At 62.8% G+C, this 230,686-nt stretch carries 206 protein-coding genes and 1 other RNA gene (2 of these 207 only partly in view); 90 read left to right on the forward strand and 117 right to left on the reverse strand.

Translation table 11 applies throughout. From position 1 onward, the window contains the following. Both J2X76_RS16450 and J2X76_RS16455 read right to left on the reverse strand, forming a co-directional pair. Positions 1-163, reverse strand: the 5' portion of a protein-coding gene (locus J2X76_RS16450) for an ABC transporter ATP-binding protein (protein WP_310218139.1). Its footprint begins 653 nt before the window's first position; only the first 163 of its 816 coding nucleotides appear in the window; it begins with the start codon at positions 161-163; its stop codon lies off the left edge, out of view. A 5-nt stretch (positions 164-168) separates the two neighbouring features. Next, positions 169-1,203 (reverse strand): ABC transporter substrate-binding protein, encoded by a 1,035-nt coding sequence (locus tag J2X76_RS16455; RefSeq protein WP_113284627.1) that lies wholly within the window; start codon positions 1,201-1,203, stop codon positions 169-171. 368 nt (positions 1,204-1,571) lie between these two features. Between J2X76_RS16455 and J2X76_RS16460 the strand changes: the two genes are divergently transcribed. Continuing rightward, the gene (locus J2X76_RS16460) at positions 1,572-2,000 is read left to right on the forward strand and encodes a helix-turn-helix domain-containing protein (RefSeq protein ID WP_113127240.1); all 429 of its coding nucleotides are present in this window, start codon (positions 1,572-1,574) and stop codon (positions 1,998-2,000) included. A gap of 15 nt (positions 2,001-2,015) precedes the next feature. Here J2X76_RS16460 and J2X76_RS16465 read toward each other — a convergent pair whose 3' ends face one another. The 11 genes from J2X76_RS16465 to J2X76_RS16515 all read right to left on the reverse strand — a co-directional run bounded on the left by J2X76_RS16465 (position 2,016) and on the right by J2X76_RS16515 (position 12,113). Beyond that, a complete protein-coding gene (locus J2X76_RS16465) occupies positions 2,016-2,264 on the reverse strand; it encodes a hypothetical protein (RefSeq protein WP_113127239.1) in 249 nt (82 codons plus the stop codon). Then, on the reverse strand, positions 2,257-3,000 hold the full coding sequence (locus tag J2X76_RS16470; protein ID WP_113284628.1) for a TfuA-like protein: 744 nt from the start codon (positions 2,998-3,000) through the stop codon (positions 2,257-2,259). Before J2X76_RS16470 ends, J2X76_RS16465 begins: the two co-directional genes overlap by 8 nt. Continuing rightward, positions 2,997-4,268, reverse strand: coding sequence for a YcaO-like family protein (locus J2X76_RS16475; protein ID WP_405030057.1), 1,272 nt, complete (start codon positions 4,266-4,268; stop codon positions 2,997-2,999). The genes J2X76_RS16470 and J2X76_RS16475 overlap by 4 nt, the downstream gene beginning before the upstream one ends. Before the next feature lie 289 nt (positions 4,269-4,557). Beyond that, entirely contained in the window at positions 4,558-4,713 is a 156-nt protein-coding gene (locus tag J2X76_RS16480; RefSeq protein ID WP_162732181.1) for a hypothetical protein, read from the reverse strand. 92 nt (positions 4,714-4,805) lie between these two features. After that, entirely contained in the window at positions 4,806-6,728 is a 1,923-nt protein-coding gene (locus tag J2X76_RS16485; RefSeq protein WP_310218143.1) for a BTAD domain-containing putative transcriptional regulator, read from the reverse strand. A 244-nt stretch (positions 6,729-6,972) separates the two neighbouring features. Further along, complete coding sequence (locus J2X76_RS16490) at positions 6,973-7,128, reverse strand: hypothetical protein (protein ID WP_310218144.1); 156 nt, start codon at positions 7,126-7,128, stop codon at positions 6,973-6,975. 152 nt (positions 7,129-7,280) lie between these two features. Then, positions 7,281-8,144, reverse strand: coding sequence for a carbohydrate ABC transporter permease (locus J2X76_RS16495; RefSeq protein ID WP_113127236.1), 864 nt, complete (start codon positions 8,142-8,144; stop codon positions 7,281-7,283). After that, on the reverse strand, positions 8,141-9,043 hold the full coding sequence (locus J2X76_RS16500) for a sugar ABC transporter permease (RefSeq protein ID WP_310218146.1): 903 nt from the start codon (positions 9,041-9,043) through the stop codon (positions 8,141-8,143). The genes J2X76_RS16495 and J2X76_RS16500 overlap by 4 nt, the downstream gene beginning before the upstream one ends. An 81-nt stretch (positions 9,044-9,124) precedes the next feature. Then, positions 9,125-10,363: an extracellular solute-binding protein gene (locus tag J2X76_RS16505; protein ID WP_310218149.1), complete on the reverse strand. Its 1,239-nt coding sequence runs from the start codon at positions 10,361-10,363 to the stop codon at positions 9,125-9,127. Positions 10,364-10,406: 43 nt separating this feature from the next. Continuing rightward, positions 10,407-11,477 (reverse strand): ABC transporter ATP-binding protein, encoded by a 1,071-nt coding sequence (locus J2X76_RS16510; protein WP_113127233.1) that lies wholly within the window; start codon positions 11,475-11,477, stop codon positions 10,407-10,409. Positions 11,478-11,495: 18 nt separating this feature from the next. Continuing rightward, positions 11,496-12,113, reverse strand: a complete 618-nt coding sequence (locus J2X76_RS16515) for an HAD-IA family hydrolase (RefSeq protein WP_310218151.1) — start codon at positions 12,111-12,113, stop codon at positions 11,496-11,498. 442 nt (positions 12,114-12,555) lie between these two features. On the opposite strand from J2X76_RS16515, the gene J2X76_RS16520 reads away from it, so the two are divergent. Beyond that, on the forward strand, positions 12,556-13,578 hold the full coding sequence (locus tag J2X76_RS16520) for a serine hydrolase domain-containing protein (protein ID WP_310218153.1): 1,023 nt from the start codon (positions 12,556-12,558) through the stop codon (positions 13,576-13,578). 69 nt (positions 13,579-13,647) lie between these two features. On the opposite strand, the gene J2X76_RS16525 is transcribed toward J2X76_RS16520, so the two are convergent. From J2X76_RS16525 to J2X76_RS16535, 3 genes are all read right to left on the reverse strand, one after another. Continuing rightward, the gene (locus J2X76_RS16525) at positions 13,648-14,433 is read right to left on the reverse strand and encodes an ATP-binding cassette domain-containing protein (protein WP_113127317.1); all 786 of its coding nucleotides are present in this window, start codon (positions 14,431-14,433) and stop codon (positions 13,648-13,650) included. 11 nt (positions 14,434-14,444) lie between these two features. Further along, positions 14,445-15,509: an ABC transporter permease gene (locus tag J2X76_RS16530; protein WP_310218155.1), complete on the reverse strand. Its 1,065-nt coding sequence runs from the start codon at positions 15,507-15,509 to the stop codon at positions 14,445-14,447. A gap of 135 nt (positions 15,510-15,644) precedes the next feature. Next, positions 15,645-16,670, reverse strand: a complete 1,026-nt coding sequence (locus J2X76_RS16535; protein WP_113127229.1) for a sugar ABC transporter substrate-binding protein — start codon at positions 16,668-16,670, stop codon at positions 15,645-15,647. Positions 16,671-16,998: 328 nt separating this feature from the next. On the opposite strand from J2X76_RS16535, the gene J2X76_RS16540 reads away from it, so the two are divergent. Continuing rightward, positions 16,999-18,243 (forward strand): ROK family transcriptional regulator, encoded by a 1,245-nt coding sequence (locus tag J2X76_RS16540; RefSeq protein ID WP_113127228.1) that lies wholly within the window; start codon positions 16,999-17,001, stop codon positions 18,241-18,243. Between the two features lie 116 nt (positions 18,244-18,359). On the opposite strand, the gene J2X76_RS16545 is transcribed toward J2X76_RS16540, so the two are convergent. Next, positions 18,360-19,085, reverse strand: a complete 726-nt coding sequence (locus tag J2X76_RS16545; RefSeq protein WP_113127227.1) for a ribonuclease activity regulator RraA — start codon at positions 19,083-19,085, stop codon at positions 18,360-18,362. 41 nt (positions 19,086-19,126) lie between these two features. Then, positions 19,127-20,857, reverse strand: a complete 1,731-nt coding sequence (araD, locus tag J2X76_RS16550; RefSeq protein WP_310218159.1) for an L-arabinonate dehydratase — start codon at positions 20,855-20,857, stop codon at positions 19,127-19,129. Between the two features lie 190 nt (positions 20,858-21,047). Between araD and J2X76_RS16555 the strand changes: the two genes are divergently transcribed. The 10 genes from J2X76_RS16555 (at position 21,048) to J2X76_RS16600 (ending at position 31,513) form a co-directional block, all read left to right on the forward strand. Then, the gene (locus tag J2X76_RS16555) at positions 21,048-21,716 is read left to right on the forward strand and encodes a GntR family transcriptional regulator (protein WP_310218162.1); all 669 of its coding nucleotides are present in this window, start codon (positions 21,048-21,050) and stop codon (positions 21,714-21,716) included. Positions 21,717-21,741: 25 nt separating this feature from the next. Then, on the forward strand, positions 21,742-22,650 hold the full coding sequence (locus J2X76_RS16560; RefSeq protein ID WP_310218164.1) for a dihydrodipicolinate synthase family protein: 909 nt from the start codon (positions 21,742-21,744) through the stop codon (positions 22,648-22,650). Between the two features lie 399 nt (positions 22,651-23,049). Further along, complete coding sequence (locus J2X76_RS16565) at positions 23,050-24,252, forward strand: mandelate racemase/muconate lactonizing enzyme family protein (RefSeq protein WP_310218165.1); 1,203 nt, start codon at positions 23,050-23,052, stop codon at positions 24,250-24,252. Then, positions 24,249-25,124: an SMP-30/gluconolactonase/LRE family protein gene (locus J2X76_RS16570; RefSeq protein ID WP_310218167.1), complete on the forward strand. Its 876-nt coding sequence runs from the start codon at positions 24,249-24,251 to the stop codon at positions 25,122-25,124. Before J2X76_RS16565 ends, J2X76_RS16570 begins: the two co-directional genes overlap by 4 nt. Positions 25,125-25,154: 30 nt before the next feature. After that, complete coding sequence (locus J2X76_RS16575; RefSeq protein ID WP_310218170.1) at positions 25,155-26,045, forward strand: hypothetical protein; 891 nt, start codon at positions 25,155-25,157, stop codon at positions 26,043-26,045. 218 nt (positions 26,046-26,263) lie between these two features. Continuing rightward, positions 26,264-27,490, forward strand: a complete 1,227-nt coding sequence (locus tag J2X76_RS16580) for a glycosyltransferase family 87 protein (protein WP_310218172.1) — start codon at positions 26,264-26,266, stop codon at positions 27,488-27,490. Between the two features lie 175 nt (positions 27,491-27,665). Then, positions 27,666-28,577 (forward strand): ABC transporter substrate-binding protein, encoded by a 912-nt coding sequence (locus tag J2X76_RS16585; RefSeq protein WP_113127220.1) that lies wholly within the window; start codon positions 27,666-27,668, stop codon positions 28,575-28,577. A 94-nt stretch (positions 28,578-28,671) separates the two neighbouring features. Beyond that, positions 28,672-29,838 carry an ABC transporter permease gene (locus J2X76_RS16590; protein ID WP_310218176.1) on the forward strand — a complete coding sequence of 389 codons (1,167 nt, stop codon included), beginning with the start codon at positions 28,672-28,674 and terminating at the stop codon, positions 29,836-29,838. Then, a complete protein-coding gene (locus J2X76_RS16595; RefSeq protein WP_113284642.1) occupies positions 29,835-30,773 on the forward strand; it encodes an ABC transporter ATP-binding protein in 939 nt (312 codons plus the stop codon). The genes J2X76_RS16590 and J2X76_RS16595 overlap by 4 nt, the downstream gene beginning before the upstream one ends. Beyond that, the gene (locus J2X76_RS16600) at positions 30,770-31,513 is read left to right on the forward strand and encodes an ABC transporter permease (protein WP_310218180.1); all 744 of its coding nucleotides are present in this window, start codon (positions 30,770-30,772) and stop codon (positions 31,511-31,513) included. Before J2X76_RS16595 ends, J2X76_RS16600 begins: the two co-directional genes overlap by 4 nt. On the opposite strand, the gene J2X76_RS16605 is transcribed toward J2X76_RS16600, so the two are convergent. The 10 genes from J2X76_RS16605 to murA form a co-directional block, all read right to left on the reverse strand. Then, a complete protein-coding gene (locus J2X76_RS16605) occupies positions 31,510-32,430 on the reverse strand; it encodes a DMT family transporter (protein WP_310218181.1) in 921 nt (306 codons plus the stop codon). The two genes, J2X76_RS16600 and J2X76_RS16605, sit on opposite strands and share 4 nt — an antisense overlap. Positions 32,431-32,478: 48 nt before the next feature. Continuing rightward, positions 32,479-33,594: an anhydro-N-acetylmuramic acid kinase gene (locus J2X76_RS16610; RefSeq protein WP_310218184.1), complete on the reverse strand. Its 1,116-nt coding sequence runs from the start codon at positions 33,592-33,594 to the stop codon at positions 32,479-32,481. A 13-nt stretch (positions 33,595-33,607) separates the two neighbouring features. After that, entirely contained in the window at positions 33,608-34,633 is a 1,026-nt protein-coding gene (locus J2X76_RS16615; RefSeq protein WP_310218186.1) for a serine hydrolase, read from the reverse strand. A gap of 12 nt (positions 34,634-34,645) precedes the next feature. Then, on the reverse strand, positions 34,646-36,391 hold the full coding sequence (locus tag J2X76_RS16620) for an ABC transporter ATP-binding protein (RefSeq protein ID WP_113127213.1): 1,746 nt from the start codon (positions 36,389-36,391) through the stop codon (positions 34,646-34,648). Continuing rightward, positions 36,388-37,227: an ABC transporter permease gene (locus J2X76_RS16625; RefSeq protein WP_113127212.1), complete on the reverse strand. Its 840-nt coding sequence runs from the start codon at positions 37,225-37,227 to the stop codon at positions 36,388-36,390. Before J2X76_RS16625 ends, J2X76_RS16620 begins: the two co-directional genes overlap by 4 nt. Beyond that, positions 37,227-38,189, reverse strand: a complete 963-nt coding sequence (locus J2X76_RS16630; protein WP_113284649.1) for an ABC transporter permease — start codon at positions 38,187-38,189, stop codon at positions 37,227-37,229. Before J2X76_RS16630 ends, J2X76_RS16625 begins: the two co-directional genes overlap by 1 nt. Before the next feature lie 36 nt (positions 38,190-38,225). Next, complete coding sequence (locus J2X76_RS16635) at positions 38,226-39,746, reverse strand: ABC transporter substrate-binding protein (RefSeq protein WP_310218190.1); 1,521 nt, start codon at positions 39,744-39,746, stop codon at positions 38,226-38,228. A 78-nt stretch (positions 39,747-39,824) separates the two neighbouring features. Beyond that, positions 39,825-40,748 (reverse strand): N-acetylmuramic acid 6-phosphate etherase, encoded by a 924-nt coding sequence (gene murQ / locus J2X76_RS16640; protein ID WP_310218873.1) that lies wholly within the window; start codon positions 40,746-40,748, stop codon positions 39,825-39,827. A gap of 181 nt (positions 40,749-40,929) precedes the next feature. After that, entirely contained in the window at positions 40,930-41,814 is an 885-nt protein-coding gene (locus J2X76_RS16645; protein ID WP_310218193.1) for an N-acetylglucosamine kinase, read from the reverse strand. Then, entirely contained in the window at positions 41,811-43,067 is a 1,257-nt protein-coding gene (gene murA, locus J2X76_RS16650) for a UDP-N-acetylglucosamine 1-carboxyvinyltransferase (RefSeq protein ID WP_310218195.1), read from the reverse strand. Before murA ends, J2X76_RS16645 begins: the two co-directional genes overlap by 4 nt. A 228-nt stretch (positions 43,068-43,295) precedes the next feature. On the opposite strand from murA, the gene J2X76_RS16655 reads away from it, so the two are divergent. Beyond that, entirely contained in the window at positions 43,296-44,147 is an 852-nt protein-coding gene (locus tag J2X76_RS16655; protein ID WP_113127207.1) for a MurR/RpiR family transcriptional regulator, read from the forward strand. A 7-nt stretch (positions 44,148-44,154) separates the two neighbouring features. On the opposite strand, the gene J2X76_RS16660 is transcribed toward J2X76_RS16655, so the two are convergent. The 5 genes from J2X76_RS16660 to J2X76_RS16680 form a co-directional block, all read right to left on the reverse strand. Further along, entirely contained in the window at positions 44,155-44,805 is a 651-nt protein-coding gene (locus J2X76_RS16660; RefSeq protein ID WP_310218198.1) for a class I SAM-dependent methyltransferase, read from the reverse strand. Positions 44,806-44,899: 94 nt separating this feature from the next. Continuing rightward, positions 44,900-45,520, reverse strand: coding sequence for a 2-dehydro-3-deoxy-6-phosphogalactonate aldolase (locus J2X76_RS16665; RefSeq protein WP_310218201.1), 621 nt, complete (start codon positions 45,518-45,520; stop codon positions 44,900-44,902). Between the two features lie 13 nt (positions 45,521-45,533). Then, the gene (locus J2X76_RS16670) at positions 45,534-46,469 is read right to left on the reverse strand and encodes a 2-dehydro-3-deoxygalactonokinase (RefSeq protein ID WP_310218204.1); all 936 of its coding nucleotides are present in this window, start codon (positions 46,467-46,469) and stop codon (positions 45,534-45,536) included. Position 46,470: 1 nt separating this feature from the next. After that, positions 46,471-47,394 (reverse strand): 2-dehydro-3-deoxygalactonokinase, encoded by a 924-nt coding sequence (locus J2X76_RS16675; protein WP_310218207.1) that lies wholly within the window; start codon positions 47,392-47,394, stop codon positions 46,471-46,473. An 18-nt stretch (positions 47,395-47,412) separates the two neighbouring features. Further along, positions 47,413-48,564 (reverse strand): mandelate racemase/muconate lactonizing enzyme family protein, encoded by a 1,152-nt coding sequence (locus tag J2X76_RS16680; protein ID WP_310218209.1) that lies wholly within the window; start codon positions 48,562-48,564, stop codon positions 47,413-47,415. Positions 48,565-48,799: 235 nt separating this feature from the next. On the opposite strand from J2X76_RS16680, the gene J2X76_RS16685 reads away from it, so the two are divergent. From J2X76_RS16685 to msrA, 9 genes are all read left to right on the forward strand, one after another. Next, a complete protein-coding gene (locus tag J2X76_RS16685; RefSeq protein WP_310218211.1) occupies positions 48,800-50,524 on the forward strand; it encodes an SMP-30/gluconolactonase/LRE family protein in 1,725 nt (574 codons plus the stop codon). Positions 50,525-50,541: 17 nt separating this feature from the next. Beyond that, entirely contained in the window at positions 50,542-51,636 is a 1,095-nt protein-coding gene (locus tag J2X76_RS16690) for a sn-glycerol-3-phosphate ABC transporter ATP-binding protein UgpC (protein ID WP_310218214.1), read from the forward strand. After that, positions 51,633-52,439, forward strand: a complete 807-nt coding sequence (locus J2X76_RS16695) for an SDR family oxidoreductase (protein WP_310218216.1) — start codon at positions 51,633-51,635, stop codon at positions 52,437-52,439. Before J2X76_RS16690 ends, J2X76_RS16695 begins: the two co-directional genes overlap by 4 nt. A gap of 86 nt (positions 52,440-52,525) precedes the next feature. Further along, complete coding sequence (locus tag J2X76_RS16700; RefSeq protein ID WP_310218219.1) at positions 52,526-53,797, forward strand: extracellular solute-binding protein; 1,272 nt, start codon at positions 52,526-52,528, stop codon at positions 53,795-53,797. Between the two features lie 196 nt (positions 53,798-53,993). Continuing rightward, complete coding sequence (locus tag J2X76_RS16705) at positions 53,994-54,926, forward strand: carbohydrate ABC transporter permease (protein WP_162732179.1); 933 nt, start codon at positions 53,994-53,996, stop codon at positions 54,924-54,926. A gap of 1 nt (position 54,927) precedes the next feature. Next, positions 54,928-55,764: a carbohydrate ABC transporter permease gene (locus J2X76_RS16710; RefSeq protein WP_310218223.1), complete on the forward strand. Its 837-nt coding sequence runs from the start codon at positions 54,928-54,930 to the stop codon at positions 55,762-55,764. Further along, positions 55,761-56,672 carry a dihydrodipicolinate synthase family protein gene (locus tag J2X76_RS16715; protein WP_310218225.1) on the forward strand — a complete coding sequence of 304 codons (912 nt, stop codon included), beginning with the start codon at positions 55,761-55,763 and terminating at the stop codon, positions 56,670-56,672. The genes J2X76_RS16710 and J2X76_RS16715 overlap by 4 nt, the downstream gene beginning before the upstream one ends. 11 nt (positions 56,673-56,683) lie before the next feature. Then, positions 56,684-57,877, forward strand: a complete 1,194-nt coding sequence (locus J2X76_RS16720; RefSeq protein ID WP_310218228.1) for a mandelate racemase/muconate lactonizing enzyme family protein — start codon at positions 56,684-56,686, stop codon at positions 57,875-57,877. A 123-nt stretch (positions 57,878-58,000) separates the two neighbouring features. Continuing rightward, a complete protein-coding gene (msrA, locus tag J2X76_RS16725; protein WP_113127193.1) occupies positions 58,001-58,525 on the forward strand; it encodes a peptide-methionine (S)-S-oxide reductase MsrA in 525 nt (174 codons plus the stop codon). 60 nt (positions 58,526-58,585) lie between these two features. Here the strand turns inward: msrA and J2X76_RS16730 are convergent, their stop codons facing one another. From J2X76_RS16730 to J2X76_RS16765, 8 genes are all read right to left on the reverse strand, one after another. After that, complete coding sequence (locus J2X76_RS16730) at positions 58,586-60,019, reverse strand: aldehyde dehydrogenase family protein (protein ID WP_113127192.1); 1,434 nt, start codon at positions 60,017-60,019, stop codon at positions 58,586-58,588. Positions 60,020-60,087: 68 nt separating this feature from the next. After that, positions 60,088-61,368 (reverse strand): TRAP transporter large permease, encoded by a 1,281-nt coding sequence (locus tag J2X76_RS16735; RefSeq protein WP_310218232.1) that lies wholly within the window; start codon positions 61,366-61,368, stop codon positions 60,088-60,090. Continuing rightward, positions 61,368-61,889 (reverse strand): TRAP transporter small permease, encoded by a 522-nt coding sequence (locus J2X76_RS16740; RefSeq protein WP_310218234.1) that lies wholly within the window; start codon positions 61,887-61,889, stop codon positions 61,368-61,370. Before J2X76_RS16740 ends, J2X76_RS16735 begins: the two co-directional genes overlap by 1 nt. A 91-nt stretch (positions 61,890-61,980) precedes the next feature. Continuing rightward, complete coding sequence (locus J2X76_RS16745; RefSeq protein WP_310218237.1) at positions 61,981-62,952, reverse strand: TRAP transporter substrate-binding protein; 972 nt, start codon at positions 62,950-62,952, stop codon at positions 61,981-61,983. Between the two features lie 81 nt (positions 62,953-63,033). Beyond that, positions 63,034-63,900, reverse strand: coding sequence for an amidohydrolase family protein (locus tag J2X76_RS16750; RefSeq protein ID WP_310218240.1), 867 nt, complete (start codon positions 63,898-63,900; stop codon positions 63,034-63,036). Next, the gene (locus J2X76_RS16755) at positions 63,900-65,036 is read right to left on the reverse strand and encodes a mandelate racemase/muconate lactonizing enzyme family protein (RefSeq protein ID WP_310218242.1); all 1,137 of its coding nucleotides are present in this window, start codon (positions 65,034-65,036) and stop codon (positions 63,900-63,902) included. Before J2X76_RS16755 ends, J2X76_RS16750 begins: the two co-directional genes overlap by 1 nt. A gap of 4 nt (positions 65,037-65,040) precedes the next feature. After that, positions 65,041-65,946 (reverse strand): 5-dehydro-4-deoxyglucarate dehydratase, encoded by a 906-nt coding sequence (gene kdgD / locus J2X76_RS16760; protein ID WP_113127314.1) that lies wholly within the window; start codon positions 65,944-65,946, stop codon positions 65,041-65,043. 75 nt (positions 65,947-66,021) lie between these two features. After that, the gene (locus J2X76_RS16765) at positions 66,022-66,774 is read right to left on the reverse strand and encodes a FadR/GntR family transcriptional regulator (protein WP_310218244.1); all 753 of its coding nucleotides are present in this window, start codon (positions 66,772-66,774) and stop codon (positions 66,022-66,024) included. A gap of 207 nt (positions 66,775-66,981) precedes the next feature. Between J2X76_RS16765 and J2X76_RS16770 the strand changes: the two genes are divergently transcribed. Together J2X76_RS16770 and J2X76_RS16775 are read left to right on the forward strand one after the other, a co-directional pair. Continuing rightward, positions 66,982-67,776: an NAD(P)-dependent oxidoreductase gene (locus J2X76_RS16770; protein WP_113127313.1), complete on the forward strand. Its 795-nt coding sequence runs from the start codon at positions 66,982-66,984 to the stop codon at positions 67,774-67,776. A gap of 102 nt (positions 67,777-67,878) precedes the next feature. Continuing rightward, a complete protein-coding gene (locus J2X76_RS16775; protein WP_310218247.1) occupies positions 67,879-68,844 on the forward strand; it encodes a trypsin-like peptidase domain-containing protein in 966 nt (321 codons plus the stop codon). Between the two features lie 98 nt (positions 68,845-68,942). Here the strand turns inward: J2X76_RS16775 and J2X76_RS16780 are convergent, their stop codons facing one another. From J2X76_RS16780 to J2X76_RS16810, 7 genes are all read right to left on the reverse strand, one after another. After that, entirely contained in the window at positions 68,943-69,683 is a 741-nt protein-coding gene (locus J2X76_RS16780) for a tyrosine-protein phosphatase (RefSeq protein WP_310218250.1), read from the reverse strand. Between the two features lies 1 nt (position 69,684). Continuing rightward, the gene (locus J2X76_RS16785) at positions 69,685-70,548 is read right to left on the reverse strand and encodes a carbohydrate ABC transporter permease (protein ID WP_310218252.1); all 864 of its coding nucleotides are present in this window, start codon (positions 70,546-70,548) and stop codon (positions 69,685-69,687) included. Continuing rightward, positions 70,538-71,488, reverse strand: a complete 951-nt coding sequence (locus J2X76_RS16790) for a sugar ABC transporter permease (protein ID WP_310218254.1) — start codon at positions 71,486-71,488, stop codon at positions 70,538-70,540. Before J2X76_RS16790 ends, J2X76_RS16785 begins: the two co-directional genes overlap by 11 nt. 79 nt (positions 71,489-71,567) lie before the next feature. Beyond that, entirely contained in the window at positions 71,568-72,863 is a 1,296-nt protein-coding gene (locus tag J2X76_RS16795) for an ABC transporter substrate-binding protein (protein WP_310218257.1), read from the reverse strand. 21 nt (positions 72,864-72,884) lie between these two features. Continuing rightward, on the reverse strand, positions 72,885-73,727 hold the full coding sequence (locus tag J2X76_RS16800) for a metallophosphoesterase (protein ID WP_310218260.1): 843 nt from the start codon (positions 73,725-73,727) through the stop codon (positions 72,885-72,887). 88 nt (positions 73,728-73,815) lie between these two features. Beyond that, a complete protein-coding gene (locus tag J2X76_RS16805; protein WP_310218262.1) occupies positions 73,816-74,451 on the reverse strand; it encodes a TetR family transcriptional regulator in 636 nt (211 codons plus the stop codon). 68 nt (positions 74,452-74,519) lie between these two features. After that, positions 74,520-74,834 carry a hypothetical protein gene (locus tag J2X76_RS16810; protein WP_310218874.1) on the reverse strand — a complete coding sequence of 105 codons (315 nt, stop codon included), beginning with the start codon at positions 74,832-74,834 and terminating at the stop codon, positions 74,520-74,522. Between the two features lie 179 nt (positions 74,835-75,013). Between J2X76_RS16810 and J2X76_RS16815 the strand changes: the two genes are divergently transcribed. Then, complete coding sequence (locus tag J2X76_RS16815; RefSeq protein WP_310218265.1) at positions 75,014-75,628, forward strand: DUF922 domain-containing protein; 615 nt, start codon at positions 75,014-75,016, stop codon at positions 75,626-75,628. A 49-nt stretch (positions 75,629-75,677) separates the two neighbouring features. Here J2X76_RS16815 and J2X76_RS16820 read toward each other — a convergent pair whose 3' ends face one another. Then, positions 75,678-76,583, reverse strand: coding sequence for a DMT family transporter (locus J2X76_RS16820; protein ID WP_310218268.1), 906 nt, complete (start codon positions 76,581-76,583; stop codon positions 75,678-75,680). A gap of 85 nt (positions 76,584-76,668) precedes the next feature. On the opposite strand from J2X76_RS16820, the gene J2X76_RS16825 reads away from it, so the two are divergent. Both J2X76_RS16825 and J2X76_RS16830 read left to right on the forward strand, forming a co-directional pair. Beyond that, positions 76,669-77,598: a LysR family transcriptional regulator gene (locus J2X76_RS16825; RefSeq protein ID WP_310218875.1), complete on the forward strand. Its 930-nt coding sequence runs from the start codon at positions 76,669-76,671 to the stop codon at positions 77,596-77,598. Between the two features lie 68 nt (positions 77,599-77,666). Beyond that, on the forward strand, positions 77,667-77,984 hold the full coding sequence (locus tag J2X76_RS16830) for a hypothetical protein (RefSeq protein ID WP_310218271.1): 318 nt from the start codon (positions 77,667-77,669) through the stop codon (positions 77,982-77,984). A 220-nt stretch (positions 77,985-78,204) separates the two neighbouring features. On the opposite strand, the gene hppD is transcribed toward J2X76_RS16830, so the two are convergent. Next, entirely contained in the window at positions 78,205-79,320 is a 1,116-nt protein-coding gene (gene hppD / locus J2X76_RS16835; RefSeq protein ID WP_310218274.1) for a 4-hydroxyphenylpyruvate dioxygenase, read from the reverse strand. Positions 79,321-79,444: 124 nt separating this feature from the next. Between hppD and J2X76_RS16840 the strand changes: the two genes are divergently transcribed. Next, positions 79,445-79,924: an Lrp/AsnC family transcriptional regulator gene (locus tag J2X76_RS16840; protein ID WP_310218277.1), complete on the forward strand. Its 480-nt coding sequence runs from the start codon at positions 79,445-79,447 to the stop codon at positions 79,922-79,924. Here the strand turns inward: J2X76_RS16840 and J2X76_RS16845 are convergent. Then, positions 79,921-80,397 carry a MarR family transcriptional regulator gene (locus J2X76_RS16845; protein WP_310218279.1) on the reverse strand — a complete coding sequence of 159 codons (477 nt, stop codon included), beginning with the start codon at positions 80,395-80,397 and terminating at the stop codon, positions 79,921-79,923. The two genes, J2X76_RS16840 and J2X76_RS16845, sit on opposite strands and share 4 nt — an antisense overlap. Positions 80,398-80,476: 79 nt before the next feature. On the opposite strand from J2X76_RS16845, the gene hmgA reads away from it, so the two are divergent. From hmgA to maiA, 3 genes are all read left to right on the forward strand, one after another. Beyond that, positions 80,477-81,841, forward strand: a complete 1,365-nt coding sequence (gene hmgA, locus J2X76_RS16850) for a homogentisate 1,2-dioxygenase (protein ID WP_310218282.1) — start codon at positions 80,477-80,479, stop codon at positions 81,839-81,841. 86 nt (positions 81,842-81,927) lie between these two features. Then, entirely contained in the window at positions 81,928-82,944 is a 1,017-nt protein-coding gene (locus J2X76_RS16855) for a fumarylacetoacetate hydrolase family protein (protein WP_310218284.1), read from the forward strand. Further along, a complete protein-coding gene (maiA, locus tag J2X76_RS16860) occupies positions 82,944-83,594 on the forward strand; it encodes a maleylacetoacetate isomerase (RefSeq protein WP_310218286.1) in 651 nt (216 codons plus the stop codon). Before J2X76_RS16855 ends, maiA begins: the two co-directional genes overlap by 1 nt. Before the next feature lie 18 nt (positions 83,595-83,612). On the opposite strand, the gene J2X76_RS16865 is transcribed toward maiA, so the two are convergent. The 8 genes from J2X76_RS16865 to J2X76_RS16900 are packed head-to-tail and all read right to left on the reverse strand — an operon-like array spanning position 83,613 to position 92,593. Next, a complete protein-coding gene (locus J2X76_RS16865) occupies positions 83,613-84,485 on the reverse strand; it encodes an N-formylglutamate amidohydrolase (protein ID WP_310218288.1) in 873 nt (290 codons plus the stop codon). Positions 84,486-84,496: 11 nt separating this feature from the next. Next, the gene (locus J2X76_RS16870; RefSeq protein ID WP_310218290.1) at positions 84,497-86,044 is read right to left on the reverse strand and encodes a gamma-glutamyltransferase; all 1,548 of its coding nucleotides are present in this window, start codon (positions 86,042-86,044) and stop codon (positions 84,497-84,499) included. Then, positions 86,044-86,721 (reverse strand): RraA family protein, encoded by a 678-nt coding sequence (locus J2X76_RS16875; protein WP_310218291.1) that lies wholly within the window; start codon positions 86,719-86,721, stop codon positions 86,044-86,046. Before J2X76_RS16875 ends, J2X76_RS16870 begins: the two co-directional genes overlap by 1 nt. Beyond that, positions 86,718-88,370 carry an ABC transporter ATP-binding protein gene (locus J2X76_RS16880; RefSeq protein ID WP_310218293.1) on the reverse strand — a complete coding sequence of 551 codons (1,653 nt, stop codon included), beginning with the start codon at positions 88,368-88,370 and terminating at the stop codon, positions 86,718-86,720. The genes J2X76_RS16875 and J2X76_RS16880 overlap by 4 nt, the downstream gene beginning before the upstream one ends. Continuing rightward, on the reverse strand, positions 88,367-89,203 hold the full coding sequence (locus J2X76_RS16885; RefSeq protein WP_310218295.1) for a creatininase family protein: 837 nt from the start codon (positions 89,201-89,203) through the stop codon (positions 88,367-88,369). Before J2X76_RS16885 ends, J2X76_RS16880 begins: the two co-directional genes overlap by 4 nt. Continuing rightward, a complete protein-coding gene (locus tag J2X76_RS16890; protein ID WP_310218297.1) occupies positions 89,203-90,780 on the reverse strand; it encodes an ABC transporter substrate-binding protein in 1,578 nt (525 codons plus the stop codon). Before J2X76_RS16890 ends, J2X76_RS16885 begins: the two co-directional genes overlap by 1 nt. A 42-nt stretch (positions 90,781-90,822) precedes the next feature. Next, complete coding sequence (locus J2X76_RS16895) at positions 90,823-91,662, reverse strand: ABC transporter permease (protein ID WP_310218299.1); 840 nt, start codon at positions 91,660-91,662, stop codon at positions 90,823-90,825. A 10-nt stretch (positions 91,663-91,672) separates the two neighbouring features. Then, positions 91,673-92,593 carry an ABC transporter permease gene (locus J2X76_RS16900; RefSeq protein ID WP_113127162.1) on the reverse strand — a complete coding sequence of 307 codons (921 nt, stop codon included), beginning with the start codon at positions 92,591-92,593 and terminating at the stop codon, positions 91,673-91,675. Between the two features lie 124 nt (positions 92,594-92,717). Between J2X76_RS16900 and J2X76_RS16905 the strand changes: the two genes are divergently transcribed. From J2X76_RS16905 to J2X76_RS16915, 3 genes are all read left to right on the forward strand, one after another. Beyond that, complete coding sequence (locus J2X76_RS16905; protein WP_310218301.1) at positions 92,718-93,656, forward strand: LysR substrate-binding domain-containing protein; 939 nt, start codon at positions 92,718-92,720, stop codon at positions 93,654-93,656. 125 nt (positions 93,657-93,781) lie between these two features. Next, positions 93,782-94,210: a heme-binding protein gene (locus J2X76_RS16910; protein WP_113127160.1), complete on the forward strand. Its 429-nt coding sequence runs from the start codon at positions 93,782-93,784 to the stop codon at positions 94,208-94,210. Positions 94,211-94,382: 172 nt separating this feature from the next. Then, positions 94,383-95,531, forward strand: coding sequence for a M20 family metallopeptidase (locus J2X76_RS16915; RefSeq protein ID WP_310218306.1), 1,149 nt, complete (start codon positions 94,383-94,385; stop codon positions 95,529-95,531). Positions 95,532-95,537: 6 nt separating this feature from the next. On the opposite strand, the gene J2X76_RS16920 is transcribed toward J2X76_RS16915, so the two are convergent. The 5 genes from J2X76_RS16920 to ytfQ all read right to left on the reverse strand — a co-directional run bounded on the left by J2X76_RS16920 (position 95,538) and on the right by ytfQ (position 100,902). Next, a complete protein-coding gene (locus J2X76_RS16920; RefSeq protein ID WP_113127158.1) occupies positions 95,538-96,281 on the reverse strand; it encodes a FadR/GntR family transcriptional regulator in 744 nt (247 codons plus the stop codon). A 1-nt stretch (position 96,282) separates the two neighbouring features. Beyond that, the gene (gene yjfF, locus J2X76_RS16925) at positions 96,283-97,269 is read right to left on the reverse strand and encodes a galactofuranose ABC transporter, permease protein YjfF (protein WP_113284693.1); all 987 of its coding nucleotides are present in this window, start codon (positions 97,267-97,269) and stop codon (positions 96,283-96,285) included. Further along, entirely contained in the window at positions 97,266-98,312 is a 1,047-nt protein-coding gene (locus J2X76_RS16930) for an ABC transporter permease (protein ID WP_310218311.1), read from the reverse strand. The genes yjfF and J2X76_RS16930 overlap by 4 nt, the downstream gene beginning before the upstream one ends. After that, complete coding sequence (locus J2X76_RS16935) at positions 98,312-99,832, reverse strand: sugar ABC transporter ATP-binding protein (protein ID WP_113127155.1); 1,521 nt, start codon at positions 99,830-99,832, stop codon at positions 98,312-98,314. Before J2X76_RS16935 ends, J2X76_RS16930 begins: the two co-directional genes overlap by 1 nt. Before the next feature lie 110 nt (positions 99,833-99,942). Continuing rightward, on the reverse strand, positions 99,943-100,902 hold the full coding sequence (gene ytfQ / locus J2X76_RS16940; RefSeq protein ID WP_113284695.1) for a galactofuranose ABC transporter, galactofuranose-binding protein YtfQ: 960 nt from the start codon (positions 100,900-100,902) through the stop codon (positions 99,943-99,945). Between the two features lie 330 nt (positions 100,903-101,232). Here ytfQ and araD1 point away from each other — a divergent pair, with 330 nt between their 5' ends. The 6 genes from araD1 to mmsB all read left to right on the forward strand — a co-directional run bounded on the left by araD1 (position 101,233) and on the right by mmsB (position 108,969). Continuing rightward, positions 101,233-102,225 (forward strand): AraD1 family protein, encoded by a 993-nt coding sequence (gene araD1, locus J2X76_RS16945; protein ID WP_310218876.1) that lies wholly within the window; start codon positions 101,233-101,235, stop codon positions 102,223-102,225. Between the two features lie 3 nt (positions 102,226-102,228). Beyond that, positions 102,229-103,161, forward strand: a complete 933-nt coding sequence (locus J2X76_RS16950) for a Gfo/Idh/MocA family oxidoreductase (RefSeq protein ID WP_310218316.1) — start codon at positions 102,229-102,231, stop codon at positions 103,159-103,161. Between the two features lie 2 nt (positions 103,162-103,163). Further along, positions 103,164-105,008, forward strand: coding sequence for an IlvD/Edd family dehydratase (locus J2X76_RS16955; RefSeq protein WP_310218318.1), 1,845 nt, complete (start codon positions 103,164-103,166; stop codon positions 105,006-105,008). Between the two features lie 119 nt (positions 105,009-105,127). After that, positions 105,128-106,159, forward strand: coding sequence for a multiple monosaccharide ABC transporter substrate-binding protein (gene chvE / locus J2X76_RS16960; protein WP_310218877.1), 1,032 nt, complete (start codon positions 105,128-105,130; stop codon positions 106,157-106,159). A 60-nt stretch (positions 106,160-106,219) separates the two neighbouring features. After that, a complete protein-coding gene (mmsA, locus tag J2X76_RS16965) occupies positions 106,220-107,779 on the forward strand; it encodes a multiple monosaccharide ABC transporter ATP-binding protein (protein ID WP_113127151.1) in 1,560 nt (519 codons plus the stop codon). Beyond that, positions 107,779-108,969: a multiple monosaccharide ABC transporter permease gene (mmsB, locus tag J2X76_RS16970; RefSeq protein WP_113127150.1), complete on the forward strand. Its 1,191-nt coding sequence runs from the start codon at positions 107,779-107,781 to the stop codon at positions 108,967-108,969. The genes mmsA and mmsB overlap by 1 nt, the downstream gene beginning before the upstream one ends. A 134-nt stretch (positions 108,970-109,103) precedes the next feature. Here the strand turns inward: mmsB and J2X76_RS16975 are convergent, their stop codons facing one another. Then, positions 109,104-111,002 (reverse strand): ABC transporter ATP-binding protein, encoded by a 1,899-nt coding sequence (locus J2X76_RS16975; protein WP_310218322.1) that lies wholly within the window; start codon positions 111,000-111,002, stop codon positions 109,104-109,106. Positions 111,003-111,012: 10 nt separating this feature from the next. Further along, positions 111,013-112,866, reverse strand: a complete 1,854-nt coding sequence (locus J2X76_RS16980) for an ABC transporter ATP-binding protein (protein ID WP_310218324.1) — start codon at positions 112,864-112,866, stop codon at positions 111,013-111,015. Positions 112,867-113,232: 366 nt separating this feature from the next. Here J2X76_RS16980 and J2X76_RS16985 point away from each other — a divergent pair, with 366 nt between their 5' ends. Further along, positions 113,233-114,789, forward strand: coding sequence for a VOC family protein (locus J2X76_RS16985; RefSeq protein ID WP_310218326.1), 1,557 nt, complete (start codon positions 113,233-113,235; stop codon positions 114,787-114,789). On the opposite strand, the gene J2X76_RS16990 is transcribed toward J2X76_RS16985, so the two are convergent. From J2X76_RS16990 to J2X76_RS17020, 7 genes are all read right to left on the reverse strand, one after another. Continuing rightward, complete coding sequence (locus J2X76_RS16990; RefSeq protein ID WP_310218328.1) at positions 114,790-115,881, reverse strand: aminotransferase class V-fold PLP-dependent enzyme; 1,092 nt, start codon at positions 115,879-115,881, stop codon at positions 114,790-114,792. Next, positions 115,871-116,671 carry an ATP-binding cassette domain-containing protein gene (locus J2X76_RS16995; protein ID WP_310218879.1) on the reverse strand — a complete coding sequence of 267 codons (801 nt, stop codon included), beginning with the start codon at positions 116,669-116,671 and terminating at the stop codon, positions 115,871-115,873. The genes J2X76_RS16990 and J2X76_RS16995 overlap by 11 nt, the downstream gene beginning before the upstream one ends. Then, positions 116,665-117,447, reverse strand: a complete 783-nt coding sequence (locus tag J2X76_RS17000; protein ID WP_310218330.1) for an ABC transporter ATP-binding protein — start codon at positions 117,445-117,447, stop codon at positions 116,665-116,667. The genes J2X76_RS16995 and J2X76_RS17000 overlap by 7 nt, the downstream gene beginning before the upstream one ends. Continuing rightward, positions 117,444-118,274 carry an ABC transporter permease gene (locus J2X76_RS17005; RefSeq protein ID WP_113127145.1) on the reverse strand — a complete coding sequence of 277 codons (831 nt, stop codon included), beginning with the start codon at positions 118,272-118,274 and terminating at the stop codon, positions 117,444-117,446. Before J2X76_RS17005 ends, J2X76_RS17000 begins: the two co-directional genes overlap by 4 nt. A gap of 10 nt (positions 118,275-118,284) precedes the next feature. Then, on the reverse strand, positions 118,285-119,274 hold the full coding sequence (locus J2X76_RS17010) for an ABC transporter permease (RefSeq protein ID WP_310218332.1): 990 nt from the start codon (positions 119,272-119,274) through the stop codon (positions 118,285-118,287). Positions 119,275-119,314: 40 nt separating this feature from the next. Continuing rightward, entirely contained in the window at positions 119,315-120,925 is a 1,611-nt protein-coding gene (locus tag J2X76_RS17015; protein ID WP_310218333.1) for an ABC transporter substrate-binding protein, read from the reverse strand. Positions 120,926-121,072: 147 nt separating this feature from the next. After that, positions 121,073-121,645 (reverse strand): TetR/AcrR family transcriptional regulator, encoded by a 573-nt coding sequence (locus J2X76_RS17020; RefSeq protein WP_310218335.1) that lies wholly within the window; start codon positions 121,643-121,645, stop codon positions 121,073-121,075. A 92-nt stretch (positions 121,646-121,737) separates the two neighbouring features. On the opposite strand from J2X76_RS17020, the gene fabF reads away from it, so the two are divergent. Together fabF and J2X76_RS17030 are read left to right on the forward strand one after the other, a co-directional pair. Continuing rightward, the gene (gene fabF / locus J2X76_RS17025) at positions 121,738-123,042 is read left to right on the forward strand and encodes a beta-ketoacyl-ACP synthase II (protein WP_310218337.1); all 1,305 of its coding nucleotides are present in this window, start codon (positions 121,738-121,740) and stop codon (positions 123,040-123,042) included. A gap of 8 nt (positions 123,043-123,050) precedes the next feature. Further along, on the forward strand, positions 123,051-124,229 hold the full coding sequence (locus tag J2X76_RS17030) for an acetyl-CoA C-acyltransferase (RefSeq protein WP_310218339.1): 1,179 nt from the start codon (positions 123,051-123,053) through the stop codon (positions 124,227-124,229). Positions 124,230-124,318: 89 nt separating this feature from the next. On the opposite strand, the gene J2X76_RS17035 is transcribed toward J2X76_RS17030, so the two are convergent. The 4 genes from J2X76_RS17035 to J2X76_RS17050 all read right to left on the reverse strand — a co-directional run bounded on the left by J2X76_RS17035 (position 124,319) and on the right by J2X76_RS17050 (position 128,157). Further along, the gene (locus tag J2X76_RS17035) at positions 124,319-124,732 is read right to left on the reverse strand and encodes a Rieske (2Fe-2S) protein (RefSeq protein ID WP_113127139.1); all 414 of its coding nucleotides are present in this window, start codon (positions 124,730-124,732) and stop codon (positions 124,319-124,321) included. A gap of 62 nt (positions 124,733-124,794) precedes the next feature. After that, entirely contained in the window at positions 124,795-125,910 is a 1,116-nt protein-coding gene (locus J2X76_RS17040) for an amidohydrolase family protein (protein WP_310218341.1), read from the reverse strand. Positions 125,911-125,913: 3 nt separating this feature from the next. Continuing rightward, entirely contained in the window at positions 125,914-127,011 is a 1,098-nt protein-coding gene (locus tag J2X76_RS17045; RefSeq protein WP_113284711.1) for an amidohydrolase family protein, read from the reverse strand. Positions 127,012-127,251: 240 nt separating this feature from the next. Then, on the reverse strand, positions 127,252-128,157 hold the full coding sequence (locus J2X76_RS17050) for a LysR family transcriptional regulator (RefSeq protein WP_113127136.1): 906 nt from the start codon (positions 128,155-128,157) through the stop codon (positions 127,252-127,254). A 548-nt stretch (positions 128,158-128,705) separates the two neighbouring features. Here J2X76_RS17050 and J2X76_RS17055 point away from each other — a divergent pair. The 5 genes from J2X76_RS17055 (at position 128,706) to J2X76_RS17075 (ending at position 135,596) form a co-directional block, all read left to right on the forward strand. After that, entirely contained in the window at positions 128,706-129,767 is a 1,062-nt protein-coding gene (locus tag J2X76_RS17055; RefSeq protein ID WP_310218344.1) for an extracellular solute-binding protein, read from the forward strand. Positions 129,768-129,843: 76 nt separating this feature from the next. Then, a complete protein-coding gene (locus J2X76_RS17060) occupies positions 129,844-131,610 on the forward strand; it encodes an iron ABC transporter permease (RefSeq protein WP_310218347.1) in 1,767 nt (588 codons plus the stop codon). Between the two features lie 92 nt (positions 131,611-131,702). Continuing rightward, positions 131,703-132,797 (forward strand): ABC transporter ATP-binding protein, encoded by a 1,095-nt coding sequence (locus J2X76_RS17065; RefSeq protein WP_310218350.1) that lies wholly within the window; start codon positions 131,703-131,705, stop codon positions 132,795-132,797. A 159-nt stretch (positions 132,798-132,956) separates the two neighbouring features. Beyond that, entirely contained in the window at positions 132,957-133,772 is an 816-nt protein-coding gene (locus tag J2X76_RS17070; protein ID WP_310218354.1) for a GntR family transcriptional regulator, read from the forward strand. A gap of 417 nt (positions 133,773-134,189) precedes the next feature. Further along, positions 134,190-135,596, forward strand: a complete 1,407-nt coding sequence (locus tag J2X76_RS17075) for an aminomethyl transferase family protein (protein ID WP_310218356.1) — start codon at positions 134,190-134,192, stop codon at positions 135,594-135,596. Between the two features lie 878 nt (positions 135,597-136,474). Here the strand turns inward: J2X76_RS17075 and J2X76_RS17080 are convergent. Next, the gene (locus tag J2X76_RS17080; protein WP_310218359.1) at positions 136,475-137,875 is read right to left on the reverse strand and encodes an FAD-linked oxidase C-terminal domain-containing protein; all 1,401 of its coding nucleotides are present in this window, start codon (positions 137,873-137,875) and stop codon (positions 136,475-136,477) included. A gap of 450 nt (positions 137,876-138,325) precedes the next feature. On the opposite strand from J2X76_RS17080, the gene J2X76_RS17085 reads away from it, so the two are divergent. The 5 genes from J2X76_RS17085 to J2X76_RS17105 all read left to right on the forward strand — a co-directional run bounded on the left by J2X76_RS17085 (position 138,326) and on the right by J2X76_RS17105 (position 141,984). Then, positions 138,326-138,517: a hypothetical protein gene (locus J2X76_RS17085; RefSeq protein ID WP_310218361.1), complete on the forward strand. Its 192-nt coding sequence runs from the start codon at positions 138,326-138,328 to the stop codon at positions 138,515-138,517. Positions 138,518-138,602: 85 nt separating this feature from the next. Beyond that, on the forward strand, positions 138,603-139,637 hold the full coding sequence (locus J2X76_RS17090; RefSeq protein ID WP_310218363.1) for a TRAP transporter substrate-binding protein: 1,035 nt from the start codon (positions 138,603-138,605) through the stop codon (positions 139,635-139,637). A 73-nt stretch (positions 139,638-139,710) separates the two neighbouring features. Beyond that, entirely contained in the window at positions 139,711-140,211 is a 501-nt protein-coding gene (locus J2X76_RS17095; protein ID WP_113127127.1) for a TRAP transporter small permease, read from the forward strand. Continuing rightward, complete coding sequence (locus tag J2X76_RS17100; RefSeq protein WP_113127126.1) at positions 140,208-141,503, forward strand: TRAP transporter large permease; 1,296 nt, start codon at positions 140,208-140,210, stop codon at positions 141,501-141,503. The genes J2X76_RS17095 and J2X76_RS17100 overlap by 4 nt, the downstream gene beginning before the upstream one ends. A 10-nt stretch (positions 141,504-141,513) precedes the next feature. After that, on the forward strand, positions 141,514-141,984 hold the full coding sequence (locus J2X76_RS17105) for a DUF3237 domain-containing protein (protein ID WP_310218365.1): 471 nt from the start codon (positions 141,514-141,516) through the stop codon (positions 141,982-141,984). 231 nt (positions 141,985-142,215) lie between these two features. Here J2X76_RS17105 and mdlC read toward each other — a convergent pair whose 3' ends face one another. Further along, positions 142,216-145,299 (reverse strand): benzoylformate decarboxylase, encoded by a 3,084-nt coding sequence (gene mdlC / locus J2X76_RS17110; protein ID WP_310218368.1) that lies wholly within the window; start codon positions 145,297-145,299, stop codon positions 142,216-142,218. A 124-nt stretch (positions 145,300-145,423) separates the two neighbouring features. Here mdlC and J2X76_RS17115 point away from each other — a divergent pair, with 124 nt between their 5' ends. Then, the gene (locus J2X76_RS17115) at positions 145,424-146,335 is read left to right on the forward strand and encodes a LysR family transcriptional regulator (RefSeq protein WP_113127125.1); all 912 of its coding nucleotides are present in this window, start codon (positions 145,424-145,426) and stop codon (positions 146,333-146,335) included. An 18-nt stretch (positions 146,336-146,353) separates the two neighbouring features. Here the strand turns inward: J2X76_RS17115 and J2X76_RS17120 are convergent, their stop codons facing one another. Further along, positions 146,354-146,539, reverse strand: coding sequence for a hypothetical protein (locus J2X76_RS17120; RefSeq protein WP_113127124.1), 186 nt, complete (start codon positions 146,537-146,539; stop codon positions 146,354-146,356). A 179-nt stretch (positions 146,540-146,718) separates the two neighbouring features. Between J2X76_RS17120 and J2X76_RS17125 the strand changes: the two genes are divergently transcribed. Together J2X76_RS17125 and J2X76_RS17130 are read left to right on the forward strand one after the other, a co-directional pair. Continuing rightward, entirely contained in the window at positions 146,719-147,528 is an 810-nt protein-coding gene (locus J2X76_RS17125; protein ID WP_113127123.1) for an SDR family oxidoreductase, read from the forward strand. Between the two features lie 50 nt (positions 147,529-147,578). Beyond that, positions 147,579-148,514: a GlxA family transcriptional regulator gene (locus J2X76_RS17130; RefSeq protein WP_310218373.1), complete on the forward strand. Its 936-nt coding sequence runs from the start codon at positions 147,579-147,581 to the stop codon at positions 148,512-148,514. A gap of 14 nt (positions 148,515-148,528) precedes the next feature. On the opposite strand, the gene atzF is transcribed toward J2X76_RS17130, so the two are convergent. The 9 genes from atzF to J2X76_RS17175 are packed head-to-tail and all read right to left on the reverse strand — an operon-like array spanning position 148,529 to position 157,903. Beyond that, positions 148,529-150,367 carry an allophanate hydrolase gene (gene atzF / locus J2X76_RS17135; protein ID WP_310218376.1) on the reverse strand — a complete coding sequence of 613 codons (1,839 nt, stop codon included), beginning with the start codon at positions 150,365-150,367 and terminating at the stop codon, positions 148,529-148,531. Continuing rightward, positions 150,364-150,717, reverse strand: coding sequence for a cupin domain-containing protein (locus J2X76_RS17140; protein WP_310218378.1), 354 nt, complete (start codon positions 150,715-150,717; stop codon positions 150,364-150,366). Before J2X76_RS17140 ends, atzF begins: the two co-directional genes overlap by 4 nt. Then, positions 150,710-151,405: a cysteine hydrolase gene (locus J2X76_RS17145; RefSeq protein ID WP_310218381.1), complete on the reverse strand. Its 696-nt coding sequence runs from the start codon at positions 151,403-151,405 to the stop codon at positions 150,710-150,712. The genes J2X76_RS17140 and J2X76_RS17145 overlap by 8 nt, the downstream gene beginning before the upstream one ends. Next, positions 151,405-152,955, reverse strand: coding sequence for an ABC transporter ATP-binding protein (locus tag J2X76_RS17150; protein ID WP_310218383.1), 1,551 nt, complete (start codon positions 152,953-152,955; stop codon positions 151,405-151,407). The genes J2X76_RS17145 and J2X76_RS17150 overlap by 1 nt, the downstream gene beginning before the upstream one ends. Next, on the reverse strand, positions 152,952-153,653 hold the full coding sequence (locus J2X76_RS17155) for an isochorismatase family cysteine hydrolase (protein WP_310218385.1): 702 nt from the start codon (positions 153,651-153,653) through the stop codon (positions 152,952-152,954). Before J2X76_RS17155 ends, J2X76_RS17150 begins: the two co-directional genes overlap by 4 nt. 11 nt (positions 153,654-153,664) lie before the next feature. After that, positions 153,665-154,681, reverse strand: a complete 1,017-nt coding sequence (locus J2X76_RS17160) for a formamidase (protein WP_310218388.1) — start codon at positions 154,679-154,681, stop codon at positions 153,665-153,667. 12 nt (positions 154,682-154,693) lie between these two features. Further along, on the reverse strand, positions 154,694-155,620 hold the full coding sequence (locus J2X76_RS17165) for an ABC transporter permease (RefSeq protein WP_310218390.1): 927 nt from the start codon (positions 155,618-155,620) through the stop codon (positions 154,694-154,696). Between the two features lie 3 nt (positions 155,621-155,623). Beyond that, positions 155,624-156,751, reverse strand: a complete 1,128-nt coding sequence (locus J2X76_RS17170) for an ABC transporter permease (RefSeq protein WP_310218392.1) — start codon at positions 156,749-156,751, stop codon at positions 155,624-155,626. Between the two features lie 24 nt (positions 156,752-156,775). Then, positions 156,776-157,903 (reverse strand): BMP family ABC transporter substrate-binding protein, encoded by a 1,128-nt coding sequence (locus J2X76_RS17175; protein WP_310218394.1) that lies wholly within the window; start codon positions 157,901-157,903, stop codon positions 156,776-156,778. A gap of 342 nt (positions 157,904-158,245) precedes the next feature. Here J2X76_RS17175 and J2X76_RS17180 point away from each other — a divergent pair, with 342 nt between their 5' ends. After that, on the forward strand, positions 158,246-158,920 hold the full coding sequence (locus tag J2X76_RS17180; protein ID WP_310218396.1) for a GntR family transcriptional regulator: 675 nt from the start codon (positions 158,246-158,248) through the stop codon (positions 158,918-158,920). A gap of 135 nt (positions 158,921-159,055) precedes the next feature. Beyond that, entirely contained in the window at positions 159,056-159,904 is an 849-nt protein-coding gene (locus tag J2X76_RS17185; protein WP_310218398.1) for a hypothetical protein, read from the forward strand. Between the two features lie 9 nt (positions 159,905-159,913). Here J2X76_RS17185 and J2X76_RS17190 read toward each other — a convergent pair whose 3' ends face one another. Both J2X76_RS17190 and J2X76_RS17195 read right to left on the reverse strand, forming a co-directional pair. Further along, complete coding sequence (locus tag J2X76_RS17190) at positions 159,914-161,362, reverse strand: M81 family metallopeptidase (protein WP_310218881.1); 1,449 nt, start codon at positions 161,360-161,362, stop codon at positions 159,914-159,916. Between the two features lie 25 nt (positions 161,363-161,387). After that, positions 161,388-162,530: an ROK family transcriptional regulator gene (locus J2X76_RS17195; RefSeq protein WP_310218400.1), complete on the reverse strand. Its 1,143-nt coding sequence runs from the start codon at positions 162,528-162,530 to the stop codon at positions 161,388-161,390. Positions 162,531-162,665: 135 nt separating this feature from the next. Here J2X76_RS17195 and J2X76_RS17200 point away from each other — a divergent pair, with 135 nt between their 5' ends. The 5 genes from J2X76_RS17200 to J2X76_RS17220 all read left to right on the forward strand — a co-directional run bounded on the left by J2X76_RS17200 (position 162,666) and on the right by J2X76_RS17220 (position 168,070). Continuing rightward, positions 162,666-164,204, forward strand: a complete 1,539-nt coding sequence (locus J2X76_RS17200; protein ID WP_310218402.1) for an ABC transporter substrate-binding protein — start codon at positions 162,666-162,668, stop codon at positions 164,202-164,204. Between the two features lie 257 nt (positions 164,205-164,461). Then, a complete protein-coding gene (locus J2X76_RS17205; RefSeq protein WP_310218404.1) occupies positions 164,462-165,382 on the forward strand; it encodes an ABC transporter permease in 921 nt (306 codons plus the stop codon). Then, a complete protein-coding gene (locus J2X76_RS17210) occupies positions 165,382-166,248 on the forward strand; it encodes an ABC transporter permease (RefSeq protein WP_113284732.1) in 867 nt (288 codons plus the stop codon). Before J2X76_RS17205 ends, J2X76_RS17210 begins: the two co-directional genes overlap by 1 nt. Continuing rightward, on the forward strand, positions 166,245-167,330 hold the full coding sequence (locus J2X76_RS17215; RefSeq protein ID WP_310218407.1) for an ROK family protein: 1,086 nt from the start codon (positions 166,245-166,247) through the stop codon (positions 167,328-167,330). The genes J2X76_RS17210 and J2X76_RS17215 overlap by 4 nt, the downstream gene beginning before the upstream one ends. A 2-nt stretch (positions 167,331-167,332) precedes the next feature. Next, entirely contained in the window at positions 167,333-168,070 is a 738-nt protein-coding gene (locus J2X76_RS17220; protein ID WP_310218883.1) for a copper homeostasis protein CutC, read from the forward strand. Positions 168,071-168,246: 176 nt separating this feature from the next. Here J2X76_RS17220 and J2X76_RS17225 read toward each other — a convergent pair whose 3' ends face one another. The 5 genes from J2X76_RS17225 to J2X76_RS17245 all read right to left on the reverse strand — a co-directional run bounded on the left by J2X76_RS17225 (position 168,247) and on the right by J2X76_RS17245 (position 172,864). Beyond that, a complete protein-coding gene (locus J2X76_RS17225) occupies positions 168,247-168,897 on the reverse strand; it encodes a helix-turn-helix domain-containing protein (RefSeq protein ID WP_113127107.1) in 651 nt (216 codons plus the stop codon). Positions 168,898-169,026: 129 nt separating this feature from the next. Then, positions 169,027-169,377, reverse strand: coding sequence for a transcriptional regulator (locus tag J2X76_RS17230; RefSeq protein ID WP_162732170.1), 351 nt, complete (start codon positions 169,375-169,377; stop codon positions 169,027-169,029). Positions 169,378-169,494: 117 nt separating this feature from the next. Continuing rightward, positions 169,495-170,115, reverse strand: coding sequence for a response regulator FixJ (fixJ, locus tag J2X76_RS17235; RefSeq protein ID WP_113127105.1), 621 nt, complete (start codon positions 170,113-170,115; stop codon positions 169,495-169,497). Beyond that, positions 170,102-171,619, reverse strand: a complete 1,518-nt coding sequence (locus J2X76_RS17240) for a PAS domain-containing sensor histidine kinase (RefSeq protein WP_113127104.1) — start codon at positions 171,617-171,619, stop codon at positions 170,102-170,104. Before J2X76_RS17240 ends, fixJ begins: the two co-directional genes overlap by 14 nt. 264 nt (positions 171,620-171,883) lie before the next feature. After that, on the reverse strand, positions 171,884-172,864 hold the full coding sequence (locus J2X76_RS17245) for a tripartite tricarboxylate transporter substrate binding protein (RefSeq protein WP_113127103.1): 981 nt from the start codon (positions 172,862-172,864) through the stop codon (positions 171,884-171,886). 159 nt (positions 172,865-173,023) lie between these two features. Between J2X76_RS17245 and J2X76_RS17250 the strand changes: the two genes are divergently transcribed. The 3 genes from J2X76_RS17250 to J2X76_RS17260 all read left to right on the forward strand — a co-directional run bounded on the left by J2X76_RS17250 (position 173,024) and on the right by J2X76_RS17260 (position 180,060). Next, on the forward strand, positions 173,024-174,565 hold the full coding sequence (locus J2X76_RS17250; RefSeq protein ID WP_310218412.1) for a UbiD family decarboxylase: 1,542 nt from the start codon (positions 173,024-173,026) through the stop codon (positions 174,563-174,565). A gap of 218 nt (positions 174,566-174,783) precedes the next feature. Further along, positions 174,784-176,964: an EAL domain-containing protein gene (locus J2X76_RS17255; RefSeq protein ID WP_113127101.1), complete on the forward strand. Its 2,181-nt coding sequence runs from the start codon at positions 174,784-174,786 to the stop codon at positions 176,962-176,964. 174 nt (positions 176,965-177,138) lie between these two features. Then, entirely contained in the window at positions 177,139-180,060 is a 2,922-nt protein-coding gene (locus J2X76_RS17260) for a PAS domain-containing protein (protein WP_310218415.1), read from the forward strand. Positions 180,061-180,087: 27 nt separating this feature from the next. On the opposite strand, the gene J2X76_RS17265 is transcribed toward J2X76_RS17260, so the two are convergent. Together J2X76_RS17265 and J2X76_RS17270 are read right to left on the reverse strand one after the other, a co-directional pair. After that, positions 180,088-180,573: an MgtC/SapB family protein gene (locus J2X76_RS17265; protein ID WP_310218418.1), complete on the reverse strand. Its 486-nt coding sequence runs from the start codon at positions 180,571-180,573 to the stop codon at positions 180,088-180,090. Between the two features lie 93 nt (positions 180,574-180,666). Next, entirely contained in the window at positions 180,667-181,923 is a 1,257-nt protein-coding gene (locus J2X76_RS17270) for an AGE family epimerase/isomerase (RefSeq protein ID WP_310218420.1), read from the reverse strand. Positions 181,924-182,116: 193 nt separating this feature from the next. Here J2X76_RS17270 and metH point away from each other — a divergent pair, with 193 nt between their 5' ends. After that, positions 182,117-185,890: a methionine synthase gene (gene metH / locus J2X76_RS17275; RefSeq protein WP_310218423.1), complete on the forward strand. Its 3,774-nt coding sequence runs from the start codon at positions 182,117-182,119 to the stop codon at positions 185,888-185,890. Between the two features lie 100 nt (positions 185,891-185,990). On the opposite strand, the gene J2X76_RS17280 is transcribed toward metH, so the two are convergent. The 5 genes from J2X76_RS17280 to J2X76_RS17300 form a co-directional block, all read right to left on the reverse strand. Next, entirely contained in the window at positions 185,991-187,052 is a 1,062-nt protein-coding gene (locus J2X76_RS17280) for an ABC transporter ATP-binding protein (protein WP_310218425.1), read from the reverse strand. 9 nt (positions 187,053-187,061) lie between these two features. Beyond that, positions 187,062-187,850 (reverse strand): ABC transporter permease, encoded by a 789-nt coding sequence (locus tag J2X76_RS17285; RefSeq protein ID WP_113127095.1) that lies wholly within the window; start codon positions 187,848-187,850, stop codon positions 187,062-187,064. Next, positions 187,847-188,722, reverse strand: coding sequence for an ABC transporter permease subunit (locus J2X76_RS17290; RefSeq protein ID WP_113127094.1), 876 nt, complete (start codon positions 188,720-188,722; stop codon positions 187,847-187,849). Before J2X76_RS17290 ends, J2X76_RS17285 begins: the two co-directional genes overlap by 4 nt. A gap of 71 nt (positions 188,723-188,793) precedes the next feature. Then, complete coding sequence (locus J2X76_RS17295; protein ID WP_310218431.1) at positions 188,794-189,900, reverse strand: ABC transporter substrate-binding protein; 1,107 nt, start codon at positions 189,898-189,900, stop codon at positions 188,794-188,796. Positions 189,901-190,049: 149 nt separating this feature from the next. Then, the gene (locus tag J2X76_RS17300; RefSeq protein WP_113127092.1) at positions 190,050-190,940 is read right to left on the reverse strand and encodes a MurR/RpiR family transcriptional regulator; all 891 of its coding nucleotides are present in this window, start codon (positions 190,938-190,940) and stop codon (positions 190,050-190,052) included. A gap of 172 nt (positions 190,941-191,112) precedes the next feature. On the opposite strand from J2X76_RS17300, the gene J2X76_RS17305 reads away from it, so the two are divergent. The 6 genes from J2X76_RS17305 (at position 191,113) to J2X76_RS17330 (ending at position 198,506) form a co-directional block, all read left to right on the forward strand. After that, complete coding sequence (locus J2X76_RS17305; RefSeq protein WP_310218433.1) at positions 191,113-191,889, forward strand: N-formylglutamate amidohydrolase; 777 nt, start codon at positions 191,113-191,115, stop codon at positions 191,887-191,889. A gap of 101 nt (positions 191,890-191,990) precedes the next feature. After that, positions 191,991-193,541 carry an amino acid permease gene (locus J2X76_RS17310; protein WP_310218435.1) on the forward strand — a complete coding sequence of 517 codons (1,551 nt, stop codon included), beginning with the start codon at positions 191,991-191,993 and terminating at the stop codon, positions 193,539-193,541. Positions 193,542-193,629: 88 nt separating this feature from the next. Beyond that, positions 193,630-195,000: a glutamine synthetase family protein gene (locus J2X76_RS17315; protein ID WP_113127090.1), complete on the forward strand. Its 1,371-nt coding sequence runs from the start codon at positions 193,630-193,632 to the stop codon at positions 194,998-195,000. 41 nt (positions 195,001-195,041) lie between these two features. After that, entirely contained in the window at positions 195,042-196,427 is a 1,386-nt protein-coding gene (locus tag J2X76_RS17320) for an aldehyde dehydrogenase family protein (RefSeq protein WP_310218437.1), read from the forward strand. Further along, complete coding sequence (locus tag J2X76_RS17325) at positions 196,424-197,569, forward strand: iron-containing alcohol dehydrogenase (protein ID WP_310218440.1); 1,146 nt, start codon at positions 196,424-196,426, stop codon at positions 197,567-197,569. The genes J2X76_RS17320 and J2X76_RS17325 overlap by 4 nt, the downstream gene beginning before the upstream one ends. Positions 197,570-197,789: 220 nt before the next feature. Further along, on the forward strand, positions 197,790-198,506 hold the full coding sequence (locus tag J2X76_RS17330; RefSeq protein WP_113127088.1) for a ParA family protein: 717 nt from the start codon (positions 197,790-197,792) through the stop codon (positions 198,504-198,506). Positions 198,507-198,541: 35 nt separating this feature from the next. On the opposite strand, the gene J2X76_RS17335 is transcribed toward J2X76_RS17330, so the two are convergent. Continuing rightward, positions 198,542-199,144 (reverse strand): ClpX C4-type zinc finger protein, encoded by a 603-nt coding sequence (locus tag J2X76_RS17335; protein ID WP_310218443.1) that lies wholly within the window; start codon positions 199,142-199,144, stop codon positions 198,542-198,544. Positions 199,145-199,269: 125 nt separating this feature from the next. Next, entirely contained in the window at positions 199,270-200,664 is a 1,395-nt protein-coding gene (locus J2X76_RS17340) for a L,D-transpeptidase (protein ID WP_405030058.1), read from the reverse strand. Between the two features lie 193 nt (positions 200,665-200,857). Between J2X76_RS17340 and J2X76_RS17345 the strand changes: the two genes are divergently transcribed. From J2X76_RS17345 to J2X76_RS17355, 3 genes are all read left to right on the forward strand, one after another. Next, a complete protein-coding gene (locus J2X76_RS17345; RefSeq protein ID WP_310218447.1) occupies positions 200,858-201,697 on the forward strand; it encodes a DUF4432 family protein in 840 nt (279 codons plus the stop codon). A gap of 78 nt (positions 201,698-201,775) precedes the next feature. Then, complete coding sequence (locus J2X76_RS17350) at positions 201,776-202,114, forward strand: TIGR01244 family sulfur transferase (RefSeq protein ID WP_113127084.1); 339 nt, start codon at positions 201,776-201,778, stop codon at positions 202,112-202,114. A gap of 69 nt (positions 202,115-202,183) precedes the next feature. After that, a complete protein-coding gene (locus J2X76_RS17355; RefSeq protein ID WP_113127083.1) occupies positions 202,184-202,525 on the forward strand; it encodes a RidA family protein in 342 nt (113 codons plus the stop codon). Positions 202,526-202,674: 149 nt separating this feature from the next. On the opposite strand, the gene J2X76_RS17360 is transcribed toward J2X76_RS17355, so the two are convergent. From J2X76_RS17360 to J2X76_RS17375, 4 genes are all read right to left on the reverse strand, one after another. Beyond that, positions 202,675-204,336 (reverse strand): thiamine pyrophosphate-binding protein, encoded by a 1,662-nt coding sequence (locus tag J2X76_RS17360; RefSeq protein ID WP_310218450.1) that lies wholly within the window; start codon positions 204,334-204,336, stop codon positions 202,675-202,677. Continuing rightward, entirely contained in the window at positions 204,333-205,535 is a 1,203-nt protein-coding gene (locus tag J2X76_RS17365) for a CaiB/BaiF CoA-transferase family protein (protein ID WP_310218452.1), read from the reverse strand. Before J2X76_RS17365 ends, J2X76_RS17360 begins: the two co-directional genes overlap by 4 nt. A 1-nt stretch (position 205,536) precedes the next feature. Next, positions 205,537-206,499 carry a DMT family transporter gene (locus tag J2X76_RS17370; protein WP_310218454.1) on the reverse strand — a complete coding sequence of 321 codons (963 nt, stop codon included), beginning with the start codon at positions 206,497-206,499 and terminating at the stop codon, positions 205,537-205,539. A 128-nt stretch (positions 206,500-206,627) separates the two neighbouring features. Then, entirely contained in the window at positions 206,628-207,566 is a 939-nt protein-coding gene (locus J2X76_RS17375) for an alpha/beta hydrolase (protein WP_310218456.1), read from the reverse strand. A 91-nt stretch (positions 207,567-207,657) separates the two neighbouring features. Between J2X76_RS17375 and ettA the strand changes: the two genes are divergently transcribed. The 4 genes from ettA to metF all read left to right on the forward strand — a co-directional run bounded on the left by ettA (position 207,658) and on the right by metF (position 213,883). After that, a complete protein-coding gene (ettA, locus tag J2X76_RS17380; RefSeq protein WP_310218458.1) occupies positions 207,658-209,307 on the forward strand; it encodes an energy-dependent translational throttle protein EttA in 1,650 nt (549 codons plus the stop codon). Positions 209,308-209,531: 224 nt separating this feature from the next. Beyond that, a complete protein-coding gene (locus J2X76_RS17385) occupies positions 209,532-211,829 on the forward strand; it encodes a methyl-accepting chemotaxis protein (RefSeq protein ID WP_310218461.1) in 2,298 nt (765 codons plus the stop codon). Between the two features lie 154 nt (positions 211,830-211,983). Then, complete coding sequence (locus tag J2X76_RS17390) at positions 211,984-212,982, forward strand: metalloregulator ArsR/SmtB family transcription factor (RefSeq protein WP_113127076.1); 999 nt, start codon at positions 211,984-211,986, stop codon at positions 212,980-212,982. A 13-nt stretch (positions 212,983-212,995) separates the two neighbouring features. Then, the gene (gene metF, locus J2X76_RS17395; protein WP_113127075.1) at positions 212,996-213,883 is read left to right on the forward strand and encodes a methylenetetrahydrofolate reductase [NAD(P)H]; all 888 of its coding nucleotides are present in this window, start codon (positions 212,996-212,998) and stop codon (positions 213,881-213,883) included. A gap of 421 nt (positions 213,884-214,304) precedes the next feature. Here the strand turns inward: metF and J2X76_RS17400 are convergent, their stop codons facing one another. From J2X76_RS17400 to J2X76_RS17420, 5 genes are all read right to left on the reverse strand, one after another. Then, a complete protein-coding gene (locus tag J2X76_RS17400; protein ID WP_113127074.1) occupies positions 214,305-215,234 on the reverse strand; it encodes a DMT family transporter in 930 nt (309 codons plus the stop codon). Between the two features lie 91 nt (positions 215,235-215,325). Further along, positions 215,326-216,528: a lytic murein transglycosylase gene (locus tag J2X76_RS17405; RefSeq protein ID WP_310218466.1), complete on the reverse strand. Its 1,203-nt coding sequence runs from the start codon at positions 216,526-216,528 to the stop codon at positions 215,326-215,328. A 140-nt stretch (positions 216,529-216,668) separates the two neighbouring features. After that, positions 216,669-217,454 carry a GH25 family lysozyme gene (locus J2X76_RS17410; protein WP_113127297.1) on the reverse strand — a complete coding sequence of 262 codons (786 nt, stop codon included), beginning with the start codon at positions 217,452-217,454 and terminating at the stop codon, positions 216,669-216,671. 146 nt (positions 217,455-217,600) lie between these two features. Continuing rightward, positions 217,601-218,257 carry a class I SAM-dependent methyltransferase gene (locus tag J2X76_RS17415; protein WP_310218469.1) on the reverse strand — a complete coding sequence of 219 codons (657 nt, stop codon included), beginning with the start codon at positions 218,255-218,257 and terminating at the stop codon, positions 217,601-217,603. Positions 218,258-218,268: 11 nt separating this feature from the next. Further along, a complete protein-coding gene (locus tag J2X76_RS17420; protein WP_310218472.1) occupies positions 218,269-219,516 on the reverse strand; it encodes a DUF3419 family protein in 1,248 nt (415 codons plus the stop codon). A gap of 166 nt (positions 219,517-219,682) precedes the next feature. On the opposite strand from J2X76_RS17420, the gene J2X76_RS17425 reads away from it, so the two are divergent. Beyond that, positions 219,683-221,035, forward strand: a complete 1,353-nt coding sequence (locus J2X76_RS17425; RefSeq protein WP_310218474.1) for a serine hydrolase — start codon at positions 219,683-219,685, stop codon at positions 221,033-221,035. 41 nt (positions 221,036-221,076) lie between these two features. Here J2X76_RS17425 and J2X76_RS17430 read toward each other — a convergent pair whose 3' ends face one another. The 3 genes from J2X76_RS17430 to J2X76_RS17440 form a co-directional block, all read right to left on the reverse strand. Next, positions 221,077-222,204, reverse strand: coding sequence for a transglycosylase SLT domain-containing protein (locus J2X76_RS17430; RefSeq protein WP_310218476.1), 1,128 nt, complete (start codon positions 222,202-222,204; stop codon positions 221,077-221,079). Positions 222,205-222,306: 102 nt separating this feature from the next. Then, positions 222,307-222,942 (reverse strand): LysE family translocator, encoded by a 636-nt coding sequence (locus J2X76_RS17435; RefSeq protein ID WP_113127069.1) that lies wholly within the window; start codon positions 222,940-222,942, stop codon positions 222,307-222,309. A gap of 48 nt (positions 222,943-222,990) precedes the next feature. Beyond that, entirely contained in the window at positions 222,991-224,202 is a 1,212-nt protein-coding gene (locus J2X76_RS17440) for a pyrophosphate--fructose-6-phosphate 1-phosphotransferase (protein ID WP_113127068.1), read from the reverse strand. Between the two features lie 328 nt (positions 224,203-224,530). On the opposite strand from J2X76_RS17440, the gene J2X76_RS17445 reads away from it, so the two are divergent. From J2X76_RS17445 to J2X76_RS17480, 8 genes are all read left to right on the forward strand, one after another. Beyond that, complete coding sequence (locus tag J2X76_RS17445) at positions 224,531-225,280, forward strand: DnaJ family molecular chaperone (RefSeq protein ID WP_162732169.1); 750 nt, start codon at positions 224,531-224,533, stop codon at positions 225,278-225,280. After that, positions 225,277-226,038, forward strand: a complete 762-nt coding sequence (locus J2X76_RS17450) for an N-acetylmuramoyl-L-alanine amidase (RefSeq protein ID WP_310218478.1) — start codon at positions 225,277-225,279, stop codon at positions 226,036-226,038. Before J2X76_RS17445 ends, J2X76_RS17450 begins: the two co-directional genes overlap by 4 nt. 243 nt (positions 226,039-226,281) lie before the next feature. Beyond that, positions 226,282-226,866, forward strand: a complete 585-nt coding sequence (locus J2X76_RS17455) for a lytic transglycosylase domain-containing protein (RefSeq protein ID WP_113127066.1) — start codon at positions 226,282-226,284, stop codon at positions 226,864-226,866. A gap of 67 nt (positions 226,867-226,933) precedes the next feature. After that, positions 226,934-228,124, forward strand: a complete 1,191-nt coding sequence (locus J2X76_RS17460; protein ID WP_310218481.1) for an FAD-dependent oxidoreductase — start codon at positions 226,934-226,936, stop codon at positions 228,122-228,124. Between the two features lie 55 nt (positions 228,125-228,179). Continuing rightward, positions 228,180-228,616, forward strand: an RNA gene (gene rnpB, locus J2X76_RS17465) — RNase P RNA component class A. A gap of 438 nt (positions 228,617-229,054) precedes the next feature. After that, complete coding sequence (gene mraZ, locus J2X76_RS17470) at positions 229,055-229,501, forward strand: division/cell wall cluster transcriptional repressor MraZ (RefSeq protein ID WP_310218483.1); 447 nt, start codon at positions 229,055-229,057, stop codon at positions 229,499-229,501. Positions 229,502-229,515: 14 nt separating this feature from the next. Then, positions 229,516-230,541, forward strand: coding sequence for a 16S rRNA (cytosine(1402)-N(4))-methyltransferase RsmH (gene rsmH / locus J2X76_RS17475; RefSeq protein ID WP_310218486.1), 1,026 nt, complete (start codon positions 229,516-229,518; stop codon positions 230,539-230,541). Positions 230,542-230,543: 2 nt separating this feature from the next. Next, positions 230,544-230,686 carry the 5' end (the start) of a hypothetical protein gene (locus tag J2X76_RS17480; RefSeq protein ID WP_113127062.1) on the forward strand. Its footprint extends 319 nt past the window's final position, so only the first 143 of its 462 coding nucleotides appear in the window; its start codon is at positions 230,544-230,546; its stop codon lies off the right edge, out of view.

Consider the following 230,686-nt stretch of genomic DNA (forward strand, 5'->3'; position numbering starts at 1 on the left):
TGGTGACGAAGGCACCCTCCGGTATTTCGACGGAAACGTCGGAAAGGGCCGTGAATTCGTTGTTCCTGTCACCGAACCGGACGGAGAGGTTTCGGATCGAAACCGCCGTGGCTGCCGGCTCGGTCAAGGGAACGCTCGGCATCAACTTCGCCGCTCCTGACATGGCCATCATCCTACCTGTTTACGAACGTCGGTCGTGGCTTCGAGGATGGAGAAGTTCGCGACGTCGTCAACCGTCGGGACCGTACCCTTGAACTGCTTGAGATCGGCATAGGCCTTGATCTGCGCCGCCCAGTTCTCGCGCGTCATGGTGCCCCAGCCGGAGGCCTTGGTGGTCGGGCCGAAGGAGAAGTCGACGCAGGGGCCGACGGCGCGAAGCTCGCTCGGCTTGTCGAGGATCGGGTAGGCGGAGCAGAGCATCTCGACCGCTTCCTTCTGATTGTTGCGAACGTAACCCCAGCCCTTGGCGGCGGCGCGGGTGAAGCGTTCGAGAACGTCGGAGTGCTTGGCGATCTGGTCGTCGGTCGTGTAGTAGACGTTGGCGTAGAGCTGCAGGCCACTGTCCCAGAGCATCATGTCGACGCGGTTGTCGCCGAGCACGTCGAGGGCGTTGACGTTGGTAAGCCAGCCGGTGACCGCATCGGCCTGGCCGGTGATCAACTGGTTCATGTCGGAACCCATGTTGACCATCTTCACCTGATCCTCGGCGATGCCGTTCTGGGCGAGAAGCGCGCGCAGCAGGATGAAGGCGGTCGGCTGGGTGGCAATCGTCTTGCCGATCATGTCCTTCGGAGTCTTGATCGCCTTGTTCTTCAGCGAGAAATAGGTGAAGGGATGTTTCTGGTAACCGGACAGGAAGGCCTTGACCGGGAGGCCGGCCGAACGCGCCAGCATGACGGACGGGCTCGACGAGATCTGGCCGGTCGCGGACTGGCCCGATGCGACGCCCGCAACGCCATCGACGCTCGGCCCGCCGGGGACGATCTCAAGCTCGATACCCTGTTCCTCGAAGAAACCCTTCTTGATGGCGGCGACTTCGCCGAGGACGCCGTTCGATACGAGCCAGCCGAGCTGCATGCGCACCTTCGCCACGTCCTTGGCATTGCCGGCGGTGATGCCGAGGAAGCTGGAGGTTGCGGCGAGCCCGCCTGCGGCCACGGCATTGGAGATAAAACGGCGACGATTCATGGTGAAGTTAGACATAGCGTTCCCCTGTTGGCCTTAAGGCCTGATACATTTTCGCTTGACTAGAGCCGGTCTCACTGCCGGATTGCGAAGAGGATGGCGCAATGTCGCGTTCTAATAAAGAACAATATTTAGCATATTTCGTTGCCGAAAAGGCAACGCTTTCGGCGATGCCGTCTTAGCGAACCGAAAGCCGAAGCCGTCTCGACCAGCCAAGGGTGTCCGCTGCAAGATCCCGAACGCAGTAAAAACGGCCGGTTGATAGTAGACGTTTTATTTATTTATCCACTCAAGATAGAAAAGGCTTGCAGAGTACTCGGCAACTTGTCGATGATAGGATACGAATAACACCCTGAGTAACCCAGCGTCGAAGAAATGGTCCTGCTGTGAGCAAAGCACCGAATGCAGCCGACAAGGAAGTTGGAAAGCGTATCCGCCTCCACAGGCGGGAAAGGAAATTCACCCAGCCGCAACTCGCCCACCACGTGGGCATCACGTCTCAGCAGCTCCAGAAATACGAAAGCGGCGTGAACCGGATCGCCGTGGGTAAGCTTGTGGAGATCGCGACGGCGCTGAAGGTCGAGATGGTGGCATTCTTCGACCGGATCCCGACGGTCGAACCGTCGAACGACAATCAGCTCGAAAACCCGCAGTTCGATTTCACCCATGAGGCCTTGCTGATGAGCACTGCCTTCATGAGTATTTCCAAGCCTCTTCTTCGCAAGCGCATCCTGGAGCTGGTTCAGTCGGTTGCCGCCAAGGAAGTCGAGATGGATGAATTTGAGGCCGAGATCGAGAGGCAGCCGGCCGAGTGACCGGATCCTGACTTTCTAAATCCTGGGACCATCCTCATCAAGCGCCAGCTTGGTCTTGCTGCGGAATATCGCACTCAACTTCGCACTCTTCTCGTTCTCGGGGCGAATGCCTTCCCAATCGAGCGAGAGTTGCAGAAGAGCCATGTTCGTCAGGTGGACGACCGTGGAAAGGTGAAGCGATTCCGCCTCCTTGTTGACCGCGGAGAGCATGCGGAACAGGCGGGCATATTCGTCACTGGCGACGTCGTGTGCGAGATCAATCATTCATGGATCCTTGCGCCGAGTCCACCTCGTCGCGCAGTTTTTCCCAATGGGCGGTCTGTGCGAACGTCCACTTGGAGTGTTTACGGGAATTGGTGATGCCGTTGAGCCAAACGAGAACGGCTCTTGCATCCTCACGCTTCAATTCCACCTTGTGGCGTTTGATGTCGTGAAGGATCACCGCGCTTCGCTGAGGATCGCTGAACTCGCATCGTTCGAGGATGGCCTGGTAGGTCCGCTCGGTGTAGTGCATGAAATTGGCGGTGAGGAAAAATCTCTCCCGTTCGGCCGCCGAAATGAGCCCCATCCGCCCAAGCTTGCGAATCGTCGCCTCGTAGTCGACGCGCGGCACCGAGAGCGGCATCCAGCCGAGTTCCTCGGGACCGTGGATCAGCGCGACGGCTTCGTCGTCGATCAGCCGGCCTGCGGCATAATCGGAATAAATCCGGCCGATGCCGGTCATGCCGAATGCCTCGCATTCCGCAGCGCGCAAGGCTCCCATGCTGGAGCCTCCGCCGATGGAGACATCCCGGCTCAGCGCATAAAGGATCTCCTTGTGCCACACGGAGGCTGACTCGCCGAAATATCCGTCGATCAGGGCGATCGCCTCGGCGCCGTCCTCGACCGCCTTCAGAATGTCGCCGCGCGCCGCGGGGCCTCGGAAGGTCAGCGCGGGAAACCGTTGCTTCATCTGGCGGATCGACGATCCGAGGCTCGGCCCGACAAAAACGACTTTCAATGCCGTGACCTCCTTATCGCGTTTGCAGCGCGGATGCCGAGCTGCAAATATTGGCCGGAAAGTTCGACTTCCAGGCCAGGAACGATGACGCGGACGACCGAAACGGGGAGTCCGGCATCCTGCATGGGAACCGCGACGACCTGCCGGATGCCGGCCAGTTTCAAACGTCCGAGGATGTGATCGATCGTGCCGTTGATGGAGTGGCGAGCGGCGTCGACCTCGCGGTAGTGAACCCGCCGCCTGTCCTGGGACGACAGCGCCACGAGGCGACCGAGGGCGTTATCGGCGCGCATGTGCTGATAGATGCGCGGCGAGAAGTCGTCGCGGCTGCCGGCAATCGCGGTCAGGCGGCTCTGGGCGGCCTCGGTGATGGCGCGCAGCATGGCGCGCACCGGGTCCGGATGGCAACCGCAGCCGCCGCAAACCTGGCTCCAGCGCGGATCGGACCGCTTGGCCGTCGAATCGGGAATGAGGACGGCCAGGAATGCCGGAACCTGGAGATCGGTCGTCATGTCGAGCAGGACCAGCTGCATGCCGGCGTCGCGAAGGCGTCCGACCATCAGGTCGAGCAGGGCATCCTCGACCGTGGCCGGATCGACAAGGCAGGCATTCAGCTCTTGCTCGGACTTGAGCTGGACGAGGGTCCAGGCGTCTCGTTCGACGAGTTCGCAGAGCCCGTGCAGAAGTGCCTCGGCCTGTGAGTTTCCGGATGCGAGACCATCGCTGGACTGTTCGAAACCGGCGGGCCGTTCGCCGCGGTGGTCCATTCCGGCCAGCCACCAGGGCACCATGATCTGATTGCCGGAAAGGATATCAAGACCGGTGACCCACGGTATCTGCCGATCGCCAATTTCGGACGGGACGCACCGCGCGGTCGAATGAAGATCGATCATGGCTGTTGGGGAGCCAGCGGCCTCGCTGACGGTCGCCCAGGTGAGCGATGACGGCTCGATTTCGGCAACCCGCGTTTCCAGGGCCTCCATTGCGGCCGAGGTACGCGCGGCATCGGCATCGACGCCTTTGCCCTGGAAGACCGAGAGGGTGTAGCTGTTCGGCCGCGTCGCGAAGGCGACGGGAATGCCCACCGTGTCGAGGCCGGTCAGGAAACCGACCCGGGTAATGCCGAGATCGCTGAAAAAGGGCCTGATCGCTTCGAAGGTTTCCGCCGGCGAAACGCGTCTGTCGTGATACGTGCTGAAGCCGTGCTCCCGCTGCGTTAGGGAAGCTGCAAACTTCTGTATCGTCTGTGTCGATGACTGGATCTGCATCGTCGTTTCCGGCTGCCAAAATTCAAGGGACCCTGAACTCGAATGAGATAGGGCGGGCGACTGCCGGGTCTGCAAAAGCGATTGCGATGCCCTACTCATCCCGTCGACTCGTCCCTCTTGAGATCTCCATGAGAGAAGAGACCAAAGGCACCGTGACTTGGGCGTGACAGGCTTGTGAGGGAGGCGAGTTTGGCGGCTGAAAGATCTTCTGCTTGGTCGGCATTCCGGAGCCGTCGCGGCTCGCGGTTAAGCCCAAGGCAACCATCGGCGCCTTGGGCTTTGACGCTCATTACTGGTATCTCATTGCATGCGTGACCTGGGAGAGCGCGTTCGGCGCAATCTCGGTCTGACGGCCAAGGACGGCTTCGGCAGCGGCGGAAAACCGCAGGGTCGGGGCCGAGGCAGTGGATTCAACCGGCTTGGAGGTCTTGAACTTCGTTTCCATCTTTCTCTCCGCTAAAAGGCAGCCTGTGCTGCGAGCATCGAGAAATCACCACACCGGGTGTTATTCCAGCGTGACAGGCATTTTCACGCCCCTCAGGGCAGTCCGGCGAGCTTGAGGCCGTGAATGAGAAGTTCGGCGTGCGCCGGGTCGCGGTCGGGCACGAAATAACGGATATCCTCGCTGCGGAAATCCGGGAAGTTCTCCCTGACGATCGCCGCGTAACCGCGCGCCGCGGCCATGTCCCCGGCCATCGCGTGGCTGGCGGCAAGCAGCCGCGCAGTCGCGTGTTTGGTGCGGACCGGGTCGATGGTATCGATCGCCTTCGAATATTCCTGGCGGACGTAATAGGTGGAGCCTAGGATCCAGTAGTAATAATCCGGCGGCAGCGGGTTCAGCTTGAAGGCGGCAAGCCCGAGATCGAGTGCCTTGTCCAGGTCGCCGGCATGCGACAGCGCGTCCGAATAATCGACCAGCACATCCGCATCGCTGGGGTTGAGGTTCTGGGCTTCCTGAAACAGGTCGAGGCTCTCGTCGAAACGTCGCCGATAGAGGGAGATGAAACCAAGCTCCCGGAAGGCGCGGCCGCTGCCGGGATCGAGATCGCGCGATGCACGGGCGGATTGGTTGGCCACATCCAGCAGCTCATGATCCTTCATGCCGCGGACCAGCCATTCCATGCCGAGCGAGCGTGAAATACCCGCATGCGCCGGCGAGAAGCTGTCACACCGCTTGACCGCCGACTTGAACCATTTGCGCGCCTGGCGCAGATGCTGGAGGTCCGTGCCGGAGAGGTAGCGCTTCCCTTCTAGGTAGAGGCGGTAGGCGGACGGATCGACGTCGTCGAGCGACTTGGCGATTTCATGCCGTTCGATCACGTCCGTCAGGGAGGCCGAAATGCGCCGCGCCAGCTGACCGAAAGATGCGCTCATATGCTGGACGTCGAGCGGCAGGTTGATGGCCCAGAGCACTTCGCCGGTGCCTACCCTCGTCAGCCGGCAGGTTGCGAAAATCTCGTCGCCTTCGCCCTGGATCGTTACGAACACGGAATAATCGAACTGAAGATCGTTGAGCACCGACTGGCGCTGCTGCGGATCGGCCGACCGGTTGACGAGTTCGAAACTCGTATGGGCGGCGATGATCTTGAAGACCCGCTGGTGGCTGAGGCCGATCGTGACGTCTTCGAGCAGAGCTCTGCCGAGCCGCTGAACAAGGGCATCCTGAACGATCGTTTCGGGCGGCAGGATCACCACGCGCGGCTGTACCGGCATGACGTCCCTCGGACGCTCGTCCGCCGGCATGGGCTCGGAGGCTGGCCGGCTCAGGATGCCGAGCTCGCGGGCGAGCCCAACGGTCTCCGGTGTCGGCGGCGTGTCGTAGTCGGCCCGGAGCTGGTCCCGGCATCTGCCATAGGCCTGGCGGGCGGCGGCGAAATCGCCCTGGCCGACATGATATTTCATCAATGCCCGCGTGGCCCCCTCGTGGGAGGCATCGAGCTCGATCAGGCGATTGGCAAGCAGGGGCAGGGATGGGGACCGCTGGTGAACCGGCATCGCAAGCAGGGTTTCGATATGGCTCGATCGCCAGTCTCCGACCTTGCGCCGGGCATCCGAAAGCCAGTCTTCGGCGCCGCCGGTCGGGGCTTCCACGGCTTCCAGCAGTTCGCCACGGATCAGATCCCAGCGGTCTTCCCTCAACGGGCCCGGTTCCATCAGGGCGAGAAGATCGACCTCCAGCCGATCCGACGCGAGCTGAAGCGCGTCATCGTCGGTAACGAGGATAGAGGGGGCATGGGGGCCGATTGCCTTGGCGATACGTGCCAGAAGCTGGCGCAGGCTGTTGGCCCGCTTCTCCGCGTCGTGGGAAGGCCACAGAAGCCGACGTATGGTTTCGCGGTCGACGGTCAATCTGGGGGCCATCGCGACGACAGCAAACAGAAAATAGGCTTTTTCCGGCAGCGCAATGTTCTGGCCGTCCCACTCAAGGGAGGGGCGACCGAGCAAACGGATTTTTAGCATCGTATTTTCGAGCATTGTTTGCTGTTCGGAACTACGCGTTGTTGTCGAAAATATGTATCGTTATGAGGACTGGCTGTACACGTATTTTTGATACTGTTGAGCCCGTAAGATACAGTTCCCGCGCGCTTCGTCAAATCATCGTTTTATCGTCATGGTCGAAGGCGCGTTTTTAGGTCTCCGCTTTCGGTTGAATCGGGCGCAAAGGCGGGCACGCCCAGGATAGCGGTGCCGGCTCAGCCGCAAATCACGCCGGCGTCGGGCTTGCGAGGAACTGGAAATAGGCCCAGGCGAGAACGAGACAAGCGACTATGATCACAATGACCGCCAGCTTGCGCAGCAGCGGGTTCGGCTCTCGCGGTGGTGGTTCCGGGCGCCGGAATTTGATGACGTTGTCGTTCATGGATCTGCTTTTACCGCCGAACTTCCCGAACCGCCACTGTCGTGTTGCGATTGTTCACGGCGCTGCCGATGCAAGCGCCACACCGACCGGCATAACAGCATGCCGATCCGCATTCAACCTGTCGTATAGTGACAGTCCCGGCGCCTGTCGGCCTATTTCACAGCTCCCGCGGTCATGCCGTTGATGAACTGGCGTGACAGGACGATGTAGACGATGATGACCGGGGCCGAGGAAAGCAGGAGCCCGGCAAACAGCACGCCCCAATCGGTCGTATATTCGCCCATGAAGGTCGTCAGGCCCTGCGGCAGGGTCTTCAGCGCGTCCTTCTGGATGAAGATCAGCGGGAAGAAGAAGTCGTTCCAGATCGGCACTACGTTCTGGATGCCGGCGATCACCATCGCCGGCCGTACGAGCGGCAGCATGACCGACCACATGATGCGCGGTTCGCTGGCGCCGTCCATGCGGGCGGCATCCTCGAGCTCGTTCGGCAGGGTACGAATGAAGCCGGTCATGATGAACACGGTGGTCGGCAGGCCCATCGCAACGTAGATGATCACGAGCGAAAGCTGGGTGTTCAAAATGCCGAGATCGCGCATCAGAATGAAGAGCGGAATGATCGCGAGCTTCAGCGGCAGGGTCAGTCCCGCCACGAAGAACATCAGCACGAAGCCCGAGCCGCGGAAATTGTAGCGGGCAATGCCATAGGCCGCCATGGTGCCAAGCGTCAGGATGAGGACGATCGACGAACCGGTGACGATGGCCGAGTTTATCAGATAGCGCAGGAAGTTCGTTTCGGTCCAGATCTTCACGATATTCGCGACATTCGAAAAATCGGGGATCGAGAACGGAGACTGGAAGATCTGGGCATTGGTCTTGAATGCCGCGAAGAACATGATCACCAGCGGCCCGAGCATCACGATCGTATTGAGGATCAGGATGATCTGGATCAGTCCGTCGCGACCAAGCGTCTGCAACAGGCCGCGGCGGTCGTAGTAGCTTTCGGTTGCCGCGCTCATATCTGGATCTCCCGGGCTCTAAGCCGGAAGGTGATGAAGCCGGCGACGATGGCGATGAACAAGAAGATCAGCACGGCAAGCGCGCTGCCGGCGCCGAAATCCTGGCCCGAGCCCGACTGGTCGCCGAAGGCGGTGCGGTAGAAATAAAGGCCCAGGACGTCGGTCGCCTTGTGCGGCGAGCCGTCGACGCCGGCCATGATGTAAGGCAGTTCGAACCAGTTGAACGAGCCGACGAAAAGCAGCGTGAAGACGACGGTCGCGCTCGGCGCCACCAGCGGCCAGACGACCTTGCTGATCTTCACCCACTCGCTTTCGGTCTCCATGCGGACCGCATCGAGGATCTCGCCGGGGATCCGCTGCATGCCGGCGAGGAAGACGAGTGTCGGGAAGCCGACCATGTGCCACGCATTGGCGATGATCAGCGCCCAGAGCGCCGTCGTATCCTGCCCGAGCCAGGGCTGGGCAAGGCCACCGAGGCCGGTGCCACGCAGGGAGATGTTCACCACGCCGAAGAGCGGGTGCAGAAAGAGCTTCCAGAGGAAACCGACGATGATGGTCGACAGCACGACCGGCAGGAAAACCGCGATGCGGTGGAAGGCGGCACCGGGCAACTCGCGCCACAGGCAGTAAGCGAGTAGAAAGCCGACGCCGTTCTGCAGCACCATCAGCGCGAAGAACACCAGCACGTTGTGGGTGAAAGCATTCACCGTCCAGTCCGCATAGGGCTGGGTGAACAGGACCCGATAGAAATTCGCGAAGCCCACGAATTCGCCGCGCGCCAGCCCATGCCACTGGAAGAAGGCATAGGCGAAGGCGGAGATGATGGGATAGACGACGAACAGGGCGACGAAGGCAAGCGGCGGCACGATCAGCGCCGTGATCCATAAACGTCGCGCCATGAGGGGCGATCCGGGCATCACATGTCTCTTTGATTGGAAGGGATGGGGAGCGGCCTAAGCATCTGGCCGCTCCCTTTTCGATTACTTCTTGAACGGTGCGTACCAGGCGGCGAGGCCGGTCGTCAGGTTCTTGCCGACCTCTTCCGGGGTCACCTTGCCGCCGAACAGCTTCTGGATCTCGCCCTGCAGCAGCACGGAGCCGGAAGGCTCGCCGTAGCGGAAATGCACCAGCATGATGTACGGGATAGAGTGCTTGTTGAGCTCGGCGACTTCACCGAGCAGCGAATCCTTGAAGTTGACGCCCGGCACCGCCGAGATGTTGTTCAGGTCGTCGGCGAACATCTGGCCGAATTCCTGGCTGGCGAGGAAGTTCACGAACTTCAGTGCGGCTTCCTTCTTGGTGGTCTTGGCGTTGACCGCATAACCGCCGTCGAAATACTGGGCGACCAGCTTTTCGTCGCCGGCCTTCAGGCCGGGCATGGCGAAAATGCCCATGTTCATCTTGGGGTTCTGCTTCTTGAAGTTGGCAAGCTCATAGGAGCCGCCCACGAACATGCCGGCCATGCCGGACGAAAAGAGCTGCTGCGAGGAAGCATAGTCGAGGCCGATGAAGCCGTCCGGGAAATATTTGGTGATTTCCTTGAGCTTGGTGAGTGCCTCGACGTAGCGCTTGTCGGTGAAGTCGGCCTTGCCGGCCATCAGGTCTTCGTAAAAGCTGCGGCCCATCAGCGTGGAAGCGATGCCGCCGACCATGACTTCGTTCTGCCAGGCCGTTGCCGTGCCGTTGCCGAACGGCATGACGCCCGATGCCTTCAGCTTTTCGGCGGCCTTGACCAGATCGTCAACGGTTTCAGGCTCTTTCAGGCCGTTCTTGTCGAAGATGTCCTTGTTGTAGATGACCAGCATGGTCTGGCTGGCGAAGGGCACTGCGTAGGTGATCTTGCTGGAACGGACCGTTTCGGCAGCGACCGCGGCAGGCGCGAATTTTTCGAGCGCCGGAACGTTGGTTTTGTCGAGCGGCAGCAGGTATCCCGCGTTCGCGACATTTTCCAGGCCGCCATAGGCGCGGGCGAACATCAGGTCCGGTCCCGAACCGCCGGCAAGGGCCGTCGACAGGATGGTGTTGTAGTTCGTCGCCTCGAACGTCTCGAACTTGACGGTGATGCCTGGGTTCTTCGCCTCAAAGACGTCGATGAACTTTTCGTACTGGGCCTTGTCTTCCTGACGCCAGCTCCAGAAAGTCAATTCCTGCGCCATCGCCGGCAAGGCGGTCGCAAGGGCCCCCAGGGCTACTATCGTGCTGCAAACTAGCTTTTTCATCTGGTTCCATCCTCTTGGTATTTATAGGAGACGAAAAGTGCTTTCAGGCCGCCAACCTCTCCCTCGTTGCGCGACTGAAATAGTGGATTTCCTCGGACGCGACCGCGATGACGACCGGCGTGTCCGGAGGCAGGTCGACGGAAGCCGACGAGCGGATGCCGACCAGCGTGCCGTCGCCGAGGCGCACGTAGACATACGTGTTCTCGCCCAGGTATTCCGTATAGACGACGCTACCCTTGAAGCCTTTGGCATTCTCGTCAGTGGAGACCGCCATCGCGTCCGGCCGGACGCCGATGACCAGTTCCCGCTCGCCGGACTGGGGCAGACGGGAGACATTGACCGATCCGGAACCGGCAAGCGCCAGATTGCTGCCGTCGCGCTCGACATTCAGGAGCGACATGCGCGGCGAGCCGATGAAGGTCGCGACAAACGTATTCGCCGGCCGTTCGTAAAGTTCGCGCGGACTGCCGAACTGTTCCACCTTGCCGTTGTTCATGACGACGATCCGGTCGGCAAGCGTCATGGCTTCCACCTGGTCGTGGGTGACGTAGATCGTGGTGCCGCCGATCTCGCGGTGGAGCCTGGCGATTTCCAGTCGCACGTCGGAGCGCAGCGCCGCATCGAGGTTGGAAAGCGGCTCGTCGAGGAGCAGCACTTTCGGTTTTCTGACCAACGCGCGGCCGATCGCGACACGCTGGCGCTGGCCGCCGGACAGTTCCCGCGGCTTGCGCTTCAAGAGCGGATCGAGCCGCAGCATCCTGGAGGCCTCGTCGATGCGCTTTTCGACCTCGTCTTTTTCGAGACCCATCAGGCGCGCGCCAAAAGCCATGTTTTCGTAGACATCCATATGCGGATAGAGCGCATAGGACTGGAAGACCATGGCGATGCCGCGGCGCGACGGCGCCACCTCGTTCATCCGGCGGTCGTCGATGTGAAATTCGCCGGAACTGATCGTATCGAGGCCGGCGATCAGTCTCAGCAGCGTCGACTTTCCGCATCCCGACGGGCCGACGAAAACGACGAATTCCCTGTCGGAAATCTCGAGATCGATGCCATGCAGCACGTCCACGGATTTAAAGCTTTTCTTGATACCGCTGAGGGTCATTCGAGCCATGCCGAAACTCCGTGCTCGTCAATTCAAAGTGTGCCCGGCGGCAAGCGCCGTGAGCAATTCAGCTGTTTCAGCCGGGTCGCGATGGACGATGCAATGCTGCCATCCGATCTCGCGTGCGGCCAGGACGTTTTCCTCGATGTCGTCGATGAAGAAGACATCCTTTTCGGAACATCCTTCCGCTTCCGACACCGCCTGGAAAATCATGCGGTCCGGCTTTTCGAGGCCCATTTCCTGGGACAGGTATTCGCGATCGAAATAGCCGCTGCCCAGGAGATTGTCGCTGATATAGCGCCAGTGGATCGGCTGATTGTTGCTGAGGCAGACGACGCGATGGTCCTGCCTGAGTTTGCGAACAAAACCGATGAACTCCTCAAAGCCTTGGGCGACATAGGCATGCTCTGCTGCATAGACGCTTTCGGACGGCACGCCGAATACCTTGGCGAGCGCCTCGACGTAATCGGGCTCCGCCGACCGCCCCAGGCGGAAATCGCGGAAGATCGCTTCCGGCACGTCGCCGTATCGCAGGGGAGGGCCGGCAATGCCTTGTCTGGATACGGCCCGGTCGCGCGAAGCCGGATCGAGCTTCACGAACACGCCGCCAATATCGAAAATGAAGATTTTTTCGCGTTTCTTCATCAGCCGGCTCCAGGCCACTCCCTTACCCTTGAGTGTTAACAACCTATTAGATAATTCCGCCCTGTCAATTAAGCATGGAATTTTTTATTCGTATCAAATGATTTCAACAGGCTAATCCGTCGCGGCCTCCAGTTCGACTGGCTAAAAACCGCAAGTGGTCGAATGAATCAAGATGAAAAGCGGGTAGTAAACCCTTCGACAGGCCGCGATTCCGGTATTCTGCCGCACGCTGCCGGGTGGCTTTCTCGTGAATGAAGAATGGAATATAAAATTCTTAAGATTGTTGTCGTTCGGAATTTTATATCGTAATCGTTCACATGATGGGGGTTGCCACCGAAAGGCCTGGGAGAGGATCATGTTGGAGAATACCCTGCCGACGATCCATATCCGCAAGGCTGGGACAGCGGCGGCCGACCAGGCGGGTTTCTGATAGGACGAAAACGTGACGACAAAGGCTGGCAGCGACGGCGTGACAGGTGTAGCGGGACGCGCCTTCGCACTTGTGCGCTCCGCGATCGAAAAGGGCCGCATTCCCGGCGGAGTGCTGGGCATCGTCGACCGGAACGGCGGCCGGACCGTTCTTGCCCACGGTAGCGCGCAGGTGTTTCCCGATCGCCGGCCGATGACGCGGGAAACGTGGTTCGATCTCGCTTCGCTCACCAAGGTGATCTTTACGACGACCCGGATATTGAAGTTGGCAGCCGCCGGCGCGATCGATCTGGATGCATCCCTGACTTCGGTCATTCCGGATTTTCGCCAGCAGGATATAAGCGCGTGGGAGCGGAAGGTGACCTTCCGGCAGTGCCTCGGCCACCTAACCCATTTTCCGGCGACCACACCGCTTTATATCCAGGGATTGTCTCCGCATCTGCTCAGGACCTCTGAGCTGCAGCGCGAATGGCCGAAGGGCGAGAGCGTCTATTCCGACATGAACTTCATTCTGCTCGGATTCGTGCTCGAGCGGCTGATGGGCGAGGGGATCAGGGACATGGATGCGGGATCGGGATTTGCTTTTTCAGCACCGCTCGAACTTTCCGCGGCCACCGAGCAATGCCCGTGGCGGCAGCGCATGATCTGTGGCGAGGTTCATGATGAAAACTGTGCTGCGCTCGAAGGCGCCGGTCACGCCGGCCTGTTCGGCACCGCGGACGCGGTTCTCGATTTCGCAGCCGGCGTTCTGGAGGGCGACGCCAGGGGCGATCCGGTCGTCCAGCTGATGCGCCAGCCTCTTTCCGACAGGAGAACCCATGGATGGGAGCGGCACCATGCCGGCTGGCCGGGCGGAGACGTTTGCAGCGCCGCTACCATCGGACATACCGGCTTTACCGGGACAGGCCTCTGGATCGATTTCGAACGCGGGCGGGCCTGGACGCTTCTCACCAACCGGATCCACCCCACACGCCATTTCGACAGCGGCATTTTTGATCTGCGCCGCCAGGTCGGCGACGCGGTTTGCGCTTCGTAATCCTCCCGGTGGGGCGCCCGCGATCTTTTCGGGACCGCGGGTGCGGGACGGCGCGCTGATCGGCGACGGTTAAGCCGCGACCGGCTGGGCGGGCGCCTTGGCGCCGGTCATGAAGGCGACCGCGTCGGACATCGTATAGTCCTTCGGGTTGATGACGGTGAGCCGTCGTCCGAGCCGATGGATGTGGATGCGATCGGCCACTTCGAACACATGCGGCATGTTGTGCGAGATGAGCACGATCGGGATGCCGCGGGAGCGCACGTCGAGAATCAATTCGAGAACCTTGCGGCTTTCCTTGACGCCGAGCGCGGCGGTCGGTTCGTCGAGGATGATGACTTTCGAGCCGAAGGCCGCGGCGCGCGCCACCGCGACGCCCTGACGCTGGCCGCCGGAGAGCGTTTCCACGGCCTGATTGATATTCTGGATCGTCATCAGGCCGAGCTCGGACAGCTTTTCGCGGGCGAACTTGTCCATCGCCTTATGGTCGAGTTTGCGCAGGACACTTCCCATGAAACCGGGTTTGCGGATCTCCCGGCCGAGGAACATGTTGTCGGTGATCGACAGGGCCGGCGAGAGCGCCAGGTTCTGGTAGACGGTTTCGATGCCGGCGTCGCGGGCTTCGAGCGGTGACCTGAAATTCACCACCTGGCCTTCCAGCTTGATCTCGCCGCTATCCGGGCGGATGGCGCCGGAGACCGCCTTGATCAGCGAGGATTTGCCTGCACCGTTGTCGCCGATGACCGCGAGGATCTCGCCCGGATAGAGGTCGAAGTCCGCATTGTCGAGCGCTGTCACCCGGCCGTAACGCTTGAAGAGGCCGCGGCCGGAGAGGATGGGTTCCACATTGGACTGCATGGTCGGTTCCATCAGACGCCTGCCTTTCTGATCCACTGGTCGATTGCGACGGCGGCGATGATGAGCCAGCCGGTCAGCATGACTTTCCATTGCGGGTCGGCGCCGAGCATGTTCAGCCCCATCGACACGACGCCGACGAGCATGGCGCCGAACAGCGTGCCAAGGATCGAGCCGCGCCCGCCGAAGAGGGAAATGCCGCCGATCACCGTCGCGGTAATGGCCTGCAGGTTGTAGTCGGTCACCGCGGCGGAGGGCGAGACCGAGCCGTTGCGGCCGATCGAGACCCAGGCCGCGAAGGCCGCGATGACGCCGGCGAGGGTATAGACGCTGAGGAGCACCTTGCGGGTCTGGATGCCGGAGAGCTTTGCCGCTTCCGGGTCGTCTCCGACCGCATAGACGTGCCGGCCCCAGGCGGTGTGGTTCATCACGTACCAAAGAACGCCGACCAGCAGGACCATCGAGATGACGCCGAGGGTGAGGATGGCACTGCCGAACCTGAAGTTGATGGCGAAGAGATGCAGGAGCGGAGCGTTTGCGTCCACGTCGGCGTCGCGGATCGTCTGGTTGGCCGAGTAGATGAAATTCGTCGCCATGACGATGTTCCACGAACCGAGCGTGACGATGAAGGGCGGCAACTTGACGATTGCCACGAGGAAGCCGTTGAAGAACCCGCAGATCCCGCCTGTCACCATGCCGGCGAGAATCGCGATCGGCGCCGGCAGGCCGTAGGTCACGGCGAAATTGCCCATGATAACGGCAGAGATGACCATCACGACGCCGATCGAAAGGTCGATGCCGGCGGTGAGGATGACCAGCGTCTGCGCCGAGCCGAGAATGCCGACCACGGCAATCTGCTGCAGGATCAGCGTCAGCGTGTAGGACGAGAAGAACCGTCCGCCGATCGCCAATCCGAAGATGATGATCGAAAGCACCAGCACGATCAGCGGCACGGCAGCTGGCGTCGAGTGCAGGAAATGCTGGGCCCGCTTCAATGGGGAGATGTTCTGGTGTTCGAAGGAAGCGACGTTCTTGTCGCTGCCGTCGAGCGCGCGCTCGAACTCCTGTATACCGCTCATGTTTCCTCCTCCGCCTGTCGGACCATCTACGAAAGATAGGTTTGGACCGGTGTTTGGCCGGCCTGGTCGCAAGGGCTTGTAAAGTCTGTTCGGAACGGCCGGAGCTTTCGCTCCGGCCGGCTGAAGGTCAGGGGATCAGCCCCAGCACTTGTCCGTGCCTTCCTTGACGCTGATCGACTTGACGCCGGAGACCGGCTTGTCGGTGACCAGCGAAACGCCGGTGTCGAAGAAGGACTTGCCTTCGGTCGGCTTCGGCTTTTCCTTGGTATCGGCGAACTTCTTGATCGCTTCGATGCCGAGCGAGGCCATCAGCAGCGGGTATTGCTGCGAGGTGGCGCCGATCTGGCCGTCCTTGACCGACTTGACGCCCGGGCAACCGCCGTCGACTGAAACGATCAGCACGTTCTTTTCCAGTCCGACGGCCTTGAGGGCCTGGTAGGCGCCGACGGCCGAGGGTTCGTTGATCGTGTGGATGACGTTGATGCCGGGATCCTTCTGGAGAAGGTTTTCCATGGCCTTGCGGCCGCCTTCCTCGTTGCCGTTGGTCACGTCGTGGCCGACGATGCGTTTGTCGGTTTCGTCACCGATCTTGTCCGGGTTCTTGGGGTCGATGCCGAAGCCGATCATGAAGCCCTGGTCGCGCAGCACGTCGACGGTCGGCTGGTCCGGCGTCAGGTCGAGGAAGCCGACCTTGGCATCCTTGGCCTTGTCGCCCATGGTTTCCTTGGCCCACTGGCCGATCAGCTTGCCGGCGAGAAGATTGTCGGTGGCGAACGTGGCGTCGGCAGCATTGATCGGATCGAGGGGGGTGTCGAGGGCGATGACCAGAACGCCGGCGTCACGGGCCTTCTTGACGGTCGGCACGATGCCCTTGGTATCGGATGCGGTGATGAGAATACCCTTGGCGCCGTCGGCGATGCAGCTTTCGATGGCTGCGACCTGGCTCTCGCTGTCACCGTCGATCTTGCCGGCGTAGGATTTCAGTGTCACGCCCAGTTCCTTGGCCTTGGCCGTCGCACCTTCCTTCATCTTGACGAAGAAGGGGTTGGTGTCGGTCTTGGTGATCAGGCAGGCGGATACGCCCGCGGCTTCGGCGGGGGCGGAAAACGCGACGCCGAGGGCGAGGGCGCCGAATGCGGCGGACAATACGGATTTCTTCATGGTCTCCTCCCAGAGTTAAGACTGTCCGTCACGCGGACCAATGTTCAGACATAGGAATGGGCACCGGCGCCACCGAGTTCGACAGGTGCCTCCTCCAAAGCCGTCCTGTGCCCTTACACGTCTAATTAAGAACGAGTTGAAATAGACTGTCAATAATTAATTCCGATTGAATTATTTATTTCTCGTGCCATAGTTTGGCGGAGTGGAGGTTCGAATTCCGACGATCCGTGTGCGGTCTGTCTTGCCGTTTATTGCGGGATATCAAAAAGATATCCGTATTCACGATGCGGTGGCCACGTCGATTCGAGGCTTCTGGGAGGAAAAGCCAATGTCGGTTTCAGATGGCGTGGCGCAAGGCCATGCGCTGCTGGGCAATTTCACCGGCGGTTCCAATCAGGTGCGGGTGCGGGCCTATAACGAGCGGCTCGTGCTTTCGCTGGTGCGTCTGAACGGTTCGATGTCGAAGGCGGATATCACCCGCCGCAGCGGGCTTTCGGCCCAGACCGTCTCCGTCATCATGCGGTCGCTGGAGAAGGACGGGCTTTTGCTGCGCGGTGAGCCGGTACGCGGCCGAGTGGGGCAGCCTTCGGTGCCGATGCGCCTCAATCCGGACGCCGTCTATTCGTTCGGCGTCAAGATCGGCCGGCGCAGTGCCGACCTCGTCCTGATGGATTTCCTCGGCGATATAAGGCTGCAATATCACGAGACCTATGCCTATCCGCTTCCTCTGAAGATCATCGAGATCATCACGTCCGGCATAGCACGGCTCGAAGGCCAGTTGGACGAGGCGCAACGCGGCCGGATCGCCGGGATCGGGATCGCCGCGCCGTTCGAACTCTGGAACTGGGCCGAGGAGGTGGGCGCTCCGCAAGGGGCGATGGAGGCCTGGCGCGGGTTCGATCTGCAGGCGGAAATCGCCAGCCGGGTCCAGCATGCGGTCTATCTGCAGAACGACGCGACCAGCGCCTGCGGCGCGGAACTGGTGTTCGGCGTCGGCCCGTCCTACCCGGATTTCGTGTATTTCTTCATCGGATCGTTCATCGGCGGCGGGATCGTGCTGAACTCGGCGATTTTTTCCGGACGAACCGGGACCGCGGGGGCGGTGGGGCCGCTTCCGGTGCGCGGCAAGGATGGCGAGACGCGCCAGCTGCTGGACATAGCCTCGATCTTCGTTCTGGAGAATCTTCTGAAGGAGCAGAATATAGATCCCCAGCCGCTCTGGTATTCCGCCAATGACTGGATCGATTTCGGCGAACCGCTCGATCTGTGGATCCGGCAGACCGCGAATGCGCTTGCCCAGGCGATCGTCGCGGCCGCGTCGATCATCGATTTCGGCGCGGCGGTGATCGACGGCGGTTTTCCGGCCTGGGTGCGCAAGCGGATCGTCGCCTCGACCATCGAGGCGGTGGCGCGGCTCGACCTTCAGGGCGTCATCATTCCCGACATTATAGAGGGAATGGTCGGCTCCCAGGCGCGGGCGATCGGCGGCGCCAGCCTGCCGATCTTTGCCAAATATCTCACCGACCAGAGCGTGCTCTTCAAGGACCTGCGCGAAATACCCGTAGGCGCGTAAGCGTTTGCCTGTCGGCCATTCATGATGCCGGCTCCATAATTCCGCGATCCTGAACGAAGGACGGCGCCGGGGGATGCCCGGCGCCGTGTCGTTCGTATCAACGGCGAGGCAGCGGCTCAGCGGCCTTTGGCCTCCCGCCAGCGGGCGAAATCGGTCTTGGTTTCCTCCTTCGTCGCCGGATAGAGACCGATGATTGAGCGGCCGTTCAGGACCTCCTCGGTGACGAAGTCTTCGAATGCGGTCATCTCGACCACCTCGTCGGCGATTTCGTCGGCGATATGAGCCGGAATGATGACGACGCCTTCATTGTCGCCGACCACCACGTCGCCCGGCCAGACGGCGACATCGCCGCAGCCGATCGGCACATTGATGTCGAGCGCCTGGTGCAGGGTGAGGTTGGTCGGCGCGGAGGGCCGGTTGTGATAGGAACGGATGCCGAGCTGGGCGATTTCGGGGCTATCGCGAAAACCGCCGTCCGTGACCACGCCGGCGACGCCGCGCACCATCAGGCGCGAGACGAGGATCGAGCCCGCCGAGGCGGCTCGCGGATCCTTGCGGCTATCCATGATCATGACATGCCCGGGGGGGCACTGTTCGACGGCTGCGCGCTGCGGATGCTGCGGGTTCTGGAAGGTGGAAAGCTGGTTCAGGTCTTCCCGGGCCGGGATGTAGCGCAGGGTGAAGGCCTGGCCGACCATGTTTGTTGGCTTATCGGAAAGCGGTCGGACATCCTGGATGAACTGGCTGCGCAGGCCGCGCTTGAAGAGCGCGGTGCAGATCGTCGCGCAGCTCACGCCTTCGTATTTCTTGCGCGTCGTCTCGGAAAGAACGTAGTCGGTCATGGGGTCTCCACTCGGAAATACCTGGGGTCTGGAATAGGGGCTCAGAAGATGTCGGGCTCGCCGGCGGTCGCGCCGAACTCCCGTTCGAGGAAATCGAAATCGCAGCCTTCGTTGGCCTGCTTGATGTGTTTCGAGAACATCCAACCGTAGCCGCGTTCGTATTTGTCGGCAGGCGCCACCCATTCGGCACGGCGCCTGGCGAGGGTCTCTTCATCGATCAGCATGTCGATCGAGCGGTTCGGCAGGTCGACGCGGATGATGTCGCCGGTGCGCACCAGCGCCAGCGGGCCGCCGATATGGGCTTCTGGCGCCACATGCAGGATGCAGGCGCCGTAGCTCGTGCCGGACATGCGGGCATCGGAAATGCGCAGCATGTCGCGATAACCCTGTTTGAGGATCTTCTTCGGGATTGGCAGCATGCCCCATTCCGGCATGCCGGGGCCGCCCTTCGGGCCGGCATTGCGGAGAATCAGCACGTGATCCGCGGTGACGTCCAGGTCCTCGCGGTCGATCATCGCCTTCATCTCGGGATAGCTGTCGAAGACGAGGGCAGGGCCTTCGTGGACCCGCAGCCGCGGTTCGCAGGCGGAAGGCTTCATGACGCAGCCGTCCGGTGCGAGATTGCCTTTGAGAACGGCAAGCGAACCTTCGTGGTAGATCGGGTTGGACAGCGGGCGAATGACATCGCTGTTGTAGACTTCCGCACCCTTCAGCGTCTCGCCGAGCGGAAAACCGCTGACGGTCATGGCGTCGAGTTTCAGCAGATCCTTGATCTCCGCCATCAGGGCGCGCAGGCCGCCGGCGTAATAGAAGTCCTCCATCAGATACTTGTCGCCCGATGGGCGGATGTTGGCGACGACCGGCGTCGTGCGGCCGGCCTTGTCCAGATCATCCAGGGTCAGCGGCACGCCGGCGCGGCGCGCCATCGACAGGAGATGCACGACCGCATTGGTGGAACAGCCGGTCGCCATGGCGACGGTCGTCGCATTGTGGACGGCATCGGGCGTGATGATCTTGTCCGGGGTGAGGTCGTCCCAGACCATTTCGACGATCCGCCTGCCGCAGCGGGTGCTCATGCGCATATGGTTGACATCCGCGGCGGGAATGGAGCTCGCGCCGGGGAGGGTAAGTCCGAGCGCTTCGGCGATCGCCGTCATGGTGCTGGCAGTGCCGAAGGTCATGCAATGGCCGTAGGAGCGGGCGATGCCTTCCTCGACGCCGGTCCATTGCTCTTCGGAAATCGTACCGGCGCGGCGTTCGTCCCAGTATTTCCAGGCGTCCGAACCGGAGCCCAGCCATTCGCCCTTGTAGTTGCCGCGCAGCATCGGGCCCGCGGGCAGGAAGATCATCGGAAAACCTGCGCTGATGGCACCCATGACGAGAGCCGGCGTTGTCTTGTCGCAGCCGCCCATCAGGACTGCCCCATCGACCGGGTGGGCGCGCAACAATTCCTCGGCCTCCATGGCAAGGAAGTTGCGGTAGAGCATGGATGTCGGCTTCAGCGCGCTTTCGGACAGAGACTGCACCGGCAGCTCCACGGGGAAGCCGCCCGCCTGAAGCACGCCGCGCTTCACATGTTCGACGCGATCCTTGAAATGGGCGTGGCAGGCGTTGAGGTCGGACCAGGTGTTGAGGATGGCAATGATCGGCCTCTTGCCCCAATCCTTTTCGTCGTAGCCCATCTGCATCATGCGGGAGCGATGTCCCGACGAACGGAGATCATCCGGCGCGAACCAGCGGGCGCTGCGGAGATTGGTTACTTCCTTTGTCATGCTTGTCTTCCAGAAATCCTGCCATCGTTCCGCGATCCGTCATCGTGCGATCCCGGGGACGGAGCTCCTCCCGCCCGGCGCCAGCTTAAACACCGCTCGCGCATATTGATATATCAAATTTCAGATCGATGTCTTGATATATCAAATTTCAGGTGATAGATCGGCACCAACAATGAGAATGGAGATGGGAATGGGAGGTGGCGACGCGCTTCTGCCAGTGGAGCCGGTTTTTCTGAAAAGCCTGCGCGACCACGTTTACAGCCTGGTGCGCGACGCCATTCTTTCCGGCCGCCTCAAGGGCGGCGAAAAGCTCAACGAGCGCCACCTCGCCAGCCAGCTCGGCATCAGCACGACGCCGCTGAAAGAGGCTTTGCGGGTGCTCGAGGCCGAAGGGCTGGTGCGGTCGGAGCCTCGCCGCGGGATCTATATCACCTTCAATGCCGGCCAGGCGGAAGAGATGATGCTTGCCCGTGCCGCGCTTGAAAGCATGATCGCCCGGCAGGCCGCCAAGCGCGTCAAAGATGAGGACGTGGCCCTGATGCGCGAGCTCATCGTCGAAATGCGGGCCGGCCTCGAGACGGTGGACGTGCTGCAGCTCATCGCTCTCAACGAGCGCTTCCATAACGTCATCCATGAAGCATCGGGCTGCAGTTATCTCCGGCGGCTGCAGGGTGGCCAGAACATCTACACTCATGCGGCTCGTCTCAGCGTGCTGTCGGAAGAGCGGGAGCGCTTCCTGGCGGTCGAGGAGCATGAGGCCATCGCCAACGCGATCGCCGCCCGCGAGCCCGATCTCGCCGAGCGGCTGATGCGCGACCACGTCATTCGCTCGGGCGAGAAGCATCTTCTTCGCGTGTAGCAAGTCGGCAACCAGGGAAACGGACATGAATATCCGCGATTACAAGCGCGCCCTCATGGGCATTTCGGGCGTCCACGTGACCGCCTATGACAACGAAGGGGCGATCGATCCCAAGTTGACCGGCAAGATCATCCGCCGAATTGCCGATGCGGGTATTCACAACATCGTCTGCGGCGGCAATACCGGCGAGTTCTACAGCCTCCAGCACGAGGAGGTGCTTCGCCTGCAGGCGATCTGCATCGCGGCCGTGGAAGGCAGGGCGGCGGTGACCGCCGCCGCCGGCCGTTCGGTCGGCGAGGCGATCGCGACCGCGAAGGCCGCGAAGCGTGAGGGAGCTCAGGGCGTGATGGTCCATCACCCGCTCGATCCGTTCGCCGCACCCCGTTCGCAGGCCGATTATTTCATCGCCATCGCCGAGGCTTCGGAACTGCCGCTTGTCGCTTATGTGCGGTCCAACGCGATCGCCGCCGACGATCTCGCCCGCATGGCGACCCATCAGAATATTGCGGGCGTCAAGTTCGCCTCGACCGACATGATGCTGTTTTCCGAATGCGTGCGGGCGACCGAAGGCACGGACGCGATCTGGATCTGCGGACTTGCGGAAGGTTGGGCAGCACCTTTTTACGCGCTCGGTGCCAAGGGTTTTACGTCCGGCCTCGTCAACATCGATCCTGCCAGGTCGCTGGCGATCTGGAATGCGCTCGAAGCGGGCGACTATGCCGGGACGCGGGCGCTGGTCGCCAAGATCGCCGGCTTCGAAATGCTGCGCACCAAGTTCAACAACGGCGCCAATGTCACGGTGGTCAAGGAGGCTTTGGCCTTGCGCGGCGAAAACCTCGGGCCGGTGCGCCTGCCGGGCCTGCCGGCGCTCGATGCCGCCGACCGCGATCGCCTCGAACAAATCTTGAAGGGCTGGGAAACGGTCGCCGCCTGAGCGGCGAGGGAGGCCGCGCGAATACCGGCCTGCCCGGCGCCGGAGTGGATCATGCCAGACATTGAGTGGAGGAGCTCTAAATGAACTGGAAATTCTCACGCTGTGGATTCCTCGGAGTCGCGGCTGCCTGTAACGGCCTATCGCGTGCAGGCACTCTCAAGGGCGCGGGGTAACGATCAGCTGCCATCCGTCCCGGCCCGTTGACTAGCTACATGCCGGCCAAGGTGAAGACAGTGCCGAAGACGGCCGAATAGCTTCTCGACTGGACCCGGCAAATGGCGCTGCGCTTCGTCAACCCGACCCGGATCGTCGCCCGCGGCAACCAGTCCGCGATTGCCCACTGATTTCGCCCCGGCGGGTCTACTGCCGGCCCGTCCTCGCGTTCAACCGGATAGACCCATGAAAATCACAGCGCTCGAAACCGTCCAACTTCCCAGCCTGAACAATATCATCTGGCTTCGCATCCACACGGACGAAGGCATCATCGGCCTCGGCGAGACATTTCGCGGGGCGGATGCGGTCGCGACCTATCTGCATGCGGAGGTCGCGCCGGCGCTGGTCGGCAAGAACCCGCTGGAAATCGACCGGATTTCCAAGCAACTGACCGAGACCTATGTGGGCTTCCGTTCGTCCGGCGTCGAAATCCGCGCTGCCTCGGCCGTCGACATCGCCCTGTGGGACGTTTTCGGCAAATCGGCGAACCTGCCGATCCACCAGCTGCTCGGCGGCCTCTCGCGGCCGTCGATCCGCACCTACAATACCTGCGCCGGCTATTCCTACAACAGCCGCGGTTCGCGCCGTTATATCGGTGATGCGGACAGGCCGCAGGGCCCCTATGACGATCAGGTCGCGTTCACCAACGATGCGGGAGCGCTTGCCGAGAGCCTTTTGTCCGAAGGCATCACCGCCATGAAGATCTGGCCGCTCGACCCGTTCGCGGTCGCCAGCGGCGGCAATTTCATTCATCGGGATGACCTCGAAAAGGGGCTCGAGCCATTCCGCAAGATACGCGATGCGGTCGGCAACAAGATGGAGGTGATGGTTGAGCTGCATTCGATGTGGGACCTGCCGTCGGCGCTGACGATCGCTCGCGAGATGAAGCAATTCCGGCCGTTCTGGATGGAAGACCCGATCAAGATGCAGGATACCGAGGCGCTGGCGATCTATGCTCAGCGCTCGGGATTGCCGGTCTGCGCCAGCGAGACGCTCGCGACCCGCGCCCAGTTCGTCGAACTGCTGCGCAAGAACGCCGTCGATTATGTCATGCTCGACATTTCCTGGTGCGGGGGCTTGAGCGAGGCCAAGAAGATCGCGACCATGGCAGAGGCTTTCCAGCGGCCGATCGCGCCGCATGACTGCACCGGCCCGGTCGTCTTCACCGCCTCGATCCATCTGGCGCTCAACGCGCCGAACGCGGTCTTCCAGGAGTCCGTGCGCGCCTATTACTCGACATGGTACCGCGATCTCGTCACCGTGATGCCGCGGATCGAGAACGGCCAGATCTATCCGTTCGAGGGAGCCGGTCTCGGGCTGGAACTCAGCGACTACGTTCTCGACAATCCCGACGTCATCCGCCGCACCACCAAGGGCAGCGACCTGTGATAGGCTTCGCGCCGATCGGAGGGCTCAGTCTCGGGCTCGGCGAAAGCCCGATCTGGGACGAAAGACGCAATCTCGTCTTTCTCTGCGATATCCCGACCGGCCGGCTGCTGGCGATCCGGCTGGACGGGGGCCTCGTCGACGAGTGGGTTCTCGGCACGAATGTCTGTTCGATCGGGCTCTGCGACAGCGGCAGGCTCATCGTATCGTTGACCCGCGAGATTATTCTTTTCGATCCGGACACCGGCGCCCGCCAGACGCTCGCGCATCTCGAAGGAGAGCTCGAGACCAATCGGCTGAACGACGGCAAGGTTGGGCCTGACGGTGCCTTCTGGGTCGGCACGACGGACCAGCGGCCGGAGCGACAGCCGGTCTGTTCGCTTTACCGCATCGGGGCGGATGGAAACCTCGTCCGCAAGAAAAGCGGTCTCTTGATCTCGAACGGGCTCGCGTGGTCGCTGGACGGCACAGGCATGTATCATTCGGATTCGGGTGGCCACTGGATCGAGCGGCATGATTTCGATATCGCGACGGGGGAGATGGGCGAAGCTGTCCGGATCGCCACACCCGGCGAAGCGGACGGACGACCGGATGGCGGTGCGACGGATATCGACGGCTTCTACTGGAGCGCCGGCGTTTCGGCCGGCTGCATCAATCGCTATTCTCCTCAAGGCGCGGTGGTCGAAAAATATCCGGTGCCGGTCGCGACACCGACAATGCCGTGTTTCTGCGGCCCCGGCCTGAAAACACTGCTTGTCACCTCGCATCGCTATCTTTCGCCGGAGAAGCTGGAGGCCTATCCTTTGAGCGGCGCCGTGCTGGTCGGACCGGCGCCGGTCGCCGGGGTGCCGGTCATGCGCATGAAAGGGTTTTGACCATGAGCTCCGACAGGGACGACAACACCGATGACTGACGATTCCATCTATCGGCTCAAGGCGGGCCGTTGCGACCTGGTTGTCGATGCCGCCCACGGTGCGAGCCTCACTTCCTTCCGGTGGCGGAAAGCGGATGGCGACTGGTTCGAGATCCTGCACCCCTGTCCGCCGGCGCAGGTCGCCCTGACCGGCGGCTCCTTCGTCATGGTGCCGTTCGCCAACCGGCTCGATGCCGGCCGCTTCCCGAGCCCCGACGGCCCGGTCGAGGTTCCGGTCAACCGGCCGGAACAGAACATGGCGCTGCATGGGTTTTCGCGAGACAGGGCCTGGCAGGTGGTCGCCGCTGCGGAAAACGCGCTGACCCTGGTCGATGAATTCGTCCACGAGACGATCCCGTTTGCCTATCGGCTGGTGCAGCATGTCTCGGTCCGCCCCGACGCCGCCGAGCTCTCGCTGACCTTGACCAATACCGCCGATCGTACGCTTCCCTATGGAATGGGTTTTCACCCCTGGTTCCGCAAGGATGAGGATACCTGGCTGAGCTTCGCTGCCGCGACCGCTTTCGTCCGCGACGAGCGGGGCCTTCCGACCAGGCCTGTCCCCGCGGATGGGGGGCCGGCTTTCGCCGAGGGCCTCGATACGTCGAAGATGCCGTGGTTCGACGGACATTTTGCCGGCTGGGTATCGCGGAATGCAGTCGTCGAGTGGAGGCGGGCCGGGGTCAGCATGAGGCTTTCGGCGACGGGTGCGCTGACCAACCTGCATGTCTATGTGCCGGACGACCGGCCCATTCTTTGCGTCGAACCCGTCAGTCACGTTCCCGACGTCCACAATCGACGCGACCTGGCGGACTATGGCGATCTCGCTTGGCTGGCAGCCGGGGAGACGATCGAGGGCTCCATGGTGATGCAGCTCGCCTGACATCGCCGTCGAAAGAGCTTCCTCCGAAAGGATAAGACGTTATCTGCCTTTTGGATTGTATCGGCATATCGAGACGAAGAATTTCGAACTTTCGGCGTAGTCAATAGGCATTACGGACAGGCCCGTCGCAGTTGAACTGGAAGGCTGCTTGTCTTGCAGGCCAGAAAGAACTTTGAGACCATCCGGTGCATCTTTGATGGACGGGCCCGGAGTATTTCATGTCGAAAGTGTTTAGCCTCGATGACATCGAGGCACGCCTGGCTTCTCGCACCGGCGGGTTTATTCTTGCGGCGCTGACGCTGATCTTGTGCCTGGCCTATGTGATGCGCCTGGCGATGAGCCATGACGTTGCCGGGGATTTCTGGCATTTCTGGGCGGCGGGAAAGCTGTGGGCCATGGGCGGGAACCCTTATGGCGCCGATTTCAACGTCCGGGTCCGCACCGAATTCGGCTTTGAAGCAATCAACGGCTGGTTCTATTCCCCCCATACCTGGCTCCTGTCGCGCCCGCTGGCGGTATTTGGTTTCGATACCGCGCTGCTTGTCTGGCGCGTGCTTTCGGTCGTGGCGCTTGCCGTCGGGACCGGACTGGTGGTTTCGTTGAGATCCGGGGAGGGACGCGGCTGGAACCGGCTGCTCTGGGCGGTGCTGCTTGTTTGGGCCGCGACCTCCCAGCCGGGTTCGATCAACTTCACCATCGGCCAGTTTTCCGCCTTTCTCTTCCTGGCCGTCGTCCTTTTCTTTTATGGTGTCCTGCGCCACCGGAACTGGGCGGTCGTCGTCGCTCTCGTCCTGCTCAGCATGAAGCTCAGCCTCGCCTTGCCCTTCATAGGTTATGCCGCGGCAAATCCGCGGCTGCGCCTTCCGATGCTGCTGGCGGGCGGTATTGCGCTCGTGGCTTCTGTACCGGCCTTTCTGGCGGGCGGAACGTTCGAGACCGTCACGGGATATTTCAACGGGATCGCGCAATATACCAAATTCGACGTCAACGGTCCGCTCGAGGTTACCGGTCTGCGCAATCTGTTGATGCATTGGTTCGGGATTTCCGTCTCCGGCATCGTGCTTTCGATCGGAGCAGGCCTTCTGGGCATGATCCTCGGCTGGTTCAGCTGGCGAAGCCCGGAGCGGATGTCTCCGGCGCTCAGTCTCGTACTGCTGCTGGCCTGGACGATGCTTCTCATCCCTCAGCACCGCTACGACCTGCTGATCCTGCCGGCATTGTTGATCCAGGCCGGACAAGGCTGGCTGTGGGCGAACCTTGCGGTAATGGCACTGATGTTCAGGGCACATATTGCGACGAATATCATGAGACTGCCGGACATGGCCGTCCACGCGCCGGGCAGCTATCTGTTCTCGCTGGCGATGCTGGGGCTTTGCGTCTTCCTTCACTTGCGGCTCCTGAAAGCCGGCTCGGTCAAGGACGGATCATTCCTCGGCGCGGCATGAACGGGCGTGTGCCTTATCAGGCCAGATCGACCGCCGTTCGCAGCGCACAAAATATTTGCTCGATGGGCACGTCCAGAACTCGCACATTCGCCAAGCCGCCCTACATAACCTTGGCTTTTGTATGTTCCAGGCCAAGTCAAACGCGTCGGCCGGCGATCCGGAGGGAAATTCTGTCATGTCTTTGAAAAAGAAACTTTTGGGCATTGCTTTTGCGCTTGGCGTTTCGGCCACCATGGCCCAGGCGCAGGTCGTCGTCTCGTCCAAAATCGATACCGAGGGCGGCGTGCTCGGCAATATCATCCTTGCCATGCTGAAGGCGAACAACATCCAGACCACCGACCGCATCCAGCTCGGCGCGACCCCGGTCGTACGCAAGGCGATCACCGCCGGCGAGATCGACATCTATCCGGAATATACCGGCAATGGCGCGTTCTTCTTCGAAAAGGGCGACGATCCGGCCTGGAAGAACCCGCAGAAAGCCTATGAAGCGGTGAAGAAGCTTGATTACGATGCCAACAAGATCGTCTGGCTGACGCCGTCTTCGGCCAACAACACCTGGGCGATCGCGGTGCGCAAGGATGTCGCCGACGCCAACAAACTGAAGACGCTGACCGACTTCGGCAAATATGTCGCCGGCGGCGGCAAGATCGTGCTCGCGGCATCGTCCGAATTCGTCAATTCGGCCGCAGCACTTCCGGCCTTCCAGACCACCTACGGCTTCAAGCTGAAGCCCGACCAGCTGATCACGCTCTCGGGCGGCGATACGGCGGCCACCATCGCCGCTGCCGCCAACCAGACCAACAATGCCAACGCGGCAATGGTCTACGGCACCGACGGCGGCATTGCGCCTTCCGGCCTCGTGGTGCTCGAAGACGACAAGGGCGTTCAGCCGGTCTACCAGCCGACCCCGATCATCCGCGAAGCGGTGCTCAAGAAAAACCCGAACATCGAGGCGGTGCTGAAGCCGGTCTTCGCCAAGCTCGACCTCGTCACCCTCCAAGACCTCAACGGTCGTGTGCAGGTGGGCGGCGAGCCGGCCAAGGCGGTTGCCGAGGACTTCCTCAAGAAGAATGGCTTCCTGAAGTAATTCCTTTTCGGCGCGGTTTCGTGCCAACATGGGCCGGGCGTTCGAGCGCCCGGCTTTTTCATCGGTCATGGGTCGGCAATGAGGGCAGGGGCGTTTGAGAGTTCAGTTCGATAAGCTCGGTTTCGTCATCGCCCTTCTTGCCGTCTATGGCGCCCTCTGGTCGTCCTTTGCGACGCTCAAGCCCAACCGCATCGTGCAGGGACAGGCGGAGGCCATGCTTCAATCGCTGCCGGCCTGGGCGGGCTGGAGCCTGGCCGGCCTGCTCGTTGCCGCGACTGCCGCGGCACTGTTTCGTACGTCGCCGTGGATTAAGCTGCTTGCCGCCGTCGCAGCACTTGCGGCGCTGACGCTTGCGATCGGGTATGCGGCGACCTTCCTGACGCCGGCCGGCAATACCTATGCCCGTGTCTCTCCCGCCTCCGGCTTCTGGATCCTGCTGTTCGCCTTCGCGCTTCTGGCCGCCGATGCCATCACGCGGCTTGAGCCTCCGCCGGGAATGCGGGTGCTATTCCTGATCCTGGCGGCGGTCGGCGTCGGCGCTCTGCTGATGTCGGGGAGCTGGAACGGGTTGTCGATCATGAAGGAATATTCCGGCCGCGCCGATGTCTTCTGGGTCGAGGCGGGCAAGCATGTGGAACTGGCGCTCGGCTCGCTGTTTGCGGCGGTTCTCGTCGGGCTGCCGCTCGGCATCCTCTGTCATCGGGTGACGCCGCTCAGGGACGGCGTCCTCAACACGCTGAACCTCGTTCAGACCATCCCGTCTATCGCGCTTTTCGGCTTGCTGATCGCGCCGCTCGGCTGGATTGCCGCGAATGTGCCGGGTGCGGCGGCAATCGGTATCCGTGGCATCGGGGTGGCGCCTGCCTTCGTGGCGCTATTCCTTTATTCGCTGCTGCCTGTTGTCGCCAATACGGTCGTCGGGCTTGCCGGCGTGCCGCGCGCGGCCAACGACGCCGCCCGCGGCATCGGCATGACCGGCCGCCAGCGGCTGTTCAAGGTCGAGTTTCCGCTGGCGCTGCCGGTCATCCTGACGGCGATCCGTATCGTGCTCGTCCAGAACATCGGCATGGCGACGATTGCCGCCCTGATCGGCGGCGGCGGTTTCGGCGTGTTTGTCTTCCAGGGCATCGGCCAGACGGCGATGGATCTGGTTCTGCTCGGCGCCGTACCGACCGTGGCGCTTGCCTTTGCCTCGGCCGTCGTCCTCGACGCGCTGATCGAAATGAACTCCCGTGTCCCCAACGGAGCCAGATCCGCATGATCGAGATCGACGCCATCACCAAGCGCTATGACGGCGTAACCGTCGTCGACAATGTCTCGATGGTGATCGAGCCGCGCACCGTCACGGTCGTCGTCGGCACGTCCGGTTCGGGCAAGACGACGCTGATCCGGATGATCAACCGGCTGGTGGAGGCGAGCGAGGGCGCCATCCGGCTCGACGGCGAGGACAACCGGTCGATCCCCGGCTACGAGCTGCGCCGCCGGATCGGCTACGCCATCCAGGGGCACGGCCTTTTCCCGCACCGGACGGTGGCCCAGAACATCGCGACCGTGCCGGGTCTGCTCGGCTGGACGAAGGCCCGGATCGACGCCAAGGTCGAGGAATTGCTGACGCTCTTCCAGCTCGAGCCGAAGACGTTCGGACCGCGCTATCCGCACGAACTTTCGGGCGGCCAGCAGCAGCGCGTTGGCGTTGCCCGGGCGCTCGCGGCCGAGCCGAACGTGCTGCTGATGGACGAGCCCTTCGGGGCGCTCGACCCCATCATCCGCGCCAAGGCGCAGGAGGACCTGCTGGCGATCCAGAAACACTTCGGCACGACGATCGTGCTCGTCACCCATGACATGAACGAGGCCTTCCATCTGGCCGACAAGATCGCGGTGATGGACAAGGGCAGGGTGGTGCAGTACGGGCCGCCGGCCGAATTGGTATGTTCGCCGGCCACGCCCTTCGTCGAAACCCTGATTGGCGATGCGGAGCGGCCGTTCCGCCTGCTATCGATCGCAAAAACCGGTGCTGCGGCCGAACCGGGCGAGGCGGAAGGGGCGCCGATCCGCGAAGACAGGAGCCAGCAGGAAGCGCTGGCCGATCTCATCTGGAGCGGCCGCAACGCGCTTCCCGTCGTCTCGAAGACCGGTACACCGATGGGCCGGGTCACACTCGACGCAATCCTCAAGCGCGCCGCGAGGCAACGATGAGGGAGTGGGTGCCGACCCTTCTGCGAGGCCTTCTGCTTGTCGTGCTGATCGCTTTCCTGCTGTCGCCGGGAAGCTTCGAGCCGCTGCTCAAGCCGCTTGTACAGCCGAACGCGCCGGCGATCTACAATCAGGGCAGCCTGCTCAGCCTGACGCTGCTGCATCTGCGGACCGTGTTTATTGCGACGCTGGCGGCGACGGTCATCGCCGTGCTTCTGGCGATCCTCGTCACCAGGCCGTTCGGGGCGGAGTTCCTGGCTCTGTCCCGCAGCCTGGTGAATATCGGCCAGACGTTTCCGCCGGTCGCGGTGCTGGCGCTCGCCGTGCCGGCCGTCGGTTTCGGCGAAAAACCGACGCTGATCGCGCTGTTTCTCTACGGCCTTCTGCCGATCTTCGAAAATACCCTGACCGCACTCACCAATCTTCCGCGGTCGGTAATGGAGGCGGCACGGGGTTCCGGCATGACCCCTTTCCAGCGGCTCCTCCAGGTGGAACTGCCGTTGTCGCTGCCGATCATCGTCGCGGGCGTCCGGCTTTCGGTGGTGATCAGCCTTGCGACCGCGACGATCGGTTCGACGGTCGCAGCAAAGACGCTCGGCGAAGTGATCATCGCCGGGCTGCAGTCGAACAACCTGGCCTTCGTGCTGCAGGGCGGCCTGATCGTCGGCGCGCTTGCGGTGCTGATCTATGACGGGCTCTCGGCCGTCGAAGCGATGATCGCCCGTCGGACGGGGACGGCCTAGCCGTGGCTGGAATCGGTCGGTACGACCGGTTCCGCATCCTGTTTCAGGTTGCCGCGATGGAAGATGAACAGTCCGGCAACAACGATGATGCCGGCGCCTGCAAGCGTCTGCACATCCGGAAAATCGCCGAAGAAGATCCAGCCGAGCACGATCGCCCAGAGCAGCAGCGTATATTGCAGCGGCGCGAGAACCGAGGCAGGCGCGAGCTTCAGCGAACGGGTGATCAGCAGATGCGCGGCGCAGGAAACGATGCCGAGCAGCAGCAGGGCAAGCAGTTCGCCGGTATTGAACGGGCTCCAGTTGCCGATGGCCAGGAACGCGCCGGCCACGAGGCAGGCGAGCGTCTGCCAGGTGACGAGCGTCGCGTCGGGCGTCGAGCGGAGCATGCGGTTCAGCACCAGCGTCAATGCGAAGGAAAGGCTGCCGATGAGACCGAAGATAGACGGCAATGACAGCATTTCGGAAGAGGGACGCAGCGCGATCACAACACCGATGAAGCCGATCAGGACCGCGAGCCAGCGCCGCCAGCCGATACGCTCGCCGAGCAGGAAATGCGAGAGCGCCGCGACATAGATCGGACCGGCCATATAGAAGGTCATGACGTCCGCGAGCGGCAGGTAGGCGACTGCGGCATAGAAAAGCCCGGTATCGGCGGTCGAGAGGACGATGCGCAGCACATGCAATGGCGGCTTCTCGACCTTGTAGAGCGCCGAAACCGGCTGGCGGCTGAGCATCGGCCCGAGCACGAAAAACGCCCCGATCGAGCGGATCAGCAAGACCTGGCCGACGGAGAAGCTCGCCACCAGCCATTTGCCCATCGCGTCGTTCAGCGCAAACATGAAATCGCCGAGCAGCATCAGCAGGATGCCTGCCAGTACCGCATTGCCCGTTATCGCCGAGGCAGCTCTTCTGTTCATGATGCCCGAGCGCTCCCGACTCTGATCCCGTATTTCGAAAGCCGGGACTTACCCGGCGAGCCGGCCACCTTGCAAGGGTTTTGGTGCACCGGTGGTTGTCGGAAAGCTGATCGGCAGGCCGCGCAAAACGCGTACCGCGAGAAACGCGAAACATTCCGCTTCCACCGCATCGCCGCGCCAGCCGAGGGTATCGGCGGAAACGGCTTTGACGCCGGCGCGGCTTTCGATCATCGACATGATCGTCGGATTGCGGCGGCCGCCGCCCGAGACGATCAGCCGCTTCGGACGGTGCGGCAGAAGATCGAGCGCCTTGCCGACGGCCGATGCCGTGAAGGCCGACAGCGTCGCCGCGCCGGTGGCATCGTCGAGACCATCCGCCATGGCGGCGGTGAAGTCGAAGCGGTCGAGCGATTTCGGGTAAGGTGCCGTGAGATAGGGATGCTGGAGAAGCTTCGCCAGGCGTTCCTCATCCACTTTGCCGGAGGCGCCGAGCGCGCCATCGCGGTCCATCTCACCGAGCCCGCGCGCCTTGATGAAATCGTTGAGCGGCGCATTGGCCGGACCGGTGTCGAAGGCGATAACCAAGTCCTTGCCATCCCACCAGGTGATGTTGGCGACGCCGCCGAGATTGAGCACGGCGGTATCGCCGCTCGTATCGACGCCGCGCAGCAGGGCGGAATGATAGGCGGCGGCAAGCGGCGCGCCCTGGCCGCCGGCGCGAACATCCGCCGAGCGGAAATCGTAGGCGACCTTGGTGCCGAGGATCGACGCCATGAGTTCCCCATCGCCGAGCTGGCGGGTGTCGCCGATCCGCTCCTTCGTTGGCGCCCGGTGCAGGACGCTCTGGCCGTGGAAGCCGACGATGCCGATATCGGCCATGGTGAGCCCCGTGCTCTCCACGAGGTCCCTGACCGCGTAGGACTGCGCCCTCGTCAGCGCTTCCTCGGCCTCGCGAAAGATTGCCGGATCCGGTCCTTCGAAATTCCAGACCCGAGCCTGCGCGAGCGTTTCCTCAAGCAGGGTGCGGATTTCCGGCGGATAGGGGGCGAGCGTATAAGCGCCAAAAGTCTCGATCGTCTCGCCGTCGGTCTTCAGGAGAGCCACGTCGATATTGCCGTCGAGAACGGTTCCGGTCATCAGGCCGACGGCCCAGATTGGCTCCATGGTCCAGCTCCTCTCAAGACTGGTAGACGAGATTGCCGACCGCCTGTCTCAGCGCCAGGATGCCGCTGTCGAAATGGCGGGTCGGGTGAATGCGATTGGTCAGCAGTGTTGCGGCGCGCCCCCTGTCGAAATCGACCAGCAGGCTTACCCCGGTGAAGCCGGTATGGCCGATCGTGGCAGGGCTGCAGGTCGTGCCGCCCCACCAGTCGGCATAGGGATGTTCCCAGCCATGCGTCCGCTTGTTGGAGAGCGGCGTGCGCATCAATGCGATAGCGCTTTTCGAGGCACCGGTGCCGTCGAGCAGGCTTTCGGCGAAATCGAGAACCGACGTCACCGTACCGAACAGGCCGGCATGGCCGGAACCTTGAAGCGCCGAGCAGTTGTCGTCATGCACTTCGCCTGACAGCACCCGATGCCGCCAGGTGCAGTCTTCGGTTGCGGCCGAATGTTCCGGATCGGCGGACCAGGCCAAGCCCTGGCCCGGATCGAGGTCGCGCAGCGTCTTTTTCGTCAGCCGTTCCAGCGCGAAGCCGAGCAGGATGAAGTTGATGTCGGAATAGACCGGCGGCCCGGCTCTCCAATCCCGCTGCAGGATGAAGGCGCGCAAAAGGTCCGGGTCGCGGCCGTAGGTATAGATCGGCTCCACGGCAGGGAAGGGCGTCTGGTGGCCGAGGCACTGGCGGAAGGTGATCTTCCGCTCCCAGGCATCGGCATCGTACTGGCGCAAATCCGGCAGCAGGGCGGTGAGCGGAGCATCGAGATCGATGACGCCTTCATCGGCAAGTTTCAGGATGCGCGTCGTGGTGAAGATCACCTTGGTGAGCGATGCGAGATCGAACCAGGTTTCCTCGGTCATCGGGCGCGTGGCGGGAACGACCTGCGCCGAGCCGATGGCACGGGTCAAACGGCCATGTTTGAGATCGACGATGCCGAGCACGCCACCGGGGATGCGTTTGTCGCTTACAGCCGCCGCGAGCGGGGCGAAGCCGCGTTCGAAGACGGCGGCAAATTCGGGACTGGCGGAAGCTCTGTCGCCCATGATGCTCGATCCTCAGCCTTCCGCCCTGACTTGGTGATCGGCCCCATATGTCCGCCACTTGGCGGGCGGCGGTTCGAAGCCTTGCGGGCGAACCAGCGACGGGACCTGGCGTGTGTCGAGTTCGAAATGCTGGTTGCGGCGTTCGATGCTCGGCACGGCGGAAATCAGGCGCTTCGTGTAAGAGTGTTGCGGGTTTGACAGCACCGATGCGGCGTCGCCGATCTCGACGATCTGGCCGGCATACAGCACAGCAATGCGGTGGGCGATACGCTCGACGACCGCCATGTCATGCGACACGAACAGATAGGCGAGGCCGTATTCGTGCTGCAGGTCGACCAGCAGTTCCAGCACTTTGGCCTGGACCGAGACGTCCAGCGCCGAGACCGCCTCGTCGAGCACGACGATCGACGGATTGAGCATCAGCGCGCGGGCGATGCAGAGGCGCTGGCGCTGGCCGCCGGAAAATTCGTGCGGGTAGCGCAGCAGGCTGTTTTCGGGCAGGCCGACGCGCTTCAGCAGCGCGACCATTTTCGCGCGGGTCTCGGCGTCGATCCGGCCGCCGGCGGCGATCACCGGTTCCGCGAGAATGCTGTCGATCCTCAGGCGCGGATTGAGAGACGCGTAGGGGTTCTGGAAGACCATCTGCACGGAGGGATCACTGCCGTCGACGATCGCGCCATTATTGGCGGAAAAGCTGCCGCGGGTCGGCTTCACGAGGCCAAGGATGGCGCGCGCGGTCGTCGATTTGCCTGAGCCGCTTTCGCCGACGATCGCCAGCGTCTCGCCCGGCATCAGGTCGAAGCCGACATTCTCGACCGCATGGACCGAACCCGGCGAGCGGGTAAGAATGCTGCCCGCGACCTTGAAGCGCACCGTCAGTCCGTCGACCTTCAGGGCGGGTACGATCGCCTCGGATTTTTCCCGGCTGAAATCGGAGCGGGCGGCGCGGCCGGATTCGAAATGCGGCACGGCGCTGAGGAGGTGCCGGGTATAGGGATGTTTCGGCTGATCGAGGACGTCGCCGAGCGGACCCTGTTCGACCGCTTCGCCGGCCTGCATGACCATGACCTTGTCGGCAATGCCGGCGACCAGACCGATATCGTGGGTGATGAAGATCATCCCCATGTCGGTCTCGCGCTTCAGCTCGCCGAGCAGCGCCATGATCTGCGCCTGCACCGTAACGTCGAGTGCGGTCGTGGGCTCGTCGGCGATCAGCAGGCGCGGATTGCAGGCGAGCGCCATGGCGATCATGACGCGCTGGAGCATGCCGCCCGAAAGCTGGTTCGGCGTGTATTTAAGGCGCCGCGCGGCATCGGGAATGCGGACGCGGTCGAGCGCGTCCTTTGCGGCAGCCGTCGCCTGCGTGCCGGTCAGGCCGCGATGCAGTCGGAAGGATTCCTCGATCTGGGTGCCGATGGTCAGGACAGGGTTGAGCGAGGTCATCGGTTCCTGGAAGATCATGCCGATCTCGGAACCGCGGATCTTTTCGAGCACAGGCTCTTGCGCCCCGGTGATGTCGAGGATGCTGCCGTCGGCGCGTTTCAGGGCGATCGAGCCGCCGATGATGCGGCCGCCGCCGAAATCGACAAGCCGGTTGACGGAGAGCGCGGTCACGGATTTGCCGGAGCCGCTTTCGCCGACGATCGCCAGCGTTTCGCCGGCATCGAGGTCGAAGCTGACGCCCTTGACGATCTCGTTTGCCCGGGGATCACGGCCGAAACCGACGCGCAGGCTGGATACCGAGAGAAGCGGTGTCATGGCGCGGACCTCCGCGTCTTGGGGTCGAGGATATCGCGAAGGGCGTCGCCGAGCAGGTTGAAGCCGAGGATGCTGATCATGATGGCGACCGCCGGGAAGATCAGCATCCAGGGCGCGTTTTCCATCAGGTTGCGGCTGTCGGCGAGCATGAGACCCAGCGAGGAGGCCGGCGGCTGGGTGCCGAGGCCGAGGAAGCTCAAACCGGCCTCGGTCAGCAGCGACCATGCCAGCGCCAGCGTCACCTGGACGGTCAGCGGCGCGACGAGGTTGAGGAGCAGGTGCCGGGTCAGGATATAGCGCCGGCTGGAGCCGAAGGTCCGTGCGGCGTCCACGAATTCGCGGGCCTTGATGGACAGCGCCGGACCCCGCACCACGCGGGTGAAGATCGGCGTGTAGACGATGGCGATCGCCGCGACGCTGGTCCAGGTCCCGGGGCCGACAACGGCAATGATCAGCAGGGCGAGCAGGATGGCCGGGAAGGCGAGCAGCACGTCCATGATGCGCATCACGAGCCCGTCCCAGGCCTTGCCGAACCAGGCGGCCGTGAGGCCGAGCACGGTTCCGGCAAAGGTGGCGATCGCCACCGAGCAGAAGGCGACGAGGAAGGACTGGCCGATGCCATTCATCAGGCGGCTCGCGACATCGCGTCCGAACAGGTCAGTGCCCATCCAGTATAGGGCGCTCGGCGCATGCAGGCGGTCGATGCGGAACTGCTGCAGAGGATTGTGCGGGGTGATGCCGGACATGCCGAGCAGCGCCACGACGATGTAGAGCAGGACGATGGTCCCGCCGATCCTGCCGCTGGGATGGCTGAAAATTGCACGCAGCATCGACATCAGTTGCCCTCTCCGAGCCGGATGCGGGGATCGAGCGTCACATAGAGGAGATCGACGAGCAGGTTGACCACCAGGAAGTTGAAGGCAATGAAGAGGACGCAGCCCTGCACCAGGGCGTAATCACGCTGCAGGATCGCTTCGAGGACGAGACGGCCTAGGCCGGGCAGGGCGTAGATCTGCTCGACCAGCACGGCGCCGCCGAGCAGGTAGCCGAATTCGACGCCGCTGAGCGTCACGACCGGGATCAGCGCGTTCGGCAGGGCATGGCGCCAGATAACGCTGCGTTTCGGCACGCCCTTCGAACGGGCGGTGCGGACATAGTCGTCGGAAAGCACATCGAGCATTGCGGAGCGCGAGATGCGGGTGACCGAGGCGGCGAAGGCAAAACCGAGCGTGATCGCCGGCAGGATCATCTGGCCGAGATTGCGCAAGGGGTCGGTGAACAGCGGCGTGAACTCGCCCATGGTCGGCAGGATGCCGAAACCGGCCGACAGCGCGTAGATGATCAGCAGGCCAACGACGAAATTGGGGGTCGACTGGCCGATCATCGCAAAGATCCGCACCGCTAGATCGGACATCCTTTCGTTGCGGGTGGCGGCGAACACGCCGGCCGGCAGGCCGACGAGAAGCGCCACGCACATCGACATCAGGGCGAGCTGCAGCGTCAGTGGGAAACGTTCGAGGATGATGGCGAGGGCCGGCTTGCCGTGGATGACGGAAATGCCGAGATCGCCCTGGAGGACGCCGAGGAGCCAGCTCCAGTATTGTACCAGGATCGGCTTGTCGATGCCGAAATAGGCGGCCAGCGCCGCCCTCTGGGCAGGCGTCAGAAGGCCCGCCTCGGTGCCGAGCATCGCGGTGATCGCGTCGCCCGGCACCATGCGGATTGCGAAGAACACGAGGATGGAAACCCCGAGCATCACGAGCGGAAACGTCAACAGCCGTCGCGCCAGGTAACTCATTCGTGCAACAACCTCGTATCCGTCATGCTTTCGCGATTACTTCAACGTGACCTTGCTCAGGCCGAACAGCGAACCTTCCGGTGTCGGCACGAAGCCCTGAACGTTCTTCTGCTGGGCGGTATAGCTGTAGGATGTATAGAGCCAGACCCAGGGCGAGACCTCGACAAGGTGCTTTTCGAAATCGGCGAAGATCGCCTTGCGCTTGGCCGGATCGGTCTCGACGCGGCCCTTCTGCATCAGGCTGTCGAGCGTGTCGTCGATATAGTTCGCCACCTTCTGCAGGTTGCCGGTCTTCGTCCAGTAGCGGTTATACATCGGATAGGGGTCGGCGCGGCCGCCGTTCAGCGCCACCGCCATGTCGAAATCGCCCTTCAGCCAGGTGTCCACATAGACGTTGAGCTCCATCATCTTGATGTTGAGCTTGACGCCGATCTCGGCGAGCTGCGACTGCAGGACCTGCGCTTCGGCGGCGGCCGTTGCCGGTTCGCCGTTGGCGGCGATCACGGTGGCGGAGAAGCCGCTCGCGAAGCCGGCATCGGCCATCAGCTTCTTCGCCTTGGCGATATCCTTCTTGTAGCAGAACAGCGTCGAGGCATCGCTGGTATAGCCCGGCATGGTCAGCGGGCCGGTGACCTTGCCTTCGCCGACGGAAGCCGTGTCGAGCACGTCCTGGCGGTCGACGGCGCAGGAGATCGCCTGGCGGACGGCGAGGTTGTCCATCGGTTTGCGCGACGCGTTGAGCTGCAGCACGTGATAGGCGAGAACCGGCATGCGGTTCAGTTGCAGGCTGGGCTCTTTCGGCACGAGCGTCGCGACGAGCGGATCGTTGATCAGCGCGAAATCCACCTGCTTGGTGCGGAGCGCCGCGAGGATCGCGGTCTCGTCCGGCAGGACGCTGATGTCGATGCCGTCGACCGCCACCTTGCCGCCGGCCCAGTCCTTGTTGGCGGAGAGCGTTTCCTTGGAGTTGGGCTCCCACTTGTCGAGCTTGAACGGGCCGGAGCCGAGTGCCTTGGTGCCGATCGCGCCTGCGGCGATCTCGGCAGCCGGGACGATCGCAGCGTTGATGCTTGCCATGGCGGCGAGCAGCGGCACGTCGGGCTGTGACAGCTTGAAGACGACCGTCTTGTCGTCCGGCGTCTCGATCGAGGCGATCGACAGGTAGTTGGCGCGCGCGGCGGCGGCGGTCTTTTCGTCGAGAACGCGTTCGAAGGACGCCTTGACGTCGGCGGCGGTGACCGGCTTGCCGTCCTGGAACTTTGCATTCGGGTTGAGCTTGAAGGTCAGCTGCTTGGCGTCGGGCGTGAATTCCCAGGAGGCCGCGACGGCCGGGACGATCTGCAGATCCTTGTCGAAGCGAACCAGCGGCTCATAGATCAGCTCCAGCAGGCGGATCGACGAAAACGCGGTCTGCTTGTGCGGATCAAGGCCGGTCGCATCCTGCTTCCAGGCCATTTTCAGCGAGGCGGCGGATGCCGGCGAGGCGATTGCCGTCACGCCGATGGCGACGGCCAGTGCGAGGCCGGACAGCAGTTTGGTCGAAAGATGTCTTCCCATTTTATGCTCCCTCTTTTGAGATCTCTTCGTCATCCCGGCCAGTCACATTCAAACGGCCGCGGTCCTCATTCAGCAGCTTTACGCTGTCTTCCCATCAATTGCCTTGCGGAGGAAGCCTCCGGCATCGTCGAGTGCTGCGCGCGCCGCATCGACATCCATTCCCGTCAGCGCGATCAGGATCGCCAGTTTGACGTCGTTGCCGGTGAGGTCAAGCGCGCGGCGTGCCTCCTCGGCCGTGCAGCCGGTCGCCTGCATGACTATGCGCGCGGCGCGGGCGACGAGCTTCTGGTTGCTGGCGTACACGTCGACCATCAGGTTCTGATAGGTCTTGCCGATGCGGATCATGCTGGCGGTGGTCAGCATGTTGAGCACGAGTTTCTGGGCGGTGCCGGATTTCAACCGGGTCGAGCCGGTCAGGATTTCCGGGCCGACGACCGGTGAAATGGCGATGTCTGCGATATCGGCGATGACGGCGTCGGGATTGCAGGAGAGGGCCACCGTTCTGGCGCCAAGCTCCCTGGCGTAGTTCAATGCGCCGATAACGTAAGGAGTGCGGCCGCTGACGGCGATGCCAACGACGACGTCGTCGGCGGTCAGGCCGATGTCCAGAAGGTCCTGCCGGCCCTGTTCCGGGCTGTCTTCCGCACCTTCTACGGCATGGCGTAGCGCGTAGTCGCCGCCGGCGATCAGGCCGACGACCATGCCTTCCGGAACGCTGAAGGTCGGCGGGCATTCGGAAGCGTCGAGGACGCCGAGACGGCCGCTTGTGCCGGCGCCGATATAAATCAGCCGCGCGCCCTTTTGAAAGGCGCGAACCACTTCATCGACGGCTTCGGCTATCTGCGGGATGACCTTTTCGACCGCAGTCGCGACACCCTTGTCTTCCTCGTTGATCTCGCGGAGGACGTCGACGGTCGGTAGCAGGTCGATATCCATGGAGCGGGGATTGCGGTCTTCCGAAACAAGTCTTTCCAGTTCGGATATCAGCCGTTCGTCGCTCATGACCCTGCCTTCGAGATCCGGGTCCGGTGCAGCGCTTCGCAGGATCTGCGTCATACGAGGTAGCTCCTCACCCTTCGTTGCCTTTCCCAAAGGATTAGGATCATCCATTCCACGAGTCAATCGAGTATTGGAATATATTATTCCTTGTTGCCTGGATTTATCGGGGGAGCAGGATCGAGGCTCAGGAAGCTTGTAGGGCCTTGCGGGCGAGGATGATCGCGCCCGAGACGGCATCGCCGTCGGCGGGTTTCAGGCGGCGGCGGACATCGGGTGCCAGCCAGGCCTCAAGCGGGCTCGACAGGCCCCCCAGCAGCGTCACGCGAGGGGCCCCCTGGTCGAACAGGGTACGCACCAGCGTGTCGATCTGTTCGGCGGCACTCTGGACGATACGGCGGCCGGCGGAATCGCCCTGGTCCGCATGGCGCATGACCATCGGCGCGAGCGAGGCGTAGTCGGTTGCCGACGAGCGGTCCATCCAGGCTATGGCTTCTGCGGGATCGTTCTGGAAACGCTGCATGACTTCGATCAGAAGAGCGGTCTTTTCCATCCGCCCGTCATTGGCTCGCAACGCAAACTGGATGGCTTTCAGGCCGAGATCGGCGCCGCTGCCTTCATCGGAGATCGGGAAGCCGTAGCCACCGACGCGCAGGCTGCGCCCTTCGGCGAAACCAAGTCCGATCGAACCTGTGCCGGCGATCACGATCGCGCCGTCGCGGCCCGAATGGGCACCGAGGCAGGCGCCCATGCCGTCGCTGACGAAATCGATGCTGGCGAATGGATGCGGGATCGCCATCAACGCTTCGACCGACCCCTTGCGTCCGGTGCCGGCAAGGCCGACGCCCACATGGGTGCGGGCTACCTCTTCGGGTCCGAAGCCTGCTTCGTCGAAGGCTGCGTTGAAGGCGCGAGAGATCGAAGCCCAGGCCTCCTCGATACCGAGACGTGTCGTGGCGGGGCCCGAAAGGCCTTGTCCCAGCACCACGCCGGATCCGTCCTCGATGCGGGCGCGGCAGCCGGTCCCGCCGCCGTCGACGCCCAGGAAAAAGTGCTCTGTTCCGGTCGTCATGCGCTGAGCCGCTCGATATCGGCGCCGCACTGGCGAAGCTTGCGGTCGAGTTGCTCGTAGCCGCGATCGAGATGGTAGACCCGGTTGATGATCGTTTCGCCCGATGACACGAGCCCGGCCAGTACCAACGACACGGAGGCGCGCAGATCCGTCGCCATCACCTGCGCGCCTTTCAGCGGCGCGCCGCCGCGCACCAGCGCGGTGGTGCCCTGCAGCGCCACGTTGGCGCCGAGACGCATCAGTTCCGGCACGTGCATGAAGCGGCTTTCGAAGACCGTTTCCCGGATAAGCGACGCACCTTCCGCGCAGGCGGCAAGCGCCATGAACTGTGCCTGGAGATCGGTCGGGAAGCCGGGATAGGGTTCGGTGGTGATGTCTGTCGCCCGGAGCGGCCCCTCGCGCGAAACGACGAGGCCGCGGTCGCTCGGCCAGATGCTGACGCCCATCGCCTCCAGCACCTGCACGATCGAGGCCATGTTTTCCAGGCGAGCATTGGTGAGTTCGAGCATGCCGCCGGTAATCGCGGCCGCCACGGCATAGGTTCCGGCTTCGATCCGGTCGGGGATGCCGTGATGTTTCGCCGGCTGCCAGGTCGTGGCACCTTCCACCAGGATGCGATGGGTTCCGGCGCCTTCGATGCGTGCGCCCATGGCGATCAGGCAGGCGGCGAGGTCGGCGACCTCCGGCTCGCGGGCGGCATTGAGAATCTCGGTTTCGCCTTTGGCGGCGGTGGCCGCCATCATCGCCGTCTCGGTGGCGCCGACCGAGGGAGAGGGAAGCACGATGCGTCCGCCCTTCAGGCCGCCCGGTGCCGAAGCGACGATCAGGCCGCTCTCGATATCGATATCGGCTCCGAGCGCCGCGAGCGCCTTGATATGCATGTCGACCGGACGCGCTCCGATGGCGCAGCCGCCGGGGAGCGAGACGCGCGCCTGGCCGAAACGGGCGAGCAACGGCGCCAGAACCAGCACGGTCGCGCGCATCTTGCGGACGGTGTCATAGGATGTTTCTTTCGAGACGATCGCCTTCGCATCGACGATGGTGGACTGGCCGTTGCGGGTGACCTCGGCGCCATGCAGCTCGACCACGCCGAGCATGTTTTCCACGTCGCTGACCTGCGGCAGGTTGGTAAGCTCGACCGGGTAGGGGCTCAGCAGCGTTGCCGCAATCTGCGGAAGGGCCGCGTTTTTCGCCCCGGCAATGGTGACGGCCCCCTGAAGCCGATGACCGCCGACGATCCGTAATCTGTCCATGACGAAACCTGTCGAAGAGGTGCGGTGAATCTCAAATCACTCTACGCTTTCCCGAAACTAAACCACCCGGCGTTCCTGTCAATCTTTCGGAATTTTTTATTCCTTTGGGCGGTGTTATCTGCGATAATCCATCCTGGGGTCGAGAATGGAAACGGTGTTGCAGACGGGCGTTGCGGTGCTATCCTCCGCCATCGTCCAAACCGTATCGCGAAGCTTCCGAAGGAACGCATGTCAGTCTTAAAGAAGATCAACGCGCAGCTTGAGGATATGGCACCGGCGGACCGAGAGATCGGCCAGTTCATCCTCGACAATCCGGACCAGATGCTGCGGCTTTCCTCCGCGGCCCTTGCTGCCGAAACGGGGCGCAGCCAGTCGAGCGTCGTCAAGTTCAGCCAGAAGCTCGGTTTTGCCGGTTACCAGGAACTCAAACTCGCCGTCAGCGAGGCGAAGGCTCAGGAATGGCATGCGCCGCCTGGCATGATCCACGGCTCGATCGAGGTCGGCGACAGCTACCTGACGATCCTGCAGAAGCTGATCGGCAGCAAGATGCTCTCGATGCAGCAGACGCTTGCGGTCAACAACGAACAGGAGATCGAGCGGGCGCTGACCGCACTCAACGATGCGCGACGCATCCATATGGCGGGCGTCGGGGCCTCGTCGCTGGTCGCCCGGGACTTTTCCTACAAGCTGATGAAGCTCGGCCGCAACGTGCTGCATGACAGCGACAGCCATGTGCAGATGGCCAATGTCTCGACGCTCAACAGCCAGGATGTGCTGCTGGCCCTTTCCTATTCCGGCACCAGCATCGAGACGCTGAGGATTGCCGAACTGGCGCGGCAGCGTGGTGCGACGGTGATTGCGATTACCGGTCTCAACGGCAATGCGTTGATGCAGGCGGCGGATATCCGGCTTTATACGGTCGCCGACGAGGAGCGCGTGCGGTCTTCGTCCATCACCGCACGAGACGCGCAGCTGATGCTGACGGACCTGCTGTTCATCCTGCTCGTCCAACGCCAGCCGGACGCCAACGAATATGTCCATAACAGCGAGCTTGCGGTCTCGGTACTGAAGACAAAGTGACCCGAGTTCAGGCGCTCAGGCGGTGCTTCAGCCGCATGACCTTGAAGAAACCATTCGGAAAAACCCGGCGGATACCTGCCACCTCGAAATCTCCACGGCGCTCGGCCCATTCGACGATCCGGGAGATGCGGAAGGACGAACTCCAACCCACCCGGTGGACCAGCGGTGCGACGGCTTCCTCGATCGCTCCCTGCAGGCCGCGCCCGTCGCCGAGTTTGCTCGCGACGATGATCTCGCCGCCGGGTCGCAGCACGCGGGCGCATTCGTCGAGCGCGCGTTCGGGATCCGGGATCAGGGTGATGACGAAGGGAAGGCAGACGGCATCGAACGAGTGGCCTGCAAAGTCGAGGTTGTGCGCATCCATCACATGCAGCGATTGCACATGGCCAAGCCGGTGGCGGGCGACCTTTTCGCGCGCCTTGGCGATCATGTGTTCGGAAAGATCGATGCCGGTCACACGGCAGTGTTTCTCATAGTAGGGCAAGACAAGCCCGGTGCCGACGCCGACCTCGAGGATGTCCCGGCCCGCCTCGGCGGCGAGCTTCGCAACCGTGCGGTGCCCGTCGCGCAGCAAGCCACGATAGACCCGGTCATAGACCGGCGCCCACCGTTCATACACCTTCTGCTGATGTTCGGCGCTGTTGCGGATCACTGCCAAGCTAGTCCCCCTCCGGTTTGCCCTGCTCGGACTGAAACTCAGGACGAAAACGATAGTTCCGCTTCACGACGCTTTTGCGACGGGCTTTCTAACCTCAGAGGGCACGCATTGCGTCGATGAATTCTTTCGCCTTTTGCCCGATGGAGGCGATATCGGCGCCGGGTTTGTAAAGGGAGGAGCCGATGCCGAATCCGGCCGTACCCGCCTGCGCGTAGACCGCCATGTTCTCAGGCGTGACGCCGCCGACGGCAAGCACCGGGATGTGCTTCGGCAGCACTGCCTTCCACGCCTTGATGACATGTGGCGGGATGGCTTCCGCCGGAAACGCCTTGATGCCGGTGGCGCCGGCCTCGATCGCCGCGAAGGCTTCGGTGGGGGTTGCGACACCCGGCAGGCTCACCATGTCCGCCGCGCGGCTGGCCTTGATGACCTCGACATTGGCATTCGGCGAAATGATCACCCTGGCGCCGGTCGCGGCGACGTCTGCGACTTGAGCGGGCGTCAACACGGTGCCGGCGCCGATCAGCGCCTGGTCGCCAAAGCGTTTGACGAGCTTTTCGATGCTCTTCAGCGGATCGGGGGAATTGAGCGGCACTTCGATGATCCGCCAGCCCGCCTCGACCAGCACCTCGCCGACGCTTTCAGCCTCTTCCGGCTTGATGCCGCGTAGGATGGCGACCAGATTGCATGCCTTGAGCGCCTCTTCGAAGGTCATCTCGGAACTCCCTTTATTTCTTTGCAGTAGCGTGTGCGGCGATCAGCAGGATGCCGCGTTTGGCGGCATTGTCCGGGCCGGGTTCGACCGTCAGCCCGAACAGGGGCGCGATGCGGCCGTACCGGCTGTTGAGCACGTTGTTGCCGACGATACCGATCGCATCGCCGGTCCTGAACCATCCGGCGGCCCGGGCCTGGCGGAATTCCGAGCCGATGACGAGGCCAGAGACGTAGTCCAGAATATCCTCCGGCTTCAGCTTGCCGTCCAGAATGCCGGTGCGGGCGCTGAAGATCGCCGAGAGAAAGGCGTCGGCGGAAGCCGAATCGCTTGCCGCGAATTCGGCGCCCTGATCGAAGGACTTCCAGTCCGGCTCGGCGCCGGGTTGCGGCTCCAGGGCCTTGGCGATGAACGAATGTTTGGTCAGAAGCGCAAACACCTCGCCGGTCGCATAGGTCTGGAAACCGTCGATGCGGTTGTCCCTGATCCGGGCCCATTTGCTGTGGGTGCCGGGCAGGACAAGCGTGCGGTCGCGGTCGAGGCCGTACCCGACGATCTGGGTTTCCTCGCCGCGCATCACGTCCGGAAACGGTTTCGCTGCCGGATCGCGCATGCCGGGCAGGAAAGTGATGACCGCGCCGTTCGCCAGCGTCAGCGTCTTCGTTCCCGCGGCTAGTTCGGCGACACCGCCCGGCGTATCAACGTAGGGTACTTCCACCCAGCCGTTGCGGCTGGTGATCATGCCGCTTGCCAGAACCGGCAGGGGACCATGCGCCGAGAACCATTCGCCGACGGTCCCCATCAGCGCCGCCTCGAAGGCGCCGTCCTTGACGAACTGGATGCCGCCGCTCGACGTATCCCGGGTATCGAGCGTCTCGCCTGTTTCCGAAACCAGCATGGCGCGCAACGAGCTCGTTCCCCAATCGAGGATGATCGAGGTTGGTATTGGCATGTCACATTTCTCCCGAAGCGGCTTTCGCCCCTTCGATAGCCCGTGACCCATCGCCCTGTCGAGAGGCGACCCGACGGAAACCGGCGGCGATATCGGGCGTGACGAGATTTGCCTGTCCGCCGAAGAGCTCGATCGCCGTCTTGTAACGACCGGCAATCGCGGCGTGGCCGACGATATCGATTTTCTTCGATCTGTCGGCCCCAAGCGCTTCGGAGATTTCCCCGCCGATCATCAGTCCTGCGAGATAATCGGCGATCTCTTCGGGCGCCAGCCGGTCGAACAGCACGAGACTGCGGGCCGAAAAGATACGGGCGAGGATGCGGCCGGGCAGGGTGTTCTCTTCATGGGCTGTCTGGACGCCGCGGCGAAATGCCTCCGGGTTCTCTTCATAGGTTGCGGGGATGAGGCGGGAGACGAGCGAATCCTTTTTGAGCAGATTGAGGATTTCGCCGGACATGTAGGTGGTGATGGCGGTGATGCGCCCGCCTTCCATCGTCACCCACTTGGCATGCGGCCCGGGGAGCACGAAGATGCCGTTGGTTTCCGTGAGGCCGAAGAGCGACATTTCCTCGCCGCGCATCACGTCCGGAAGCGGCTTCGTCTGGGCGATGCCGGGCAGGAAGATCAGCGGCGGCAGGCCTTCCACCTGATGGGTGATCGCCTGCGCCAGGAGGTCGGCAGGGCCAGCCGGCACGGGCGCAAACGGGCTTTCGATCCAGCCATTGCGACTGGTGACCATGCCCGAAAACAAGATCTTTTCCGCCTTGTCGATCCAGTCCCCGAGTTCTTCCCTGAGCGCGGTTTCGAAATCGCCGGCGGCGACCCTGGTGGTGCCGCGATCGCTTTTCTTTTCACCGAGTGCCGTGTCGTCGTCGAGAAGCAGTGCCCGGAAAGCGGCGGAAGTCCATTCAATGGCAATATACATTGGAAATTATTCCTATGATCAGTAGGCGGGTTTGACGGGAAACCAGTCCTTGCGCGCGGTATCGAGATAGGCGCCAGCAATGCCATCCACCCGGTATTTTTCGAGCATGTCGATATCCACCTCGACGCCGAGGCCCGGCCCTTCCGGCACCTGGAACCGACCATCCTTCAGGACCGGTGGATTGGGCGAGACATCGCCGCCGAGATAGGCGCGTTCGGTATCGATGGCGATCGACATGTTCGGCAGGGAGGCTGCGAGGTGGATATAGGCGGATTGCGACAGGGCGAGTTCGGCGCCGGAATGCAGCGTCACCGACATGCCGACTGCCTCGCAGATCGCCGCCGCCTTGATCGTCTGCCACAAGCCGCCGGCTTCGTGCGGATCGAGAAGCACGACATCGGCGGCATGGGCGCGGACGATATTCCCCACGTCGGAGAGCGTATAGGCGCTTTCGTCGAGCGCGATCGGCACGGCGGAGTTTGCGACGAGTGCTGCATGGCCGGCGAGATCGTCGAGTTCCAGCGGCTGTTCCACATAGGCGGGATCGAAGGCTTTCAGCTTTTCGAGCTGGCGCTTGGCGGTCGCGGGATTCCAGGCGCCGTTGACGTCGAGCCGCAGCGGATGGTCGCCGATCACCTTTCGGGATGTCTCGGCGAGCATGATGTCGCTCCTCTCGTCGAAGCCGATTTTTACCTTGAAGGTCGTGTAACCGAGATCGAGGAAGCGCTTCAGCCGTTCGGAGAGACCTTTGGGGTCGTTGGTGAAGAGATAGGCGGCAGCTTCCACATCCTTGCGCCAGCGACCGCCCCACATGGCATAGAGCGGCAGGCCGGCCTGTTTGCCGAGCGCGTCCCACATCGCCATTTCCATGGCGCAGATCGCCATCACCGCGGCGCGCTTGTGGTGATAAAAGCCGGCGCCGAGCACATGCCGGTGGAAACGCTCCGCATCCGCGACCGGATAGCCGAGCGCCAGCGGCGCGACGATATCGGAAAACACCGCAGGCACATTGGCGATCAGCGAGATCGTTTCACCCCAGCCGACGATCCCGGCATCCGTCTCGATCCGGCAGATCAGCCGCGTCGTGCCTATCCGCCGGCCTGAACCCCAGAGAATGTCCTCGGTAAACGGCATACGGACCAGCCAGTGATCCACTTTGGTAATGCGCAAGATATCCTCCCTTGGGCAGCCGTTTCCGGGGCCGCTTCAGTTTCACTGTTGACATGGAACTTAGTTCCAAGATAACTCTCTTGGCAAGAGCGAGGCAAAATGCTGTGCCGGTGGGTGACAAAATCACCCTGGCGCATCGACCAAAATCGATCCGGTTTTCGGTCGATGCGCCGTTTTAAAATTGAGAGCGTCCTTTGTGTGTCCGAACGGACGCACGGCGCTCTCGGGAGAGGACATGGCCAAGGTACAATTGGAAGCGATCGACAAGGATGTCGCCAACGACACGCATGGCGTGCCGGGCGTGCAGGCACTGACGCGCGGCATCCAGATCGTCGATGCGGTGGCGGCGGAAGCCCGCGGCCTGCGCTTCACCGAACTGCTCGATCAGACGCAGCTGCCGAAGGGCACGCTGCACCGTCTGCTGCAGGCGCTGGTAGACGAACGGCTGCTTGCCTTCGATACCCGCGATCAGGTCTATCGTTTGGCGCCGCGCCTCTTCCAGTGGGCGCACAAGGTCTGGGACAACTTTGACCTGCGCGGTGCCGCGGAACCGGAATTGGCGCGGCTTCGCGACCTGACCGGCGAGGCGATCCGTCTCGGCGTGCTCGATGGCGACAGCGTTCTCTATATCGACCAGCGGGAAGTGCCGCAGCCGCTGCGCCTCAACAATGGCGTCGGATCGCGCGCCGCGCCGCATGCGAGCGGCCTTGGCAAGGCGATCCTGGCGCATCTGTCGCTCGAAAAGCGTCGCGCCCTGCTCGATGGCGTCGAGCTGGAACGGCTGACCCCGAATACGATCGTCAATGCCGAAGAACTCAGCCGGCAGCTCGATCTTACCAAGGCGCGTGGCTACGCCGTCTCTATCGACGAGCAGCATATCGGCATTTCTTCCGTGGCGGCCCCGGTTCTCAATCATCGCGGCGAGCCGATCGGGGCGATCGGCATCATCGGCCCGTCTTTCCGCCTGCCTGTCGACCGGCTGCACGCTTTCGGCCGCGACGTCATCGAGGCGGCGCGCCGCACCTCCGGCAATTTTGGAGAATTCGCCATGTCGCTTGCGGTCAAGCCGCGCCCCCTTGGCCCGGACCGCGCCGATGTGCGCTGTGTCATTCCCGCAAGCACGTTCCTTGGCGAAGGCCCGCACTGGTCGCCGGAGCACAAGAAGCTCTATTTCGTCGATATCCTGGCGCCTGCCGTCCATACCGGCGATCCGTCCAAGGGCACCTATACGTCCATGCAGGTGCCGGAACTGATCGGTTTCGTCATTCCGCGTTCGCGCGGCGGTTTCGTTGCCGCCATGCATGGCGAGATCCGCGGCATCGATCTGACGACAGGCGACATTACCACCATCGCCCGGCCGGAAGCCGACCGCCCGGGCAACCGTTTCAACGACGGCAAATGCGACCGCCGCGGCAGGCTCTGGGCGGGTACTCTGGCGATCGACACGTCGCCGGACCAGGGGCGGCTGTGGCGGCTGGATCCGGATGGCCGGTCACAGGAAATGGACCGCGGCTTCCACGTCTCCAACGGCCTCGGCTGGAGCCCGGACGACCGCATCCTGTACTTCACAGATACGGCGAAGCAAACGATCTATGCATATGATTTCGATATTGAAAGTGGCGAGATCGCCAACCGTCGTCCGTTCATTGTCGTACCGGAGGCCGAAGGCAAGCCAGACGGCATGACGGTGGATGCGGAAGGTTTCGTCTGGGTCGCCCATTGGGACGGCTGGTGCGTCACCCGCTACGATCCTCAAGGGAAAGTGGAACGGGTGATCAACCTGCCGATACCGCGCCCGACAAGCTGCGTTTTCGGCGGCCCCGACATGCAGACCCTATTCGTTACGTCTGCCCGTATCCGGCTTTCGGCCGCCCAGCTTTCCGAAGCGCCGCTCTCCGGCAGCGTGTTTTCCATCGATACCGGCATCAAGGGGCAGGCAGCCCAGATGTTTGCGGGCTGAGAACTCAAGAGACATCCATGGCCAAGCTTGAACTCAAAGACATCCGCAAATCCTTCGGTTCGGCCGAAGTGCTGAAGGGCATCGACCTCACCGTCGAGGACGGCGAATTCGTCGCTTTCGTCGGCCCGTCGGGCTGCGGAAAGTCGACGCTGCTGCGGCTCATCTGCGGCCTCGATGAAATCACCTCGGGCAAGATGGCGATCGACGGCGAACTGGTGAATGACGTGCCGCCGGCCAAGCGCGGCATCGCCATGGTCTTCCAGTCCTATGCGCTTTATCCGCATATGACGGTTGCCGAAAACATGGGCTATGCGCTTCGCCTTGCCGGTACGCCGAAGCAGGAGATTGACGCGCGCGTCTCCCAGGCGGCCAGGAAACTCCGCATTGATACCTATCTCGACCGAAAGCCCCGCCAGCTCTCCGGCGGCCAACGCCAGCGCGTGGCGATCGGCCGCGCCATCGTGCGCGAACCGCGCATCTTCCTGTTCGATGAGCCGCTTTCCAACCTCGACGCCTCGTTGCGGGTGGAGATGCGCATCGAGATCGCCCGGATGAAGGACACGCTCGGCACGACGATGGTCTATGTGACCCACGACCAGATCGAGGCGATGACGCTGGCCGACAAGATCGTGGTGCTGAATTCCGGCCGCGTCGAGCAGATCGGCTCGCCGCTCGATCTCTACAACAAGCCGGTCAACCGTTTCGTCGCGGGCTTCATCGGCTCGCCGCGCATGAACTTCCTGAAGCTCGGCGCCAGAAAGGGCGAGGGCATATTCACTGTCCCGGGTGGCGAGGTACGCCTGCCGCGCAACCTGTCTTCGACGCCGGCTGAAATCGGCATCCGGCCGGAACATGTGGAACTGGTGGGCCGCGGCGCACCGGATTCGCTTGCTGGCAACGTCACCATGACCGAGCATCTCGGCAGCGACACCTATGCCTATGTGGCGCTGGAAGGGTCCGAGGAGATGGTCGTCGTCCGCCTGTCCGGCGACCGCGCCGTCAAACGAGGCGAGCCGATTGGCGTGCATGTCGATCCGGCGATGATCCATGTCTTTTCCGCCGATGGCCTTTCGCTTGCCTCCGCGCGTGCCGTTGCCCTGGAGGCCGCATGACCATCCATCCCGAACTCGTCGCAAAGGTTCAGGTCGAGACCGCGAAGTACCCGAGCCTCAAGGGCAAGGGCGTGCTGATCACCGGCGGCGGATCGGGCATCGGTGCCTCGCTGGTCGAGCATTTTTGCGCGCAGGGCTGCAGGGTCGGTTTCCTCGACTTGAATGCCAATGTTGCCGACGAAACGGCCGAAGCGATCGGCAGGAAGACCGGCAATGCTCCGTTCTATCATGCTGCGGATCTGCGTGACATCGACGCCCTGAAGGCAGGGATCGAGGCGCTCCGCTCCGAGATCGGGCCTATCCGGGTGCTCGTCAACAATGCTGGCAATGACGACCGCAAGCCGCTCGAAGACGTGACGCCGGACTATTGGGACGAACGGTTCCAGACCAACCTGCGCCACCAGTTCTTCGCGGTTCAGGCCGTGGTGCCGGACATGGCGGAAGCCGGCGGCGGGTCGATCATCAACATGGGATCGATCTCCTGGATGCGCGGTGCTGCCGGCCTGATCTTCTACACGACCGCGAAATCCGCGGTCGTGGGCATGACCAAGTCGCTCGCCCGCGAGCTCGGCGAGCGGAATATCCGCGTCAATTCCATCGCGCCCGGCTGGGTGCTCACCGAACGCCAGGTGGAGCGCGCCAAGCGCGTCTACCAGGGCAAATTTTCCGAATACCTCGAGGTCCAGTGCCTCAAGGAGCATCTGCTGCCGCCCGATATCGCCCGCATGGCGCTGTTTCTGGCGGCGGATGATTCCCGCCTCATCACGTCGCAGACGTTCATCGTCGATGGAGGCGTCGTCTAAGGGGGATCAGGCGGAGACCGGCGCTCGCCGCTTGTTCTTTTTCAAGTTGAAACAGAGTTCCATCATCATCGTTTCGGGAGGATCTGATGAATACCTTTACCAGACTGATCGGCACCGCTGCCATCGCTCTCACGCTCGGCTCGGGTGTAGCCAAGGCGGCCGATTTGAGTTTCATGAGCTTCACTTACGCGGAGGAGGCCAACAAGGCGATCGTCCAGGGCGTCCTGGACAATTTTCAGAAGGCCGAGAAGCTGACGGTCGAGCCGCTCGGCTTCGCCTGGGGCGACATGCAGAAGAACATCTTTTTGCGCGCCCGGTCGAAGACTTTGCCTGACATCGCCCAGCTTTCCGAACGCTGGCTGCCGACCTTCGCAAGCCTTGACAACCTGGTCGACCTGAACACGGTCTACGGCAAGGACAAGCTTGAAGCTGCGTTTGCGCCGGATGCGCTCGCCATGGGCAATATCAACGGCAAGCAGCTGGCGTTGCCGCTTCTGTCCGGGTCGATCGGCATGGTGGCCAACAGGGAAGTGCTGACCAAGGCCGGCATCAACGACGCGCCGAAGAGCGTCGACGACTTCAGGAAAGCTCTGGTCGCGGTGCGCGACAAGGTGCCCAACTCGGTGCCTTACTCCATGGCGACCAAGAACAACGGCTCGATCCTGATCGACTTCATGGTCTGGAACTGGGTGCATGGCGGCCGGATCATCGACGACGCCGGCAAGGTCGTCGTCGACAGCAAGCAAAGCCGCGATGCGCTCACCTTCATGGTCGGGCTGATGAAGGACCGTCTGGCGGCTCCGGAAATCGACCGCCCGGACTCTCGTCGCCTGCTGGCGCAGGGCGCTTCGGCCTTCTATCTCGACGCGCCGCAGACCCGCACCTTCCTGCGTGATTTCTCCGGCAAGGGCCAGGCCTTCGACGCCAATGTCCTGCCGATGCCGACGCCGGTGCTGAAGGCCGGCGACAAGCCTGTTTCCGTCCAGTGGGGGCATCTGCTCGTGCAGTTTGCCAGTGGCGGCAAGGCAAAGGCGGACGATCCGGCCGACAAGTTCCTGACCTACATCATTTCGGACAAGGTGCAGACGGATCTTCCGCTGAAGATGAGCGCGCTGCCGGTCACCAAGTCCGCCCGCGCGGCGGTTGCCGACGACGCTTACCTCAAGAACTGGTCGGCCGCGACGGGTGACGCCCGCCGCAACGAAGTCGGGATCTGGTCGAATGCCGCCGACCTCACCAACATCATCGGCGAGGAAGTGCAGGGGGCGCTGCTCGGCCAGAAGTCTGCCGACGACGCCATCAAGTCGATGCAGGCGCGGCTGACGACCAGCATGGAGAAGGCCAAGAAGTCGGAGTAGTGCCGCTTCTGCAGCCTCATTTGAAGGCTGCCCCTCACCCTAACCCTCTCCCCGCCCGCAGGGAGAGGGGACGTGTCCTGAGCAACGCCGAATGTGGCGGAGAGGGTACGGCATATGTCCTTCTGCCCGCATGCGGGGAGAAGGTGGTGGCAGCCGGATCAGGGGCTGCCGCCTTCATTCAACAGGAAACCACCCCATGGCCGTGATCGAAAACAACGTTGGTGCCTATCCGGTTTCGCCGCATGCGAACCGCGGAGGTTTGAAAGCAGGGCAGAACCGCATCGGGCTTCTTCTGCTGCTGCCGGCGGCGACCGGCTTTTGTGCGATCATCCTCTATCCGTTTCTTTCGGCGCTCGGCCTGTCGCTGTTCGAATATACCGTCGAGATGATGGAGCCGCGGTTCATCGGCCTTGAGAATTTCGCGAAGATTGCCGCCGACCCGGATGTCTGGGCGGCCTTCTGGACGACTGCGATCTATGTGGTGCTGTCGACGACCGGGACGCTGATCGCCGGCCTCGGCTGGGCGCTGATCATGAATCAGCCTTTCGCGGGCCGCGGCGTGCTGCGTTCGCTGTCGCTGCTGCCATGGGTTCTGCCGGCGACGGTCAGCGCCTTCATCTGGGGCTGGATCTTCAATTCCCGCTACGGTGTGCTGAATGCCTTCCTGATGGAACTGGGCCTGATCGATTATCCGCAGGCCTGGTTGTCGACGCCCGAGGGCGCCATGCTGGCCGTCGTGCTGACCAAGGTCTGGCTGTCGATCCCGCTCTTCATGTCGTTCTTCCTCGCCGGCCTGCAGAACCTCGACAAGGAGCAGATCGACGCCGCCCGCGTCGATGGCGCCGGCAACTGGGCGGTGCTGCGCGACCATATCCTGCCGCATCTTCGCCCCGTCCTGATGATCGTCGTGGTGCTCGGGGTGATCGGCAATCTGCAGCAGTTCGATACGATCTATGCGTTGACCGGCGGCGGGCCGGTGCGGGCGACGACGGTGCTTTCGGTCGAGGTCTATCGCCGCGCCTTCGAGCAGTGGGATATCGGTTTTGCGTCCGCCGTCGGCGTGCTGTGGGTCGCGGCCCTCCTGCCGCCGGCTTTCCTCTATCTGCGCATGCTGGTGAAAGGAAACTGACATGTTCGACCTTTCCTCCCGACAGGCCAAGATCGTTTTCTTCGCTGCGCTTGCGGTGATCGGCTTCTTCCTGTTCTTCCCACTCTACTGGCTGGTGATCTCGTCGCTGAAGGCGAATGCCGAGCTCTATCGAGTGGTGCCGACGCCGTTCCCGACCATGCCGAGCCTCGAGCATTTCGTCCGGGCGCTGACCACCGGCAAGCTGCCGATGTACCTGACCAACAGCCTGATCACCTCGACATGCAGCGCTTCGCTGGTGACGCTGCTGGCGCTCTATGCCGGTTTCAGCTTCGCGAAATACCGCTATTTCGGCCGGCAGCCGGTGATGCTGTTCATGCTCTCGGCGCAGATGTTTCCGTTCGGCTTGCTGCTCATCTCCATCTATCCGATGATGAGCGAGCTGAACTTGCTCGATACCCGGCCGGGACTGATCCTCAGCTATATCGTCTTTGCGCTGCCGGTCTCGACCTACATGCTCTACAGCTACTTTTCCCAGGTGCCGGACGAGCTGATCGACGCGGCGCGGGCGGATGGCGCGAGCGATCTCAGGATTTTCCACACGATCGTCATTCCGATTTCCATCCCGCCGATCGTGACCGTCTTCCTCTATTCCTTCATGTGGTCCTGGAACGACCTTCTGTATTCGATGACGCTGATCGTCTCGGACGAGAAGCGCACGATCGGGCCGGGCCTGCTCCTCACCTATCTCAACGAGGTCAATGCCGACTGGGGCGGCGCCATGGCGGCCTCACTGATCGCATCCGCGCCCATCGTCGCGGCCTTCATGTTCCTCCAACGTTATTTCATTCAGGGCGTCACCGCCGGAGCAGTCAAATGAGCAAGATTTTAGCCGGAGCCTTTCCCGTTCTTCCCACGCCTTTCCGCGACGACGGCTCGATCGACGAGGCGGATTTCCTGTCGATCATCGACTTTGCCCTGGAGAGCAGGGTGGACGGCGTCGTTTATCCGGGCGTCGCGAGCGAGGTGGACACGCTTTCCCCGGAAGAGCGCAAGCGGCAGGTGGAATTGCTGGCGGAGCGCATCGGCGGCCGCATCCCAATCATCATCGGCGCCAGCGACCCGGATCCGAAGGCGGCGGCGAAACATGTGGCGCAGGCGGCCGAGATCGGGGCAGGGGCGGCCATGGTGATGGCACCGCTTTCGCTCGGGAACGACATCGCCGCGCAGACTGCTTATTTTAAAGAGGTGGCGGCCAATGCCGGCGTACCGATCATGCTGCAGAACCAGCCGAAGCCGATCGGCGCCGGCCTGACGCCGGAAGAGGTGGCGGCGGTCGCCAATGCCGTGCCGGAAATCCGCTACGTCAAGGAAGAGACCGCGCCCTGCGGCCAGCACCTCACGCGCATTAAGGCGGCCGCCAACGGCTCGTTGGATGCGATCTTCGGCGGTGCCGGCGGACGCTATGTCACCGACGAACTGGCGCGCGGCGCCGCCGGCACGATGCCGGCCGTTGAGCTTGCCGATATCCATGCGCAGATGATCCACGCCTGGCAGAAGGGCGACGTGGCGACCACGCGAAAACTCTACAACGTCTCGCTGCCGCTCCTGAATTTCCAGGCGATCTTCCGTATGCACATGACCAAGGAAGTGCTGCGCCGGCGCGGTGTCATCCAGCACACGTTCGTGCGCGGCAAGGGGCCGAAATTCGATGAGGGCGACCTCAAGGAACTGGCGCTGCTTCTGGCGGAGGCCGATCTGCCCTATACCAATCACAAGCCGAACTGAGCCGGGACCCTATGCTAAGATCTAAGCCGAAAAACGTCGTCGATGCGATCGTCTCGGTCGAGACCTTCATCATCTCCATTCCACGAGAGGTGCCGTATCTCGGCCCGCTGAAGGAAGGTGAGGCGATCAACGCGCGCGGTTACCTGATCCGCAAGGGCAACCGCACCATCTATCCCTCGACCGACATGACGCTGCTGATCAAGGTGACCGGCGAAAGCGGCAAGACCGGCTGGGGCGAGTGTTACGGCATCGTCGCGCCCGAGGCGACCAAGGCGATCATCGACGACGTGCTCGGCCCGGTCATCATCGGCCGCGATCCGGGCGATGCCGCGGTCATCCACGAGGATCTCTACGACCTGATGCGGGTGCGCGGTTTCTTCGGCGGTTATTATCTCGATGCGCTGGCGGGCGTCGACATCGCGCTCTGGGACCTTGCCGGCAAGAACCTCGGCGTGCCGGTCTCGACGCTGCTCGGGGGGCGGCGGCACGACACGATCCGCGCCTATGTCTCCGGTCTGCCGAAGGCGACGCTGAAGGAACGCTGCGATCTTGCCGCCTATTGGGTGGGCAAGGGCTACAAGGGCATCAAGTTCGCCGCTGTGGTGTCCGAAGAGGATATCGTCAAGGAAATGGCGGCTCTGCGCGAGGCGGTCGGGCCGGATATCGACCTGATGGTCGACCTGCACTGGAAGTTCGAGGCGAGCGAGGCGATCCGCATCATCCGGCGGCTGGAGCCCTACAATCTCTATTTTGCGGAAGCGCCGGTTCAGCCGGAAAATCTCGAGGGTCAGGCAAGGGTGGCGGCGGGCATCGGCGTGCCGCTGGCGCTCGGCGAGGAATTGCGTACCACCTACGAATACCGGCCCCGTTTCGAGAAACGGGCGATGAGCATCGTGCAGCCTGAAATGGGTCATACGGGCATTACCGAATTCATCCGCATCGGCCAGATGGCGCAAGCCTTCCACATGAACATCATGCCGCATGCCTCGATCAGCGTCGGCATCTTCATGGCGGCGAGCCTTCAGGCCTCGTCGGCGCTGCAGAACGTGCCCTATCACGAATACCAGCACTCCATCTTCGACCGGAACTTGACCTATACGAAGGGCGACATGGCTTCGGGCGAGGGCACCTATGTGGTGCCGACCGGTGCCGGCCTCGGCGTCGAACCGAAAGAAGAGGTTTTCGAGTTTGCCATCCGGCGGTGATGGCGGTTGCAGAGAACTGCACGAGTCAAGATCGTTGGCGATCTGGTTGTTGGTGAGCGCGGATTGAATTTCTTCGGTCGGATCGCCATTTTAAGGCAAATCCGAAACCCGAAGGAGGAAAGCATGACGACGTCTACCGAACGAGCCGTTTTGGCTGGCGGCTGTTTCTGGGGCATGCAGGACCTGATCCGGCGTCTGCCCGGCGTGGTTTCGACCCGCGTCGGCTATAGCGGCGGCGATGTGCCGAACGCGACCTACCGCAATCACGGTACCCATGCCGAAGCGATCGAGATCGTTTTCGATCCGGCCAAGACCAGCTATCGGGATATTCTGGAATTCTTCTTCCAGATCCACGATCCGTCGACCAAGAACCGCCAGGGCAACGATATCGGCACGAGCTATCGCTCGGCGATCTATTACGAGGACGACGAACAGAAGCGCGTCGCCGAAGACACGATCGCCGATGTCAATGCATCGGGCCTGTGGCCGGGCAAGGTGGTGACGGAAGTGGAGCCGGTCGGCGATTTCTGGCAGGCGGAACCGGAGCACCAGGATTATCTGGAGCGTTATCCGAATGGCTATACCTGCCATTTCCCGCGGCCGAACTGGAAGCTGCCGAAGCGCGCCAGCATCGCTGCCGCCGAGTAATCTATCTCAGCTCATCAATTGGAGGCGCTGCCATTTGAAAATGGCAGCGCCTTTTTTTGTTTAAGCCAGCGTGTAGGCGGTCTTCACCACGGTGAAGAATTCGGCGGCATACTTGCCCTGTTCGCGCGGACCGAAGGAGGAGGCCTTGCGGCCACCGAACGGCACGTGGAAGTCGACGCCTGCCGTCGGCAGGTTGACCATCACCATGCCGGCCTCCGAATTGCGCTTGAAGTGGGTCGCATGCTTGAGGCTGGTGGTGGCGATGCCGGCGGAGAGGCCGAACGGCGTGTCGTTGGCAATCGCCAGCGCTTCTTCGTAGTTCTTGGCACGGATGACCGATGCGACCGGCCCGAAGATTTCCTCGCGGGAGATGCGCATCTGGTTGGTCGCTTCGGTGAACAGCGTCGGCTGCAGGTAGAAGCCGGGGGTATCGCGCTTCACGAGTTCGCCACCGAAGGCGAGCTTGGCGCCCTCGTTTTTGCCGATCTCGATATAGTCGGTGTCCTGCTTCAGCTGCTTGTCGTCGACAACCGGGCCGATATGGCTGCCGGCCTTCATGGCGTTGTCGACATTGAGCGTCTTCAGCCTTTCGGTGAGGGCCGCAACGAACTTGTCGTGGATGCCTTCCGTGACGATCAGGCGCGAGGAGGCGGTGCAACGCTGGCCGGTCGAGAAGAAACCGGAATTGGCGGCCGCTTCGACGGCGACGGAAAGGTCGGCGTCGTCGAGGACGACCATCGGGTTCTTGCCGCCCATTTCGAGCTGGAACTTGCGGTTATGCTCGATCGAGGCGAGCGCCACGCGCTTGCCGGTGCCGGTGGAACCGGTGAACGTGATGCCGGCGAGGTCCGGGCTTTCGAGCATGGCCTGGCCGACGACCGAACCGCGGCCCATGACGAGGTTGAGCACGCCCTTGGGCAGGCCGGCGCGGTGCAGAATATCGACGATCGCCCATGCGCAGCCCGGCACGAGGTCGGCCGGCTTGAAGACCACCGTGTTGCCGTAGCAGAGCGCCGGCGCGATCTTCCAGGCCGGAATGGCGATCGGGAAATTCCAGGGCGTGATGATGCCGATGACGCCGAGCGGTTCGCGGGTGATCTCGACGCCGATGTTCGGGCGTGCGGACGGCACCATCTCGCCGGTGAGCCGCAGGGCTTCGCCGGCGAAGAAATCAAAAATCTGGGCGGCGCGGGTGACTTCGCCGATCGCTTCGGGAAGGATCTTGCCTTCCTCGCGGGCGAGAAGCGCGCCGAGCTCTTCCTTGCGGGCAAGGATCTCGTCGGAGGTCTTTCTCAGGATCGCGTGGCGTTCCAGGATGCCGGAGCGCGCCCAGGCGGGGAAGGCAGCCTTGGCAGCTGCGATTGCCTGCTTGGCATCGTCTGCGCTGCCTTGGGCATACATGCCCACGACATCATTCGTGTCGGACGGATTGATGTTCTTCGAAGCGTCTGAGCCGACCCATTCGCCGGCGATCAGGTTCTGGTAGATGGTCATGGACCTCTCCTTTCATGTGAAAGGTCCCGCCAGGGAGCGGGACCGTCAGGTAAAGCTTGTTCGGTCGCTTATCTGAAAATGCTTGGCAGCCAGAGCGACAGGGATGGGACGTAAGTCACGAGCAGCAATACTGCGATGCTGGCTCCGAAGAAAGGCCAGATCGTGCGCATCGCTTCACGTATCGTGATGCCGCCGACCGCGCAACTGACGAAGAGCACGGTTCCGACCGGAGGCGTGTTGAGGCCGATGCCGGCGTTGAGGATCATGATGACGCCGAAATGGACCGGATCGATCCCGAAGGCCTTGACGACGGGCAGCAGGATCGGGGTCGAGATGATGACCATCGGCGCCATGTCCATGAACGTGCCGAGGACCAGCAGGATGACGTTGATCATCAGGAGCACGACAATCGGATTGTCCGAGATCGCTCCGATCGCCGCGATGATCAGCGTCTGGACCTGCAGGAATGCCATTAGCCAGCCGAACGAGGCGGCGGTGCCGATGACCAACAGAACCATCGCCGTGGTGCGCACGGCGCCCATCACGGCCTCGACGAAACCTTCCCAGTTCAGTTCCCGATAGACGAGCATGGCGACGAGGAAGGCGTAGAGGACGGCGATGCAGGAGCTCTCCGTTGCCGTGAACACGCCGGAGCGGACGCCGCCGAAGATGATGGCGATCAGCAGGATGCCGGGCAGCGAGGCCAGCAGGTAATATCCCACGCGGGCAAAGCCCGGGAAGGGATCGGCCGGATAGCCGCGTTTGACGGCAACCCACCAGGCGGTGAACATCAGCGCCCCGGCGAGCAGCAGGCCGGGAATGATACCGGCGGTGAAGAGGTCGGCCACGGAGACGTTGCCGCCTGCTGCGATCGAATAGAGGATCATGTTGTGCGAAGGCGGGATCATCAGCGCGATGATGGCGGCGTTGGCCGTCACGTTCACCGCATAATCCTTGTCGTAACCGCGGGCGGCCATCTGCGGGATCATCAATCCGCCAACGGCCGATGCGTCCGCCACGGCCGAGCCGGAAATGCCGCCGAACAATGTCGAGGCGACGACGTTGACCTGGCCGAGCCCCCCGCGCATATGGCCGACAAGGCCGGCTGCGAAACGGATGAGCCTGTGGGCAATACCACCGCGCACCATCAGGTCGCCCGCAAAAATGAAGAACGGGATCGCCATCATGGCGAAGACGTTCATGCCGGAATTCAGCTGCTGGAAAACGACGATCGGCGGCAGGCCCATATAGAGGACCGTCGCGAAGGATGCGATGCCGAGGCAGAAGGCGATCGGCATGCCGATCAGCATCAGGAGGGTGAACGAACCGAAAAGAATGGCGTAGGCCATCACGCGGCCTCCTGCACGAGAATGTCGGCGGCCACTTCCTCGCCGATTGCGACATCGACGAAGCGCTCAAGAGCGAAAAGGGAAATCATGGCGCCGCCGACGATCATCGGGAAGAAGTCCGTCCCGCCGGGCCAGCCCAGAACGGGGATAGTCGCCGACCATGTGCCCATGGCGAGCAGCGTCGAATAATAGGCCATGCCGATGCCGAACAGCACGATCAGGCCGAGGCTTATGAGATCCATGGTCTTCTGGATAACCGGCGGCATCACGTAACGGACGATGTCGAGCCCGAGATGAACGCTCTCACGCACGCCGACGGCGGCTCCGAGCATGATGAACCAGGACATCAGATAGAGCGACAACGGCTCGGACCAACTGGGCGAGTCGTTCAGGATGTAGCGGCCGAACACCTGCCAGCCGACGATGATGGTCATGGCGATGATGCCGAGGCCGGCGATATAAAGCGACAGGCGGCTCAGCCCGCCCAGAATTGGTTTGATGGCCAACATGAAGTTTCTCATGACCCAGTCCTCCTCGATCCGGCGAGCGCTCCCAGGCACCGGAAATGAAAAACCGGCCCTCGTGAGGAGGGCCGGTCCTTGTTTCTTTGAGTTACTTGACCGCCTGGATCTGTTCCAGCAGCGCCTTCTGCTTCGGATCGGTCACGAACTTGTCGTAGACCGGCTTCATGACGGCCGAGAATTCGTCCTTGTTGACCTTGATGACGTTGGCGCCGCCGGCGCGGACCTTGGCTTCCGAGGTCTTTTCGCGGGCGGTCCAGAGTTCGCGCATCTTGCCGACAGAATCCTTGGCTGCCTGGCGGACGATCTTCTGGTCTTCCGGCGTCAGCTTGTCCCAGGAGATCTTCGACATGACGAGGATTTCAGGGTTCAGCGAGTGCTCGGTCAGGGTGTAGTTCTTGGCGACTTCATAGTGACGGGCCGATTCATAGGAAGGCCAGTTGTTTTCAGCACCATCGACCACGCCGGTTTCGAGCGATGAATAGACCTCGCCCATCGGCATCGGGGTCGGGTTGGCGCCGAAGGCCTGCATCATGGCGATCCAGAGGTCGGACTGCTGGACGCGGATCTTCATGCCTTTCAGGTCGGCAAGCTTGGTGATCGGCTTCTTGGTCGTGTAGAACGAACGGGCGCCGGAGTCGTAATAGGCAAGACCGATCAGGCCGTGCTTTTCGAAGGCGGCGAGGATCTGGTCGCCGATCGGGCCATCGACGACCTTGTGCATGTGGTCGGTCGAGCGGAACAGGAAGGGCAGGCCGAGAACGGTGGTTTCCGGCACGAGGTTGTTGAACGGCGCGGCATTGACGCGGTTCAGGTCGATGACGCCGAAACGGGTCTGCTCGATCGTGTCCTTTTCCTGGCCGAGAACCGAGTTGTTCATCACCTGGATCTTGATGCGGCCGTTGGTGCGCTCGGAGACGAGCTGGCCCATGTATTTGACCGCGTCCACGGTCGGATAACCGTCCGGATGGATGTCCGCCGAGCGGAGCGTGACCTGGGCATTGGCAGCGGTCGCGGCGAGCGCGATGCCGAAGGCGAGGCCGAGCATTTTGGCGAGTTTCATATTGTCCTCCTCCGTTATTCGCCGGCGCCTCCACGCGCCGGTCGTTTGGGTATTCGCCTCCCGTAGCCGCCGCCCTGCCGTTTATTGCGCGGACAGGCCGTAAAGCTCTTCGGGGTTTTTCACGAGCGCGAGCTGGCGCGCCTTGTCGTCCGGGAGCCAGCCCAGCACGGTATCGGTGAGCGCCACGTCATCGGGATAATCGGCCTGTTCGCGGGCAAGGTTGTGCGGCCAGTTGGTGCCCCAGACGATGCGTTCCGGCGCGTATCTGGCGATCTCGCGGGCAACGGCTGCGACATCGGCGTAATCCGGGCCGCCGGCTTTCGAGGATTCGTAGACGCCGGCGAACTTGAACCAGCATCTGCCGCCGTCGATCAGCCGCTTGACCGCGCCGATCTGGGCGCTGTCGGGCGTGACGCCGGCGAAGAATTTTCCGTGGTGATCGAGGACCCAGCGGGATTTCAGCTTTGCGAGCCGTGCCTCGTGATCGAGAATGTTGCTCCCGTCGAACTGGACGGCGAGCATCCAGCCCTGGGATGCGGCCCTGGCATCGACGGCTTCGAGTTCGGAGAGGTTCACCGCGCCGCCGGGCAGATCCATGATCCGGGCGCCGACATTGCCGGCGGCGGAAAGGCGCTCCAGCTCGGCGTCCGATGTCGTCGAGTCGATGACGCAGACGCCGCGGGCGATCGAGCCGAATTCCGCAAGGCAGGCATTGAGATTGGAGTTGTCGCGCTGCTGCGCATTGCCCTGGGTGACGATCACCCGGTCGATGCCGAGCCAGCGCATGAATTCAAGGTATTGGGTCGGCGTCGGCAGGTCTCCCGCCGGCAGGCCGGGGCCGCCGGGCAGGGAAGGGTAGCCCGGCAGATAGGCATGCATCTGAGTATCGACCGCGCCCTTGGGCAGCTTTGTCTTGGGCGGGGTGCCGGAAAGGGTGCGGACGAGCATCAGTTGTCTCCCATGCGGAATTCTTTGAGCGCATCGCGGTTGATTTCGATTCCAAGCCCTGGGCCGTCTGGAATCTGCACCACGCCGCGCTCGTGTTCGATCGGGGTTTTGATCACCGCCTGACGGAACGGATTGTGGGTACGGTCGAATTCGAGGATCGGTTCGATCGGGTTGACGCGAACCGGGCTCGGGATCATCGCCGCCATGAACTGCAGGGCGGCGGCGATATGGACGGCGGTGCCCCAGACATGCGGCACGACCCGGATGCCATGGAGAGCCGCCAGATCGGCGACGCGTTTGGCTTCGGTAAAGCCGCCGACGCCGGCAAGGTCGGGCTGGAGAATATCGACGGCGCGGGTTTCCACCGGCTCGCGCATGCCCCAGCGGGTGTGCCAGGTCTCGCCGCCGGCAACCGGGATCGGCTGGCGGGCGCGGACTTCGCGGTAGGCGGCAAGCTGTTCCGGCACGACGGGTTCTTCGAACCAATCGATGTTGAGCTCCACAGCCGCCTGCCCGAACTTGATCGCCTCGATGGCGTCATAACCATGGTTGGCATCGACCATCAGGCGCATGTCGGGGCCGACGGCATCGCGCACGGCACGGATGACGCGCAGATCTTCCTCGATGCCGAAACCGATCTTGATCTTGCTGGCGTGGAACCCCTCGTCCCAATAGCGGGCGACGTCCGTTGCGTTGTCTTCGACCCGGTCGACGCCGTCGCGCTTGAAGCTGCCGGTCGCATAGGCCTTGACGCTCTCGCGGAAACGGCCGCCGAGCAGGATCGAGACGGGCACGCCGAAATGTTTGCCCTTGATGTCCCAGAGCGCGATGTCGATGCCCGAAAGCGCGGTGACGGCAAGGCCGCGCTGGCCCTGGTCGCGCAACGCATTATAGAGCCGCGCCCAGATCTTTTCGGTTTCGAGCGGGTTTTCGCCGATCAGCCAATTCGCATAAGTCGCGACCACGGCAGCATTCGGCCGGGCCGGGCCCAGGCATTCGCCCCAGCCGATCGTGCCATCATCACACTCGATCTCGACAAGCACATGGGCACGGCGATCGAAGCGCATCGAGGCGCTTTCGAAGGCGACGTCGAGCCTGTGTTCGAGAAGATGTGTGCGGACCGAGACGATCTTCATGGCGTTACCGCTTGTGGGAGCCGATGAGCTTCAGAAGCATGTCTTCTTCTTCCGCCGTCAGGTCGTCGAGCGGCGGGCGCACCTTGCCGGCATCGAAGCCCTGCAGGCGCACGCCTGCCTTGATGGCGGCGACAGCGTAACCCTTGCGGCGGTTGCGGATCGCCATGAAGGGATAGAAGAAGTCCTTGAGGATCTCTTCGCAGCGGGCGCGGTTGCCGGCTCGCAGCGCCTTGTAGAATTCAACGGCGAGGCCCGGCACGAAGTTGAAGACTGCCGAGGAATAGGTGGTGAAGCCGGCGCCGAGATAGGCTTCGGCGAACAGTTCGGCCGTCGGCATGCCGCCGAGATACATCAGCCGGTCGCCCATCGTCGCGGTGATCTGTCGGACAAGTCCGATATCGCCGCTGCCGTCCTTGAAGCCGACCAGGTTGGGGCACTCGTCGCAGAGGCGCTTCAACGTATCGACCGAGAGAATGGAGTTGTCGCGGTTATAGACCATGACGCCTATGCCAACCGACTGGCAGATGCGCTTCACATGCTGGTAGAGGCCTTCCTGCGGCGCATCGATCAGATAATGCGGCAGCAGCAGGATGCCATCGGCGCCGGCCTTTTCGACCGCGCGGGCCATTTCGACGCCGACATGGGTGCCGAAACCGCAACCGGAGACGATCGCGGTCTTGCCGGCCGCTTCCTTGGCCGCAGAGACGATTGCGGGGACTTCATTGGGAGACAGCGAGAAGAATTCGCCCGTGCCGCCGGCGGCAAACAGGACCGGTGCGTCAAAGCCGGACAGCCACTCGACATGGCGGCGATAGCTTTCCGGCTGGAACTGGCCTTCCTTGTCGAAATGGGTGACGGGAAAGGACAGCAGGCCGGCACCAAGTGCGACCTTGATTTCTTCAGGCGTCATCATGCGGATTTCCTTTGTAAGCGTCTCCTCCAGACAAAAATTGTCGTACAGGTTGCGCAGACTTGTGTCAACAAGTCATCTTACAGATTCGCGGAGCTCCCGAAGCAGGGTGCGATAACGCAGCTGCGCACCCCTCAGATGCCGGCGCATGGCGTCACGGGCACGGTCTTCGTCGCCATCGGAAATCGCCACCACGATGGCGTTGTGCTCTTCGTCGAGCAGCTTGATATAAGCAGCCTGATCGGGCTCCGAATCGTCCGGGCGCAGGGCTGCGCGCGGGATCAGGCTGCGGCCGATCATCGTCAGGAACTCGCGGAAGCGGGGATTGTTGGTCGCTTCGGCGATTGCCAGATGCAGCGCGAAATCGGCCTCGCTGGTCGGTTTTCCCGCCTCGAAACAGGCCCGGACCGCGTAATGGCGGTCGAGGATGACCTCTTCCTGGGCGGGCGAACGGCGAAGGGCGGCGAGGCCCGCTGCCTCGACTTCGACGGCGGTCCGGAGCTCCAGGAGCTCGATCATCGAGGATACGCGGGCAAGATCGATGTTCGAAAGGGACAGCAAAACCGGCTGTGCTGCGCCTGAAGGCTCCAGCACGAAGACGCCGGCGCCCTGGCGGGCCTCCACCAGCCGGTCGGCGCGCAGCGATGCGATCGCCTCGCGCACGACGGTGCGGCTGACACCGTGCGCCTCGGTCAGCTGCGCCTCGCTCGGCAGGCGCGAGCCCGGCGGAAACTGCCCTGCCGCGATCGCCTGGCGCAACGTCTCTCCGAGGCGGGAAACAAGCGTTCTCGATCCCCTGCCGGTATCGAGTTTGGTTTCAACGCTCATTTCATTCCTCCCTGCTCGGCGGCGCATGACAATATGGCGCCGACCTATATCTCAAGTGGGTGACCACTCCAAACCGGCTTCAACTTATTGACCGTGTTTCTTCAACATGTATGATAAGTATCGACCCTTGTCACGAACAAGTTGGCCGCCATGCCGGCCGATGAATTGATTGCCGCGGTCGACAGGCCGCTTTCGGAGGATGATTTCTTGAAAAGACTTTTGATCACCGGTGCCGGCGGCGGCCTCGGACGCGCCATGCGCTCGCGCCTTGCCGGTTTTGCCGAGACGCTTCGGCTCTCCGATATCGTCGATCTCGGCACCCCCGGTCCGAACGAGGAAGTCGTCACATGCGACCTCGGCGACCCGGATGCGGTCATGAAGCTGGTCGAAGGCTGCGACGGTATCCTGCATCTCGGCGGCATCTCCGTGGAAGACAAGTTTTCCAAGATCCTCAATGCCAACCTGCTCGGCCTCTACAACATCTACGAGGCGGCGCGGGCCCATGGCCAGCCGCGGATCCTGTTTGCCAGCTCCAACCATGTCGTTGGCTTCTATCGCCAGGACGAGCATATCGACGTCAAGGCTCCGATGAAGCCGGATGGGCTCTACGGCGTGTCGAAATGCTTCGGCGAGGCGCTGGCGCGGATGTATTTCGAAAAATTCGGTCAGGAGACGGCCCTCGTCCGGATCGGCAGCTGTTTCGAGAAGCCGATCAACCACCGCATGCTGTCGGGCTGGATGTCCTATGACGACTTCGCATCCCTGATCGACTGCGTGTTTCGCGCGCCGATGCTCGGCTGCCCGATCATCTGGGGCATTTCCGACAATGACAGCAAGTGGTGGGACAATTCCCACGCGTCCTATCTCGGCTGGAAGCCGAAGGACAATGCCGAACGCTTCCGTGCCGAGCTCGACGCCAAGGGGCGCCCGGAACCGACATCCCCGGCCGCAGTCTACCAGGGCGGCATGTTCACCCAGGACCCGATCTTTTCGGAGAGCTGAGCCGGCTAAAGCGGGGTTCTTGTTTCCGGCTTTCGAACCCACCACATCAGCTCCTTCAAAGACCTTCTCTTGTCCGAGAAGGTGTTTTCCGGAGTTCTTGTCATGGGATTTATCGATATCAATCCTCCCGTCCCCGAGGATGGCGCGCTTCTCGACGCCTATTCGGAGACGGTTGCCGGCGCCGTGGACCGCGTCGGCCCGGCCGTCAGCCGCATCGAGCGGCTCGGTGATAACGGTCACGGGTCTGGCTTCGCGGTTTCGCCCGACGGCCTGATCATCACCAACCACCACGTCGTGGCAGATGCCAGGACAGTGCGCATCCGCAGCGCCAATGGCGCGGTCGGGCAGGGCGCCGTTCTCGGCCGCGACGCCGATACCGATATCGCGCTGGTGCGTGCCGACATGGACGTGCAGGCCTGGGCACGGCTCGGCGATTCCCAGAAATTGCGGCGCGGCCATATCGCGATTGCGATCGGCAACCCGCTCGGCTTCGACTGGTCGGTGACGTCAGGCGTCGTCTCCGCGCTCGGCCGTTCGATGCGGTCCTCCACCGGGCGGCTGATCGACGACGTCGTGCAGACCGATGCCGCGCTCAATCCGGGCAATTCCGGCGGGCCGCTGGTATCCGCCTCAGGTGAGGTGGTCGGCGTCAATACCGCGGTCATCCGCGGCGCACAGGGCATCGCCTTTGCTGTGGCCTCCAACACGGCCAACTTCGTCGTTTCGGAAATCCTGCGTTTCGGTCATGTGCGGCGCGCCTTCATCGGCATCGTCGTCGATACGACCGCGCTGCCGCGCCGCGTCGCGGTGAAGGCAGGGATGACCCAGGAAACGACGGTGCGCATCCGCCGCATCGACCCGGGCAGTCCGGCCGACCGCGCAGGCCTGAAGGAAGGCGATTTCATCCTGGCGATCGACGGCCAGCCCGTTGGCGGCGCCGACGATCTGATCCGTCTCCTTGACGGGACCCGGATCGGCAAGGACACGCCGATCTCCGTCTACGACCTCGACTCGCGGATCGTCGATCGCGTTCTCGTTCCGGCCGCTCGGCCTCATAACGGGGCGTGATGGGCGGATGCTGATGCGCTGGCCAATCCCGTGACGATTTTAGCGGCAATCGGCTGCCGGCCGAGGTGCTTTCCGACACTCTTGCCCGCCACGCGGTTCTAGGACAGGCGGGTCCTCAGCCGTGCCATCGCCGGTTCGTCGAAACCGAGACGGACGAGGTAGTCCCGCACGCTGCCGTAGTTCCTGGCGATATGGTCGAGCGCCTGGCGCATGCTGCGCGGCTCGGAGGCCAGGACGATATCGACGAGAGCGGCCGGCGTGCCGCGGCCAAGTGCGCGTTCCCTCAGCCTTGCGATCAGCGGCCCGGAAATCGTCGCCGTCAGGGCATAATCCTCGACAATGGTTGCTTCATCGACGCCGGCGTTGGCGAGCAACAGCGCAGAGATAACGCCGGTGCGGTCCTTGCCGGCGCTGCAATGGAAGAGCACGGCTCCTTCGGGCGCGTCGGCGATGGTTTTCAGGACTTCGGCGATCGCCGGCTGGCAGTCGTCGATCGCCTGGCAATAACGATCGCCCATGTCGAAGCTCAATGCGGCATTCGCCATCATCTCGACCGGTGCCAGCGCGGAAAACAGCGGCGTGTTGTGGTAGCGAATTTGGGCATGGTCGGTGAAGGGATTGGCTTCGATGGCGATCTCGTGGGCGTTGCGCAAGTCGATGACGGTGGCGAGCCCGTTGTCCAGCAAGGTGTCGATATCGGCCTCGCTCAGGCGGTGCAATGCGTCGCCGCGCAGGATCGAGCGCCAGCGGGTCAGGCCGCCGTTTGCGGTTCTGTAACCCCCGAGGTCGCGGACATTGTGGGCGCCTTCCAGCGCGATCAGGCGTTCGTAGCTCAGCATATCAGCGGATTCCGGATTTCATGAAGGATTCGATGACGTGGCGCTGCAGGACAAGGTAGATGACCAGGATCGGCAGGCTGGCGAGTGCGGCGGCCGCCATCAGCGGCCCCCAGAGATTGCCCTCCTGGGTCATGAACATCTGCAGGCCGATCTGGACCACCGAGTTTTCCGGCTTGCGCGACAGGAGCAGCGGCCAGAAATATTCGTTCCAGGCGGAAATGAAGGCGATGATCGACAGCGAGGCGATCGGCGCGCCCATGTTCGGCACGACGATCTGCCAGAGGATCTTCCAGCTTCTCGCGCCGTCGATGCGCGCCGCTTCGAGGATCTCGGTCGGGAAGGAGCGCATCGCGTTGTAGAGAAGCAGGATCGCAAAGGCATGCGCCGCGTTCGGCACGATGAGACCGGTCAACGTGTCGAGGAGGCCGAGCCGCGAGGCGAGCACGTAGTTGGGGATCATGGTGACCTGGAACGGCACCAGCCAGGAGAGGGCGATGAGCCCGTGGATGATGCCGGACAGGCGCATGCGCCAGCGCACCAGCGCATAGGCCGCAAACAGGCCGGTCACGACCTGGAGAAGGGCCGTGGCGGCGGAGACGATCGTGGTGTTGATCAGCATCCCGATCATCGGAATGCGGGTCAGCACGAAGACGTAGTTTTCGAGCGACGGGTTCGACGGCCAGAGCGACGTGGAGAAGATCTCGTTCTCCGGCCGAAGCGAAGTGACGATCATCCAGTAGATCGGAAAGATCGACAGGAAAGACAGGAGGATCATCACCGCATGCACCGCGAACCGGCGGGTCCTGCCGGACTTCGTTTCCGCAGAAGCGAGCGCGATCGAGGCATGGGAAGCGTCAATTGTCATAGACCGCAAACCTTTTCGTGAGCCACATGCAGCCCGCTGCGATGACCGCAAAACCGGCAAAGGCGATCATGCCGGCGGCCGAACTCCAGCCGGCCGACATGGTCTGGAATCCGTATTCCCAGAGCAGGTAGAAGATGTTGGTGGTCGATTTCAGCGGGCCGCCATTGGTGAGCACGTTGATATAGGCGAAGCTCCACTGCGCCCCGAACAGTATCGTCATCATCGACAGAAGCAGGATGGTCGGCGACAGCAGCGGCAGTCTTATATCGCGGATGATCCCCCAGCGGCTGGCGCCGTCGATGCGCGCCGCTTCGATATAGGAGGGATTGATGCCGGCATTGGCGGCGGAAAACAAAAGGGTGGAAAAGCCGATCAGCTTCCAGCCGGTGATCCAGGTCAGCGTCGCAAGCGCGTATTTCGGATCGGTCAGAAAACCGATGCGGCCGAGGCCGGTCGTCTCCAGGCCGAGCGTGATCAGCCCCTGGTCCTCGTTGAGCAACCAGCGCCAGAGGATGGCGGCGACCACGGGGGCGACGATCATCGGCACGAAGATCAGCGCGCGGTAGATCGTCCGGGCGCGGCCTTCGAGATCCTGGGTCCAGATCGCCACGAAGAGCGGAATGATCACCGACATCGGGAAGAGGCCGAGAATGTAGAAAAGCGTATTCCAGAGGGCGGCGCGCATCTCGGGCAAGGCGAAGAGGCGCTGGTAGTTGGTGAGGCCCACATAGCGCTGCGGCGCAGTCGGCAGCATGTTCCACTGGTAGAAGGAAAGCTGGAACGCCTCGACCAGAGGCACATAGGTCCACATCATCAGGAGGCAAAGCGCCGGCGCGAGATAGAGCCAGGGCTGTACGGTGAAGGTACTGCGCTGGCGGGCAGCCGTAGGTACCCGGGCAACGGAGAGCGGTCCTGCGAGATCGGCCTGGATATCGGTCATGAAATTTCCCCGAATGACCCCAAGGGGACACTGACGCCGGACGGGAAAGCGAGACCCGCCCGGCATCTCCTCGTGATGGTTACGGCATCAGCTCCTGGCTCTGGTTCTGGGCGGCCTTCAGCGTCGCGACCGGATTGCCCTGGCCGAAGACGGCTTCGCGCACCGAGTCCATCATCATCTTCTCGACCTGGCGGTAGTTCGGGCCGGGGAAGGCGACGTTGGCGGTGAGGCGGTTCAGCTGTTCCAGGTTGGCGCGGAACATCGGGTTTTCCTTGACCCAGGGGCCGAGGTAGTTCGGGTCGTCGACGATATCGAGGCGCAGCGGCAGGTAGCCGATCTTGCTGGTGATGATCGTGTAGGCTTCCTTGCTCGTCAGGTATTTCAGGAGCTCGTAGGCCGCGCGCTGCTTGGCGGGGTCCTTGCTGAAGACAAAAAGGGCGCTGCCGGAATTGGTCGGAGCGGTCGGCTTTTCGCCGAAGGACGGCATCGGGGCGATGCGCAGGTCGAATTTTCCTTGAGCGGCCTTCTTGTAGGCGCCGAGCGTCGCGGTCGTATAGACGAACATGCCGAGATTGCCGGCGGCAAAGGTGTCCGAGCCGCTGGCCGGGTCGATCTTGGCATGGGCGCCGCTATCGACCATGTCGCGCAGCATCCTGACGGCCTCGGCGGCATTCTTGTCCGCGAAGGTGAGCTTGTCGCCGTCGCGCACCTTGCCGCCGTTCGACATGACGATCGCCTGATAGACGAAGGTGCCGTCGCTCGGGCCGTAGGCGCCGGGGAAGAAGCCGTTCTTGCCGGTCTTTTCCTTGATCGCCTTGCCGGCGATGTTGACATCGGCCCAGGTCTTCGGCGGGTTGTTCGGGTCGAGGCCGGCCTGCTTGAATAGGTCGCCGTTGTAATAAAGGACGGGCGTCGAGAAGGTGTAGGCGAGGCCATAGGTCTTGCCATCGACCTTGCCGAGTTCGAGGCCCTTGGGGATCATGCCGGCGAGATGATCCTTGAGTTCGGCCGGTTTCACCATGTCCTCAAGCGCGTTGCCGCCGAGGTCGCTGGCGATGAAGATCAGGTCGCGGAAGGTCAGCTGGGCGACGTCCGGCTGCTTGCCGGCGACGATATCGGCCTGGACGCGGTTGATGATCTCGTTCGAGGGAACGGCGATCGTCTCGACCTTCACGTTCGGGAACTTCTTCTCGAAGCCGGCGATCAGTTCCTTGGTGGCCTCGGAGCCGATGCCGGCAGAGGCGAGGTTGTAGTTGTAGAAGCTGATGGTGACCGGCTTGTCGATGGTTGCCGGCATTTCGGCAGAGGCGCCGAGCGGCAACAGGGAGGCGGCGGTGAGCGTCGCCATGAGCTTGAGCGTGGTTCTGCGCAGCATGTTGCGTGTCTCCGGGTGAGGTTATTCAGCAGCAACGGGCATCGCCCGCGCCATCAGCAGTTCGAGCGGATAGGTGTTGAGTTCGGCGCGGTCGGACGGCAGCGGCACGAAGGCCATGGTGAGGCCGGACGGGCGGATGGTGCCGATGCCGAAGGAGGCGCCGCGCACCATGCGCAGGATGTCGGTGCGCAGGATGTCGGTGGCGGCATGCTGGCCGGTGCCGACGACGACCGGGATGCCGTGCCAGACCGAGACGCGGTCGTGATGGATATGGCCGCTGAGGATGCCGATGATGTTGCGGCCCTTCAGCAGCTCGCGAAAGCGCTCCGACTGCGGGAAATGGATCGTCCGCCAGTGAGCGGCATCGGCTTCCTCGCCGAGCGCCGGCGGGTGATGGACGACGATCAGCTTCGGCAATTCGGGATGGCTGTCGAGCGTCGAGGCGAGCCAGTCGAACTGTTCCGGATCGATCGTGCCGCCGATCAGGCCGGGGGTCGTGGAATCGATGGTGATGATGTGGATGCCGTCGATGATCGTGTCATGGTCGTAGGGCGCATCCGGATCATGGGTTTCGACGCCCATGCCCTCGTAGAAGCCGGGACGGGTGTCGTGGTTGCCGAGCGCGTAGACGACCGGCACATCGATCCTGGCATCGATGATCTCCTTCAGCCGGCGAAAACTTTCGGCGTCGCCCCGATTGGTGAGATCGCCGCTGGCGATGACGAATTGCGGCTTCGGCGTCACGGTCGCGACGAGATCGAGCACCTGGTGCAGCGTCTCGGTCGTGTCGCTGTGCAGGTGGCTGTCGTCGGCGGTGCCGATATGCAGGTCGGTCAGATGGATGAATGTGGTTTCGCGTCGCACCGGAGGCCTCCATGGTTTCGTCAGGAGGACCGTTAGAAGCGGTTTGTTTCCTGCGCGTGACGGATTTCGAATGCCGTTCGAAACCGGCTCAGCGACGGAACATCGGGGCGATGACCTCGACCATGCGGGCGATGACGGTGTCCGGATCGTCGAGGTCGATGCTGTAATTGGTCAGCACCTCGGTGCGCGACCGCGAACGGGTGACCTGCGAGCGGATGCCGAGCGCGCAATTGAGCCGCCAGCCGATATCGACCTCATCGAGCCAGGGCGCGATCCGCTTCAGATGCGGGATGAAAGCCCGATGATGTTCGACGTCGTCGATGATGCGGCGGTAATGGGGCGCGCGTTCCCGATGGGTCTTGGCCATCGAGGTGAAATGCGACAGGACCGGATAACTGGAGGTGGGATCGATGCTCCAGCGGATCGAGGGGCCGACAAGGGCTGCGATGACTTCATCGAGGTCCGGTGGATTGGGCGCCCGGCGGTCGGCGGCCTTGCGCAGCAGGCTCAGCCGTTCGGCATTGAGCCGCCGGTAGACACGCTCCGCGACCGCAGCGACGAGTTCCTCCTGGGAGCCGAAATGATAGCTGATGGCGGAAGGTGTCGCATGCGCCTCGATGGCGATCCGCCGCGCGGTCAGATCCTCCAGGGTCTCGGCTTCGCAAAGCAGATGCTCGCAGGCATCCATGAGCCTCATGGCTGTGAGATTGGCGCGACCGTGCATGAACTCACCCTCGATGAGGGCAGCCTAGACAGCTTCTGTGTAGGGTGGATGACAGCGCGGGAAAGCGCCTAGGCCAAATCCGGCCGGGCCGTTTCCTTGTCCAGCGGGCGGGCGAAAGGTGCGGGCCACGCATCCCTGTCATCGCCATCCTCGCCGTCCCGAAGCTCGTCCATCCGGTGCTTGATCGCCAGTGCATAGATCGTGTCGAGGATGTTGCGGTCACGCAGGTGGGGGTCGGTAAGGCCGAGCAAAGCTGCCCGGACGATTTTCTTGCTCGATGTTTTCGGGCAGCGTTTGCTGACGAATTTGAACAAGGCGTCGTCGGTGAGGCCATCCATGGCGCCGTCGACCAATGCCTCGTAGACCTTCCGCTTTTCCCCCATTAACTCCCCCACCAAATCACAATGCTCTGTCACATAACTGTCATCATCCATTTTGAAGGAAATATGGCAAGGCCCGGAACAAAAGTCGTGATGGATAGCGTTCACTGAAACACATCTGGCCGATTGAAACTGCGACACCGTCTTCGTAGGTTCTCGGCAATCGAAACGGGAGGATATGTGTGAGGGTAGGTGCAGCAATTCTCGGGACGGCGGCGTGTCTTTCGCTGATGCCGGTCGATGCATTGGCACAGAGCCAGTGGCAGCCGGTCGAGCAGATCCAGACCTATCCTGTCACGGGTGATTCCGGCGTCGATCTCTATGCCTCTATCGGCGAGCGCGGCCCGAAGATCGGCAGGGAGGTCCGGGCCATCGCCCATACCAATTTCAAGCTGACCTGGACGCGGGATTACCGGCCGCAGCCGGACGGCGCCTGCACGCTGGTTTCGGCGCGGCCGAAGCTGATCATCACCTACACGCTGCCGAAACCAGCATCGGCGCTTTCCCCCGAACTCAAGAAGAAATGGGATGTCTTCATCGAAGGCGTCCGCAAGCACGAGCTGCTCCACGGGGTCATCATCACCGACATGGTGAAGGAGATCGAGCGGGTGAGCGTGGGCTTGAGCGTTGCCGAGGATCCGAAATGCACAAAGATCCGGACTGAGCTGACGGCCAGGCTTGGCGAAATTTCGAAGGCGCAGCAGAAGCGCAGCAACGACTACGACCGGATGGAGATGAGCGAGGGCGGCAATGTCCACCAGCTCATCCTGCAATTCGTCAACGGCGCCGGCAAATAGGGCGCCGCTCGCAATGCTTCATTTGCAGTTAGCCGGATCGCGACGGCACCTATCGCCTGCGCATCACGTTGACGACGAGCACGCCAATGATGGCCATGACACCGCCGATTGCGCCGATCAGGGTCGGCACTTCGCCAAGCCAGAGGAAGCCGATCAGGGTCGCGGTTGGAGGCACGCCGTAGAGGAAATTGGCGGCCCGCGCGGCGGACAGCCGCTTCAAGGCGATTGCCCAGGTGACGTAACCGATCGCGGTCGGGAAGAGCACCAGGTAGACGATGCCCCAGTTCACATCCGCCGGAGCGGCGGCCAGCGCCTGCAGGGTGGACGGAACGGCCGGCAGCAGCGGAATGGAGCCGATCAGCATCAGCCAGGCGGTGACGGCGAGAGCCGGCATGCGGCCAAGTATCGGCTTCTGCAGCACGCTTGCGATCGCCGAGCAGAGCGCTGCGCCGAGAATGAGGATGGCGTTCGGATCGAGGTCGAAACCGTCGTCGCCGGAGGCCGCGATCAGCGCCACGCCGGCAAAGGAGATACCCGTCCCGACCCAGCCCCAGCGGCCGAATCTCTCACTGAGCGCAAACGTGGCGATCAGCGCTGTAAAGACCGGCATCGTGTTGATGATGAAGCTCGCCGGCCCTGCCGCCACCGTTCGCTCGCCCATGTTGAGGAAAATGGCATAGGCGGCGATGAAGAGCACCGCTGCGATGACGAGGCGAAGCAGATCGCTTTTGGCGGGAAGAGCCGGCCGGGCGGCGACAAGATAGAAGGCCGCGATCAAGGCGGCCGGGACATAACGCGCAGTCGCAAGCCCGATCGGCGTCAGCGGCCCGAGCGCGACGCGGATGACGGCGAAAGACGAGGCCCAGAAGACGATGGTCACCAGGATCGCCAGGAAGGCGATCGCATCAAATCCCTGTCTCTCGTCCGTTCCTGCATTCATGGCGACCGTGCTCATCTCTTTTCTCCATCGAAGCCAGGAGGAGATTTAGACCCTCTGATCCGTGCTTGAAAAGCACCGTGATCGATGATCATATGTGCGTATGGTTCACAGCTCGCAGACTTTGCCGCCGCTCGACACGCTCGAGACTTTTGCACGCGCCGCCCGGCTGGGATCGTTTTCCGCCGCGGCGGAGGAAGGTGGCGTCACTCATGGCGCCGTCTCGCGACAAATATCCCGGCTGGAGCGCTGGATGGGCGTGCGGCTCTTCGCACGCGAGGCCCGCGGCGTGACCTTGACGCCGGAAGGCATGCGGTTTTTCTCCCGTGCGGAAGAGGCGCTGGCGCTGCTCGGAGATACGGACGAGCGGTGGCTGCCTCGCCGCAACAAGACGGTGGTCCGGCTTTCGGTGACGCCGTCGGTCGCCTCGCTCTGGCTGTTTTCGCGCTTGCCGAAGCTGGAGGCCGCCGACATCCATCTGGAACTGATCCTGGAACACCGGCTGGCGGATTTCAGCGAGGGGATCGATCTGGCGATTCGCTGCGGCAAGGGGCCGTGGGCCGGCGTGCGCAGTCTGCCGCTCTGGCAGGAAAAGCTGGTGCCGATCGCAGCGCCTGCCGTCGCCGAACGTCTGGCTGGGCGGTCGGATGCGAAATCCCTGCTGGAGATGCCGATCCTGCACGATTCCAATGTCGAGGCGTGGCGGCGCTGGCTGGCAGTTGAAAATGTAGACTACGTGCCGCGCGGACAGGACCGGCGCTTCGAGGATTATAACCTGGTGGTCGACGCCTGCGCGCAAGGGCTCGGCGTCGCGCTGGCGCGGCCGCCGCTCGCGGATGCGGCGCTTGCGTCCGGCCGGGTCGTCGCCGTGTCGGAGAGGACGATCGAACACCATGTCGCCTTTCACCTGATCCGGCCGAACGACGGCATGAAGGCTTCCGCAGCCGAGTTTGCCCGGCGTTTCCTGCAGGAAGCCGGGCTCGATGAAACGGCAATCGCCGCTTTCGTCGCGCCGGGGCGGGGGAAAGGGTAGCACCTTTCCTGTTGGCAACCGCGGTTCCGGCTCTAATTGCTCCGCGAAACCGGAGTGAGGAGCACCCCATGAGTACCAAGGCGACGATTGCAAGGATCTGGCGCGGCCGCACGCTCGCGGCAGTGGCCGACGAATATGAAGCCTATCTCCGCGAGACGGGCATTCCGCCGCTCGTCAAAACCGCGCTTTCGGTCCAGCTTTTCCGGGAGGATCTGGGCGACGAAACGGAATTCGTGACGACGTCCTACTGGCCGGACTTCCAATCCATGGCCGCTTTTACCGGTGGCGATCCGAACAAGGTGCATCATCTCGACCGCGATCCGCACTATCTCGTCGCGTTGCCCGAACGCGTCGCGATCATGAAAATCCTGGTGGACAGGGTCTAGGACAGATCGAGGCCGAACCGGACGCCTTCGAGGCGGTGGCTCGACCGCCGAGCACCTTGCAGTACGGACGGCATGTTTCGCGGCTGGGCGATGCCGGGGGAATTTTATGTCGCCACCCATCACGAGGTTTTCCGATCAGGCCCTCAATCGCGAAAGGTTTTGACACGAAAAGCCCGGCGGAATGACCGCCGGGCCTTGCGCCCCTCCAAGGCCGTTCTCGCTATTCGGCGGCTTCCCGCGGTTTCAAGACGCCGCGGCGGATCTGGTCTTCCTCGATCGACTCGAAGAGGGCGCGGAAATTGCCCTCGCCAAATCCTTCGTCGCCCTTGCGCTGGATGAATTCGAAGAAGATCGGGCCGATCACCGTCTTCGAGAAGATCTGCAGCAGGATCTTGGTCATGCCGCCATCGACGACGCCTTCGCCGTCGATCAGGATGCCGTGTTTCTTCATCCGCCCGATCGGCTCGTCATGGCCGTGTACGCGGGTGCCGGACATTTCGTAATAGGTGTCCGGCGGGCCCGGCATGAATTTGAGACCGTTCTCGGCAAGCTTGTCGGTCGCTTCGTAGATGCCGTCGGTGCCCACCGCAATGTGCTGGATGCCTTCGCCCTTGTACTTCTTCAGGAATTCCTCGATCTGGCTGGTCTCGTCCTTGGACTCGTTCAGCGGAATGCGGATCTTGCCGCAAGGGGAGGTGATTGCCCGGCTCACCAGACCGGTGATGCGGCCGTCGATGTTGAAGAAATGGATCTGCTTGAAATTGAAGAGTTCGCGGTAGAAATCCCACCACTTGTCCATGTTGCCGCGATAGACGTTGTGGGTCAGGTGATCGAGATAATAGAAACCGACGCCCTCCGGTTTCGGGTTCGGCTCACCGAGCCATTCGAACTCGGCGTCATAGGCCGAACCCTTCTCGCCATAGGTCTCGATGAAATAGAGAAGCGAACCGCCGATGCCGACGATGGCCGGTACGTCGAGCGCCTTGTCGGTACCTTCATAGGGCGTTGCGCCCTTGGCGACCGCGTGATCGAAAGCATGTTTGGCATCGACGACACGCCAGGCCATCGCCGGCGCGCAGGGGCCGTGTTCTCCGACGAAGCGCATGGCATGGCTGCCCGGTTCGGCATTGACGATGTAATTGATGTCGCCCTGTCTCCAGACGGTGATGTTCTTGGTCCGGTGACGTGCCACGGGCTTGTAACCCATCCGGGTGAACAGCTCTTCCAGCTTCTGCGGCTCCGGATGGGCGAATTCGACGAATTCGAAACCGTCGGTCCCGGCCGGATTGTCTTTGGTGATCTCAGAAACCGGCGCATCGTGCGGGAAAGGACCCATGGCAAACTCCTCCTGTCGGTCGATTGCCATGATGATGCAGGAGAGGCGCATTGTGCTTGCAATCTTTGCCCGGTTCTGCTGGATTTGTGCATGAAGCATGCGGAATTTACGGATTGGATGCACGATGGACGCGCTGGACGGATACGACCTGAAGATCCTGAGCCATCTGCAGGCGGATGGGCGGCTGACCAATAACGAGTTGTCGGAACTCATCGCGCTGTCGCCGTCGCAATGTTCACGCCGTCGGGCACGTCTCGAAGGCGAAGGGTTCATCCAGACCTATCGGGCGCATCTCAACCGGCAGAAACTCGGGCTCGACCTCATGGTGGTGATCGCCGTGACGCTCGCGACCCATAACCGCGACAATGCCAAGCGGTTCGCGCGCCTTGTCGAGGACCTGCCGGAAGTGCTGGAATGTTTCTCACTGACCGGCGAGATGGATTATCACCTGAAGGTGGTGACGCGGGATCTCGCGGGCCTCTCCCATTTCGTCAACGATGTGCTGCTGCCGCACGAGAGCGTGCAGCATGTCAAAACATCGATCGTTCTCAGCGTGTTGAAGGACTTTGGTGGGATTCCGATTCAACGGCCCACCAAGGGTTAGGCATCGTCCGATTCCGGCAGCTTTGCCTTGCCCGAGCGGCCGATGACCTGCTCGATTGCCGCGAGGCCGGTCGACAGCATCCTGATGCCACTTTCGCCGATTTCCGCCTCCAGCTCGGCCTGGTAACCGCGGGCAAGTTCGATCAGTTCCCGATAGGCCTGCTGCCCGGTGGCGGTGAGTTCGAGATGCTCGAGGCGGCGGTCCGTTTCGTCCTGACTGCGCTTCAGCCATCGGCGCTGTTCGAGCGCGAAGACGGCGCGGCTCACCTTGGTCTTGTGCATGCTGGAATGAATGCCGACTGCTTTCGATGTCATGCGGCCCGAACTGCCAAGCGCCGCAAGGGTGCGCCATTCCGGCCGGGTCATGCCGTATTTCGCCTTGTAATGCGCGGCAAAGCGCAGGCCGACAAATTCGGCGGCGCGATTGAGCCGGTAGGGAAGAAACTGCTCGAGTTCGAAACTATCCGTCGTCATGGCATCGATGCGGCGTTGATGGTTACAAAAATGATGGTTACATTTGCAACCATATCGTCATCATGGGAGGAAACAAGCCATGCTGGACAAGGTCGATCCAACCACCGCGTTAGGCACCGGGGCGAATGCCGAGGTGCTCGCCTATATGCCTGGTTTCGGCAATGATTTCGAGACCGAGAGCCTGCCCGGCGCTCTGCCGCAGGGCCAGAACAGCCCGCAGAAATGCAATTATGGGCTTTATGCGGAGCAGCTTTCCGGCTCGCCGTTCACCGCACCGCGCGGGACCAACGAACGCTCCTGGCTCTACCGCATCCGCCCGAGCGTGCGGCATACGGGAAGGTTCAGGAAGATCGACTATCCGTCGTGGAAGACGGCGCCTCACATCGCCGAACATTCGCTGGCGCTCGGCCAGCTTCGCTGGAGCCCGCTGCCGGCGCCGAGCGAGCAGTTGAACTTCCTCGAAGGCATCCGCACGATGACGACGGCGGGCGATGCGCTCTCCCAGTCCGGCATGGCGGCGCATGTCTATGCCTTCAACACTGACATGGTGGACGACTATTTCTTCAATGCCGACGGCGAGATGATGATCGTGCCGGAGGTCGGTTCGATCCGGGTTTTCACCGAGCTCGGCAAGATGGATCTCGAGCCATCCGAAATCTGCGTCATCCCGCGCGGCACCATGTTCAAGGTCACCCGGCTCGGCGAGGAAAAGGTCTGGCGAGGGTATATCTGCGAGAATTACGGCGCCAAGTTCACGTTGCCGGATCGCGGCCCGATCGGCGCCAACTGCCTCGCCAACCCCCGCGATTTCAAGACACCGGTGGCGGCTTATGAGGACAAGGAGACGCCCTGCCGGGTGCAGGTGAAGTGGTGCGGCTCCTTCCATGTGACGGAGATCGGCCATTCGCCGCTCGATGTGGTTGCCTGGCACGGAAATTACGCGCCCTACAAATACGACCTGCGCACCTTCTCGCCGGTGGGTGCCATTCTCTTCGACCATCCCGATCCGTCGATCTTCACGGTTCTGACCGCCCCCTCCGGCGAGGAGGGAACCGCCAACGTCGATTTTGTCATCTTTCCGCCCCGCTGGCTGGTGGCCGAGCACACGTTCCGGCCGCCCTGGTACCATCGCAATATCATGAGCGAATTCATGGGCCTGATCTACGGCCGGTACGATGCCAAGGAGGAAGGTTTCGTGCCGGGCGGCATGAGCCTGCACAACATGATGCTGCCGCACGGCCCCGACTTTACAGGCTTTGAAAAGGCCTCGAATGGCGAGCTGAAACCCGTCAAGCTCGACAACACCATGGCCTTCATGTTCGAGACCCGTTTCCCGCAGCAGCTGACCCAATTCGCGGCCGAACTGGAGACCCTGCAGGACAATTACGTGGATTGCTGGTCCGGGCTGGAGCGAAAGTTCGACGGTACGCCGGGGATCAAGTGAGGCGGCGATACATTCCGGTTGCCTTCTTGCGCGATCTCCACACATTCTGTGGGCAATACCAACGATAAAACGGGAAACACTCATTCATGAAGCTCGCGACACTGAAGGATTCCACCCGCGACGGCCGCCTGGTCGTCGTCTCGAAGGACCTGACCCAATGCTCGGAGGTCGGCCATATCGCCCGCACCCTCCAGGCGGCGCTGGACGACTGGGCATATGTCGGTCCGCGGCTCGAGCGGGTCGCGGAGGGTATCGAGACTGGTGCGCAGCCGACCATTCGTTTCCACGAACATGATGCGGCATCGCCGCTGCCGCGCGCCTATCAGTGGGCTGACGGATCGGCCTACCTCAACCACGTCGAACTGGTGCGCCGGGCGCGCAATGCCGACATGCCGGAAAGCTTCTGGACCGATCCACTGATCTATCAGGGAGGCTCCGACAGTTTCCTCGGTCCGCGCGATCCGATCCTGCTCGGCGACGAGGCCTGGGGTGCGGACATGGAAGGCGAGATCGCGGTGATCGTCGGCGACGTGCCGATGGGCGCTTCTCCCGAAGAGGCGCGCGAGGCGATCCGCCTCGTGCTTCTCGTCAACGATGTGTCGCTGCGTGGACTGATCCCTTCGGAACTCGCCAAGGGTTTCGGTTTCTTCCAGTCGAAGCCGTCTTCAGCCTTTTCGCCGGTCGCGGTGTCGCCGGACGAGCTGGGTTCCGCCTGGGATGGCGGCAAGCTTTCCCTGCCGCTGAAGGTCGATCTCAACGGCAAGCCCTTCGGCCGCGCCAATGCCGGTATCGACATGACCTTCGATTTCCCGCAGCTGATCGCCCATGCGGCGAAGACCCGGCCGCTGGTGGCCGGCACGATCATCGGTTCGGGCACTGTCTCCAACAAGCTCGACGGCGGTCCCGGCAAACCGATTGCCGATGGCGGCGCCGGGTATTCCTGCATTGCCGAAGTCCGCACCATCGAGATGATCAATCTTGGAGCTCCGAAAACGCCGTTCCTGCATTTCGGCGATACGGTCCGGATCGAGATGAAGGACGACAGGGGGCATTCGATCTTCGGCGCGATCGAACAGACCGTGACGAAATACGAGAAGGCGTGATGAGCGAGACGCTGCTCTACGACTACTGGCGGTCCTCCGCCAGTTATCGGCTGAGGATCGCCCTCAACATGCTCGGCGAGACGTTCCGTTCGGTGCCTGTCGATCTCCTCGCCAAGGCGCACCGGTCGCCGGAGCATCTGCAACGCAATCCGCAGGGGCTGGTGCCGGTACTGGAGATCGACGGCCACAGTTTCACCCAGTCGCTCTCCGTGATCGAATATCTCGATGAGACGCGCGGCGGGGCCTTTCTACCGGGCGATCCCGCCTGCCGGCAGCGGGTGAGGGCGCTCTCCTATGTCATTGCCATGGAAATCCACCCGGTCTGCAATCTCAACGTTACGGGCCATGTCATGTCACTGACCGGCGGCGGCGATGAAACGCGGATCGCCTGGATGCAGAAGTTCATCGGCGAGGGGCTGGCCGCCTTCGAGACGCTTCTGGCTTCACCTTCAACCGGCACGTTCTGCCATGGCGAGCGGCCGAGCATGGCGGATATCTGCCTCGTGCCGCAGGTCTACAATGCGCGGCGGTGGAGCGTCGATCTCTCGGCCTGCCCGACGCTCGTCGCAATCGCCGACCGCTGCGCCGGGCTGAAACCGTTTGCCGATGCGCATCCCGACAATGCTCATCCCGACAAGGCGGCGCGTTAGATCTTCAGGTCACTGAACTCAGGCCTTGCTTGTCACATAGTTTCGCATGACCGTGCCGAGCCTGGCGAGGTTGGCCTTCAACTCGTCATAACCCGCGATCTTCTCGCGGGTCTCCTCGTCCATGTAGAGCTTGCGGTTGAGCTCGATCTGGATGCTGTGGCGGTTTCTTGCCGGCGCGGAATACGCCGAGACCAGCTCCGCGCCTTTGAAGGGCACGTTGAGCGAGACCGAATAGCCAAAACCTTCGAGGGTCTCGGCGACGAGCTTCACGAAGTCCGGCTCGCTCGACAGGCCTTCGTAATCGCCGACCACGATATCCTTGCGGACCGTGCCGGCCGGGTCGGGCGAGAGAACGTGGCCGATCGCCGGCATGGAATGGCAGTTGACGTGATAGACCTTGCCGAAGGCGGCATAGGTCTCGTCGAGCAGCCGCACCAATTCGCGGTGATAGGGCCGCCAGTAGGTGTCGATGCGCTCTTCGAGCTCCTTCACCGTGAACTTGCGGCCGTACATCGGCGTGTCGCCCCAGGCGTAACGCCAGGTGATGCCCATGCCGCGGCGGGCCGAGGCGCTGTCGCGGACCGGATGCGGCCATTGCCCTTCGACCATTTCCAGGTCGACATCCTGCAGCGACCGGTTGAGGTCGAGAAAGCTGCGGGGGAAATGAGCCAGCAGCAGCGGTGCGCCGATCGAGGGGGCGAAGCCGAAGAGGTCGTCCACATAGGTGTCGGAAGCGACGCGCACCAGTTCGTCGGAAACCGTGCGCTCGAAATCCGGCAATGTCAGGCCGCTATGCGGCGAGTCGAACACCATCGGGATGGACGGCACGGTCGGCGGAATGATCTTGAGGACGCCGTCGATTTCGACGGGGGCGAAGGTCATGTCGGTCATCATGGTCTCGTTCAGGCTGTCGCCGCATAGGCAGCGGGGTAGGTGATGTCGGGCATGCCGACAAAGGCACTGCCGCGCCTGCCGACCATGCCTGGAGCGGCAAAGGGCCGGGGATAGACGACGGCTGCCGCGGGCTTCACCTTCGCGATCTTTTCGAGCGCTTCGATCTGCTCGGCCGGCATGTCGACATTGACGATGATGTCGGCATTCGGTCCGGTGGTCATGCGTGGCATGTTCATGGCCTCCTCGATATCGAGGCCGGCATGCAGGATCATGCCGGTGAGCTGGGCGAGCGACGGAACGATCTGATTGCCGCCGGCGGCGCCATAAGCTGCGAAAGCGCCGTTTTCGTCGGTGATCGCCACCGGGCACATATTGCTCGGCGCATAGGCGTTGGGCGTCAGCGAATTGGCGCGGCCGGGCGTCGGGTCGAACCAGGACATGCCGTTGTTGAGCAGGATGCCGGTCGAGGGAGACAGGGCCCGGGCGCCGAACCGGTTGAGCAGGGTGAAGGTGATCGCCACCATCCGGCCTTCGTGATCGACGGCGTTGACCTGCGTCGTGCTGGTTTTGTTGGTCGTTTCGGCCGGGTTGAGGCGCTTGCGATGGGCGCCGAAACTTTCCCAGAGGGCCTCGGCCATGGCGGTAAAGAAACCAGCGTCGACCGGGCCTTTGCCGCGCTTCCTGTCGAAGTGATCGAGCGCGTCGAAGAGCCGCTGGCCGGCGCTGGTTTCCCCCGCCACATGCACGGTCTTGCCCTGCAGCGGCATGGTCCGGGACGGGTAGAGGAGGGGGGCGTAGCTGGCCAGGTCCTCCAGCGTGATCGAGCTGCCGCCGGCATTGAGGTCGGCGACCAGCATCTCGCCGATCGCGCCGCCGTAGAGCGCGTCCGGGCCTTCGCCCGCGAGACGTTCCAGCGTTTTGGCAAGCCGGTCGAGCGGCAGCGTCGTTCCCGGCTCTGGTGCATGGCCGCCTGGCAGGAAGACCGAACGGGCGCCGGGATCCAGACCGAGGTCGCCTTCGGCAATCGCGATCGCCAGCGTCGTGTGCCAGTCGACGAACATGCCCTTGCGGGCGCGATCGATGGCGGGCTGCAGCGCCCGGTCGAAGCCGATCGTGCCGTAACGCTTCAGCGCTTCGGCGAAACCGCGCACGCAGCCGGGCACGACGGCGGCGGTAAAGCCGCGGACGTTACGGTTGTCGATCGAAGCGGGGTGGCCGATGAAAGTCTTGATGCTGGGATCGGGCTTGTAGAACTCCTCGTCGAACGTGGACGGCACGCGGCCGGTGAACTCCACGACTTCGACTTTTCCGTCTGGCTGGGCAATCAGCATGTAGCCGCAGGCGGCGAGGCTGGTCATCCAGGGTTCGACGGTCTGCAAGGTGAAGGCAGCGGATACGGCTGCGTCTACTGCGTTGCCGCCGGCTGCAAGTACTGCTGCGCCTGCCTCGGCCGCCGCATAATGCTGGGAGGTGACGACGCCGCGCTCGCTGACGCCGGCCACTTTGCGATAGACGCCGCGCTCGACGCGCAGGTGATCGTATAGCGGATTTTCCATCATTTCGGCTCCAGCGCAGCGGCCACGAGACGGCTTGCGCCCGACAGGTCGCCAAGCTTTTCGCCTGCAGCGATCTTGTCCTTGTTGCGGCCCGCGCGTGCCTGGCGCGCGATCGCCTCCTCGACGACCTCTTCGGCCTCATCGACCGGGATCACGACGATGCCGCTGGCATCGGCGACCACGACATCGCCCGGAAGCACCGGCACGTTGCCGCAGGAGATCGGAAGGTTGAGCGAGCCGCCGAGATCGTTGAGCCTTGTGGTGATGCCCGATACGCCCGACGACCACAGCGGCAGGCCGAGTTCGACGATTTCCTCGACATCGGTGCAGGGACCGTCAATCGCCACGCCGATGGCGCCCGCCGTCTTGATCGCGAAGGCGACGCCGCCGCCGATGCAGGCATGGCGATCGTCTCCGAGCCGGTCGACGAACAGGAAGTCGCCGGGGCGCAGCAAGCCGACCGCATGATGGAGGAGGGTGGAGTCCGTCGCTGGGATGGCCACCGTCACCGCCGTGCCGACCAGCGTCCTGCCCGGCTCGACGACCGGGGTGATCGAATGATGCACGAAACCGCGATGGCGGAAATGGCCGATCGTCGCCACCTCGACGCTCTCGAACCTGGCGATGAGTTCCGGGTCGACCTGTTTCGGCACATTGCCGACGTGATATTTCTTCATGGGGTTTCCTCCCGGGATCTTGTCGTCCCGGCCTCGTTCTCACTGGCGTGGTGCTGCCAGCCCTTGCCGGGCACGGCGGCGAGCAGTTCCTTCGTGTAGGTTTCCTTCGGCGCACCGAAGAGCGATGCCGGATCGCCCCGTTCGACGATGCGGCCGTTTCTCATCACCGCGATATTGTCGCAGATCTGGCTTGCGACCCTGAGGTCGTGGGTGATGAACAGGATGCCGAAGCCGAGCCTGGCCTGCATGTCGGCAAGCAGTTTCAGCACCTGTGCCTGGACCGAGACATCAAGGGCGGAAACGCTCTCGTCGGCGATCAGCAGCTCGGGTTCGACCGCGAGTGCCCGGGCGATGCAGATGCGCTGCCTTTGCCCACCGGAGAACTCGTGCGGAAAGCGGTCGGCGGAGGTCCGGTCGAGGCCGCACGCTTCGAGCAGGTCGAGGGCGCGAGCCCTCGCCGCCTTGCGGTCGAGGCCGTGGATGACCGGGCCTTCGGCAATGGAATCGCCGACCTTCTGGCGGGGATCGAGCGCCGTATAGGGGTCCTGGAAAACGATCTGCACCTTGCGGCGCGCCTCGCGCAACGCCTTGCCGGAAAGGCCCGCGAAATCGCCACCGGAAATCAGGATATCACCGCTCTCCGGCTGCACGAGGCGGATGACGCATTGCGCCAGCGTCGACTTGCCGGAGCCGGATTCGCCGACCAGGCCGAGCGTTTCGCCGCGGCGGATGGTGATATCGACGTCGTCCACCGCCTTCACCGTGCGGCCGCCGCCGAAAAGGCCGGAGCGCGTAAATGTCTTGACGATATTTTTTGCGATCAGCACCGGGTTGCCGAGGCCTTCGCGTTCCTTTCGCGGCGTCAGCGTCGGCACGGCGGCGAGCAAGCGGCGGGTATAGTCCTCCTTCGGATGGTTGAGGATTTCGTCGCGGGTGCCGATCTCGACCAGCCTGCCCATCTGCATGACGGCGACGCGGTCGGCGATCTCGGCGACGACGCCGAAATCATGGGTGATGAAGATGATGCCGGTATCGTGCCTCGCGCGAAGCTCCAGCATCAGCTTGAGGATCTGTGCCTGGGTGGTGACATCCAGCGCGGTGGTCGGTTCGTCGGCGATCAGCACCGACGGATCGAGCGCGAGCGCGGTCGCGATCATCACCCGCTGGCACTGGCCGCCGGAAAGCTGGTGCGGATAGGAATGGAAGATCTGCTCCGGATTGGGGAGCTGCACCTCGCGGAAGAGGTCGATGACCTTCTTGCGGATCTCCGCCTGGCTGAGCGACGTGTGGATGCGAAACGTTTCCGACACCTGTTCGCCGATCCGGAAGATCGGGTTGAGCGCCGCCGTCGGCTCCTGGAAGATCATGGCGATGCGCCGGCCGGTGATGTCGCGGCGGGTCGCCTCGTCGAGGGTGAGCAGGTCCTTGCCCTCGAACACAACCTTGCCCGTCGGCCGTCCGAGATTGCGGGGCAGGAGGCCCATGGTGGCAAGCGCCGTCAGCGACTTGCCCGAGCCGGATTCGCCGACGATGCAGAGGATTTCGCCCTTGCTGACCGAAAGCGACAGATCCTCGACTGCGAAGGCACGATCGGCGCCCCGCGGCAGCGGCACGCTCAGATGTTCGATGGACAGCCGTTCGTTGCTCATGATGCCGCCTTCTCCTCTTGCGGTGAAAAGGCCTTCACGGAGCGCATGTCGCAGCGGCGCAGGTGTTCCACGAACCGGGCGCAGAAGCCGACCAGATGTTCGACCATCTTCTGGCCCTTTTCGGCGCTGGCGAGCAACGGGTCGCCGCCGAGCATGCCGTCGGCATTCACCTCATGGCAGTTCAGCGGCACATGCACCGGCATTCCTTCGAACTGGACATTGTTGACGCCGCCGGTCGGCAGGCCGAAGGCCTTTTCACGCACCGAGGGACGGGCAAGATCCATGCGCATCAGTTCGGGGAAGAGATGCATGTAGATCGAGGTCAGTGGATCGCCGCCATGGCCGCGGGCCGCCGCGACCGAAGGACCATGCAGCTCCTTCCAGAGCGCATCGGGGATCGCCTGCCAGAGATTGATGAAGGCGACCGACACGCCGCGTTCGGCACGGATGCGGCGGAGTGTCTGGTCGAAGAGCGGCGCATTGCTGGTATGGCCGTTGAGGATCAGGATATGCTCGATGCCGTGATCCAGAAACGCGGTCACGGTATCCTCGACCACGGCCGAGAAGGTCGAGGGCCGCAACTGGATGCCGCCCGGAATGGTCTTGAAGAAATCGGCATAACCGAAGGGAATGATCGGTGCGACGATCGCGCCGGAGGCTTCCGCCACTTGTCCGGCCACCGCTTCGGTCAGCATGAAATCGCCCATCGGGGCGTGGGGGCCTTGTTCCTCCTGGCTGCCGAAGGGCAGCAGGATGACGGGCTTTTCGGAAAGACGTTCGCGGAATTCCGCGAACGTCATGTCCTTGAGCGCATGCTTGCGTTTGCTATCCATCATACGAACTTGAAGTAATCGCCGTAGATACGCATCTCGCCGTTCGGCTTGAACTTGAACTGGATGCCGGCGCGGTGGGCGCAGTTGTAGACGCTCTTCCACATGTAGTAGCCGGGCGTCACCTTCTGCCATGCGTCCGAAAGTTCCAGGTAGGCCTTTTTGCGGTCCTCGAACTCGATCGCCTCGTCGAATTTCTTGCCTGCCGCCAGATATTCCGGGGTCGGGTCCCAGGTCTTCCAGGTGGCAGTGGAGCGGGATGCGGTCGGACCCCAGTCGAGCCACAGCGGCTGGTAGGGATCGCCGGGGATGAAGTCCGAGCTCATCGACATGTTCATCAGGTGGTAGGGGCGGCGATAGACGAGTTCGAAATTGTCGAGGATCTGCGCCTCGACATTGATGCCGACCTCGCGCCATTGCTCGACCATGATTTCGGCGGCCGCCTCGTAGTTCGGATAATACTGGCGGGTGATGTGCCAGAGGAGCTTCTCGCCCTTGTACTTGGTCTTGGCGACGAGCGCCTTGGCGGCCGCGACGTCGTAGGGAAGCTTCACCGGTGCTTTCGGATCGAAGAACTTGCCGTATTCCGTGAAGTTGAAGGGTACTGCCGGGTGTTCCGTGGTGCCGTTGAACAGGGCCTGGACAATCGCGTTCATGTCGATCGCCTGGACCATGGCGTAGCGCAGGTTCGCATCGACCAGCGGATTGTCTTCCGGATCCGGACGGGTGTTGAAGGCGAGGGCCGGATAGTTGTCGGCCAGAACGCGCTTGAGGGTGACGCCCTGGTATTTCTCGAGTGCCGCTTCCTGGTCGGTCGGGATGTTGACGATGAAGTCGAATTCCTTGGATACGAGACCGGCCATGCGGGCGGCGAATTCCGGGACGATCTTCCAGGAGATCTGCTTGACCGGCGGCGGGCCGTCCCAATAGTCGTCGAAGGCTTCGAGAACCATGATTTCGCCGGAGCGGAAGGTTGTCACCTTGTAGGGACCGGTGCCGATCGGCTTCTGGCCGAAGGCGTCGACGCCGACTTCCATGTAATATTTCTTCGGCACCACGAAGCCGATATAGCCGGTGAGCTTGCTCGGGATGTTCGGGTCCGGCCGCTCGGTCTCGATCTCGAACGTGTATTTGCCGGTCGCCTCGACGCGCTTGAAGCCGGCGGTAAAGGTCTTGCCGCGCGGTTCGAAGGGCTTTGCGCCCCAGAGGCGTTCCGGCGACAGGGTGAAGACCGCGTCTTCCGCCGTCATCTCGGTGCCGTCGTGGAACTTGACGCCCTCACGCAGCGTGAACTTCCAGACGTTGCCGTTCTGCTCCCATTTGGTGGCGAGCTTCGGCGCGAAGATCAGGCCGTTCTCGTCCTTGATGTAATCGCGGTCGACGAGGTTGTCGTAGAAGTTCGGGAAGATACGGCGCGACGTGGTCGAGATGCCGTTGATCGTCGCCATATTGGCCCAGAGATTGTCGACCGCGATAGTCAGCGACGGCCGGTCCGCGGCATTTGCCTTCGGGAGGCTGCCGACCATGGACAGCGCCCCCGCGCCGAGAATGAGACTTCCTACTTCACGTCTTGTAAACATCGTTCCACCTTCCCTTGTTCATGTATGTTCGAGCGGCATTTTTCAGGTTGTTCGGGCGCGCAGCATCGGATCGAGGCGGTCACGCAGCCAGTCGCCGACGATGCTCATCGAAAGAGTGACGAGAAAGATGACCAGGCCGGGCCAGACCGAGATCCACCAGGCGGTCGAGAGGTAGTCGCGGCCGTCGCCGAGGATCTGGCCGAGGCTGGTCTGCGGGGCCTGGATGCCGAGTCCTAAGAAGCTGAGCGAGGTTTCCAGAAGGATGATCTGCGGGAATGTCAGCGTCACCTGGACGATCAGCGCGCTCGCCACGTTCGGCAGCACGTGTTTGAGATAAAGCCGGCCATTGCCCGCGCCGAGCGCGACGATCGCCTTGGCATAGGGCTGGTTGATCGCCGACAGAACCACGCCGCGCGACAGGCGGGCATATTTCTCCCATCCGAACAGGCCCATCAGGATGATGAACAGCACCATGCTGTTGCCGAAAAAGGCGAGCAGCGTCAGCGTGATGAGGATGAAGGGCAGGGACGCCTGGAAATCGACCAGCATCATCAGCACTTCCTCGACCCAGCCGCGGAAATGCGCGGCGACGAAGCCGATCGCCGAACCGAAGACGGCGCCGATGATCGTGCCGGCGATCGCCACGGAAAGCGACATCTGCAGGCCGGCGATCACCCTTGCGACCATGTCGCGGCCGATGCGGTCGGTGCCGAGCGGGAAGCTCGGATTGCTGCCGGTCATGAACGCCGGGGGCTTCAGGCGGGCGAGCAGGTTCTGCTGCGACATGCCGTGTGAGGTAAAGACATTGCCGATGATGGCGACGACAACCGTGATGGCGAGGACCGCGATGGCGAAAACGAGAACAGGAGAAACGCGTTTCATCTGCCGGCCCTCAGTTCTGCACGCGGATGCGCGGGTCGAGCAGGCCGTAGAGCAGGTCGACCACGAGGTTTGCGAGGACCATCGTCACCGCCATGATCAGCACGAGCCCCTGCACGACCGCAAGGTCACGAGAGGAGACGGCCGTCACCAGCAGGCGGCCGACACCCGGCCAGGCGAACACGGTTTCCACGACGATGGCCCCGCCGATCAGTTCGCCGAGATTGAGGCCGATGATCGTCACCAAGGGAATGCTGGCATTCGGCAGGGCGTGGAAAATGATGCGTTTCCAGTAACCGACGCCCTTGGCGGCGGCGGCGCGGATATAGAGCTTGTCCAGCACTTCGAGCATCGCTGAACGGGTGAAACGCGCGAGCGTGCCGGCCGTGAAGGTCGCAAGCGTGATCGCGGGCATGATCAGGTGCCAGACGGTGCCCGTGCCGGAACTCGGCAGCCATTGCAGGCTCAAGGAAAACAGCAGGATCATCAGGATGCCGAGAAAGAAGTTCGGCAGCGCGAAACCGAAGACGGCGGTCGCCATGATCAGGTTGTCGAAAGTCGAGCCGCGCTTGATGGCGGCGACGATGCCGGCCGGCACGCCGATCAGGATCGCGCCGATATAGGAGAAGAGGCCGAGCATCAGGGTCCACGGCACCCGCTCGACGATGATGTCGAGGACCTCGCGGCCGTCGCGATAGGAAATGCCGAACTGGCCCGTCGCCATTTGGAAGACGTAGCGGAAATACTGGACCCAGAGCGGGTCGTCGAGACGCCAGAGCTGGCGGAACTGCTCCACCTCCTCGGGCGTGGCATCGGCGCCGACAAGTGCCACGACAGGGTCGCCCGAAGTCCTGAGCACCACAAATGCGAAAGTCACCACGAACCAAAGCGTCAGCACGGTTCGCAGAATTTTTAACACCCAGAAACGCGTCATCACGCTCCGTTTCGGGAGCCGAAGCTCCAGCTGTTCCAATTCTTATTGTCGTTTTTTGAAAACTAATCACGGGAATAAATTATTATCTATTACAAAATCAAAGCAGCATTGATATGTTCCAGATATGAAATACGGCATCGAATTTCGTCACCTCCACTATTTCGCCTGCGTCGCCGAGGAGCTGCATTTCAGCCGCGCCGCCGACAAGCTCGGCATGGCGCAGGCTCCGCTCAGCCAGCAGATCCGGCAGCTCGAGGACCGCCTCGGCACCAAGCTTTTCCGCCGCACCACGCGCCGCGTGAAGCTGACCCCGGCCGGCGAAATCTTCCTGCGTCACGCCCAGGAAATCCTAGGGGGCATCGACCGGGCGGTCACGCATACCCGTTCCATTTCCGGGGACGATAGCGGAACGATTTCCGTCAGCGGCGTGCACGTGGCGCTCTCGCATGTCCTGCCATTGGTCATTTCGGACTTTCGCAAACGCTATCCGGCGATGACCGTCGACGTGCAGGTGCTCGGCACCGCACAGCAGCTCGAACTGCTCCAGAACAACAAGGTGCAGGTGGCCTTCATCCGCCCGACGAATCCGGCCGGTTTCCTGAAGACGGAACATATCCTGGAGGAGGGTTTCGTCGCGGTCCTGCCGAAGGATCATCGGCTGGCGGGCAAGAGCGACCTGACGGTCAAGGATTTCGCCGGCGAGCCGATCATCACTTATGCGCCGACCGTCGGCGCCAGCTATTACCATGCGATCATGGATGCGCTGCGTCGCGCCGGCGTCTATCCGGTCATCGTGCAGGAAGTCTCCCATACCCTGGCGATAGCGACGCTGGTCGCGGCTGGCGTCGGGATCGCAATCGCGCCTTCCTGGCTGGCGCATAACCCGAGCCCATACCTGGTCTACCGGCCGCTGGAAGACATTCCTGCCGAAGTGGAACTGCTGGTCGCCTGGCAGGCCGAGGAGAAGTCGCGCATCGTGCTCGATTTCGTCGAAACGACGCGGCGGGTGATGGCCGACGCCGGTAACAGCCTTATTCGCAGCGAGCGTTTGGAACCTGCCTGATCCTGTCTCGCGCCATTTCGCCAGCGCGAAGTTTTCCGGAAATTCGCGTCAAGCGACGTATATGGCGGCCGGGTTTTCTGGCATAGCGCTGCCCTGACCTGTTTTGAAACTGGAGAGGAGATTCAATGCTGACGATCAAGCGGTTGAGCCTTGAGGATGCGCGTGTGCTGATAGCCGGTGCCCGCGCCAAGGCGGAGGAGATCAAGGTGCCGATGTGCATCGCCATCACCGACGAATCCGGCCAGCTGATTGCGTTCGAACGCATGGATGGCGGCAAGATCACCAGCACGATCATCGCCCAGGACAAGGCCTATACCGCAGCCGGCGCCAAGCGCACCACGGAAAGCTACGGCACCGCCAGCCAGCCCGGCAGCCCGGCCTATGGCATCAATTCGGCGATCGGCGGGCGTATCCTGGTGGTTGCCGGCGGCCTGCCGGTCATCGTCGACGGCGATGTCGTCGGCGGCATCGGCCTCAGCTCCGGCACGCCGGCGCAAGATACGGAATGCGCCCAGGCCGGCGTCGAATCCTTCCTGAAGTCGCTCTCCGCCTGACATCGGCGGCCATAGGCGGGATCGATATCGGGCTGCCTCATTCGGGGCGCCGGTGATTTTCCGCCGGTTATTCGGGCAACGGGTCTGGCGATCCTGGCTCGGCCAACTATAGTGGCCGGGCCGCGCCTTCCGCGGCATCATCCCCCGCCGAAGAACGCCCAAGGTAATTCCCATGACGCTTGCCATTTCCGCCAAAGACATCGACGACAAGGCTCTTATCGAGGAGCTGAAGCAATGGGTCGAGATCGAGACCCCGACGCTCGATGCGGCTGCGGTCAATTTCCTGGCGGATCGGGTCGAGGCGATCGGCAAGGCGGCGGGCCTTGAGACGGAACGGCTGCCGGGCACGCTCGGTTTCGGCGATATCCTGGCGGTCCGTTCGCCCCGTCCGGCCGGCAGCAACGAAAAGACGGTTCTGATCCTCGCGCATCTCGACACTGTGCATGCGGTCGGCGTGATCCACAACCAGCTTCCGCTGCGCCAGGAAGGCGACAAGCTTTATGGCCCGGGCATCTACGACATGAAATCCGGGGCGCTGATGGCGCTCGAGGCGATGAAGCTTGCCGTCGGGCATGGAGCGAAGATGCCGATCGACCTGATCTTCGTGCCCGACGAGGAGATGGGCAGTCTCTCGTCACGCGCCTTCATGGAAGAGGCGGCCAAGAACGCCGGTTATACGCTGGTGGTCGAGCCCGCCCGCGATGGGGGCAAGGTCGTGATCGCCCGAAAAGGGGTCGCTATGTACGACGTCACCGTGCGGGGACGGGCAGCGCATGCGGGCGCGCGGCCGCAGGATGGACGTAGCGCCATTCGTGCTGCCGCAAGGTTGGTCCTGGAGCTTGAGGCACTCAACGATACGGAGCGCGGCGTGACCGTGACGGTCGGCACGATCCAGGGCGGCACGGGCCGCAACACGGTGCCGGCGGAATGCCGCCTTCAGGTTGACGTTCGTGTGCCGGACGATGCGATCGCCAAAGAAATCACCGGCAGGATCGAGGCGATGAAGCCTATCGATCCGGATATCAGCTTCGAAATCGACGGCCGGATGAACCGCCCGCCCTTCGCGCAGTCGGAAGAGGGCAAGCGCCTGTTCGACGTGGCGGCGGAGATCGCGGAAGGCCTCGGCATCACGCTCGAAGGAATGGCGACGGGCGGCGGCTCGGACGGCAATTTCACCGCGGCGCTGGGCGTGCCGACGCTTGACGGCCTGGGTGCCGATGGTGCCGGGCCGCATACGTTCAACGAACATATCTTCGTCAGCAGCGTTGCGCCGCGCACCGCGCTGCTCGCCAACCTGATGATTTCGCTGGAAGCGAAATAAGCCGCCTCAGGCCGGCAAGGTTACTTCGAACGAGTTGGCAATGCGGCTTTTGCCGACCTCGATGACGTGACGCATGGCGGCGATCGCCCTGTCAGGATCGCGCGAGGCGACCGCGTGGGCGATCCGCAGATGATTGGTGGCGACCTCGTCGATCTTTTCCGGCGAGGCGGCGGGCGAGGAGAGCTGGAAGGAGATGGCGAGCGCCGCCTCGATCAGCGCGCTCGCCGAGCGCATGAACGGATTGCCGGACATGCGGGCGATGGCAAGGTGGAATTCTAGGTCCACCTTGGCGATGGTTTCCGGCGTATGGGAGAGATTGTCGAATTTCGCGGCAATCGCGTAGAGCGCGACAATGTCGTCGCTGGAGGCGCGCAGCGAGGCTGCGGCGGCCGCTGCCGGCTCCAGCGCCATGCGCATCTCGGCGAGGTGTTCGATGAATTCGAAATCAAGCCCGGATTCGAATCGCCAGCCGAGAACATCCGAATCGAAGAAGTTCCAGCTCGCCTTGTCGAGCACGCGGGTGCCGACCTTGGCCTTGGCCTCGACCAGCCTCTTGGCGGCGAGCGTCTTCATGGATTCGCGCAAAACGGTGCGCGAAACCCCGAAGCGGGCGGAAAGCTCGGCATCGCCGGGCAGAAGCGAACCTTCCGGGATCTTGCCGGAAACGATCCCCCGGCCGAGCTCCGCCACCACATGCGCGTGGTTGCTGCGGCGCTTTCGCCCACTGATCGTTGTTTCCAGAAGTCCCAACTCAGATCTCCTTCAGCCGTCCCTCGGCAAGTCGCCGGTTTGAATACCAGATGATTCCGCGCTGCAATACAATGAAGACGAACAGCAGGATGCCGATGACGATTTTCGTCCACCAGGACGACAGCGTGCCGTCGAAGACGATGTAGGTCTGGATCAGCCCCTGGATCAGGATCCCGATGAAGGTCCCGGCCACCAGCCCGACACCGCCGGTGAGCAGCGTGCCGCCGATGACAACGGCCGCGATCGCATCGAGCTCGACGCCGACCGTCGCCAGCGAATAGCCGGAGGAGGTATAGAGCGTATAGGCGATGCCGGCGAGGCCGGAGAGGAAGCCGGAGAGCGCGTAGATGCCGACCGTCGTGGAGCCCACCGGAACGCCCATCAGCTCTGCCGACTGCTGGCTGCCGCCGATCGCATAGACATTGGCGCCGAAGCGTGTGCGGGCGGCGATGAAGGCTCCGACGATGAAGACCAGCAGCATGAGCATGGCAAGCGCCGTCAGCCTGCCGCCGCCCGGGAAGCGGAAATAGAAGCCTTGGATCGCGTCGATCATCTCGTGCGAGATCGGCACGGATTCGGTCGAGATCAGATAGGCGGCGCCTCGGGCCAGGAACATGCCGGCGAGCGTGACGACGAAGGGCGGTATGCCGAGATAACGGATCATCGCACCCATCAGGCTGCCGAACAGGGTCGAAATGACCAGCACGGCCGCGAAGGCGACGAGCGGATGGACGCCGAGCGAGCCGACGAGGACCGCGACGAAGACGCTGGTGAAGGCGATCACCGAGCCGATCGACAGATCGATGCCGCCCGACAGGATGACGAAGGTCATGCCGACCGCGGCGATGCCGAGAAAGGCGTTGTCGGTCAGGAGATTGCCGATCACCCGGGTCGACAGCATGTTCGGGAACTGCAGCACGCAAAGCGCATAGGCGATGACGAAGATGCCGAGCGTGGTGACGAAGGGCAGGTTGCGGGTATGGATCATCGGACCGTGCCCTCCGCCTTACGGGATGTGTCGCGCGATACGGGGTCTGCCTTGTGCCGCGGAGCCTTGACGAAGCCGAGCAGCGCCATGATCGCCGGCGACTGCAGGGTCAGAACGATCATGATGATGCCGGCCTTGATGATCAGGTTGAATTCCGGAGGGAAGCCGGACACCAGGATGCCGGTATTGATCGACTGGATGATCAGCGCGCCGATCAGCGATGCGGTGATCGAGAAACGCCCGCCATTCAGCGAGGTGCCGCCGATGACGACGGCGAGGATGGCGTCGAGCTCAAGCCACAGGCCTGCATTGTTGGCATCGGCGCCGCGGATATCTGCGGTGACGATCAGCCCGGCGATCGCCGCGCAGATGCCGGAGATCGCATAGACGAAGAACAGCAGGAAGCGGGCGCGCACGCCGGCAAGCGTCGCGGCGCGGCGGTTGATGCCGGTCGCCTCGATCAGGAAACCGAGCGCCGAGCGGCGCACCAGCACGCCGATGATCAGCGCGGCGCAGACCCAGATGAGGATGGGGATCGGGATGCCGGCCAGGGAGCCGGATCCGAGTGCCGCGAAGCTGTCATTGTTGAAGGTGAGGATGACGCCCTCTGTGATCAGCTGGGCGATGCCGCGGCCAGCCACCATCAGGATCAGGGTGGCGATGATCGGCTGGATGTCGAGGAGGGCGACCAGCACGCCGTTCCAGAGCCCGCAGACGAGGCCGACGCCGAGTGAGATCACGATCACGACAGGCAGCGGGTAGTCCTTGCTGATCAGCGTTGCGGCAACGGCACCGCAGATGGCAATCACCGCGCCGATCGAGAGGTCGATGCCGCGGGTGGCAATCACCAGCGTCATGCCGATCGTCAGCAATGCGACCGGGGCGGCGCGCACGAGGATGTCGATCAGGCTGCCGTAGAGGCGGCCGTTCTGGAATGAGACGTTGAGGAAGCCCGGGGCGACCGCGGTGATTAGGGCGATGATGACCGCAAGCGCGATGATCTGGGGGGCCAGCCGTTTCAGCCGGCGGGTGAGGCGGTTCATCACGCGGCCTCCGTGCGGGTGGCGATGGCCTGCATGATATTGTCGGCGGTCACCTGATCGCCCTTGAGTTCGGCGATATGCTTGCGGTCGGACAGCACGATGACGCGGTGGGCGATGGCGGTCAGCTCCTCCAGTTCGGAGGAAATGACGACCAGCGACATGCCGTCGGCGCAGAGTTTTTCGATCATTTTGAGGATTTCCGCATGCGCGCCGATATCGATGCCGCGGGTCGGTTCGTCCAATATCAGCAGGCGGGGTTCGGTCGCCAGCCAGCGGGCGAGGATCGCCTTCTGCTGGTTGCCGCCGGAGAGGAATTTCATCTGCCTGTCGGCATCGGCCGGGCGGATATCCAGCGACTTGATGAAGTTTTCGGCGAGCGCTGCCTTTTCCCGCGACGAGATCGGTTTTGCCCAGCCCTGGCGGGCCTGGACCGCAAGCGCGATATTATCGGCGACGGAAAAGTCGCCGATAATGCCGTCCGTCTTGCGTTCTTCCGGGCAGAAACCGAAGCCGCTGGCGATCGCCGCCTCCGGGGAGGAGAGGGCGACCTCTCGATTGTCGACGGTCGCGGTGCCGCTGTCGGCGCGGTCGATGCCGAACAGCAGGAAGGCCGTCTCGGTGCGGCCGGAGCCAAGCAGGCCCGCGACGCCGACGACCTCGCCGGGGCGGATATCCAGATCGAACGGCGCGACGCTGCCGCGCTTGCCGTAGCCCGAAAAGCGGATCGGCGCCTCGGCGGCGGAGATGACGGTCTCTTCCTGCGCCTGATGTTCGCGGGTGATGTGCTGCAGCTCACGGCCGAGCATCATCGAGATCAGCTCGAGCCGCGGCAGTTCCGCAAGCTTGCGGGTGCCGACGAGGCGACCATTGCGCAGAACCGTGACGCGGTCGGCGACCGCATAAACCTGATTGAGAAAATGGGTGATGATGATGATGCCGAGGCCTTCCTCGCGCAGGCGCCGCAACACCGCAAACAGCATCTCCACCTCGTGGGCGTCGAGGCTGGCGGTCGGTTCGTCGAGCACAAGAACCTTGCCGGAAAGATCGACGGCGCGCGCGATGGCGACGATCTGGCGGACGGCGACGGAATAGGACGAGAGCAGGGCGTCGACATCGATGTCGAGGCCGTAGCGTTCGAGCAGCGTTTTCGAGCGTCGGCGCATTTCGCCGCGGTCGATCAGGCCGAACCGGCGTGGCTGGCGGCCGAGGAAGAGGTTTTCCGCGACTGTCAGGTTTTCGAGGAGATTGACCTCCTGGTAGACGGTGCCGATGCCGAGCCCTTGAGCCTCCGCGACGCTGGAGGGAGTGACCTCCGCGCCTTCGAGGCGCATGGTGCCGTGATCGCGGCTGTAGACCCCGGTCAGGATCTTGATCAGCGTCGATTTTCCGGCGCCGTTTTCGCCGAGCAATGCATGGATTTCGCCGCGTTCGAGCGTGAGGTCTACTCCGTCGAGCGCCGTGATGCCGAGGAAGGCCTTGCCGATGCCCCGGGCTTCCAGAAGTGAATTCTTGTCAGACATGCCTAAAGTCCCGCATCTATCGAAGAACCGGAGCGGCGAAGGTGCACCGCTCCGGTTGCTGGAGGCGCCCGGCCCTGAAGAGAAAGGAGGCGGAGCCGGGCGGCGGGAGATCAGTAACCGAGGCCCTTCTTGGCTTCGTAGACCTTCATCGGGTCATCCTTGGCTGTATAGAGCTTGGATTCGGTCTGGATCCACTTCGGCGGGGCCTTCTTGTCCTTCAGGTAGGCGTTGAGGGCTTCGAAGGCAGGGCCGGCCATGTTCGGCGTCAACTCAACCGTCGCATTGGCTTCGCCCTTGGCCATGGCCTGGAAGATATCCGGCACGGCGTCGATCGAGACGATCTTGATGTCGGTGCCGGGCTTCAGGCCGGCTTCCTTGATCGCCTGGATGGCGCCGACCGCCATGTCGTCGTTATGGGCGTAGACAGCGCAGATATCCTTGCCGCCGCCTTCAGCCTTGATGAAGCTTTCCATGACTTCCTTGCCCTTGGTGCGGGTGAAGTCACCGGTCTGCGAGCGGGCGATCTTGATGTTGGAGTGTCCGGCGATCGCCTGTTCAAAGCCCTTCTTGCGGTTGATGGCAGGCGAGGAGCCCGTGGTGCCCTGAAGTTCCATGACCTTGCAGTTCTTGGAGCCGATTTCCTTGACCAGCCAGTCGCCGGCAACCTTGCCTTCGAACACCTGGTCGGAGGTGACGGCCGTCAGGTAGAGGTCCTTCGGCGATTCGATGTCGCGGTCGAGCAGGATGACCGGGATCTTTTCTTCCTTGGCTTCCTTGAGAACCGCATCCCAGCCGGTGGCGACGACCGGTGCGATGAAGATCGCGTCGACCTTCTGGGCGATGAAGCCGCGGATCGCCTTGATCTGGTTTTCCTGCTTCTGCTGTGCGTCGGCGAATTTCAGGGTGACGCCGCGCTTTTCGGCTTCCTGCTTGGTGACCGTGGTTTCGGCGGCACGCCAGCCGGATTCCGAACCGATCTGCGAGAAGCCGACGGTCAGGGATGCGGCTGAAACACCGGATGCCAGGGACAGGGTAAGGGCGGCTGCAGCTGCCGCGAGAGCTCTTTTCATCTTAAATCCTCCCAGAGATGAGAAAGCGAACTGACGGCTGAAAGGAATGGCATATAATATTACTTTTTCAAGCGCTAATTTCAAAGAAGTTGCGAGAAATGTGCCTCTCGCCCGTCTGCACGCCAAACAATCGATTGAATCCTTGTGATAAAGGTAGTTTTTTAGAAACCTGCGGATTGCCAAAAGAGTGTTTTCTTATCCTTGACAAGGCCGATGCCAATCCAATAGTCGTATTAATGACTGCATCGGACCAAACGGTTCTGATGGGGGGAGTGGCATGGCGACAGGAGACGCCGTGTCGGTATTGGAAGCATTTGGGTGACGAAATCGATGTTGCGGGTTCTTCAGGTCGTGGATGGCGCTGGTGCGTCGATTGTTGTGGCATGGGATGGCGAAGGTGCCGCCCGTGCGGTCAAGGGCGTTTCGTCCACCTATGATCTCGCCATGCAGGCCATTGCCGCCGGCCAGACCCTGGCTGAGCGGATCGATGCCGCCGGCCTCGGCGACAGCATCGACCTCGAAAAGGCCGCGGCCGAGGGGCGTCTTGCCCTGCCGATCGCGCACCCGGATCCGGCGCATTTCGTCGTCGCCGGCACGGGATTGACCCATCTCGGCTCGGCCGACGGTCGCGACAAGATGCACAAGGCGGCGCAGGCTGCCGAAAAGCCGACCGATTCCATGCGCATGTTCCTTATGGGTGTCGAAGGCGGCAAGCCGAAACCCGGCGAAGTCGGCGTGCAGCCGGAATGGTTCTATAAAGGCAATGGCTCGCAGCTTCGCGCCACCGGCAGCGATCTCGTTTCGCCTGCCTTCGCGCTCGATGGCGGCGAAGAGCCGGAACTGGCGGCGATCTATCTGATCGGACCGGACGGCACGCCGTTCCGCGTCGGCTTCTGTCTCGCCAACGAGTTTTCCGATCATGTGACCGAGAAGGGCAACTATCTCTGGCTCGCCCATTCGAAGCTGCGCCAGGCGGCACTCGGCGCCGAACTTATCGTCGGCGACCTGCCGCAGCATGTGGAAGGCACTTCGCGCGTGCGGCGTGGCGACAAGGTGATCTTCGAAAAGCCTTTCCTGTCCGGCGAAGCGAACATGTCGCACACCATCGCCAACCTAGAACATCATAATTTCAAGTACGACGTCTTCCGCCAGCCGGGCGATCTGCACGTGCATTTCTTCGGTACGGCGACGCTGTCGTTCTCTGATGACATAAAGACGGAAGCGGGCGACGTGTTCGAGATTTCAGCCGCTCCCTTCAAACTGCCGCTCGTCAACCGGCTCGCCGTCGCGGCGGCTGAGCCCGTGACGATCAAGAAGCTCTGAGAAATGTCCATGGCTCCCATTCGTGTCGCCATCGTCGGGCTTGGAAAGATCGCCAGAGACCAGCATCTCGGCGCGATCGAAGCGACCGACGGCATCGAACTCGTCGCTGTCGCCAGCCGCCACGCCAAGCTCGATCAGATCGCCTGTTTTCATGAGATCGGCGATCTGCTCGCCTCCGACGTCAAGTTCGATGCGGTCTCTCTCTGTACGCCGCCGGTGGGGCGCTTCGAGCAGGCGAAGGCCGCGCTCGATGCGGGCAAGCATGTGATGCTCGAAAAGCCGCCGGGTGCGACGCTTTCGGAAGTCTATGCACTGGAAAAGCTCGCCAAGGCGAAGGGCGTTTCGCTGTTTTCGACCTGGCATTCGCGGGCGGCGGCTGCCGTCGAGCCGGCGCGGGGGCTGCTCGCAAAGCGGAAGATCCGCAGCGTAGCGGTCGAGTGGAAGGAAGATGTCCGTCATTGGCATCCGGGCCAGGCCTGGATCTGGGAGCCGGGCGGGCTCGGCGTCTTCGACCCCGGCATCAATGCGCTGTCGATCGTCACCCGCATCATGCCCGAGAGTTTTCATCTGACCCGTTCGGAACTGACCTTCCCGGCCAACCGGGCGGCGCCGATTGCCGCGAGCCTTTCGTTCGAAACGGATGGCGGCATTCCTGTCTCAGCCGAGTTCGACTGGCGCCAGACCGGCCCGCAGACCTGGGATATCCGGGTCGAGACCGACGAGGGCCCGATCGTCCTGACCCATGGCGGCAGCCGCCTTTTCGTCGATGGCGAAAGCGTGATCGTCGAGGAAGACCGGGAATACCGCAATCTCTATCGTGATTTCGTGACGCTTGTGACCGAGGGTCGCAGCGATACCGATTTCTCGCCGCTGGTGCATGTCGCCGATGCCTTTATGCTGGGCCGGCGCATTCAAACAGATGAATTTGAGGACTGATGATGACCAATTCCGAAAACGTAACCTCGAACGAGATCGCCGAAACCGACAATCGTCGCCAGGAGGTCCGAAAGCTTCGTTCGCGTGCATGGTTCGACAATCCTTCGAACGTCGACATGACGGCGCTTTATCTCGAGCGTTACATGAATTTCGGTCTCAGCCAGGCTGAACTGCAGTCCGACCGACCGATCATCGGCATCGCCCAGACGGGTTCGGACCTTTCGCCGTGCAACCGTCATCATCTCGAACTGGCGCATCGCCTGCGCGAGGGCATCCGCGAGGCGGGCGGCATTGCGATCGAATTCCCGGTTCACCCCATTCAGGAGACGGGCAAGCGCCCGACTGCCGGCCTCGACCGTAACCTCGCCTATCTCGGCCTCGTCGAAGTGCTTTACGGCTACCCGCTCGACGGCGTCGTGCTGACGATCGGCTGCGACAAGACCACGCCGGCCTGTCTCATGGCCGCAGCCACCGTCAACATCCCGTCGATCGCTCTCTCGGTCGGCCCGATGCTGAATGGCTGGTTCCGCGGCGAGCGCACCGGTTCCGGCACGATCGTCTGGAAGGCCCGCGAACTGCTCGCAAAGGGCGAGATCGACTATGCGGGCTTCGTGAAGCTCGTCGCCTCTTCCGCGCCCTCCACCGGCTATTGCAACACGATGGGCACGGCGACGACCATGAACTCGCTCGCCGAAGCGCTCGGCATGCAGCTTCCCGGTTCGGCAGCCATCCCGGCTCCCTATCGCGACCGGCAGGAGGTCTCCTATTTGACCGGCCTTCGCATCGTCGAGATGGTCAGGGAAGACCTGAAGCCCTCCGACATCCTGACCAAGGAAGCTTTCGTCAACGCCATCCGCGTCAATTCGGCGATCGGCGGCTCGACCAATGCGCCGATCCATCTGAACGCGCTCGCCCGGCATATCGGCGTCGAACTGACGGTCGACGACTGGCAGGCTTACGGCGAGGAAGTGCCGCTGCTCGTCAACCTGCAGCCGGCCGGCGAATATCTCGGTGAGGACTATTATCATGCCGGCGGTGTTCCGGCCGTCGTCAACCAGCTGATGACCCAGGGCCTCATCCATGAGGACGCCATGACGGTCAACGGCAAGACGATCGGCGAAAATTGCGGCGGCGCGATCATCGAGGACGAAAAGGTCATCCGCCGTTATGACGAGCCTCTGAAGCCGGCTGCCGGTTTCCGCGTATTGCGCGGCAATCTGTTCTCGTCGGCGATCATGAAGACCAGCGTCATCTCGCCGGAATTCCGCCAGCGTTATCTTTCCAATCCGAACGATCCGGAGGCCTTCGAGGGCAGGGCGGTCGTGTTCGACGGGCCGGAGGATTATCATCACCGGATCGACGATCCGTCGCTCGAGATCGACGCGCATACGATCCTGTTCATGCGCGGCGCCGGCCCGATCGGTTATCCGGGGGCTGCCGAGGTCGTCAATATGCGCGCGCCGGACTATCTGCTGAAACAGGGCATCTCGTCGCTCGCCTGCATCGGCGACGGCCGCCAGTCGGGAACGTCCGGCAGCCCGTCGATCCTCAATGCCTCGCCGGAAGCGGCGGCCGGCGGTGGCCTGGCCATTCTGCGGACCGGCGACCGCGTGCGCATCGACGTCGGTCGCGGCACGGCGGACATCCTGATCTCCGACGAGGAGATGGCGGAGCGCCGCAAGGCCCTGGAGGCCGACGGCGGGTATCATTATCCGGAGCACCAGACGCCGTGGCAGGAAATCCAGCGCCACTATGTCGGCCAGCTGGAAACCGGCGCGGTGCTGGAGCCGGCCGTCAAATACCAGCGGATTGCCCAGACCAACGGCATTCCCCGCGACAACCACTGACCGGTTTTCGGTCCCCAGGGCGGCGGGAGGCCGCCCCAGACAAGATTGGCGGCTCGAAGGGAGCCGCTCCAAAGGAGGAGTAATCCATGCGAATGTTCAAATATCTCGCGACCGCAGCCATGCTGGCTGGTCTGGCCATCGCGGCTCCGGCCGGGGCCCAGGAAAAGGGCCTCGTCGGCGTCGCCATGCCGACCAAGTCTTCGGCGCGCTGGATCGCCGATGGCGACAACATGGTCAAGGTTCTGAAGGAACGCGGCTACAAGACCGATCTTCAGTACGCCGAAGACGATATCCCGAACCAGCTCGCGCAGATCGAAAACATGATCACCAAGGGCGCCAAGGTTCTGGTCATCGCCTCGATCGACGGCACGACGCTTTCCGACGTGCTGAAGCAGGCGCACGACCAGGGCATCAAGGTTATCGCCTATGACCGCCTGATCCGCGACACGCCTAACGTCGACTACTACGCCACCTTCGACAACTTCCAGGTCGGCGTGCAGCAGGCGACCTCGCTGGTGAAGGGCCTCAAGGCCGACACCGAAAAGGGCCCGTTCAACATCGAGCTCTTCGGCGGTTCGCCGGACGACAACAACGCCTTCTTCTTCTACAACGGTGCGATGAGCGTTCTGCAGCCGCTGATCGACAAGAAGGTTCTGGTTGTCGGCAGCGGTCAGGTCGGCATGGACAAGGTCGCGACGCTCCGCTGGGATCCGGCAACGGCCCAGGCCCGCATGGACGCGATCCTGTCCTCCACCTATTCCGGCAAGAAGCTGAACGGCGTGCTTTCGCCCTATGACGGTCTCTCGATCGGCATCCTCTCCTCCGTGAAGGGCGTTGGCTACGGCTCCGGCGACATGCCGATGCCGATCGTCACCGGCCAGGACGCAGAAGTCCCGTCCGTCAAGTCGATCATCGCCGGAGAGCAGTATTCGACGATCTTCAAGGACACCCGTGACCTCGCCAAGGTGACCGTCGACATGGTCGATGCTGCGATGAGCGGCAAGGAACCAACCGTCAACGACACCAAGACCTACGACAACGGCAAGAAGGTCGTTCCGTCCTACCTCCTGAAGCCGGTCGTGGTCGACAAGTCCAACTGGAAGCAGGTTCTGGTCGACGGCGGTTACTACAAGGAATCGCAGGTTAAGTAAGCCTTTTAATCCGCGCGGTGGTATTCTGCCGCGCGGACCCTTTTTTGTTTCGGAGTGATCATGCTCGATCCCGTTCCGCTTGTCGAAAAGCCACCCATTCTCGAGATGCGGGGGATTTCGAAAAGCTTTGGCGCCGTGAAGGCGCTTTCTGATGTCAGCTTCGCCGTTCAGGAAGGCGAGATTCACGCGCTTGTCGGCGAAAACGGCGCTGGCAAATCGACGCTGATGAAGGTCCTTTCCGGCGTTTATCCGCACGGCTCCTACGAGGGGTCGATCCTGTTTGCGGGTGAAGAACGCCATTTTCGCGACATCAACGATTCCGAAAAGCTCGGCATCATCATCATTCACCAGGAACTGGCGCTCATTCCGCTGATGTCGATCGCGGAAAACATCTTCCTGACCAATCCGCCGGCACATCGCGGGGTGATCGACCGGAGCGAGCGGCATAGGCGCACCCAGGCCTTGCTTGCAAAGGTGGGGCTGACCGAACAACCGGACACGCTGATCACCAATATCGGCGTCGGCAAGCAGCAGCTGGTCGAAATCGCCAAGGCGCTGTCAAAAGACGTGCGGCTGCTGATCCTCGACGAGCCGACGGCTTCGCTTAACGAGACGGACAGCGCCGCGCTTCTGGAACTCCTCAAGGAATTCCGCCGCCACGGCATTACCTCCATCATGATCAGCCACAAGCTGAACGAGATCACCGAAATCGCCGATCGCATTACTGTTTTGCGCGATGGCCGTACCGTCGGCACCATGGATTGCCACGCCGGCCCGGTCGACGAGGACGAGATCGTGCGCCGCATGGTCGATCGCGATCTCGATAGCCGCTATCCGAAGCGCGATCCGAAGATCGGCGACGTGATCTTCGAGGTCGAGAACTGGTCCGCCTACCATCCGATGCATTCCGACCGGCAGGTCGTCAAGAACGTCTCGCTCAAGGTGCGGGCCGGCGAGATCGTCGGTATTTCCGGATTGATGGGCGCCGGGCGCACCGAATTCGCCATGAGCCTGTTCGGCCGGTCCTGGGGACGCCACGTCACCGGCACCGCCAGGCTGCACGGCAAGGAACTCGACCTTTCCGATGTCCACAAGGCGATCAAGGCCGGCCTTGCCTATGTGACGGAAGACCGCAAACAGCTCGGCCTCATCCTGCCGGAAGATATCCGCAAGAACGTTTCGCTCGCCCATCTCGGCGGCGTTTCCTCTCGCGGTGTCATCGATGACATCGCCGAGATGAAGGTGGCGCAGGAATTCCGCAGCCGGATGCGCATCCGAAGCCACAACGTCTACCAGGAAACCGGCAAGCTTTCGGGCGGCAACCAGCAGAAAGTGGTATTGTCGAAATGGCTGTTCACCGGTCCTGACGTGCTCATTCTCGATGAGCCGACGCGCGGTATCGATGTCGGTGCGAAATACGAAATTTACACGATCATCAACGAACTCGCCGATGCCGGCAAGGCGGTGATCGTGATCTCGTCGGAAATGCCCGAGCTGATCGGCATTTGCGACCGTATCGTGGTCATGCACGAAGGTGCGTTTGTCGGCGAAGTGGCCGGCGAGGAAGCCACGCAGGAAAATATCATGCGCGCCATCATGCGGCGCAAAGGGAGAGAATAATGAGTACTCCGCAGGAAACGATATCGGCGCCTCAGAGCGTGGGCGGTTTTCTGAAGGACAATCTGCGCGATTTCGGCATGCTGATCTCGCTGGTCGTGATCGTCATCTTCTTCCAGATCGCCACCGACGGCGTTCTCCTGAAGCCGCTCAACGTCACCAACATCGTGCTGCAGAACTCCTATATCGTCATCATGGCGCTCGGCATGCTGATGGTGATCGTCACCGGCCATATCGACCTGTCGGTTGGGTCGGTTGCGGGCTTCATCGGCGGTTTTGCCGGGTTGCTGATGGTCCAGTGGGGTATCAATTTCGCTGTCGTCATCCTTATCAGCCTTGCCGTCGGCGGCCTGATCGGGGCGATTCAGGGCTATTTCGTCGCCTATTTCAAGATACCGTCCTTCATCGTCACGCTGGCGGGCATGCTGGTCTTCCGCGGTCTGATGATCGCCATCCTCGGCAGCCAGGCGATCGGGCCTTTCCCGACGATCTTCCAGAAGCTTTCGTCGGGTTATGTCGTCGAGCTGATCTCGTCAGCCGGCGGCCTCTACATCACCTCGTTCCTGCTCGGGCTGGTGCTGGCGGTCATCCTCATCGTGCAGAATTTCGCAAGCCGCAAGCGGCGCGTTTCGCATGGCGTCGAGACCGAGCCGTTCGGCTTCTTCGTTGCCAAGAACCTGCTGATCCTCGCCGGCGTCGGCTACATCGCCTTCCTGATCTCGTCGCATCGCGGCATGCCGAACGTGCTGATCATCATGGCGGTGCTGATCGCCGCCTATAGCTTCCTGACCACCCGCACGATCATCGGCAGGCAGATCTATGCGGTCGGCGGCAACGCCCGCGCAGCCGAGCTTTCCGGCATCAAGACGACCCGGCTGGTGTTCTTCACCTTCGTCAACATGGGAGTGCTTGCCGCTCTCGGCGGGCTTGTCGTCGCGGCACGTCTCAACAGCGCCACGCCGAAGGCCGGCACCGGGTTCGAGCTCGACGTCATCGCGGCCTGCTTCATCGGCGGCGCCTCCGCCTATGGCGGCGTCGGCAAGGTGACGGGCGCGGTCATCGGGGCGTTCCTGATGGGCGTGATGAACAACGGCATGTCGATCCTCGGCATCGGCATCGATTACCAGCAGGTCATCAAGGGCCTGGTCCTGCTCGGCGCCGTCTGCGTCGACGTCTACAACCAGCGGCGCTGAGGCGCCGTTTTCCCTTCAGGATTGCCCAAGAAACTCGAAAGCCCGGATGCGTCAGACGCCTCCGGGCTTTTTTGTTTCTGGCTGGTGACTGCGTCGCCTTCAGGGCGAAGGAGCGGGCGGGTCGAAAACCGGCCTCACGTCGCAGATTCGGTCACGGCCTCTTCGATGACATCTTCCGGGATGTCGTCGAAGGACGAGTAGTTGAGGTTGTAGAGCTTCGAATAGAGCTTTTCATTCCTCATCAGCTCGCGGTGATTGCCGCTTTCGATCAGCTCGCCGTTCTGAAGCACGATGATGCGGTCGGCCTCGCGGATGGTGGCGAGGCGATGGGCGATGACGAGGCCGGTGCGGCCTTCGAGCAGCTTTACCAGCGCCTTCTGGATCAGCATTTCGGTATAGCTGTCGATATTGGCGGTCGCCTCGTCGAGCACCAGGATTTTCGCGTCGGCCACCAGCGCCCGGGCAAAGCTCAGGAGCTGGCGCTGGCCGAGCGAGAGATTGCCGCCGCGTTGGCCGAGAATGCTCTCGTAACCGTCCGGCATGCGCATGATGAAATCATGGGCGCCGACCGCCTTGGCGGCCTCGACCACCTGTTCGCGGGTCGCATCCGTCTTGTGGTAGCGGATGTTCTCGAACACCGTGCCGGTGAACAGGAACGGCTCCTGCAGCACCATGGCGATCTGCCGGCCGAGCGATTCCTGCGTCAGGTCGCGCACGTCGTGACCGCCGACCAGGACCTGGCCCTGCTGCGCGTCGTAGAAGCGGTGGATCAGCGACATGCAGCTCGACTTGCCGGAGCCCGTCGGGCCGACCAGCGCCACCGTTTCTCCCGGGTTCACCTTGAAGCTCACATGCTTCAGGACCGGGTGCTTGGGATTGTAGCCGAAGACCACGTCCTTGAACTCGACCGAGCCATCCATCTCCGCCGACAGGATTTTCGCATTCGGCGCATCCTTGATGTCGACCGGCACGTCCAGCACTTCGGTCAGGCGCTGGCCCGACGCCATGGCGCGCTGCATCACCGAATATTGCAGCGTTAACGACCGGATCGGGTCGAAGAAGCGCTGGATGTAGAACAGGAAAGCGACCATGACGCCGACGTCGAGCGCCTGGTTGAGCACGCGGGCGCCGCCGACCACGACCACCAGCGCCATCGCAAGGCCGGTGAGCGAATCGACGATCGGCACCATGACCTGGGCGTATTTGGCCGCGTTCAGATGGGTGTTGAGATTGGCGCGGGCCTTGTCGTCATAGAGCATGAAGTTGACGCTCTGGCGGTCCATGCTCTGGACGGCGCGCACGCCGTGGATGGCTTCGGCAAGCGCACCGTTGGCGATCGAATTGGTCTCATGCGCGGCCATGAAGGATTTTCGCGCGCGCGGCAGCCAGAAGAGGCGCACGACGAAGAGGACGGGGAGCGCGCAGAGCGTCAGCAGGCCGAGCTTGAAGTCGAGCGTCAGCATGACGAAAACGATGCCGAACAAAAGCGTGATATCGCCGACCGACAGAACCGAGGTTTCCAGGAATTCCTGCATGGAATTGACGTCGCCCTGCAGGCGCGACATCAGCCGCCCGACCTCCGTCTTGTCCATCCAGGAGAGCGAGACGCGCTGCAGATGGGTGAACATCGCCTTGCGGATATCGAAGAGCACGTCCTCGGCGACGCCGCCGACTAGGGTTTCCTGGGCATAGCTGGCGGCGAAATTGATGAGGATTGCGACCAGGAAGGCGGCCATCGACCACATCAGCACGGATTGGTTGTCGCTGCCGGGCTGCATGCCGTGGTCGATCGCATAACGGATGATCAGCGGAATGAGGAGCTGCATCGCCGTGAAACAGAGCACGGCCAGCACCGCCCAATAGATCTTGGTGCGATAGGGACGCACGAAGGCCCAGATGCGCTTGACGATATTCTTGTCGAAGACCTTGCCGAAGATTTCCTCTTCGATGCGATGCGACCCGACCACCGCGCGGGGCGGGCGCCTGCCGTCTTCGCGAACGTCGGAGCGTTCGGTTTCCAGTTCCTCGGCCATAAATCCTCCCTCAGGCGCTGAGCGCGTCGTCGCCCGGACGTACCTGCAGATCGTAAAGCGCCTTGTAGCGGCCGCCCAGCGCAAGCAGCTCGTCATGCGTTCCACTTTCGACGATGCGGCCCTCTTCCATGAACAGGATGCGGTCCGCATGCATCAGCGAGCTCAGCCGGTGGGCGACGATGATCGTCACCCGGTCGGCAGCGTATCTGCGCATGGCACTGCGGATGCGCTGCTCGGTGCCGGCGTCGATCGCTGCCGTCGAATCGTCGAACACCATCACGGCGGGGCGCAGCATCAGCGCGCGGGCGATCGACAGCCGCTGCCGCTGGCCGCCGGAGAGCGATACGCCGCGTTCGCCGACGATGGTGCCGTAACCGGTCGGCAGGCCGAGCACGTAGTTATGGAGCTGGGCGCTCTCGCTGGCCCGCTCGATGCGGCCCTCTTTCGCCCAGGGGTCGCCATAGGCGATGTTGTTCTCGATGGTCGTCGTGAACAGGAAACTGTCCTGCTGGACCACGGCGACCGACCGGCGCAGCGATTGCAGCGTCGCGCGGCGGATATCCTGACCGTCGATGGTGATCCTGCCGCCCGTCACATCGTAGAAACGCGGGATGAGGTGGGCCATGGTGGACTTGCCGCTGCCGGGCGGGCCGACGATGCCGATCGTCTCGCCGCGCTTCGCCTCGAAGGATACACCGGTCAGGACCTGGTGTTTCTCGGCATTCGGATAAGCGAAATCGACATTCTCGAACCGCAGCGTGCCGTCCGTGACCTTCAGTTCCTTGGCGCCCTTCTCGTCCTTGATGGCGATATCGAGGTCGAGCAGTTCGAACAGGCGTGCGCCGCAGGTGGAGGCGCGAGCGAAGGCGTTGACCATCAGGCCAAGCTGGCGCACTGGCATCTGTAGGATGGTCATGAAGGTGAGGAAAGAGGTGAGCGTGCCGACGGTCATCTCGCCCGCCATCACCTTGTTTCCGCCGACCCAGAGAACGAGGCCCATGGCGGCGAAGAAGGAGAGCGTCATGGCGCTGGTATTGGCGACCCGGATGCCGACGCGCTGGTGGGCCAGCGTGACTGCGCTCTTCGATGCCGTCTCGAACTTGTCGAGCTCGTGGTCCTGGGCGGCGAAGGCGCGCACGACGCGGATACCGCCGAGGTTTTCCTCCATGACGCGGGTGAGAACCGAGAGCCGTTCCTGCAGGTCGAGCCAGGTGGCGCGCAGCCGAAGCTGAGTCACCGACGACCGCCAGCCGACGAAGGGCACGAAGCTCAAGGCCAGCAGGCCGAGCACCATGTCGGTCGAGAGCAGCAGATAGGCGCCGAAGCCGATCAGCACGGTCAGGAGGACCATGCGCACCAGTGCCGTCGAAAAATACATGCGCACGCCTTCGAGATCGAGAAGCCCGACCGTGATCAGGTCGCCCGAATGCATGCTGTCATGGAAGCTGAAGGAAAGCCGCTGGATCTTCTCGTAACAGGCGAGCCTGAGGCGATAGCCCATATGATGGCCGACGGCTTCGCTGTAATAGTTCTGGAACAGGGTGAAGATGCCGCGCAGGACGCTGGCGCCGAGCAAGAGCAGGGCGGTCGTCAGCAGCGCGTCCTGCGCCGCCTGGCCGGCATCGCCGCCGGTCAGCGCCACCTGGGTGTGATCGACCGCTTGCCCAAGCAGCCGCGGGATCATCAGCTGGAACGCGGAGGCGATCAGGGTCGCGCCGATCGCGAAGCTCGATTGCCACGGATGACGGAAGGCCATGACGGTGATGCGGGTCAGTATAGAGAAGCCCTTGCCCCAACCTGCCGCATTCACCAGCGCCAACGAAGCCGACGGCTTCGCGACGCGAACTGTTGCATCGCTGCTCACGGATCTATTCCAAAAATGAATCACAGGGCCGGATAAAATTATCCGGGAAGACGGCCAATATGAGATGAAGATTCGGACCGGGATCTAGCCTGCATACTGACGCTGATCAGTCAATCGAATTGGGCCGAAAACCGGAAGCCCGGTGGTGATTTTTTGATCTGTGTGGCGCCTGAATTTTGAGCATGGGAGCTTTCGGTATTCCAATGCCTGAGCGGTGCGGACAAGGGAGTGAAAAGCTCGCCGGCCGATCTTTTTGAAACACCATCGGGAGGTTTCCACGGGTTCTTTTCAGCCTCGCATATCGCTAGGTGAAGTCCGGGCTGATATCGTTGCGCCATGTTCAGTATAAAAAGGTTCGACATTCGCATGACAAGTGGCCTGCATCACATCACCGCCATCACCCGGAAGATCCAGGCGAATGTCGATTTCTACGCGGGTTTTCTCGGCCTCAGACTCGTCAAGCGGACCGCCGGTTTCGAGGATGCCCGCCAGCTTCACCTGTTCTACGGAGACGGGGCGGCGACGCCGGGCTCGCTGGTCACTTTCCTTGCCTGGGAAGACGGCTCGCTCGGGCGCGTCGGGCACGGCGCGCCGAGCGAGATCAGCTTTGCGATTGCGCCGGAGGCCATCGGTTTCTGGCTGACGCGGGCGCTGCAGTTCAACGTCAAGCTTGCCGGCCCCGCCCAGGAATTCGGCGAAACGGTGCTGCGGCTGACCGACCCGGACGGCATCATCGTCAAGCTCGTCGGCGTCGAGGAGACGACGCCCTGGGTCTGGTGGAGCGGTGGCGGTATCGCGGAGGCAGATGCCATCCGAAAGCTCCACGGTGCGACGATCCTTTCCGAAAAGCCGGAGCAGACGGCGCAATTCCTGACACGCCACATGGGGCTCAGGCCCGGGCCGAAGGAAGGCGGTATCCAGCGGCTGGTGTCGGATGCGCAGGATTTTATCGACGTCCGCGATGCGGGCGGTTTCTGGACCGCGGCGCCCGGCACCGGCACGATCGACCACATCGCCCTTCGCGCCGTTGACCGGCCCCAGGTCGAGGCCGTGCATGCGGGATTTCTGGCGGAAGACGCCGGCGAGATGAACATGCACGACCGCCACTATTTCTACTCGCTTTATGTCCGCGAACCGTCAGGCACGCTGATCGAGCTTGCGACAGACGGGCCCGGTTTCACGGCCGACGAGCCGCTTGAAACGCTCGGGTCAGAACTGTTCATTCCGGCGCATTTCAAGGAGGACCATGATGTCCTGCGGGTCATGCTGCCACAGTTCGGCCTTCCGGGCGAAGAGCGCATCACCTATCGCGACCTGCCTTTCGTGCACCGCATCCACATGCCGGAGAGCTGGGACGGGTCGACGCTGGTTCTGCTGCACGGCACCGGCGGCAACGAAACCACCATGTTGCCTTTCGGACGCAAGGCTGCGCCCAATTCGATGCTGATCGGGGTGCGCGGGCGCTCATTGGACGAGGGGCATCCACGGTATTTCCGCCGCTTCACGGAGACGACCTTCGACCAGAAGGAAATCGCGTCCGAAGCGGAGGCCTTCGTCGCCTTCGTGGAGGATCTCGCCCCCGCCTATGGCATCGATCCGGCGCGGACGGCCTTTGCCGGCTGGTCCAACGGCGGCAACATGATCGGCGCGGTGATGCAGCTTCATCCGGGCGTGATCCGCAAAGCGGTTCTGCTGCGGTCGATGAACTGCCTGGAAGCCCGGCCCGCCGTCGATCTTTCCGGCACCCGGGTCCTGTCGCTCAGCGCGACCGACGATTTTTACGGGGTGCTGGCTGAGGAAATCGAAGAACGGCTTCGCACCGCAGGCGCGGAACTCACCGCCAGAACGCTCGACACCAATCACGGCATCGGCGCCGAGGACGAGATGATCGCCCATGACTGGCTGATCGAAAGAGGTTTCTGATCAATCGCCGTAATGCAGCGCGATCGCATCGACGGCGGCAGATATGTCCGCTTTGAACCCCCGTCTTCGGAGCGCCATGCCATAGGCCGTCAGATTGCCGAGCACGATATCGAAGCGGGCACGCTGGCCGGTATGGTTCAGCCGGATCAGCCGCTCGGCGCCAGGCCCGACGCCGGCGGAAAGCTCGATGCCCTGAGGCGCGACGGAAAGCAGCGCGGCCGGATCGGCTCCGGCTGGAAGTCTGGCGGTCGTGACCAGGTTCGAGCCGTGCAGGGCGCCGATCCAGGGTTCGCCACCCATGGCAGCGAGCGCTGCACGGGTCGCGCGGGCGGCGCGGACATGCCGGGCGACGATCGCATCCACGCCTTCCGCCTCGACTCGATCGAGGGCTGATTCGAGCGCGAAAAATTCGAGTGGCGCGGTGGTGCCGGAGAGCGCGCCGCGACCGGTTTCAAGCCAGATCTTCTGGTCGAGAAGCGACAGGATCGAATCCCTTGGGCCGCCGTTTGCCGAAATCAGCCTCCAGGCCGCGGGGCTGACCGTGAGCGCCGAAAGCCCGGCCGGTCCGGCAAGTGCCTTCTGCGGTCCGATGATTGCGATGTCGATGCCGAGTTCATCGATGTTCAGTGCATGGCCGCCGACCGAAGCGACCGCGTCCACCACGGTGACGATGCCGCGCGACCGGGCCAGCGCGACGATCTCCTCCAGCGGATTGCGGATGCCGCTTGCCGATTCCGCGTGGACGAGCGCCAGGACCTCGATATCCGGATGTGCATCGAGCGCCGCCTCGACCGCTTCGAGCGCGATCGGGCGGGCTGGTTCCGCTGCGAGATCGATTACCTCGGCGCCGCCGCGCCGGAGCCAGGCGCCGAACCATCCGCCATAGATGCTGGTCACGATGTTGATTGCCTTCAGGCCGGGACGGGCGAGGCTGAGTGCCGCCGCCTCCAGCGCGACGACAGCCTCCGCCTGGATCAGCAGCACGTCGTTGCGGGTCTTCAGGATCTTGCCGATCCGGTCGGCGAGCGTGGCATAACGCGCGGTCGGGAAGGGCGGCACATCGTTCAGCGGGTTCCAGCGGTCAAACGTCACGGCATGGTCCTTCCGTCGGTTCGGTGACGAGGCGCGGTACGGCATGGATCAAGGCCATTGCCGCAGGCGATTGCGGGTTTTCGATCACCTGCCGCATCGGCCCGGTCTCGGTGAGCCGTCCGGCATCCATGACGGCAATCCGGTGCGAGACGGCGCGCAGGACGGCAAGATCGTGCGAGACGAACAGATAGCTGATGCCACGCTCTTCCTGCAGCTCGACCAGCAGTTCGAGTATCTTGCCGCGGATCGAGACGTCCAGAGCCGACACCGCCTCGTCGAGCACGATCAGCGACGGTTTTGTGGCGATGGCGCGGGCAATTGCGATGCGCTGCCGCTGGCCACCGGAAACCTCGCGGATCGACCGGTCCGCATAGCTGGCGGGCAGGCCGACGCGATCGAGGAGTGCCGCGATTTCCTTGGGACGCTCTGCCTTCGGCACGATGGCGTGGATGCGAAGCGGATCGTCGAGCACCGAAGCGACCGTGGCGCGCGGATTGAAAGCGCCGAGCACGTCCTGAAACACCATCTGCATCCTCGCCCGGCGGCGCCGCAGGTCGGCGCCGGAAAGGGCCAGCCAGTCCTCGTCCTCGAAACGGATCGAACCGGCATCGGCCGGCAACAGCCGCATCAGGATGCGGGCGAGGGTGGATTTTCCGCTTCCCGAGGCGCCGACAAGCCCAAGCGTCTCGCCCGGCTTGAGCGTCAGCGAAACGTCATCCACGGCCGCGACCCGGCGACCGCCCGATGAAAAACGCTTCGAGAGGTTTCTTATCGCGAGCAGGGTCACAATCCGGCCTCCCGGATGAGCGGAGGCGTCGTGAGATCGCGATGGCTGGCGATCAGCGTTTTCGTATATGCCTCCGTGGGCGACGCAAGGACAGCGCCGGTCGGGCCGGTTTCGACAAGCCTGCCATCCTTGAAGATCGCCACCCGGTCCGCAAAGCCCGAAGCGAGCGCGATGTCGTGGGTGATGAAGATGAGGGTCATGCCGGCTTCGCGGACCAGTTCGTCGAGCAGCGAAACGATCTGCGCCTGCACGACCATGTCGAGCGCGCTGGTCGCCTCGTCGGCGATCAGGATGCCGGGTTGTGCGGCAAGCGCCGCCGCGATGGCAACGCGCTGCCGCTGGCCGCCGGAAAGCTGATGCGGAAAGGCGTTCATCGCCTTGTCCGGCTGAGGAATATGCACGCGCTCCAGCATTTTTAACGCGTGCGCATGAGCCTCTTTCCACGAGAGGCCGAGATGCCGGCGAGCGCCCTCTGCCACCTGTTCGCCGACCGTGAGGACAGGGTTGAGGCTCGCGGATGGATCCTGGAAAACGAAACCGAGGTCGCGGCCGGGAGCGGGCGCTTGCCCGGAGGACCAGCGCATCTCGCCCGAAAGCTTGGTACCGGGCGGCAAAAGTCCGGCGATGCCGCGGGCCAGCGTGCTTTTTCCCGATCCGCTTTCGCCGATGATCGCCAGCCGCTCGCCGGTGACGATATCGAGCTCTATCCGGTCCAGCGCCGGCACCGCCTGGCCGCGATAGGTGACCGATAGGTCGCGGATCTCGCAAAGTCGGTTCACGGCTCCAGCCTCCGCCCGGCAAGCGCCTTGGTCAGGCCTTCGCTGAACAGGTAGACACCGACGACGGTCACGACCAGCGCTATGCCCGGAAAAATCGACAGCGACGGCGAGGAGCGCAGGATGTTGCGGCCCTCGGCGATCATCGATCCCCAGGTGACGACATTCGGATCGCCAAGGCCGAGGAAGGAAAGGGCTGCTTCGGTGAGGATCGCCGCCGCGACGATGATGGCCGATAGCGCCAGAACCGGCGGCAGGGCGTTGGGCAGGATTTCGCGCAACGCGATCTCGGCGGGGTGCATGCCGATCACCCTCGCCGAGGCGACGTAATCCCGCTCGCGGATCGAAAGCACCTGCGCCCGCGTCAGGCGCGCCGGATCGGCCCAGGCGCCGAGCGCGATCGCCAGCACCACGACCGGCACGGAAGCGCCGATGACGCTGACGAAGGCGAGCGCCAGAAGGAAGCTCGGGACAATCTGGAAGGCATCGACGACACGCATCAGCCCCTCGTCGACCAGCCCGCCGGCAAAACCGGCCGTCAGGCCGACGCAGAGGCCGATGGCGATTGCCGCAAGCGCCGCCGCAAGGCCGACGGCCAGCGATGTGCGGGTTCCATGCAGGATGCCGGCCAGCACGTCGCGGCCGAGCCGGTCGGTTCCGAGCGGGAAGGCGGGGTCGGCAAAGGGCGGCAGCAGCGCCCGGCCGGCGATGCGCAGCGGATCGCCCGGCGACAGCACCGGCGCGAACAACGCGACGAGCACCAGGGCCGCGAGGATGGCGAGCCCGATCGCCCCTTCGGGCGTGCGGACGAGATGCCGAACGAGCCTCATGCGCGCCCTCTCATGTGCCGCGCTCCGAGGCACCGACGCGCGGGTCGAGGGCAGCGTAAACGAGGTCGATGATCAGGTTGACGCAGATCACCAGAACGGCGCTGACGACGATGATGCCCATCAGCAGCGGCGCGTCGCGGCCGCCGACAGCCTCCTGCGCCAGCCGGCCGAAACCGGGAATGGCAAAGATGCTTTCGACGACGACGCTGCCGCCGAGCATGGCGGCCGATTGCAGGCCGAGCATGGTGACAAGCGGCAGAAGCGCGTTGCGCGCCACATGGCGCAGCACGACGCGGAAACGGGACAAGCCCTTGGAGCGGGCAAACAGCACGAAATCCAGTGTCCAAACCTCCGCCATGCCCGAACGCATCACCCGCAGGAATAGCGCCATGTAGATCAGCGCAAGTGCGGCGACCGGCAGGACGAGATGCCTTGCTATATCCATGGCGCGTGCAAGACCCGTTTTGCCCGAGGCGATGGTCTCGATGCCGGAGGTCGGCAGCCAGCGAAGCTGCACCGCAAAGATGATGCTGAGCACCAGGCCGAGCCAGAAGCTCGGTATCGCGTAGAGGATGAGGGAACCGGTCGAAAGTACTCTGTCTCTTACGCTTTCAGGCTTTGATCCGGCGACGATGCCGAGCGCCGAACCGAACCCGAAGGAAAGCGCGGTGGCGCTGCCCATCAGGAGCAACGTATTCGGAAGGCGTTCCAGAACGAGGTCGAGGACGGGCCTTCCGAAGGCGACCGACCAGCCGAGATCGAACCTCGCCAGCGACGAGACATACAGCCACAGCCGGGCAAACATCGACTGGTCGAGGCCGTAAGCCTGACGCAGCGACTGGGCGACCGTCGCATCTCCGCCGCCGATCGACAGGAGATAGGCGTCGACCGCATCGCCGGAGGCGGATTCGAGCAGGAGGAAGGTCAGGACAACGACGATCAGCAGCACCGGAATGCTGCTGATCGCGCGACGTCTGATCAATCGAATGGCTCGGTTCACGCCGAAAAGCGCCTCTGAATCGGATAGTCCCTGAAGATTATCACGATTTCAGAGCCGTATCCGACCAGTTCGACACCGCCCAGCGCGGATTGTTGGAGACGTTCTGCACCGTGTCGCGCGCCACCGTGATAAAACCCCATTCGGCGATGTTGATCAGCGGCAGGTCGGTGGCGACGATCTTCTGGAACTGCTTGTAGAGCTCGGTGCGGGCCGCCGTGTCGATCGTTTCGGACGCCTTGGCGATGATGCCGTCGAGCTCCTTGTTCTCGTAGCCGCCCTGGTTGGAGAAGGGCACACCGGCCGGAATGCCGGACTGGACGAGAATGGTCGTCGAGATCGCCGGGTCGCCGCGGAAGACCGGCGGGCCGATGGCGAGATCGAAATCATGATCCGTGTAGACCGCCTTCTGGTGGGCGGCGGCATCCGCATTGACGAGCTGCGCATCGATGCCGACGGCCGCAAGCGCCTGGCGCAGATAGTCGCCGAACTGCTTTGTCTCGTTGAAATAGGGCGCTGGGCGCAGTTTCAGCGAGAAGCGGGTGCCATTGGCGCCCTTCTTGTAGCCGGCCTCGTCGAGCAGGGCATTCGCCTTGGCGGTGTCGAAGGCGTAGGTGGGTACGCTGGCGTCGTAGAATTCCGGGGCGTTTTTCGGCACCGGACCGGTGGAGGCGGCGGCGTAGCCGAGGAAGATCGTGTCGACCACGAACTTCCTGTCGATCGCATGGGCGATCGCCTGCCTCACCTTGACGTCGGCGAGCTCCTTGCGGCGATGGTTGATCTCGACGACGAGCTGGTAGGTCAGCGCTTCGTAGCCCTTGGAGATCACCTTGATGCCCGGCACCTTGGAGATGCGGGCGAGATCGGTGAGCGGCACCGCGGAAAAGGCGGCGAGCTGGATCTCTTCCGCCTCCAGTGCGGCACCGGCGCCGGCCCGGTCCGGCAGGACGCGAAAAATGATCTCGTCCAGTTTCGGCTCGCCCTTGCCCCAGTAATCGGCATTCCTGGTCAGGCGGTAATATTCGCCCGGCTTGTATTCGGTCAGCTTGAAAGGGCCGGTGCCGACCAGCTTCACATTGGCGGGGTTGGTGGCGATATCCGTGCCTTCGTAAAGATGTTTCGGCACGACGCTGCTGACGACCGGCAGGGCGTTGCGGATGAGCTGCAGCGGCGTGGGTTTTGAGAACTTGAAGACGGCCGTCGTCGCGTCCGGCGTCTCGACGGCTTCGAGATTGGCGAAGACGAGGCGGCCGAGGTTTTGCAGCGGCTTCCAGATGGCGAGCGCCGAATAGGCGACGTCGGCCGACGTGAACGGTTTGCCGTCATGCCATTTCCCGCCTTCGCGCAGCTTGAAGGTGACCGACTTGCCGTCGGCCGAACCTTCCCAGGAGGTTGCAAGGCGCGGTGCAAGGCCATCCTTGCCGTCGAAGGAGGCTTCCGCAAGCGGCTCGACCACCTTGCTGGCAATGAAGAAGACGCCGTTCGAGGCGACGATCGCGGGGTTGAGGTTCTTGGGCTCGGAATCGGCTGCGACGACCAGACGTCCACCGGCGGGCGCCGCCTGAGCAAGCGTGAAAGTGGGCAGCGCCGTCGAGGCCAGCAGCAGGCCGCCTGCCTGCAAAAGGGTCCGTCGGGATGGGTTGGCGATCGTCATGGCTCTCTCCTGCATTCAGCGTTTTCGGAGATATTGCCAGCGAAATCGTCGGCCGCACAGGCAGGAAATTCCTGCCGTTTCACTTTCGGGAACAAATTCTTGGAGCAGGCTGGGACCGCCGGAGTATTTCCATTGCGGTATAACGACTTAGTGGCGGGTTTCCAGCTCGTCGCGAAGGGCGGCGAGGATCTCTTCCGCCAGCGGCGCATCGCCGACCGCACGGGCAAGCGTCAGCCCTCCAACCATCTGCGAGAGGATGACGATCGACCTGCGGCGCCGTTCCTCGTCGCCGTTGCCGTCGACGATCTCCTGGAGCAGCTGCAAGTGGTTTTCGATGCCCTCGGCGAACACGGTTTGCACCGCTTCGCCCTGGCGGGAGGCATCGGCGCAGAGCGAGGCGAAGGTACAGCCCTTGGCCCTGACGAGCAGGTTCGGCCGGGAAAGATACATGCCGGTGATCGCCTTCAAGGCCCTGCCGCGGGCACGGCCCATGGTCTCCCGCCAGAGGGCGATGTTGTGCGCCAGCGCCTGGCGCGACGCCTCGGCCGCCAGATCGACCTTGGATCTGAACTGGCCGTAAAATCCGCCATGCGTCAGGCCCGCCGCCTTCATCAGGTCGGCTATGCCGATGCCATCGAAGCCGTATTCGCGGAACAGTTCGCCGGCTCTCAGCACCACGCGGCTGCGGTTCTCCTCGGCTTCCTGGCGGGTCACCTTCATCATCTTCTCCTTCAAGCCATCTTGACTCTTATATTTTGATCGTCATGTAAAAGGGCGATATATGATGATCAAAATTTAAATCGAGGTGAAACATGTCGGCAAGATCGAACGCGGGAAGAGTGGGCGACAGGATAGTGATCACCGGCATGGGCATGGTTTCGCCGCTTGCCAGCGGGGTCGAAGCCACCTGGCGCCGCCTGATCGAAGGGCGTTCCGGGCTGCGGCGGCTCTCCGAGGAGATGGTGCCGGACATCGACGCCAAGGTCGGCGGCGTCGTGCCCGGCATTGACGAGGACGAGTTCGGTTTCGACATGGATCTCGCGGTGCCGCACAAGGACCGCAGGAAGATGGACCGCTTCATCGCATTCGCGCTCGAAGCGTCGCGGCAAGCGCTGGAACAGTCCGGCTGGGTGGCAGATACGGATGACAGGCAGGACCGCACCGCGACCATCATCGCCTCCGGCATCGGCGGTTTCCACACCATCGCCGAGGCGGTGCGCACGGTCGATGCCCGCGGCGCCGGTCGGCTGTCGCCATTTACCGTGCCGTCCTTCCTCGTCAACCTTGCGGCCGGCCATGTCTCCATCCGTTACGGATTCAAGGGCCCGATCGGCGCGCCGGTGACCGCCTGCGCCGCAAGCGTCCAGGCGATCGGCGACGGCGTACGGATGATCAGGAGCGGCGAGGTGGATGTGGCGCTCTGCGGCGGCACCGAGGCCTGCATCAACCGGGTGGCGCTGGGCGGGTTCGCGGCGGCCCGCGGCCTTTCCACCGCGTTCAACGAGACGCCGGAAAAGGCATCGCGGCCGTTCGACGCCGCGCGTGACGGTTTCGTCATGGGCGAGGGCGCCGGCATCGTCGTTATCGAGACGCTGGAACACGCGCTGGCCCGCGGCGCGACGCCGCTGGTCGAAGTCGTCGGCTACGGCACCAGCGCCGACGCATACCATTTGACGGCGGGTCCCTCCGACGGTTCGGGAGCCCAGAGAGCCATGCGGAGGGCGCTGCAGATGGCCGGTCTTCCACCGGAGGCGATCGGTTACCTCAACGCGCATGCCACATCGACGCAGGTAGGCGACGCAGGCGAGCTTGCGGCGATCAAGACGATCTTCGGCACCGAAAACGGCCCGGCGATCTCCTCGACCAAGTCGGCAACCGGGCATCTGCTCGGTGCGGCGGGCGGTCTGGAAGCGATCATCACGGCGCTTGCGCTGCGCGACGGCATATTGCCGCCGACGCTCAATCTCGAAGATCCGGATCCGCTTGCCGAAGGCCTCGATCTCATCGGTCCGCAGGCGCGGGCGCAACAGGTCGAATACGCGCTGTCCAACGGGTTCGGCTTTGGCGGCGTGAATGCCAGCGTCATTCTGCGTCGCTTTGATGAAAACGCAAACTAGGAGCTACCATGTCTGAAGTTGTCATCGTCCAGCCGGTCCGTACCGCGATCGGCAAATATAACGGTTCGCTCGCCGGCATTGCGGCCGTCGACCTCGGTGCCGCGGTGATCCGCGAGACGATCGCGCGCTCCGGTCTCAGCGCTGGCGACGTGGCCTCGGTCACCATGGGCAATGTCGTGCAGGCCGGCAATAAAATGAACCCGGCGCGGCAGGCGGCGATCCATGGGGGCCTGCCGGTCTCGGTACCGGCCGTCACCGTCAACCGCGTCTGCGGTTCGGGTGCCGAGGCGGTCGCCAGTGCGGCCAAGGATATCTGGCTGGGCCATGCCAAAGTCGCGATTGCCGGCGGCATGGAGAACATGGACCGCGCACCCTACCTGATGAGCGGCGGCCGCTGGGGTTATCGCATGGGCCATGCGGAGATTTTCGACAGCATGCTGCTCGACGGTCTTCACGACGCATTCTCGGACAGGCATTCCGGCTGGCACACGGAAGACATGATCGCCTCACTGCAGATCAGTCGCGCCGATCAGGACCGCTGGGCGGCGCGCTCTCAGCAGCGGTTCAGCGCGGCGCAGGCGGACGGTAGGTTCACCGCCGAGATCGTGGGGATCGATCTTCCCGTGAAAGGCGGCGTCAAGAGTTTTGCCGCCGACGAAACGCCGAGGCCCGACACGACGGTCGAAGCGCTTTCGAAGTTGAAGCCGGCCTTCCGCGACGACGGCACGATCACCGCCGGCAATGCGCCCGGCCTCAACAGCGGTGCCGCGGCAATGATCGTCGCCGACCGGGCTTTTGCGGAAAGCAAGGGCCTGCGGCCGATGGCGAGGCTGGTGTCCTATGGCGTCGCCGCCGTCGAACCCGGCATGTTCGCGCTCGGGCCGATCCCGGCCGTCAACCAGGCGCTGGAACGGGCCGGCTGGACTGTCGGCGATATCGAGCGGATCGAGATCAACGAGGCCTATGCGGCGGTGCCGCTCGCGGTCATCAAGGGGCTCGGACTGCCGGAGGACATCGCCAATGTCGAGGGCGGGGCGGTGGCGCACGGCCATCCGATCGGCGCGACGGGAGCGATCCTGACGACCAGGCTTCTTTATTCGATGCAGCGCGGCGGTCTGAAGCGGGGCGTCGTGACGCTCTGCATCGGCGGCGGTCAGGGCATTGCGCTGGCGCTCGAAATGATCTGACCAAGCGAGCAAAAAGCGCGGCAAGAGGGATTGCCGCGCTTTTCGTCTATCCAGGCAGAGAGGACCTTTACGGATAGAGCCTTGGTTCTTCAGATCTCGACGACGACATAGTCCTCGTCGATGGAGACCGGGAAGGTTTCGGCCTGATAGGGGCCTTCCGTCAGCGCTCCGCCCTTGGCGACGGAAACGTCGAAGCTCTTGACCCTCGTGCGCGCCGGGTCGCACCAGGATTTTCCGGTGCGGATGTCGAATTCCCAGCCGTGCCAGGGACAACGGATGAGTTCCCCGTGCCGCGTCATTCGAACCTTGCCGGGCTCGTCGGATTCGGCAAGCCCCACGACCTGGCCGCGGCACAGGTCGGCACCTTCGTGCGGGCACCGATTGGCGATGGCGAAGAACTCGCCCTTGACGTTGAAGAGGGCAATGTCGCGGCCTGCGACCTTCACCAGCTTGGATTTGCCGATGTCGAGTTCGTCGACCTTGGCGATGACATGACGGGCCATTCTCTGTTCAATCCATCGATGTTGACTGCGTTTTCCGGAGGAGCTGACGTTGCACTCCGTGTTCAGGGCAGACGGTAGACGCTTTTTGCATTGTCGCGAAAGATCCTTGCGCGCTCCGTCGGTGACAGCGGCACCTTGAAGGCATAGCGCGGATCGTCGAAATCCCAGTGCGGGTAGTCGGTCGAGAACATCAATCGGTCGGTGCCGACCCAGCGCAGCGTGTCGAGCAGGTGGCGGTTGTTCTCCGGCTCCTCGATCGGCTGGGTGGTGAACCAGACGTTTTCGCGGATATATTCGGACGGCGGCCGCTTCACATGCGGCACCTCGGAGCGCATCCGCTCCCACTGCTTGTCGAGCCGCCACATCAGCGGTGCCGCCCAGGCGAAACCGCCTTCGACGACGACCAGTTTCAATTTTGGGAAGCGTTCGAAGACGCCCTCGAAGACCATGCTGGTCACCACGCTCTGCAGGCTGTGCGAGAAGGCGTAGTGTTCCTCGATATAGAAGTTCAGCCAGCCGGCGCCGCTGTTCGTATGCTGGCCGTAGGCGGCCGAATGCATGCCGATCGGCATGTCGTAATGTTCGGCGGCCTCGTAGATCGGCCAGTAGCGGCGGCGGCCCGCCGGTTCGATGGTGCGCGGCGGAATGGCGATCTGGGCAAAACTCCTGTCGCCGATGCGCGCCTCGATTTCGGCGAGAGCCGCCGTCGCATCTTCCTGGGTGACGCAGATTGAGGCTTTCAGGCGCGGGTCAGGACCTGTCCACTTGTCGAGCTGCCAGTCGTTGACGGCCGCGCACATGGCGGCGCCCAGTTCCTGGTTCAGCGTCGAGGAACCGGCAGCGAGCGGCTGCAGGATGCCGTATTCGATGCCGAGCAGGTCGAGCAGCTGCTCCTGAAGATAGGCAAGGTCGGAGGCCGGCGGCCCGCCATTCGGCGGCCAGGCGTCGCGGCGCATGCCGTTGCCGGGTGTCATGCGCGGATAGGGCAGGGTGCCGACGACCGGATTGGCGCTGCGCTGGCCGTAGTCGGCCAGGTGGTCGCGCCAGCGCAGGGGCAGGAATTTCGCAAGTTCGGTGGGCGAGCCGAAGGCCGGGTGGATGTCGCAATCGACGATCCCGAGCCTGGCTTCGCCCTCTTTTTCGAGAGTGGTGTCCTTTTCCAGAACGGCCTGGTTCATGGCTTAGTCCTCCAGTCCTGAATTGCGGGGCAGTCGCGGATAGGTGGCGAGCGCATTGTCCCGAACCAGCCGGTCGAGCAGGCGTTCCGGGAAACCGGCAGGGATGGCGGCCTCGCCTTCGAACTGCGCATGCGGATAATCGGTCGAGAACAGCAGCATGTCGTCGCAATCGAGGTGTTCGATGATGCGTTCCAGTTCGGCCGGGTCGCGCGGCGCGTCGAAGGGCTGCGTCGTCATGCGGATCTGGCGGCGGACCAGTGCCGATGGCGGTTCCTTGACCCAGGGGATTTCGATGCGGGCGCCGCGCCAGTCCTTGCTCATCCGCCACATCTGGCCGGGCAGCCAAGAGACCCCGGATTCGATCAGCACGATCTTCATGTCCGGGAATTTGCCGAGCACGCCTTCGGCGACGAAACTACCGACCTGGGCCGCAAAACCCTGGATCTGGTGGACATAGTCCTCGGCGAGATAGGAGAGGAATCCGCTCTGGCTCGGCGCGTGGCGATAGGCGCTGCCGGCATGGACGCCGAGCGCAAAACCGTGCCGCTGGGCAGCCTCGTAGATCGGCCAGTAGATGCGGCGGCCGAGCGGCATCTCGCCCATGCAGAGCGCCAGCACCTGCACGAAACGCTTGTCGCCGGCAAAGCGCTCGATCTCCTCGACGGCGGCTTCCGGGTTCTGCATCGGCAGGACGAGCGAGGCGCGCAGGCGCGGGTCCCGGTCCAGCCATTCCGCCTTCAGCCAGTCGTTGGTGGCGCGGCAGACGGCGGTCGCGAGATAGGGATCGTAGATCGCGTGCACGGCGGTCACGCAGTTCAGGATCGCGTATTTGAGCCCGAACGGATCGAGCAGGTTTTTCCGCAGCTTTTCGACGCCCTTGCCCTCCGTCTTCTTCCAGTCCTCCCGGAAGAACGGCTTGGTGCGGGTCGGAAAATTGGTGAGCTCCAGGCGGTCGACATCGCGCGTGGTGACGATTTCGCGCCAGTAGTCGTCGAAATAGGGCAGGAGATCGTCGCGCCCCGGTGCATCCGGATGAACGTCACAATCGATCGCGCCCAGTTGCGAAAGCACAGGGCGCTGCTGGGTGACAGCAGTATCCACCGCTTAAACCTCCCTCGTCTTATTGACCGGCCGCTCGTCGTCGATCAGCGGCGGGCCTGAACCTCACTCCCGGGCAGCGTCTCAAAAGACGGCGCCCTCGCATCAGTGATGCGTTTCCTCGATTTGGGAGGGTAAGGGGCACTGGGAGCCAAGAGAATATACTTTTTCATCGTAGCGGCTTTCTCGAATCGAGAAAGCTAAACGGCTTTCAGCTTTTCCTCTCTGGCAAAGATGGCGCATTCAGGCGGCGCGATTGCCGATCACCAGGGCCGTGTGCATATGGATGCGCAGCCACTCCATCAGGGCGCGCACGGTGGGTTTGCGTGCCTGGGTCTGGGGGATGAGCGCCTTCAGCCAGAGCTCCGCGACCGGAAAGTCCGGCAGCAGCTCAATCAGCTTGCCGCTCCTGATCGATTCTTCCGCCACGTAGCTCGCCACCATGGCGACACCCCGGCCCCTGAGCGCCAGGTCGTGCAGGATCTGGGTATCGTTGGCGCTGAAGGCCGACCGCACCTCGACGTCGATCGGGCCGCCGGGGCTCAGGAACGACCAGGTCGAGCCGGTCGCATGGAAGGTGAGGCAGATGTGGTTGACGAGGTCACGCGGATGTTTCGGCAGGCCGCGATTTTCGAGATAGCCGGGAGCGGCGCAGAGTTTTCGCGGGTAGGGACAGAGCGGCTCGTCGATGACATTGGAATAGGAGGCGGGCAGGGCGCCGAGCGCGATGTCATATCCCTCTTCAGCCGGATTGACGGAACGGTCAACCAGAGCAAGGTCCATCGTGACGTTCGGGTTCTCCTGCTGGAAGTCGCTGAGGATGCGGGCGAGGAAGGCAATCGTCACCGTCGTCGGCGCCTTGATCCTCAAATGTCCCTCGATGCGCTGGGCAACGGCGGCCGCTCCGCTCACGGCATCGTCGATCTCCTTCACCAGGGATTGGTAGCGCGGCAGATAACGCTCGCCGACCTCCGTCAGGATGATCTGGCGGGTCGAGCGGATGAAGAGTTTCACCCGCATCTGATCTTCCAGACGGCTGATGCGTTTGGTCACGACGGACGGCGCGACGCCGAGATGGCGGCCCGCCGCCGAGAAGCTGCCTGACCGCGCAACTGCCAGGAACGTGCGGATATTGATAAGCGTATCCAATGTCTTAGTTCTCCCATGCCGCTCTCCCAGGCGGCCCTCCGAATAAACGGTAACACGATTCATCTTTCTATTTTCGAGAAAAGTGAATGTAAAAAAATGGTGCTTTTCCACTGCTCGGGAAAAGGTCAATCTAACAGAAGAGGGAATTCCGGTGCCGGGCGGCATCGTTGCGGCCGGCGGGGAGAGCCGGCGCAGATCGGAATTCAGAAAAGGGAGTTTGCAGTTGGCTGAGGCGGCCAATCCTGCCCGAACCGAAGGTCCAGTCGCCCCGTATCCCGGGGCGTTTATCAGGGACCTTGTCAAATGCGATAGATGCGCCAGATCGCGTCTGGAACGCCCGGTGGACGGTCAGGAACAGACGAGCTTCTGCGGCCGCCACGACGATGGAAGGTCCAGGCGGGAAAGATGGCGGGGCCGTTCGGGAAACGGCACTGCCCGAGGTGAAAAAGGAGATCGCGGCCGTTGGCCGCAGAAATTTTGAGCGTCGAGTGCCGGGATCTAAGTCCCGGGCGCGACGCTCGATCGTCAGTTCCAGGGAGGAGAGACACGTGACGACAAACACATCCATGACTTCGGCCATTCATACATGGTCGCGCCGGTTTTTCATGGCGGCTGTTGGCAGCCTTGCCATTTCGGCGGCGGCCGGCATGCCTGCCTTCGCGCAGGATGCCGAGTGGCAGAAGGTGATCGACGCGGGCAAGAAGGAAGGCTCACTCGTTCTTTATACCGCGCTCGTCGGCCAACCCAGCACCAAGCAGATCGCAGAAGCCTTCACCAAGCAGTACGGAATTTCCGTCGAAGTGCTTGAAGCGCGCGCCTCGGAGATCCGCGAGCGCGTCCGCGTCGAGCAGGCCGCCGGCCGCTTCGCCGCCGACGTGATGTTCACCAGCGAAGGGCAGACCATGCTCTACGACAAGGAGGACAAGTCCGTCGATCCGCTGCCTGTGACCCCGAATTCCCAGAAGATCGGCGACAAGTTCAAGCTCAAGGTGCCGATGGCCTCGGTCATGACCATCCCTTATGGGATCATGATCAATACCGGCCTCGTCAAGCCTGCCGACGAACCGAAGAGCTGGAAGGACATTGCCGACCCGAAATGGCAGGGCAAGATCCTGTCGGACGATCCGCGCGCGATCGGCGCCGGTTACCTCTGGTTCTTCTCGACCTATGACAAGATCGGCGAAGACTATGTGAAGAAGGTCGCAAGCCAGAAGCTGGTTTTCACCCGCGACCAGCGCGAATCGCAGCGCCGCACGGCGCGCGGCGAATATTCGATCTACATGCCGGTCATCATGACCGACTTTTCGGATCTGAAGGGACTGCCGGTCAAGTTCATCATTCCCGAGGAGGGCGTTCCTTACGTTCTCTACGGCAACGTGATGCTCAAGAAGGCTCCGCACCCGAACGCCGCCAAGCTCTATCTCGACTTCATGCAGGGCCCGGTCGTGCAGAAGATCTATGCAGGTCTCGGCTACGGCCCCGTCCTTGGCGGCATGACCGAAGGCCTGCCGGCGGACGTCAAGGCGATTTCCGAAGCCAAGCTCTACGGCACGACGGATACGACCCGCCAGAACGAGATGCTGGCCAAGTCCAAGGACATCTTCAAGTAAGCCTCCCAGGCCGCCGCCGGTCCGATAATCAAGCCGGCGGCGGTGCCGTTTTCATACCCGGAACCGTGAGGATTCCATGACGATCATTCATAACCGCCCATTGGACGATATCGCCGAGACCGCGCCGACGCTGGGCGGCAATGCCTTCACGCGCGCCTTTTCCGGCGGTTCGCTGTGGCGTCTGATCGGCATGCTGGTGCTGATCCTGCTGCTCGGCTTCCTGACGATCTATCCGCTTGCCATGCTGCTCTACGGCAGCCTGCATTCGACGCCGCCCGGCATGGCCGGCGAGTTCAATCTGAACGGCTACCGCTCGATCATGACCACCCAGAACCTGATCGTTCTGGCCAACACGGTCGGCATATCGCTTGCGAAAACCATACCGTCGCTGACGATCGCGGTGTTTCTGGCCTGGATCGTCGCACGCACCGACACGCCCTTCCGCGGCGCGCTGGAAGTGCTGATCACGCTGCCCTTCTTCATTCCGCCGATCCTGACCGCCATGGCCTGGGGCATGCTCGCCAACCCGCAGGTGGGCGTCATCAACATGGTCTGGCGCTGGGCGACCGGGGCGACCGATCCGCTGGTCAACATCTATTCCTATGGCGGCGTCATCTGGCACATGTGCCAGTATTCGATCCCGTTCCTGTTCCTGTTCATGGTCGACGCCTTCCGGGCGATGGACCCGTCGCTCGAGGAATCGAGCCGCATGTGCGGCGCCTCACGCTGGACGACGTTTCGCAAGATCACGCTGCTGCTGATGCTGCCGGTTTTGACCAGTTCCTTCATGCTGAGCTTCATCAAGGGCATCGAGACTTTCGAGTCGGCGCTGTTCTTCGGCCTGCCTGCCGGCATCAAGGTGATCACCACCGACATTTACGAGTCGATCAACCACCGGGCCACGCCCGACTACCAGTATGCGACCTCGCTTTCCTTCGCGATCATGGGGCTGATGTTCCTGCTCGTCATCTGGCAGTGGTGGATGCTGCGCGGCAAGAGCTTTCAGACCGTCACGGGCAAGGGTTTTCGCCCGAGCGTCATGGAGCTCGGCCCCTGGCGCTGGGTCACCTTCGCCTTTTGCGCGTTGTTCTTCTTCATCACGGTGGTGCTGCCGATCGGGCAGCTGATGCTCGGCTCGTTCTTCCGCTTCTTCGGCTTCTACACCTATGACATGCTGACGCTGGAGCATTACAGGGCCGTCTTCGCCAACAGCGAATTCTGGCGGGCGGTGCGCAATACGATGATGCTCGGCCTGCTCGGCGCCACCGCGACCATGGCGCTCGGCGCGATCGTCGCCTACATCTCGGTGCGCACCCGCTGGCGCGGCCGCAGCCTGATCGACGGCATGGCCTGGCTACCCTGGATGATGCCGGGCATGGTGCTCGGCGTCGGTTTCCTCTGGGCGTTTGCGATGCTGCCGGGACCGATCCCGATCTACGGCACCGTCTGGGCGCTGCTGCTCGCCTATATCGCGCTCGGCACGCCGGTCTCGGTCAGGGTGATGACCGGCGCCTATCACCAGCTTTCCTATGACCTGGAGGAATGCTCGCGCGTTCACGGCGCAAGCTGGTTCCAGACCATGTGGCGGATCATGGTGGCGCTTGCCTGGCCGGCCTTTGCCGTCGGCTGGGTGCTGACCTTCTTCGGCATCATGCGCGAACTGTCGGCATCGATCCTTCTCTATTCGGTCGGTTCGGAAACGCTCGCGGTCGTGCTGATGAAGCTCTGGGCCAACGGCAATGCCGAACAGGTCAGCGTCATCGGCCTGATGATGATGCTGCTGGTCATCGTGTTCCGCTGGGTGCAGCTCAGTTTCATCAAGGCGCGGATCAGCAAGCTCTAGGCCCTCCTGCGTGGCGGCTCGTGGCCGTCCACAACCCGGTATGTTTTCAATAAGCGGATTTCTGCAATCCGTGTTCGACAAGGAAGAGAAATATGGCTTCGGTGACGCTCGAAAACGTGAGCCGCATGTATGGCGCGGTGACCGCCGTGGACAACGTGAACCTGAAGATCAAGAGCGGCGAATTCGTCACGCTGCTCGGGCCCTCGGGCTGCGGCAAGACGACGACGCTGCGCATGGTGGCCGGGCTCGAAAAGAATACCGGCGGCCGCATCTCGATCGGCGACAATGTCGTGTCGGATGCGGATAAGGGCTATTTCGTGCCGTCCGAACGCCGCCGTCTCGGCATGGTTTTCCAGTCCTACGCGATCTGGCCGCATATGACGGTGTTCGACAACGTCGCCTATCCGTTGCGCATCCGCCGCCGTCCCGACACGGAAATCCGGGATCGCGTCATGAACGCGCTGCGCCTGGTCGAGATGGAGCAATATGCCGAGCGGCCGTCGCCGGCGCTTTCCGGCGGCCAGCAGCAGCGCGTCGCGATCGCCCGGGCGCTGGTGTTCGAGCCGGAAGTGCTCTTGCTCGACGAACCGCTTTCCAACCTTGACGCCCGGCTGCGCACCCAGATGGGCGACGATTTTCGTGCGCTGCAGCAGCGGCTGAAGATCACCGCGCTCTACGTCACCCACGACCAGGCGGAGGCGATGGCGCTGTCCGACCGGGTCGTGGTCATGCATGGCGGCAGGATCCTGCAGGTCGGCGCGCCGGAAGAGATCTACCGCCGGCCGGAAAACCGCCAGGTCGCCGCCTTTTTCGGAACGCCCAACCTCCTGAACGCGACGGTGAAAGACTGCCGTCCGAATGGCGGTCAATATTATAAGCTCTCGGTCGAAGGCCAGGGCTGGTCCGGCGACTGTCATGCGGCGACCGAAATGCCGAAGGGCGCCGATGTCACCGTCATGGTTCGGCCGGAAAACCTGCATGTCCGCAATGCGGGCGAGGTGAACGGCGATCTTTCCTGGTCGGGTGAGGTGTCGCAGGCGATCTTCCGCGGCTCGCACCGCTCGATCATGGTCAAGACCCCGGCGCAGACGCTGCATGTCGAGGCTTCGTCGCTTTCCCATGTGGATATCGGCCGCCCGGTCACGGTTGCCGCACCCGTGGAGGCCGCCTGGGCCGTGCGGAACTGAGCGTTCCCCGCTGCCCGGGCCTATCCGGCTCGGGTTCGGGCCGGCGATATGGAAAACTTGCGTTTTGTCGCAGATATTCAATATTGAAGCGATGTTCCCGCCGGCCGTTTCCCGTCCGGCGCGATCCGCATGTCGATATGGCGCAGGCGAGGCCCAAACATGACCACAGGCACCCGAACTCAGAACACTGCCGGGCCTGAGAAGCAGGAAACCCGCCAGCAGCATGTGATCGACAAGCTGAGGACCTGGGCGAGCAACGGCACGATCGACCCGCGCAAGAAACTGTCCGAATCCGGACTGGCCGAGGCGCTCGGCGTGTCGCGCACGCCGATCCGGCATGCGCTGGCCGTGCTCGTCGAAGAGGGCGTGCTGCAGCGGGTCGGTGCCCGCGGTTATCGTGTCCGGGCTTACAAGGTGGCCGACGTCATCGAAGCAATCGAGCTGCGGTCGATGATCGAAGGCTATGCGGCCAAGAAGATCGCCAGCGAAGGCCCGTCGCCGACGCTGCTCGCCGAGCTCAAGGACTGTCTGCGCGAAGGCGACGACATTTTCGAGAACGGCGGTTTCGACGATCCCGTCAACGAGGAGCGTTACGCGGCGATGAACCTGCGTTTCCACACGCTGATCATCGAGGCTGCCGGCGGAAACCTGCTGCACCAGCTCACCAGCCTGTTCGATCGGGTGCCCTTCGGCGCGCCCGATTCGATCCGTTTCGACAACATCACCCGCAAGGAGCGGGCGCAGCATCTGCATTACGCGCACTGGCAGCACCATCACATGGTCTCCGCGCTGATCGCCCGCGACGGCGCGCGCGCCGAAAGCCTGTTCCGCGAGCATGGCGAAGGCGTGAAGATCAGCCTCGGCATCAGCAAGGGGCTTTTCGCGATCGACGGCTCGCGCATCCTGCCCATCTTCGACCTCGACAGTCCGGCGGGCCATATCAATGGCCTCATGCAGGACGATAGCGAGGACTGAGCCGATGCGTCCCGGATAACTCTGTTTGCATTTGGGATCCCAAATTCACCAATTTGTCGATGAATAACGACAATCCGGATCCGGTTGGTTTTTCCGCACTGCATCAATTCTGACCGATATATTATAGATCCTGCGCAATTCTAATGGGTTGTCGCAGCGCTTTTCGCCCCTGGGCCAAAATCGGGTATTGTATCCCAAATCCTATTGCTCTATGAATCGCTTCGACCGGGAGGAGGCCTCGATTTCCGCCAAGCCGTCGAGGCGAGGTTCGAGAACCGGGCTTTTAGGAGGAGATGGCGGGAGGAGACCGCTGACCCTCGTTTGCATGAGACATCTTGAGACGATGCATATCGTATCCCGAACCGGTTTTGCCCGGCGGGCGGCATGCAGGAGAGAACCCGAGGGAAGGTTAAGTTAATGGCTAAGAATCTCACCCAAGTCCTGAAAGAGAAGGGCAATACTGTCGAGATGCTGCGCAATTCGCGCATCGGCATGTATATTTATCCGGTCGTCGCGCCGGAATTTTCCAACTGGCGCACCGAGCAGATGGCATGGCGCCATTCTGCCGTCCTCTTCGACCAGTCGCACCACATGGACGAACTGATCGTCGAAGGCCCGGATGCGGCAAAATTCCTCGAAAGCCTGGCGATCAACAGTTTTGCCAATTTCGGCACCAACCGCGCCAAACACTATGTTCCGGTCACGCCGGCCGGCCACGTCATCGGCGACATGATCATCTTCCGCGAAACGGAACAGAAATTCGTTCTCGTCGGCCGGGCGCCAACCGCCAACTGGCTGCGCTATAACGCCTCGCTCGGCAAGCACGACGTCAAGCTCACCCACGACCCGCGTTCGCCTTCTCGCCCGGACGGCAAGGAAGTCAACCGCGTTCACTATCGCTTCCAGATCCAGGGGCCGGACGCCAACAAGATTTTCGACAAGATGAACGGCGGTCCGATCCAGGACATCAAGTTCTTCCATGTCGACTGGATCAATATCGGCTCCAAGAAGGTCCAGGCCCTGCGTCATGGCATGGCCGGCGCTCCCGGTCTCGAAGTATGGGGTCCCTATGCCGAGAAGGACGAGGTCCGCGAGATCATCGTCAAGGCCGCCAAGGATGCCGGCGTCGATCTCTACCTCGTCGGTGCGCGCGCCTATTCGACCAACACGCTGGAATCCGGCTGGATCCCGTCGCCGCTGCCGGGCATCTATACCGGCGCCGAACTGCAGGGCTATCGCGACTGGCTGACGGAAGACAGCTATGAGGCGACCGGCTCGATCGGCGGCAGCCTCGTCTCCGACAATATCGAGGACTATTACGTCAACCCGTACGAGCTCGGTTACGGCATTTACGTGAAGTTCGACCACGATTTCGTCGGCCGTGCTGCTCTTGAGGCCATGAAGGACAAGCCGCAGCGCAAGAAGGTCACCTTCGAGTGGAACGCGGAAGACGTGATGAAGGTCATCGCCTCCAACTTCGTTCCCGGTGAGCAGGCCTACAAGTGGATCGACCTGCCGCAGCCGAACTATGCCTCGTCCAGCGCCGACAGGATCATGCATGGCGACAAGGTCGTCGGCATGTCGATGTTCAACGGCTACAGCTACAACGAACGCTGCATGCTGTCGCTCGGCATCGTCGATGCCGACGTCCAGGAAGGCGACGTCCTGACGCTGATCTGGGGCGAGCCGAACGGCGGCACGTCCAAAACCTCGGTCGAAAAGGGCCACAAACAGGCCGAAATCCGCGTCCGCGTCTCGGCTACGCCCTATGCCGCCGAAGCTCGTGAAAACTACGCCGAAAGCTGGCGCACCAAGAAGGCCTGATCGTCTCGCATTGCCTCCCAGGCTGAAGACAAAAGCGGCGTCCGAGAGGGCGCCGTTTTTTGTTTGAACGTTGGCGGCTGGGCTTGGGGTGATGGTCCGCTTTCGGCCCAGAAGCGGTCGTGAGGCCCGTTCAGGACGGACCCCTTCAGTGGCTCTAAGAGAGGTAAAGGTTCACTCGGGAGATGACCGATACTCCAACAGAAATATGGTGCGGGCGCATCCGTTCCGTCACGACCTCGTTTTGCGATACCTGATTATATATCGAATGTCTTGGAACAATATCAGAATGATGAGGTATAGTAGGGCGTATTGGAATAGCGTGTAGCTGCCTGCAGACGTAGGCTCTTGCCGAATGTGTAAGACGGAGGAAAGTGCGGCGAGCGAAAGCAGCCATGATAGAGTTTTGAATGCATACAGAACGGGGGTGGGGCCTTCACTTATCAAGGCCGAAGTAGAATAGGAACCCCACCTCAACGCGAAGCCTAGCGCATAAAATACTAAGAATAATGCATATTGAAAATGAAGTGAATCTGCTAAATTGCACCAATTTTCCAGCGAAAGAACGCCGAAATTTATCAATGTTGCTAAAAAATACGCAGATAGTAGAAGCCATAAACGCTTTCTATATTTTCCGCTGCATACGTACATTTCTAGACGGTATCCGAATCATGACTCATTGCGATCTTTTCGATATGACTCTTCCTCCATTAAATCTGCGAGGAAGCATAGCGAATTGACCTGATACCGCAATGTCCGCAATTGGCGCAAAGCGGCCACCAACGCCCAAGTTCAGGGCGCGGGACGAGATGCTCCCCGCTGCTTTTACCGGACCTTTTGCTTTGGCTCGGGGCGTTCATCGCTACAATCGGATCGATTGGTCAGGCTTCGCCTGACCAATCGTCCCCCATCTTCCCCGGGTTCATGATGCCGAGCGGATCGAGCGCCGCCTTGATCCGGTTCATCACATCGACAGCCTTGCCATGCTCCTTACGCATGAACTTCAGCTTGGCCATGCCGATGCCATGCTCGCCGCTCGCCGTGCCGCCGACCTTCAGCGCCCGTTCGACGACCCGGTCGGCCATTTCGTCGGCTTCCTTCAGGTGGTCCGGATTGTTCGGATCGATCAGGTAGGCGGTGTGGAAATTGCCGTCGCCGACATGGCCGATGATCTGGCCCTTCAGCGAGGAAGCGTCGATATCGGCGCGGGCCGCGACGATGCTTTCGGCAAGCCGCGAGATCGGCACGCAGATATCGCCGGTATAAAGCTCGCAGCCCGGAATGATCGCCTTGGTCGCCCAGTAAAGATCGTGGCGGGCCTGCCAGAGTTTGGCGCGCTCGTCGGCATCCGCGGTCCAGCGGAACGAGATCGCGTTGTGTCCGCGGGTGATCTCTTCGGCAAGCTCGGCCTGTTCCTTCACCCAGGCTTGCGTCCCATGAAACTCGAAGAACAGCGTCGGGGCGACGGGCATGTCGAGCTTCGAATAGCTGTTGACGCCGGCGATCGCCACCTCGTCCAGGAATTCGACGCGGGCGACCGGGATGCCGTATTGCACCGCCTCGATGACCGCCTCCACGGCATTGGCGACGGTCGGGAACGGGCAGAAGGCGACCGACACCGCTTCCGGAATGGGATGCAGGCGGACCGTCAGTTCGGTGATGACGCCGAGCGTGCCTTCGGAACCGACGAACAGATGCGTCAGGTCGTAACCGGAAGAGGACTTTCGGGCTCGCGAACCGGTCCGGATGGCCTCGCCGTCCGGTGTCACCACGCGGAGAGCCAGCACGTTTTCGCGCATCGTGCCGTAACGGACGGCGGTCGTGCCGCTGCCGCGCGTCGATGCCATGCCGCCGATCGAGGCATCCGCCCCCGGATCGACCGAGAACATCAGGCCGGTGTCGCGCAGTTCCACATTCAGCTGTTTGCGGGTGACGCCCGGCTGCACGACGGCCAGGAGGTCCTCCGGGCGGATCTCGACGATCCTGTTCATTTCGCGGGTATCCAGAGAAATGCCGCCGCGGATCGGGATCGTGTGGCCTTCCATCGACGACCCCGCGCCGAAGGGTATGACGGGGACGCCATGCGTCGCGCAGGCCGAAACGATCGCCTGGACGTCCGCCTCGTCGCGCGGAAATACCACGGCATCCGGCAGGTGAGGGGCAAGCCGCGAGGTATCGTGGCTGTGATGTTCGCGGACGGCGGCTGACGTCACCAGCCTGTCGCCGAGCAGGCCCTTGAGTTGCGCGATCACCCTTTCGACCGGCGTGCCGAAATCATCCATGTGTTTTCCTCCCTGATACCGCGATGATGAATTGAATAGTCATGCCCGAGGCTCGATTCCGGTTGCCGGTCGAGGCAACCGGGCCGAAAATTTCCGCCTGTTCCGGCGGTTCCACGCAACGGTGTCTGACGCCGATACGGTATCCCAACCGATCGGCGGGTGGCTGGTTGCGAGCGAACATGGCCTCCTGCCGACCGGGGCCTCCCAACCCTGCTCTCCTGTCGCATTCCGTCTCCCATGTATGCATGAAGAAGCGCGCCCGAACATTCTAGACAGTTTGGGCGCCGGGTGAAGAGCCTATCGGAAAAATCTCAGGCCACCTGATTTTTTGGATCCCAAACGAAATGGCAGCTTGTTGTTTCAAGCCGGATGTGTTGAAATTCACCTGCTCGGATAGGCGATGCCAGGAGGAAGGCGTCACCTTGGGAGACCGGGCGTGGGAGGAAATCGATGTATACAAAGCTGTCCATGGCAGTTGCGGCTGCTATGGACGTGGCGGGTTCGGTTTCGGCTGCGGAGATGGCGCGCGACGCCATCGCGGCAGTGCCTTCGATGCATCGCGCGCCGGCTGGTTTTCTGCGTCCGGCAATTGCGTCCCTTCGAGGAATTTCCAACGGCCTTGCCGATCTGCCCTGGACGTGAGTCTGCGGTCTGATCGGCGGGATATTCACCGGCCGGAACGGGGAGGGAGCCTCGCCGGCCTCTGATCTCAACGGGAGGAGAACACATGAAACTGAAGGCATTGCTTGCTTCGGCCTGCCTCGCGGCGCTGGCCGCGGCCGCGCCGACCACGACCGCACGGGCCGCCGACGTCGAACTGACATTGTCGCACTGGGTGCCCGCCACCCATGCGCTGCAGCCGGGCGGCATGGAGATCTGGGCGAAATCGATCAGCGACGCATCCGGCGGACGCATCAAGATCACCATCTATCCCGCCTCGCAGCTCGGCGCCGCGCCCGACCATTACGACATGGCGCGCGACGGCATCGTCGATATCGGCTTCATCAATCCGGGTTATCAGCCGGGCCGGTTCCCGATCATCGCGGCGGGCGAAATCCCGTTCCTGATCTCGAACGCCAAGGGCGGATCACGGGCGCTCGACGAGTGGTATATGCAATATGCCGCCAAGGAGATGAAGGACGTGCAGTTCTGCATGGCGATCGTCCATGATCCGGGCACGCTGCACGGCACCAAGGGACCGATCCAGGTTCCGGCCGATCTCAAGGGCAAGAACATCCGCCCGGCGCATGCCACCATGGCGCGGCTGGTCAATTCGCTGGGGGCGGCCTCCGTTCAGGTGCCGGCCGGCGACATGCGCGAGCTGATCTCCAAGGGTGCCGCCGACATGACGGCGTCTCCGTGGAACTCGATCTACACGTTCGGCCTGCAGGACGTCACCAAACATCACCTCGACCTGCCGTTCTACGTCACGACCTTCGCCTTCGTGATGAACAAGGCCAAGATCGACGGCCTGTCGCCCGCCGACCGCAAGGTGATCAACGACCACTGCACGCCCCAATGGGCGGAGAAGATGGCCTCCAAATGGGCGGATGCGGAAGCGGCCGGCCGTCAGAAGATGATCGATGCCGGCGGCCACACCATGTACAAGCCGACGCCTGATGAAGTCGGGCTCTGGAAGAAGGCGACCGGCTCGCTGCAGGGCGAATGGGAAGCGGCCGCCACCAAGGCCGGCATCGACGCAAAGGCTGCGTGGGCAAATCTCGGCGAGACGCTGAAGAAATACAATGCCGATCTGAAGTGAAGGTTTTCAGGGATCGAACCGGGCGGGCGTTTCGGCGTCCGCCCTTCCCGTCATCCGTATTTCGAGCTCAGACATGAACCGATATCTCGAACGCTTCACCGAGGCAGTCGATATGATCGCCGGCCTCCTGCTGGGGCTGTGCACGATCCTGATCGTCGTCTCCACCATCGGCCGCTACATCTTTTCCTGGGCGATCCCGGACAGTTTCGACCTGTCCCGTTACCTGATCGGCGCCTGCATGATGTGGGGTTTCGCCTCGATCGGTTATCGCGGCGGCCATATCGCGGTCGATCTGCTTTACGAACCGCTGGGGCCGAGGGGGCGCCGGGTTCTCGATTTCATCGCCTGGAGCACGCTGCTCGCCTTCACCGTGCTGCTCGCCTACATGATGTTCTTCCGCCTGACGAGCGCCTACAACAGCAATGAATCCACATTCGACCTGCGCATTCCGGTCTGGCCGCTGATCGGCCTGATCTGGCTTGGCTGCGCGTCGGCCGTCGTCACCACGGCGATGGTTCCCTTCCTGCGGCGCAAGGCCGAGGAGACCAATCCGCTCGAGGGCCATGGCGTATGAACACCGCGGATCTCGTTGCCATCGGCGGCTTCGCCGCCATGTTCGTGCTGATGGGCCTGCGCGTGCCGCTCGGCGTCTCGATGGGCCTTGTCGGCATTTTCGGGTTTGCCGCCATGCGCGGCATCTCGCCGGCGCTCAACCTTTTGACCACCTCGCCGATCCGGGTGATCACCGATTTCAACCTGACGCTGGTGCCGTTCTTCATCCTGATGGGCGTGTTCGCCACCAATTCCGGCATGTCGCGGGAACTGTTCAGGACGGGGAACGCCTGGCTCGGGCAGTTCCGGGGCGGGCTGGCGCTGTCGACGATCGCCGCCTGCGCCGGGTTTGCGGCGATCTGCGGCAGTTCGATCGCCACCGCCGCCACCATGACCCGCGTGGCGCTGCCGGAAATGCGCAAGGCCGGATATGCGGACGCGACTTCCACCGGCGTGATCGCGGCCGGCGGCACGCTCGGCATCCTCATCCCGCCCTCGGTGATGATGGTCGTCTATGCGTTCCTGACCGAAACGGATGTCGGCCAGCTGCTGATGGCAGGCGTCGTTCCTGGCATTCTGGCGACGCTCATGTACATGGCGACCGTGCTGATCGCGCATGGCAAGCGCCTGCCGCCGGGTCGCAAGTTCGATCTGAGGGAGGCGTTCGCCTCGCTTCGCGATGTCTGGGCCGTGCTGGTTCTTTTCCTGGCCGTCATCGGCGTCATCTATCTCGGCATTGCGACGGCGACGGAAGCAGCCGCCGTCGGAGCGACGCTGACGATGATCATCGGCATCCTGCGCGGCCGGCTGAACTTCAAGCTGATCATGCAGAGCCTCGTGGAGTCGCTGCGCACCTCGGTGTCGCTGTTCAGCGTGCTGATCGGCGCCATCCTGTTCGGTTATTTCCTGGCGATCACCCAGTCGCCGCAGAAGCTGACGGCCTTCCTGGTCGGCATGGATCTTGGCCCCTATGGCACGCTGACGCTGATCCTGGTGATCTTCTTCATCGCCGGCGCACTGATGGACGAGATGGCGATGATCATCCTTCTCGTGCCGATCGTGTTTCCGGTCATCACCCATCTCGGTTTCGATCCGATCTGGTTCGGCGTCATCATCGTCGTTGCCTGCGAGCTTGGGATGATCACCCCACCGGTCGGCATCAACGTCTTCGTCATCAACTCGATCGCCAAGGACGTGAAGATAACGACGATCTATGGCGGCGTGATGCCGTTCATCCTGACCGACATCATCCGCCTCATCCTGCTCGTCCTGTTCCCGGCGATCGCGCTGTGGCTGCCGACGACGATGCGATAGGAGAGTGGAAATGCAGGCTCCGATACCAGCCCCGGCCCTGAGGCAGCTTTGCGAAATCCGCGCCGAGCTCGGCACGCCGATCGAAAAGGGAGGCGGCCCGGGCGGCCGCTGGCGGATCATCCCGATCATCGGCGGCGTGGTGGAGGGCGAGCGGCTTTCCGGCCGCGTCCTCAATCTCGGCGCGGATTGGCAGAGCGTCTATGACGCCGGGTATGCGGAGCTCGATACGCGCTACGTGATCGAAACCCATGACGGGGCGATGATCGACATCCGCAATTTCGGTTTTCGCCATGGACCGGTTGACGTGCTGGCAAAGCTCGCAGCCGGCGAGACGGTCGATCCGGCGCTCTATTACATGCGAACCAGCCCCCGCCTGCAGACCGGCGATCCGCGTTACTCCTGGCTGAACCATACGATGTTCATCGGCACCGGCGAGCGTCTGGCCAGTGCGGTCAGGATTGGCGTCTTCGAAGTGCTTTGATCCGCCGGCTAGGTCGGCTCTGGACCTTCTGAGAGATCAGAAGGTAAGCCACCTTGCCGTCATCCTCGGGCTCGACCCGAGGATCCAGCATCCGCAGTGCCAGGGGCGTGGATCCTCGGGTCGAGCCCGAGGATGACGACGAGTGGGGGAGCCAGTCCTGACATCAAATTGAAAGGCCGCCGGATCATGAACCCGGCGGCCTTTTTTGTTCTCGATGAAACCCGGTTGGCCTCAGGCCATGTGGATGGTCTTGACCTCGAAATAGTTTTCGAGCCCTTCCGGACCGCCTTCGCGGCCGACGCCGGACTGTTTGAAGCCGCCGAACGGATGGTGGATGTCGACGATCATGCCGTTGACCGTGACGCTGCCGGTGCGCATGCGGCGGGCAAAGGCGTAACCGCGTTCCGGTTGCGACGTGAAGACCGCGCCGGAGAGGCCGTACGTCGTGTCGTTGGCGATCTTTGCCGCTTCGTCCTCATCCTTGTAGGTGATGATCGACACGACCGGGCCGAAGATTTCCTCCTGGGCGATCTTCATGTCCATGGTCACGTCGGTGAAGACGGTCGGTTCGATGAAGTAACCGCGGTCGAGGCCCTTCGGGCGTCCGCCGCCGCAGGCGACCGTCGCACCGCCTTCGCGGCCGGCGGCGATATAACCTTCGACGCGGGAAAGCTGGCGCGCCATGGTGAGCGGACCCATCTGGGTGGTCGGGTCAGCCGGATCGCCCACCTTGATGTTCTTCACCGCTCCGACATAGAGGTCGATAAATTCCTGTTTGCGGGATTCCGGCACCAGGATGCGGGTGAGCGAGAAGCAGACCTGGCCGGTGATCGGCATGGAATAGACCATCAGGGCCGGCAGGGCCTTGGTGAAATCGGCGTCGTCCAGAAGCACGGCCGCGGACTTGCCGCCGAGTTCGAGGCTGACGCGGGTCAGGCGTTCGGAGCAGGCGGCGGAGATCGCCTTGCCGGCAATGGTCGAGCCGGTGAACGACACCTTGTCGATGCCCTTGTGGCGGACGAGGTAATCACCTCCTTCGCGGCCGGCCGGCACGAGGTTGAAGACGCCCTTCGGAATGCCGGCCTGCTCGATGCATTCGGCGAGCAGGTAGGCATCGAGCGGGGTTTCCGGCGAGGGCTTGGCGACAACGGTGCAACCGGCTGCCAGCGCTGCCGAGACCTTGTAGTTCAGCAGTACCATCGGCGCATTCCACGGCGTGATCGCCGCGCAGACGCCGACCGGTTCGCGCACGACGCGGACTTCGCCGCCATCGGCGCGCTTGCGGTGGCTGACGAAATCGTCGTTCTCGATCAGGCCGGCATAGTAGTTGTAGAGGCCCGGGTTCTGGCCGACCAGCTTCTTGGTGAGGAAGATCGGCGCGCCGACCTGGGTGGTCCAGGCATTGGCGATCTCGTCGAGGCGGGCGGTCAGGAGATCTGCGACCTTGCGCAGGTAACCGGCGCGCTCCTTGAAGGTCATGCGCGGCCACGGGCCGTTGTCGAAGGCGTCGCGGGCCGCCGCCACGGCCTTGTCGATATCGGCGTTGCTGGCTTCCGGATAGCTCATCAGCACTTCTTCGGTCACGGGCGAGATGACGTCGAGCTTGTTGGTGCCGAGCGGGGCGACCCATTCACCGCCGATGAAGAATTTTTCGGGGGTTTTCAGAACCTGTTCGTTTCTGACAGCGACATTCATTTCAGTCTCCTCCTCTGATAGAATGATTTCCAAAAGCCGCGGCCCTTTCATCTTGAGAAGGTCCCGCAGGCATGACGATAGTTCATCGCCCTTTTCGCAGCGGACGGCCTTACAGCCCTGCGCCTCGGCGATTTTTACGAAATCCATGTGGCCGATATCGACACCGTCGATGCGGCCGGAGCCTGCCCTTTCGGCAATCCCCTTCAACACCTTGTAGCCGCCGTTGTTGAGGATAACGATCATCAGATCGGCATCGTATTCAACCGCGGACCAGATCGACTGGATGGAATAGAGGCTCGACCCGTCGCCGATCACGGCGATGACCGGCTGTTCCGGCCTGGTCAAGGCGGCGCCGACCGAGCCGGGCAGGGCATAGCCCAGGCCGCCGCTGGCGGTCGCGAAAAAGCCGCCGGGCCGTTCGATCGGGAAGAAATCGTGCAGCGCGTCGCGGCCGCCCGGCGCTTCCTCGAAGACGATGCTGTCGGGCGAACGGACGTCCGAAAGCGTCTGGTAGAAGAATTCCTGGGTGATGCCCTTCGGCTGCTTCAGGCGCGGAATGGTGCGGGCCGGACCGCCGGCGCGCGGCGAGCGGCAGCGGAGGCGATAGACGAGGCTTTCGGTCGCGGCGCGCAGGTTCGAGACCATGGCGTTGCCGACGATGGCGCTCGCCGCCTGGGCCGGATCGTCGGTGATCAGGAAGAGTTCGGCGCCCGCGGGGATATCCGGGCCGGAGCCGGCGAAATGATAGGTGAAGGCCGGCGCGCCGAGTACCAGCACGAAATCGGAACCGTGCAGGCAGTTCGAAAGCTTCGGCTGGAAGGCCGGCAGGAAGCCGGCAAACAAAGGATGGCGTTCCGGGAAGCTGCAGCGGGACGAGAGCGGGCTCACCCAGACCTTGGCCTGCAGGATTTCCGCCAGCCGCACCGTCGCATCCCAGGCGTCGTCGAGATCGACGCCCGGTCCGACGACCAGCACAGGCTCGCGGGCCTCGTTCAGCCGGCGGGCGAGATCGTCGATCGCCGAGGCCGGTCCGCTGATCACCGTTTCCACGTCGCGGACGGCGATCGGAGCGGCTTCGGCCTGCCAGTCGCCGAGCGGAACCGAGACCATGACCGGGCCGCGCGGCGCCTGCATCGCCATGTGATAGGCGCGGGCGATCGCGGCCGGCACGTCCTCGGCGCGGGCGGGTTCGCAGGCCCATTTCACATAGGGTTTCGGAAAGTCGGTCGGGCTCTCGGCGAACAGGAAGGGATCATGCGGCAGGAGCTCGCGGCTCTGCTGGCCGGTGGTGATGATCAGAGGCGCCCGATTGCGATAGGCAGTGTAGATATTGCCGAGCGCGTGCCCGAGGCCGGCCGCCGAATGCAGGTTGACGAAGGCTGGCCTGCGGCTTGCCTGCGCATAGGCGTCGGCCATGGCGACGACGATCGATTCCTGCAGGCCGAGCACATAGGAAAAGTCTTCCGGCACGTTGACGAACATCGGCAGTTCGGTCGAGCCGGGATTGCCGAAGATGCGGTCGATGCCCTTCTGTCTCAGAAAGTCGAAAACCGCCTCGCTTACCGTCTGTCCACGCAGCTTCGTGCTGCCGGACAGGAAATCCAGCGACATCTTGTTCATGACTTCAGGCCTCCTCCCGGCCGGCAGGGTTCGCACCCTGAGCGCTTCTCCCAGCGCGGCGAGTGTTGCAGATAGCGCCCTGTCTTGGAATTGAAGAATTTCCAACAATCCATTACACAGAGGCATGACTTTGGATGTGCGATCGGCTCAAATCGTTTTGGAATGCGCGCGGCGCGGAAGCCTCGGCGCGGCCGCGACGGCGCTCAACATGACGCAGCCGGCGATTACCCGCATGCTGAAGCGGCTGGAAGACAGCTATGGCGTTCCCCTGTTCGAACGCACCACCCGCGGCGTGGTGCCGACTGTGTTCGGCGATGCGCTGCTTCCCTATGCCAAACTGGTCGTTTCCGAGATCGGCAATGCGACTGATGTCATACAGCAGATGCGGGGCGCCAGCCGCGGGGTGGTCAGGATCGGCGGGGTGGCGAGCGTCGTCAGCGGCTTCATCATCGCCGTCATCCGCGAGATGCGCGAACAGCACCCGGAAGTGCAATACCAGGTGATCGAGGATCTCGAGGATCGGGTGCTGGAAGGGCTAAAGGGTGGCACGATCGACATCGCCATCTCGCCGGAGCCCTATCTCGACGACGACATCATCATCGCGACGCCTGATTTCATGCACGACACGGTGTCCGTCTTTGCACGGTCCGATCATCCGGTCGTCCTGCGGGAGCATGTAACGCTTGCCGAGGCGGCTCGTTTCGGCTGGGCCCTGCCGCCTCCGGGAACGCCGACGGTGCGGGAATGGCAGCGGCGCTTCCACGACAACGCGCTGGAGCCGGACGCGCCGTCGATCGTCTCCCGTTCGGTGCCGGTCCTGAAGGCCGCGGTGCTTTCGGAGGCGCTTTGCTGCTGGATGCCGCTACCGCTCGTCCGCGAAGAGGTCGAACGGGGGAACATGGCACGCGTGAACGTGCCCGAACTCGACTGGCAGCGCACCTTTCGCGTCTACCGCCGCAAGAAGGGCCTGATGACGCCGCCGACGGTCAATCTTCTGCAATGCATCCGTCGCGTCAGCGAGACCTGGACGATGTAGGGCAGGGCGATCCGCGCTCTACTTCTGCTTGGCGCCGGCGCTCTTGCCGTCGGAGCTTTTCGACCTTTCCTCGAAACGGTCGGCGCCCTTGGCGAGATCCGAACCCTTCCTGGCCTCGACCTTCTTCTCTTCCTTGCGGGTGCTCTGTTTCAGACCGCGCGCGGATTCCTTGCCCTTTTCGGTTGGTGCCTGTTCGATACCCATGATTTCTCCTCCAGCGCCCGACCGGCGCGCCATCTGAACGGCCGGCACCGGAAGGTGTTCCCAGCATTCGCAGCTTTTAGAAATGCGCGTGTCCTAAAAGGTGGCTTATATGACATTTGAGCCAAGGCGTTCTGAATGTAGTTCTTCCTCAGGCGCATGGGGCGCCCAGGAGAACCACAATGTCCACTCTTTCGAAGGGCGCTGCCCTCATTACCGGCGCATCGTCCGGCATCGGGGCCATCTATGCGCAGCGTCTCGCCCGCCGCGGTCACGACCTGATCCTCGTCGCCCGCAGTCGCGACAAGCTTGATACGCTCGCCCGCCGCATCAGTGATGAGACCGGCCGTTCCGTCGAAGTCATCCCGGCCGACCTTTCCGACAAGGCCGATCTCGCCCGGATCGAAGAGGTGCTGCGCAACGATCAGAGCATCGGGGTGCTGGTCAACAATGCCGGCCTCGGAGCCACCGCGCCGCTGCTGTCGTCGGATATCGGCAAGATGGAGGAGATGCTGGCCCTCAATGTCAATGCGCTGATGCGGCTCACCTATGCTGCCGCCCCCGGCTTCGTCGCCCGCGGCCGCGGCACGATCATCAACATTTCCTCGATCGTGGCGATCGGCCCGGAAGTGCTGAACGGCGTCTATGGCGGCAGCAAGGCCTTCGTGCTCGCCTTCAGCCAGTCGCTGCATCACGAACTCTCGGAAAAGGGCGTGACGGTTCAGGCCGTGCTGCCGGGAGCGACCGCCACCGACTTCTGGGGTGTCGCGGGCACGCCGCTGGAACACCTGCCGGCCGAGATCGTCATGTCCGCCGAGGATATGGTCGATGCGGCGCTTGCCGGTCTTGATCAGGGCGAACTGGTGACCATTCCCGCGCTTCCGGATCTCGCCGACTGGCAGGCCTATGAGGCGGCTCGCCAGAAGATGCTGCCGAACCTTTCGCGCACCCTTCCTGCCGACCGCTACAAGGTCGTATCGAAAGCGGCGTAGATCCCGGCCCGGAAATCGGCCATTCTGCACTGACATGAGTGAGGTCTGCCATGCATCGTATCGGTTTCGTCATTTTCCCGGATTTCCAGGTCATGGGATTTGCCGCGATCACGGTGTTCGAAGTGGCAAACACGATGCTGGACGATGATGCCTATTCGATCACCATGCTGTCGGAGGAGGGTGGGCTTGTCCGTTCCTCCGCGGGTTTTGCCGTCGATACGCAGCGCTTCGATGCGACGGAATTCGACACGGTGATGATCGGCGCCGGCATGCAGGTGCCGTCGTTCTCGCCGGGCCTCCTCGATTTCGTGCGGAGGTCGGCGACAACCGTGCGCCGGCTTGCCGCTCCCTGTATCGGTGCCTTCGCGCTGGCGGAGGCCGGCATATTGTCCGGCCGCCGCGCCACCACGCACTGGGCCTTCGCTCGCGAGCTCCAGTCAAGATACCCGGCCGTCTGCGTCGAAGAGGACCGCATCTTCATCATCGACGGGACGGTCTGGACGTCCGCCGGCATGACGGCCGGCATCGATCTCGCGCTGGCCATGGTCGAGAAGGATCACGGGCCGGAGGTCGCCCGCTCCGCCGCCCGCAAGCTCGTCGTCCACCATCGCCGCAGCGGCGGCCAGTCCCAGTTTTCGAGCCTGCTCGAACTCGAGCCTAAATCCGACCGCATCCAGAAGACGCTGATCTATGCCAATGGCCACCTCAAGAATGCCTTGTCGGTGGAGGAACTGGCGGATGTCGCAGGCTTGAGCCCGCGCCAGTTCAGCCGCGCCTTCCGGGCCGAGACCGGTCAGTCCCCGGCAAAGGCGGTCGAGAACATCCGCGTCGAGGCGGCGCGCCTGCTGATGGAGCAGGGCCGCCATTCCATGGACGTGATCGCCGACGAAACCGGCTTTGCCGACCGCGAGCGCATGCGCCGGGCTTTCCTGCGCATACTCGGCCAGCCGCCGCAGGTCATCCGCCGCAATTCGAGGGCAGCCTGACCGGCGGATACCGGTCAGCCGGCCTTTCCGACCCGCTGGAGCGACGACAATTCCTTGATATAGGCGCGCCAGCCGCCATAGGTCGTGATGTCGAGTGCGCCCTGAAGCGCGAACGGTTCGGCCAGAAACCCCTTGGCCGACGTGCCGTCCGACAGCGTGACGGTGCCGATGCCAAGCGGCGGCGGGATTGCCGCGACGAACAGGCCGAAGGCCGCAGGCGTGAGCTTCCAGACCTCGACCTCGATCTCGCCCCCTTCGCCCTCGGCGACGCGTATCATGCCGGGTTTCGGCGGCACCGTGCCGGCCAGCGCGTAGAGCTTGTAGGCGGCGGATGTCCGGGCGGTGCGGGAAAAGGTGCCGCCAAGATCGGTGAGCTGGTGGTTGAGCGGCATGCCGGAAAGGTGGGCGCCGACCACGACGACGTCGATCAGGTCATCGCCGGCGACGGCCGCGGGAATTTCGGCCGGCGCGGGCAGCGGCCAGCCGGTGGCGCCGAGCGTGAGGCCGCTTGCCTGGTGAAGGTCACGGGCCAGTGACGCGGTGAGGCCGTCGCTGCCGAAGGGGGCGAGCAGCGTGACGCTGGCCGGCAGACCGTCGGCACGGGTGCCGGTCGGCACGGCGATGCCGCACATGTCGAGCAGGTTGACGAAGTTCGTATAGGTGCCGAGCCGGGAGTTTTCCCGGATCGGCTCCGCCGCGAGATCCGCTCGGCTATAGTGGGTCGGCGCGGTCGGCACGCAGAAGAGGTCCACCGAGGCGATCAGCGGCGCCAGCGCTTTCCTGAGCGCCTGCAGCGCATAAAAGCCCTTGAAGGCATCGGCTGCGGAGAGCGATTTGGCGCCGCCGTAGATTTTTCGCGTGACCGGGTGAAAACTTTCTTCCCTGGCGTCGAAGAAGGGTTTTACCGCCGCATAACGTTCGGCCACCCAGGCGCCTTCATAAAGAAGGTTGGCGACCTTGTAGAACTCGCCGAAGGGCACTTCGACGATGCGATGTCCGAGCCTTGCGAGCATCGACAGGGCGTCGCCATAGGCTGCTTCCATGACGGTGTCGCCGAAGAACTGCAAGTCCGTTTTGGCCGGCACGCCGATGGTCAGCACCGGAGGCGCCGAGCCGAAGCCGCTAACCGGAACGGCCTTCGAATAGGCATCCGTTTCGTCGTATCGAGCGGCGACGGAGAAGACTTTCCAGGCGTCGTCCGCCGTCAGCGCGAAAATCGAGACGCAGTCAAGCGTGCGGCAGGCGGGAATGACGCCGGTGGTCGAGAGCGCCCCGACGCTCGGCTTCAGCCCGACGATATTGTTGAGACCGGCCGGGATGCGGCCGGAGCCGGCGGTATCGGTGCCTAGAGCAAAACTGACGATGCCTTGCGCCGTTGCGACCGCCGAACCGGAAGAGGAGCCGCCGGGTACGAGCGTCGCGTCGATGGCATTCCTCGGGATCGGATAGGGCGAGCGGACCCCGACAAGGCCGGTCGCGAACTGGTCGAGATTGGTCTTGCCGATGACGAGGGCGCCGGCCGCCTTGAGCAGCTGGACGACGGTCGCATCCTTCCCGGGCACATAGACATAATCCGGGCAGGCAGCAGTGGTCGGCAAACCGGCGACATCGATATTGTCCTTGACGGCGAAGGGAATGCCGAACAGCGGCCGTGCCGGATCGAACGCCCCGAGTTCGGCGGCTTCGGCCAGCACCGCGGACCTGTCGGCCAGATGGATGAAGATGCCTGGATCATTCACCTCGGCGATGCGCGCGAAAACCGCTTCGACGATTTCCGCCACGCTGCCGCCGTCCCGGTAGAACGCATGAAGCGAAGCGATATCGAAGGCAGGTGTCTTTTCCGGCAGGCTCATGCCATTTCCTCTTCCAATATTGTCACCGGCCGGTCCCACTGGATCAGCACGACGCAGCCGGTATCGCTCCAGACGGAGTGTTCGGTGCCCGGCGCATTGACGATATAGCTGCCGCGGCCGTAATCGCCAGCCTCGTCGGACTGCACGCCCTCGAGCACGAGGATGGTTTCGAGCCCCTCGTGGCGATGGCGCGGCACGCCGGCGCCGGCCTCGTATTTGAGGAGCGCCACGCCGGGCTGGTCGCCTTCGAAGGGTCTGATCCAGTGGATTGTCACCTCCTTGCGAAAAGGCTCGAATTCCAAGTCTTTCCAGCCGCCTAGCGTCAGGAGTTCGCGGGTCGATTCAGGCATCCGTCATCCCCTTGGGCACGATCCTCTCCAGAATGTCGTCCACATGCGCAGTCCAGCCGACGATGGCACCCTGGGCGCGGATCATGGCGATGGCGGCGGCCTTGAACTCGGGAAAATAGCTTTCGGTCGCCTCTTCGGCGAGCAGGCATTCGTAACCGCGGTCATTCGCCTCGCGCATGGTCGTCTGCACGCAGACTTCCGTCGTCACGCCCGCGAAGACGAGCTGCCTGATGCCTTTCGCCTTCAGCACCTCGCCAAGCTCGGTGGCGTAGAAGGCGCCCTTGCCGGGCTTTTCGATCACCACCTCGCCGTCGATCGGCGCGAGTTCGGAAATGATCGCCGTGCCCGGTTCTCCGGAAATCAGCACGCGGCCCATGGGGCCGACATCGCCGATCCGGAGTGTCGGGTTGCCGCGGTCGCGCTTGGCGGGCGGCAGGTCAGAAAGGTCCGGCTTGTGGCATTCCATCGTGTGGATGACGGGCAGGCCGGCATCGCGAAATCCCTGGATCAGGCGTTTCACATCCGGCACGATTTTGGTGATCCGGCCGACGTCGTTGCCGAGGCTCGCTCCGAAACCGCCCGGCTCGGCGAAATCGCGCTGCATGTCGATGACGATCAGCGCCAGAGCCTCCGGTTTCGCCGGGAAGGCGAAGGGTTGCGCCTTGATCTCGATTACCCCTCCGGCCATCAGTGATGCCCCGCCATATGCGCGCCGATGACGCCGATATCGGCGGCGCGGATCGGGGTCTCATAGACCAGCTTGCCCTCCGAGATCACCATGATGCGGTCCGACATTTCCAGCAGTTCGTCGAGGTCTTCCGAGAGCAGCAGCACGGCGGTGCCGGAGTTGCGGGCGCGCATGATGCGGGCGCGGATTTCCGCCACAGCGGAAAAATCCAGCCCGAAACAGGGGTTGGAGACGATCAGCAGGTCCACCTCGCCGGTGAGTTCCCGGGCGAGCACCGCGCGCTGGACGTTGCCGCCGGACAGGGCTGCGATCGGAGACGAGGAGGAGGCGGTCTTGACCTTGAAATCCGAGATCAGCGAGGAGGCCCGTTTCTTCATCTCGCCCTTGTTCAGCCAGACCGCATCCTTGCCGTCGCTCTTCAAGTCGAAGGTGCGGAAAGCGAGGTTTTCGCTGACCGTCATCTTTGGCGCACAGGCGTTCTGCAGCGGTTCTTCGGGAATGAAGCGGACGTTGTTCCTGCGGGTCTCCGGCCTCGTCGCGCCATAGGTCTCGCCGTTAACGGTTACCGTGCCCCGGTCGGTCGGACGCTGGCCGGCGAGGATTTCGGTCAGTTCCTTCTGGCCGTTACCGGAAATGCCGGCAATGCCGACGATCTCCCCGGAACGGACCGTCAGGCTGTCGATCTCGATCGTCTTGAGGCCCGAGCGGTCCGGCGCCTTGACCTGCTCGACCTTCAGCACCGATTTTGCTTCCTCCGCCACCGGCAGGCGGCTGTCGAGTTCGGCGAGCTTGACGTCGCCGATCATCATCGCCGCCATCTCGGCGGTGGAAAGTTCGCTGACCTTGCCGGTGCCGACCAGCTTGCCGCGCCGCAGGATCGAGCAGGCATCGGCGAACTTGGTCACCTCGTGGAACTTGTGGCTGATCATCAGCACGGTCAGTTCGCCGCGCTCGGTCATGCCGCGCACGATACCGAGCATTTCGTCTGCTTCGGCAGGCGTCAGCACCGAGGTCGGTTCGTCGAGCACCAGGAAGGAACGGCCAAGATAGAGCTGCTTGACGATTTCCAGCTTCTGTTTTTCGCCGGCCGCCAGTTCGCTGACCGGCCGTTCGAGCGGGATCTTGAACGGCATGCGTTCCATGAAGGCGGCAAGAGCCTTGCGCTCCTTCGCCCAGTTGATCACCGAGGGCACGGCGGTGCGGCTGATGACCAGGTTTTCGGCGCCGGTCAGCGAGGGAACCAGGGTGAAGTGCTGGTAGACCATGCCGAGCCCGTAGGTCGCCGCATCCTTGGGCGAGGCGACCGAGACTTCGCGGCCATCGACCGAAAGCGAACCCGAGGTCGCGTGGTAGAAGCCCATGATGCATTTGACCAGCGTCGACTTGCCGGCGCCGTTTTCGCCGAGCAGCGCGTGGAACGAACCGGCGGGCACCGAGATCGAGACATTGTCGAGCGCGGTGAAGGAGCCGAAACGCATCGTCATGCCGAGGGTCTCGATGCCGACCGCCTTGCCGGACTGGGGGAGCGGAGTGTCGCGGATAACGCTCATGGCAGTTGGCTCACCAGGGTCGAGGAATTGGAAACTGAGCCGAAGACGCCGCCCTGCATCTTGACCATCTTGATGGCGGCGAGGTGATTGCCGTAGTCGGTGGCGCCGCAGCAGTCCTCGAGCATCAGGCACTCAAAGCCGCGGTCGTTCGCCTCGCGCATGGTGGTCGAGACGCAGACATCGGTGGTGATGCCAGTCAGGATGATGTTTTCGATGCGCTTCTGGTTGAGGATGAGTTCGAGGTCGGTGGCGCAGAACGAGCCCTTGCCGGGCTTGTCGATGATCACCTCGCCCTCGATCGGATAGAGTTCCGGGATGATGTCCCAGCCGGGCTCGCCCCTCGTCAGGATGCGGCCGCAGGGGCCGGGATCACCGATGCCGGCGCCGATGCGCTGCGAGCGCCAGCGCTTGTTGGCGGGCAGATCGGCAAGATCCGGGCGATGGCCCTCGCGGGTGTGGATGATGTGGTAGCCTCGCGCACGCATGGCGGCGAGCACCGTCTTGATCGGCTCGATCGGGGCCTGCACCAGCGACAGGTCGTAACCCATATGATCGACATAACCGCCCTTGCCGCAGAAATCGGTCTGCATGTCGATGATGATCAGGGCGGTGTTTTCGGGTCTGAGATCGCCGTTATAGGGCCAGGCATAGGGATCGGCGTCGATATAATGCCCTTTGGTTTCAACCATCGCGTCCATCATTGTCTCTCCTATTCGCCAGCCAGCTTGAAAGTCTCGCCATAAGACCGCACGGGTTTGTCGAAGCCGCAGGAGGTGCCGTCGGTGACCTTCACCGCGTCCTCCCAGGGCAGCCTGTATTTCCCGGCAATCAGGTCGTGCATGTAGGTATAGGGCGCATCGCCCGCGCCGCCCGATACGGCGACGTAACCGCGATGGCCGAACTGGTAGATATTGTTCTCGACGCCCCAGCCGAGCCTTGCCTCGCGCACCAGGTCGGGGCGCACTTCGGCGGTGATGATCTCGTTGACGCGGCCGGACGTGCCGTGGGCGATGATCGAACCGTCGAAATTGCAGACCATGCCTTCGCCCATGGAATCGAACGTGCCGTCCGAGCCGCACATGCACACGCTTGCCGTCACCATCAGGTTGCAGAAGGCGTTCGACTGGTTGGTGAATTTCCAGCTTTCGCGGATCGGCGCGGTGTATCCAGCGGTGCGGATCATGATCTCGGCGCCCTTGTAGGCGCATTCGCGGGCCATTTCCGGGAACATGCCGTCATGGCAGATGATCAGCGCCAGTTTGGCGCCCTTCGGCCCGTCGATGACCGGGATGCCGAAATCGCCCGGCTCCCAGGGTTCGACCGGTACCCAGGGGTGCATCTTGCGGTAATAGAGTTTCAGATCGCCGCTATCGTCGATGACGATGCCGGAATTATAGGGCATGCCGCCGGGATTGAGCTCCATGAGCGAGAAGCAGCCCCAGATCGCGTTGTCCTTGCAGGCCTTGCGGAAGGCCGCGACTTCCGGGCCGTCCAGCGTGCACATGATCTCCGGATTGATATCCATCGAAAGCCCGTGCAGGGCGTATTCGGGAAAGACCACGAGATCCATGCCCGGCTGGTTGCGCCGGGCCTTGGCGACGAGATCGACGATGACCTGTGTCTGCCGGGCGAGGTCCGCCCGGGTGACGGTCACCGGAAGCTGGAGCTGCACGAGGCCGATACCGACGCCGTGCTCCGATTTGTTGAGGCCGCCCAATCCGTTCATTCTGTTTTCCCCTTATTTCGTCAGCGACAGCGCGCCCGGCGCGCCGGCAAGCGCGCGGGTGGGCGAGGAGGTGGCAATCAGGATGATCAGGGTGAGCACGTAAGGTGCCGCGTAGAACAGGTAATAGCCTTGCGTGACACCGACCGATTGCAGGGCGGGGCCGAGCGCGCCGGCGCCGCCGAACAGCAGCGCGGCGAGGAAACAGCCGATCGGGTTCCAGCGGGCGAAGATGACCAGCGCCACCGCCATCAGGCCCTGGCCCGAGGAAATGCCCTCATTCCAGGAGCCGGGGTAATAGAGCGACAGGTAGGCGCCGCCGATCGCGGCCAGTGAGCCGCCGGCGGCGGTCGCCAGCAGCCGGATGCGGTCGGGGCTGATGCCCATGGCGCGGGCCGCATCGGTGCTGTCGCCGACGACGCGCAGGATGAGGCCGATGCGGGTGTTTTTGAACGCCCACCAGAGGAACAGGGCGAGGGCGGCACCGATGAAGAACAGGACATTGATGTTGAGTGCCGCCTGGACCTGCGGCACGGCCGACCAGGAGCCGAGCGGAATGGAAGGCAGTTTCGGCGCCACCGGCTGGATGAAGGATTTTCCGAGGAAAAAGGCAAGGCCCAGGCCGAACTGCATCATGGCGATGCCGATGGCGATGTCGTTGACCTTGGGCCATTTGCAGATCCAGCCATGGATGGTGCCGAACATCGCGCCGGTTGCCATCGCCGCGAGCACGCCCAAGGTCGGCGAGCCGGTCATGACCGCGACCGCGTAAGCCGTCATGGCGCCGAACACGAGCGTGCCTTCCAGCCCGAGATTGATGCGGCCGGAGCGTTCGGTGATCGTCTCGCCGAGCGAGACGAAGATGAAGGGCGTGGAGACGCGGATGGCGCCCGCGAAAATCGCCAGAGGCACGCCCCAGAGGCCGATACCTGTGTCTTCCATCGGTCAGCTCCTTTTCCAGAGGTCGGGATTGAAGATCTTGAAGCGGCCGTAAAAGGTCTCGCAGAACAGGATGACGATGAAGAGCGTGCCCTGCAGCACCAGGACGGTGGCATCGGGCAGGCCCATGCGCCGCTGGATCAGGCCGCCCGAGGCGGAGATGCCGCCGAGCAGGATGGCGACGGGAATGATCGCCAGCGGATTGTGCCGCGCCAGGAAGGCGACGAGGATACCGGTATAACCGTAGCCGGCGGCAAGCGAGGCATTGGCGCTGCCCTGCACCGCCGCGACCTCGATCATGCCGGCCAGGCCGGCAAAACCGCCGGCAATCGCGGTGAAGCCGACGATCAGCCTGCCGACCGGCAGGCCTTGAATCTGGGCGGCGCGGACATTGCCGCCGGCAATGCGGGCGGCAAAGCCGAAGCTGGTGATCTCGATCAGCACCCAGGAGAGGATGCAGGCGACGACGCCGATGACGAGGCCCCAATGGACGTCCATGCCGGGGATCTGGCCGAGCATGTATTCCTTCGGCAGCGGTTTGGTGGAGGGCTTGTTGAGGCTGGCGGGATCACGCAGCAGCCCTTCGACGAACTGGTTCATCAGGGCAATGGCGATATAGGCCAACAGCAGCGAGGAGATCGTCTCGTTGACGCCGCGATAATGGCGCAGGAAGCCGGCAAAACCGATCCAGATGCCGCCGACGACCGCGGCGGCGAAACCCATGAACAGGAAGAGCATGACCGGCGGCACGATGCCGACGAAGGGCATGGCGCTGGCCGCCGCCGCGACGCCGCCGAGGACGACCGCGCCCTCGGCGCCGATGATGACGAGGCCGAGCCGTGCCGGCAGCGCCACGCAGAGTGCCGTCAGCAGCAGCGGGGCGGCGCGGGACAGGCTGTTCTGTATCGAGAACCAGCTTCCGAAACCGCCCGTGTACATGAGCTGGAAGAGGGTGATCGGCGACTTGCCGATCGCCAGGATGAACAGGGAGAAAAGCGCCAGGCCGATCAGGATGGCCACGAGCCCGATTGCCACGGGCTCGGCCCGTCGCGCCAGCCATTCGAGAAGGGGGCGGAGCGAAGCTCCGCTTCCCGCCGCTACCGATAGTCCCGGATCGTTCGCTTCGACCGTCATGGCGCTTCTCCTTCGCTTCAAGGTTCAGGACGTCGAGCCGACGACGCCCTCGACCAGGTAGGCCATGCTCTCGAGATCGATCGCGTCTTCCGCATAGGCCTTGTCGGCGGTGATGACGACATTGCCCTTGTTGTCCTTGATCGGGCCCTTGAAGACCGAGAACTTGCCGGACATGATCTCGGCGAGCGTCGCTTCGAACTTCTTGCGGCCTTCGGCGGAGACGGCCGGTCCGAGCGGGCTCATCTTGACGAAACCGTCCTTCAGGCCGCCGCGGACGAAATTGCCGAGCTTGCCGCCGCTCTGGGCCGCCTTGATGAAGTTGGTATAGACATTGCCCCAGGCCCATTCGGCGCCGGTCAGGTACTTGTCCTTGGCGAGCGCGCTCTGGTTGGCGTGGTAACCGCAGACGAAGGCGCCGCGGCCGGCGGCGGTCTCCGCGACCACTTTCGGGCTGTCCACATGGCAGGTGATGACGTCGGCGCCCTGGTCGACCAGCGCGTTGGTGGCCTCCGCCTCCTTGACGGCGAGCGACCATTCGCCGGTGAAGATCACCTGGCAGGTGATGGTCGGATCGACCGAGCGGGCGCCGAGCAGGAAGGCATTGATGTTCTGCAGCACCTGCGGGATGGGCTTGGCGGCGACGAAGCCGATCTTCTTGCTCTTCGAGGCATAACCGGCCGTGACGCCGTTCAGGTACTGGCCCTGGAAGATATAACCGAAATAGGAGCCGGTATTGGCCGGATTTTTGCCGTCGGTCCACAGACCGCCGCAATGGCGGAACTGGATCTTCGGATATTTCGCGGCCATGGCCAGCATATGAGGGTCGAAATAACCGAACGAGGTCGGGAAAAGCAGGGTGGCACCATCGAGGTTGATCATCGATGCCATGGTCTTCTGGACGTCGACCGTTTCCGGAACGTTTTCCTCCTCGACCAGCGTGATGCCCGGCATCTTCTTGATGACGGCGGCACCCTCGGCATGCGCCTGGTTGTAACCATAGTCGTCCTTGGGGCCGACATAGATGAAGCCGACGGTAAGCGCCGTCTGGGCCAAGGCCGGCGAGCCGATCAGGCCGGGCGCGACACCGGCGGCGAGGCCGGCGGCGGAGGCCTGGAGAAAATTGCGGCGGTTCATGGAAAGGAGTTTGGTCATCGGGATGCTCCTTGCGGCGCTGGGCCGGTTTCGAACGGGTACAGTAAAAGTGCATGCAATGTGCGTGCCAGACATCAAGCTGTTGTTATTGCATTTGAATTTTTGTGACCGGAAACGGCAGGATGAAAAGTGCATACAGATTCATCGCGGATTCGATTAAGAAATAGTCAGTAGATATTATTTGTTCAGCAAACGGGCAGGGCGGGCAATACGGCAATTGCCGGTGCCGTTTTCCGGCCTCCGAAAGCCGAAAATTACCAATGGTTTGCCCTCGTCATTTGACTTATGGAGTTGGGAGCGGCATCTGTATGCAAGTTTTAGGAGTTCAGTAGAATCGTTCCCGTGAAGCAGGTCAAGCGCAGAGAAGTCATCCGTACCGGAACCACCGTCGAGCAGATGGTGCGGGCGATCGCCGACATGATCGTCACTGGTGCCCTTCTGCCGGGCGAGAAGCTCGACGAGATATCGCTCGCCTCGCGTTTCGAGGTATCCCGTACGCCGGTGCGCGAGGCGCTTCGTGAGCTGGGGGCAATGGGGCTTGTGGGGCGCGAGCCGAACCGCAGCGCCGTTGTCACCAACGTCACCGAAACTCACCTCCACTCGATGTTCGAGGCTATGGCCGAACTCGAAGGCATCTGCGCGCGGCTGTCGGCGGAGCGTATGACGGTGGACGAGCGGCGGGCGCTGGAACTCGACCATCGCGGCTCGATGCGGCTCGTCCATGCCGGCGCCGAAGAGGACTATGCGGCGCACAATACCGAATTCCACACCAGGCTCTATCGCGGCGCCCATAACGACCATGTCTTCGAGATGGTGACCCAGACGCGGGCACGGCTCGCCCCCTTCCGACGGGCGCAGTTCCGTCTGCCGGGCCGGCTGGCGAAATCCTATGAGGAGCATGACCGGATCGTTGCGGCGATCATGCGCGCCGATGCCGCTGCGGCGGGGCAGGCGGCTTATTCCCATGTGGAAATCGTCAGCGATGCCAGCGCCGTGTTTGCGACGGCGGGGGAATAGGGACACGCCCTCTTGTTTCAGCGTCGACACGGTTGTGCGACCCTCTATGTCTATATAGGGTTGTATTTTCGCAGGACTCCGAGCCAAATGGAGACGGGTTGATCGGCCGGTGGGAAAATAGGCGGGGGTGGGGGTATGAGTGATGTCGATAGCAGTCCGGCTGCGGAGATCCCGGATAAACCGAACGGGAAGACGCTGGCTTCCCTTTGGAACGGCACTGCAAACGTCTGCGGCGTGCTCGGTCTCGTGATCGGTGTTGCCTGGACGTTCCCAAGTGAAATTTGGGAAGCCTATTTCAGCAGCCAGGTCAAGATGGAAGAGGGCGTCAAGGAAGCCATCGTGCAGATGGCTTCCGTCTACAAGGAATTCGCCCTGTCCCAGGGAGCGAACCTGAACGATCAGGCCCGGTTCATGCTGAACTCAATCGCCATCGTGCAGATCAGCTATCATCTCGACAAGATCAGCAAATATCCGGATGAGATATTTGCCAGGTCGAGTTATTTCGAAAACCTAGCGCTGGCAGGCCTCGCCTATCAGGTCCAGAGATATGATGATGCTCTGCGATTCAACAAATCGGCAATTATTGCTGCCAATCGCGAGAAGATCGAGCCACTCGAAGCCTATACCGGCATCGCCAACGCGACGACCGGGCGAGATGGCGCCAGCGCCATACAGGAAGCCCGGGAAAGTTACAAACTGGCTCTGAGGGCAGGGTTCAAGCGCCAGAAAACCGGACGGGCAGACTATGCCATGGCTCCTCTGTCCGTGATGATCGACGCATCGCTTACGGAGCTTAAGATCGGTTCGTGGGAATGCGGCAATACCCTTGCAGGTCTGGTCGAGCTTCAATTGACCAAACCTGAGATGAAGACCGTGGCAATGGCTCAAACCGCGCTGTCGGTCTTCAAGAGCATCAAGGCGACGATCACACCCGTGGCAGGAAGATCTGCTTTCGCCTGCGACTATTTTTCATCGCTGAACTAGCCAAGGTTTTCAGGACTTAGCGCCCGGCGACCTTGCCGAATAAAACACCTGCGGCTCGTAGCTGAAATCCTTGTCGAAGGGGTAGGTTGCCTTCAGCTTGCGGTGGCGTTCCAGGCGTTCGACGAACTGGTCGACGACGCCCGGTGACAGCGCCATCAGGTTGGGGTTGGCGATCGGTGCCAGTTCGGGGGAGAGATAGCCGGATTTTACCACGATGATCTTCGCACCGTTGGGGTCAAGGCCGAGGCGGGTGAAATCGGCGATGTAGTGGTAGGGGCGCCGCTTGGCGGAAAGGACGAGTTCGATGCCGCCGATGGCGACCACCGCCTGTCGGTCGGCCAAGTCGGTTGTCTCGTGGAGGAACTGGACCCTCACCCTGGCCTGAACCGGCTTGCTGCCGATCGTGTCCAGCGAAGCGCCGATCGAAAGGTCGAGTTCGGCGCCGACGCCGGCGGCGTAGCAGGCCTCGGTCGCTGCCTTGTCGGCGATGCCGGCGAAGACGACACCGGTGGCATTCCTGGCCATTAACTCGGCCAGCACTTCGGCGCGGTCGCCGACGCCGCCGCCGGTCGGGTTGTCGCCGGATTCGGCGAGCACGACCGGTGCCGTCTTCGAGGCGATCGCCTTGTCGACGCATTCCTGGATCGAGCCGGTCTCGCATCCGAACACGAATTTTTCGCGCGCATCCCAATAGGCCCTGGCGACGCGTTTTGCCTCGCGCTCCAGAACGGCCCGGTCGGTGCCGGTCATGATCGCGGCGGCGGTGCCGCGGGGTTCGTCTGCCCAGACGTAGCCGACCATCAGCGAGGCATCCCAGACGCCGTCGATCGCGTCGATTTCCGGCATCATCTCGTACAGGCTCTTGGCCGGCTCATCGACCGTCGAGGTGCGTTCGCCGGGCAGCACGACCGGGATCGGCGCCCAGAGCAGCACCGGCCGGACGCCGGTCTTCAGGCTTTCGACCAGCATTTTGACCGAGCGGCGCATGGTCTCCTCGACGTCGATATGCGGCGCGGTGCGGTAGGTCGAATACATGTCGAGCGCGTCGACGATCCGCTGGCTGACATTGCCGTGCAAGTCGTAGCTGGCCGAGATCGTGCAGTCGGGGCCGACGAAATCGCGGGCGGCGGTGATCCAGTCGCCCTCGGCATCCTCCATGCCCTGGACATACATGGCCCCGTGCATGGCGAGGTAGAGACCGTCAAGCGGCAGAAGCGGCTTCAGGCGGTCGAGGAACTCGGCCTTGAAACGTTCGTACGTGGAGCGGGAGACCGGCCCGCCGGCAATGGCGCGGCAGTGGATGGTGGGCAGGAATTCGGCGTCATAGTCCTTGAGAAAGGCGAAATAGGGCGCCGCCGTCAGTTCCTCGCCGCGCACGATGCGGAAATCCTTCTCCTCGTTGAGGACCGGATTGTAGGTGCTGCATTCGATATGGATGCCGCCGACAGCGATACGCAAGGACCTGGACATTTGGGGAAAAACCTCAGTTGGAGTTGGGACCGATCAAAAAATTATGGGCGGCGATGCTGGCCGCGCCGCGGGCCCAGACATCGCCATCGACGCGCTTGACGCGGATCGGCGTCTGGCCGGCGTAACGCGGCAGGACGTTGGTTTCGATCGCCTGGTTGACCACCGTGCCGAACAGGCCGTCGAAGGAGCCCTCGACATGGGTGATCAGGATCATGCCGGGGTCGTTCATCTGGATCAGGTTGGCGATGGCAAGGCCGAGCGCGGAGCCGGCCCGGTGCAGGATGCGGATCGCGGCGGCATTGCCGGTCGAGGCCTCGTGTTCGATCTCGGAGAGCGACGTGCATTCGAGGCCCTCGGCGCGCGAAACTTCCTTGATCGCCTTCATCGATGAGACGGTGTCGAGGCAGCCGCGCTTGCCGCAGCGGCAGGGGGAGCCACCGGGTTCGATGGTGCAATGGGCGATTTCGCCGGCGCCGCCGTGATTGCCGCGATAGAGCTTGCCGTCGATGAAATGCGCGCAGCCGATGCCGTCGCCCAAAGAGACGACGCTGAAACTCTGGATCTCGCGGGCGCTGCCGAACAGCTTCTCGCTGACGGCAACCGCCTTGGCATCGTTCTCGATGAAGGTCTCGATGCCTGAGCGTTCGCGGATGATTTTTGCCAGAGGCACGTCCTGCCAGCCGAGCAGGGTCGATTGCACGCAGTTCGACTGGGTCTCGTCGACGAAGCCGGAGAGGGCGACGCCGATGCCGGAAAGCTTTTCCTTTGCCTGCGGATGGGCTTCGAGCAGTCTCGGCAGGCCCTCGGTGATTGCCTGGGCGATGACCTGGGGATCGCGCGACAGCGGCATAGCCTGGCGGGCGATGATCTTGCCATTGAGGTCGCTGAGGATCATCGGCGCCGGATCCTCGAGCAGCGAGATGCCGACGAAGAAGGCGCATTCCGGATGCAGGTCGAGGCGGACGGACGGGCGGCCTTGGCCATAGACGGTCTCGGTTTCGTGCAGCACGCCGAGGTCGATCAGCTCGCGGGCGATGCCGCTCATCGCTGCCTTGCTGAGGCCCAGCAGGTTCGCCATCTCGGTGCGGCTGAGCGGGCCGGACTCGCTGATGACGCGCACGAGCTGGCGCTGGGAGGAGGTGAGCAGAGCGTTCACGGCGACTGTTTTCTGTTGGTGAATGTGGCTTGACACTAAGTTCAGAAAATGAACAAATCAACGCCAATAAATTATAAAAATGATCTAAGGCGGCGATAACCGCCCTCATGTCAACAAAACCAAGGGTGAACAATCATGACCATGTTCTTGAAAAGTCGTCATTTTGCGCTGGCCTGCGCGGTGGCCGGCAGTCTCGTGTTTCCGATCGCCGCCCACGCCGCGACGCTCAATGTGATGCAGACCGAGGCGCCGCGCTCCATGGATCCCGGCGACCAGACCGCGACCTACACCGCTGCCCTGCTCGATCCGATGTATGAGGGGCTTCTCAAGCGCGATCCCGATCTGTCGCTGAAGCCGGCGCTTGCCACCGAATGGTCGGCGGACGCTTCCGGCCTCGTCTGGACTTTCAAACTGCGCCAGGGCGTCAAGTTCCATGACGGCACGGCTTTTGACGCGGATGCGGTGGTCAAGAATTTCACCCGTCACCTCGACACCAAGCGCGGCCTCGCTGCCAGCGGCCGCCTGCGCACCTTCCTTGAAGGCGTCACGGCGGTCGATCCGATGACCGTGCAGTTCAAGCTGAAAACGCAATATCCGGCGTTTCTGGCGCTTCTGACGACCGGTCCCTGCCTGATGGTCAGCCCGACCGCTGACGCCGCGGGCACGATCGGTTCCAAGGCGGTCGGTACCGGTCCCTACAAGCTCGCGGAATACAAGTCCGGCGAATACGTGATCCAGACCAAGAACAGCGAATGGTGGGGCGGGGCGCTGAAGGGCGAAGACCAGATCAAATGGACCTGGACGGCAGAGCCTTCGGTGATGAACATGGCGCTGCAGACGGGCGATGCCGACGTCATCAATCCTTTCCCGGCCGCTTTCGCCACGCAGGTGAAGGCGAACCCGGAGATGAAGCTTTCGACGACTGACGGTTCGGCCGTCTTCTGGGTTTCGCTCAACACCAAGCTGAAGCCGCTCGACGACGTTCGCGTCCGCCAGGCGTTGAACTACGCGACCGACCGCGACGGCATCGTCAAGGCGTTCATGAACGGTTTCGCGACGCCGGCCAACTCGCCGCTTGCGCCGGTCACCCCGGGTTACGACAAGTCGCTGTCGCCCTATACCTATGATGTCGAGAAGGCCAAGCAGCTCCTCAAGGAGGCCGGTTATCCGGACGGTTTCGCGATGTCGACCATCGTGCAGGAGCAGGAGGCGCGCATCGGCGAACTGCTGCAGGCGATGTGGGCCAAGGCCGGCGTCAAGCTCGAAGTGCGCAAGATGGAAGGCGGTGTCTGGTCGAAGGCGGCGTTCCAGGATCCGGCCGGCAAGGAAAAGGACAATATCGGTTCGTCCATCGCCTCGTGGTCGTCCGGCGTCAACGGCGCCGACCTGCAGTTCCGTCCGCTCTACTACTCGAAGAGCGCTTCGCCGGCCGGCGCGAACCTCGGCTTCTTCGCCGACGCCAAGCTCGACGAGCTGATCGACAAGGCCGCTTCGACGCTCGACGAGAAGGCGCGCAACGCGATCTATGTCGATGCCCAGAAACTGGTGAATGACCAGGCTCCGCACGTCCTGCTCTATACCAAGCAGGACCTTTTCGCGACCCGCGCCAGCGTCAAGGGCGCCTGGGTGATCCCCGGTGGCCTGATCGTCGTCAGGGATGCCAAGAAGCAGTAATGTAAGTTGCCGATGGTCCCTCTTTTCCCGGCAAGGAGGGAGGGGCCTGTTCGAAAGGCCGTGTGCTCTTGCTTTCGTCATGCTCATCCTCGGGTTTAACCCGAGGATGTTCCGAGTATCTGCAACGTTCATGTCGTGGACGTGGTTGGACCCTCGGCACAAGGCCGAGGATGACGTCGGGTATGTCGAGGGGCTGTTCGACAGACCGCAAGGTTTTCTCGGTGTGATACGGCCCAGGATAAAAACGTAGAAGGCGCATGAAAGCCTATATACTCAAGAAATTGCTGACCCTGCCGCTGATCCTCATCGGTGTGTCGCTGCTGGTCTTCGTGGCGATCCGCGCGCTGCCGGGCGATCCGGCACGGTTGATGGCGGGGCCTGAGGCGACGCAGGAAGCAGTCGACAACATGACCGTGCGGCTCGGCCTCGACCGCAGCCTGCCGGCGCAATATGCGTCGTTTGCCTATGGAGCGGTGAGGGGCGATCTCGGCACCTCGATCAAGTCGAAGCTCCCGGTCGTCGCCGAGATCGCAGAACGCCTGCCGTTCACCATCGGGCTGGCGATCACCGCCTATCTGATCGCCATCGGCATCGGCGTGCCGGCCGGCATGATCGCGGCGATCTACCGCCATGGCTGGCCGGACCAGTTCGTGATGATTCTTGCCATTGCCGGCGCCTCGATCGCCAATTTCTGGCTGGCGCTGATGGCGATGAACACGTTTTCCGTCCAGCTCGGCTGGCTGCCGCTGCTCGGCGCCAGTTCGTGGAAAAGCTTCATCCTGCCGTCGATCACGCTTGCGGTGCTGCCGACAGCCGTTATTGCCCGCATGACGCGCTCCAGCATGATCGAGGTGATGAGCCAGGACTATATCCGCACGGCCTATGCCAAGGGCGTGGCGCCCAGCAGGATCTACTGGAGCCATGCGCTGCGCAACGCGCTCCTGCCGATCATCACCATTGTCGGCCTGAATTTCGGCAGCCTGATCGGTGGCGCGGTCGTCACCGAGTCCGTGTTCAACTGGCCGGGTATCGGACGGTTCCTCGTCGATGCGGTGCGTTATCGCGATTATCCGGTCATCCAGGGCGTGACGCTGGTCGCGGTCACCGGCGTGGTGATGATGAATTTCCTTGCCGAGCTTTTGATCGCCGTCCTCAACCCGAAGATAAGGTTCGACTGATGGCGTCCGCTGACACCGATATCGCGCCGCGCCGGTCTGTCCTGGTTCGCGGGTTGCGCTGGATGGCGAACCACCGCAGCATTGCGCTCGGCGGGTTTTTGATCGGCATGATCGTGCTGGCGGCGATCTTCGCGCCGCTGATCGCGCCTGCCGACCCGTATATGCAGGACCTGCTGGCCACCATGGAGCCGCCGTCGCTGGCGCATCCGTTCGGTACCGATGACAACGGTCGCGACATCTTCGCCCGGGTGATTTTCGGAGCGCGCATCTCGTTGCTGGAAGTGGTTCTGGCCGTGGGGCTCGCCGTGCTCGTCGGCGTGCCGCTCGGCATTCTCTCCGGCATGAGCGGACGGTATGTCGACCAGGCGATCATGTGGACGATGGATATCCTGTTTGCCTTCCCGGGCATCGTGCTTGCCATCCTGATCGTCAGCGTGCTCGGCTCAAGCCTGATCAACCTTTTGATCGCGATTGCCATTTTCTCCGTGCCGGTCTACGCCCGGCTCAGCCGAAACCTGACGCTGGGCCTGAAGCGCATGGATTATGTCGAAGCCGCCGTCTCGCTCGGCATCTCGCGCCGCCGTATCATGAGCCACTACATCCTGCGCAATGCGATCGGGCCGATCATCGTGCAGTCGACGCTGACCGCCGGCACCGTCATCCTGTCGGCAGCCAGCCTCTCGTTCCTCGGCCTCGGCGCCCAGCCGCCGCTGCCGGAATGGGGTGCGATGATGAGCGACGGCCGCAACTATCTCGGCCTCAACATCTGGATGTCGCTGTTTCCAGGCCTCGCGATCATGATCACCGTGCTCGGCTTCAACATCCTCGGCGACGGTCTTCGCGACCTTCTGGATCCGCGCAAATGAGCACCGTCACCAACCCCCATACGAGAGGCCAGCCGGCAACCGGCAGCGCCGGGCCGGCAAGGCCGGTCTTCTGCGTCGATATCGGCGGATCGTTCATGAAATTTGCGGTCTCTCCTGCGCCGGGCGTGCTGGTGGCACTCGAAAAGGTGGCGACGCCTGCCGCGAACTGGGACGATCTGGCAGCCTCGCTTTCGGCGCTGATCGCGCGCAACGCGCAGTCGGGCAATCCGGCTTCGCCGCTGGCGCTGTCGATCGCCGGCCTCATCGATCCCGGAAACGGCATTGCGACTTCGGCCAATATTCCCTGCATTACCGGACGGCGGATCGGCGACGAACTGTCCGTCATTCTCGGACGGCCCGTGCTTGCCGCCAACGATGCCGATTGCCTGACGCTCGCGGAAGCCAACGAGGGTGCCGGACGCGGTCATTCGGTGGTGTTCTGCGCCATCATGGGGACCGGCATCGGCGGAGGGCTGGCGATCGACGGGCGGCTGGTGCGCGGTGCGGGCGGCGTCACCGGCGAATGGGGCCATGGCCCGATCCTCAATACGAGTGTCGAACTCGACGGCGGTACGATCCATGTTCCGCGTTTTTCCTGCGGTTGCGGCCAATCCGGCTGCGTCGACACGATCGGCGGAGCGCGCGGCATCGAGCGACTGCATCATTTCCTGCATGCCTGCGAGGAGACGAGCTACCGGATCATCGAGGACTGGCAGGCGGGCGAAGCGAAGGCGTCCAGGACCGTCGCCGTCTATCTCGAGCTGATCGCAGACCCGCTGGCGCTGTCGGTGAACGTTACCGGCGCGTCGATCGTGCCGGTCGGAGGCGGGCTCGCCTCGGTGACGCCGCTGATCGACGCGCTGGACCGGGCGGTGCGCAAGCGTATCCTCAACCGCTTCGATCACCCGCTGGTGACACCGGCGCTGCGGCAGGAGGACGGTGGGCTGGTTGGCGCCGCGGTGCTCGGGCATCAAAGCCGCGGTCATGGCCGCGAAAGCGCCGTCTATGGTCGCGAAAATGCCGTCCATGGCCGTGAGAGTGGCGTCCGCGGCCACGAGAGTGGCGGCCACCAAGGAGACTGATTCTGTCCATCCTGCTCGAAGTCTGTGTCGATAGTCCCGAAGGCCTGGCGGCCGCCATCGCCGGTGGCGCGGACCGCATCGAACTCTGCGCCGCGCTCGATGTCGGCGGGCTGACGCCGCCGCCCGGCATGATCGCGCTTGCCGCACGGGCGCCGATCCCGGCCTATGTGATCATTCGCCCGCGCGCCGGCAGCTTCGTCTACGACGCCGACAACGAGGCGGCGATGATGGCCGATATCGATGCGGTGCGTGCTGCAGGCCTTGCCGGAGTGGTGATCGGCGCGAGCCGTGCGGACATGAGGCTCGACATGCCGATGCTCGGGCTGCTGATGGCGCGGGCTCAGGGGCTCGGCGTCACGCTGCATCGCGCCTTCGATCTGGTGCCGGATCCGTTCGAAGCCCTTGAACAGGCGATCGAGCTCGGCGTCGAGCGTGTCCTGACCTCCGGCCTGAAAGTCAGCGGTCCCGAGGGGATCGATATGCTGACGACGCTGGTGGAGCGGGCAGCCGGCAGGGTGTCGATCATGCCGGGCGGCGGCATCAATCTATCGACCGTCGAACGGGTGGTCCGGGAAACCGGCGTGCACGAGATCCACAGCTCCTGCCGCCGGCCGGTCGAAAGCATGGACGAGCGTGCCATCGCCTTCGGGTTCCAGGCGCCTGTTTCTCATGAGACGAGCAGCGATATCGTGCAGAAGATGCGCGGCCTGCTCGATGAGCTCGGCGCAGCGCGCGGTTGATCCTCCGTTCGACACGACTTTGCGGCAGGCCGTCGGGGGGACGACGACCTGCCGCTCAGCAGTCAGGGAGAGAACTATTGAAATCGAGGAGATATGCACTTTCAATTTCACGGACGGCCGCCGCTCGCCCGTTCATGCACTGCCATTTCACTGCCATGCGAATTGCTATTTCAGTCTCATGCGCAGAGGCTGCGCAGCGCTTCGTGCTTCTTGATCTCGATGCAACGAATGCTCCGCAGTTTGATAAGGCCGGCCGAACGGAGCTTTGCGAAAACGCGCGACACCGTTTCGATCGTCAGGCCTAAATAATCGGCTATATCAAGCCGGGTCATGGGTATGTCGAAATGTTCGAGGCCGCCCTGGCGTTCCGCCATGTCGATCAGGAAGCCGGCGATCCGTTCCACGGCCGTTTGACGGCCGATCATCATGATATGTTCGTGAGCGCGCAGCATGCCGCGCAGCGCCAGCGAAAGCAGTTCCGGCAAGGCCTGGTCATTGGCTGCGCGGTTGATGGCGCGCAGGCCCGTCGCGGCGATGGCTTCGGCGAAGAAACTATGGGTTCCGTCGGCCTCGAAGCCGAAGGTTTCTCCGGCCAGATGGAAGGCGATGACCTGTCTGCGCCCGTCCGACAGCAGGCGGTAAATCCGCACGGCACCGAATTCGACGTGATAGAAGGTTCCTGCCTTGTCGCCGGGGGCATAGATCTCAGCGCCGGCATCGAAGGTCGTTACGGTATTGGCGCGGAGGAAGCCCGCGGCCTGGGACGCGATCACGATCTGGCTCTTGGTGAGCTCCAACTTCGTGGCATGAGCGGCTGCGGTCTGCATCTTCACGTCTCCCTTGCTGTAGTCTCAAGATGACAGAAGTCAGTTCCGGACAAAATTCGGTTGTATCACTACGGGTATTTACGTAGGGGGGGCGGTTGGAGTCGGCGGGAGAGCGGTCTGCGAAGTGGCTCAGGCGGCCACTGCAAGGCTTCTGACGAGGCCCAGGAGATCGGCGCCGTTGAACGGCTTGGCGAGGCTGAGGATCGGGCCGAGTTCGTCTTCGATGGACGGAGACATGCCGTCGGTCAGCAGGATCACGGCCTGGCCCGATTGGCGCAGATGCTTGCGGGCATTGGTACAGGAGCGTAGCACCTGGTCGTCGACGATCATGCACAGCGTCTGGCCGACGACGACATTGCCGTTGCACCAGGAATCATAGGCCTCGACGCGGTAACCTTCCACCTCGAGAGCAAATGTCAGCGATTGCCTGAGACCGTGGTCGGGCGCGATGACGACTATGTTTCTCGATTGTGATAACACCAAACTTCTCGCGCAGGTGGGGCAGCTGCTGGGCCGCTCAAATCAGACATCTAGTTCCTGCACGGGGGTCTGCGCTTTGCGATAGATCAAGAAATCCTCAATTAATTCTCGGGGTATTCAATTGGGGCCGAAACCGGCGGCTATTGCCATGCGAACGAGCTGCGGCAGGCTTTTCGCCTTCATCTTGGCCATGACGTTGGCGCGGTGCACCTCGACGGTGCGGGGGCTTATGTCGAGATCGTAGGCAATCGATTTGTTCGGCAGCCCGGCAACCACGGCCGCCAGCACCTGCCTCTCCCGCTCGCTCAGGCTCTCCAGCCGTGTCTGAACCTCGGCCAGGTCGTCGGTGTCGATCATCTTGTCCGACAGCAGCTCGGCCGCCCGCTGGATAGCTTCGATGATGACCGTGTCGCCGAAGGGTTTTTCGATGAAGTCGACAGCGCCTGCCTTCATCGCCTCGACGGCCATCGGCACGTCGCCATGGCCGGTGATGACGATCGAAGGGATGCCGGCGCGGCTGTTCGTCAGCTTGCGGATCAGCTCGACGCCGGTCATGTCCGGCATTCTGAGATCGGTGACCAGAACGCCATTGCGGACGCTCGGGGCGAACTGCAGGAAGGACGAGGCGGTTTCGTGCATGCGCACGGCAAAACCGTTCATGGTCAGCATGAAGGCGAGGGACTTTCTGACGGGCTCCTCGTCGTCGACGATATGGATCGTATAGTCACCCGTCTGCATGCTCGAGCTCCTCCTTGTCGATCGGGAGTGTAAAACGGAACGTCGCGCCGCCGGCCGCATTGCGCGTCACGGTCATCTCGCCGCCATGGGCCTCGACGATGCGCTTGGAGATCGAGAGGCCTATTCCCATACCGCCGGCCTTGGTGGTGATGAACGGTTTGAAAAGCTGTTCGGCGATCTCTCCCGGAATGCCGGGACCGGTATCCTGGACGATCACCTCGATCATGTCCTGGTCTTCCTGGCGGGTGCGGATGACCAGTTCCCGGCGGGGACAGTCGCGCATCGCCTCGATGGCGTTGCGCATCAGGTTGGTCAGCACCTGCTGGACCTGAATACGGTCGACGATGACCATTTCGGCCCCCTGCGCGAATTCGAAAACCGTACGGACCCCTTTTTCGCGCGAACCGACCAGCGCCAGGGCGCCGGCTTCCTCGACAAGGCGGCGGATGTTTTCCGGCGCCTTTTCCGTTTCGCCCTTGGTCACGAATTCCCGCAGATGCTTGATGATCTGTCCTGCCCGTAGCGACTGGTTCGCCGTTTCTTCCAGCGCTTCGCGCATGCGCACCGCCACGGTTTCGTCGAGGTCGCGCAGAAGCCGTGCGCAGCCGTGTACGTAATTGGCGATCGCCGAGAGCGGCTGGTTCAATTCGTGGGCGAGGGTGGATGCCATTTCGCCCATTTCATTGAGACGGGCAAGGCGTGCGAGTTCTCCCTGGATCTCCTGAAGGCGTGCGGCCGATTCTTCGCGTTCGGTCAGGTCGCGCACGAACCCGGTGAAGAAGGTTTCGCCGCCGCTGTGGGTCTCGCCGACCGCGAGCTTCATCGGGAAGGTCGAGCCGTCCTTGCGGCGGCCGACGACCACGCGGTCCATGCCGATGATCCGTTTTTCGCCGGTCCTCAAATACCTTTCAAGATAACCGTCATGCTCGCGATGATAGGGTTCCGGCATCAGCATGCGCAGGTTCTGGCCAATCGCCTCCTCTTCGCTGTAGCCGAACTGGCGGATCGCCGCGGCGTTGAAGGAGACGATCGTGCCGTCCCTCGTGCTGACGATGCTGGCATCGAGGACCGTGTCGAGGACGGAGCGCAGATGCGCCTCGCGGGAATCGGCCTTGGTCTGGGCTTTTCCGATCGCCTTGCGGGCCGTATGCAGGATTTCTCCGACCAGCGCGATGACCACGCCGACGATGGCGATGACGGCCATTTCCGAAAAATTGGCGCCCCGCGGCGTCAATTCCTTGATGATGTAGGCGGCCAGAACCGAAAGGGCCACCGCAAACAGCGAGGCGCGCATGCCGCCGATAAGGGCGGCAACAAGGATCGGCGGAATGAAGAACGTGAAGGGGGCCTTGTCGTCGAGCAGGCCGTGCAGCGAGAAACGCAGCACGAAGGCGATCAGCACGCCGGCGGTCGCAATAAAATAGACTTCCCCGGCCGAAAACCGGCGGCTCAAGAAAGACTGAATATAGTCATCCTTCTTCTCGGCGATGGTCTTGGGCGCCATGTTGCTTTACCCGCGATCGATCGTTTGCAGGAAGAACTCCATCCCTTTGTCCATGTGAAACCCGACAGCCTGTCCCTGAACCGTTTCTAGCATGAGGGCGGATGCGACGTCCAATGGCGGGAACCGTCGCCATCCAAAAAAACAGATGATCCTCAAAGTTTTCGCGGGTCAGCGACGGAGGCGCCGTCCTGCGTCCGCCGCAAGACTGAAACGGCGCCCGAGACGCCGCTTCCTGCCTGCGGAGTGACCTGCGGGGGCGGCCGTTCACTGTTGCGGGATATTGGCGACCTTGACGTAATCTGCCCAGGCCGCGACTTCCTTCTTCAGGTAGTCCTGGCCTTCTTCCGGCGTCGAAACGAACACGTCGCCGCCCTGGTCAGTCACGAACTTCTTCACGTCTTCCTGAGCGAGGACTTGTCTGGTCCAGCCGTTGATCTTGTTGACGATATCCTTCGGCGTCGCCGAGGGGACCATCATCGCGAACCAGCCGACCTGGTCCATCGGATAACCGGCCTCGGTCATGGTCGGGACGTCGGGGGCACCCGGAATACGCTTGGCGGAGCTGACCGCCAGCAGGCGATAACGGCCTTCGCGAAGCTGCGACAGCGAGAAGACCGGATCCTGGGCGGCAAAGGCCATGGCGCCGCTCATGATGTCGTTCATCGAATCCGCGCTGCTCTTGTAGGCGACCTCGACCGTTTCGAGGCCGGCTTCCTGCTTGTAGATGGCGGCAAGCACTTTGCCCGACGTGTTGTTGATGGCGTAGCTGGCGTTCGAGCCTTGCTTCTTCAGGTATTCGGTCAGTTCCTTCATGGTCTTGATCGGGCTCGACACCGGAACCGCGATCATGTGCGGCTGCTTGTTGACGGTGGCCGCGACCTGCAGATCCTTCACCACGTCGAAGGGCGGCGTCTTGAACATATGCATGTTGCCGGCAACCGCGCTGCCGGTGTGGAAGAAGATCGTATAACCGTCCGGCTTGGAGCGCGTGACGTACTGGCCGGCAATGTTGCCGCCGGCGCCGGGCTTGTTTTCGACGATGACGGTGGCGCCCGAAACCTTGGCGATCTTCTCGGCGAAATAACGGACGATGACGTCGGCGCCGCTGCCTGCGGGAAACGCGCAGATCATGCTGATGGTCTGGTTCGGATAATTCGCCTGGGCCGCAGCGGGCGAAAGACCAAGCGCGGTCGCCGCAACGGCGACCGATGCGGCAAGCACAAAACGACGAGTGGTGGTCTGCATAAATTTCCTCCCATGGATGACCTGGTCTTGCAGTCGACGCTGGTCGGTCGCACCTCCCCGATACGACCTGATACAACATTGTATAATTATATTTGATTTAATCAACTGTTCTGGATAGAAATCAACTCACGCAGAAACGCGTTTTCGGGAGAGGACAGAATGACCGTCAATACGCCAACCCAATCCGCCGCCGCGCTCGATCTCGACCGTTTCCGGTTGAAGAATTTCGTCGAAGGCCTCAGTGCCGACGAGCTGGAGATCCGCGACGAGAAGGTCGACCTGGCCGATGTCGCGGCGATCCTGCAGAACAATCCGAAGGCGGTCTGGTTCAAAAATGCCGGCCCGGAAGGCCAGGAGCTGATCGGCAACGTGGTCGGCAGCCGTTCCCGTCTCGCCAAGGCTTTTGGCGTGCCCGCAGGCGAAGTGGCGCTCGAGATGCGCCGCCGCCTGTCGCTGAAGCCGGAACTGGTCAAGCTTTCCAGGGACGAAGCCCCCGTGCAGCAGGTGGTGCTGGCCGGCCCGGACGCCGATCTCCTCAAGCTGCCGGTGCACGTGCAGCACGCGCTCGACGGCGCGCCCTACATTTCCGCGACGATCGACTATACGATCGACCCGAAGGACGGACGCTACAATTGCGGCATGCGCCGGCTGATGCTGCGCGGCCCGCAGGAAGCCGGTGTCGACCTGATCGCGCCGAGCGACCTGCGCGTCATGTACATGGCCGCTTCCGGGCGTGGCGAGCGGCTGAACGTCGCCTACGTGGTCGGCTGCCATCCGATCGACATGGTCTCGGCGACGATGAAGGAGCCGGTCGACGAGCTGGAGCTGATTTCCTCCCTGCGCGCCGCGCCACTGCCGGTCGTCAAGTGCGTCACCAGCGACATCATGGTTCCGGCGGACGCGGAAATGGTCATCGAGGGCTATTTCGACGAACGTGGTTATGTCGAGAAGGAAGGGCCTTACGGCGAATATCTCGGCTATTACGGCGTCGTGAAGACCAACCCGGTCTTCCATGTCACCGCGATCACCCACCGCAAGGATGCGCTGTTCCAGACAGCCACGATTTCCGGCAACCGCATGGACTACACCGATACGTCCAATCTGGAAGCGCTGCGCATGGAGATGAACGTCTGGAAGACGCTCGGCGAGGTGGTGCGCCAGCCGGTCGCCGTTTATGCGCCGGTTGCCGCCGGGGGGTCGATGAGCATGCGCTTCTCCATCCGCCAGACCTATCCGGGCGAGGCGCGGTCGGCGCTTTACGCCGTTCTCGGGGCGGTCGGCGTCAAGAACGTCTTTGTCGTCGACCCGGACATCGACATCTTCGACGACAGCCAGATGGAATGGGCGTTCGGCACCCGCTTCCAGGCGGACCGGGATCTGGTGATCGCCACGGGCGTGCGCCTTTCGCCGCTCGATCCGTCGCTGCACGGCGCCCGCTCGGGCGCCAAGGCCGGTTACGACCTGACCTGGCCGATGCAGCACGCCCAGAACTGGGAACTCGTCACGCCGCAGGCTCCGACCTATCCGGGCAAGCGCTTTCCCTCGCTCGAGGCTGCATTGAAGGACGGTGCCAAGCACTTCGAGGAACTGATGGCAGCCGTCGGCAGCCGCGACGGCCGCGACGTTGTTCGCGAACTCGATACCTTCCGCTCCAGGGGCCTGGAACGCGACGAGCGCGGCCGTTACTATCTTGCGGAATGAAACCTGCCCCGTTTCGGCACGTTGTACCTTGTCGCTAGAGCCTTCCGGATGTCGAATCCGGAAGGTTTTTCATTTTGAATCGAAAAAAAGCCGTTCAGGGCTGTCTAACGAATATGCCCCCCGGCAAATACCATTCATTTCTTGGGGTCGCGTCGTTATGCTTTCTCTAATTGATGGATTTCTATGGTGTGGTTCCGCCGCCGGTTCCTGGAGCAGAGATGTCTTACGCCGATAGCATCGATAGTGCAGAGCGCAGACGGCTCGGCGCGTTGCAGGACTACCGCATCGCGGGTTCCGGGCCTGAAAACCGTTTCGACCGCATCTGCCGTTTTGCTTCGGAGCTGTTTTCCACGCGCATGGCATTCGTCACGCTGATCGAAGAGGATCGGCAGTGGTTCAAGGCCTGTTCGGGCTTCGATATTCAAGAGACACGCCGGTCGGAATCCTTTTGCGACCACACGATCCGCACGGACGAGGTTCTCGTGGTGTCCGACGCCCGGCTCGACCCACGGTTCTCCAGTCTGCCGATCGTCACCGGCGATCCGTTCATCCGGTTTTATGCCGGTGCGCCGCTGATCTCGCCGGAGGGGTTTCGGCTCGGGGCGCTCTGCATCGCCGACACGCACGTGCGCGAAAACTTCTCCGAGCGGGAAAGGCGCACGCTTGCGGGTCTTGCCGCCATGGTCATGGAGCACATGGAATTGCGCCGCGAGGGCATACCTCAGGCGACGGCTGCCAACTTTGCGAATGCCACCGAACTTTCGCTGATTACCGTCGATCCGACCGGCCGGGTCGAGTTCGTCAACCAGGCGGCTCTCGACATGTTCGGCTTTAACCGGGAGGAGATGGTCGGCAGTTCGCTCGACCTGATCGTGCCGGAACGTTTCCGGGCCGCGCACAATGCGGGCCTCGCGCGCGTGGCCGCGGGCGGCAGCTCCAAGCTCAAGGGCAAGACCGTCGAGATTTCTGCCTGCCGCAAGGATGGCACGGAATTCCCGGTCGAGATGGCCCTGTCGATCTGGCGCGACCAGCGCGGTGTCGGCGTCGGCGCCATCATCAAGGACATATCGGAACGCCGCGACCGTGATGTCCGGCTGTTGCGGTTGGCAAGCCAGGACACTCTGACGGGCCTGTGCAACCGACACCGTTTCGAAGACCTTCTGCGCGAGGAGCTCAGCCGCAGCCGGCCGCTGGCCGTCCTGCTCTTCGACCTCGACGGCTTCAAGGACGTCAACGACCGCCTGGGCCACGGCGTCGGCGATTCGCTGCTGCAGGCGATCGGCGTCAGGCTACCGGCGGTTCTCGACCGCAATGTCACCGTCGCTCGTTTCGGCGGCGACGAGTTTGCGATCCTCATTCCCGGAACCGGCGACCCGCTCGTCGCGCAGGATACCGCCAATGCCGTCATCGAGGCGTTCAAAGTGCCGTTCGAAGTTGCCGGTCACACGTTCCGCATCGGTGCGAGCGTCGGTTTTTCGCTTGCTCCCAACCACGGTGCGGATGCCGAGGAACTGATCGCCAGCGCCGATTTCGCGCTTTATCGGGCCAAGCAGGCCGGCGGCCGCGTGGTGCGCATGTTCGAGCTGTCGATGCGCAACGAGACCGTGGCCCGGCGGACGCTGCGGGACGAATTGCTGAGGGCGCTGCATCGGCGCGAGCTCGTCCTGCATTATCAGCCGCAGGTCACGCTCGACACCGGCGAGGTGTTCGGCGTCGAGGCGCTGATCCGCTGGCAACATCCGGAGCGCGGCCTCCTGTCGCCAGCCGCCTTTCTTCCGGCTCTGGAGCAGAGTTCGCTCGCGCTCGACGTGGGCTTCTGGGTGCTGGATGAGGCGGGCCGGCAGATGGCTGCCTGGAATGCGGCCGGCTATCCGCCGATCAAGATGGGCGTCAACCTGTTTCCCGCCCAGGTCCGCGGCGGCGATCTGCATCGGGGCGTCTCCGAGCTGATCGCGCGTTACCGGCTGGACCCGAGTTTTCTCGAGATCGAAATCACCGAGACGGTCACCCTCAACGACGACGACCAGTCGCTCGAATCGATCCAGGCGCTGCGCGAACTCGGCGTCGGCATCGCCTTCGACGATTTCGGCACCGGCTACGCGTCGCTCGGTTCGCTGCAGCGCTATCCGCTGACGACGCTGAAGATCGACATGGGCTTCGTTCGCCACCTGCTGACCAAGCCGCGCGATGCCGCCATCACCCGGGCGCTGATCATGCTCAGCAAGGAACTCGGGCTGAAAACGATTGCGGAAGGCATCGAGACCGCGGAACAGGAGGAGGCGCTTCGCAGGATGGGCTGCGAGGCGGGGCAAGGCTATCGCTACGGCAAGGCGATGCCGGCCGACGAGGTCGCCCGGCTCTTCGAGCCGATGGAAATGCGGCGGATCCGGATCAAGTAGTTCCGGGCGGCCCCGCGCCGGCCAATGCCGAAACCGGCCTCGAAATTGCGGGGCCGGACATGCTTTGACGGCAGCAACAATCCCGTGGGACATTTCCCGAACCGTCTTGATTTCAATTGTCAATAATCGCGGAAACTCTATAACCTGACGGTGCATTGGCATCAGGGACGGCGCATGTTCAGACTGACGGAGCTCTCCGCAATCGATCTGAATCAGTTGTTCAATCTCTCGCCCAATCCCTATGTCATCCTCGACCGGGAATTGCGGCTTGTCGGGATGAACGACGCTTATCTGGGGGTGACGGGGCGCAGCCGCGAGGAGCTTGTCGGCCGCGCCATATTCGACGCGTTTCCGAGCGATCCGAGCTCTCAGCCCGGCCGGCTGCTGCGCCAATCCTTCGCCAAGGTACTGTCCACCGGGCAGGTGGACCACCTGCCGCTGATCCCCTATCCGATCCCGGGTCCCGATGGAGAGCTGGAGGAACGCTACTGGAGCGCCACCCACACGCCGATCAAGGACGAGGCCGGTCGGCTCACTTTCATCCTGCAGCACACGGTGGACGTGACCGAACTCCATCTTCTGCGCAGTCGCTCCGCGGGCGACCTGAAGGTCCATACCGACCTGATGCGCCGGGCCGATGCGGTCCAGGGCCAGAATGTCGCGCTGGGCGAAGAGCGGGAATATCTGCGCATGCTGTTCGAGCAGGCACCCGGTTTCATGGCGGTACTGCGCGGTCCCGAGCATGTTTTCTCGATCGTCAACAGGTCCTATCGCGCGATCGTCGGCCGCGAGGACATGATCGGCAAGACGGTGCGCGAGGCTCTGCCGGATCTCGACGGCCAGGGGTTTTACGAACTGCTGGACGAGGTGTACCGGACCGGCACGCCCTATAGCGCCTACGGCGCGCGCGTCATCCTCCAGCCGTCGGACAGCGTTCAGCCGGAAGAGCGCTTTCTCGATTTCGTCTATCAGCCGATCCGTGATCAGGACGGCTTGGTGACCGGCATTTTCGTCCAGGGACAGGACGTCACGGAGCTTCGCCGCGCACAGGAGGCGGCCCGCGAAAACGAGGACCGTTTCCGCACGCTCGCGCAGTCGTTGCCGACGCATGTCTGGACGGCGACCCCGGACGGGCGGATGCAATGGTGCAACGACCAGATCTTCACCTATAGCGGCCTGGAATCCTTCTATTTCGACAGGGAGCGTCGCTCCGACATGCTGCATCCGGAGGATTCGCCGCGCATCGCGGCGGCCTGGGGCGAGGCGCTGCGTGCCGGAGGGCGCCTGGAGACGGAGATCCGCCTGCGCCGTCACGACGGCGTCTATCGTTGGTTCATTACCCGCGCGGTGCCGATCAAGAATGCCGAGGGGGAGATCACCCTCTGGGTCGCCACCAATACCGATATCGACGAGCAGAAGAAGACCGAATCGGAGCTTTCCAACCTCGCCGAAACCCTCGGCCACCGCGTCGAGGAAAGAACGATCGAGCTCGAGCGGACGCAGGAAGTGCTTCGCCAGAGCCAGAAGATGGAGGCGATCGGCAATCTCGCCGGCGGCATCGCCCACGACTTCAACAATCTCCTGCAGGTGATCACCGGCAATCTCCAGCTTCTCAGCCGGGAATTCGCTGGCAATGAGACCGCTGAAAAGCGGCTCAACAGCGCGCTTGCGGGCGCCTCGCGCGGCGCGCGGCTCGCCTCGCAGCTGCTCGCCTTCGGCCGCCGTCAGCCGCTTTCGCCGAAGGTGGTCAATCTGAGCCGCCTGATCCGCGAGATGGATCATCTGCTCAGGCGCAGCCTTGGGGAGGCGATCGAGATCGACACGATCGTCGGCGGCGGGCTGTGGAACACGCTGGTCGACCCGACCAATGTCGAGAACGCGCTTCTCAACCTGGCGATCAACGCGCGCGACGCCATGAACGGGCAGGGCAAGCTGACGATCGAGCTCGGCAATGCCTATCTCGACGACGCCTATGCGCGCCACACGTTCGATGTGGAGGCCGGGCAATATGTGATGCTCGCCGTTTCCGACACGGGTGCGGGCATGACGGCCGATATCCTCGACAAGGTCTTCGATCCGTTCTTCACCACCAAGCCGGAAGGCAAGGGGACGGGGCTTGGGCTGTCGATGGTCTACGGTTTCGTGAAGCAGTCCGGAGGCCATATCCGCATCTACAGCGAGCCGGGCAGCGGCACGACGGTGCGGATCTATCTTCCGCGATCGATGGAAGACGAAGACGTGGTCGCCGAGAATGGCAGCGGCGCCGCATCGGGCGGTCACGAGACGATCCTCGTCGTCGAGGACGACGAGGCGGTTCGGGAGATCACGGTCAGCCTGCTTGCCGAACTCGGCTACCGGGTCCTGCGGGCGAGGGACGCCGATAGCGGGCTTGCGATCGTCGAAAGCGGCGTGCCGATCGACTGTCTGTTCACGGATGTGGTGATGCCAGGGCGGTTGAAAAGCCGCGATCTCGCCAAGCGGGCCAAGGAGCGGCTGCCGCATCTCGGCGTGCTGTTCACCTCGGGTTATACCGAAAATTCGATCGTCCATGGCGGGCGGCTCGATCCGGGCGTCAACCTCTTGAGCAAGCCCTATACGCGCGAGGCGCTTGCCCGGAAGATCCGTCAGGTGATCGACCAGAACCGGCAGGCTCAGCCAAAGCCTCTGCCGGAAAGTCCTCCCGAGATACATTCGGCGAAGCCCGCTGCTGAAACGCGGCCGGCGCCGGAACTGCCGATCGCCGTCCTGCTGGTGGAGGACGAAGCGCTGATCCGCATCTCGACGGCGGATTTCCTGCAGGATTCCGGCATGACCGTGATCGAGGCCGGGACGGCGAACGAGGCGCTTGCGGAGGTCGGCGGCCAGGCGATCGACATCCTTGTCACTGACGTGCATCTGCCGGAAATGAGCGGATTGCAGCTTGCGTTGAAACTGCGGGAAACGCTGCCGCGTCTGCCGGTGATCTTCGCGACCGGCGACCGCAACGTGCCGGGATCCGAGGGGCTCGGCGACACGGCGCTGATCACCAAGCCTTACGACTACGAACTGCTGACGACCCGCATCCGGTCGATGGTGACGCCGCGCCGGGGCGGCTGAGGCGCATTTGTCTTCGCCGCCGGGACGTTATTCATCCTTCATGCCGGCCGCCACTTCGGTCTTGCGCAGCAGCCAGAGGATGAGGAGGCCGGCGCCGGTCGCCGCCACCGCCACGATCCACATGCCGAGGCCGACGCAGAGCCCGATCGCGCCGGACAGCCACATGCTGGCGCCCGTCGTCAGGCCTTTCACATCACCACGCATCTGGAAGACGACGCCTGCGGCGAGAAATGCGATGCCGGCGGTGACCGCCTCGATGAGGCGGATCGGATCGAACTGGACCGTATTGGGCTGATTTCCGAATTCATGCATGACCTGCAGCCCGACCAGCGTGAAAACGGCAGCCGCAAGGCCGATCAGCATGTTGGTGCGCAGGCCGGCGGAATTGTTGCTGAGCTCGCGTTCGAGGCCGATCAGGCCGCAGAGAAGCGCGGCGCCGATCAGTCTCACCAGAAGCACTTCGAGCGCTACGGGCGCCTCGTGCGAAAACTCCTTGGCAAGCGTGTCGAGCATGGCGCGATGTTCCGATATGACGGTGTCGTCGTGTCGGAAACCGGTGAAGGTCGGGATGGTTCCGTCACCGTCGGGTGACGTCGCCCGAACGTCTCAGATACGTCCCTCGGCCTCGGCGATCACCCTCGTCAGGCTGCCGTTTGCCGGGAAGAGCGGAATGAGGCAGGCCTGCAGGGCGTGATAGATGTCGCCCTTGCCGGGGAAGAGGGTATGTGCAGGCACGAGGTCCTCGGTCAGCTCCTCGTGCCAGCCGCCGTTCTTGTGATCGATGAAGCGGTTGGCGATCGTGCCCCAGATGCGCCGGTAGCTGTCCTCGTAGAAGCCGTCGGCCGGCAGGTGCTCGTTGAGGAAATGCGCGGCGCCAGCTGCCTCGCACATCGGCCACCAGAGCTTGTTGGTCTTGGCCGGCTTGTCGGCCCAGTCGAGCGTATAGAAGAAGCCGCCCTTCTCCTTGTCCCAGCCCAGTGACATGGACTGGACGAAAAGCGATTTCGCCGCATCCGGCATCCAGGCGTGCTTCTTGCCCCCGAGCGTCCAGAGCTGCAGCAGGAGCCGCGACCATTCGAGCCAATGGCCGGGCGTCGTGCCGGCCGGCCGGAACATTTCGTCGGGATGGTAATAATCTTTGTCGATCGTCCAGTCGGGATCGAAATGTTCGGCGACCCTGAACCCGACGCTGCCGGCGGAACGACGGATGACGAGGTCGGCAATGCTTTCCGCCTTGTCGAGATAGGCCGTTTCGCCGGTCGCCTCGAAGGCGGCCATCAGCGCTTCGGTCAGGTGCATGTTGGAGTTCTGGCCGCGATAGCTGCCGCCATCGATCGGCGACCAGTCGCGATTGAATTCTTCCGCGATCGCGCCGTGGCGCGGTTCCCAGAATCGGGTTTCGAGAATTTCGCCGATATCGGCCAGCATCTTGTCGGCGAGCGGATGGCCGGCGACCTTTGCCGAAGACGCGGCGAGCAGCACGAAGGCGTGGCCATAACCCTGCTTGTTGGAATCGACCGCGCCGTCATCGTTGACCTGCCAGAAATAGCCGCCATATTCGGTATCGCGATGGCGCTCCCAGAGCGTGCGCATGCCGTGGTCGATGATGTCGCCCGATCCCGGCCGGCCGAGCATGTAGCCGATCGAGAAGCAATGCACCATGCGCGCCGAGGCGTGGATGCCGCGGGTCGGATTGGCGCCGCCAAGGGCCGAGCCCTGGTCGTCGAGATCGAAGAAACCGCCCTTGGGGTTGATGGCCCGGTACTGAAAGAAATCAAAGAGCCCGTCCGCCTGATCGAGGAGCCAGCGACGATGATAGGGAAGGCTCGCCCAGTTGGTTTCTTTCTGACGGGTGTCGCTCATGAAAACCTCGGAATCGGAGTTGGGCGGATGTCGCTCAAGAACGCCTATAGCGCCCCGCAGGTTGCCTGTCATCGCCCTTGTCGGATCGATTATTCCGGGCATGCCGACATGAAGCGTCTGAACGGTTATATATTGACATAAAGATATCTTTATGCGGTTATTGAGCGAAATCGGAACGATGAAGGGATGTGCCATGTTCGACGAACTCTTTGGCCCCGAGGCTGCGGCGCGTGATGGCGCCGAGATATTGGCGGCGCTCAAGGCGGCTGCGCGCGAGCGTATCCTGGTCATCGACGGGGCCATGGGTACGGAAATCCAGGGGCTCGGTTTCGACGAGGGACATTTCCGCGGCGAGCGGTTTGCGGGCTGTGCCTGCCATCAGCAGGGCAATAACGACCTGCTGATTCTGTCGCAGCCGCAGGCGGTCGAGGACATCCATTACCGTTACGCGAAGGCCGGCGCCGACATCATCGAGACCAATACGTTCTCGTCGACCCGTATCGCCCAGGCCGACTACCAGATGGAGAATGCCGTCTACGACCTGAACCGCGACGGCGCCCGGCTGGCGCGGCGCGCGGTGCTGAGGGCTCAGAAGGAGGACGGCCGCCGCCGGTTCGTCGCCGGCGCCATCGGCCCGACCAACCGCACCGCCTCCATCTCGCCCGATGTCAACAATCCCGGTTACCGAGCGGTGACATTCGACGACCTGCGCATCGCCTACGGCGAACAGCTCGACGGCCTGATCGACGGCGGCGCCGACATCATCCTGATCGAGACGATCTTCGATACGCTGAATGCCAAGGCGGCGATCTTCGCCTGTGCCGAGCGCTTCGAGGCGAAGGGCATCCGCCTGCCGGTAATGATTTCCGGTACGATCACCGACCTTTCCGGCCGCACCCTGTCCGGCCAGACGCCGTCGGCCTTCTGGTCCTCGGTCCGTCATGCCAAGCCCTTCACCGTCGGTCTCAACTGCGCGCTCGGCGCCGATGCGATGCGGCCGCACCTGCAGGAGCTTTCGGGCGTCGCCGATACGTTCATCTCCGCCTATCCGAATGCCGGCCTGCCGAATTCCTTCGGCGGTTATGACGAATCGCCTGACGATATGGCCCGCCAGATCCGCGGTTTCGCCGAGGAAGGGCTGGTCAACGTGGTCGGCGGCTGCTGCGGATCGACGCCGGACCATATCCGCGCGATTGCCGAGGCGGTCGCGCCGTTCAAGCCGCGCGAAGTGCCGGAGCACCGGCCGTTCATGTCGCTTTCGGGCCTCGAACCTTTCGAGTTCACCAAGGACGTGCCGTTCGTCAATGTCGGCGAACGCACCAACGTCACCGGCTCGGCGAAATTCCGCAAGCTGATCACCGCGGGTGACTTTACCGCCGCGCTGGCGATTGCCCGCGACCAGGTGGAAAACGGCGCTTCCGTCATCGACATCAACATGGACGAAGGCCTGATCGACTCGCAGCGGGCGATGGTCGAGTTCGTCAACCTGATCGCCGCCGAGCCGGATATCGCCCGGGTGCCGATCATGCTCGACTCGTCGAAGTTCGAGATCATGGAAGCCGGCCTGAAATGCGTCCAGGGCAAGGCGGTCGTCAATTCGATCTCGATGAAGGAGGGCGAGGAGAAATTCATCGCCCAGGCCAAGCTCTTGCGGAAATACGGAGCTGCCGTCGTGGTCATGGCCTTCGACGAACAAGGCCAGGCCGATACCTACGAGCGCAAGGTGGCCATCTGCGAACGCGCCTACAAGCTTTTGACCGAAGAAGCGGATTTCCCGCCGGAAGACATCATCTTCGACCCGAACATCTTTGCGGTGGCGACGGGTATCGAGGAGCATAACAGCTACGGTCTCGCCTTCATCCAGGCGACCAGGACGATCCGCGAGCGCATGCCGCTCGTGCATGTCTCGGGCGGTGTTTCGAACCTGTCCTTCTCGTTCCGCGGCAACGAGCCGGTGCGCGAGGCGATGCATGCGGTGTTCCTCTACCACGCCATCCAGGCGGGCATGGACATGGGCATCGTCAATGCCGGGCAGCTCGCCATCTACGAGAACATCGATCCGGAACTGCGCGAGGCCTGCGAAGACGTCGTGCTCAATCGCCGCGACGACGCGACCGAGCGTATGCTCGAAATCGCCGAACGCTATCGCGGCGCCGGATCGAAGGAAGCCAAGGAAAAGGATCTCGCCTGGCGCGAATGGCCGGTGGAGAAGCGGCTTTCGCACGCGCTCGTCAATGGCATTACCGAGTTCATCGAGGCGGACACTGAAGAGGCGCGCCAGAATGCCGAAAGGCCCCTGCATGTGATCGAAGGCCCGCTGATGGCCGGCATGAACGTGGTTGGCGACCTGTTCGGCTCCGGAAAGATGTTCCTGCCGCAGGTGGTGAAATCCGCCCGCGTGATGAAACAGGCCGTGGCCGTGCTGCTTCCCTACATGGAGGAAGAAAAGCGCTTGAATGGCGGCGACGAGAAGAAGTCGGCCGGCAAGGTGCTGATGGCGACCGTCAAGGGCGATGTGCACGATATCGGCAAGAACATCGTCGGCGTCGTGCTCGCCTGCAACAATTACGAGATCATCGATCTCGGGGTGATGGTGCCCTCGACCAAGATCCTCGAAACGGCGATTGCCGAGAAGGTCGATATCATCGGGCTTTCCGGCCTGATCACCCCGTCGCTCGACGAGATGGTGCATGTGGCGTCGGAAATGGAGCGGCAGGGTTTCGACATTCCGCTTCTGATCGGCGGCGCGACGACCAGCCGTGTTCATACCGCCGTGAAGATCCATCCGCGCTACGATCGCGGTCAGGCGATCTACGTGACCGACGCCAGCCGTGCCGTCGGTATCGTCTCCTCGCTTCTCTCCGAAGAGGCGAAGCCGAGCTATATCAGCACGGTGCAGGCCGAATATGCCAAGGTGGCTGCCGCGCATGCCCGTTCGGAAGCGGAAAAGACGCGCCTGCCGATCGCCCGTGCCCGCGACAATGCCGAGAAGGTCGACTGGTCGTCCTACCGGCCGACCAAGCCGCAGTTCACCGGTACCAAAGTGTTCGAGACCTACGATCTGGCGGAACTGGCGAAATATATCGACTGGACGCCGTTCTTCCAGACCTGGGAACTGAAGGGCCGTTTCCCGGCGATCCTCGAAGACGAAAAGCAGGGCGAGGCGGCGCGCCAGCTCTATGCCGATGCGCAGGCGATGCTCGACAAGATCATCGCGGAAAAATGGTTCCGGCCGCGCGCGGTGATCGGCTTCTGGCCGGCCAATGCCGTCGGTGACGATATCCGCGTCTATACGGATGAAACCCGCGCCGAAGAACTGGCGACCTTCTTCACGCTGCGTCAGCAGCTTTCGAAGCGGGACGGCCGGCCGAACGTGGCGCTGTCGGATTTCGTCGCACCGGTTGCGACCGGCCTCGAGGACTATGTCGGCGGCTTCGTCGTCACGGCAGGCATCGAGGAAGTGGCGATTGCCGAACGGTTCGAGCGGGCCAACGACGACTATTCGTCGATCCTCGTCAAGGCGCTGGCCGACCGTTTTGCCGAAGCCTTCGCCGAATGCATGCACGAGCGGGTCCGCAAGGAGTTCTGGGGTTATGCGCCCGACGAGAATTTCTCTTCCGAGGAACTGATCACCGAAGCCTATGGCGGCATCCGGCCGGCGCCCGGTTATCCGGCACAGCCGGACCATACGGAAAAGGCGACGCTGTTCCGGCTGCTCGACGCGGAACAGGCGACGGGCGTCGTTCTGACGGAAAGCTACGCGATGTGGCCCGGCTCCTCTGTCTCGGGCCTCTATATCGGCAATCCGGCCTCCTATTACTTCGGCGTGGCCAAGGTCGAACGCGACCAGGTCGAGGATTATGCCAAGCGCAAGGGCATGTCGGTCGAGGAGGTCGAGCGCTGGCTCGGTCCGGTCCTCAACTACGTTCCGTCGTCTGGCCAGGATGCGGTGGACGACGCGGCATAAACCGGGCACGACCGGCTGCGACAATCAAAAAGGGGCGCCAAGTGCGCCCCTTTTTGCCGAGCCACGGATGATGGTGCGGCATGTCCTGCTTGCGGGCGGATCAGTCCCTGACGATCAGGAAATCGTGGGCGTTGAAGCGCAGGGTCAAGGTCTCGCCCGGTTGCGGCAGGACGGCGTCCGGCGAGTTGAACATGTCGAAGGAAATCTGGTTGCCGCCGACATCGAGCTTGGTGCGGATGACCGATCCCAGAAAATGCGACGAGATCACCTGGCCGGTCAGCGAGGTATCGCCCTTGGCGCTTTCGGACAGCGAGCCGGCCTCCGGGCGAAGGGCGATGGACAGCTTGTCACCGCCTTTCAGCGCGCCGATCGTTTCCCTCAGCCGGATCGTGTTCTCGCCCACCTGGACGGTGTTGGCGGCGGGATCGATCACCGTCGCCTCGATGATGTTGAGCGTGCCGACGAAGGAGGCGACGAAACGGGTGGTCGGGCGGTTGTAGATTTCCGACGGCGTGCCGATCTGGTCGGCGCGCCCGGCATTCATGACGACGATCCGGTCCGAGATCGACAGCGCTTCTTCCTGGTCATGGGTGACGAAAACGGTGGTGATGCCGAGCTGGCGCTGGATCTGGCGGATTTCCTCGCGCAGCGAAACGCGGATTTTTGCGTCGAGCGCCGACAGCGGCTCGTCGAGCAGCAGGACCTGCGGTTTCGGGGCGAGCGCGCGGGCGAGTGCGACGCGCTGCTGCTGGCCGCCGGACATCTGGTAGGGATAGCGGTCGGCCAGGTGGTCTAGTCCGATCAGCTTGAGCATTTCCTTGACGCGCGTTTCGATCTCATCCTTGGACTTGCCGGCCACCTTCAGGCCGAAGGCGACGTTGTCGAAGACGTTCATGTTCGGAAACAGCGCATAGGCCTGGAAGACCATGCCGATATTGCGCTGGTTGGTCTTCAGCGTGTTCTGGTTCCGGCCGTTGATCGAGATGGCGCCGTCGCTCGGGCTTTCGAAGCCGGCGATCATGCGCAGGACGGTCGTCTTGCCGCAGCCGGACGGCCCGAGAAAGGAGACGAATTCGCCCTTCTCGATGGACATGTTGAAGTCCTTGACCACCTGGGTGGCGCCGAAGCTCTTCTTGATACTTTCGAGAACGAGAAACGACATCAAAATTCCTTACGGCCTGGACGGCGTCAATTTGCTGAAGCGGGAAACGAGCTGGATCAGCCCCATCGAGAGCCAGGTGATCGCAAAGGCGATGACGGCGAGCGCCGAAGGCTCGTAAGCCTTGTTGGCGCCGACCAGCTGGAGATAGGGGCCGAAGGCCGGACGGTTGAGAAGGGCCGCCATGGTGAATTCGCCCATGACGATCGCAAGCGTAATGAAGGCGCCCGAGAGCACGCCGGACATGACGTTCGGGAAAATGCAGCGGAACATGATCGTCGGCCATTTGGCGCCGAGGATTTCCGCGGCCTCGGTCAGCGTCCTGACATCAATGGTCCGCATCGCCGTGTCGACCGAACGGTACATGTAGGGAAGCGCCAGCGTCACGTATGAGAAGGTCAGCAGGATGTTGGTGCCCTGCGTCGAGCCGGTGAACGGGATCCAGGACGAGGAATTGTAGAGACGCAGGTAGCCGAACACGATGACGATCGCCGGGATGACGAGCGGCAGAAGCGTGATGAATTCGACGACTGGCCGCATCTGCGGCAGCCGCAGCCGCACCCAATAGGCCGTCGGCACGATGAGCAGCATGCCGACGACGATCGTCACCAGCGCCATCAGCATGGAGAAGCCGAAGGTGGCCCGGAACTGGTCGTCGGTGAAGACCGACTGGTAGGCGTCGAAGGAATAGACGCCGCGCCGCATGCGCAGCGAGAATTCGAACGTGCCGATCAGCGGCACGAAGAAATAAATCGCGCCGATGGCGATCGCGAGCCAGGCGAGGATCTTGGACGCCTTCATTTCTGCCACCGTTCGGCGCGGGTGCGCAGCCAGATGTAGAGGACGTTGGAAATGCCGGTGATGACGATCATGCCGAGGGCAAGCGCATAACCGAGGTTCGGATTGTGCAGCACGTCGCCGCGGATCTGGGCGTAGAGCAGGATCGGCACGATGTTGAGCGAGGCACCGGTGAGCGCAAAGGCGGTGGCGATCGCGCCGAAGGCGTTGGCGAACAGGAGAAGCGTCGCGCCCATCAGGCTCGGCCAGAGGATCGGCAGCACCACCATGCGCCAATATTGCCAGCTGGACGCACCGAGGATCTCGGCTGCCTCACGCCATTCCTTCTTCAACCCGTCGAGCGCCGGGGTGAGGATCAGCACCATCAGCGGGATCTGGAAGAACATGTAGGTGATGGTCAGGCCGAAGAACGAGAGCAGGTTGAAGCCGGTCGAGTAGAGATTGAAGCCGAACCAGTCGCGCATGAAGACGGTGACGAGACCGGTCCGGCCAAGCGTGGCGAGGAAGGCGAAGGCGAGCGGCACGCCGGCGAAATTCGAGGCAACGCCGGAAAACGTCAGCAGGCTGGAGCGTATCCAGGACGGCACGCCGCCGAGCACGACGGCCCAGGCGAGGAAGAAGCCGATCAATCCGCCACCGAGCGCCGATGCCACCGAGACGCGGATACTGATCCAGTAGGCGCCGAGGATGGAAGGCGAAAAGAGATCGACAATATTCTGAAACGTGAATTCGCCGGCCGGATTAAAGAAGGCGCCGACGATCAGGTAGAGCGTCGGAATAATCAGGAAGGCGAGCGCAAATACCATGAACGGCACGATGCCGAGCCAGTCTATGACTGTCCGGCGATCGACGAATGACGTGGAAGCGGTGGTCATGAACGGTGGCCATCCAGGGAAAACGGGAAAACTCCCGCGCCGGGCGGCGCGGGAGGTCGGTCTTGTTCGGGTTACTTTGCGACGTTGGCGCCGACGACGCTATCCCATTTCTTGGTGATCGTTTCCTTGGCGGCGGCCTGCTGTTCGAGCGTCGGGAATACGGCCTTCTCATAGGCGGCTGCCGGGGGCAGTGCGTCGAGCAGGTTCTTCGGGATCTTGTTGTTCTTGGCAAGATCGTTGAAGCGGATCGGGTGGCAATATCCCTTCAGCCAGCCGAGCTGACCTTCGTCGGAATAGAGGTATTCCATCCACAGTTTCGCAGCGTTCGGATGCGGCGCAAAGGCGGAGATCGCCTGGACGTAGACGCCGGCAACGACGCCCGATGCCGGAACCACGACCTCGAAGGGCGGGTTGCCCTTCAGGCTTTCGCCCCAGGAGAGCGCGTTATAGTCCCAGGCGACGATGATCGGCGTGGTGCCCTGCGCGAACGGTGCGGCCTTGCCGGTGACGGGCACGAAATTGCCCTTCTTGTTGAGTTCGGCGAAGAACTTCAGGCCTTCGTCGCCGGCCTTGGCGGAGTCGCCCTTGGCGCCGGAGAGGCCGGCGGCATAAACGCCCTGAACGGCCTGGTTGGCGCTGCGCGGATCGCCGGCAAGCGCGACGGCATTGGCGTAGTCGGACTTCAGGAGATCGGACCAGTCCTTCGGAGAGGTCTTGACGAGGTCCTCGTTCACCAGGAAGGCGAGAACGCCGTAATAGTCGCCGTACCAGAAGCCGTCAGCATCCTTGGCGTCGGCCGGGATCGAATCCCAGGTGGAGACCTTATAGGGCTGGATCAGGCCTTCGGCCTTGGCGCTCGGGCCGAAGGAGAGGCCGACGTCGATGACGTCGGGAGCCTGCGGGCCCTTGTTGCCCTTGTTGGCCTTGATGGCTTCGATTTCGTCGCCCGAACCGGCATCCGGGTTGAGTTCGTTGACTTCGAGACCGTACTTCGCCTTGAAGCCGGCGATGACGTCGCCATAACCGCACCAGCTATGGGGCAGGGCGATCGTGGTCAGCGTGCCTTCCTTCTTGGCGGCTGCGATCAGCTCGGCGCTCGGCTCGGCGGCGGCGATGGCGGTGGAGGCGATGACGAGGGCGGTCGTCAGGGAAAGAAGACGTTGGGTCTTGTTGAGCACGGTATCCTCCTTGAGGGTTCAGGTCGTGTGGTCCGGATCGTTTCGGCGCGACTCGTAGAGCCAGTTTATGTATCGTATATGACAGGCCGGAGGATGAGCATTCGCTCATGAAACTCCCGGATTACCGGCATATTTCGGGTCCCCGACGGTCAGTCGGGACGGCTCTGGCGGCCCGGCCGGCGGAACAGCATCGTCCGCTCGAAAAGACCTTCCAGAGAGTTCATGCGTTCGCGGGTTTCCTCCCAGGTCGCGCTCTGCACCGCCTCGATCAGCGCCTCGACGACGAACAGGGTAATGACGGAGCTGTCCCAGGCCGACGGCGCCTCGATCCGCACCTTGAATATATGCTGCGCGTATTTGGCGACAGGCGAAGCCCAGACGTCGGTCAGCAAGACGATCACGACGCCGTTCGCCCGCGCGGCTTCCGCCAGCGTCGCCATCTCCTGCTCGTAGCGGCGGATATCGAAGATCACCAGGACGTCGCCGGCACTCATGTTCAACACGTGCTGCGGCCAGGAACTGGAATTGGTGGAGATCAGCGTCGTCTTCGGACGGATGACCTGCATGTGGGTGAAAAAATACTCGGCCAGCGCCCCGGTAATGCGGCCGCCGACGAAGTAGATGCCGCGGTTGCGATCACGCAGAAGTGTGGCGGCACCCTCAAAAGTGGTGGTGTCGAGATCCGAAAGCGTATCGCGCAGATTGGCGGTGATGGCGTCGGCGAAGCGATTGAGGATATGGGTGCCCGGCGCATTGGAAGCCCAGCGGTCGTGCTTGGCGATCGGATTGGAGATCGTCGCCTCGAGCTCCTGGTGGAGATGCGACTGGAATTCCGGATAACCGCGATAGCCGAGCTTCTGCACCATTCGCGCAACCGTCGGCGTCGAAACGCCGGCGTTCTCCGCGATCACAGTGATGCTGCCGAGCCCCGACACCGGATAATTCTCCAATAGGCTGTCGGCCAACTGTTTTTCCGCGCGCGTCAGGCTGTCGTAACGAACACGAATGACATCTGATACGGTGCGCGCAGTTGCTGGCACGAAAGCTGTTCCCTCCGGTCTTCGCCGGTTTATGACACGAGTTAAAAGTACTTTTGTGACAGGTGTCAATGGAGCGGGTGAAGAGAAAATTTCAGAATCACGTTGACGGCGGCCGGAAAGTGAAGAATTCTCTTCTTAATCCAATTTAAACGATTTTTTCCGGAACGCGTTCATGCTGGTGCAGTCGGAATTCTTTACGGAGGCGGATGGCGAGCCCGTTGCCGTGGACAATGCCGACGCTCGCGGAGAGGTGCTTCTCGTCTGCGAACATGCGTCGCTGCGCCTGCCGGAACGTTATGGCGATCTTGGGCTTTCCAAGGATGCGCTCGCCTCGCATATCGCCTGGGATCCGGGGGCGCTTGCAGTCTCCCGGCTATTGTCGAAGAGCCTTGACGCGACACTGATCCACCAGCGGTTTTCGCGCCTCATCTACGACTGCAACCGACCGCCGGAATCGCCTGCCGCGATGCGCGACGTGTCGGAAATCTTCCGGATCCCCGGCAACGAGAACCTCTCCGAGGCGGAGAAATCCCGCCGGACCACGGCGATCTACCTCCCGTTCCACAGCCGCATCCGCGAGGAGATCGCAGCGAGGCGGGCGAGGGGGCAGAAGACGGCGCTGGTCACCGTTCACAGCTTCACGCCGGTCTATTTCGGCAAGGAACGGCCAGTCGAGATCGGTGTGCTTCACGATACCGACAGCCGGCTCGCCGACCGGATGCTGGAAGCCGCATCCGACACCCATCTCTACCGCGTCGAGCGCAACGAGCCCTATGGGCCGGCGGACGGCGTAACGCATACGCTGGAAGTCCACGCCCTGCCGGCGGGGCTTCTCAACGTCATGATCGAAATCAGGAACGACCTCATAACAGACGAAATCGGCCAGGGGGTCGCGGCCGATTTTCTGACAGGATTGCTGCGGGAAAGCCTCGCAGACGTCCAAAGATAAAGACCCGGGGAGCAGCAGCTCGCATGCCCGCGATCAATTCCGCGGGAAGGACAAACCGGATGGCCGCGATGGCGCGGTCTTTCTGCCAACAGGGGGAAGTCATGTCCGATTATACAGAAGGCGATAAAAAGCAGGATATTCATATCCTGCATTCGATGGGCTATGCGCAGGAACTCGAGCGGCGCATGAGCTCCTTTTCCAACTTTGCAATTTCCTTTTCCATTATCTGCATTCTCTCCGGCGGCATCAATTCGCTGGGCCAGGCGACCGCCGGTGCCGGCGGCGCCTCGATCGGCATCGGCTGGCCGCTCGGCTGCCTGATTTCCGGCATCTTCGCGCTCGGGCTGGCGCAGATCGGCTCGGCCTATCCGACGGCCGGCGGCCTCTATCACTGGGGATCGATCCTCGGCAACCGCTTTACCGGCTGGCTTTCCGCCTGGCTCAACCTGCTCGGCCTCGTCACCGTGCTCGGCGCCATCAATGTCGGGACGTTCTATTTCTTCTTCGGTGCCTTCGGACCGACTTTCGGCATCGAGGACACGCTGACGCACCGCGTGGTTTTCGTTGCCGTCATCACCGGGCTGCAGGCCGGCATCAATCATTTCGGCATCGGCCTGACGGCGAAGCTCACCGACTTTTCCGGCTATCTGATCTTCGCGACCGCGATCCTGCTGACGGTCGCATGCCTTATCGCAGCCCCAGGCTTCGATTTCGCGCGGCTCTTCACCTTCGCCAACTATACCGGCACGGAAGGGGCGGCGCTCGTCTGGCCGAACAGCGTTTCGGGCACCATGGCCTTTCTTCTCGGCCTGCTCCTGCCGATCTACACGATCACAGGCTATGACGCCTCGGCGCATACGTCCGAGGAAACCGTCAAGGCGGCGGAGTCGGTGCCGCGCGGCATGGTCTCGGCCGTCGTGTGGTCCGCCGTGTTCGGCTACATCATGCTGTGCGCCTTCGTGCTGATGATCCCGAACATGGACGACGCGGCCAAGCAGGGCTGGAACGTGTTCTTCTGGGCGATGGACGCGCAGATGAACCCGACCGTGAAGAGCATCCTGTATTTCCTGATCTTCATCTCGCAGCTGCTGTGCGGGCTGGCCACCGTCACGTCGGTATCGCGGATGATCTTCGCATTCTCGCGCGACAAGGGCCTGCCTGCGTCGTCGGTGCTCGCCAAGGTCAGCCCGAAATACCGTTCGCCGGTCGCGGCGATCTGGACCGGCTCCATCCTCGCCGTCCTGTTCGTCTGGTTCACCTCGGCGATCACCATTGCCGGCACGCCGGCCTATTCGATCGTCGTGTCCTGCACGGTCATCTTCCTGTTCTTGTCCTTCGCCCTGCCGATCGCGCTCGGCCTGTTCACCATCGGCACCGCGAAATGGCCGAACATGGGACCCTGGAACATGGGCGTTCCGGTCTACAAGCTGGTCGCTGTCCTGGCGATCATCTCGATGATCGTGATCTTCTTCATCGGCATCCAGCCGCCGAACGACTGGGCGCTCGAAATCACCGTCGGCTTCCTGGTGCTGACCGGGGTTGTGTGGTTCGCCTTCGAGAACCGGCGCTTCATGGGGCCGCCGATCGGCGACGCCATCGCCAAGCGGCAGGCCGAGATCGCCGCTGCGGAAGCGGCCGTCGGAGAAAAGTAAGCGCGACCGGGCCTGAAGCCCCTATGATCCCGCCGCCACGACACGCGAAAGGTCGTGGCGGTTCACCCTCTTGAAATGGATGTGAGGCATGACCCCGATTTACTCCTTCGACGACCTGAAGCGCGATGTCGCCGACGGCAGCATCGATACGATCATCGCCGCCCAGGTGGATATGCAGGGCCGCCTGATGGGCAAGCGGTTCCAGGCGGAATATTTCGTCGAAAGCGCCTACAAGGAAACCCATAGCTGCAATTATCTGCTGGCGACGGATATCGAGATGGAGACCATTTCCGGCTACAAGGCGACGAGCTGGGAGCAGGGCTACGGCGACTATACGATGAAGCCGGACCTCTCGACATTGCGGAAACTGCCCTGGCTCGAAGGCACGGCGCTGGTGCTCTGCGACGTGCTCGACCATCACACCCATGAAGAGGTGCCGCATTCGCCGCGCGCCATCCTCAAGGCTCAGGTCAAGCGGCTGGAAGCAATGGGCATGTCGGCCTTCATGGCGACCGAACTCGAGTTCTTCCTGTTCGACCAGAGCTATGACCAGGCCCGCGAAAACGGCTATCGCAACCTGAAGCTCGCGAGCGGTTATAACGAGGACTACCACATCTTCCAGACCACCAAGGAAGAGGAGGTCATGCGGGCGATCCGCACCGGGCTGCAGGGCGCCGGCATTCCGGTCGAAAACTCCAAGGGCGAGGCGTCGGCCGGCCAGGAGGAAATCAACGTCCGTTATGCCGATGCGCTGACCATGGCCGACCGGCACGTGATCATCAAGAATGCAGCCAAGGAAATCGCCTGGGGCAAGGGCAAGGCGATCACCTTCCTTGCCAAGTGGAACTATTCCGCTGCCGGCAGCTCGTCGCATATCCACCAGTCGCTATGGAGCGCCGACGGCAAGACCCCGCTGTTCTTTGACAAGGACGGCGAGCACGGCATGTCAGAACTGATGAGGCATTACATCGCCGGGCTGCTCGCGCATGCAAGCGAGATCACCTATTTCCTGGCGCCCTACATCAATTCCTACAAGCGGTTCATGGCCGGCACGTTCGCGCCGACCAAGGCCGTCTGGTCGAAGGACAACCGCACCGCCGGCTACCGTCTTTGCGGCGAGGCGACCAAGGGGATCCGCGTCGAATGCCGTGTCGGCGGCTCCGACCTCAACCCCTATCTCGCCATGGCGGCACTGATCGCCGCCGGCATCGACGGGATCGAGAAGAAGATGGCGCTTGAGCCGGCCTTCGTCGGTGATGCCTATGGCGGCAAGGGTATCCGCGAAATCCCGCGGACGCTGCGCGATGCGATCGATCTTCTGAACGGGTCGGAGCTGCTGCGTTCCGCCTTCGGCAACGACGTCATCGACCATTATGTCCGCGCCGGCCAATGGGAGCAGGAGGAATACGACCGCCGCGTGACGGATTGGGAAGTGGCACGCGGCTTCGAGAGGGTGTAGATCTCTCCGCACACATCAAAAACGCAATGGGAATACCGATCATGACGATGATCCAATGTATCTCGCCGGTCGACGGTTCGGTCTATGCCGAACGTCCGGCCATGTCGCCAGAGGCCGCAGCAGAGGCCGTCGGCCGGGCTCGGCATGCGCAGAAGGCCTGGGCGAAGCGGCCGCTCGACGAGCGCGTCCAGCTGGTGCTGAAGGGCGTTGCACGTCTTAACGAGATGGTCGACGAGGTGGTGCCGGAGCTTGCCTGGATGATGGGCCGGCCGGTGCGTTACGGCGGCGAGTTCAAGGGCTTCAACGAGCGTTCCAACTATGTGGCCTCGATTGCGGCCGATGCGCTGGCGCCGCTGCGCGTCGAAGACAGTGCGTCTTTCGAACGCCGTATCGAACGCGAGCCGCATGGCGTCGTGTTCGTCATCGCGCCGTGGAACTATCCCTATATGACGGCGATCAACACTGTCGCGCCGGCGCTGATGGCAGGCAATGCGGTCGTCATCAAGCATGCCTCGCAGACGCTGCTCGTCGGCGAGCGTATGGTGCGCGCCTTCGTCGAGGCCGGGGTTCCCGAGGATGTTTTCCAGAACATCTTCCTCGACCACGCGACGTCGGCAAAGCTGATTTCGGAAGGGCTGTTCAACTTCATCAATTTCACGGGTTCGGTCGAGGGCGGACGGTCGATCGAACGCGCCGCGGCCGGCACCTTTATCGGCATCGGGCTCGAACTCGGGGGCAAGGATCCGGGTTACGTGATGGAGGATGCCGATCTCGACGCCGCCGTCGATACGCTGATGGACGGCGCGACCTACAATTCCGGCCAGTGCTGCTGCGGCATCGAGCGCATCTACGTGCACGAATCGCTCTACGACAGCTTCGTCGAGAAGTCGGTCGCCTGGGTATCGAACTACAAGCTCGGCAATCCGCTCGACAAGGAAACGACGCTCGGGCCGATGGCCAACAAGCGTTTCGCCAAGGTGGTGCGCCAGCAGATCGCCGATGCGGTGGCGAGCGGCGCCAGGGCGCTCGTCGATCCCAAGCTTTTCCCCACCGATGACGGCGGCGCCTATCTGGCGCCGCAGGTTCTGGTCGATGTCGATCATTCCATGGAGATCATGCGCGAAGAGACCTTTGGTCCGGCCGTCGGCATCATGAAGGTGAAGGACGACGAGGAGGCAATCGGCTATATGAACGACAGCCGCTACGGGTTGACGGCGTCGCTGTGGACCCCAGATGTCGATCGTGCCAACCGGATCGGCAGCCAGCTCGAAACCGGCACGGTGTTCATGAACCGCGCCGATTACCTCGACCCGGCGCTGGTCTGGACCGGCGTCAAGGAAACCGGGCGCGGCGGTTCGCTCTCCGTCCTCGGCTTCCACAACCTGACCCGCCCGAAATCCTATCACCTGAAGAAGGTCACGAAATGAATATCGTCGCGAACTGGAGCTATCCGACCGCCGTCAAGCTGGGCCGCGGACGGATCAAGGAACTGGCGGACGCCTGCAGGACGCTCGGCCTGAAAAAGCCGCTTCTGGTCACCGACCGGGGACTGGCCTCGATGGCGATTACCGGTCATGCGCTGGATGTGCTCGAAGAAGCGGGCCTCGGCCGGGCGATCTTTGCGGATGTCGACCCCAATCCGAACGAGAACAATCTCGAAGCCGGCGTCAGGGCTTACAAGGACGGCGGCCATGACGGCGTCGTCGCCTTCGGCGGCGGTTCGGGCCTCGATCTCGGCAAGCTGATCGCCTTCATGGCCGGCCAGACCAGGCCCGTGTGGGATTTCGAGGATATCGGCGACTGGTGGACACGCGCCGATGCTGCCAAGATTGCGCCGATCGTTGCCGTGCCGACCACGGCGGGCACCGGGTCGGAGGTTGGCCGGGCAGGGGTGCTCACCAATTCCGTCACCCATGTGAAGAAGATCATCTTCCATCCGAAACTGCTGCCGGGCGTCGTCATCTGCGATCCGGAACTGACCATGGGCATGCCGAAGGTGATCACCGTCGGCACCGGCATGGATGCATTCGCCCATTGCCTGGAAGCCTATTCATCGCCCTTCTACCACCCGATGTCCGGCGGCATCGCGCTCGAAGGCATGCGGCTCGTCAAGGAATTCCTGCCGCGCGCCTATAAGGACGGAGCGGATCTCGAAGCCCGCACCAACATGATGTCGGCCGCCGCCATGGGGGCAGTCGCCTTCCAGAAGGGGCTCGGCGCCATCCATTCGCTGTCGCACCCGATCGGCGCGGTCTACAATACCCATCATGGTATGACCAATGCGGTCGTCATGCCGCCGGTGCTGCGCTTCAATCGCCCGGCGATAGAGGACAAGATCGCCCGCGCCGCCGCTTATCTCGGCATTTCAGGCGGCTTCGACGGGTTCTACGATTACGTCCTGTCGCTGCGCTCGGAACTCGGCGTACCGGACAACCTTACGGCGATGGGCATCAAGCCTGACCGAATCGATGAGCTGACGGCCATGGCGATGGAAGACCCGAGCTGCGGCGGCAACCCCGTCACCATGACGATGGAGAACACCAAGGCGCTTTTCCTCGACTGCTTTTAAGACTTCTCGATCGTCGCAAGATCGGCGTTAACGAAGCCCGGAGGCCGAAACCTCCGGGCTTTTCCGCATTTTAGAGCCGGAAGCTAAATCTTTTGGGTGATATTAATGGAAGCGAAATTTGCAATTCGTTAACCATGTTTGGAAAGGATGGCGTTTATGACACCATGCTTCCCGGTGTCCTCGTGAGCGATGTGGCTCTAGACTTCTTCGAGGACCGACAATGCCAGTAATTTCCTTTGCCAATGCCAAGGGTGGAGCCGGAAAAACGACCGCCGCGCTCCTGCTCGCGACCGAACTCGCCCATCAGGGTTTTCGTGTCACCGTCATCGATGGCGATCCCCAGCGCTGGATCAGCCAGTGGTTCGAAACCTCTGGCGCGGTACGCAACATCGAGGTGGTATCGGAAGTCACCCTCGCATCGCTCCAGTGTCACCTGCGGGAAATGGCATCGCGCACCGATTATTTCATCATCGACCTCGCCGGTGCCCGTGATGCGCTGGTGACCACGGCGATCGGCCTTTCCGACCATGTGATGATCCCGGTTCAGGGATCGGCCATGGATGCCAAGGGTGCGGCGCAGATTCTCGACCTTCTGTCCTACATGAAGGAAAAAGCCGGCCTGGTGATCCCGCATTCGGTGGTGCTGACGCGCGTCACCTCGATGGTGACCACCAAGGCGCTTCTGACCATCAAGGGCCTGCTTGCGGCCCGCGGCGTTCATGTCCTCGATACGCCGATCGGCGAACGCATCGCCTTCAAGGAACTGTTCGAGACCGGCGGCACGCTGCACACGCTCGACCCGGCCAAGGTCAGCAATGTCGACAAGGCGAAGGAAAATGCCGGCGCCTTTGCGAAGGAAGTCCTGCGCCTCATGCCTGTGAAGATCACCCGTTCGGCCGCGTCGCGCCTCTTCGGACTGGGCCGCCACGCCGCCTGATCACCATCCGGGGGCCGGCGATCCCAAAATTTCGCTCAGGAGGCGGTCGGTTCGAAAGAGCCGACCGCCTTTGCATAGGCGCCGGCCGCCTGGGTCGCGGCGGCGGCGGTTGCGATCAGGTCCGGCTCTTCCTGATTGGCCGGGATTTTGCGCGCGGCGATGAACCGGTCGCGCATCCGGCGCCAGTTCTGCTGGGCGAGGTTGCCGATGTCACCCGGAGCCATTCCGGACGTCGTCAAGATCTCGACCGTCAGCAGGTCGAACCGATCCTGCGAATGCATGTAGCTCCAGCCGATCAATCTGCTTTGCGGAAGCGATTCGACGAGGACATGCAGCATTTGCTCGAGCGCGACCCGCTCGGGAGCGCCCAGCAGGACTTCGTCATGGGCGAGCGGTATCGCGATTGTCTTTTCGTGATCTTTTTCCGCATGGCGGCGGAAGCCGGGCGGGCCCTGATGCTCCAGCATGACCTGGTTGCAGACGATGACGCAGCGATTGCAGATCGCTGTCGCTGCCGGACCGGCAATGATCATTTCGACGGAGCGGCGGTTTTCGCCACAAAAGGAGCAGACGGCTTCATCGTCCCCGCGTCCGAAGAGAAGGGACAGGGCGCCTTTCAGTCTCGTTGGGAAATCCATTCCATCCACCGCCGATATACATGCCTCTGGCGAAAAACTAGGGTCGCTGTCGCATGAAGCCAATTGCCGGGCAAACAAAAACCGCCGGCAACGGGTGCCGACGGCTCAAGCGTTGTTCTGGAACCTTATTCGATGAATTCGACCGTTGTGCCGGGCTTGACCATCTTGGCGAGTTCCCTTGCATCCCAGTTGGTCAGGCGCACGCAGCCATGGCTGTTGGTCTTGCCGATCTTGGAGGGTTCCGGCGTGCCGTGGATGCCGTATGTGGGTTTCGAGAGCGCAATCCACACCGTACCGACCGGGCCGTTCGGGCCTGGCGGGATCTGCAGGATCTGGTCGTTATTGCCCTGCTTGAAATTGATCTTCGGATTGTAGGTATAGCCCGGATCGAGCGCGATGCGTTCGACCGTATGGGTTCCTGTCGGCGAGGGCGTGTCGGTCGAACCGATGGTCGCCGGATAAGCCGCGATCAGCTTGTTGTCGGCTCCATAGGCAAAAACCTGTTTCTTGCTCTTGTCGGCGATGATGCGGGTGACCTGCCCAACCTTCGGCTGGCCGGGATTGATGACCTTGATGGTCGAGCCGGGGATGGTGAAATCGACGCCCGGATTGAGCGCCTTGAGATAACCTTCGTCCATGTGGAACTGCTCGGCGAGCTTTTCGGTCACCGACGTATAGGACATGGCCGGCAGCTGCGACTTGTGCGCATAGTCTTCCGGGATCGAGGCGACATAGGGGCCGGCGGCATCGGCCGGGGTGATCGTGTAGTCGACGATCGGCAGGCCGCCCGAATAGGTCAGCCGCTGCAGGATGTCCTCGGAATTGTTCGGATCGAGCGTCTCGCCGGTCATTTCCTGCCAGGCGGCGATCGCCTTGTTGACGTTGTCGCCGAGATGGCCGTCGATGACGCCGGGCGAGATGCCTTCACGGTCCAGAAACACTTGGAGTGCCGCGATCTGGGCCTGCGGCTTCTTGGTGACGGCGATGATCGGCTTCTGCGGCAGAAGTGTTTCGGCAGGGCGCTGGTCCTGCTCGATCGAGGCTTCCTGCGGATAGCCGTCGTCGGCGCCGGGGAGGGCCTGATCATCCAGCGGCATGCGGCTGACCGAGCCTCGCCCCGGGATGCCGCCGGTAATGGCTCCGGGCTCGCCGGGCCGGTATTCGCGGTAATCGCGATAACCGCCGGCATCCTGCTGGTAGCCGCCCGAATCGCGCAGGGAACGGTAACCGCCCGGCGCCGGCGGATATTCCTGCCTCCGGTTGGGGCGATAGGTCTCCTGGCGGATTTCGGTCGCGACGACATTGCCGAAATGGTCGATCAGCACGCGGCGGCCCATGCCGTCGCGGCTGATGATGACGTCGCGGCGGTCCGGCTCGTAATCGAGGATCGAGCCGTCAGGAGCGACAAGCATCGTTTCCGAGGGATAGCGGCCATAACGGTTCTGGGCCTCGGCGGAGGAGATCCCCTGCGCCGCGGTCAAGATCATCAGGCTTGCACATGCAAAAAATAGCCGCTTCACGATGTCACCGACTTCCTTGTTTCCTACCTACACGTAATCGGGAAATCGGACATTGGTTCCCGCCCGTGCGCCTGTCGCCACAGACAAGGTAAATTTGACCGTAGTGTGGAAAAAGTGAATTCGTCATGAACGCACCGTTAAATTCACATCACGATGGGTTAGAAGTTTTGACGAAACCGTGAAGGGAATGATTATGAAGGCTTTTTCGGCTGCCAACGGACCGAGGATTTTCCTCGACGAGAGCTCGGTTCTCGATATCGGAGGCTGTTTCATCGGCGATGTGGACCTCGCGCCGGGCCGGGCCATTCCCGACGACGGCGATCCGCGAATCGATCATTCGCTCGAAGGCTTTCTCTTCACCTGCGGGCCGGACCATATCCGTCATCCGGAGGCCATCGAAGGCTCGGCCGACGGCCGCAAATATCCCCTGCACGGATCCTTCTCCTCGCACCCGGCCGAGATCCTGTTCTGGGACGCGCAGGGGCCGGATGCCGAATGCCGCGCGCGCGTGCCAGTGACGCTTGCGACGGGCGAAACGGCGCTTCTGGAAAGGCATTGGCGTATCGACGGCGCGACCGGCGAGGTGAGCCTGTCGGACAAGGTCACCAATACCGGTTCGAAGCCGTTCGCGCGGGTGCATATGTACCATATGAATATCGGCGCATGGCTGTTTGACGACCGGGTCAGGCTTACCGGCAGGATGCTCGAAGGCGGCGGCTTTCCCTGGACCTTCGGCGGCGAGACCGGCGGCATATTCTGCGTGCCGGCGGCGGTCGAGGGCGAGCAGTGGGCCGAGGTCGCGCTCGGGCCGATCGCGGCGATCGGCGGGCTGACGCTCAAGGTGAAGTTCAGGACCGACACGCTGCCGCATCTGCAGGTCTGGCGCAACCAGAAGGCACCGGCGCACGTACTCGGGATCGAGCCAGTGTCGCATCGCATGGCAAGCCGCGGGGAGCTTGCCGGGAGTGGTGAACTCGGCTCCGTCAGGCCGGGCGAAAGCGTCGAATACGGCCTGCGCTTCTGCTTCGTGTGAGAGATGTCGTTCGGCGATTGACGCCCAAAGGGCACCGTCGTAATGCTTTCGCCTCAATCAGAACGGAGGGCTAAGTCCATGGATATCCGCCAGATCAACGACGAGTATTCCGTCACCGGCCAGATCACCGTCGAGGATCTCGACCAGGTAAAGGCCATGGGGTTCAAGTCGGTCGTCTGCCACCGTCCGGACGACGAGGAGCCGGGCCAGCCGCATTATGCCCAGATCGAAGCCCGCGCCAAGGAACTCGGCCTCGACATCCGCCACATCCCGGTCGGACGCATGGGCGTCGACGAACAGGGCGTCAACGCGATGGTCGATGCGCTTGAGGAATTCCCCCGCCCGATGCTCGGGTTTTGCCGTTCCGGCGCCCGTTCGACCGCGATCTACGAAAAGAGCCAGCATCTGCGCGGCTGAAGACTTCCGCAGCCTCGTGCCGTTCGCGCGGGGCCTTTTCCCGAAGCTCAATTTTTTGAGGAGAATTCCATGAGCATCCAGCGCATCGAGCCGGGCGCCCGCATGAGCGGCGCCGTCGTCCACGGCAACACCGTCTATCTCGCCGGCCAGGTCGGCGAGGGCGAGAGTGTCACCGACCAGTGCAAGGACGCGCTTTCCGAAGTCGACCGCCTGCTGGCAGCCGCCGGTTCGGACAAGTCGAAGATCTTGCAGACGATCATCTATCTCTCTGACATCGCCTATTTCGGCGAAATGAACGCCGTCTGGGAAGGCTGGATCGACCCAGCCAACCCGCCGGCCCGCGCTACCAGCGAAGCCAAGCTTGCCGCGCCGAAATACAAGGTCGAATTTATCGTTACTGCTGCGATCTAAGCAAGAGCGCCCCTCACCCTAACCCTCTCCCCGTTCTGACGGGGCGAGGGGACTTGCCTCATGCGGCGCTCGGAGGGTGCGGCATATGTCCTTCTCCCCGCATGCGGGGAGAAGGTGGCGGCAGCCGGATGAGGGGCACCGCCAAATCCTCAAGCCTTTTCCCGGATCTGCGTCAGCGTCCGCGCCGGCGTGATCGCTTCCGGATCGAGCCTCACCTCGATGATCGACGGTTTTCCGCTGGCGCGAGCCCGCTCATAGGCGGGGCCGAACTCCTCCGTTTTCTCCACCAGTTCCCCGTGTCCGCCAAAAGCCTTGGCATAGGCGACGAAATCCGGGTTGACGAGGTCGGTGGCGCTGACGCGGCCGGGATATTCGCGCTCCTGGTGCATGCGGATCGTGCCGTAGATGCCGTTGTTGACCAGCACGGTGATGATCGGCAGGCCATAGCGCACGGCGGTGATGAACTCCTGGCCGTGCATCATGAAGCAGCCGTCGCCGGCAAAGCAGACGACTTCACGCTGCGGAAACAGCTGTTTGGCGGCGACCGCGGCCGGCAGGCCGTAGCCCATCGAGCCGGAGGTCGGGGCGGACTGGGTATTGTATTTCCGGAAACGGTGGAAACGGTGCAGCCAGGTGGCATAGTTGCCGGCGCCATTGGTGAAGATAGCGTCGTCCGGCACGTTTTCCTCGATCCATTGCATGATCGGACCCATCCTGACCGGGCCGGGGCCGGCCTCCGGCGGCGTCGACCATTTGAGATAGGCGTCGTGCAGCGCCGATTTCCGTTCGGCCCAGATCGGGGCGGCGGGCGGCTCCAGATCCTTCAGCGCGGCGACGAATTCCGCAGGTGCGGCGCAGATCGCCAGATCCGGCCGGTACATGCGGCCGAGTTCTTCAGGATCCGGGAAGATGTGGACGAGCTTCTGCTTCGGATAGGGGATGTCGATCAGCGTATAGCTGGAGGAGGGCATTTCCGACATGCGGCTGCCGAGCAGCACCAGCAGGTCCGCCTCTTTCACCGCCTTGGCGAGCACCGGATTGATGCCGATTCCGACATCGCCCGCATAGGAGGGATGCAGGTGATCGAACAGCATCTGGCGGCGGAAGGAGCAGCCGACCGGCACCTTGAAGCGGCTGGCGAAATCGGCGAAATCCGCATGCGCCTCTTCGCTCCAGCGGGTGCCGCCGAGGACGAACATCGGACGCTCGGCATTCTTCAGCAAGGTTTCGAACGCGGCGATCTGGCTTTTGCCTGGATGGCTTTCGACGGGCATGTAGGCGCGCGCCTCGACGGCCTCGACCTCTTCGACCAGCATGTCCTCCGGCAGCGTCAGCACGACCGGGCCGGGACGGCCTGACGTGGCGACCGCGAAGGCGCGGGTGACGAATTCGGGAATGCGGCGGGCATCGTCGATCTCGCCGACCCATTTGGCGAATTCGGTGAAGGCACGGCGGTATTCGACTTCCTGGAATGCCTCGCGCTCCTTCATGTCGCGGCCGATCTGGCCAACGAAGAGGATCATCGGGATTGAATCCTGCCTTGCGATATGCAGGCCGGCCGAGGCGTTGGTTGCGCCGGGACCACGGGTCACCATGCAGATGCCGGGCTCGCCGGTGAGGCGTCCCCAGCTGTCGGCCATCATCGCAGCGCCACCTTCCTGGCGGCAGACGAGCACCTCGATGCCGCTTTCATAAAGCGCGTCGAGCACGGCGAGATAACTTTCGCCCGGAACACAGGAGATACGCTTGACGCCGTTTGCCTTCAGCGCCTCGACGATGAGTTGGCCTCCGGTCCTGATGACGGTTTTCATTTCTCACTCCCCCTCTTTTCCATGGCTTCCAGTTCCGCCAGCACGTCGGCGGTATGTTCGCCGAGTGCGGGGCTCGGCCGGTGATAGGCAAGCGGTGTCTCCGACAGCACGATCGGGCTGCGCACGCCCGGAATGACGGTGCCGTCGGCCGCTTCGAGATCGATCCGGAGCCCGCGTTCCTTGACCTGCGGGTCGTCGAACATTTCGGCGATCGAGTTGATCGGTCCGGCAGGCACGGCATTGTCGCCGCAGGCGGCAAGCAGGTCTGCCTTCTTCCATTTCGATGTCTGCGCGAGAATCAGCCTGCGCACTTCGACGCGATTGGCGACGCGTGCCTTGTTGGTGGCGAAACGTTCGTCGTCGGCGACGCCTTCGATGCCGAGGATGCGGCAGAGACGGCGGAACTGGCCGTCATTGCCGACCGCGAGGATCAGGTGGCCGTCTTCGGTCGGCACGACTTCGTAGGGGCTGATGTTCGGATGGGCATTGCCGAGCCGTACCGGCGCTTCGCCCGAGATCAGGTAATTCATGTTCTGGTTGGCGAGGATACCGGCCTGGACGTCGAGCAGCGCCATGTCGACATGCTGGCCTTCGCCTGATTTCATCGCGTGGATCAGCGCGCCCTGGATGGCGGTCACCGCATAGATGCCGGTGAAGATGTCGGCGATCGCCACGCCCGCCTTCATCGGCTGGCCGTCCGGTTCGCCGGTGATCGACATGAAGCCGGACATGCCCTGGACGATATAGTCGTAGCCGGCGAGGTTGGCGTAGGGGCCGTTCTGGCCGAAACCGGTGATCGAGCAATAGATCAGCTTCGGATTGATCTTTTTCAGGCTCTCGTAGTCGAGGCCGTATTTGACCAGCCCGCCGAGCTTGAAATTCTCGATCAGCACGTCGGCGGTGGCGGCCAGCCGGCGCACGATGTCCTGGCCTTCCTCGGTCTTCAGGTCGACGGCGATCGAGCGCTTGCCGCGATTGGTGGAGTGGTAATAGGCGGCCGACAGGTTTTCGCCGTTCGCGCTCTCCACGAAGGGTGGGCCCCAGGCGCGGGTGTCGTCGCCGCCATCCGGGTTTTCCACCTTGATGACGTCGGCGCCCATGTCGGCCAGCATCTGGCCGGCCCAGGGGCCGGCGAGCACGCGGGCAAGTTCGATGACGCGGATGCCGGAAAGCGGCGGTTTCTTGGGTGTCTGGGTCATGTCACGGGGTCATGGTTGATTTGGCGGCACTGGTGACCGGCTTGATGGAGGCGACGCGGCGTTCCCGCCAGATGATGTAGAGGCCGGAGCCGATGATGATCGAAATGCCAAGCCATTTGATCGGATCGGGGAAATCGCCGAAGACCAGCCAGCCGAACAGCGTCGCCGAGACGATCTCGAAATATTGCAGCGGCGCGATCACCGATGCCGGAGCGGCGCGATAGGCATAGACGGCCAGGACGCCCGAAAGTGCGGCGAACACGCCGACGCCGGCAAGCCATATCAGGGTCTTTCCGTCCGGCATGGAGGGCATCAGGAAGGCGATGCCAGTATGGTCGCCGACAATCAGCAGGATCGCGGAGATCGGAATGCCCCAGAGCGCCATCTGGAACTGCATCGACCACGGGTCTTCCCGATGCGCCAGCGCCCGCGTCAGGAGCGCGAAGATCGCCACGCAGAAGGCGGTGACGATCGGCAGCAGCGCCACGAAGCCGATCTCCTGGAAGCTCGGGCGGATGACGATCATGGCGCCGACGAAGCCGGTGGCGCAGGCGGTGTAACGCCGCCAGCCGATCGTCTCCTTGAGAAAGATGCTGGAGAGAACGGTCAGGATGATCGGCTCGACGAAGAAGATGGCGATCGCGTCGGCCACTTCCATAACCGCCAGCGTCGCGACGAAACAGACCATCGAGACGGTGATGAGGGTCGCACGAATGGCGTGAAAGGCGCTGAGCCGCCAGGAGAATGCCCGCCAGTAACCGTTCCAGAGCACAATCGGCAGCATGCAGAGCGCCTGGAAGACGAAGCGGGCCGCGGTAATGAAGGTGGGTGACGCGGTATCGGTCGCAAGCTTTGAAAAGATGTCGATGAACGGGGCGATCAGCATCGCGACGATCATCAGGCCGAGGCCGTTGACGATCCGGTTCGGGGCTGATGCGGCAAGGCTTGCGGGCGACGAATTCATGGATTTCCTATAGCCGGGACCGGCCCCGGAAGCACTTGATTAAATGTCATGAACTCATTCCGTTTGCTGTCTGGCCGCTTGCCGTCCTGGCCGCCTGAGGTGTTGGCCGCCCGATACGGACCGCCGGTTCAGACCGTCGTCGCCGGGGCGGGCAGGGAGGACCGCGCCCAGGCGGCGAATTCGGCGGTGGCGCGCGCCCGCACCGTATCGTTGAGCGTCTCGTGGCGCGTGCCGGGCCAGACCTTGGTGGTGACATTCGAAAAGCCGCAGCTCTTGAAATGCTCCGAGAGCCACAGGATTTCGCGGCCGCCATTGGTGGCCGGGTCTTCCGCTCCGCCGATCAGGTGGATCGGCAGATTCTTCGCCAGCCGGTCGATCATTTTTGGCGCGCGGAAGGTGAGTTCAAAAAGGTCGAGCCACAGCGAGACGCTGGCATCGAAACCGCAGAGCGGATCGGCGATATAGGCATCGACGATCTCCGGGTCGTGGCTCAGCCAGTCGAACTCGGTGCGGTGGCCCGGAATGGATTTCCCCCAGGCGCCGAAAGTGAGTTTCGGCAGAAGCCCGCTCGGGACGTCCGAGCCTTTCAAGGCTTTTTCGATGCGCAGGATCACCTGGGCGGCGCGGCCCGCGGGGCCCGGATGGAAGTTGGAATTCCAGACCGCAACCGCATCGAAGCTCTCGGGATAATCGACGGCGGCATTGAGCGCGATCAGGCCGCCCATCGAGTGGCCGAAAAGCAGGACAGGCAGGCCGGGATGGGCGCCTGCCGCCATGTCACGCATGGCCTTGACGTCCTCCAGCACCAGGCTGACGCCGTCGTGCCTGGCAAAGCGACCGATCGGTGCATCCGGCGCGGTCGTTTCGCCATGGCCGCGATGGTCGAAGGCGTAGATGTGAAAGCCGTGAGCGGCCATCGCTTCGGCGAAAGGCTTGTAGCGCCTCGAATGCTCGGCAAGTCCGTGCGAGATCAGCAGGATGGCGGCGGGCGGTTCCGTCGCCGGCTGGTAGTGATAGGCAAGGCTTGCGCCTGTCGGGCTCGAAAACCGCCTCGTTTCGTCGAACATCCTCGCTCCCTCGACCGCTCGCGCATTGCTCCCGGCTCCCAATTCGCCTACATAGCGGCAAACCGAAATTCCCCCCGGAGCACTTTTATCCATGGCACGTCAGTTCATCTATCACATGTCGGGACTCAACAAGTCCTACGGCGCCAAGAAAATCCTCGAGAACGTCAATCTGTCATTCTATCCGGATGCCAAGATCGGCATCCTCGGCCCGAACGGCGCCGGTAAATCGACCGTGCTGCGCATCATCGCCGGCCAGGACAAGGAATATACCGGCGAAGCCTGGCTCGCTGAAGGCGCGACCGTCGGCTATCTTGAGCAGGAGCCGCATCTCGATGCGAGCAAGACCGTGTTCGAGAACGTCATGGAAGGCGTCGCCAAGAAGACGGCTGTCCTCGACCGCTACAACGAACTGATGATGAACTATTCCGACGAGACCGCGGAAGAGGGCGCCAAGCTTCAGGACATCATCGACAGCCAGAACCTCTGGGATCTGGAAAGCCAGGTCGAGATGGCCATGGAAGCGCTGCGCTGCCCGCCGCGCGATTCGGAAGTCACCAGCCTTTCCGGTGGTGAGCGCCGCCGCGTTGCCCTCTGCCGGCTCCTCCTGTCGCAGCCGGACCTGCTGCTGCTCGACGAACCGACCAACCATCTGGACGCCGAAACCATCGCCTGGCTGGAAAAGCACCTGCGCGACTATCCGGGCGCCGTGATGATGATCACCCACGATCGCTACTTCCTCGACAACGTCACCGGCTGGATCCTCGAGCTCGACCGCGGCCGCGGCATTCCTTACGAAGGCAACTATTCCGCCTACCTGACCGCCAAGGCCAAGCGCATGCAGCAGGAAGCCCGCGAGGAAGCCGGCCGCCAGAAGGCGATCAGCCGCGAGCAGGAATGGATCGCATCCAGCCCGAAGGCCCGCCAGGCCAAGTCCAAGGCGCGTATCAAGTCCTACGAGCAGCTGGTGGAAGCCGCCGAAAAGCAGCGCCCCGGCGATGCGCAGATCATCATCCCGGTCTCGGAGCGTCTCGGCCAGGTGGTGATCGAGATGGAGGGCATCACCAAGGGCTTCGAAGGCCGCACGCTGATCAAGGACCTGTCGATCAAGCTGCCGCCGGGCGGCATCGTCGGCATCATCGGCCCGAACGGCGCCGGCAAGACGACGCTGTTCAGGATGATCACCGGCCAGGAAACCCCGGATTCGGGCTCCATCCGCATCGGCGACACCGTCCATCTCGGTTATGTCGACCAGAGCCGCGACGCGCTCGACGCAAACAAGACCGTGTGGGAGGAAATTTCCGGCGGCGCCGAAGTGATCAAGCTCGGCAAGTTCGACATGAACAGCAGAGCCTATTGCGGCGCCTTCAACTTCAAGGGCGGCGACCAGCAGCAGAAGGTCGGCAACCTTTCGGGCGGCCAGCGCAACCGCGTTCACCTCGCCAAGATGCTGAAGGCCGGCGGCAACGTCCTCCTCCTCGACGAACCGACCAACGACCTCGATACGGAAACGCTGGGTGCGCTCGAGAGCGCGCTGGAAAACTTTGCCGGCTGCGCGATCATCATCAGCCACGATCGCATGTTCCTCGACCGTCTGGCGACGCATATTCTCGCCTTCGAAGGCGAAGGTCATGTCGAGTGGTTCGAAGGCAATTTCGAGGACTATGAGGAGGACAAGGTCCGCCGTCTCGGCCCTGACGCTCTCAACCCGGGCAGCCAGGCCCACAAGCGTTTGACGCGTTAATATCTTTTAGCTTCATCTAAGTTAGAACCCCGGCTTTGCCGGGGTTTTGTTTTGCGCGAAGTTAATAACTGCTGAATTCTGCACCCCCAAAATTATGGGGATTTTTTACGTAGCCTAATAAAGACAATCGCAAAGGTTCCCGACGCACTTTCCGCGCGGGTAGGCCATGTCTGCAGGGGTCTTATCGCTGTCATGATGACGGGCCGCTTCAGAGGGTTTATTTCATGCTGCGTTTGATCGAACGTCTGCCTTTCCGAACATCGTTGACACTTCTTGCTTCCATTCCGCTGGCGGCCGTGATTGGGCTTGGCGCATTCGCAAGCTGGGAATCCTACAACCAGTACCGGGACCTGAACCGTGCGGTCGCTCTCGAAGGCCTGGCGCTTGCCGCCGGCGAGCTGATGAACGCCATTCCGGAAGAAAGTTTTGGTTCCGTAGCGCAGCGTCCGCAGGCTCGCGCTGCGGTCGATGCGGCGGAAAAGCGCCTTGTGAGCCAGTTCAAGGCCATCGATGCGCAGGGTTACGGCGAGGCCAGCCTGCGCGAGCTTGTGACATCGGCCGACGAGCGCTTCCTGCGGATGCCGGAATATCGCGCCAAGATCGATAGCGGGGACACGAACCAGCTCCTGTCCGCGCAATACGTTACGCCGGTTTCCGAAAAGACGCTGGATATCATCGGCCGTGTCGCAGGGCTGACCGAGGACCGCGATCTCGCCCGCTATGTGGACGGCTTTCATGCGCTGGTCCAACTCAGCAACGGTTACGTCATCATCAGCCGAATGGGGCAGCAATATGCCAAGAACGGCGCTTTGACCGTCGAGGAAGCCGCCCGTTTCATGCAGGGACGGCAGCAGGTCCGGCTTTTCGAAAAGCCGATGCGCGCCTTCCTGTCCCCGAAGCTCATCGCTCAGTACGACGCCTATTTCCAGACGGCTGACGGTCAGCTGATCACCAACACGATGAAGGCCCTCGACAGCCTGAAGCCCTATACGCCGGGTGCCGACGACAACACCGCCTGGGTGCGCGCCATGGAAAACCGTCGCACGTTCACCTCCGGCATCATCGCGCAGGCGGCGAACGAGCTGAAGCAGCTGGGCGATGAGAAGTCCTCCGACGCCGCGTCCAGCCTGCAGATGCTTTTTGCGTCGCTTGCGATCTTCATCGTGGCCGTCATCGGGCTGAGCGTGATGATCGCCCGCAGCCTGTCAGGCTCGATCCGCAAGATCGGCGACCGGATGGCGAGCCTCGCCTCCGGCAATACCGAGGAGGCCATCCCCTATTCGGATCGCAGGGACGGCATCGGCGACATGGCCCGCTCGGTCGAGGTCTTCCGCGAAGCTGCCATCCGCAATCTTCAGCTGGAAGCGGAGGCGGAGGCTACCCGTCGCCGTTCGGAAGCCGAGCGGCTGGAAATGCAGCGCCAGAGCGAGGCCGATGCCGAAGCGAAGCTGATCCAGGCGACCGGCGCTCTCGCCGCCAACCTTCGCCGTCTGGCGGCAGGCGACATGCTGTGCGAAGTGAACGAGGCCCTGGCGCCGCAGTTTGAAGGCCTGCGTCAGGACTTCAATACCTCCGTCCGCCAGCTGCGCGACGCGCTGCTCAGCGTCGGCAATTCGGTCGCCACCGTCACCAGCGGTTCGAGGGAGATCTCCGACGCATCCGACAACCTCTCCAAGCGCACCGAACAGCAGGCTGCCTCGCTGGAGGAAACGGCCGCCGCGCTCGAAGAGATCACCGCAAACGTCGTTTCGACCTCGAAGCGTACCGGCGAAGCCCGTGACGTCGTCCGCGACGCCCGGACACGCGCCGACCAGTCCGGCCAGGTCGTCCGCAATGCGGTCGCGGCCATGGAGCGTATCGAGAAGTCGTCGCAGCAGATCGGCCAGATCATCGGTGTCATCGACGAGATCGCCTTCCAGACCAATCTTCTGGCCCTCAATGCAGGCGTCGAGGCGGCTCGTGCCGGTGAAGCCGGCAAGGGTTTTGCCGTCGTCGCCCAGGAAGTCCGCGAGCTCGCCCAGCGCTCGGCCAACGCCGCCAAGGAAATCAAGGCGCTGATCTCCAACTCGGCGGTTGCGGTCGGCGAAGGCGTCAAGCTGGTCAGCGAGACCGGCGAAGGGCTGAGCGTCATCGAGCAACTCGTCCAGACCGTCAACAGCCACATGGATGCGATCGCGATCGCGGCGCAGGAACAGTCGGTGGGCCTGGCGCAGGTCAATACCGCCGTCAACCATATGGACCAGTCGACCCAGCAGAATGCGGCGATGGTCGAGGAGATGAACGCCGCCGGTGCCGGCCTTGCCCAGGAAAGCGGAAAGCTCAGCGATCTGCTGTCGCACTTCCAGCTCGGCGGCGGCGCCTCCAGCCAGCTTCGCGAGACGGCAAACCGCATGCGGGCGCCGGCTGCTCCGGTCTCCCGCCCGGTTGCCGCTGCGCCGAGCCGCCCGATCCCGGCCCGCGCGCCGGTCTCGCGTGGCAATACGGCTCTCGCCCAATCGGCCGACGAATGGGAAGAATTCTGATCCCACCGGCCACGACCACAACTCAAAGAGGGCGGCTTCGGCCGCCTTCCGTGTTTTTGGGCAATTCTAACCGGCCCATGAGTTGCCGCTTGCATAAGGGCGAGAAATCATATAAACATATCTTTATATGTTGATTGCATGAGGATGCGGCTGGATGGGATTGTCACTCGACACTCTGGTGGACGTACTGAAAACGGCCGGCGAGCCGACGCGCTTTCGCCTGCTCGCACTTCTGGCTGCCGGAGACCTGACGGTCACCGATCTCACCGAAATCCTGGGTCAATCGCAGCCGCGCATTTCCCGGCACCTGAAGCTGCTGGCCGAGGAAGCGCTGATCGATCGTTATCAGGAAGGTGCCTGGGCCTATTTCCGGTTGAAGCAGGAGGGCAAGGCGGCGACGCTGGTCAGAACGCTGCTGGCCGCCGCCTTCGAAGACGATCCGGTCCTGCTCCGCGACAGCGAGCGGCTGACCACGGTCAAGCGCCTGCGCGCCGAGCGCGCCCAGGCCTATTTTACCCGCAATGCTTCCGAATGGGATGAGCTTCGGCGCCTGCATGTCAGCGACGCGGCCGTCGAATCGGCGCTGCTGAAGCTGATCGGCACGACGCCGGTCGACGCGCTCCTCGATCTCGGCACCGGCACCGGACGCATCCTGCAGCTTCTCTCCAGCATCTATCGCCGCGCCGTCGGCATCGACGCGAGCCGCGACATGCTTTCGGTCGCCCGGTCCAATCTCGACAAGGCCGGCATCGTCAAGGCATCCGTCCGGCAGGGCGACATCCTCAATCTGCCGCTGGAAGGCCAGGATTTCGACCTGATCACCGTTCACCAGGTGCTGCACTTCCTCGACCAGCCGGAACTGGCGATCGCCGAGGCGGCCCGCGTGCTGCGTCCGGGCGGCCGCCTGCTGATCGTCGATCTCGCACCGCATACGCTCGAATACCTGCGCGACGACCATGCCCATGTGCGTCTCGGCTTTTCCCATCAGGTGATGGCGGAATGGCTGGAGAAGATGGGCCTGGAAGTCGAGCAGGCGATCGACCTCGGCTCCGGCAGGGAAGGCGGGCTGACGGCCACCGTGTGGCTCGCCCGTGACCGCCGCCTGCTGATCGCCGCCCATCATGCATCCTCTCTACCGCAAACCGTTCTTTAAGGGAGCTGAACCAATGACCGCCGATAGCGAAACTTTCAGCGTTTCCTTCGAATTCTTCCCGCCGAAGTCGGACGAGATGGAGGCCCAGCTCTGGGACACCGTGGACGAGCTGGCGCTCTGGGATCCGCGTTTCGTGTCTGTCACCTACGGGGCAGGGGGATCGACCAAGGCACCGACGATCAACACGATCCGGCGACTGGTCGGCGAGACCTCGCTTGTCACCGCCGCACACCTGACCTGCGTCGATGCCACGCGCGAGGAAACCCACGCCGTCGTCAACGAATACCGGGCCGCCGGCATCCGTCACATCGTTGCGCTGCGCGGCGATCCGGCAAGTGGTGTCGGCACCGAATATCGCCCGCATCCGCAGGGTTACGCCAATGCGGCGGATCTGGTGCGCGGCCTGACCGAGCTTGGCGGCTTCGATATTTCCGTCTCCGCCTATCCCGAAAAGCACCCGGAAAGCGCTGATCTTTCCGCCGATATCGAAATGCTGAAGCGCAAGGCGGATGCCGGCGCTGCCCGCGCTCTGACCCAGTTCTTCTTCGACAACGACGTTTTCGAACGCTATCTCGAAAAGGTGCGTGCTGCCGGCATCTCCATCCCGATCGTGCCGGGCATCATGCCGATCCAGAACCTTACCCAGCTCAAGCGTTTCGCCGGCCGCTGCGGTTCCTCGGTTCCGTCCTTCCTCGATGCCCGTTTCGAAGGACTGGACGAACGGCCGGAGGATCGCGCCAATGTTGCCGCCGATATTGCCGCAGAACAGATCCAGGACCTTATCCGTCGTGGGATCGGCGACTTCCACATTTACACGATGAACCGCGCACCGCTCGTATCGGCGGTCCTGCAGCGGCTCGGCCGCCGTCAGATCCGCGCGCCGCGTATTGCCGCCGCCTGAGGCGGCGTTTCAGAAAAAACGCATGCTCCTACAAAAGGAGCATGCGTCTTCACTGGAAGTGCTGATTATCAAACGGTGGTGGATGCGATATCTTAGCTGGTAGTGGAAACTGGTGGCGCTCAAATGAAGAGCATGGATGCCACAAACACAAACGCTGCACCGACTACCAAGACATTGAGAGAGTATGTACGTCCCATGTCTGCCTCCTTGCGTTGACGGGCTGACTTTATGTCGATTTTGTGCCGCTTGGGAAGCGTGTTTCTGTGCTGCACCGCCGTCGAGTTATTGACGCCGTGCCTGCCGTAATTTCATAACCGCCTGATTTTTAATTGTAAATCATCCGTTAATCTTAATTTCCGCAAAGTTAAAAAGCCGTGTACGACTGTTAACTTCCGACATATTCCGTGATGATTTCGCTTCGTTATGAGGCTTTCGGCGCCGATTTGCTGCGCCTGCGAAGGAGCCTTCCGTCGAGCAGCATGAGGCCGAAACCGATCAGCAGCATGCCGATCAGGTCTGTCGTCTCGAGTCTCTCTCCGAGAAAAACCGCGCCGAGAAGTATGGCGCTCGGCGGCACGACGAGCGTTACCAGAGAAGCATTGGTGGCGCCGGCCAGCCCAAGAATCCGGAAATACAGAAGGTAGGCGAAGGCGGTCGACAAGAGCGCCAGGCCGAGGATTGCGAGAACGGCATGCGTCGAGGGCGCCGGCAGCGCCCAGGGCTGGTCTGAGATCAGCGACACCGGTAGCATGATCAGGCTGGAGGCGGTGAGCTGTCCGGCGGCGCTGACCGGCGCGGGGAGACCGCGGAAGCGTTTGCCGTAAGTGCCGGCGATCCCGTAGGAGATGGCGGCAAGGACCGGCAGGATCAGCGCCCAGAACGGTACGGAGGCGGCCGCTGTAATGCCCGGGCCGATCAGCACGGCGGTGCCGGCTAGGCCCGCAAGGCAACCGGCGATCTTGGCGCTCGTCAGTTTCTCGTCGGCGGTCCAGCGATTGGCGATCAGCACCGTCCAGATCGGCGTGCTGGCGTTGAGGATCGAGGCAAGACCGGCGCCGATTTCGGTCTGGCCGAAGAAGATCAGCGTGTGGGGCAGGGCGTTGTTGACGAAGCCCATCACCAGGAACGACCGCCAGTGGGCCTGAAGCGTCGCATAGAACCCGAACCGGCCGCGCAGGTAGATGTGCAGCGCCGCTGCCGCCAGAGACAGGCGCAGGAAGACGAGCGTGAAGGGCGGCACTTCCAGGACCGCTATGCGCGCGAAGAAGAAGGATCCGCCCCAGATCAGCCCGAGCAGCAGGATCAGTGCCCAGACTGTGGCGCCGGGCTTCGAAATGGCGGCGGTTGTCATGCGGTATCTCCCTCGCGGTCAAGGCGAGGGATAATGTCATGGTCCGCGAGTCGCCACCCGATTTCGTTCGGGCGGCGCCGATCGCGGTTTTTTAGAGAGCGGAGAGCAGCGACTGGGTCGGCCAGCCGTCGGCCGGCAGGCCAAGCCGCGCCTGTTCCTTCTGGACGGCCTGGCGGGTGCCCGATCCGAGGATGCCGTCAACCTTGCCGATATCGTGGCCGAGCGCCTCGAGCTTGGTCTGCAGCGCCTTCATGCCGCCATCGTCGAGACCCTGGTCCGGAGTGCCCTTCTGATAGGTCGGGGCGCCGGCAAGACGGGTCGCGAAATAGGCGGCCGAGGTCGTGTAGATGAACGACTGGTTCCATTCCAGGTAGATGTTGAAGTTGGGATAGGTCAGGAAAGCAGGTCCCTTGCGGCCCTGGGGCAGAATGAGGGCCGCCGGCAGGTTGCCGAAATTGGTGACGCCGTCGCGCGGCGTGACGCCCAGCTTGAGCCATTCGCCGGCGGGGATTTCGTTGCCGAGCCCGGACTTGTCCCAGGGCAGGTTCTCGGGCAGCGTCACTTCCTGGAGCCACGGCTGGCCGGGCTTGAAGCCCATGCTCTGGATGAATTTGGCGGCGGTCAGGATCGCGTCCGGGGAGCTCATCTTTACGTTGATATGGCCATCGCCATCTCCATCGACGCCATGGGCGATGATGTCCTTCGGGAGCATCTGCACCTGGCCGATCTCGCCGGCCCAGGCTCCCGTGTTGGCGGACGGGTTGAGGTCGCCGTGCTGGACCATCTCGATCAGGGCAATCAGCTGCGGGCGGAAAAGTTCGGGGCGGCGGCAGTCATGCGCAAGCGTCACCAGCGCGTTGCGGGTGTTGAAATCGCCCTGCACGGCGCCGAAATCGGTCTCCATCGCCCAGAAGGCGGTGATGACGCCGGGCGGTACGCCGAATTCCTTCTCCGCGCGGGCAAACACATCCGCGTATTGCTTGATCTTCTGGCGGCCGATATCGAGGCGCGCCTGGCTGACGGTGCGCTGCGAGAATTCGAGGAAGGTCTGGCGGAAGACGCCCTGGGCCCGATCGCGGGACAGAACCTTCTGGTCGATCTGGGCGCCAGCGAGGGCCTCGTCTGCCGCACTTGCCGACGCGCCCTTGGAAACGGCTTCAGCCTTGACGCCGGCGAGGAACGCGCCGAGATCGCCACCGCAGGCGGGAGCCGGCGACTGGGCGAGGGCGGTGGATGCGAGGCAACCGGTGATAATGGAGGCAAGGGCGATGTGGCGAGCAAAACGAGCGGACATTCGGCGTTCCTAGAATCTGAGTGAGTGCCTCCGATCTCGGAAAAATTTGTGACCGAAACGTGGACGGCAGCCCTGGTGGCGCAGTTTTTATCGCAACTGCTCACACATTGCCAGACACCTGTTCGCCAGCTGAACGGCGGCTATTTGCCGGCCGCCGCAAGCCAGTTGTGCCAGTTCTTGGACGTGCCCGCAAAGACGTTGATATCCATCTCGCCCTTGATGCCCGGCACGATTCCCGTCGAGGTATATTGCCAGAAAGCCCAGCGGCGATCCGGGTAGATCTTGGTCGGATGCTGCGCCACGGCACGCAGCCAGAAATGGTAATTGTTGAACGCGCCGACCAGATTGTCGCGGTGGAAATCCACCGAGGTATAGATGATCGGCCGCTTGCCGTAATAGGCTTCGAGGCGATCCATGAAGCGCTGCATGGAGGCCCGCACCGTTTCGGGGTCCGGACGGGTCTTGCAGGTCGGCGACGACTGGTTCCATTCCATGTCGAGGACAGGCGGCAGCTTCACCGCATCCTTGGGAACATTGTTGATGAACCAGTCGGCCTGTTCGTCGGCCGTCGAGCAGAAATAATAGAAGTGATAGGGGGCGTATGGGATGCCCGCGGACGCGGCGCCACGCCAGTTCAGCTCGAAGGTCGGATCGATGCGATCCTTGCCTTCCGTCGCCTTGATGAACACGAAAGCGATGCCGGACTTTCTGACCGCCGGCCAGTCGATGTCGGTGCCGTTCCACTTCGAGACGTCGATGCCATGGATTTCATGCAGGCCCGGATGGTTCTTGCCGAAATCCTGCGGATCATTGTCCTTGAACCGCATCTTCTTGACCGATGAGGTTTCCATCAGGTCATAACTTGAGGAGGTGCATCCCGTGGCAAGGAGCGCGGTCGCAAGGAGGGCCAGAAGGAGCCGAGGCATGAACATCCCGTGTGGTGTCGATGTGGAAGCCTCTTGCCCCGTTCGACGCGAAACAGGGAGGCGTGAACTCCATGTTCACCATAACGTCGTAAAAAATCGGTTAGGGCAAGGGGAATTCCTCCCAGAAACGCCAGGATGTGCGGGATTCAGCTCCGGCGGCGGATGACCGCGTGCCAGGCATAACCTCCGCCGATCTCCTCGAAGATCATGTCGGCATCGGCTGCGGCAAGCTTGCTTTCGAGCACTTCGTGCAGATTCGGCCGCGGCGTGACGTGGAAACGCATGAGCCACGCCTTCAAAAGCCGTCCGAACCAGGCGGGCAGCCGTTCCTGCTGGCCGAAATCGACGATATGCAGCGAACCGTGCGGCGCGAGCGCCGCAAGCGAGGCGTCGATCGCCTTTTCCCAATCGGGAATCATCGACAGGGCGTAGGAGATGAGGATGCGGTCGAAACCGGTGGCGCCGAATTCCTCCGCCGTGAAACTGGTGGCATCGGCGACTTGGAATTCCGGCATAACCGGTTGGCCGCGGAAATTGGCCCGGGCGCTTTCCAGCATTTCGGCGGAGATATCGAGACCGTAGAGCCTGGCCGCCGGATAGTGCCGGTGGGCGAGGGCAAGGTTTCGGCCCGTGCCGCAGCCGACCTCGAGCAGCGAGGCATTCGGCGGGACGTTCAATCCCGCAATCGCCCTGTCACGGCCGAAGAGGTAATATTTGCGGGTGATGTCGTAGATATGGCGCTGGTACCGGTACATCCGGTCCATGCGCTCGGCGTGGCCATTCGACAGGGGGCTGCTCGCCATGTCCGCCGCCATCAGGCTTTTTTCACATAGATGTGGAAGCCGCCGTAGATCGCCGAGCGATCCTCGAGGTTCAGTTCGTTGGAGCGCTCTTCCAGATAGGTCCACTGGTCGAACAGTGCGGATGAAAGGCGGCCGTCGAGCACGCTCTTTTCAGCGGCGGTGCGGAAGATCACGCGCGCGCCGGGGGCGGCGGTGCGGGTGATCTCCGACCAGACGTCGTTCAGCTGTTCGTCGTTCATCCAGTCCTGCGCGTCGAGGAGGACGTAACGATCGACCGAACCGGCGGCCTTCTGCGCCAGAAGCTCGGTGAAGCTGGCATGATGGACCGTGACGCGCTCGGCATTGTCGCGGATGGCGCGGTAGTTTTCCGCCTTGAGGTAGGTCGGCAGCGTGCCTTCCTCCGGCTTCGGATAACGGCGGGCGAAGGCCTGCCAGGCGAAATAGTTGTCGCGCAGCGGGAAGTGGCAGGCGAGCTTTTCGAGGCGCTGGCGCAGGACCGGCGCGATCGAGCCATCGGAGGCGAGGCTCGCCAGCTCGTCATATTGCTGCGGCGGAATGCCGAGGCCGAACAGCGAGCTCTTGCGGCTGGTGATCCAGCGGATCAGCGGCTTGTCGAACAGCGGCGCGATACGGTCGTCGAAGAACTGGCGCTGCTCGCGCAGCGACTTGGCATTCGCCATTTCCGTCAGGTTGATGCCGTGCAGGCGGGCGATCAGGTGGCCGGCGCCGATGAAACGGCCGAGCAGGCCCGTCTTGTAGATGTTGCGGTCGAACACTTCGATCCGGCGGCTGCCGGTGAGCGAGCGTTTGTCCCAGTAGGCGCGGGTCGCGGCATCGAGGTTCGGGGCGATGAAGGTGTCGTAGCTCTTGCTGTTGGTGCGCACGCCGTCCATGCCGAAATGGCGCACGACATCGCCATGGCCCGGCAGGTGGCGGAAGGCGGCGAGTTTCAGGCGGTTCAGCGCGACGTGATGCGGGTTCAAATCGACCACATCGATCTTCTTCGGCGAGCGCGAGAGATAGGCGAGCATGTTGCAGCCGCCCGAGCCGATGGTGACGATCGAATGCCGGTCGGAAAGCTCCATGGCGGTCATGTCGACTTCCGGGTCTTCCCAGATCTGCGGATAGACGAGCCCGGAGAACAGAAGGCCGAAAAGCCTTTCCGAGAAACCCTGCCGGGAGAGCGCTTTATGCTGCAGAAGCGCGTCCTTGAGCTTCTGGTTTTTCCGAAAACCGGCTTCCTGTGCAATATCCGCCATGGTCGAGTCCCGCCTTGTCCAGAGTTTCAGCGCGTGTAAACCCGTCATGCTACAGATTGATGACGCCGCCTGTGTCCAGTCCGGCAATCGGCGCCGAGCGGCCGATCACCCCTTCCGTGCTCCGAAGAATCCTGATTGCATGCGGGCCCTGAAACGGGAGGCAGGCATGCGGTTCTTGGTCCGATTCGTGAAAATCCTCGTCGGTGTCATCGTCGTCGGCCTGATTGGGCTTGGGATCTGGCTCCATACGTCGCCGCCGGAACTGCTGAGGGTCGGCAGCGGCTATTCGGCCAAGATGGTCTGCTCGAACGTCTTCCTTGCCGGCCGCGACAGTGGCGAGGTTCTTTCCGTGGACGTGCAGGCGCCGGGCCATCCGCTTCTGCGATTGATGCAGGTCTCCGTCGATCGAACGGAAAAGCGCGTTCATGCGGCGCTGCTCGGCATTTTCGCCGGCAATGACGCGGTATTCCGCGAAGGGCTTGGCTGCGCCGTCACGCCCGATGCGGCGCCGGCCGCCGCCGCCAGCGCGCCGGTGCCTGCCGTTACGGCAGCCGACCCCTCCGCGCTCTGGCCGGACGGTGGAAAAGTGGAGTCCGATCCGTCGGTTACGCGGCTTCTTTCAGATGCGGCGCTTGCCGGTCCGGGCATGCGGGCGGTGGTCGTGGTCAAGAAAGGACGGATCGTCGGCGAGACCTATTCTGCAGGCTTTTCGAAGGAGACGCCGCTGATCGGCTGGTCGATGACCAAGACCGTCAATGCCGCAATCATCGGCACGCTGGTCCGCGCCGGAAAGCTGTCGCTGGAAGACAAGGGCCTGTTTGCGCAATGGCAGGGCAACCAGCGCGGCGATATCCGGATCGCCGACCTCGCCGCCATGGAGAGCGGGCTTGCCTTCAACGAGGATTACGGCGCGGTCGCGGACGTGACGCGCATGCTCTATCTCGAGCCGGACATGGCGAGTTTCGCCGCCGACCAGCCGCTCGAGGCGGATCCCGGCTCGCGGTTCAGCTATTCTTCCGGCACGGCGGTGATGCTCTCGAAAATCTGGATGGACAAGATCGGCGACCGGGCTGCGGCGCTCTCCTATCCCCGCGCCGCCCTGTTCGGCCCGCTCGGCATGACGAGTGCGGTCATGGAGGCAGATGCGGCCGGCACGTTTGTCGGCAGTTCCTATATGTACGCGACCGCGCGCGACTGGGCCCGGATCGGGCTGCTGCTCGCCCGTGACGGCGTCTGGAACGGCAACCGGATCCTGCCCGAGGGTTTTGTCACGCTGATGCATCAGCCGAATGCCGCGTCGAACGGCCGTTATTCGAAGATGCAGACCTGGTTGCCGGGAAAGGACAATCCGGGCATGCCGGCGGATGCGTTTTTCCTGCAGGGGCATGACGGGCAGACGATCACGGTCATCCCGTCGCTCGATCTCGTGGTGGTGAGACTCGGGCTGACGCCGAGCTGGAACCGTTACGATCCGACGCGGCTTGTCGCCGAGGTGGTCAAAACGACAACGGCGCCCTGAGGCGCCGCTTGATCATTTTGCTCGGGCCTTTCAGCCCCGGCTCACTTCTCCAGGACGTCCAGCATGTCCTTGCGCTTGGCGTCATAATAATAGCCGCGCGCATAAAGCTTGATGGCATTGTCGTTTTTGTTGTCGGCGACGAGCCATGCGCCGCGCAGATACTTGATCGCGTATTTGAGGTTGGTCTCGGCGTCGAGCAGGCCGGCCGGCGGGCCTTCGTAGCCCATCGACTTGGCGGTCGAATATTTGATCTGCATGAGGCCCCAATAGCCGTTCTTGTGATAGGCCTTGGGATCGTACTTGCTTTCCCGATGCACGACGCGATGTACCAGCGATTCCGGCACGCCGTACATGCCGGCATAACGCTTGATGAGCTTGTTCAATTCCGGCGGCGCATCGGATGCCGTGGTCGGCATCGGCTCGCCGGGGGCAGGCGGAAATTCCATGGCCGACAATGCGGCAATCGCTCTCGGCTGTGATGCATAGGCAAGCGTCGCGGTCGCCGGACGAGGGGTCGGTACGACGCTCTGCAACGCGACCATGTCCGGCGTGAGTTCCGGTTCGTCCAGCGCGATCGCCGAGGCGGCTGCCGGCTGGATCCGGCCTTCGGTGACGGCCGGTGCGATCGGCGGCGACACGAGGCGGCCGCCCTTCTGCATCGCAGGGCTTGCCGGCTGGGCCGAAGCGAGGATCGTCGAGGTGGTCGGCGCAACCGGCGGCGGCATCATCGCCGGGCCGGGCGCCGGCGCGAAAGCGACGAGCGGGGCCATGGCGGGCGATGCCATTGCGGCCGACTGCACGGACATCGCATCGGCGGCGGCGGGCATCGGAATGGGAAGCCTGGTGGTCTTGGCCAGCGCTACGGTCGGCTGAATGCCGTCGGTCTGGGCGGTCGAGGCAAGCTGAACTCCCGGAGGGGGCGTCTGGCCCGCGACCTGGACCGGGCCGTAGACGGGCAGGTCGGCCTTATACTGGGTGGTCGTCTGGCTGTCCGCGGAGGCCGCCTGGACAGGTCCGATCGTCTGACCGTTCGCCTGGCCGTTGATCGGGGCGACCGACTGCGTCGCTGCCAGCTTCTGCTCGCGTTCGACGCTCGAACATCCGGCGAGAACCGAGGAAACGGCACAGGCCACAGCCGTCCCGCGGCCGAGGAAACGGATTATCGCCATTGGGTCGCTTTCATGAAAAATTGGTTACCCCAGTCCGCCCAAACGCCACTAAACGAGCGTTTCCATTAACCTATTGGGCGGCGTCCGGCAAGACGGAGAGCGTCAGGCGGCGATCCGGCGATAGCCGGCGGTAACTGCGCGGCGCGAAATGAAGCGCGTCTGGGGCTTGCGCGAAGCGGAATTGAGGTTGGCGGGCCGGCGTTTGCGGCTGAGCACGCGGCGCGGAAAAATCACGTGAATTCCAGCGCCAAGCGCCGCGCAGACAAGGAAGGTCGCCTGCATTTCGAGAAGCTGGGGCAGGAGCGCGCGGTCCGGCTCGATGAACTGTGCGAGCACCGCCGCAAGGACGACGGAATAACGGGCCTGGAAAGCGGACTTGCCGAACAGGCACCCGAAGATTCGCGCTGCACGACATTCCGGAAGATTGTCGTTGTCGGCAATCGGCCCGGAGATTCGCGGGTCCTGGTAGGACCAGAGCACATAGAGCATCAGGTAGCCGAGCCCTGCCCAGGAGATCACGTCGATGAGCTTGGGAAGGTAGACGGCGATCAGGGCCATGGGGATCATCGCCACGATCAGGGCCGCCGACATTCCGACGGCAAGCCCCGGAACCGTGGCGATCGCCGTGCGGCGACCGCGCTGGAGCGAAAAACTGGCGGTCAGGCAAGCGAGAGGGCTCGGAAGGAGGGCGAGAAAGATCGCGGTCGCAGCAAAAGCGAGCCAGATGTCAGCCGTCATTCCATTTCCTCCCGGACGCCTTCGGTGACGCCCGCCAATATTCCTGTCTCAAGCCGCTTCGAAGGGCTGGCCGATATGATCCATCACTTCGCCGAACCATTTTGCCGTCAGATCGAAATGTTTTCCACCCTTGATTCTGGGAAATTCGATCGTGCGCAGTTTTCCGTTCTGATCCTCGTCATGGCCGGTGACGCCCGAAACCTTGTTGAGCGCGCTTTCGACGGCGAGATCCACCATGCCCTGGATGAGGCGCAGGTCGTCGCCGTTTGCCGGCGCCGAGCGCGCGAAATAGCCCGACTTCTGCACCATCGAGCGATCCGCGCCGATCAGTGCCGCGAACTGTTTCTGGAACCAGCCGCCGACATTGATCGTGTCGATCTTTACATGGCCGAAGGCGTCGCGCTTGATGGTTTCGCCTGCGGCCTCCCGCTCGGCGACGATCGCGTCGAGGCCCGCGCCTTCCGACACGAAGATCGTCACCTGGCCGCGCGTGTCCATGACGTGCTTCAGTCTGGCGGCCTCCTTGTCGAGGTCGAAGACCATTTCCGGCAGGTAGAGGCCGTCGATATTCTTCAGCGCCGCGTCCATCATCAGGCCTTCGACATATTCGTTGCCTTTGGTCCTTTGAATATAGGCCCGCGCGGTCGCGGCGGTAAGCCAGCCGCAGTGACGTCCCATCACTTCGTGAATCACAAATGTGCGAGGAGCGGCACTCTGTTCGTTGGAAACGTTGTCGAAGAAATAGGCGCCGACCTCGGCAGCCGTCCAGGCGCCGAGCGACTGGCGGATCGGCACGATGTCGTTGTCGACGGTCTTCGGCAGGCCGACGACGGTCAGATCGTAACCGTTGGCCCCGAGATAGGCGGCAAGGTCGGCGGCGGTCGTGTTGGTGTCGTCGCCGCCGATCGTGTGAAGGATGGTGATCCCGTCGGCTGCGAGCCTGTCGGCAGCGACGCGCAGCGGATTTTCGCCTTCCTTGACCAGGCCGCGCTTGACGCAGTCGGCGGCATTGGTGAGCTTGACGCGGCTGTTGCCGATCGGCGAGCCGCCGTAGCGGTGCAGCAGATGGGCCTTTTCGCGCATGCCTGCGGTGATTTCGATGCGGTCGCCGAGCAGGACGCCCTGATAACCGGAGCGGTAGGCGACCATCTCGATATCGGGCGCGACGTCGTTGTAGCGCTCGATCAGGCCGCCGACGGAGGAAGACAGGCAGGGCGCGAGGCCCCCCGCGGTCAGCATTGCTACTTTCTGTTTGGCCATCGATCCTCCTTGACGCGCATGCTCGCGTACAGCTCAAAACCGCTGGAATGGATGCGACAGAGACGGCCCCCTGTAAAGTGAATTTCTCAAGAAAAACCGCAGCTTCGACTTCGTCGCGCAGGAGGGCCTAATATAATCGATTCAACCCTTGCGGCGGCCGAGCCCCGCCTGTGGAAAACAGATCCGGCAAGGTCATCTCCATTGTCCCGTACGACGGATCACCTGCCTGTGAGCGCCGTTGATTGTTCGGAAAACATGAACATAGTTTAATCTGAGACGGGCCGTCCATCGCCTTGCAATCGCGCTGGTAATCTGGTCCACTGTTATCATGATCTGGGATTTTGCTTGCCTTCAGTTTTCCTCCCTCTGGGAACGGCTTCTCGGCGCCATGGGCGACGCAGCCGGGAACGCGCTCGGCCGCGTCGTCGAGGCGATCCGCACGATGTTCGAAGGCGATCCCGAAACGCGCCGCCAGGTGTCGTTCTCGGTTGCGATAATCGCGCTGTCGGCCAAGATGGCAAAGGCCGACGGTATCGTCACCGAGGCGGAAGTCAAAGCCTTCCAGCAGATCTTCGATTTTCCCGACGAGGAAGCCCGCAACGTCGCGCGTCTTTATAACCTCGCGCGCCAGGACGTCGCCGGCTACGAGGCCTATGCGATGAAGCTCGCGGGCCTGTGCAGCCCCGGAGCAGGGAAGGCCCATAACTGCCCGATGCTGGAAAACGTCGTCGATGGCCTGTTCCATATCGCCAAGGCCGACGGCCTCGTGCATGAGGCGGAGCTCGCATTCCTGTCGCGCATCGCCGAGATCTTCCGCATCGACGAGGGGCATTTCCGCCGCATCATGGCGCGGCACGTGCATCTGGACGGCCGCGATCCCTATCTGGTGCTCGGCGTTTCGCCGGAAGACGATTTCGCCAAGATCCGCAAGCAGTATCGCCTGCTGGTTTCCGAGCATCATCCGGACCGGCTGATCGCCCGCGGCGTCCCGGCTTCGCTGCATGCGGCCGCCAACGAACGCATGGCCGCGCTCAATGCCGCCTATTCGGCGATCGAGAAAGAGCGCCGCGCCGCATGACGCCGTTTAACGCCGATTATGCCGGCGCGACGGTAAGGCCTTCCCCCAATCATGGCGAACGTGCCGGCGACCGCCGGCCAGACATGATCATCCTGCACTATACGGGCATGCCGAGCGGCGATCAGGCGCTCTCCTGGCTCTGCAACGAGGAGAGCCAGGTCTCCAGCCACTATTTCGTCCACGAGGACGGGCGCGTGCTGCAGCTCGTGCCGGAGGATCGCCGCGCCTGGCATGCCGGCAAAAGTTCCTGGGCCGGCGAGACCGATATCAATTCCTGTTCGATCGGCATCGAGATCGCCAATCCGGGCCATCCCGGAGGTCTGCCCGAATATCCCCTGGCTCAGATCGAGGCGGTCGTCGAATTGTGTCGAGATTGCGGCGCCCGGTGGCAGATTCCGCCCGAGAGGGTGCTTGGACACTCGGATATTGCCCCTGTCCGCAAGGTCGATCCGGGCGAAAATTTCCCCTGGGAAAAATTGTACCTTGACGGGATAGGTCACTGGATCGATCCAACGCAAATCAGCGGCGGGCGGTTTTTCCAGTTCGGCGAGAGCGGCCAGCCCATCGAGGCGCTGCAGTCGATGCTGTCGCTCTATGGCTACGGAATTGAAATCACGGGCAATTTCTGCGAGCGCACGAAGGGCGTCGTGGAAGCCTTCCAGCGTCATTTCCGGCCGCAGCTGGTCGACGGGATCGCCGATTTCTCGACGATCGACACGCTTCACCGGCTGCTCAAGTCCTTGCCGAAATTCAATTAGCGCGGGGTGTCGCGCCGGGTCGTCGGGATATCGCTCGAACCCCAAAAATCCATCGTGCCACATCATCTCCTTATTAGCCCGGTCTAAAGGACCCGCTAACGGCAGCCACCATGTTGGACGGGGGTTGCAGAGATAAACGACCAGGATCGTTGACACATCGCGCCGTCCATCCGGCGGCGCGGCGAGAGGGTGTTTGCGTAACGACACCCGCGCTTCCTGTTGGTCCGGAGACACTTCACCTACATGAATACACTGATTGTTGCTGCCGCGGCGGGCCTTGCCATGCTGGTCGCGGGAACCGAACTCGTGCGCGCCCAGGACGACGACGTCACCACCTATACCAAGCCGATCATCACTCCATGGGAAACGCGCGAAACCGGCTTTGCCGCGCCCACGGACGAAGCCAAGCGCATGGTTCGGCAGCTTCATTATTCCGAGCTGATATCGAAATACGCCGATGAATACGACGTTCCTGAAGAACTCGCGCTTGCGGTGGTGCGGATCGAGAGCAATTTCCGCCCGACGGTCAAGGGCAGTGCCGGCGAGATCGGGCTGATGCAGATCAAGCCGGCGACCGCCAGGATGATGGGTTACGAGGGCCCCGACTATGGGCTCTACGATCCCGAAACCAACATCCGCTACGGGATGAAATATCTGGCCGGCGCCCACGAGCTCGGCGGCGGCAAGATCTGCGGCACGATCCTCAAATACAATGCCGGCCACGGCGCCAAGCGCATGAACCCGGTTTCCAAGCGCTATTGCAATCGGGTGCAGGCGGTCATCGAAACCGCGGAACAGACTGCGTCGCTTTCGCCTGTGGCATTTTGATTCCGAAAACGGCTAGAAGTGCTTCCGACAGAAGGCATTTCGGCCGGTGGAATCGAAAGGCGAGAGCATGACGGAACGGTTCAGATATATCGTGATCGGGAGGGGCATGATGGGCGCTGCGGCTGCCCGGTACCTCTCGAAATGGACCGACGGTGTTGCGTTGGTCGGTCCAGGTGAGCCGGCGGACTATGGGCGCCATGACGGCGTCTTTGCCAGCCACTACGACGAGGCGCGCATCACCCGGACGATCGATCCCGATCCCGTGTGGGCGCGCCTCGCCAATCGTTCGATCGAACGTTACGGCGAGATCGCCCGTGAAAGCGGCGTGGATTTCTATTCCGAATCGGGCTGCCTGCTGGTCGGCCCGAAGCGCGGCGAGGGGCCATCCTATGTCGCAAATGTCCTCGATGCCGCAGGCCGGCTCGGTGTTTCGACCGAGACGCTCTCGGATGCGGATCTTGGCGGCCGATTCGGCTTCTTCTCCTTCCCGAAGGACAGCGAGGGCGTCTGGGAGCCGAAGAATGCCGGGCACGTCAATCCCCGCCGGCTGGTGAAGGCCCAGGCTCTCGTTGCCGAGCGCCAGGGAGCGGCGATCATCGCGGAAACGGTCGTCTCCGTGCGGCAGGACGGCGATTCCGTCACCGTCACGACCGCCGAGGGCAACAGCCTTTCGGCGGAAAAAGTGCTTGTGGCGGCAGGCGGGTTCTCGATCAACGAAAACCTTCTGCCCCGGCGTCTGGACCTCAGCGTCTATGCGCGCACCGTCGCTTTCTTCGAGGTCGACGAGGCGGCGATGGACGTTTGGGGCAGGGTGCCATCGCTGATCTGGAAATGGCGCGAGGGCGAGGACGGCATCTATCTGCTGCCGCCGGTACGCTATCCCGACGGCAGGATCTATCTGAAGATCGGAGGCGATCCGGACGACCTGCTGCTGCCGACCGAACCCGACATCCGCACCTGGTTCCGCTCGGGCGGGCGCGAAAGCACCCGGGCGCGGCTGGCCGACATCATGACGCGGCTGATGCCGGACCTCGATCTCTCCCGCTCGTCGATGGCGGCCTGCGTCACCTCGTTCACGCCGACCGGATATCCGGCGATCGCGATGACGGAGGCCTCCCGGATCGGCATCCTCAGCGGCGGCTGCGGGGCGGCGGCAAAAAGTTCCGACGAGATCGGACGCCTCGGCGCGGAGCTGATCTTCCATGGGCAGATCCGGGACGAGGCCTATTCGACGGATTTCCGGGCGGATTATCTCTGAACCGATTGCCTTCGGCCTATGGCTTTCGTTCCGCATCTCGGTTATGTGACCGCTGCCAGTTGGCCGGGCAGCCGCGCTTTACCAATGCCGAAAGGCGGTAGGGTGAGGAAAGTCCGGGCTCCACGGAAACACGGTGCCGGATAACGTCCGGCGGGGGCGACCCCAGGGAAAGTGCCACAGAAAGGAAACCGCCCCGCTTGCTGTACCGCTTCGAACAGAGCGGCAGAGCCGGCGGGGTAAGGGTGAAAGGGTGGGGTAAGAGCCCACCGCGCTTCTGGTAACAGCGGCGGCAAGGTAAACCCCACCGGGAGCAAGACCGAATAGGGATGACGCGGGCCCACGCGAAAGCGCGGGCTACAGCCTGTTTCCGGGCCAGTCATCCGGGTGGGTTGCGTGAGGCGATATGCGAATGTCGTCCCAGATGAATGGCTGCCACGTTCCGGTGCTTGCGCCGGGGCCATACAGAACCCGGCTTACAGGCCAACTGGCGTTTATCTTCCTTCCTCGCGATTCTGTGCGCGCCCGCCAGATACCGGGCAGGCGTCCCAAAAGGCCCCGTTTGGCGCCTTGTCTTTTATATGAGGAATTTTGAAAGCTATTTTATTTTCCGCAGCTTACTGGGTGTCCCAAACCGACTTGCGGGACGCTGCCAAGGCGGTTTCTTCGCTTCCTCTAATAACCCTTTGTTAAACTTAACAGCTTATAAATAAATCCTGCTTGGGAGTGGCTAGCGGGGCTTCTCCCATTGACGCCCATATGGTCCCATGGTATCCCAAAATCGCACTGCACAAGGGCGAATGAGCGCCCGCCAATCCCAGAGTTTCGGTCGTCCTGCGGCCGGGCGGATATCCGCCCATCCGGACGGCGAAGCTTTGTTTGGTGTGGTGCCAACTGGTGGACGGGTTTCCGTCTTGAACCGTAACGGGGCGGATGTTTGGCGTGATGAGCCGCTTCCTGTCGAATGCGACGAACAGGATCGATGCGAAGGGGCGGGTCTCCGTTCCGGCGAGTTTTCGTGCGGTCCTTTCGGAGCGCGGGATCCAGGAGCTTTATTGCCTCCAGGATTTCACCTATCCGGCGATCAGCGTCGGCGGGCCGGATCTGCTCGATCGTTACGAGCGGCAGATCGCCTCCGTCGATCCGTTTTCGGCGGAAGCGAACCGGATGTCGCTGCTCGTTCACGGTGGCGGCGTCTTCATGAGGCTCGATGCGGAGGGCCGGCTGATGGTCACGGATTTTATCCGCGACTTCACGGGAATCAGCTCGGATGTGACCTTCGTCGGGCGCTCGGATCATTTTCAACTTTGGCAGCCGCAGGCGTTTCACGAGGCGCAGGCGGCGGCGAGAGAGGGGCGCTTCGGTTCGCGCCCCGCGTAATACAGGGGAACGGAATGGCGGCGAATCCAGGCGACGGAACAACCGAGCCCGAAGGCGGACCGGTTCGCCACATTCCGGTTCTTCTGAAGGAAGTTTTGCAGGCGCTCGAGCCCCGGGCCGGCAAGCTCATTCTCGACGGTACGTTCGGGGCGGGCGGCTACACGTCGGCGATCCTTGCTGCGGATGCCGAGGTGGTCGCGCTTGACCGCGACCCGAATGCGATTGCTGCCGGCAAGGCGCTGGTCGACGCCCACAAGGGCCGCCTCCGGCTCATTCAGTCGCAATTCTCCAACCTTGCCGATCACGTGCCGGAAGGCGGGCTCGACGGCCTCGTGCTCGATATCGGCGTCTCCTCCATGCAGATCGACGAGGCCGATCGCGGCTTCTCCTTCCAGCGCAACGGTCCGCTCGACATGCGCATGTCGGCGAGCGGCGTCTCTGCGGCCGATGTCGTCAATCGCGCCAAGGTCGGTGATCTCACCCGCATCTTCGGTTTCCTCGGCGAGGAAAAGCAGTCGGGCCGCATCGCCCGCGCCATTGAAAAGCGTCGCCTGACCGAGCCGTTCACCACCACGCGCGAACTCGCCAACCTCATCGAGACGGTCAATCCGCGCAAAGCCAAGGACAAGATCCATCCGGCGACCCGCGTCTTCCAGGCGCTCAGGGTCTTCGTCAACGACGAGCTGGGCGAGCTTGCGCAGGCGCTGTTCGCCGCCGAGCGGGCGCTGAAGCCGGGCGGACGCCTGGTGGTGGTCACCTTCCATTCGCTCGAAGACCGGATCGTCAAGCAGTTCTTCGCCGATCGTTCCGGCAAGGCCTCCGGTTCCCGTCATCTTCCGATGGTCGAGGCCAAGCCGGCGATCTTCGACCCGCTCGGCAAGTCGATGATCGCGGCGAGCGACGAGGAGGCGGAGCTCAATCCGCGCGCCCGTTCCGCCAAGCTTCGCGCCGGTATCCGCACGGAAGCCCCGCCGAGGGCCGCCGACATGTCCATTTTCGATCTGCCCGATCTCGCCAGCCTTGCAAAGATGGGAGCCTGATAATGCTGCGTAGCTTCGATCTTGTCCTGATCGGCGTCATGACGGCTGCGGCCGTCGTTACCTATTCGATCAAGCACCGCGCCGACGAGAAGCTCAACGAGGTTCGCCGGCTCGAGGCGGAAATCAAGCTGGAGAAGGACACGAT

Source organism: Neorhizobium sp. 2083 (assembly GCF_031455615.1).
Taxonomy (GTDB): Bacteria; Pseudomonadota; Alphaproteobacteria; order Rhizobiales; family Rhizobiaceae; genus Neorhizobium.

Excerpts from the sequence above, each read along its gene's own strand:
- fixJ (WP_113127105.1), bottom strand. The coding sequence starts at position 170,115 with ATGCAGACGGGTGACTATACGATCCATATCGTCGACGACGAGGAGCCC.
- J2X76_RS16950 (WP_310218316.1), top strand. The coding sequence starts at position 102,229 with ATGTCCATGGCTCCCATTCGTGTCGCCATCGTCGGGCTTGGAAAGATC.
- J2X76_RS17165 (WP_310218390.1), bottom strand. The coding sequence starts at position 155,620 with ATGGAAGACACAGGTATCGGCCTCTGGGGCGTGCCTCTGGCGATTTTC.
- J2X76_RS17445 (WP_162732169.1), top strand. The coding sequence starts at position 224,531 with ATGATCTGGGATTTTGCTTGCCTTCAGTTTTCCTCCCTCTGGGAACGG.
- J2X76_RS16790 (WP_310218254.1), bottom strand. The coding sequence starts at position 71,488 with ATGACCGATATCCAGGCCGATCTCGCAGGACCGCTCTCCGTTGCCCGG.
- J2X76_RS16875 (WP_310218291.1), bottom strand. The coding sequence starts at position 86,721 with ATGAAGAAATATCACGTCGGCAATGTGCCGAAACAGGTCGACCCGGAA.
- J2X76_RS16560 (WP_310218164.1), top strand. The coding sequence starts at position 21,742 with ATGAATATCCGCGATTACAAGCGCGCCCTCATGGGCATTTCGGGCGTC.
- J2X76_RS17425 (WP_310218474.1), top strand. The coding sequence starts at position 219,683 with ATGCGGTTCTTGGTCCGATTCGTGAAAATCCTCGTCGGTGTCATCGTC.
- J2X76_RS17315 (WP_113127090.1), top strand. The coding sequence starts at position 193,630 with ATGACCCCGATTTACTCCTTCGACGACCTGAAGCGCGATGTCGCCGAC.
- chvE (WP_310218877.1), top strand. The coding sequence starts at position 105,128 with ATGCTGGCTGGTCTGGCCATCGCGGCTCCGGCCGGGGCCCAGGAAAAG.
- J2X76_RS16695 (WP_310218216.1), top strand. The coding sequence starts at position 51,633 with ATGACCATCCATCCCGAACTCGTCGCAAAGGTTCAGGTCGAGACCGCG.
- J2X76_RS17435 (WP_113127069.1), bottom strand. The coding sequence starts at position 222,942 with ATGACGGCTGACATCTGGCTCGCTTTTGCTGCGACCGCGATCTTTCTC.
- J2X76_RS16895 (WP_310218299.1), bottom strand. The coding sequence starts at position 91,662 with ATGAAACGCGTTTCTCCTGTTCTCGTTTTCGCCATCGCGGTCCTCGCC.
- J2X76_RS16580 (WP_310218172.1), top strand. The coding sequence starts at position 26,264 with ATGTCGAAAGTGTTTAGCCTCGATGACATCGAGGCACGCCTGGCTTCT.
- J2X76_RS16675 (WP_310218207.1), bottom strand. The coding sequence starts at position 47,394 with ATGTATATTGCCATTGAATGGACTTCCGCCGCTTTCCGGGCACTGCTT.
- ytfQ (WP_113284695.1), bottom strand. The coding sequence starts at position 100,902 with ATGAAAAGAGCTCTCGCGGCAGCTGCAGCCGCCCTTACCCTGTCCCTG.
- J2X76_RS16985 (WP_310218326.1), top strand. The coding sequence starts at position 113,233 with ATGACAAGTGGCCTGCATCACATCACCGCCATCACCCGGAAGATCCAG.
- J2X76_RS16555 (WP_310218162.1), top strand. The coding sequence starts at position 21,048 with ATGGGAGGTGGCGACGCGCTTCTGCCAGTGGAGCCGGTTTTTCTGAAA.
- J2X76_RS17455 (WP_113127066.1), top strand. The coding sequence starts at position 226,282 with ATGAATACACTGATTGTTGCTGCCGCGGCGGGCCTTGCCATGCTGGTC.
- J2X76_RS17095 (WP_113127127.1), top strand. The coding sequence starts at position 139,711 with ATGAACCGATATCTCGAACGCTTCACCGAGGCAGTCGATATGATCGCC.
- J2X76_RS16840 (WP_310218277.1), top strand. The coding sequence starts at position 79,445 with ATGGACGCGCTGGACGGATACGACCTGAAGATCCTGAGCCATCTGCAG.
- J2X76_RS16805 (WP_310218262.1), bottom strand. The coding sequence starts at position 74,451 with ATGCACGGTCGCGCCAATCTCACAGCCATGAGGCTCATGGATGCCTGC.
- J2X76_RS16910 (WP_113127160.1), top strand. The coding sequence starts at position 93,782 with ATGCTGACGATCAAGCGGTTGAGCCTTGAGGATGCGCGTGTGCTGATA.
- J2X76_RS17460 (WP_310218481.1), top strand. The coding sequence starts at position 226,934 with ATGACGGAACGGTTCAGATATATCGTGATCGGGAGGGGCATGATGGGC.
- J2X76_RS17105 (WP_310218365.1), top strand. The coding sequence starts at position 141,514 with ATGCAGGCTCCGATACCAGCCCCGGCCCTGAGGCAGCTTTGCGAAATC.
- J2X76_RS17305 (WP_310218433.1), top strand. The coding sequence starts at position 191,113 with ATGCTGGTGCAGTCGGAATTCTTTACGGAGGCGGATGGCGAGCCCGTT.
- J2X76_RS17130 (WP_310218373.1), top strand. The coding sequence starts at position 147,579 with ATGCATCGTATCGGTTTCGTCATTTTCCCGGATTTCCAGGTCATGGGA.
- J2X76_RS16890 (WP_310218297.1), bottom strand. The coding sequence starts at position 90,780 with ATGTTTACAAGACGTGAAGTAGGAAGTCTCATTCTCGGCGCGGGGGCG.
- J2X76_RS16905 (WP_310218301.1), top strand. The coding sequence starts at position 92,718 with ATGAAATACGGCATCGAATTTCGTCACCTCCACTATTTCGCCTGCGTC.
- J2X76_RS16810 (WP_310218874.1), bottom strand. The coding sequence starts at position 74,834 with ATGGGGGAAAAGCGGAAGGTCTACGAGGCATTGGTCGACGGCGCCATG.
- J2X76_RS16505 (WP_310218149.1), bottom strand. The coding sequence starts at position 10,363 with ATGAAAAAGCTAGTTTGCAGCACGATAGTAGCCCTGGGGGCCCTTGCG.
- J2X76_RS17310 (WP_310218435.1), top strand. The coding sequence starts at position 191,991 with ATGTCCGATTATACAGAAGGCGATAAAAAGCAGGATATTCATATCCTG.
- J2X76_RS17120 (WP_113127124.1), bottom strand. The coding sequence starts at position 146,539 with ATGGGTATCGAACAGGCACCAACCGAAAAGGGCAAGGAATCCGCGCGC.
- J2X76_RS16745 (WP_310218237.1), bottom strand. The coding sequence starts at position 62,952 with ATGAAACTCGCCAAAATGCTCGGCCTCGCCTTCGGCATCGCGCTCGCC.
- fabF (WP_310218337.1), top strand. The coding sequence starts at position 121,738 with ATGTCGGCAAGATCGAACGCGGGAAGAGTGGGCGACAGGATAGTGATC.
- J2X76_RS17205 (WP_310218404.1), top strand. The coding sequence starts at position 164,462 with ATGAAAGCCTATATACTCAAGAAATTGCTGACCCTGCCGCTGATCCTC.
- J2X76_RS17005 (WP_113127145.1), bottom strand. The coding sequence starts at position 118,274 with ATGAGGCTCGTTCGGCATCTCGTCCGCACGCCCGAAGGGGCGATCGGG.
- J2X76_RS17290 (WP_113127094.1), bottom strand. The coding sequence starts at position 188,722 with ATGACCACCGCTTCCACGTCATTCGTCGATCGCCGGACAGTCATAGAC.
- J2X76_RS16870 (WP_310218290.1), bottom strand. The coding sequence starts at position 86,044 with ATGGAAAATCCGCTATACGATCACCTGCGCGTCGAGCGCGGCGTCTAT.
- J2X76_RS17375 (WP_310218456.1), bottom strand. The coding sequence starts at position 207,566 with ATGTTCGACGAAACGAGGCGGTTTTCGAGCCCGACAGGCGCAAGCCTT.
- J2X76_RS17250 (WP_310218412.1), top strand. The coding sequence starts at position 173,024 with ATGACCGTCAATACGCCAACCCAATCCGCCGCCGCGCTCGATCTCGAC.
- J2X76_RS16820 (WP_310218268.1), bottom strand. The coding sequence starts at position 76,583 with ATGAGCACGGTCGCCATGAATGCAGGAACGGACGAGAGACAGGGATTT.
- J2X76_RS16575 (WP_310218170.1), top strand. The coding sequence starts at position 25,155 with ATGACTGACGATTCCATCTATCGGCTCAAGGCGGGCCGTTGCGACCTG.
- J2X76_RS16475 (WP_405030057.1), bottom strand. The coding sequence starts at position 4,268 with ATGCAGATCCAGTCATCGACACAGACGATACAGAAGTTTGCAGCTTCC.
- hppD (WP_310218274.1), bottom strand. The coding sequence starts at position 79,320 with ATGGGTCCTTTCCCGCACGATGCGCCGGTTTCTGAGATCACCAAAGAC.
- J2X76_RS17245 (WP_113127103.1), bottom strand. The coding sequence starts at position 172,864 with ATGCAGACCACCACTCGTCGTTTTGTGCTTGCCGCATCGGTCGCCGTT.
- J2X76_RS17080 (WP_310218359.1), bottom strand. The coding sequence starts at position 137,875 with ATGGATGATTTCGGCACGCCGGTCGAAAGGGTGATCGCGCAACTCAAG.
- J2X76_RS16705 (WP_162732179.1), top strand. The coding sequence starts at position 53,994 with ATGGCCGTGATCGAAAACAACGTTGGTGCCTATCCGGTTTCGCCGCAT.
- J2X76_RS16930 (WP_310218311.1), bottom strand. The coding sequence starts at position 98,312 with ATGAACCGCCTCACCCGCCGGCTGAAACGGCTGGCCCCCCAGATCATC.
- ettA (WP_310218458.1), top strand. The coding sequence starts at position 207,658 with ATGGCACGTCAGTTCATCTATCACATGTCGGGACTCAACAAGTCCTAC.
- J2X76_RS16780 (WP_310218250.1), bottom strand. The coding sequence starts at position 69,683 with ATGCTGAGCTACGAACGCCTGATCGCGCTGGAAGGCGCCCACAATGTC.
- J2X76_RS16735 (WP_310218232.1), bottom strand. The coding sequence starts at position 61,368 with ATGGCCTACGCCATTCTTTTCGGTTCGTTCACCCTCCTGATGCTGATC.
- J2X76_RS17035 (WP_113127139.1), bottom strand. The coding sequence starts at position 124,732 with ATGGCCCGTCATGTCATCGCCAAGGTCGACGAACTCGACATCGGCAAA.
- J2X76_RS16585 (WP_113127220.1), top strand. The coding sequence starts at position 27,666 with ATGTCTTTGAAAAAGAAACTTTTGGGCATTGCTTTTGCGCTTGGCGTT.
- atzF (WP_310218376.1), bottom strand. The coding sequence starts at position 150,367 with ATGAGCCTGCCGGAAAAGACACCTGCCTTCGATATCGCTTCGCTTCAT.
- J2X76_RS17085 (WP_310218361.1), top strand. The coding sequence starts at position 138,326 with ATGTATACAAAGCTGTCCATGGCAGTTGCGGCTGCTATGGACGTGGCG.
- J2X76_RS17450 (WP_310218478.1), top strand. The coding sequence starts at position 225,277 with ATGACGCCGTTTAACGCCGATTATGCCGGCGCGACGGTAAGGCCTTCC.
- J2X76_RS16785 (WP_310218252.1), bottom strand. The coding sequence starts at position 70,548 with ATGACAATTGACGCTTCCCATGCCTCGATCGCGCTCGCTTCTGCGGAA.
- J2X76_RS16955 (WP_310218318.1), top strand. The coding sequence starts at position 103,164 with ATGACCAATTCCGAAAACGTAACCTCGAACGAGATCGCCGAAACCGAC.
- metH (WP_310218423.1), top strand. The coding sequence starts at position 182,117 with ATGTTCGACGAACTCTTTGGCCCCGAGGCTGCGGCGCGTGATGGCGCC.
- J2X76_RS17065 (WP_310218350.1), top strand. The coding sequence starts at position 131,703 with ATGGCTTCGGTGACGCTCGAAAACGTGAGCCGCATGTATGGCGCGGTG.
- J2X76_RS16600 (WP_310218180.1), top strand. The coding sequence starts at position 30,770 with ATGAGGGAGTGGGTGCCGACCCTTCTGCGAGGCCTTCTGCTTGTCGTG.
- J2X76_RS17030 (WP_310218339.1), top strand. The coding sequence starts at position 123,051 with ATGTCTGAAGTTGTCATCGTCCAGCCGGTCCGTACCGCGATCGGCAAA.
- J2X76_RS17420 (WP_310218472.1), bottom strand. The coding sequence starts at position 219,516 with ATGGCGGATATTGCACAGGAAGCCGGTTTTCGGAAAAACCAGAAGCTC.
- J2X76_RS16715 (WP_310218225.1), top strand. The coding sequence starts at position 55,761 with ATGAGCAAGATTTTAGCCGGAGCCTTTCCCGTTCTTCCCACGCCTTTC.
- J2X76_RS17330 (WP_113127088.1), top strand. The coding sequence starts at position 197,790 with ATGCCAGTAATTTCCTTTGCCAATGCCAAGGGTGGAGCCGGAAAAACG.
- maiA (WP_310218286.1), top strand. The coding sequence starts at position 82,944 with ATGAGCGAGACGCTGCTCTACGACTACTGGCGGTCCTCCGCCAGTTAT.
- metF (WP_113127075.1), top strand. The coding sequence starts at position 212,996 with ATGACCGCCGATAGCGAAACTTTCAGCGTTTCCTTCGAATTCTTCCCG.
- J2X76_RS17090 (WP_310218363.1), top strand. The coding sequence starts at position 138,603 with ATGAAACTGAAGGCATTGCTTGCTTCGGCCTGCCTCGCGGCGCTGGCC.
- J2X76_RS16535 (WP_113127229.1), bottom strand. The coding sequence starts at position 16,670 with ATGAAGAAATCCGTATTGTCCGCCGCATTCGGCGCCCTCGCCCTCGGC.
- J2X76_RS17225 (WP_113127107.1), bottom strand. The coding sequence starts at position 168,897 with ATGCAGACCGCAGCCGCTCATGCCACGAAGTTGGAGCTCACCAAGAGC.
- J2X76_RS16740 (WP_310218234.1), bottom strand. The coding sequence starts at position 61,889 with ATGAGAAACTTCATGTTGGCCATCAAACCAATTCTGGGCGGGCTGAGC.
- J2X76_RS16865 (WP_310218288.1), bottom strand. The coding sequence starts at position 84,485 with ATGACCGACATGACCTTCGCCCCCGTCGAAATCGACGGCGTCCTCAAG.
- J2X76_RS16830 (WP_310218271.1), top strand. The coding sequence starts at position 77,667 with ATGAGTACCAAGGCGACGATTGCAAGGATCTGGCGCGGCCGCACGCTC.
- mmsB (WP_113127150.1), top strand. The coding sequence starts at position 107,779 with ATGAGTACTCCGCAGGAAACGATATCGGCGCCTCAGAGCGTGGGCGGT.
- J2X76_RS17360 (WP_310218450.1), bottom strand. The coding sequence starts at position 204,336 with ATGAAAACCGTCATCAGGACCGGAGGCCAACTCATCGTCGAGGCGCTG.
- J2X76_RS17140 (WP_310218378.1), bottom strand. The coding sequence starts at position 150,717 with ATGCCTGAATCGACCCGCGAACTCCTGACGCTAGGCGGCTGGAAAGAC.
- J2X76_RS17185 (WP_310218398.1), top strand. The coding sequence starts at position 159,056 with ATGAGTGATGTCGATAGCAGTCCGGCTGCGGAGATCCCGGATAAACCG.
- J2X76_RS16720 (WP_310218228.1), top strand. The coding sequence starts at position 56,684 with ATGCTAAGATCTAAGCCGAAAAACGTCGTCGATGCGATCGTCTCGGTC.
- J2X76_RS16610 (WP_310218184.1), bottom strand. The coding sequence starts at position 33,594 with ATGGAGCCAATCTGGGCCGTCGGCCTGATGACCGGAACCGTTCTCGAC.
- J2X76_RS16490 (WP_310218144.1), bottom strand. The coding sequence starts at position 7,128 with ATGAACGACAACGTCATCAAATTCCGGCGCCCGGAACCACCACCGCGA.
- J2X76_RS16630 (WP_113284649.1), bottom strand. The coding sequence starts at position 38,189 with ATGAGTTACCTGGCGCGACGGCTGTTGACGTTTCCGCTCGTGATGCTC.
- J2X76_RS16730 (WP_113127192.1), bottom strand. The coding sequence starts at position 60,019 with ATGACCATCTACCAGAACCTGATCGCCGGCGAATGGGTCGGCTCAGAC.
- J2X76_RS17430 (WP_310218476.1), bottom strand. The coding sequence starts at position 222,204 with ATGGCGATAATCCGTTTCCTCGGCCGCGGGACGGCTGTGGCCTGTGCC.
- J2X76_RS17060 (WP_310218347.1), top strand. The coding sequence starts at position 129,844 with ATGACGATCATTCATAACCGCCCATTGGACGATATCGCCGAGACCGCG.
- J2X76_RS16625 (WP_113127212.1), bottom strand. The coding sequence starts at position 37,227 with ATGTCGATGCTGCGTGCAATTTTCAGCCATCCCAGCGGCAGGATCGGC.
- J2X76_RS17215 (WP_310218407.1), top strand. The coding sequence starts at position 166,245 with ATGAGCACCGTCACCAACCCCCATACGAGAGGCCAGCCGGCAACCGGC.
- J2X76_RS16605 (WP_310218181.1), bottom strand. The coding sequence starts at position 32,430 with ATGAACAGAAGAGCTGCCTCGGCGATAACGGGCAATGCGGTACTGGCA.
- msrA (WP_113127193.1), top strand. The coding sequence starts at position 58,001 with ATGACGACGTCTACCGAACGAGCCGTTTTGGCTGGCGGCTGTTTCTGG.
- J2X76_RS16845 (WP_310218279.1), bottom strand. The coding sequence starts at position 80,397 with ATGACGACGGATAGTTTCGAACTCGAGCAGTTTCTTCCCTACCGGCTC.
- J2X76_RS16500 (WP_310218146.1), bottom strand. The coding sequence starts at position 9,043 with ATGGCGCGACGTTTATGGATCACGGCGCTGATCGTGCCGCCGCTTGCC.
- J2X76_RS16515 (WP_310218151.1), bottom strand. The coding sequence starts at position 12,113 with ATGAAGAAACGCGAAAAAATCTTCATTTTCGATATTGGCGGCGTGTTC.
- J2X76_RS17325 (WP_310218440.1), top strand. The coding sequence starts at position 196,424 with ATGAATATCGTCGCGAACTGGAGCTATCCGACCGCCGTCAAGCTGGGC.
- J2X76_RS17415 (WP_310218469.1), bottom strand. The coding sequence starts at position 218,257 with ATGGCGAGCAGCCCCCTGTCGAATGGCCACGCCGAGCGCATGGACCGG.
- J2X76_RS17015 (WP_310218333.1), bottom strand. The coding sequence starts at position 120,925 with ATGACGATCGCCAACCCATCCCGACGGACCCTTTTGCAGGCAGGCGGC.
- J2X76_RS17040 (WP_310218341.1), bottom strand. The coding sequence starts at position 125,910 with ATGAACCAGGCCGTTCTGGAAAAGGACACCACTCTCGAAAAAGAGGGC.
- J2X76_RS16620 (WP_113127213.1), bottom strand. The coding sequence starts at position 36,391 with ATGACACCGCTTCTCTCGGTATCCAGCCTGCGCGTCGGTTTCGGCCGT.
- J2X76_RS16485 (WP_310218143.1), bottom strand. The coding sequence starts at position 6,728 with ATGCTAAAAATCCGTTTGCTCGGTCGCCCCTCCCTTGAGTGGGACGGC.
- J2X76_RS16710 (WP_310218223.1), top strand. The coding sequence starts at position 54,928 with ATGTTCGACCTTTCCTCCCGACAGGCCAAGATCGTTTTCTTCGCTGCG.
- J2X76_RS16690 (WP_310218214.1), top strand. The coding sequence starts at position 50,542 with ATGGCCAAGCTTGAACTCAAAGACATCCGCAAATCCTTCGGTTCGGCC.
- J2X76_RS17400 (WP_113127074.1), bottom strand. The coding sequence starts at position 215,234 with ATGACAACCGCCGCCATTTCGAAGCCCGGCGCCACAGTCTGGGCACTG.
- J2X76_RS17075 (WP_310218356.1), top strand. The coding sequence starts at position 134,190 with ATGGCTAAGAATCTCACCCAAGTCCTGAAAGAGAAGGGCAATACTGTC.
- J2X76_RS17270 (WP_310218420.1), bottom strand. The coding sequence starts at position 181,923 with ATGAGCGACACCCGTCAGAAAGAAACCAACTGGGCGAGCCTTCCCTAT.
- J2X76_RS16855 (WP_310218284.1), top strand. The coding sequence starts at position 81,928 with ATGAAGCTCGCGACACTGAAGGATTCCACCCGCGACGGCCGCCTGGTC.
- J2X76_RS16685 (WP_310218211.1), top strand. The coding sequence starts at position 48,800 with ATGGCCAAGGTACAATTGGAAGCGATCGACAAGGATGTCGCCAACGAC.
- J2X76_RS17405 (WP_310218466.1), bottom strand. The coding sequence starts at position 216,528 with ATGTCCGCTCGTTTTGCTCGCCACATCGCCCTTGCCTCCATTATCACC.
- J2X76_RS17410 (WP_113127297.1), bottom strand. The coding sequence starts at position 217,454 with ATGCCTCGGCTCCTTCTGGCCCTCCTTGCGACCGCGCTCCTTGCCACG.
- J2X76_RS16795 (WP_310218257.1), bottom strand. The coding sequence starts at position 72,863 with ATGCTGCGCAGAACCACGCTCAAGCTCATGGCGACGCTCACCGCCGCC.
- J2X76_RS17175 (WP_310218394.1), bottom strand. The coding sequence starts at position 157,903 with ATGACCAAACTCCTTTCCATGAACCGCCGCAATTTTCTCCAGGCCTCC.
- J2X76_RS17350 (WP_113127084.1), top strand. The coding sequence starts at position 201,776 with ATGGATATCCGCCAGATCAACGACGAGTATTCCGTCACCGGCCAGATC.
- J2X76_RS16655 (WP_113127207.1), top strand. The coding sequence starts at position 43,296 with ATGTCAGTCTTAAAGAAGATCAACGCGCAGCTTGAGGATATGGCACCG.
- J2X76_RS17170 (WP_310218392.1), bottom strand. The coding sequence starts at position 156,751 with ATGACGGTCGAAGCGAACGATCCGGGACTATCGGTAGCGGCGGGAAGC.
- J2X76_RS16750 (WP_310218240.1), bottom strand. The coding sequence starts at position 63,900 with ATGCTCGTCCGCACCCTTTCCGGCACCCCGCCCAAGACAAAGCTGCCC.
- J2X76_RS17200 (WP_310218402.1), top strand. The coding sequence starts at position 162,666 with ATGACCATGTTCTTGAAAAGTCGTCATTTTGCGCTGGCCTGCGCGGTG.
- J2X76_RS17125 (WP_113127123.1), top strand. The coding sequence starts at position 146,719 with ATGTCCACTCTTTCGAAGGGCGCTGCCCTCATTACCGGCGCATCGTCC.
- J2X76_RS17280 (WP_310218425.1), bottom strand. The coding sequence starts at position 187,052 with ATGTCGTTTCTCGTTCTCGAAAGTATCAAGAAGAGCTTCGGCGCCACC.
- murQ (WP_310218873.1), bottom strand. The coding sequence starts at position 40,748 with ATGAGCGACGAACGGCTGATATCCGAACTGGAAAGACTTGTTTCGGAA.
- J2X76_RS16595 (WP_113284642.1), top strand. The coding sequence starts at position 29,835 with ATGATCGAGATCGACGCCATCACCAAGCGCTATGACGGCGTAACCGTC.
- J2X76_RS17155 (WP_310218385.1), bottom strand. The coding sequence starts at position 153,653 with ATGGACGCGATGGTTGAAACCAAAGGGCATTATATCGACGCCGATCCC.
- J2X76_RS17370 (WP_310218454.1), bottom strand. The coding sequence starts at position 206,499 with ATGAATTCGTCGCCCGCAAGCCTTGCCGCATCAGCCCCGAACCGGATC.
- J2X76_RS17320 (WP_310218437.1), top strand. The coding sequence starts at position 195,042 with ATGACGATGATCCAATGTATCTCGCCGGTCGACGGTTCGGTCTATGCC.
- J2X76_RS16755 (WP_310218242.1), bottom strand. The coding sequence starts at position 65,036 with ATGAAGATCGTCTCGGTCCGCACACATCTTCTCGAACACAGGCTCGAC.
- J2X76_RS16975 (WP_310218322.1), bottom strand. The coding sequence starts at position 111,002 with ATGGCCGAGGAACTGGAAACCGAACGCTCCGACGTTCGCGAAGACGGC.
- J2X76_RS17260 (WP_310218415.1), top strand. The coding sequence starts at position 177,139 with ATGTTCAGACTGACGGAGCTCTCCGCAATCGATCTGAATCAGTTGTTC.
- J2X76_RS16645 (WP_310218193.1), bottom strand. The coding sequence starts at position 41,814 with ATGACGACCGGAACAGAGCACTTTTTCCTGGGCGTCGACGGCGGCGGG.
- J2X76_RS16495 (WP_113127236.1), bottom strand. The coding sequence starts at position 8,144 with ATGAGCGCGGCAACCGAAAGCTACTACGACCGCCGCGGCCTGTTGCAG.
- J2X76_RS16670 (WP_310218204.1), bottom strand. The coding sequence starts at position 46,469 with ATGCCAATACCAACCTCGATCATCCTCGATTGGGGAACGAGCTCGTTG.
- mraZ (WP_310218483.1), top strand. The coding sequence starts at position 229,055 with ATGTTTGGCGTGATGAGCCGCTTCCTGTCGAATGCGACGAACAGGATC.
- J2X76_RS17145 (WP_310218381.1), bottom strand. The coding sequence starts at position 151,405 with ATGGCCGGAGGGGTAATCGAGATCAAGGCGCAACCCTTCGCCTTCCCG.
- murA (WP_310218195.1), bottom strand. The coding sequence starts at position 43,067 with ATGGACAGATTACGGATCGTCGGCGGTCATCGGCTTCAGGGGGCCGTC.
- J2X76_RS16545 (WP_113127227.1), bottom strand. The coding sequence starts at position 19,085 with ATGACCGACTACGTTCTTTCCGAGACGACGCGCAAGAAATACGAAGGC.
- J2X76_RS16935 (WP_113127155.1), bottom strand. The coding sequence starts at position 99,832 with ATGTCTGACAAGAATTCACTTCTGGAAGCCCGGGGCATCGGCAAGGCC.
- J2X76_RS16900 (WP_113127162.1), bottom strand. The coding sequence starts at position 92,593 with ATGACGCGTTTCTGGGTGTTAAAAATTCTGCGAACCGTGCTGACGCTT.
- mmsA (WP_113127151.1), top strand. The coding sequence starts at position 106,220 with ATGCTCGATCCCGTTCCGCTTGTCGAAAAGCCACCCATTCTCGAGATG.
- J2X76_RS17355 (WP_113127083.1), top strand. The coding sequence starts at position 202,184 with ATGAGCATCCAGCGCATCGAGCCGGGCGCCCGCATGAGCGGCGCCGTC.
- J2X76_RS17285 (WP_113127095.1), bottom strand. The coding sequence starts at position 187,850 with ATGAAGGCGTCCAAGATCCTCGCCTGGCTCGCGATCGCCATCGGCGCG.
- J2X76_RS16775 (WP_310218247.1), top strand. The coding sequence starts at position 67,879 with ATGGGATTTATCGATATCAATCCTCCCGTCCCCGAGGATGGCGCGCTT.
- J2X76_RS16880 (WP_310218293.1), bottom strand. The coding sequence starts at position 88,370 with ATGAGCAACGAACGGCTGTCCATCGAACATCTGAGCGTGCCGCTGCCG.
- J2X76_RS17265 (WP_310218418.1), bottom strand. The coding sequence starts at position 180,573 with ATGCTCGACACGCTTGCCAAGGAGTTTTCGCACGAGGCGCCCGTAGCG.
- J2X76_RS17070 (WP_310218354.1), top strand. The coding sequence starts at position 132,957 with ATGACCACAGGCACCCGAACTCAGAACACTGCCGGGCCTGAGAAGCAG.
- J2X76_RS16765 (WP_310218244.1), bottom strand. The coding sequence starts at position 66,774 with ATGAGCGTTGAAACCAAACTCGATACCGGCAGGGGATCGAGAACGCTT.
- J2X76_RS17100 (WP_113127126.1), top strand. The coding sequence starts at position 140,208 with ATGAACACCGCGGATCTCGTTGCCATCGGCGGCTTCGCCGCCATGTTC.
- J2X76_RS17210 (WP_113284732.1), top strand. The coding sequence starts at position 165,382 with ATGGCGTCCGCTGACACCGATATCGCGCCGCGCCGGTCTGTCCTGGTT.
- J2X76_RS16525 (WP_113127317.1), bottom strand. The coding sequence starts at position 14,433 with ATGCAGTCCAATGTGGAACCCATCCTCTCCGGCCGCGGCCTCTTCAAG.
- J2X76_RS16915 (WP_310218306.1), top strand. The coding sequence starts at position 94,383 with ATGACGCTTGCCATTTCCGCCAAAGACATCGACGACAAGGCTCTTATC.
- J2X76_RS16825 (WP_310218875.1), top strand. The coding sequence starts at position 76,669 with ATGGTTCACAGCTCGCAGACTTTGCCGCCGCTCGACACGCTCGAGACT.
- J2X76_RS17240 (WP_113127104.1), bottom strand. The coding sequence starts at position 171,619 with ATGGCGCCCAAGACCATCGCCGAGAAGAAGGATGACTATATTCAGTCT.
- yjfF (WP_113284693.1), bottom strand. The coding sequence starts at position 97,269 with ATGATCCATACCCGCAACCTGCCCTTCGTCACCACGCTCGGCATCTTC.
- mdlC (WP_310218368.1), bottom strand. The coding sequence starts at position 145,299 with ATGAACAAGATGTCGCTGGATTTCCTGTCCGGCAGCACGAAGCTGCGT.
- J2X76_RS16565 (WP_310218165.1), top strand. The coding sequence starts at position 23,050 with ATGAAAATCACAGCGCTCGAAACCGTCCAACTTCCCAGCCTGAACAAT.
- araD1 (WP_310218876.1), top strand. The coding sequence starts at position 101,233 with ATGTTGCGGGTTCTTCAGGTCGTGGATGGCGCTGGTGCGTCGATTGTT.
- araD (WP_310218159.1), bottom strand. The coding sequence starts at position 20,857 with ATGACAAAGGAAGTAACCAATCTCCGCAGCGCCCGCTGGTTCGCGCCG.
- J2X76_RS16465 (WP_113127239.1), bottom strand. The coding sequence starts at position 2,264 with ATGATTGATCTCGCACACGACGTCGCCAGTGACGAATATGCCCGCCTG.
- J2X76_RS16885 (WP_310218295.1), bottom strand. The coding sequence starts at position 89,203 with ATGGATAGCAAACGCAAGCATGCGCTCAAGGACATGACGTTCGCGGAA.
- J2X76_RS16455 (WP_113284627.1), bottom strand. The coding sequence starts at position 1,203 with ATGTCTAACTTCACCATGAATCGTCGCCGTTTTATCTCCAATGCCGTG.
- J2X76_RS17390 (WP_113127076.1), top strand. The coding sequence starts at position 211,984 with ATGGGATTGTCACTCGACACTCTGGTGGACGTACTGAAAACGGCCGGC.
- J2X76_RS16635 (WP_310218190.1), bottom strand. The coding sequence starts at position 39,746 with ATGGGAAGACATCTTTCGACCAAACTGCTGTCCGGCCTCGCACTGGCC.
- J2X76_RS16480 (WP_162732181.1), bottom strand. The coding sequence starts at position 4,713 with ATGGAAACGAAGTTCAAGACCTCCAAGCCGGTTGAATCCACTGCCTCG.
- kdgD (WP_113127314.1), bottom strand. The coding sequence starts at position 65,946 with ATGACGCCTGAAGAAATCAAGGTCGCACTTGGTGCCGGCCTGCTGTCC.
- J2X76_RS17160 (WP_310218388.1), bottom strand. The coding sequence starts at position 154,681 with ATGAACGGATTGGGCGGCCTCAACAAATCGGAGCACGGCGTCGGTATC.
- hmgA (WP_310218282.1), top strand. The coding sequence starts at position 80,477 with ATGCTGGACAAGGTCGATCCAACCACCGCGTTAGGCACCGGGGCGAAT.
- J2X76_RS17255 (WP_113127101.1), top strand. The coding sequence starts at position 174,784 with ATGTCTTACGCCGATAGCATCGATAGTGCAGAGCGCAGACGGCTCGGC.
- J2X76_RS17150 (WP_310218383.1), bottom strand. The coding sequence starts at position 152,955 with ATGAGCGTTATCCGCGACACTCCGCTCCCCCAGTCCGGCAAGGCGGTC.
- J2X76_RS17385 (WP_310218461.1), top strand. The coding sequence starts at position 209,532 with ATGCTGCGTTTGATCGAACGTCTGCCTTTCCGAACATCGTTGACACTT.
- J2X76_RS16700 (WP_310218219.1), top strand. The coding sequence starts at position 52,526 with ATGAATACCTTTACCAGACTGATCGGCACCGCTGCCATCGCTCTCACG.
- J2X76_RS16615 (WP_310218186.1), bottom strand. The coding sequence starts at position 34,633 with ATGGGCGACAGAGCTTCCGCCAGTCCCGAATTTGCCGCCGTCTTCGAA.
- J2X76_RS16510 (WP_113127233.1), bottom strand. The coding sequence starts at position 11,477 with ATGGCTCGAATGACCCTCAGCGGTATCAAGAAAAGCTTTAAATCCGTG.
- J2X76_RS17365 (WP_310218452.1), bottom strand. The coding sequence starts at position 205,535 with ATGACCCAGACACCCAAGAAACCGCCGCTTTCCGGCATCCGCGTCATC.
- rsmH (WP_310218486.1), top strand. The coding sequence starts at position 229,516 with ATGGCGGCGAATCCAGGCGACGGAACAACCGAGCCCGAAGGCGGACCG.
- J2X76_RS16540 (WP_113127228.1), top strand. The coding sequence starts at position 16,999 with ATGTCGGTTTCAGATGGCGTGGCGCAAGGCCATGCGCTGCTGGGCAAT.
- J2X76_RS17440 (WP_113127068.1), bottom strand. The coding sequence starts at position 224,202 with ATGGCCAAACAGAAAGTAGCAATGCTGACCGCGGGGGGCCTCGCGCCC.
- J2X76_RS17345 (WP_310218447.1), top strand. The coding sequence starts at position 200,858 with ATGAAGGCTTTTTCGGCTGCCAACGGACCGAGGATTTTCCTCGACGAG.
- J2X76_RS16530 (WP_310218155.1), bottom strand. The coding sequence starts at position 15,509 with ATGAGCGGTATACAGGAGTTCGAGCGCGCGCTCGACGGCAGCGACAAG.
- J2X76_RS16665 (WP_310218201.1), bottom strand. The coding sequence starts at position 45,520 with ATGACCTTCGAAGAGGCGCTCAAGGCATGCAATCTGGTCGCCATCCTA.
- J2X76_RS17335 (WP_310218443.1), bottom strand. The coding sequence starts at position 199,144 with ATGGATTTCCCAACGAGACTGAAAGGCGCCCTGTCCCTTCTCTTCGGA.
- J2X76_RS17020 (WP_310218335.1), bottom strand. The coding sequence starts at position 121,645 with ATGAAGGTGACCCGCCAGGAAGCCGAGGAGAACCGCAGCCGCGTGGTG.
- J2X76_RS17115 (WP_113127125.1), top strand. The coding sequence starts at position 145,424 with ATGACTTTGGATGTGCGATCGGCTCAAATCGTTTTGGAATGCGCGCGG.